211 protein-coding genes, 1 tRNA gene, 1 other RNA gene and 1 riboswitch (1 of these 214 running past the window's edge) are annotated in these 227509 nt (G+C 61.7%); of the genes, 91 read left to right on the top strand and 122 right to left on the bottom strand.

Features of this window, described 5'->3' with window-relative positions; all coding sequences use genetic code 11:
- Nucleotides 1–124, top strand: partial view of a YiiG family protein gene (locus tag AB8B20_RS30780; RefSeq protein WP_439070874.1) — the 3' portion only. The gene continues 803 nt to the left of window position 1, outside the view; only the last 124 of its 927 coding nucleotides appear in the window; the start codon falls outside the window, past its left edge; the stop codon is at nucleotides 122–124.
- 1694 nt (nucleotides 125–1818) lie between these two features.
- Here AB8B20_RS30780 and AB8B20_RS30775 read toward each other — a convergent pair.
- The 5 genes from AB8B20_RS30775 to AB8B20_RS30755 all read right to left on the bottom strand — a co-directional run bounded on the left by AB8B20_RS30775 (nucleotide 1819) and on the right by AB8B20_RS30755 (nucleotide 8576).
- Nucleotides 1819–2007 (bottom strand): hypothetical protein, encoded by a 189-nt coding sequence (locus AB8B20_RS30775; protein ID WP_439072986.1) that lies wholly within the window; start codon nucleotides 2005–2007, stop codon nucleotides 1819–1821.
- A gap of 1126 nt (nucleotides 2008–3133) precedes the next feature.
- A complete protein-coding gene (locus tag AB8B20_RS30770; RefSeq protein ID WP_120288123.1) occupies nucleotides 3134–3343 on the bottom strand; it encodes a hypothetical protein in 210 nt (69 codons plus the stop codon).
- Nucleotides 3344–3707: 364 nt separating this feature from the next.
- Nucleotides 3708–4475 carry a hypothetical protein gene (locus tag AB8B20_RS30765; RefSeq protein WP_439070873.1) on the bottom strand — a complete coding sequence of 256 codons (768 nt, stop codon included), beginning with the start codon at nucleotides 4473–4475 and terminating at the stop codon, nucleotides 3708–3710.
- A 212-nt stretch (nucleotides 4476–4687) separates the two neighbouring features.
- Nucleotides 4688–5140 (bottom strand): hypothetical protein, encoded by a 453-nt coding sequence (locus AB8B20_RS30760; protein ID WP_439090636.1) that lies wholly within the window; start codon nucleotides 5138–5140, stop codon nucleotides 4688–4690.
- Between the two features lie 25 nt (nucleotides 5141–5165).
- Nucleotides 5166–8576 (bottom strand): CHAT domain-containing protein, encoded by a 3411-nt coding sequence (locus tag AB8B20_RS30755; RefSeq protein ID WP_439070871.1) that lies wholly within the window; start codon nucleotides 8574–8576, stop codon nucleotides 5166–5168.
- A gap of 244 nt (nucleotides 8577–8820) precedes the next feature.
- Between AB8B20_RS30755 and AB8B20_RS30750 the strand changes: the two genes are divergently transcribed.
- Together AB8B20_RS30750 and AB8B20_RS30745 are read left to right on the top strand one after the other, a co-directional pair.
- Nucleotides 8821–9627, top strand: a complete 807-nt coding sequence (locus AB8B20_RS30750; protein ID WP_439070870.1) for a dienelactone hydrolase family protein — start codon at nucleotides 8821–8823, stop codon at nucleotides 9625–9627.
- An 879-nt stretch (nucleotides 9628–10506) separates the two neighbouring features.
- The gene (locus AB8B20_RS30745) at nucleotides 10507–12477 is read left to right on the top strand and encodes a caspase family protein (protein WP_439070869.1); all 1971 of its coding nucleotides are present in this window, start codon (nucleotides 10507–10509) and stop codon (nucleotides 12475–12477) included.
- 381 nt (nucleotides 12478–12858) lie between these two features.
- Here the strand turns inward: AB8B20_RS30745 and AB8B20_RS30740 are convergent.
- From AB8B20_RS30740 to AB8B20_RS30715, 6 genes are all read right to left on the bottom strand, one after another.
- Nucleotides 12859–12934, bottom strand: a tRNA-Lys gene (locus tag AB8B20_RS30740).
- A 173-nt stretch (nucleotides 12935–13107) separates the two neighbouring features.
- Entirely contained in the window at nucleotides 13108–13761 is a 654-nt protein-coding gene (locus AB8B20_RS30735; RefSeq protein ID WP_439070868.1) for a Spy/CpxP family protein refolding chaperone, read from the bottom strand.
- 137 nt (nucleotides 13762–13898) lie between these two features.
- Nucleotides 13899–15224, bottom strand: coding sequence for a TRAP transporter large permease (locus tag AB8B20_RS30730; RefSeq protein WP_089267895.1), 1326 nt, complete (start codon nucleotides 15222–15224; stop codon nucleotides 13899–13901).
- Nucleotides 15221–15832: a TRAP transporter small permease gene (locus AB8B20_RS30725; RefSeq protein WP_089267894.1), complete on the bottom strand. Its 612-nt coding sequence runs from the start codon at nucleotides 15830–15832 to the stop codon at nucleotides 15221–15223. Before AB8B20_RS30725 ends, AB8B20_RS30730 begins: the two co-directional genes overlap by 4 nt.
- Before the next feature lie 131 nt (nucleotides 15833–15963).
- Complete coding sequence (locus AB8B20_RS30720; RefSeq protein WP_309946505.1) at nucleotides 15964–16965, bottom strand: TRAP transporter substrate-binding protein; 1002 nt, start codon at nucleotides 16963–16965, stop codon at nucleotides 15964–15966.
- A 195-nt stretch (nucleotides 16966–17160) separates the two neighbouring features.
- The gene (locus AB8B20_RS30715) at nucleotides 17161–18729 is read right to left on the bottom strand and encodes a 2-isopropylmalate synthase (protein WP_439070867.1); all 1569 of its coding nucleotides are present in this window, start codon (nucleotides 18727–18729) and stop codon (nucleotides 17161–17163) included.
- Nucleotides 18730–19229: 500 nt separating this feature from the next.
- Here AB8B20_RS30715 and AB8B20_RS30710 point away from each other — a divergent pair, with 500 nt between their 5' ends.
- Nucleotides 19230–20123, top strand: a complete 894-nt coding sequence (locus tag AB8B20_RS30710; protein WP_439070866.1) for a dihydrodipicolinate synthase family protein — start codon at nucleotides 19230–19232, stop codon at nucleotides 20121–20123.
- 151 nt (nucleotides 20124–20274) lie between these two features.
- Here the strand turns inward: AB8B20_RS30710 and AB8B20_RS30705 are convergent, their stop codons facing one another.
- The 3 genes from AB8B20_RS30705 to AB8B20_RS30695 all read right to left on the bottom strand — a co-directional run bounded on the left by AB8B20_RS30705 (nucleotide 20275) and on the right by AB8B20_RS30695 (nucleotide 23088).
- A complete protein-coding gene (locus AB8B20_RS30705; protein ID WP_309946510.1) occupies nucleotides 20275–21249 on the bottom strand; it encodes a polyphosphate kinase 2 family protein in 975 nt (324 codons plus the stop codon).
- A 66-nt stretch (nucleotides 21250–21315) separates the two neighbouring features.
- Entirely contained in the window at nucleotides 21316–22023 is a 708-nt protein-coding gene (locus AB8B20_RS30700; protein ID WP_439070865.1) for an NUDIX hydrolase, read from the bottom strand.
- 9 nt (nucleotides 22024–22032) lie between these two features.
- Nucleotides 22033–23088, bottom strand: coding sequence for an ABC transporter substrate-binding protein (locus tag AB8B20_RS30695; protein ID WP_439070864.1), 1056 nt, complete (start codon nucleotides 23086–23088; stop codon nucleotides 22033–22035).
- Nucleotides 23089–23218: 130 nt separating this feature from the next.
- Here AB8B20_RS30695 and AB8B20_RS30690 point away from each other — a divergent pair, with 130 nt between their 5' ends.
- Nucleotides 23219–23680 (top strand): cupin domain-containing protein, encoded by a 462-nt coding sequence (locus AB8B20_RS30690; RefSeq protein ID WP_439070863.1) that lies wholly within the window; start codon nucleotides 23219–23221, stop codon nucleotides 23678–23680.
- Between the two features lie 178 nt (nucleotides 23681–23858).
- Here AB8B20_RS30690 and AB8B20_RS30685 read toward each other — a convergent pair whose 3' ends face one another.
- Nucleotides 23859–24647 (bottom strand): ABC transporter permease, encoded by a 789-nt coding sequence (locus AB8B20_RS30685; protein ID WP_439070862.1) that lies wholly within the window; start codon nucleotides 24645–24647, stop codon nucleotides 23859–23861.
- Nucleotides 24644–25477, bottom strand: coding sequence for an ABC transporter ATP-binding protein (locus tag AB8B20_RS30680; protein ID WP_439070861.1), 834 nt, complete (start codon nucleotides 25475–25477; stop codon nucleotides 24644–24646). The genes AB8B20_RS30685 and AB8B20_RS30680 overlap by 4 nt, the downstream gene beginning before the upstream one ends.
- Nucleotides 25478–25588: 111 nt before the next feature.
- Between AB8B20_RS30680 and AB8B20_RS30675 the strand changes: the two genes are divergently transcribed.
- Nucleotides 25589–26398 (top strand): ATP-binding cassette domain-containing protein, encoded by an 810-nt coding sequence (locus AB8B20_RS30675; RefSeq protein ID WP_439070860.1) that lies wholly within the window; start codon nucleotides 25589–25591, stop codon nucleotides 26396–26398.
- Nucleotides 26395–27951, top strand: a complete 1557-nt coding sequence (locus AB8B20_RS30670; protein ID WP_439070859.1) for an ABC transporter permease/substrate-binding protein — start codon at nucleotides 26395–26397, stop codon at nucleotides 27949–27951. Before AB8B20_RS30675 ends, AB8B20_RS30670 begins: the two co-directional genes overlap by 4 nt.
- Before the next feature lie 69 nt (nucleotides 27952–28020).
- Here AB8B20_RS30670 and AB8B20_RS30665 read toward each other — a convergent pair whose 3' ends face one another.
- The 6 genes from AB8B20_RS30665 to AB8B20_RS30640 form a co-directional block, all read right to left on the bottom strand.
- On the bottom strand, nucleotides 28021–29727 hold the full coding sequence (locus AB8B20_RS30665; RefSeq protein WP_439072985.1) for a sulfatase-like hydrolase/transferase: 1707 nt from the start codon (nucleotides 29725–29727) through the stop codon (nucleotides 28021–28023).
- 191 nt (nucleotides 29728–29918) lie between these two features.
- Nucleotides 29919–31664 carry a sulfatase-like hydrolase/transferase gene (locus AB8B20_RS30660; protein WP_439070858.1) on the bottom strand — a complete coding sequence of 582 codons (1746 nt, stop codon included), beginning with the start codon at nucleotides 31662–31664 and terminating at the stop codon, nucleotides 29919–29921.
- Between the two features lie 180 nt (nucleotides 31665–31844).
- Nucleotides 31845–33101 carry an ABC transporter substrate-binding protein gene (locus AB8B20_RS30655; protein WP_439070857.1) on the bottom strand — a complete coding sequence of 419 codons (1257 nt, stop codon included), beginning with the start codon at nucleotides 33099–33101 and terminating at the stop codon, nucleotides 31845–31847.
- 114 nt (nucleotides 33102–33215) lie between these two features.
- Entirely contained in the window at nucleotides 33216–33944 is a 729-nt protein-coding gene (locus AB8B20_RS30650) for a FadR/GntR family transcriptional regulator (protein ID WP_439070856.1), read from the bottom strand.
- 73 nt (nucleotides 33945–34017) lie between these two features.
- Nucleotides 34018–34866 carry an SDR family NAD(P)-dependent oxidoreductase gene (locus tag AB8B20_RS30645; RefSeq protein WP_439070855.1) on the bottom strand — a complete coding sequence of 283 codons (849 nt, stop codon included), beginning with the start codon at nucleotides 34864–34866 and terminating at the stop codon, nucleotides 34018–34020.
- Between the two features lie 174 nt (nucleotides 34867–35040).
- Nucleotides 35041–35718, bottom strand: coding sequence for a TetR/AcrR family transcriptional regulator (locus tag AB8B20_RS30640; protein ID WP_439070854.1), 678 nt, complete (start codon nucleotides 35716–35718; stop codon nucleotides 35041–35043).
- A gap of 163 nt (nucleotides 35719–35881) precedes the next feature.
- On the opposite strand from AB8B20_RS30640, the gene AB8B20_RS30635 reads away from it, so the two are divergent.
- Nucleotides 35882–36511 (top strand): hypothetical protein, encoded by a 630-nt coding sequence (locus AB8B20_RS30635; RefSeq protein ID WP_439070853.1) that lies wholly within the window; start codon nucleotides 35882–35884, stop codon nucleotides 36509–36511.
- Between the two features lie 51 nt (nucleotides 36512–36562).
- Here the strand turns inward: AB8B20_RS30635 and ilvC are convergent, their stop codons facing one another.
- From ilvC to AB8B20_RS30610, 5 genes are all read right to left on the bottom strand, one after another.
- A complete protein-coding gene (gene ilvC, locus AB8B20_RS30630; RefSeq protein ID WP_089267877.1) occupies nucleotides 36563–37582 on the bottom strand; it encodes a ketol-acid reductoisomerase in 1020 nt (339 codons plus the stop codon).
- Nucleotides 37583–37736: 154 nt separating this feature from the next.
- Entirely contained in the window at nucleotides 37737–38339 is a 603-nt protein-coding gene (locus tag AB8B20_RS30625) for a LysE family translocator (protein ID WP_068738457.1), read from the bottom strand.
- A gap of 4 nt (nucleotides 38340–38343) precedes the next feature.
- Nucleotides 38344–39216, bottom strand: a complete 873-nt coding sequence (locus tag AB8B20_RS30620; protein ID WP_439070852.1) for an EamA family transporter — start codon at nucleotides 39214–39216, stop codon at nucleotides 38344–38346.
- 18 nt (nucleotides 39217–39234) lie between these two features.
- Nucleotides 39235–39777 (bottom strand): acetolactate synthase small subunit, encoded by a 543-nt coding sequence (ilvN, locus tag AB8B20_RS30615; protein ID WP_068738461.1) that lies wholly within the window; start codon nucleotides 39775–39777, stop codon nucleotides 39235–39237.
- Nucleotides 39778–39940: 163 nt separating this feature from the next.
- Entirely contained in the window at nucleotides 39941–41719 is a 1779-nt protein-coding gene (locus AB8B20_RS30610; protein ID WP_439070851.1) for an acetolactate synthase 3 large subunit, read from the bottom strand.
- 492 nt (nucleotides 41720–42211) lie between these two features.
- Between AB8B20_RS30610 and AB8B20_RS30605 the strand changes: the two genes are divergently transcribed.
- On the top strand, nucleotides 42212–42439 hold the full coding sequence (locus AB8B20_RS30605) for a hypothetical protein (protein WP_439070850.1): 228 nt from the start codon (nucleotides 42212–42214) through the stop codon (nucleotides 42437–42439).
- A gap of 55 nt (nucleotides 42440–42494) precedes the next feature.
- Here AB8B20_RS30605 and miaA read toward each other — a convergent pair whose 3' ends face one another.
- Nucleotides 42495–43406, bottom strand: a complete 912-nt coding sequence (gene miaA, locus AB8B20_RS30600) for a tRNA (adenosine(37)-N6)-dimethylallyltransferase MiaA (protein WP_439070849.1) — start codon at nucleotides 43404–43406, stop codon at nucleotides 42495–42497.
- A gap of 3 nt (nucleotides 43407–43409) precedes the next feature.
- Between miaA and serB the strand changes: the two genes are divergently transcribed.
- On the top strand, nucleotides 43410–44300 hold the full coding sequence (gene serB, locus AB8B20_RS30595) for a phosphoserine phosphatase SerB (protein ID WP_439070848.1): 891 nt from the start codon (nucleotides 43410–43412) through the stop codon (nucleotides 44298–44300).
- 148 nt (nucleotides 44301–44448) lie between these two features.
- Here serB and AB8B20_RS30590 read toward each other — a convergent pair whose 3' ends face one another.
- Nucleotides 44449–45420, bottom strand: coding sequence for a Bug family tripartite tricarboxylate transporter substrate binding protein (locus AB8B20_RS30590; RefSeq protein ID WP_439070847.1), 972 nt, complete (start codon nucleotides 45418–45420; stop codon nucleotides 44449–44451).
- A 20-nt stretch (nucleotides 45421–45440) separates the two neighbouring features.
- Nucleotides 45441–45911 carry a RidA family protein gene (locus tag AB8B20_RS30585; protein WP_439090637.1) on the bottom strand — a complete coding sequence of 157 codons (471 nt, stop codon included), beginning with the start codon at nucleotides 45909–45911 and terminating at the stop codon, nucleotides 45441–45443.
- A 240-nt stretch (nucleotides 45912–46151) separates the two neighbouring features.
- Between AB8B20_RS30585 and AB8B20_RS30580 the strand changes: the two genes are divergently transcribed.
- Entirely contained in the window at nucleotides 46152–46715 is a 564-nt protein-coding gene (locus AB8B20_RS30580; RefSeq protein ID WP_439070845.1) for a MarR family winged helix-turn-helix transcriptional regulator, read from the top strand.
- Between the two features lie 974 nt (nucleotides 46716–47689).
- On the opposite strand, the gene AB8B20_RS30575 is transcribed toward AB8B20_RS30580, so the two are convergent.
- The 11 genes from AB8B20_RS30575 to AB8B20_RS30525 form a co-directional block, all read right to left on the bottom strand.
- Nucleotides 47690–49216, bottom strand: a complete 1527-nt coding sequence (locus tag AB8B20_RS30575; RefSeq protein WP_439070844.1) for a Do family serine endopeptidase — start codon at nucleotides 49214–49216, stop codon at nucleotides 47690–47692.
- Nucleotides 49217–49415: 199 nt separating this feature from the next.
- The gene (locus tag AB8B20_RS30570) at nucleotides 49416–49616 is read right to left on the bottom strand and encodes a DUF2065 domain-containing protein (protein WP_068734021.1); all 201 of its coding nucleotides are present in this window, start codon (nucleotides 49614–49616) and stop codon (nucleotides 49416–49418) included.
- Between the two features lie 168 nt (nucleotides 49617–49784).
- Nucleotides 49785–50678, bottom strand: a complete 894-nt coding sequence (gene hflC, locus AB8B20_RS30565; protein ID WP_068734024.1) for a protease modulator HflC — start codon at nucleotides 50676–50678, stop codon at nucleotides 49785–49787.
- Nucleotides 50675–51829: an FtsH protease activity modulator HflK gene (gene hflK / locus AB8B20_RS30560; protein ID WP_116660754.1), complete on the bottom strand. Its 1155-nt coding sequence runs from the start codon at nucleotides 51827–51829 to the stop codon at nucleotides 50675–50677. The genes hflC and hflK overlap by 4 nt, the downstream gene beginning before the upstream one ends.
- Nucleotides 51830–51982: 153 nt before the next feature.
- Nucleotides 51983–52519 (bottom strand): dihydrofolate reductase, encoded by a 537-nt coding sequence (locus tag AB8B20_RS30555; protein ID WP_439070843.1) that lies wholly within the window; start codon nucleotides 52517–52519, stop codon nucleotides 51983–51985.
- The gene (locus tag AB8B20_RS30550; protein ID WP_439070842.1) at nucleotides 52516–53310 is read right to left on the bottom strand and encodes a thymidylate synthase; all 795 of its coding nucleotides are present in this window, start codon (nucleotides 53308–53310) and stop codon (nucleotides 52516–52518) included. The genes AB8B20_RS30555 and AB8B20_RS30550 overlap by 4 nt, the downstream gene beginning before the upstream one ends.
- Before the next feature lie 166 nt (nucleotides 53311–53476).
- Complete coding sequence (locus AB8B20_RS30545) at nucleotides 53477–54460, bottom strand: tripartite tricarboxylate transporter substrate-binding protein (protein ID WP_439070841.1); 984 nt, start codon at nucleotides 54458–54460, stop codon at nucleotides 53477–53479.
- 127 nt (nucleotides 54461–54587) lie between these two features.
- Nucleotides 54588–56153, bottom strand: a complete 1566-nt coding sequence (locus tag AB8B20_RS30540; RefSeq protein ID WP_439070840.1) for a tripartite tricarboxylate transporter permease — start codon at nucleotides 56151–56153, stop codon at nucleotides 54588–54590.
- 13 nt (nucleotides 56154–56166) lie between these two features.
- A complete protein-coding gene (locus tag AB8B20_RS30535) occupies nucleotides 56167–56667 on the bottom strand; it encodes a tripartite tricarboxylate transporter TctB family protein (protein WP_439070839.1) in 501 nt (166 codons plus the stop codon).
- Nucleotides 56668–56759: 92 nt separating this feature from the next.
- Nucleotides 56760–57296 (bottom strand): chromate transporter, encoded by a 537-nt coding sequence (locus tag AB8B20_RS30530; protein WP_439072984.1) that lies wholly within the window; start codon nucleotides 57294–57296, stop codon nucleotides 56760–56762.
- A complete protein-coding gene (locus AB8B20_RS30525; protein ID WP_439070838.1) occupies nucleotides 57293–57895 on the bottom strand; it encodes a chromate transporter in 603 nt (200 codons plus the stop codon). The genes AB8B20_RS30530 and AB8B20_RS30525 overlap by 4 nt, the downstream gene beginning before the upstream one ends.
- Before the next feature lie 256 nt (nucleotides 57896–58151).
- Here AB8B20_RS30525 and AB8B20_RS30520 point away from each other — a divergent pair, with 256 nt between their 5' ends.
- The 4 genes from AB8B20_RS30520 to AB8B20_RS30505 all read left to right on the top strand — a co-directional run bounded on the left by AB8B20_RS30520 (nucleotide 58152) and on the right by AB8B20_RS30505 (nucleotide 60931).
- The gene (locus AB8B20_RS30520) at nucleotides 58152–58667 is read left to right on the top strand and encodes an SspB family protein (protein ID WP_439070837.1); all 516 of its coding nucleotides are present in this window, start codon (nucleotides 58152–58154) and stop codon (nucleotides 58665–58667) included.
- A gap of 108 nt (nucleotides 58668–58775) precedes the next feature.
- Complete coding sequence (gene fumC / locus AB8B20_RS30515) at nucleotides 58776–60194, top strand: class II fumarate hydratase (protein ID WP_439070836.1); 1419 nt, start codon at nucleotides 58776–58778, stop codon at nucleotides 60192–60194.
- Nucleotides 60195–60488: 294 nt separating this feature from the next.
- Nucleotides 60489–60677, top strand: coding sequence for a DUF4169 family protein (locus AB8B20_RS30510; protein WP_439070835.1), 189 nt, complete (start codon nucleotides 60489–60491; stop codon nucleotides 60675–60677).
- Entirely contained in the window at nucleotides 60674–60931 is a 258-nt protein-coding gene (locus tag AB8B20_RS30505) for a ribbon-helix-helix domain-containing protein (protein ID WP_068734045.1), read from the top strand. The genes AB8B20_RS30510 and AB8B20_RS30505 overlap by 4 nt, the downstream gene beginning before the upstream one ends.
- Before the next feature lie 56 nt (nucleotides 60932–60987).
- Here AB8B20_RS30505 and AB8B20_RS30500 read toward each other — a convergent pair whose 3' ends face one another.
- From AB8B20_RS30500 to AB8B20_RS30490, 3 genes are all read right to left on the bottom strand, one after another.
- On the bottom strand, nucleotides 60988–64662 hold the full coding sequence (locus AB8B20_RS30500) for an AsmA family protein (RefSeq protein ID WP_439070834.1): 3675 nt from the start codon (nucleotides 64660–64662) through the stop codon (nucleotides 60988–60990).
- A gap of 225 nt (nucleotides 64663–64887) precedes the next feature.
- On the bottom strand, nucleotides 64888–66204 hold the full coding sequence (locus AB8B20_RS30495) for an MFS transporter (protein WP_439070833.1): 1317 nt from the start codon (nucleotides 66202–66204) through the stop codon (nucleotides 64888–64890).
- Nucleotides 66205–66398: 194 nt separating this feature from the next.
- Nucleotides 66399–67814 carry an FAD-binding oxidoreductase gene (locus tag AB8B20_RS30490; protein WP_439070832.1) on the bottom strand — a complete coding sequence of 472 codons (1416 nt, stop codon included), beginning with the start codon at nucleotides 67812–67814 and terminating at the stop codon, nucleotides 66399–66401.
- An 81-nt stretch (nucleotides 67815–67895) separates the two neighbouring features.
- Here AB8B20_RS30490 and AB8B20_RS30485 point away from each other — a divergent pair, with 81 nt between their 5' ends.
- Nucleotides 67896–68402: a thioesterase family protein gene (locus tag AB8B20_RS30485; RefSeq protein WP_092151116.1), complete on the top strand. Its 507-nt coding sequence runs from the start codon at nucleotides 67896–67898 to the stop codon at nucleotides 68400–68402.
- Between the two features lie 3 nt (nucleotides 68403–68405).
- Here AB8B20_RS30485 and AB8B20_RS30480 read toward each other — a convergent pair whose 3' ends face one another.
- Nucleotides 68406–68579, bottom strand: coding sequence for a DUF1328 domain-containing protein (locus AB8B20_RS30480; RefSeq protein ID WP_092151113.1), 174 nt, complete (start codon nucleotides 68577–68579; stop codon nucleotides 68406–68408).
- A gap of 271 nt (nucleotides 68580–68850) precedes the next feature.
- Here AB8B20_RS30480 and AB8B20_RS30475 point away from each other — a divergent pair, with 271 nt between their 5' ends.
- The 4 genes from AB8B20_RS30475 (at nucleotide 68851) to AB8B20_RS30460 (ending at nucleotide 73441) form a co-directional block, all read left to right on the top strand.
- Nucleotides 68851–71319 (top strand): ATP-dependent helicase, encoded by a 2469-nt coding sequence (locus tag AB8B20_RS30475; protein ID WP_439070831.1) that lies wholly within the window; start codon nucleotides 68851–68853, stop codon nucleotides 71317–71319.
- A 2-nt stretch (nucleotides 71320–71321) separates the two neighbouring features.
- Complete coding sequence (locus tag AB8B20_RS30470; protein ID WP_089268248.1) at nucleotides 71322–71603, top strand: type II toxin-antitoxin system HicB family antitoxin; 282 nt, start codon at nucleotides 71322–71324, stop codon at nucleotides 71601–71603.
- A gap of 154 nt (nucleotides 71604–71757) precedes the next feature.
- Nucleotides 71758–72678, top strand: coding sequence for an ABC transporter ATP-binding protein (locus tag AB8B20_RS30465; RefSeq protein ID WP_089268247.1), 921 nt, complete (start codon nucleotides 71758–71760; stop codon nucleotides 72676–72678).
- A gap of 1 nt (nucleotide 72679) precedes the next feature.
- On the top strand, nucleotides 72680–73441 hold the full coding sequence (locus AB8B20_RS30460; RefSeq protein WP_068734061.1) for an ABC transporter permease: 762 nt from the start codon (nucleotides 72680–72682) through the stop codon (nucleotides 73439–73441).
- A gap of 64 nt (nucleotides 73442–73505) precedes the next feature.
- On the opposite strand, the gene AB8B20_RS30455 is transcribed toward AB8B20_RS30460, so the two are convergent.
- Complete coding sequence (locus AB8B20_RS30455; RefSeq protein ID WP_089268246.1) at nucleotides 73506–73832, bottom strand: hypothetical protein; 327 nt, start codon at nucleotides 73830–73832, stop codon at nucleotides 73506–73508.
- 278 nt (nucleotides 73833–74110) lie between these two features.
- Here AB8B20_RS30455 and AB8B20_RS30450 point away from each other — a divergent pair, with 278 nt between their 5' ends.
- On the top strand, nucleotides 74111–74899 hold the full coding sequence (locus tag AB8B20_RS30450) for a L,D-transpeptidase (protein ID WP_439070830.1): 789 nt from the start codon (nucleotides 74111–74113) through the stop codon (nucleotides 74897–74899).
- A gap of 60 nt (nucleotides 74900–74959) precedes the next feature.
- Here the strand turns inward: AB8B20_RS30450 and AB8B20_RS30445 are convergent, their stop codons facing one another.
- On the bottom strand, nucleotides 74960–77233 hold the full coding sequence (locus tag AB8B20_RS30445) for a spermidine synthase (protein WP_439070829.1): 2274 nt from the start codon (nucleotides 77231–77233) through the stop codon (nucleotides 74960–74962).
- Nucleotides 77234–77482: 249 nt separating this feature from the next.
- On the opposite strand from AB8B20_RS30445, the gene AB8B20_RS30440 reads away from it, so the two are divergent.
- Nucleotides 77483–79084: a phytoene desaturase family protein gene (locus AB8B20_RS30440; RefSeq protein ID WP_439070828.1), complete on the top strand. Its 1602-nt coding sequence runs from the start codon at nucleotides 77483–77485 to the stop codon at nucleotides 79082–79084.
- Between the two features lie 203 nt (nucleotides 79085–79287).
- A complete protein-coding gene (locus AB8B20_RS30435; RefSeq protein WP_439070827.1) occupies nucleotides 79288–80178 on the top strand; it encodes a 50S ribosomal protein L11 methyltransferase in 891 nt (296 codons plus the stop codon).
- A 71-nt stretch (nucleotides 80179–80249) separates the two neighbouring features.
- On the opposite strand, the gene AB8B20_RS30430 is transcribed toward AB8B20_RS30435, so the two are convergent.
- A complete protein-coding gene (locus tag AB8B20_RS30430; protein WP_439070826.1) occupies nucleotides 80250–80465 on the bottom strand; it encodes a hypothetical protein in 216 nt (71 codons plus the stop codon).
- A gap of 190 nt (nucleotides 80466–80655) precedes the next feature.
- On the opposite strand from AB8B20_RS30430, the gene AB8B20_RS30425 reads away from it, so the two are divergent.
- Both AB8B20_RS30425 and AB8B20_RS30420 read left to right on the top strand, forming a co-directional pair.
- Complete coding sequence (locus AB8B20_RS30425; RefSeq protein ID WP_439070825.1) at nucleotides 80656–82494, top strand: aminopeptidase P family protein; 1839 nt, start codon at nucleotides 80656–80658, stop codon at nucleotides 82492–82494.
- 81 nt (nucleotides 82495–82575) lie between these two features.
- On the top strand, nucleotides 82576–83799 hold the full coding sequence (locus AB8B20_RS30420) for a multidrug effflux MFS transporter (protein WP_439072983.1): 1224 nt from the start codon (nucleotides 82576–82578) through the stop codon (nucleotides 83797–83799).
- A gap of 860 nt (nucleotides 83800–84659) precedes the next feature.
- On the opposite strand, the gene ligA is transcribed toward AB8B20_RS30420, so the two are convergent.
- The 8 genes from ligA to AB8B20_RS30380 all read right to left on the bottom strand — a co-directional run bounded on the left by ligA (nucleotide 84660) and on the right by AB8B20_RS30380 (nucleotide 96864).
- Nucleotides 84660–86810, bottom strand: coding sequence for an NAD-dependent DNA ligase LigA (ligA, locus tag AB8B20_RS30415; protein WP_439070824.1), 2151 nt, complete (start codon nucleotides 86808–86810; stop codon nucleotides 84660–84662).
- Nucleotides 86811–86995: 185 nt separating this feature from the next.
- Nucleotides 86996–88669 carry a DNA repair protein RecN gene (gene recN / locus AB8B20_RS30410; RefSeq protein ID WP_439070823.1) on the bottom strand — a complete coding sequence of 558 codons (1674 nt, stop codon included), beginning with the start codon at nucleotides 88667–88669 and terminating at the stop codon, nucleotides 86996–86998.
- Between the two features lie 13 nt (nucleotides 88670–88682).
- Nucleotides 88683–89579, bottom strand: coding sequence for an outer membrane protein assembly factor BamD (gene bamD / locus AB8B20_RS30405; protein WP_439072982.1), 897 nt, complete (start codon nucleotides 89577–89579; stop codon nucleotides 88683–88685).
- 289 nt (nucleotides 89580–89868) lie between these two features.
- Nucleotides 89869–90834, bottom strand: coding sequence for a UDP-3-O-acyl-N-acetylglucosamine deacetylase (gene lpxC / locus AB8B20_RS30400; RefSeq protein ID WP_439070822.1), 966 nt, complete (start codon nucleotides 90832–90834; stop codon nucleotides 89869–89871).
- Nucleotides 90835–91180: 346 nt separating this feature from the next.
- Nucleotides 91181–92950, bottom strand: a complete 1770-nt coding sequence (gene ftsZ / locus AB8B20_RS30395) for a cell division protein FtsZ (RefSeq protein ID WP_068734083.1) — start codon at nucleotides 92948–92950, stop codon at nucleotides 91181–91183.
- 98 nt (nucleotides 92951–93048) lie between these two features.
- Nucleotides 93049–94374: a cell division protein FtsA gene (gene ftsA / locus AB8B20_RS30390; protein ID WP_068734085.1), complete on the bottom strand. Its 1326-nt coding sequence runs from the start codon at nucleotides 94372–94374 to the stop codon at nucleotides 93049–93051.
- Nucleotides 94371–95375, bottom strand: coding sequence for a cell division protein FtsQ/DivIB (locus AB8B20_RS30385; RefSeq protein ID WP_439070821.1), 1005 nt, complete (start codon nucleotides 95373–95375; stop codon nucleotides 94371–94373). The genes ftsA and AB8B20_RS30385 overlap by 4 nt, the downstream gene beginning before the upstream one ends.
- Before the next feature lie 478 nt (nucleotides 95376–95853).
- Nucleotides 95854–96864, bottom strand: a complete 1011-nt coding sequence (locus tag AB8B20_RS30380; protein WP_439070820.1) for a D-alanine--D-alanine ligase family protein — start codon at nucleotides 96862–96864, stop codon at nucleotides 95854–95856.
- Nucleotides 96865–96997: 133 nt separating this feature from the next.
- On the opposite strand from AB8B20_RS30380, the gene AB8B20_RS30375 reads away from it, so the two are divergent.
- Nucleotides 96998–97807: a bestrophin-like domain gene (locus AB8B20_RS30375; protein ID WP_175367176.1), complete on the top strand. Its 810-nt coding sequence runs from the start codon at nucleotides 96998–97000 to the stop codon at nucleotides 97805–97807.
- Between the two features lie 66 nt (nucleotides 97808–97873).
- On the opposite strand, the gene murB is transcribed toward AB8B20_RS30375, so the two are convergent.
- From murB to AB8B20_RS30360, 3 genes are all read right to left on the bottom strand, one after another.
- The gene (gene murB / locus AB8B20_RS30370; RefSeq protein ID WP_439072981.1) at nucleotides 97874–98755 is read right to left on the bottom strand and encodes a UDP-N-acetylmuramate dehydrogenase; all 882 of its coding nucleotides are present in this window, start codon (nucleotides 98753–98755) and stop codon (nucleotides 97874–97876) included.
- Between the two features lie 44 nt (nucleotides 98756–98799).
- Nucleotides 98800–100203, bottom strand: a complete 1404-nt coding sequence (gene murC, locus AB8B20_RS30365) for a UDP-N-acetylmuramate--L-alanine ligase (RefSeq protein ID WP_120289046.1) — start codon at nucleotides 100201–100203, stop codon at nucleotides 98800–98802.
- A 195-nt stretch (nucleotides 100204–100398) separates the two neighbouring features.
- A complete protein-coding gene (locus AB8B20_RS30360) occupies nucleotides 100399–101571 on the bottom strand; it encodes an MFS transporter (protein ID WP_439070819.1) in 1173 nt (390 codons plus the stop codon).
- Between the two features lie 130 nt (nucleotides 101572–101701).
- Here AB8B20_RS30360 and AB8B20_RS30355 point away from each other — a divergent pair, with 130 nt between their 5' ends.
- Nucleotides 101702–102604 (top strand): LysR family transcriptional regulator, encoded by a 903-nt coding sequence (locus tag AB8B20_RS30355; RefSeq protein WP_184514693.1) that lies wholly within the window; start codon nucleotides 101702–101704, stop codon nucleotides 102602–102604.
- An 18-nt stretch (nucleotides 102605–102622) separates the two neighbouring features.
- Here the strand turns inward: AB8B20_RS30355 and AB8B20_RS30350 are convergent, their stop codons facing one another.
- The 11 genes from AB8B20_RS30350 to rsmH all read right to left on the bottom strand — a co-directional run bounded on the left by AB8B20_RS30350 (nucleotide 102623) and on the right by rsmH (nucleotide 115471).
- A complete protein-coding gene (locus AB8B20_RS30350) occupies nucleotides 102623–103627 on the bottom strand; it encodes a phosphotransferase (RefSeq protein ID WP_439070818.1) in 1005 nt (334 codons plus the stop codon).
- 80 nt (nucleotides 103628–103707) lie between these two features.
- Nucleotides 103708–104811: an undecaprenyldiphospho-muramoylpentapeptide beta-N-acetylglucosaminyltransferase gene (murG, locus tag AB8B20_RS30345; RefSeq protein ID WP_439070817.1), complete on the bottom strand. Its 1104-nt coding sequence runs from the start codon at nucleotides 104809–104811 to the stop codon at nucleotides 103708–103710.
- Complete coding sequence (gene ftsW / locus AB8B20_RS30340) at nucleotides 104808–105956, bottom strand: putative lipid II flippase FtsW (protein WP_089267347.1); 1149 nt, start codon at nucleotides 105954–105956, stop codon at nucleotides 104808–104810. The genes murG and ftsW overlap by 4 nt, the downstream gene beginning before the upstream one ends.
- 86 nt (nucleotides 105957–106042) lie before the next feature.
- Nucleotides 106043–106768: a uridine kinase gene (locus tag AB8B20_RS30335; RefSeq protein WP_439070816.1), complete on the bottom strand. Its 726-nt coding sequence runs from the start codon at nucleotides 106766–106768 to the stop codon at nucleotides 106043–106045.
- Nucleotides 106769–106853: 85 nt separating this feature from the next.
- Nucleotides 106854–108251, bottom strand: coding sequence for a UDP-N-acetylmuramoyl-L-alanine--D-glutamate ligase (gene murD, locus AB8B20_RS30330; protein WP_439070815.1), 1398 nt, complete (start codon nucleotides 108249–108251; stop codon nucleotides 106854–106856).
- A 4-nt stretch (nucleotides 108252–108255) separates the two neighbouring features.
- A complete protein-coding gene (gene mraY, locus AB8B20_RS30325; RefSeq protein WP_068732324.1) occupies nucleotides 108256–109338 on the bottom strand; it encodes a phospho-N-acetylmuramoyl-pentapeptide-transferase in 1083 nt (360 codons plus the stop codon).
- Between the two features lie 10 nt (nucleotides 109339–109348).
- Nucleotides 109349–110785, bottom strand: coding sequence for a UDP-N-acetylmuramoylalanyl-D-glutamyl-2,6-diaminopimelate--D-alanyl-D-alanine ligase (locus AB8B20_RS30320; RefSeq protein ID WP_439070814.1), 1437 nt, complete (start codon nucleotides 110783–110785; stop codon nucleotides 109349–109351).
- A complete protein-coding gene (locus AB8B20_RS30315; protein WP_439070813.1) occupies nucleotides 110782–112239 on the bottom strand; it encodes a UDP-N-acetylmuramoyl-L-alanyl-D-glutamate--2,6-diaminopimelate ligase in 1458 nt (485 codons plus the stop codon). Before AB8B20_RS30315 ends, AB8B20_RS30320 begins: the two co-directional genes overlap by 4 nt.
- A 93-nt stretch (nucleotides 112240–112332) precedes the next feature.
- Nucleotides 112333–114096 carry a peptidoglycan D,D-transpeptidase FtsI family protein gene (locus AB8B20_RS30310; protein WP_439070812.1) on the bottom strand — a complete coding sequence of 588 codons (1764 nt, stop codon included), beginning with the start codon at nucleotides 114094–114096 and terminating at the stop codon, nucleotides 112333–112335.
- Nucleotides 114093–114473: a cell division protein FtsL gene (gene ftsL, locus AB8B20_RS30305; RefSeq protein WP_089267351.1), complete on the bottom strand. Its 381-nt coding sequence runs from the start codon at nucleotides 114471–114473 to the stop codon at nucleotides 114093–114095. Before ftsL ends, AB8B20_RS30310 begins: the two co-directional genes overlap by 4 nt.
- Before the next feature lie 2 nt (nucleotides 114474–114475).
- A complete protein-coding gene (gene rsmH, locus AB8B20_RS30300) occupies nucleotides 114476–115471 on the bottom strand; it encodes a 16S rRNA (cytosine(1402)-N(4))-methyltransferase RsmH (protein WP_439070811.1) in 996 nt (331 codons plus the stop codon).
- A 512-nt stretch (nucleotides 115472–115983) separates the two neighbouring features.
- On the opposite strand from rsmH, the gene AB8B20_RS30295 reads away from it, so the two are divergent.
- Complete coding sequence (locus AB8B20_RS30295) at nucleotides 115984–116835, top strand: N-acetylmuramoyl-L-alanine amidase (protein WP_439070810.1); 852 nt, start codon at nucleotides 115984–115986, stop codon at nucleotides 116833–116835.
- Here AB8B20_RS30295 and AB8B20_RS30290 read toward each other — a convergent pair.
- Complete coding sequence (locus tag AB8B20_RS30290) at nucleotides 116832–118091, bottom strand: RNA polymerase sigma factor (protein WP_439070809.1); 1260 nt, start codon at nucleotides 118089–118091, stop codon at nucleotides 116832–116834. The genes AB8B20_RS30295 and AB8B20_RS30290 overlap by 4 nt on opposite strands.
- Before the next feature lie 4 nt (nucleotides 118092–118095).
- Entirely contained in the window at nucleotides 118096–118446 is a 351-nt protein-coding gene (locus tag AB8B20_RS30285) for a YciI family protein (protein WP_439070808.1), read from the bottom strand.
- Nucleotides 118447–118645: 199 nt separating this feature from the next.
- On the opposite strand from AB8B20_RS30285, the gene rnpB reads away from it, so the two are divergent.
- Nucleotides 118646–119080, top strand: an RNA gene (gene rnpB, locus AB8B20_RS30280) — RNase P RNA component class A.
- A gap of 80 nt (nucleotides 119081–119160) precedes the next feature.
- Here rnpB and AB8B20_RS30275 read toward each other — a convergent pair.
- The 5 genes from AB8B20_RS30275 to AB8B20_RS30255 form a co-directional block, all read right to left on the bottom strand.
- On the bottom strand, nucleotides 119161–119889 hold the full coding sequence (locus tag AB8B20_RS30275) for an alpha/beta hydrolase (protein WP_068732308.1): 729 nt from the start codon (nucleotides 119887–119889) through the stop codon (nucleotides 119161–119163).
- Between the two features lie 95 nt (nucleotides 119890–119984).
- On the bottom strand, nucleotides 119985–120944 hold the full coding sequence (locus AB8B20_RS30270; RefSeq protein WP_439070807.1) for a helix-turn-helix domain-containing protein: 960 nt from the start codon (nucleotides 120942–120944) through the stop codon (nucleotides 119985–119987).
- Between the two features lie 209 nt (nucleotides 120945–121153).
- A complete protein-coding gene (locus tag AB8B20_RS30265; RefSeq protein ID WP_439070806.1) occupies nucleotides 121154–122956 on the bottom strand; it encodes an ABC transporter ATP-binding protein in 1803 nt (600 codons plus the stop codon).
- A 401-nt stretch (nucleotides 122957–123357) separates the two neighbouring features.
- Nucleotides 123358–124941 (bottom strand): DHA2 family efflux MFS transporter permease subunit, encoded by a 1584-nt coding sequence (locus AB8B20_RS30260; protein WP_439070805.1) that lies wholly within the window; start codon nucleotides 124939–124941, stop codon nucleotides 123358–123360.
- A gap of 14 nt (nucleotides 124942–124955) precedes the next feature.
- Nucleotides 124956–126188 (bottom strand): HlyD family secretion protein, encoded by a 1233-nt coding sequence (locus AB8B20_RS30255; protein ID WP_439070804.1) that lies wholly within the window; start codon nucleotides 126186–126188, stop codon nucleotides 124956–124958.
- A 185-nt stretch (nucleotides 126189–126373) separates the two neighbouring features.
- Between AB8B20_RS30255 and AB8B20_RS30250 the strand changes: the two genes are divergently transcribed.
- Nucleotides 126374–127006 carry a TetR/AcrR family transcriptional regulator gene (locus AB8B20_RS30250; RefSeq protein ID WP_439070803.1) on the top strand — a complete coding sequence of 211 codons (633 nt, stop codon included), beginning with the start codon at nucleotides 126374–126376 and terminating at the stop codon, nucleotides 127004–127006.
- 9 nt (nucleotides 127007–127015) lie between these two features.
- On the opposite strand, the gene AB8B20_RS30245 is transcribed toward AB8B20_RS30250, so the two are convergent.
- Nucleotides 127016–128263 carry an extensin family protein gene (locus AB8B20_RS30245; protein ID WP_439070802.1) on the bottom strand — a complete coding sequence of 416 codons (1248 nt, stop codon included), beginning with the start codon at nucleotides 128261–128263 and terminating at the stop codon, nucleotides 127016–127018.
- A gap of 467 nt (nucleotides 128264–128730) precedes the next feature.
- On the opposite strand from AB8B20_RS30245, the gene AB8B20_RS30240 reads away from it, so the two are divergent.
- From AB8B20_RS30240 to AB8B20_RS30220, 5 genes are all read left to right on the top strand, one after another.
- Nucleotides 128731–129741 (top strand): ABC transporter substrate-binding protein, encoded by a 1011-nt coding sequence (locus AB8B20_RS30240; RefSeq protein WP_093760552.1) that lies wholly within the window; start codon nucleotides 128731–128733, stop codon nucleotides 129739–129741.
- A gap of 172 nt (nucleotides 129742–129913) precedes the next feature.
- Nucleotides 129914–130714 carry an ABC transporter ATP-binding protein gene (locus AB8B20_RS30235; RefSeq protein ID WP_439070801.1) on the top strand — a complete coding sequence of 267 codons (801 nt, stop codon included), beginning with the start codon at nucleotides 129914–129916 and terminating at the stop codon, nucleotides 130712–130714.
- Between the two features lies 1 nt (nucleotide 130715).
- Complete coding sequence (locus AB8B20_RS30230; RefSeq protein ID WP_439070800.1) at nucleotides 130716–131570, top strand: ABC transporter permease; 855 nt, start codon at nucleotides 130716–130718, stop codon at nucleotides 131568–131570.
- A 218-nt stretch (nucleotides 131571–131788) separates the two neighbouring features.
- Nucleotides 131789–132484, top strand: coding sequence for a L,D-transpeptidase (locus tag AB8B20_RS30225; protein ID WP_439070799.1), 696 nt, complete (start codon nucleotides 131789–131791; stop codon nucleotides 132482–132484).
- Between the two features lie 74 nt (nucleotides 132485–132558).
- Nucleotides 132559–134109, top strand: a complete 1551-nt coding sequence (locus AB8B20_RS30220) for a DUF4403 family protein (protein ID WP_439070798.1) — start codon at nucleotides 132559–132561, stop codon at nucleotides 134107–134109.
- 106 nt (nucleotides 134110–134215) lie between these two features.
- Here AB8B20_RS30220 and AB8B20_RS30215 read toward each other — a convergent pair whose 3' ends face one another.
- The 3 genes from AB8B20_RS30215 to AB8B20_RS30205 all read right to left on the bottom strand — a co-directional run bounded on the left by AB8B20_RS30215 (nucleotide 134216) and on the right by AB8B20_RS30205 (nucleotide 135966).
- Entirely contained in the window at nucleotides 134216–134758 is a 543-nt protein-coding gene (locus AB8B20_RS30215) for a PRC-barrel domain-containing protein (protein ID WP_439070797.1), read from the bottom strand.
- A gap of 79 nt (nucleotides 134759–134837) precedes the next feature.
- Nucleotides 134838–135215, bottom strand: coding sequence for a PRC-barrel domain-containing protein (locus AB8B20_RS30210; protein WP_439063325.1), 378 nt, complete (start codon nucleotides 135213–135215; stop codon nucleotides 134838–134840).
- 157 nt (nucleotides 135216–135372) lie between these two features.
- A complete protein-coding gene (locus AB8B20_RS30205; RefSeq protein WP_439070796.1) occupies nucleotides 135373–135966 on the bottom strand; it encodes a hypothetical protein in 594 nt (197 codons plus the stop codon).
- Between the two features lie 170 nt (nucleotides 135967–136136).
- Between AB8B20_RS30205 and AB8B20_RS30200 the strand changes: the two genes are divergently transcribed.
- Nucleotides 136137–136874, top strand: a complete 738-nt coding sequence (locus AB8B20_RS30200; protein ID WP_439070795.1) for a response regulator — start codon at nucleotides 136137–136139, stop codon at nucleotides 136872–136874.
- Between the two features lie 10 nt (nucleotides 136875–136884).
- Nucleotides 136885–138207 (top strand): ATP-binding protein, encoded by a 1323-nt coding sequence (locus AB8B20_RS30195; protein ID WP_439070794.1) that lies wholly within the window; start codon nucleotides 136885–136887, stop codon nucleotides 138205–138207.
- Nucleotides 138208–138210: 3 nt separating this feature from the next.
- On the opposite strand, the gene AB8B20_RS30190 is transcribed toward AB8B20_RS30195, so the two are convergent.
- Nucleotides 138211–139698: a hypothetical protein gene (locus AB8B20_RS30190; RefSeq protein WP_439070793.1), complete on the bottom strand. Its 1488-nt coding sequence runs from the start codon at nucleotides 139696–139698 to the stop codon at nucleotides 138211–138213.
- Nucleotides 139699–139916: 218 nt separating this feature from the next.
- Between AB8B20_RS30190 and AB8B20_RS30185 the strand changes: the two genes are divergently transcribed.
- The 9 genes from AB8B20_RS30185 (at nucleotide 139917) to AB8B20_RS30145 (ending at nucleotide 146973) form a co-directional block, all read left to right on the top strand.
- Complete coding sequence (locus AB8B20_RS30185; protein ID WP_439070792.1) at nucleotides 139917–140423, top strand: transglycosylase SLT domain-containing protein; 507 nt, start codon at nucleotides 139917–139919, stop codon at nucleotides 140421–140423.
- Nucleotides 140424–140511: 88 nt separating this feature from the next.
- Nucleotides 140512–140656: riboswitch (TPP riboswitch) on the top strand.
- Nucleotides 140644–141681 (top strand): FAD-dependent oxidoreductase, encoded by a 1038-nt coding sequence (locus AB8B20_RS30180; protein WP_439070791.1) that lies wholly within the window; start codon nucleotides 140644–140646, stop codon nucleotides 141679–141681. (Overlaps the previous riboswitch by 13 nt.)
- Nucleotides 141672–141869 (top strand): sulfur carrier protein ThiS, encoded by a 198-nt coding sequence (thiS, locus tag AB8B20_RS30175; protein WP_068732274.1) that lies wholly within the window; start codon nucleotides 141672–141674, stop codon nucleotides 141867–141869. Before AB8B20_RS30180 ends, thiS begins: the two co-directional genes overlap by 10 nt.
- A gap of 6 nt (nucleotides 141870–141875) precedes the next feature.
- Complete coding sequence (locus AB8B20_RS30170; protein WP_439070790.1) at nucleotides 141876–142658, top strand: thiazole synthase; 783 nt, start codon at nucleotides 141876–141878, stop codon at nucleotides 142656–142658.
- Nucleotides 142645–143253 carry a thiamine phosphate synthase gene (locus AB8B20_RS30165; protein WP_439070789.1) on the top strand — a complete coding sequence of 203 codons (609 nt, stop codon included), beginning with the start codon at nucleotides 142645–142647 and terminating at the stop codon, nucleotides 143251–143253. Before AB8B20_RS30170 ends, AB8B20_RS30165 begins: the two co-directional genes overlap by 14 nt.
- Nucleotides 143254–143284: 31 nt before the next feature.
- Nucleotides 143285–145213, top strand: coding sequence for a phosphomethylpyrimidine synthase ThiC (gene thiC / locus AB8B20_RS30160; RefSeq protein WP_439070788.1), 1929 nt, complete (start codon nucleotides 143285–143287; stop codon nucleotides 145211–145213).
- 253 nt (nucleotides 145214–145466) lie between these two features.
- Nucleotides 145467–145892, top strand: coding sequence for a YeeE/YedE family protein (locus AB8B20_RS30155; RefSeq protein ID WP_439070787.1), 426 nt, complete (start codon nucleotides 145467–145469; stop codon nucleotides 145890–145892).
- A gap of 4 nt (nucleotides 145893–145896) precedes the next feature.
- The gene (locus AB8B20_RS30150) at nucleotides 145897–146340 is read left to right on the top strand and encodes a DUF6691 family protein (protein WP_439070786.1); all 444 of its coding nucleotides are present in this window, start codon (nucleotides 145897–145899) and stop codon (nucleotides 146338–146340) included.
- Nucleotides 146341–146691: 351 nt separating this feature from the next.
- Nucleotides 146692–146973, top strand: a complete 282-nt coding sequence (locus tag AB8B20_RS30145; protein ID WP_439070785.1) for a helix-turn-helix domain-containing protein — start codon at nucleotides 146692–146694, stop codon at nucleotides 146971–146973.
- A 9-nt stretch (nucleotides 146974–146982) separates the two neighbouring features.
- Here AB8B20_RS30145 and AB8B20_RS30140 read toward each other — a convergent pair whose 3' ends face one another.
- Nucleotides 146983–147252, bottom strand: a complete 270-nt coding sequence (locus AB8B20_RS30140; protein WP_439070784.1) for a hypothetical protein — start codon at nucleotides 147250–147252, stop codon at nucleotides 146983–146985.
- Between the two features lie 219 nt (nucleotides 147253–147471).
- Here AB8B20_RS30140 and AB8B20_RS30135 point away from each other — a divergent pair, with 219 nt between their 5' ends.
- Nucleotides 147472–147852 (top strand): RidA family protein, encoded by a 381-nt coding sequence (locus tag AB8B20_RS30135; RefSeq protein WP_439070783.1) that lies wholly within the window; start codon nucleotides 147472–147474, stop codon nucleotides 147850–147852.
- A 6-nt stretch (nucleotides 147853–147858) separates the two neighbouring features.
- Here the strand turns inward: AB8B20_RS30135 and AB8B20_RS30130 are convergent, their stop codons facing one another.
- Nucleotides 147859–148362, bottom strand: a complete 504-nt coding sequence (locus AB8B20_RS30130) for a DUF2380 domain-containing protein (protein WP_439070782.1) — start codon at nucleotides 148360–148362, stop codon at nucleotides 147859–147861.
- A gap of 196 nt (nucleotides 148363–148558) precedes the next feature.
- On the opposite strand from AB8B20_RS30130, the gene AB8B20_RS30125 reads away from it, so the two are divergent.
- Nucleotides 148559–149164, top strand: coding sequence for a collagen-like protein (locus AB8B20_RS30125; RefSeq protein WP_439070781.1), 606 nt, complete (start codon nucleotides 148559–148561; stop codon nucleotides 149162–149164).
- Nucleotides 149165–149216: 52 nt separating this feature from the next.
- Here the strand turns inward: AB8B20_RS30125 and AB8B20_RS30120 are convergent, their stop codons facing one another.
- Nucleotides 149217–150281 carry an alpha/beta fold hydrolase gene (locus AB8B20_RS30120; RefSeq protein WP_439072980.1) on the bottom strand — a complete coding sequence of 355 codons (1065 nt, stop codon included), beginning with the start codon at nucleotides 150279–150281 and terminating at the stop codon, nucleotides 149217–149219.
- Nucleotides 150282–150533: 252 nt separating this feature from the next.
- Between AB8B20_RS30120 and AB8B20_RS30115 the strand changes: the two genes are divergently transcribed.
- The 5 genes from AB8B20_RS30115 (at nucleotide 150534) to AB8B20_RS30095 (ending at nucleotide 153009) form a co-directional block, all read left to right on the top strand.
- On the top strand, nucleotides 150534–150887 hold the full coding sequence (locus AB8B20_RS30115; RefSeq protein ID WP_439070780.1) for a hypothetical protein: 354 nt from the start codon (nucleotides 150534–150536) through the stop codon (nucleotides 150885–150887).
- A gap of 147 nt (nucleotides 150888–151034) precedes the next feature.
- Nucleotides 151035–151280, top strand: a complete 246-nt coding sequence (locus AB8B20_RS30110; protein WP_068732250.1) for a DUF2188 domain-containing protein — start codon at nucleotides 151035–151037, stop codon at nucleotides 151278–151280.
- A 12-nt stretch (nucleotides 151281–151292) separates the two neighbouring features.
- On the top strand, nucleotides 151293–151454 hold the full coding sequence (locus AB8B20_RS30105) for a hypothetical protein (RefSeq protein WP_439070779.1): 162 nt from the start codon (nucleotides 151293–151295) through the stop codon (nucleotides 151452–151454).
- A 215-nt stretch (nucleotides 151455–151669) separates the two neighbouring features.
- Nucleotides 151670–152275 carry an MSMEG_1061 family FMN-dependent PPOX-type flavoprotein gene (locus tag AB8B20_RS30100; protein ID WP_439070778.1) on the top strand — a complete coding sequence of 202 codons (606 nt, stop codon included), beginning with the start codon at nucleotides 151670–151672 and terminating at the stop codon, nucleotides 152273–152275.
- An 89-nt stretch (nucleotides 152276–152364) separates the two neighbouring features.
- Nucleotides 152365–153009: a hypothetical protein gene (locus AB8B20_RS30095; protein WP_439070777.1), complete on the top strand. Its 645-nt coding sequence runs from the start codon at nucleotides 152365–152367 to the stop codon at nucleotides 153007–153009.
- On the opposite strand, the gene bfr is transcribed toward AB8B20_RS30095, so the two are convergent.
- Both bfr and AB8B20_RS30085 read right to left on the bottom strand, forming a co-directional pair.
- A complete protein-coding gene (gene bfr / locus AB8B20_RS30090) occupies nucleotides 153006–153491 on the bottom strand; it encodes a bacterioferritin (protein ID WP_068732242.1) in 486 nt (161 codons plus the stop codon). The two genes, AB8B20_RS30095 and bfr, sit on opposite strands and share 4 nt — an antisense overlap.
- 150 nt (nucleotides 153492–153641) lie before the next feature.
- The gene (locus tag AB8B20_RS30085) at nucleotides 153642–153929 is read right to left on the bottom strand and encodes a (2Fe-2S)-binding protein (protein WP_439070776.1); all 288 of its coding nucleotides are present in this window, start codon (nucleotides 153927–153929) and stop codon (nucleotides 153642–153644) included.
- A 377-nt stretch (nucleotides 153930–154306) separates the two neighbouring features.
- On the opposite strand from AB8B20_RS30085, the gene AB8B20_RS30080 reads away from it, so the two are divergent.
- Both AB8B20_RS30080 and AB8B20_RS30075 read left to right on the top strand, forming a co-directional pair.
- Nucleotides 154307–154618 (top strand): hypothetical protein, encoded by a 312-nt coding sequence (locus AB8B20_RS30080; RefSeq protein WP_068732237.1) that lies wholly within the window; start codon nucleotides 154307–154309, stop codon nucleotides 154616–154618.
- A 245-nt stretch (nucleotides 154619–154863) separates the two neighbouring features.
- Nucleotides 154864–155154 carry a hypothetical protein gene (locus AB8B20_RS30075; protein WP_439070775.1) on the top strand — a complete coding sequence of 97 codons (291 nt, stop codon included), beginning with the start codon at nucleotides 154864–154866 and terminating at the stop codon, nucleotides 155152–155154.
- A 112-nt stretch (nucleotides 155155–155266) separates the two neighbouring features.
- Here the strand turns inward: AB8B20_RS30075 and AB8B20_RS30070 are convergent, their stop codons facing one another.
- From AB8B20_RS30070 to ettA, 4 genes are all read right to left on the bottom strand, one after another.
- Nucleotides 155267–156502: a lytic murein transglycosylase gene (locus AB8B20_RS30070; RefSeq protein WP_439070774.1), complete on the bottom strand. Its 1236-nt coding sequence runs from the start codon at nucleotides 156500–156502 to the stop codon at nucleotides 155267–155269.
- A 14-nt stretch (nucleotides 156503–156516) separates the two neighbouring features.
- Nucleotides 156517–157143, bottom strand: a complete 627-nt coding sequence (locus AB8B20_RS30065) for a TIGR00645 family protein (protein ID WP_439070773.1) — start codon at nucleotides 157141–157143, stop codon at nucleotides 156517–156519.
- Between the two features lie 106 nt (nucleotides 157144–157249).
- Nucleotides 157250–158020, bottom strand: a complete 771-nt coding sequence (tam, locus tag AB8B20_RS30060; RefSeq protein ID WP_089267385.1) for a trans-aconitate 2-methyltransferase — start codon at nucleotides 158018–158020, stop codon at nucleotides 157250–157252.
- A 13-nt stretch (nucleotides 158021–158033) separates the two neighbouring features.
- Nucleotides 158034–159683: an energy-dependent translational throttle protein EttA gene (gene ettA / locus AB8B20_RS30055; protein ID WP_439070772.1), complete on the bottom strand. Its 1650-nt coding sequence runs from the start codon at nucleotides 159681–159683 to the stop codon at nucleotides 158034–158036.
- 231 nt (nucleotides 159684–159914) lie between these two features.
- Here ettA and AB8B20_RS30050 point away from each other — a divergent pair, with 231 nt between their 5' ends.
- Nucleotides 159915–160121 carry a hypothetical protein gene (locus AB8B20_RS30050; protein WP_175367218.1) on the top strand — a complete coding sequence of 69 codons (207 nt, stop codon included), beginning with the start codon at nucleotides 159915–159917 and terminating at the stop codon, nucleotides 160119–160121.
- Nucleotides 160122–160235: 114 nt separating this feature from the next.
- Nucleotides 160236–161195 (top strand): D-2-hydroxyacid dehydrogenase family protein, encoded by a 960-nt coding sequence (locus AB8B20_RS30045; RefSeq protein WP_439070771.1) that lies wholly within the window; start codon nucleotides 160236–160238, stop codon nucleotides 161193–161195.
- Between the two features lie 81 nt (nucleotides 161196–161276).
- On the opposite strand, the gene AB8B20_RS30040 is transcribed toward AB8B20_RS30045, so the two are convergent.
- Entirely contained in the window at nucleotides 161277–162455 is a 1179-nt protein-coding gene (locus tag AB8B20_RS30040) for a L,D-transpeptidase family protein (RefSeq protein WP_439070770.1), read from the bottom strand.
- Nucleotides 162456–162812: 357 nt separating this feature from the next.
- On the opposite strand from AB8B20_RS30040, the gene AB8B20_RS30035 reads away from it, so the two are divergent.
- A complete protein-coding gene (locus AB8B20_RS30035; RefSeq protein ID WP_439070769.1) occupies nucleotides 162813–163610 on the top strand; it encodes a hypothetical protein in 798 nt (265 codons plus the stop codon).
- A gap of 12 nt (nucleotides 163611–163622) precedes the next feature.
- Here AB8B20_RS30035 and sseA read toward each other — a convergent pair whose 3' ends face one another.
- The 3 genes from sseA to AB8B20_RS30020 form a co-directional block, all read right to left on the bottom strand.
- Nucleotides 163623–164480 (bottom strand): 3-mercaptopyruvate sulfurtransferase, encoded by an 858-nt coding sequence (sseA, locus tag AB8B20_RS30030; protein ID WP_439070768.1) that lies wholly within the window; start codon nucleotides 164478–164480, stop codon nucleotides 163623–163625.
- 113 nt (nucleotides 164481–164593) lie between these two features.
- Complete coding sequence (locus tag AB8B20_RS30025; protein WP_439070767.1) at nucleotides 164594–165007, bottom strand: rhodanese-like domain-containing protein; 414 nt, start codon at nucleotides 165005–165007, stop codon at nucleotides 164594–164596.
- Nucleotides 165004–166185, bottom strand: coding sequence for a vWA domain-containing protein (locus AB8B20_RS30020; protein WP_439070766.1), 1182 nt, complete (start codon nucleotides 166183–166185; stop codon nucleotides 165004–165006). Before AB8B20_RS30020 ends, AB8B20_RS30025 begins: the two co-directional genes overlap by 4 nt.
- Before the next feature lie 304 nt (nucleotides 166186–166489).
- Between AB8B20_RS30020 and AB8B20_RS30015 the strand changes: the two genes are divergently transcribed.
- The 6 genes from AB8B20_RS30015 (at nucleotide 166490) to AB8B20_RS29990 (ending at nucleotide 172793) form a co-directional block, all read left to right on the top strand.
- Nucleotides 166490–168406, top strand: coding sequence for a diguanylate cyclase (locus AB8B20_RS30015; RefSeq protein ID WP_439070765.1), 1917 nt, complete (start codon nucleotides 166490–166492; stop codon nucleotides 168404–168406).
- Nucleotides 168407–168623: 217 nt separating this feature from the next.
- Entirely contained in the window at nucleotides 168624–168866 is a 243-nt protein-coding gene (locus tag AB8B20_RS30010) for a GlsB/YeaQ/YmgE family stress response membrane protein (protein WP_068732215.1), read from the top strand.
- Nucleotides 168867–168960: 94 nt separating this feature from the next.
- Nucleotides 168961–169803 (top strand): AAA family ATPase, encoded by an 843-nt coding sequence (locus tag AB8B20_RS30005; RefSeq protein ID WP_068732213.1) that lies wholly within the window; start codon nucleotides 168961–168963, stop codon nucleotides 169801–169803.
- 191 nt (nucleotides 169804–169994) lie between these two features.
- Nucleotides 169995–171044 carry an aromatic ring-hydroxylating dioxygenase subunit alpha gene (locus AB8B20_RS30000; protein ID WP_439070764.1) on the top strand — a complete coding sequence of 350 codons (1050 nt, stop codon included), beginning with the start codon at nucleotides 169995–169997 and terminating at the stop codon, nucleotides 171042–171044.
- Between the two features lie 4 nt (nucleotides 171045–171048).
- The gene (locus tag AB8B20_RS29995; protein WP_120289000.1) at nucleotides 171049–171804 is read left to right on the top strand and encodes a GntR family transcriptional regulator; all 756 of its coding nucleotides are present in this window, start codon (nucleotides 171049–171051) and stop codon (nucleotides 171802–171804) included.
- An 11-nt stretch (nucleotides 171805–171815) separates the two neighbouring features.
- The gene (locus tag AB8B20_RS29990; RefSeq protein WP_439070763.1) at nucleotides 171816–172793 is read left to right on the top strand and encodes a PDR/VanB family oxidoreductase; all 978 of its coding nucleotides are present in this window, start codon (nucleotides 171816–171818) and stop codon (nucleotides 172791–172793) included.
- 3 nt (nucleotides 172794–172796) lie between these two features.
- On the opposite strand, the gene AB8B20_RS29985 is transcribed toward AB8B20_RS29990, so the two are convergent.
- Nucleotides 172797–173936 (bottom strand): MFS transporter, encoded by a 1140-nt coding sequence (locus tag AB8B20_RS29985; protein WP_439057665.1) that lies wholly within the window; start codon nucleotides 173934–173936, stop codon nucleotides 172797–172799.
- Nucleotides 173937–174139: 203 nt separating this feature from the next.
- On the opposite strand from AB8B20_RS29985, the gene AB8B20_RS29980 reads away from it, so the two are divergent.
- On the top strand, nucleotides 174140–174718 hold the full coding sequence (locus AB8B20_RS29980; RefSeq protein ID WP_439070762.1) for a TetR/AcrR family transcriptional regulator: 579 nt from the start codon (nucleotides 174140–174142) through the stop codon (nucleotides 174716–174718).
- A gap of 3 nt (nucleotides 174719–174721) precedes the next feature.
- Here the strand turns inward: AB8B20_RS29980 and AB8B20_RS29975 are convergent, their stop codons facing one another.
- Together AB8B20_RS29975 and AB8B20_RS29970 are read right to left on the bottom strand one after the other, a co-directional pair.
- The gene (locus tag AB8B20_RS29975; protein WP_439070761.1) at nucleotides 174722–175315 is read right to left on the bottom strand and encodes a GNAT family N-acetyltransferase; all 594 of its coding nucleotides are present in this window, start codon (nucleotides 175313–175315) and stop codon (nucleotides 174722–174724) included.
- A gap of 71 nt (nucleotides 175316–175386) precedes the next feature.
- The gene (locus AB8B20_RS29970; protein WP_439070760.1) at nucleotides 175387–176322 is read right to left on the bottom strand and encodes an SMP-30/gluconolactonase/LRE family protein; all 936 of its coding nucleotides are present in this window, start codon (nucleotides 176320–176322) and stop codon (nucleotides 175387–175389) included.
- Nucleotides 176323–176501: 179 nt separating this feature from the next.
- Here AB8B20_RS29970 and AB8B20_RS29965 point away from each other — a divergent pair, with 179 nt between their 5' ends.
- The 3 genes from AB8B20_RS29965 (at nucleotide 176502) to AB8B20_RS29955 (ending at nucleotide 180121) form a co-directional block, all read left to right on the top strand.
- Nucleotides 176502–177329: an enoyl-CoA hydratase/isomerase family protein gene (locus AB8B20_RS29965; RefSeq protein ID WP_439070759.1), complete on the top strand. Its 828-nt coding sequence runs from the start codon at nucleotides 176502–176504 to the stop codon at nucleotides 177327–177329.
- 173 nt (nucleotides 177330–177502) lie between these two features.
- Complete coding sequence (locus AB8B20_RS29960) at nucleotides 177503–178729, top strand: ABC transporter substrate-binding protein (RefSeq protein WP_120288995.1); 1227 nt, start codon at nucleotides 177503–177505, stop codon at nucleotides 178727–178729.
- 198 nt (nucleotides 178730–178927) lie between these two features.
- Complete coding sequence (locus AB8B20_RS29955; RefSeq protein ID WP_439070758.1) at nucleotides 178928–180121, top strand: ABC transporter substrate-binding protein; 1194 nt, start codon at nucleotides 178928–178930, stop codon at nucleotides 180119–180121.
- A 12-nt stretch (nucleotides 180122–180133) separates the two neighbouring features.
- Here AB8B20_RS29955 and AB8B20_RS29950 read toward each other — a convergent pair whose 3' ends face one another.
- Complete coding sequence (locus AB8B20_RS29950; RefSeq protein ID WP_439070757.1) at nucleotides 180134–180514, bottom strand: hypothetical protein; 381 nt, start codon at nucleotides 180512–180514, stop codon at nucleotides 180134–180136.
- Nucleotides 180515–180632: 118 nt separating this feature from the next.
- On the opposite strand from AB8B20_RS29950, the gene AB8B20_RS29945 reads away from it, so the two are divergent.
- Nucleotides 180633–180842 (top strand): hypothetical protein, encoded by a 210-nt coding sequence (locus tag AB8B20_RS29945; RefSeq protein WP_068732192.1) that lies wholly within the window; start codon nucleotides 180633–180635, stop codon nucleotides 180840–180842.
- A 48-nt stretch (nucleotides 180843–180890) separates the two neighbouring features.
- Here AB8B20_RS29945 and AB8B20_RS29940 read toward each other — a convergent pair whose 3' ends face one another.
- Nucleotides 180891–182030 (bottom strand): hypothetical protein, encoded by a 1140-nt coding sequence (locus AB8B20_RS29940; protein ID WP_439070756.1) that lies wholly within the window; start codon nucleotides 182028–182030, stop codon nucleotides 180891–180893.
- A gap of 274 nt (nucleotides 182031–182304) precedes the next feature.
- On the bottom strand, nucleotides 182305–182958 hold the full coding sequence (locus AB8B20_RS29935) for a glutathione S-transferase family protein (RefSeq protein WP_439070755.1): 654 nt from the start codon (nucleotides 182956–182958) through the stop codon (nucleotides 182305–182307).
- 180 nt (nucleotides 182959–183138) lie between these two features.
- Between AB8B20_RS29935 and phaZ the strand changes: the two genes are divergently transcribed.
- Nucleotides 183139–184362, top strand: a complete 1224-nt coding sequence (gene phaZ / locus AB8B20_RS29930) for a polyhydroxyalkanoate depolymerase (RefSeq protein ID WP_439070754.1) — start codon at nucleotides 183139–183141, stop codon at nucleotides 184360–184362.
- Nucleotides 184363–184546: 184 nt separating this feature from the next.
- Here phaZ and AB8B20_RS29925 read toward each other — a convergent pair whose 3' ends face one another.
- Together AB8B20_RS29925 and AB8B20_RS29920 are read right to left on the bottom strand one after the other, a co-directional pair.
- Nucleotides 184547–185695 (bottom strand): helix-turn-helix transcriptional regulator, encoded by a 1149-nt coding sequence (locus tag AB8B20_RS29925; RefSeq protein ID WP_439070753.1) that lies wholly within the window; start codon nucleotides 185693–185695, stop codon nucleotides 184547–184549.
- A gap of 239 nt (nucleotides 185696–185934) precedes the next feature.
- Nucleotides 185935–187113 (bottom strand): MFS transporter, encoded by a 1179-nt coding sequence (locus AB8B20_RS29920; RefSeq protein WP_089267410.1) that lies wholly within the window; start codon nucleotides 187111–187113, stop codon nucleotides 185935–185937.
- Nucleotides 187114–187176: 63 nt separating this feature from the next.
- On the opposite strand from AB8B20_RS29920, the gene AB8B20_RS29915 reads away from it, so the two are divergent.
- Complete coding sequence (locus AB8B20_RS29915) at nucleotides 187177–187977, top strand: AraC family transcriptional regulator (RefSeq protein WP_439070752.1); 801 nt, start codon at nucleotides 187177–187179, stop codon at nucleotides 187975–187977.
- A 6-nt stretch (nucleotides 187978–187983) separates the two neighbouring features.
- On the opposite strand, the gene AB8B20_RS29910 is transcribed toward AB8B20_RS29915, so the two are convergent.
- From AB8B20_RS29910 to AB8B20_RS29895, 4 genes are all read right to left on the bottom strand, one after another.
- Nucleotides 187984–188442, bottom strand: a complete 459-nt coding sequence (locus tag AB8B20_RS29910) for a RidA family protein (RefSeq protein WP_414716800.1) — start codon at nucleotides 188440–188442, stop codon at nucleotides 187984–187986.
- Nucleotides 188443–188476: 34 nt separating this feature from the next.
- Nucleotides 188477–190144 carry an AMP-binding protein gene (locus AB8B20_RS29905; RefSeq protein WP_439072979.1) on the bottom strand — a complete coding sequence of 556 codons (1668 nt, stop codon included), beginning with the start codon at nucleotides 190142–190144 and terminating at the stop codon, nucleotides 188477–188479.
- Nucleotides 190145–190288: 144 nt separating this feature from the next.
- On the bottom strand, nucleotides 190289–191107 hold the full coding sequence (locus AB8B20_RS29900; RefSeq protein WP_439070751.1) for an alpha/beta hydrolase: 819 nt from the start codon (nucleotides 191105–191107) through the stop codon (nucleotides 190289–190291).
- Between the two features lie 10 nt (nucleotides 191108–191117).
- A complete protein-coding gene (locus AB8B20_RS29895; protein WP_170849792.1) occupies nucleotides 191118–191624 on the bottom strand; it encodes a MarR family winged helix-turn-helix transcriptional regulator in 507 nt (168 codons plus the stop codon).
- A gap of 338 nt (nucleotides 191625–191962) precedes the next feature.
- Here AB8B20_RS29895 and AB8B20_RS29890 point away from each other — a divergent pair, with 338 nt between their 5' ends.
- The 6 genes from AB8B20_RS29890 (at nucleotide 191963) to AB8B20_RS29865 (ending at nucleotide 197117) form a co-directional block, all read left to right on the top strand.
- Nucleotides 191963–193135: an ABC transporter substrate-binding protein gene (locus AB8B20_RS29890; RefSeq protein ID WP_439070750.1), complete on the top strand. Its 1173-nt coding sequence runs from the start codon at nucleotides 191963–191965 to the stop codon at nucleotides 193133–193135.
- A 102-nt stretch (nucleotides 193136–193237) separates the two neighbouring features.
- Nucleotides 193238–194158 carry a branched-chain amino acid ABC transporter permease gene (locus AB8B20_RS29885; protein WP_089267415.1) on the top strand — a complete coding sequence of 307 codons (921 nt, stop codon included), beginning with the start codon at nucleotides 193238–193240 and terminating at the stop codon, nucleotides 194156–194158.
- Nucleotides 194159–194170: 12 nt separating this feature from the next.
- Nucleotides 194171–195154 carry a branched-chain amino acid ABC transporter permease gene (locus AB8B20_RS29880; RefSeq protein ID WP_439070749.1) on the top strand — a complete coding sequence of 328 codons (984 nt, stop codon included), beginning with the start codon at nucleotides 194171–194173 and terminating at the stop codon, nucleotides 195152–195154.
- The gene (locus AB8B20_RS29875) at nucleotides 195151–195903 is read left to right on the top strand and encodes an ABC transporter ATP-binding protein (protein ID WP_439070748.1); all 753 of its coding nucleotides are present in this window, start codon (nucleotides 195151–195153) and stop codon (nucleotides 195901–195903) included. Before AB8B20_RS29880 ends, AB8B20_RS29875 begins: the two co-directional genes overlap by 4 nt.
- Complete coding sequence (locus AB8B20_RS29870; RefSeq protein WP_120288982.1) at nucleotides 195903–196601, top strand: branched-chain amino acid ABC transporter ATP-binding protein; 699 nt, start codon at nucleotides 195903–195905, stop codon at nucleotides 196599–196601. The genes AB8B20_RS29875 and AB8B20_RS29870 overlap by 1 nt, the downstream gene beginning before the upstream one ends.
- A gap of 60 nt (nucleotides 196602–196661) precedes the next feature.
- Nucleotides 196662–197117, top strand: a complete 456-nt coding sequence (locus tag AB8B20_RS29865) for a cupin domain-containing protein (RefSeq protein ID WP_089267419.1) — start codon at nucleotides 196662–196664, stop codon at nucleotides 197115–197117.
- A 151-nt stretch (nucleotides 197118–197268) separates the two neighbouring features.
- Here AB8B20_RS29865 and AB8B20_RS29860 read toward each other — a convergent pair whose 3' ends face one another.
- From AB8B20_RS29860 to AB8B20_RS29840, 5 genes are all read right to left on the bottom strand, one after another.
- Nucleotides 197269–198519 carry a flavin-dependent oxidoreductase gene (locus AB8B20_RS29860; RefSeq protein ID WP_439070747.1) on the bottom strand — a complete coding sequence of 417 codons (1251 nt, stop codon included), beginning with the start codon at nucleotides 198517–198519 and terminating at the stop codon, nucleotides 197269–197271.
- A gap of 137 nt (nucleotides 198520–198656) precedes the next feature.
- On the bottom strand, nucleotides 198657–201008 hold the full coding sequence (locus tag AB8B20_RS29855; RefSeq protein ID WP_439070746.1) for a bifunctional salicylyl-CoA 5-hydroxylase/oxidoreductase: 2352 nt from the start codon (nucleotides 201006–201008) through the stop codon (nucleotides 198657–198659).
- A 264-nt stretch (nucleotides 201009–201272) separates the two neighbouring features.
- Complete coding sequence (locus tag AB8B20_RS29850) at nucleotides 201273–202115, bottom strand: enoyl-CoA hydratase family protein (RefSeq protein WP_439072978.1); 843 nt, start codon at nucleotides 202113–202115, stop codon at nucleotides 201273–201275.
- Between the two features lie 53 nt (nucleotides 202116–202168).
- Nucleotides 202169–202930 (bottom strand): SDR family NAD(P)-dependent oxidoreductase, encoded by a 762-nt coding sequence (locus AB8B20_RS29845; RefSeq protein ID WP_439070745.1) that lies wholly within the window; start codon nucleotides 202928–202930, stop codon nucleotides 202169–202171.
- Nucleotides 202931–203016: 86 nt separating this feature from the next.
- Nucleotides 203017–204045, bottom strand: coding sequence for an AraC family transcriptional regulator (locus AB8B20_RS29840; protein WP_439070744.1), 1029 nt, complete (start codon nucleotides 204043–204045; stop codon nucleotides 203017–203019).
- A 270-nt stretch (nucleotides 204046–204315) separates the two neighbouring features.
- Here AB8B20_RS29840 and AB8B20_RS29835 point away from each other — a divergent pair, with 270 nt between their 5' ends.
- Both AB8B20_RS29835 and AB8B20_RS29830 read left to right on the top strand, forming a co-directional pair.
- Entirely contained in the window at nucleotides 204316–204765 is a 450-nt protein-coding gene (locus AB8B20_RS29835; protein ID WP_092150797.1) for a cupin domain-containing protein, read from the top strand.
- Nucleotides 204766–204879: 114 nt separating this feature from the next.
- On the top strand, nucleotides 204880–206382 hold the full coding sequence (locus AB8B20_RS29830; protein ID WP_439070743.1) for a flavin-containing monooxygenase: 1503 nt from the start codon (nucleotides 204880–204882) through the stop codon (nucleotides 206380–206382).
- A 36-nt stretch (nucleotides 206383–206418) separates the two neighbouring features.
- Here the strand turns inward: AB8B20_RS29830 and AB8B20_RS29825 are convergent, their stop codons facing one another.
- On the bottom strand, nucleotides 206419–207591 hold the full coding sequence (locus tag AB8B20_RS29825; protein WP_439070742.1) for an acyl-CoA dehydrogenase family protein: 1173 nt from the start codon (nucleotides 207589–207591) through the stop codon (nucleotides 206419–206421).
- Nucleotides 207592–207841: 250 nt separating this feature from the next.
- Here AB8B20_RS29825 and AB8B20_RS29820 point away from each other — a divergent pair, with 250 nt between their 5' ends.
- From AB8B20_RS29820 to AB8B20_RS29800, 5 genes are all read left to right on the top strand, one after another.
- Entirely contained in the window at nucleotides 207842–208669 is an 828-nt protein-coding gene (locus tag AB8B20_RS29820) for an alpha/beta fold hydrolase (RefSeq protein WP_439070741.1), read from the top strand.
- Nucleotides 208666–209949: an acyl-CoA dehydrogenase family protein gene (locus AB8B20_RS29815; protein ID WP_439070740.1), complete on the top strand. Its 1284-nt coding sequence runs from the start codon at nucleotides 208666–208668 to the stop codon at nucleotides 209947–209949. The genes AB8B20_RS29820 and AB8B20_RS29815 overlap by 4 nt, the downstream gene beginning before the upstream one ends.
- 2 nt (nucleotides 209950–209951) lie before the next feature.
- Nucleotides 209952–211466 (top strand): class I adenylate-forming enzyme family protein, encoded by a 1515-nt coding sequence (locus AB8B20_RS29810; protein WP_439070739.1) that lies wholly within the window; start codon nucleotides 209952–209954, stop codon nucleotides 211464–211466.
- Nucleotides 211467–211566: 100 nt separating this feature from the next.
- Nucleotides 211567–212661: an NAD/NADP octopine/nopaline dehydrogenase family protein gene (locus tag AB8B20_RS29805; protein ID WP_439070738.1), complete on the top strand. Its 1095-nt coding sequence runs from the start codon at nucleotides 211567–211569 to the stop codon at nucleotides 212659–212661.
- Nucleotides 212658–213641, top strand: coding sequence for a 3-hydroxybutyryl-CoA dehydrogenase (locus tag AB8B20_RS29800; protein ID WP_439070737.1), 984 nt, complete (start codon nucleotides 212658–212660; stop codon nucleotides 213639–213641). Before AB8B20_RS29805 ends, AB8B20_RS29800 begins: the two co-directional genes overlap by 4 nt.
- A gap of 142 nt (nucleotides 213642–213783) precedes the next feature.
- Here AB8B20_RS29800 and AB8B20_RS29795 read toward each other — a convergent pair whose 3' ends face one another.
- From AB8B20_RS29795 to AB8B20_RS29755, 9 genes are all read right to left on the bottom strand, one after another.
- Nucleotides 213784–214548, bottom strand: a complete 765-nt coding sequence (locus AB8B20_RS29795; protein ID WP_068732140.1) for an ABC transporter permease — start codon at nucleotides 214546–214548, stop codon at nucleotides 213784–213786.
- Between the two features lie 7 nt (nucleotides 214549–214555).
- Nucleotides 214556–215338, bottom strand: a complete 783-nt coding sequence (locus AB8B20_RS29790; RefSeq protein WP_439070736.1) for an ABC transporter permease — start codon at nucleotides 215336–215338, stop codon at nucleotides 214556–214558.
- On the bottom strand, nucleotides 215338–216180 hold the full coding sequence (locus AB8B20_RS29785; protein WP_439072977.1) for an ABC transporter ATP-binding protein: 843 nt from the start codon (nucleotides 216178–216180) through the stop codon (nucleotides 215338–215340). The genes AB8B20_RS29790 and AB8B20_RS29785 overlap by 1 nt, the downstream gene beginning before the upstream one ends.
- A gap of 197 nt (nucleotides 216181–216377) precedes the next feature.
- Complete coding sequence (locus AB8B20_RS29780; protein ID WP_089267433.1) at nucleotides 216378–216632, bottom strand: DUF3297 family protein; 255 nt, start codon at nucleotides 216630–216632, stop codon at nucleotides 216378–216380.
- Entirely contained in the window at nucleotides 216629–217105 is a 477-nt protein-coding gene (locus AB8B20_RS29775; RefSeq protein ID WP_439070735.1) for a glutathione peroxidase, read from the bottom strand. Before AB8B20_RS29775 ends, AB8B20_RS29780 begins: the two co-directional genes overlap by 4 nt.
- 14 nt (nucleotides 217106–217119) lie before the next feature.
- Nucleotides 217120–218523 (bottom strand): amidase family protein, encoded by a 1404-nt coding sequence (locus tag AB8B20_RS29770; RefSeq protein WP_439070734.1) that lies wholly within the window; start codon nucleotides 218521–218523, stop codon nucleotides 217120–217122.
- Nucleotides 218524–219410: 887 nt separating this feature from the next.
- Nucleotides 219411–219977: a c-type cytochrome gene (locus tag AB8B20_RS29765; protein WP_439070733.1), complete on the bottom strand. Its 567-nt coding sequence runs from the start codon at nucleotides 219975–219977 to the stop codon at nucleotides 219411–219413.
- A gap of 194 nt (nucleotides 219978–220171) precedes the next feature.
- Nucleotides 220172–221518, bottom strand: coding sequence for a PQQ-dependent sugar dehydrogenase (locus AB8B20_RS29760; RefSeq protein WP_439070732.1), 1347 nt, complete (start codon nucleotides 221516–221518; stop codon nucleotides 220172–220174).
- Nucleotides 221519–221775: 257 nt separating this feature from the next.
- Entirely contained in the window at nucleotides 221776–222033 is a 258-nt protein-coding gene (locus tag AB8B20_RS29755) for a DUF6894 family protein (protein WP_116660886.1), read from the bottom strand.
- 291 nt (nucleotides 222034–222324) lie between these two features.
- Here AB8B20_RS29755 and pqqA point away from each other — a divergent pair, with 291 nt between their 5' ends.
- The 7 genes from pqqA (at nucleotide 222325) to AB8B20_RS29720 (ending at nucleotide 227433) form a co-directional block, all read left to right on the top strand.
- On the top strand, nucleotides 222325–222405 hold the full coding sequence (gene pqqA / locus AB8B20_RS29750) for a pyrroloquinoline quinone precursor peptide PqqA (protein ID WP_089267584.1): 81 nt from the start codon (nucleotides 222325–222327) through the stop codon (nucleotides 222403–222405).
- A 107-nt stretch (nucleotides 222406–222512) separates the two neighbouring features.
- Nucleotides 222513–223442 carry a pyrroloquinoline quinone biosynthesis protein PqqB gene (gene pqqB, locus AB8B20_RS29745; RefSeq protein ID WP_439070731.1) on the top strand — a complete coding sequence of 310 codons (930 nt, stop codon included), beginning with the start codon at nucleotides 222513–222515 and terminating at the stop codon, nucleotides 223440–223442.
- Nucleotides 223443–223474: 32 nt separating this feature from the next.
- Nucleotides 223475–224245 carry a pyrroloquinoline-quinone synthase PqqC gene (pqqC, locus tag AB8B20_RS29740; RefSeq protein ID WP_439072976.1) on the top strand — a complete coding sequence of 257 codons (771 nt, stop codon included), beginning with the start codon at nucleotides 223475–223477 and terminating at the stop codon, nucleotides 224243–224245.
- Between the two features lie 10 nt (nucleotides 224246–224255).
- The gene (gene pqqD / locus AB8B20_RS29735) at nucleotides 224256–224576 is read left to right on the top strand and encodes a pyrroloquinoline quinone biosynthesis peptide chaperone PqqD (protein WP_231077647.1); all 321 of its coding nucleotides are present in this window, start codon (nucleotides 224256–224258) and stop codon (nucleotides 224574–224576) included.
- Complete coding sequence (gene pqqE / locus AB8B20_RS29730; RefSeq protein WP_439070730.1) at nucleotides 224573–225787, top strand: pyrroloquinoline quinone biosynthesis protein PqqE; 1215 nt, start codon at nucleotides 224573–224575, stop codon at nucleotides 225785–225787. Before pqqD ends, pqqE begins: the two co-directional genes overlap by 4 nt.
- Nucleotides 225777–226754: a prolyl aminopeptidase gene (gene pip, locus AB8B20_RS29725; protein ID WP_093760694.1), complete on the top strand. Its 978-nt coding sequence runs from the start codon at nucleotides 225777–225779 to the stop codon at nucleotides 226752–226754. Before pqqE ends, pip begins: the two co-directional genes overlap by 11 nt.
- Nucleotides 226755–226764: 10 nt before the next feature.
- Nucleotides 226765–227433, top strand: coding sequence for a hypothetical protein (locus AB8B20_RS29720; protein ID WP_439070729.1), 669 nt, complete (start codon nucleotides 226765–226767; stop codon nucleotides 227431–227433).
- Nucleotides 227434–227509 lie beyond the last annotated feature (76 nt).

The raw sequence follows: 227509 nt of genomic DNA, 5'->3' as shown, positions 1-227509 counted from the left end.
TACTTCCGGCCAGAAAATGATGATGAGCCCGGGCAGCGCTTGGATGGTCGAAGGGTCCCCGGCCCGTCTGCTGCGCGACTACAACCAGCTAATTGAGGCGTATAACCGTGGCACTCGGATCTGACGATAAGATCAATCGGGCGGCAAAGCCTTGCTCTGATGCCGCGTTGCGAATCTACCACGTGGCAAATGCTCGCAAAGGTTCGTTATGGAGATCCCTTATTCATGCCGCGTCCTCGTCGCGACAATTTGCGTCATGCCGGGGCTGACTAACTACACGACAGCTGAGAAGGCTCGAGCTGCTAAATCAGCAGACGCGACACCGAATGTCGTGATGGCTGCCGATCCGCCGCCACCGTCTATCTACTGGGCGCCAGAACACTCGACAGTTCGGAACCATCCGCGGCAACCCGGTATCTGGGTCGCGGAATCAAAGGATGGCTCGCGAAAGTATTATTTCGGCGACCAGTGCCGTGCCTCAGAATTTCAAAGCTTCATTGGGCAAAGGGTCGACGCGCTTCCGGAGAGGCCAACAAATGCGATATGGCGACTCGCCTGTTCAACTTGCGCTCGGCTCTCCGACATGGATTGGATGCGGATGAACGTAACGTATGATCAGCAAACCAGAACGATCAACGATATCTCGTGCGGCTAGGGCTATGCCGCTCGATCACGCCCTTGCTTAAGGTCGTCCAATCCTGATGCGAGATCGTCCTTAAGGCGCTGCTTCCAATATGCCCTCAGCGCCCCGCTGATCATCCGGCCCCGCTATGACATTCGACTGCGGCGTCATGCGCATACACCTGCTGGGAGTTAGAATAGCTCTAGTGAACGGGCAATGATTGATCTATTCAGTTTCAGCGCGTTGCGCTTTGCCGGTCTTCCACTCGGCTGGCGAGGAACCGAGAGCGGGAGGTTGACGCCGAATATGTATTCGTATGGCATTGGTGATATCATTGATTGCCGCGGCTGCAGCGGATCGATGCGGATTTACCGCAGAGGCCCTCACCCGAAATGGTCGGGTTATGAAGTGCAACGGTTTGAATGCCCCGATTGCAAATCACAGCTTGCACGCACAGTAGACAAAGACGGTTTACCTGCTCGAAAGGCTAGTGGACGCTCTTAAGTCCCTCCGCTTGCTTCTGACGGAGTATCGTCGCGATTCAGGCGGTACCGCATTTCCTTGTACAAAGCGGGAGGATGACGCGCCTCCGCCGCTGTGGACAATCCGCATTAGACCAAACTGCTGCCAATTTCTTTGACGATCAAGACCATAAGCACCCTTACAAGAGGCGCGAATTGGAAGAGATCGATCAGCGATTTGAAGCGTTTCCCGACCCTGTTAACAATTGGATAGTCTGGGATCGGATTGAAGACGATTATGCAGAAGTCGGGACGCACCGCCTTCGTTCATTGAGCGAAGCTCAGGCGAAAGCGTTTTGCTTTCTTTTAAATCGTCTCCTATCGTAAGCGTAGAGGCCTTTATAGACGCACTCGAGCTTCTCCTCGATCCTGACCACAAGATGAGTGACGTTAGTCTCTAGCACGCTGGCGCGCATCTTAGGCCTTCCGAGTCCTGTTCTAACGGCGCTTATTCGAAGCGTCCGTCGGGAAAGTCATTGCGTTTAAACGCAAAGGGTTGCGCGACGACGCGATGGATTAAGCCCGCATCTGGAGTGCTATCCGATCTTCCGTTGCAAAGCTTCTATCGAGCCGCAACTCGCCCAGTCCGGCTATAAACATTTCGACGGCTACTGAGAAGCTGCGTTGGAAATCCAGCGAATGGTTCGGCGACGACATTTCATTTACGACGAAGCCTCAAGCCAGACTTCGCAGTATGAGCGCACCGCTGATTGCTTTATCGCCATGGATCCCACAGGAAGTAAAGACCTCGACGACTGTTCTCGCGAGTGCTTTACCGGAGACCTCCCATTCTGAAGTGGTTACATCTAAGCTGCGAAACGACGCCGCAGCCAGGCCCGGATTAGCCAGAGCAAATCCTCTCATCGCGTGTGCCATCGCACGCACCGCTGCAGTCCCAGACAATTGGCTAACCGAGCTTTCTATTCGGCTTTGAAGCCCGCTATAGCCTTTGATAGCAAGTGCGGTGCGCAACTCCGGCAAGCTCCCGACCTGCCCAAGTATGGCTCCATCTCCGAAATGAGATCAGCCGCGATATGTTTGTCCCAGCGGGTCTCAAGCGGGTGGAGCACCTGCTCCACATCGGCCGGTGAAAACGCGGCTGCACAGCGAACTGGTGAAAACACGAAACGCCTTTCTAGCCGGCGCTCGTGTCGAAGCACCTTACATTGGTCTACAGATTGTCAGGATTATCCCTTGCTCAACCTGCTCCAGCAGCGAAGGTTCCCAAGGCGCGACGGTTGGCTGAACCGAAAGCCGCCCGGGCGGCTTCGGACGACCGCCGAACTCGTCTCGCGAGGCTACAAAATAACAACAAATGATGTGACGTCGGTCACAGTGGTCGCTCCAAACGCTCGCTATAACCATGGCGAGCCGTGGAGGAATTCCATGAAGCGCTTTCTACAAAATCTCTCGCCAGAGGACCGTCGTACGCACCGCAAGTGGGCCGTATCCGTAGTTGCGCTCTATACGGCGGCCGCTATCCTTGCACTCGTCGTCGCATCGACGCTATCCCCGACTGGTCACGCTCAACGAGAAGCCGCCAATCTCGTAAAGGCGCAGACGCCGTCTTTACGCCAAGCCCGGTGAGATGACAAACGTATGAGAGTTTGGCAACAACGGCAGAGCGCTGCGGCTCTACTGCTCTGCTTTGCTACGACACCTTCGCTCGCCGCGACGACAACTGTTCCATCCCATCATCAGTTGTGCTGGGTCTTAGGAGCTTATGACCAAACAGTCTATTATGCGGACATCGCGGATCGCCAAGATCGCGAAGAGAGCTTTGCGGTTCACGTTGAGTACTTCGGAATAGAGCACACTGGCGCACAGTGTTTCGAATACCTCGCAAACAGTTTATGAAACCCGACGTGCTGCTATGTTCGAGCATTGGCAGTCAGAGAAGCTAGAGATCGTAAATACGACGTTTCTATCGGATCTCGACTATTGAGCGAAAAGCCACTCGATGTAGTCGCTGGTACTTATCGCAGACGCTCTAGGACGGCGAGTTATCGAATGTGGCCACGCCCGCCTCTATGACCTCGATTTCAGTCTCGACAGCATCTAACGGCACTCGAAAATCGAATCCGGTCCGGCTTCGCAGGTCTTTCGCGATGCCCTTTCGATGATCTAGCAGACCGACCAGCGCGGCCCGATCACCAACCTGGACGTATGCGCTGACAATAAGCTCGATTGCTGATGCCACTGCCGCCTCCAAAGAAAACCCGCCGGGTCGCTCCGGCGGGTCTGTCGTTTCGTCTACCAGCTGGCGGTACGCATTACTGATCCGCCTTTAAATAGCATGCGCTTAAAGTCTTAAAGAAGGATTCGCAAAGAGCTGCCTGGGACGAGCCCGGGCATCGGAGTACTATCCACCAAGCCCAGTTCATTCGGACGTTACCGCACGCCGCGCCGGCTGTCGGATGGAGCGCCCGTTAGCCAATTCGCGCCAGATCGAACGGGCGAGGCCACGGTGATTTTCGGGGATCGGGTGTTATGGAGCATCAAGACCGGCGCGGGAAATTAGCGCAAGGCTGCCAACGGCAAGAAACACAGGGGTGCTGCTTACGTTAGGATCCGATCACGCCCTTTAGTCCAGTATAAAGCGACCCGGCCACGCCGGCACCCGCCCCGATCAGCGGTCCCACCGTCTGCGCGAGCTCCTGAATCAACCTTGCACGACGTCTCATCTGCTCCTCACCAACATGCTCTCCGAGCAGCCGAGCCGCCTTAAACGCAACGGCATTGGGTTTGCCGCCTTGAGCCAGTGTGCTTGGCAAAATCCGGAAAATGACCATGCCGAGAACGTTGCCAGACAAGAATGCCAAGCCGATACTGGCCACATATTCTCCCACCTCACGCCACTCCACGACCGAAGCGGGTACAATCGGCACGCTGTCGTTGATCCCGGTAACGACTAGCATGCACCCTACGCTTAGGATGGCCGTGGCCAGACCCACCAGCCAAGCGCCGAGTGGCTCGAGCTTATTGAAGGGCATCGAAGCAATGCCGAACAGCAGCGGGATCACGATCGACGCAAGACGCAGATAGAGCGGCGCAACGTTGAGGACGATGGTCACGATGATATGGGCAGCGATCAGCAACACGGCCGGCAACAGCACGTAGACGGAAAAGTGAGTTAGATAGTAGCGCAGCGGATTGGTCCGGCGCGCAAGCGCGACTTCGGCCCGATCCAGCGCATGAGTGAGTTTATCGATTTCGCTGACAAGGTCCTGCACCTCAAGCAGGATCGGCCGGACGAAACGCAGATCGCGCGAGCAACTCTTGCACGCGATGGCCTCATCCCTAATTGTCTCCATACAAAACGGGCATTCCATGGCTATCTCAGCCCTTCCGTTTTGGACGGATGGAGGCAATCTCGGCTCTGATCCGGGAAAGTTCAGCCAACGCGGCATCACGCTTGGTGATCAAGTCCCGGCGCTCTATGGCTAGTGCTTCGGGAACGGCGATATCTCTCGAACACGAGCCACAGACCAATACAAGGTCGTCGTTCTCGCGAAAACAGTACGGACAAATGATTGCCATCGCGTCAGCGCGCAACCTTCAAGACAAAGCTCGTGCTGCCGGCGCGGCCATCCGAGTCCTTGAGATCGACGCGCAGCATGTGCTCGCCAGGCGGGAGCGACGCATCCGGCATGTCGATCCCCGCCGGTTGAACGAATGCCCGCAGGCGCTCCGTCAAATCCACATTCGGCGTGCGCAGGTAAATGACCTTAACAGAGGTCACATCGATAGTCGCTCCGCCAAATGACAAGAACTTTAGCTGAAAGTGCGTCGGCGATTGGATGTTATCGGTACCGGAGAGGAGCTCGATCTTCGGCCCACGCGTGACACCGCGCCGATCGACGCCTACCGCTCCTTTCGGAGGTGGCAAGGAGGCCTCTTCCTGCGTGATCAGCACCCCCGCGGCCCGCGACGGCACGGATTGATACAGCACAAACAGGCAAGCAAGAGCAAAGCAAATTCCGATACGATGTCCCATCATTCCCCCAAGGCGATCTATAAACTCATCTGGTGCCACCATCGCCTATGATCGAGTAGGGCGCCCAGAATAACGGATGTGCGTAAGCGAACTCGGTCTTCCCATCGGCGTTCAGATAGCCGGGTCCGTCAGCCAAAGCCATCATGGCCTGCCGCTGGGCTTCCCCTCGTGCGAGTTTTGGATCGTCGGCCTGCCGCTTAAACAGATCTGTCATCAACTCTCGTGCGGACTGTGAATGCACCGACCAGTTGGTTACCAACAGAGCGCGTGTGCCCGCGTAAAAGAACGCGCGGCCAAGGCCCGATGCGGCCTCGGCGCCGGCGCCCGCACCTGCGCCCGTGTTACAGGCCGAGAGGATGACCCAGTCCGCATCCAGCTTGAGACCGAGGATCTCTTCCATGGTCAGTAGGCCGTCACCCTCTTCGCCAGTCACCGTCGGCGAGGACAACGCAAGCGCTGGCTGGGTCAGCCCGTTTAATTCACCGGGGACGAGGCCGTGTGTTGCGAACGCAATGATCTTGAAGCCTGACAGATTGACCGACTTGACGGCTTTTTCCGTCGCTCCTTTGCCGAGGTTCAGAACCTTGGATGGATCGGCCTGCAGTGCCAGAGCGATCGAGCGCAACTCGTCCGCCGTGTCCGGAAGCCGCGGCAGCATGCCGAGCTCAGCGCTGTCCACACCTTCGAGCTTCGGGCTGTTGCGGCGCTTCAGCGGTACTCCTCGCATGGCGTTGACATCTGCGGCATCGGCCACGCGGATCTTTGCCTCGATCTGCTCGGCTTCGGCCTGCTGCTCGGTGTTAAAGTACGGATCTCCGAACGCGATCATCTCTCCGCGGTCAGACTTTCCCGGCGGCAGCCGCCGCAAGGTTCGCAGCGCGGCCGCGGAGGGGACCATCGTGACCGCATGAGTGCGCGCAAGCCAGGGGACGTCCCTGTAGCCTGTAAACAAAACGTCTTCATCCTTCTTGATTGCCGATGGCTGCGTGGGCAATAGAGATAGCGGCAGTAGGCCCAGCGCTCCGTTGGTGACGACGACCAGTTTCCTGGCCGGCTTCCAGCCTGCTTCGACGGGCTTGAGGAGCGACGAATACAGATCATATCCCAGCGCCACATCGAAAGCCGGAATATCCGAGATCATCGCGGCCGGCGGCTCGAGCGCTTCGCGCAACTTCGTCACTTTGGTCTGGACTTCCGCCGCATTGGACCCAATTGATGCGAAGGCGATCGCGCCCGTCTTGGGGACCGCCCAGACGAAGCTTGCGTCCTGGCCGAAATAAAACGACAGCATCGCCTCGTCAGGCGCCAGCGTATCGCGAATCTCATCTACGGACGGTGCTCTTGGCGCAACCAGATCGGCATAGGACGGAAACCGCCGATTGATCTCCTGTCGCGCCTTGACCCGCTCGCTGCGTAAATTGGCAATGGATGCATTCAACGTCTGCACGCCCTTTTCGTCTCGCTCAGCCGATGACAGGGACAACACATTATTCAGCGTACCCAACTGGGCGTTGATCTGCTTTGACAGATCCTGCTCCTTGCGCACCAATTCAGCCAGCGCGGGATCCTTGACCGAACTGCGCGCACTTGAAGCCGCCAACGCCTGCTGCACCGAGCTGCCGCGGACAGCGTCCGCAAGACTGAATGTCTCGGCCCCGATATCTACCGCCGGACTCTTCTGCCTCGACAACATTCTGAAATAGGCTTCGACAATCGCCTGGAAGCGTTGATTCCTGGCGGCAACAATAGTCGTGTCGTCATCATCGGCATTTTCACGCGCCGACGCCACCAGGACCGGGATCGCAGCCTTGAATTCGCGGACAGCGTCTTCATCGCGTCCTGCTCGCATCAAGCCGATCGCAAGAGTTCCGCGCGCCGAAGCTGTGTCGAAGTGGCCCTCACCCACGCGCGCCGTCTGCTTCTTGACCAGCTGGTCGGCTGCGGAAATGCCCGCCTCGGTCTGGCCTGAAGCATAGAGCGATGCGATACGCGAGCCGTTCAGTTCGAATACCTGACGCCGCATCGGCTCCCAATTGGCGATTGCTCTGTCGATCTGGGCATAAACTGCGACGGCATCACGGCTCTTACGCTGCAGGTTAAGGACGCCGCCAAGCTGTGAAAGCATCTGCACGGTTTGCGGCGCTTCATCTGGAACGCCCGTTGTCTTGCCGATATCGAGTGCCACGCGCAGCAACTTTTCGGCGTCGGCATGGCGCCCCTGTTCGACCAGAATGCCGGCAAGACCTGCAATGAAACGCGGTGTCGCGTAATGATATTTGCCTTGGTCCTTCAACCGGGACAACAGCGCGCGACGTGCATCGGATTCGGCCTCCGCAAGGCGGCCCTGCCGGGCCTTCGTCCTTGCAAGACTGAGAGTGATAAAATCGATGGATTGAAGCACTGCCGACTCCGTCGGCGGATTCTCGCCACTGAGAAGGCCCTTCATGCCTGCGCGCTTGCGGGCTTCCGCAATGCGAAGCGAAGCCTCAGCCTCCTTAAACTGTCCACGTGCCTCGAAAATGGCAGCATTGCCGAGCTCGATCTCCGCCTCCCAATTTTGGCCGTAACGCGCATATGCTGCGCGCATTGAAGGATGGCCACTCGTTCGCGCCTCCTCGATCGCAGGGCGGCTGCGGCGCATGTAGCCTTCTGCCTGAACGATATCGCCCATCTGGATCAGCGAAGTGGCAATCGAGCGATTAGCTGTATGCACGAACCCTTTCGCCCCCGGCGTATTAGCGGTGTCACGCAATAGCCGTTGATATGTTTCGAGCGCCTTCTTCGGATCGCCCGCGCTGCCGTATTGGACAGCCACCAGTTGAACCAGGCGCGCCATCAGTCCGGGCGGAGCAGCCCCACGCCCCGCCTCGATTCCTTTTTCAAGATCGGAGATGGAATCTGCCAGGCGCCCGAGCTGGGTTCGCGCGCCCGCGCGGTCAAGATAGAATTGCGCAAGAGCGACGCGCGAAGCTCCGGCAGGAACCTTTACATCCGCATCTGCCTTCAGTTGCCCGATTTTCTTCTCGTCGGGCTTTTCGGTATCGAGGATCGCCGTAATATCGGAAATTGAGCGCGGCGGTGCGACAAAGCCGACCGGCAATGCCGTTTCCGACGCAATCTTCGGCGTGACATCGGTGGGGACGGCGACTGCCACGTTGGCGCGCCCATTTGCGGCGTTAAGTTTCGACATCACGCAAGAGCGCACTGCAGGCGTCGCTTTTGCCCGGCACGCTTCCAGGCTGCCGCCGCCACCGCGCATGCACGACATCACAATTGGCTTTCCCACCGACATCCGGCACTGCTCAATCGCAGCTTCCTGCGTAAGTGCAGTGACCGGTGGCGACCATAGCGCGGCTGCCGTAAAGGCGACGATCATCACCAATGCGCGACAGGCCACATACCGAATTATCAATCGCTTGGAAAACACCGCTTGCATGACCACGGCTCCAAAATAACTTATCAAAATATGACGTGATCCTAGCCGCAAACCAATTTGATCGACAAGCGCGTTGCAACCAGTTTCGGGTGGAACCCGGTTTATTGTAATAAAACGCGGAGATGAGATGGCGTATACTTGCAGAGTATCTTACGTCGCACTGACGTTTATCGCAGGGATCGTTGGGTCGTTCGCCGGCACCGGAATCGCGGAAGAGTTTCTTCCGCCGTTGCGGGCGCTTCCTATGGACAATGCCAGCCGTGCCGCGTCTTTCGCCAAGGACCTCGCGTTTCCGCAGCAGGCCGAGCCGACAAGACTGACTTTCCCTCAAGCTGCGTTTCTGAAGCCAGAGGGTGAGGGCCCTTTTCCCGCACTGGTAATGGTCCATCAATGCGTAGGCGTAAATCCAGCGATCGTCCAATGGTCGCGCGAAGCTGTCAGCCTTGGCTATGTCGTTCTCCTGATCGACAGCCTGACGCCCCGACAGATCGACACGTTGTGCTTCGGTCCGCGAAATGGCGTCAATTTATTTCGCGGAGCAAAGGACGCATTCCAGGCGGCGGACCATCTCCGCCGATATCCGTTCGTAGACCCAAACCGTCTATCATTCGTCGGGTTCTCATGGGGAGCGATGGTCGGCCTTATCGTCTCCAGCGCAAGGTATGCTGATGCGTTAGGCGGCCGCCCATTCGCGTCCGTCGCGGTTTTTTATCCCGGGTGCTTCCGCGTTACGCGCCCAAATGCGCCGGTCTTTGACATCGTCAGCGATGACATGAAGCAGCCGGTACTCGTTCTCTTGGGGGCCTCCGACAACGAAACTCCCGCCAGCGAATGTATCGAGAAACTGCAGGAAGCCAGGTTGGCCGGCTCAGCCGTGGATTGGCATGTCTACCCTGACACCGGTCACTGTTGGGACTGCCGTCAACTCGATGGCCGTAGCAAGACGGATTATCGCGGGAACTTTGTTTCCTACAAATTCAGGCAGGACGTCACGACCGACTCTTCCCAACGATTGTTCCAATTCCTGGCCGCTTCGCACCGGGGCAAATAGCCATGGAGCCCGATGCGTACCAAAAATGGAGCCGCATTCTAGTGGACTTGCATAAGCGAGCCGCCCTCGTCAAAGTGCTACTATTGCATCGAATGATATTGGATCGGGGTTTGAACATGAAGAGCATTGTTCTAAGCGCGATGACATTAGTGATGTTTACGGCCACCGCCTCGGCTGCCACTCTGCAAGAGTGCCGCAAGAAGGTGATTGGGCCTTATATTTCCAGCATGTGCCGCGGCGCCGGCGCATCAGGGGGTATGAACGAATGCGTCAAGAGAATTGGCGAGCAGATGCGGCCCCAGATACAGGCTTGCGTTAAAGGCCGCTAAGAGTCCGGTCGCCGGCCAGCAACCGAATATTCTACGCCTTCGCGGTCGGCAAAATTGGCACGTCTGCAAGGGTTTTTGCGTGCGTCAACCAAACATTCGCCCTCCGACTATTGTGGAATAATGCACGGGCCACGAGCGAGTATCCCCATCTCGAAGCGCCACCTAGCCTAATGCGGTTCTATATGCAGTGGGGCTCTAGAACCCACAACGCTTCTGAGCCCTGTGTACAGCGAGCCGGCCAAACCTGCGCCAACGCAGATCAATAGTCCCGCGGCTTGTGTCAGCTCTTGAATCAATCTAGCGCGACGGCGCATTTTCTCCTCGCCAACATGTTCGCCGAGTAAGGGCGGCCTGACAGCAGCATTCGCTTACCACCTTGAATCCCAGTTACCAAACTCGGGTCGGGCGTTGCTATTCGGGAGAGCCTTCGAGTCTTACTCTGCGCGTAAGGAGATGGCGGTCGGTAAAACTGCAGCGATGCAATCGCCTTGATCGGCTGCGGGCAACGTCGAGGCGAACATTTACTATCCAAGAAGCAGCTTCTGTAGCAATGTCGCATATATTTTGCGGGATTTTCATAGTGATTTTAGCACGCCTTCTGATTGCGCTCTGCCTCTATTGCACGCTCGTCACATCGGCGGCGGCGGAAAAACGTGTCGCACTGATAGTAGGAAATTCCGCCTACATGCACGTGGGGAGACTGGCGAATCCGACAAACGACGCTGCCGCCCTCGAAACGGTCTTAAGAAAGGCCGGATTCGATACGGTCGATTCGCGCCGCGACCTTTCCGTAGCTGACACCCGTAAAGTACTGCGCGATTTCACGGCTAAGGCGCGTGACGCAGATGTCGCAGTAGTCTACTACGCAGGACACGGGATCGAGGTAGATGGTGTCAATTATATCATTCCGATCGATGCGACTCTTGAGCAGGACACGGATATCTACGACGAAGCATTCTCGCTTGACCGCATTCTTGTTTCGGTCGAGCCTGCCAAACAGCTGCGATTGGTGATCCTCGATGCCTGTCGTGACAATCCATTTGCTAAGACCATGAAGCGGACGTTGGGCTCTCGCGCCGTTGGCCGAGGCCTGGCAAAGGTCGAGCCCACCACCCCTAATACGATGATCGCATTCGCCGCCAAAGCAGGCTCGACTGCTTCAGATGGCACCAGCCGCAACAGCCCATTCGCGACCGCGCTCGTAGATCATCTTGCGAAACCCGGCCTCGACCTGCGTAAAGCCTTCGGATTCGTTCGTGACGACGTGATGAAGGCCACCGACAACAAGCAGGAGCCATATGTCTATGGGTCCCTTGGCGGCAACGACGTGTCGCTAGTGCCGTCGGGCACGGTTCAAGCACCGGCTGCGGCCGCTCTCACGCCTCCTCCATCGCTCCCGTCCGTAAATGCTGATGCCCGGCGCGACTATGACGCAGCAGTGACGATCGGCACGCAGGCGGTTTGGGATGCGTTTATAATTGATCACCCGAGAGGGCTATACACCGAACTCGCAAAGGCACAACGCGCGAAGCTGGTCGCCGAGGAGGCGCGAAGCGCCGCAGCAGAGCGATCACGCATCGCCGACGAGGAGAAAGCTAGACTTGCGGCAGAAGGCGCGCGCGCGGCGGAACAAGCGAAGGCCGCGAAAGCCGCGAAGGCTGCCGACGAGGTCCGGATCGCCGCAGAGAGGAAGAAGGCGGCGGAGGATGCCAAGCTGATCGAAGCGGAGCGTGCTAAGGCTGCCGCCGTTGCGAAGGCAGTGGAAGAGGCGCGTAATGCGGCGGAAAAGAAAAAGGCGGCAGAAGATGCCAAGCTAGGGGAAGCCGAACGTATCAAAATCGCTGCCGCAACAAAGGCGGAAGAAGCGCGTCTCGCGGCGGACAAGAAAAACGCCGTCGATGGTACGAACGCGCCTGACAAGAAACGTGAGGCGGACGGACGCCGAGCTACCGCTCCGACGTTAGACACTGATAGGCCGACCGGGCCAGTCGCTAGTATCGCACCGGACTCCAAGGCCGAAACTTCGCCAAGGTCTTCCGGAGATGCGAATGATGTCCCGCGCCAGGTACAAGCCGAACTCCGCAGAGTTGGCTGTAATAACGGAGCTGTAACAAGTGAGTGGAATGGGGCTGCGCAACGCTCACTCGGTCTCTTCAACAAGCACGCTGGCACCGCGCTAGATGTGAAACTCGCGAGCCTAGACGCCCTTGATCTGATCAAAAGTAAAACCGGCCGCATCTGCCCCTTGATCTGCGAGCACGGGTACAAGGCCGACGGTGATCGCTGCACAAAAGTAACCTGTCGCACCGGTTATGAAGTCGGCGACGACAACACTTGCGAGAAGATCGAAGTCAAGAAACTGCCGGCGAAGCGGGCACCTCCCGCAACTCAGTCAGCCGCGCCCGCTGCGCCTTCCGGACAAATCATATGCGGCAATGGCGGCTGCCGCCCGATCGGCAAGGGATGCAAGCTAGTGCAGACTCGCAACGGATATGCAGGAAACTACGAAGTCTGTAATTGAATCTCTTGGAGTCGCAGCAAAGCGCGAAGGAGGCTAAACGCCGGCACCGAATGCGATGCCGATCAGCACCGCAAAAGCCAAAATAAGCAGCAGTTTCACCGGCACGTCGCGGAGGGTTAGATTTCATTGCGGCACAATCAGTCCGCGAACTGAATTTGGCAACGATGGACTAGGGTGGCTGCACAGCTATTCGGTTGAGCCAAGCCGCTAATCAGCACTCATCGGTTTGCTACTAACAAACCATGCCGTATCTCTCTGATAGCAATACCGAAAATGGCAAAATCAACCGGCGGTGCGACACGTGCCATCAACGAAGGTGTCGCACGTGCAACACTTTTTCGGCTCCACCGAAATTCTAACAGATTGATTTGTTGAGATTTTTGGTGGGCGCACTAGGGCTCGAACCTAGGACCCGGTGATTAAGAGTCACCTGCTCTACCAACTGAGCTATGCGCCCGGATCCAGATCCGGATATCCCCGTGGGGACGGCGTCGTTTAGCAAAGCGATCCCGGGATGTCCAGCGACGCTGTCACAAAAATTGCACCGTTTTTCGCAATCGCGAAAATGCGGAAAAGCCGCTGGATTTCAGCGGCTTCTTCATTGTTGCGACCGTGGAAAACCGCTGCGGATCAGAGCCGCTCGGCGCCCGGCGCGGGGTTGCGCTCGAATCTGGCGCCGGGGCCGCCGGGACCGCGATCGTCGTCATCGCCGAAACGCGGGCTATCGAAGCCGGGAGGGCCGAATCCCTCGCCTTCGAAGCTGCCGCGCTCATAGCCCGGCCGCGGGCCGCGATGACGCCAGCCGCCCTCCCCGCCGCCGAAGCGGCGGTCCATATGGGTCAGCACCGCCAGTCGGCGCTTCTGGCCATCATCGAGGGTCTTGTAGAGCGGGTCGGCGGCATCGGCGATCTTCTTCAGCGCGGCGGCCGTGGTGGCCATGTCCCCGGCGCGCTGCTGCAGGCGGGCGACCGGATTGTCCGGCGTGTCGGTCCGCTTCGCGTCGTCGTCGCGGTTCTTGCGCTCTTCCATCCGCGCATTGGCGCGGTCGATGCGCAGCTTGGCGAAATCGCGCACTGCGCTCTCCACCGCCGGCCACATCTTCTCCTGGTCCGGCGTCAGCTTGAGCCCGGCCTTCACGGCAGCGATGCGCGCATCGGCGAACGCAGCGCGGTCTTCCGGATTCATCCGGACGTGATGATGCATCCATGGACGATGCTGCGCATAGACCGCGGTAGAACCGGCGATCACGGCAACAGCGGCACCGGCGAGCAAGATCTTCTTCATGGCAACCTCCTTTGGAAAGTTACCTGAAGATGATCCTGCGCTGCCGGACCTTCAACTTACGCTTTGGCCATGTGTTTTCTGGATGTGTTCGTTTTCTGAATATGTATTCACGATGGAACACACTTCAGAATTTTTCGTCACAGCATCCCGAGAACGCGCGGCAGCCACAGCGAGATCTCCGGGATGAAGGTCACCGCAACGAGGAACATCAGCATGGTCAGCAACCACGGCCACACCGCGATGGTGAGTTCCGTGATGCCCATCTTGGCGATGCCCGACGCGACATAGAGATTGAGGCCCACTGGAGGATGGCACATGCCGACCTCCATATTGACCACCATCAGGATGCCCAAATGCACCGGATGCACGCCTAGCTTGACCGCGATCGGAAACAGGATCGGCGCGGTGATCAGCACGATGGACGACGCCTCCATTACATTGCCGGCTACCAGCAGCAGGATGTTGACGAAGATCAGGAACGTCCACCAGTTGACGCCCATGTCGACGATCCAGGCGGTGAGCTGCTGTGGAATCTGCTCCGATGTCATCAGGAACGAGAACAGCACCGCATTGGTAATGATGTAGAGGATCATCGCGCTCATGCTGGCTGAGCCGAGCAGCACCCGCGGCACGTCTTTCAGGCCCATGTCCTTGTAGACGAATACCGCGATGATGAAGGCATAGACGGCGCTGACCGCCGCGGCTTCCGTCGGCGTGAACCACCCGCGATAGATGCCGCCGAGCACGAGGAAGATCAGCAGCAGGCCCCAGATACACTCGCGGAACGCCTTGAAGCGCTCGCCCCATGATGCCCGCGGCAGCCGCGGATAATCGAACTTCCAGGCGCGATACACCGTGGTGGCGCCGAGCAGCGTCGCCAGCATCAGCCCGGGAATGACGCCGGCGATGAACAACTGGCCGACGGACGCCGAGGTGACGCGTGCGCCATCGGGCCCGAGCGCGACGCTGCCGCCGGTCGCCACCGCATAGATCACCATCACGATTGACGGCGGGATCAAGATGCCGAGTGCGCCCGACGTCGTGATGACGCCGGCGCCGAACCGCTTCGGAAAGCCCTGCGCGACCATGGCGGGCAGCAGGATCGAGCCGATCGCAATCACTGTCGCCGGTGACGAGCCGGAGATCGCCGCGAACAGCGCGCAGGCCATCACGCCGGCGAGACCGAGACCGCCATACCAATGCCCGACCATCGAGGTCGCGAAATTGATCATGCGTCTGGCGACGCCGCCATGGGTCAGGAAATTGCCCGCGAGGATGAAGAACGGGATCGCCATGATCTCGAAATTCTCAATGCCGGTAAACAGTTTCAGCGCCACCGCCTCGATCGGCACCTGGGTCAGGAAGAACAGGAAGGTCAGCACCGTCAGGCCGAGCGCGATCGAGATCGGCATGCCGGTGAGCATCAGCGCAATGAGCAGCGCAAAAATGAACAGCGTGGTCATCGGGCGCCCTCCGGCGTCGGACCAACCGCCGTGTCGACCTCGATACCCTCCACATGGCTGTGATCATGATGCGGCAGATCGTCAAAACGGAAATAGCTGTAGGCGACCTGCAGGAAACGGAAGCACATCAGATAGGAGCCAAGCGGAATGCAGAGATAGACGATCCAACTCGGCAGTTCGAGATCGGGCGATGTCTGGTCGGTCTGCGACAGACCCATCACGAAACTCGCGCCCATGGTGCCGATGATGCCGGTGAACAGCGCGCCGCACAGAAGCCCGAACAGGATGGTGCCCTTGCGCCATTTCGGCGGCAGTTGCAGCACCAGTACGTCGACGCCGACATGGATGCCGGTGCGCACGCCGTAAGCCGCGCCGAACTTCGCCATCCACACGAACATGTAGATGCACAGTTCCTGCGCCCAGGACAAATGGATGCTGGCGAGAAATTTATAGGCCGCCATCGCGCCGGGCAGGTTGCGATACGACACCACGAAATCGGTGGTGTAGCGATGCGCCACGGCGACAAAGATCACCACCGTCGCGGCGCCGATCAGCGTCGCGATCAGCGTTTCCTCGAGACGATCGAGGATGCGTAACAAGAACCGCACGAGATTTGTCCCCTTCCCCACATTCCGTCATGGCCGGGCTTGTCCCGGCCATCCACGTCTGCCCCGCACGCTTCAAGACGTGGATGCCCGGCACAAGGCCGGGCATGACGACGTTGAGAGTGCGTCCGTGCTCAATTGGTCTTTGCGTTGGCTTCTTTCTGGAACGCCGCGATCAGATCCTTGCCGACGCGCGACGCCATGTCAGCGGTCACCGGCTCCAGCGCCTTCATCCATTCGGCGCGCTCTTCCGGCTTCAGCTCGTAGAAGGTGGTGGTACCGGCCTTCTTCATCGCGACGATGGCGTCGTCGTTTTCCGTCTGCGACAGGCCGTTGGCATAGGCTGTGGCATCATCCATCGCCTTCTCGACCTGCGGCTTCACGTCGGCCGGCAGACCGTCCCAGAACTTCTTGTTCACGATCACGGCGTAGCCGATATAGCCGTGGTTCGAGAGTGTTATGTGCTTCTGCACTTCATGCATCTTCTGCGTATAGACGTTGGACGGCGTGTTCTCGTTGCCGTCGACGACGCCGGTCTGCATCGCCTGATAGACTTCCGAGAAGGCCAACACCTGCGGAATGGCGCCGAGCGCGCGCATCTGGGCTTCCAGCACCTTTGACGACTGGATGCGCAGCTTCATGCCCTGGAAGTCGGCGACCTTATGCATCGGCTTGTTCGAGGTCATGATCTTGAAGCCGTTGTCCCAGTAAGCGAGACCCTTGATGCCCTTGGGCTCGAGCTTCGCCAGCAGGCCCTTGCCGATCGGCCCGGTGGTGATGCGGGTCAGCGCCGCCTTGTCCGGCAGGATGTAAGGCAGGTCGAACACCTCGAATTCCTTGACGCCGAGCGGGCCGAACTTGGCGAGCGACGGCGCCAGCATCTGTACGGCGCCGAGCTGCAGCGCCTCGACCTCTTCCTTGTCTTTGTAGAGCTGCGAGTTCGGATAGACCTCAACCTTCACCTTGCCATTGGTGTATTTCTCGGCGAGTTCCTTGAACTTCTCCGCGCCCTGCCCCTTCGGCGTGTTCGGTGCGACGACATGGCTGAATTTGATGACGATGGGCGATTGGGCGGAGGCCGGACCGGCCAGCGCGAGCGCTGCGATCGACGCTGCGGCCAAAATAAACTTGCGCATGATGTTCTCCCTGTTGGCGGTGCGGAGCTGTTTTAAGAAGTCGCTGCGCTTGGATGCCACAGGAGCTTTAGCGTCATCGGCAATCAAGCGCCATCGCTCCCTTCGCAGGGGTTGCAGTAAAAGCTTTACTGCAATGCAAAAACGCGGCGTCTTGCGACGCCGCGTTTCATTGCGCGTATAGGTTTTGGGAAGCGATCAGCTCGCGGCAGCAACCGGCGCCGGCATGTCGCGTTCACGCTTCATGACGATCTTGTTCAACGCCCCGAGATAGGCCTTGGCCGAGGCCACAAGGGTATCCGGATCGGCGGCGCGCGAGGTCATCGAACGGCCTTCATGAGCCAGCCGCACCGATACTTCCGCCTGCGCGTCGGTGCCTTCGGTCACGGCGTGGACCTGATACAGCTCCAGCTTGGCCTCATGCGGCACCAGCGCCTTGATGCAGTTGAACACCGCATCCACCGGGCCATTGCCCTCGGCTTCCTCGATCTTGGTCACGCCGTCGACATTCAGCTTCATGGTGGCGCGCTGCGGACCGTGGGTGCCGGCGATCACAGTCAGCGAGGTCAACTTGATGCGGTCATGAGCCTGCACGATCTCCTGATCGACCAGCGCTTCGATATCCTCGTCATAGATATCCTTCTTGCGATCCGCCAAGGCCTTCATGCGAATGAAGGCGTCCTCGATCTGGTTCTTGCCCAGCTTATAGCCCAGCTCTTCCAGACGATGGATGAAGGCATGGCGGCCGGAATGCTTGCCCAGCACGATCGACGACTGCTTGAGGCCGACCGAGGCCGGCGTCATGATCTCATAGGTCGAGGCGTCCTTCAGCACGCCGTCCTGATGGATGCCGCTCTCATGGGCGAAGGCATTGCGGCCGACGATCGCCTTGTTGTACTGCACCGGGAACGAGGTCGCCGCCGAGACCACCTTCGACGCCCGCGTCAGCATGGTCGGGTCGATCCTGTTCCAGTACGGGAATTTGTCGTTGCGCACATTGATCGCCATCACGACTTCTTCGAGCGCCGCATTGCCCGCGCGCTCGCCGATGCCGTTAATGGTGCACTCGACCTGACGCGCGCCGCCGTCGATACCGGCCAGCGTATTGGCCACCGCCATGCCGAGATCGTTGTGGCAATGGACGGAGAAGATCGCCTGATCGGAATTCGGCACGCGCTCGCGCAGGGTGCGGATGATGCGGGTGTATTCTTCCGGCGTGGTGTAACCGACTGTGTCGGGAATGTTCACCGTGGTGGCGCCGGCCTTGATGACGGCCTCGGTGATGCGGCACAGGAAGTCGATGTCGCTGCGGGTGGCGTCTTCCGCCGACCATTCGACATTGTTGACCATGTTGCGGGCGCGGGTGACGCCGGCCACGGAGGCGTCGATCACCTGCTCCGGGGTCATGTTCAGCTTGACGCGCATATGCAGCGGCGAGGTTGCGATGACCATATGCACGCGCGCACGATCGCCCGCCGGCTTCACCGCTTCGGCGCAGCGGTCGATATCCTTCGGATTGACACGGCCGAGACCAGCGATGACCGAGTTCTTCGAGCGCTTGGCAATCTCGTGCACCGCCTCGAAATCACCTTCCGACGAGATCGGGAAACCGGCCTCGATAATGTCGACGCCCATATCGTCGAGCATCTCGGCGATTTCCAGCTTCTCTTCAAAAGTCATAGTGGCGCCGGGGCACTGCTCGCCGTCGCGCAAAGTGGTGTCGAAAATGAAGACGCGGTCCTTGTCGGACTTCTGAGTGGTGGTCATAGAATATTCCTTAGGTCGGGGCGCATCTGTCTGGGCGCCAGAGGGAGCTGATGGTTCTGAATGTCATGATCCCCTGAGTACCCAGGCCAAACGGCCCAGACGGCGCTCAGGGGCAGATAAGCAGAAGCAGCCCGCCAAGAAGGAGGTTCGAGCGCAGCGCAGCCGGAATCGCGTCGGGACCAGCGGCAACAGCCACTTCCCCGGAAACTCCAACCATGTCGCTGCGAATCAGCATTGCCACACCTTCAGGCCCACATCCTCGGCCAAAACCAGTCTCAAGGAAAACCCTTGATGGTTCGTTGCCGACGAGGGCCTAGGGTCGTTCTAGACGACAAATGCGGGGCCCTGCAACGGTTAAGAGGGTCAGGAAGACTGACCTAAATCCTTCTGGGAAGCGCTCGGGCGCGTGGCCGACTGGCCTAGCCAGAACATCCCCAACTGGACGTTTTCGCAGCCATCCTTTTGCCCTAAGACCGAACGGCAATTGCGAGGACAGGACGATGACTTTTGCTGAGGGATTATCCGCTTTCCCGATCACGCCGATGAATACGAATGGCAGGGTCGATACGCCCGCGCTACGGCGGCTGGTGGCGCCGCTGGCGGCGGCCAAGGTCGATTCCATTGGCCTCCTGGGCAGCACCGGATCGTATCCGTTTCTCAGCCGTGACGAGCGTCGGCGTGCCACTGAAGCCGCCGTTGCGGAGGTGAACGGCCGCGTCCCCGTGCTGGTCGGCATCGGCGCGCTGCGCACCGACGAGACGATCGAACTAGCGCGGGATGCCAAGGCCGCCGGCGCCGCCGCCGGCCTGCTCGCGCCAGTGTCCTACACGCCGCTGACCGAGGACGAGGTGTTCGAGCACTTCAGGACGGTTGCCGAGACAAGCAAATTGCCGATCGTGATCTACGACAATTTCGCCACCACGCATTTCAAGTTCACGCCCGACCTGGTCGGCCGCATCGCACGTATTCCCGGTGTCGTCGCCGTGAAGGGCACCTCCCCCGAAGCCGGCCTCGCCGCAGATCACCTGAAGCAGATGCGCGCTGCCGTGCCATCAGGCTTCTCGGTCGGCTATGCCGGGGACTGGAATTCGATGGAGACGCTGCTGGCCGGCGGCGATGCCTGGTATTGCGTGGCGGCGGGCCTGTTTCCAAAGAGTTGTCTGGCCATCACCCGCGCAGCGCAGGCCGGCAATGCCGACGAAGCGCGCCGCCTCAACAACGCGATGCAACCGCTCTGGGATCTGTTCAAGCAGTTTTCCAGCCTGCGCGTGATGTATGCGGCTGCGGAGCAGATGGGGCTGACGGATGCGAAACCACCGCGCCCGGTGCTGCCGCTGACGGATGCGGCGCAAGAGAACGTGGCAAAGGTGCTGAAGGAATTGAAGCTGAGTTAAACTAGCCTGCCGTAGCTGTCATCCCCGCGAAGGCGAGGACCCATAGCCACGGTCGAACTAATCAAAACGGCAGAGTCGCGACGACAACGTACGAACGGCCTCTTCGGCGTGTATGGATCCCCGCCTTCGCGGGGATGACAGCCAGAAAATATCACGTTTTCTTCGCCACCTTTTTCTTGGCCACCTTCTTTTTAGCGACCTTCTTCACCACAGGCTTGCCTTCCCGCGGCGGCCCTTCCTTCTCCAGCGCCTCGCGGATCAGCGTAAAGTCCTTCTTCGCCTCGCCGTCCACGGTCGGAAAGTGCAGGTCCAGCTTCTCCAATGCGTTGACGATGGCCGAGCCGATCACCACGCGCGAGAACCATTTGCGATCCGCCGGCACCACATGCCACGGCGCTTCCTCGCAGGACGTATGCTTGATCAGGTCCTCATAGGCCTCCTGATACTTGTCCCACAACGCGCGCTCGGCGATATCGGCCGATGAGAACTTCCAGTTCTTCGCCGGCTGCTCGAGACGATCGAGGAAGCGCTCACGCTGCTCTTCCTTGGAGACGTTGAGAAAGAATTTCAGCACCACGGTGCCGTTGCGCGCGAGATATTTCTCGAAGGCGGTGATGTCCTCGAAGCGCTCGCGCCAGATATCTTTTGTCACCAGCTCCGCCGGGATCTTCTGCTTGGCTAGAATCTCCGGATGCACACGAACCACGAGACATTCCTCGTAGTAAGAGCGATTGAAGATGCCGATGCGGCCGCGCTGTGGCAGCGCGATGGTGTGACGCCACATGAAATCATGATCGAGCTCGTTCGACGACGGCGTCTTGAACGAATGCACCTCGCAGCCCTGCGGATTGATGCCGTCGAACACGCTCTCGATGGCGCTGTCCTTGCCGGCGGCATCCATGCCCTGGAAGATCAGCAGCAGTGACCAGCGATCCTGTGCATAGAGCTTTTCCTGCAGCTCCTGCAGCCGGCGGCGGTTGGCCTCGATGATCTTCTTGCCGGTTTCCTTGTGCAGCCCGCCGCTGCCATTGGTGTCATGCGCCTTGAGGTGGAAAGCTTTCGAACCGTCGACCCGATACGGCTCGATATAGGACTTCAACGCGGACACAACTGGCTTGGCAGACATGAGATCGGCAACTCCGGGACACGGGAATTGCAAGCGTAGCGTGCCGGTCCCCGCAATACCAGCAGATCACGCCGCTGGCGTCAGCTGCGCTGTCATAAACGCTGTCACAAACAGCGGCATCGTCGGGGTGAAGTCGGCTTCGCTGCGCACCAGATGAATTCCGCTCAGCTCAGGCGACGCCTGACCGGCAAGATTGGCTTCGATGGTGCTGCGCAGCGCTTCACCCGGCTGATCCGCATCGAGAAGACGCATCATCGCTACCGAGAAGTCCGTCACGACGCATGACCAGCCGGCATCGGCGCGGTAATCGGCTTCTGTGAGGCCGAGCTCTTCCTCGACTTCACGGGTCACACTGCCGGCAATATCGACTACGTCGCCGCGCAGGTCGTCCAGATCGGGCGTGCCCGCTGCAAAATAGATGCGTCCGGCATTGGATGTATGTTGGCCCATCTCGCCGAGCACGAAGGCGCCGTCGCTGGCACGCAGCGCGCCCATGCCAAATCCGTTGAACACATCCGGATCGGGACAGTGCCAATCCCGCCACGCCAGAAAGCTCGCAAAATCGGTCTCGAAATATTCCGCGCTAAACTGGTTGCCAGTGAACTGCGCATTGCGCGCCAGCAACACGCTCCCATTGAACAGTCGCGGCTTCTCGGCGCGCTTGCGTGCGAAGTGAGCGTCGATCTCGTCCCGCCGCTCACGCGCGAACGGCCACTGCCAATCACTGCGTGTGAGGTCGAGTTGCGTGACGCGGTGAATGACCGGCGTCATCATGCGCAGACCCTACTTCGCATTCGTCCCCATCGTTTTGGCGAACTGCTCGACATATCGATTGGTGTAGGTCTTGCTGACATCGATATTGGCCTTGGCCACCTCAGGCGAGCCTTCGCTGAACACGGCGAGCACGGCGGCGGCGCCCTTCGGATCCATCAGCCCCGTCTCCGAATACATCGGGAGCGTGTTCTTGAGCGCTGCGAGATAGAGCTCCTTGTCCTTGCCGACGATGCCTTCGGGCATCTTCGCCATGATTTCTTCCGGCGTATGACTGTGGATCCATTTCAGCGTGTTCATGATCGCGTTGGTCAGCCCCTGCACTTCTTTCTCGTGCCCCTTAACCCATGCGGTCGTCGAATACAGCGCCCCGCCGGGATATTCGCCGGAGAATACTGCAAGCGTGTCCTTCTGTGTTCGGGTATCGCTGAGAATCGTGAGGTCTTTGTGACTGCCCTGCAGCACGGTGACGGCAGGATCGAGCATCACGGCGGCTTCGATCTGGCCCTGCTCCATCGCCGCCACCGCGGTCGCGCCGAGGCCGACGCCGATCACGGCGGTACCGGCCGGATCGAGACCGTTCTTCTTGAGCTGATACTTCAAAAAGAAGTCCGTCGATGAGCCCGGCGCGCTGACGCCGACTTTCTTGCCGGCGAGATCCTTGATCGACGTGATCTTGCCGGTGTGCTTCGGCGACACCACCAGCACGAGACCGGGATAGCGGTCATAGACGACGAAGCTCTGCAGCTCCTGCTTCTTGGCGGCGAGATTGACGCAATGATCGAAATAGCCGGAGACCACATCAGCGCTGCCGCCGAGCACAGCCTTCAGCGCATCGGAGCCGCCCTTGAGATCGACCAGTTCGACGGCGAGACCCGCTTTCTCGTATTCGCCGAGCTGCTTGGCCAGCACGGTCGGCAGATAGCACAGGCACGCCCCGCCGCCGATGGCGATGGTCACTTTGGTTTGCGCTGCAGCGGGATTAACGAGAAACACCGACAAAAGGCTCGCAAGGAGAAGACGTGCAAGGAATAAACGGCTCAAGCCGGTTTTTATGTTTGTTGTCATTGTTTCCTCCGCTGCTATCAGGCGCGGAGGATAGAGGAGCCTCCGCCGGTTGGAAAGGCGGCACTGGTCAACCCACGTCCCGCGACATAGCATCCGCGCGGCAAATCATTGTCATCCAGGGGGAACGTTCATGAAGCTCATCACTGCGACACTCTCGATCACCGCAGCCTTCGCCGCCGGTTGTCTCATCACGCATCTCGTGCCCGAGGGCATCACGCCGGCACAGGCCGCGGAAAACATCACCGCCCAGGTCATCCACGTCCCCGAACTCGTCGGCGACGCACTCGGCCCGGCCTCACTCACCGGCTTCCGCTCCAAGATGTTCATGCAGGCCGACGGCGCGACCATCTCGGTGCAGGACGGCAATGTGGTGAAGCACATGCATCCCAACACCAACGAGATCCAGTACATCCTCGAAGGCACTGGCACCGTGTGGCTGGGCGACAAGGAAGTTCAGGTCAAGGCCGGCGACCTCATCATCATCCCGAAGGGCACGCCCCATGGCGGCACCAAGCCGGATGGCAAACCGTTCCGCGCCGTCGCCATCAAGACTCCGCCACAGGCGCCGGACGACACCAAGCCGCTGCCGTAACGGCCGAACTGTCATTCCGGGATGCGCTTCGTCCGGCAACGCCGGACGAAGCGCAGACCCGGAATCCCGACATGTTCATCACATCTCGATGCTAGGCGGCGAAGAGATGATGAACATTTCGAGGTTCCGGGTTCGCGCGCGAAGATGCGCGCGCCCCGGAATGACAGTGTGAGGTAGCCTAGCTCCGCCCTTCGCTCACATCCGGCTTCCACACCAGCAAGCGCTTCTCGACCATCGTCACCAGAATATCGATGGCGATCACAAAGGCCGACAGCACGAACATGCCCGCGAACACGCCGGCGACGTCGAATGTGCCCTCCGCCTGCTGGATGACGTAACCGAGCCCGGCCGCCGATCCGAGATATTCGCCGACCACGGCGCCGACCACGGCAAAGCCGACGGCCGTGTGCAGCGACGAGAACATCCATGACAGCGCCGACGGCCAGAACACATGGCGCATCAATTGCCGCTCACTCATGCCCAGCATGCGGCCATTGGCGAGTACCGCGGGCGAGACTTCCTTGACGCCCTGATAGACGTTGAAGAAGACGATGAAGAATACCAGCGTGACGCCGAGCGCGACTTTTGACCAGATGCCGAGCCCGAGCCACAGCGCGAAGATCGGCGCCAGCACCACGCGCGGCAGCGCATTGGCCATCTTCACATAGGGATCGAAAATCGCGGCGAGACGCGGCTGGCGCGCGAACCAGAAGCCGATCAGCACGCCCAGCGTCGAGCCGATGACAAAGGCCAGCACGGATTCCAGCAGTGTAATGCCGAGATGCATCCAGATAATGCCTGACGCGAACCAGCTAACAATCTGGCTGCCGACATCCCAGGGGTTGGAGAAGAAGAACGGCGGCAGCAGGATGCGGCCGAACACCGGCACGGTGGTGAGGAGGTGCCATAGCCCGATGACGACCGCGGCGACGAGCACCTGACACAGCAGCAATACAGGACGCGTCATGACGCGGCTCCCATACCAGCGGACTGCGCGTAGCCCTTCATCACTTCGTCCTTCAGTACGCTCCAGATCTCGCGATGGAGCGCGTGAAACTCCTTGTCGAGCCGCACTTCGAAAATATCGCGCGGCCGCGGCAGCGGCACCTTCCAGTCGCCGATGATACGCGAGCCAGGCCCCGCCGACATGATGACGACGCGGTCCGCCAGCGCGATCGCCTCTTCGAGATCATGGGTGACGAACAGCACCGCCTTGCGATCCCTGCTCCACAGATCCAGCAACAAGTTGCCCATCACCTGCCGGGTCTGTGCGTCAAGCGGCCCGAACGGCTCGTCCATCAGCAGGATTTTCGGATTGCGGATCAGCACCTGCGCAAGACCGATGCGCTTGCGCTGGCCGCCTGACAGCATATGCGGATAACGTCCGGCGAACGCGCCGAGCCCGACCGAGGTCAACCACTCCTGCGCCCGCGCCAGCGCCTCGTCGCCTGCTATGCCGGCGATCTCCAGCCCGATAGCGACATTGTCGAGCGCGGTCTTCCAGGGAAACAGCGCATCAGCCTGAAACAGGTAACCGGCCTGCGCGTTCAGTCCGCCCAGCGGCTGACCAAAGATCCGGACAGCACCAGAGGCTGGCGCCAGCAGCCCGGCAGCGACATTGAGAAGTGTGGATTTGCCACAGCCGGTCGGCCCGACGATGGCCACGAACTCGCCATCCGCGACCCGGAGTGTCGCCTTCTCCACCGCCGTATAGATGCGGTTGTCGGCAATACCGAACGCCACTGTCGCGTCATCAAGCGCCACCGCCGTCGATGCCGCGGCCTCACCTGCCTGCACGCGCGTTCCCCAAAAGTGTTTTTGTTCCGGGACTGGCTTAGCGCTGCAGGGCTGAGAATTCAACGGCCCGGCCAAGCTTGGTCGGTTGTCGCGCCTGTGATAGTCCGGGATATGACCTCCGCCCCGCCCCTGATCGCCTTCAAGTATGTCAGCAAGAGCTTCGACGGCGGCCGCATTCACGCCGTCGACGGTGTCTCGCTCGATGTCGCAGAGGGTGAATTCCTCGCGGTGGTCGGCGGCTCCGGCTCCGGCAAGACCACGCTGATGCGGCTGGCCAACCGGCTGATCGCACCGGACGCGGGACACATCACCATCGCCGGCGAGGACGTCGCGCAGGTCGATCCCATCGAACTGCGCCGGCGCATCGGCTATGTGTTCCAGAGCGGCGGGTTGTTTCCGCATATGAGCATCACGGACAATATCGGCATCACGCCCAGATTGCTGGGCACGCCCCCCAGGGAGATCGCCGCGCGTGTCGATGAACTGCTCGATCTCGTGCGCCTCGACCGCAAACGGCATCGCGACCGCTTCCCGCACGAGCTCTCCGGCGGTCAGCGCCAGCGCGTCGGCGTCGCGCGGGCGCTGGCTGCGAAGCCGCGCATCGTGCTGATGGATGAGCCGTTCGGCGCGCTCGATCCGCTGACCCGCGATGCGCTTGGCGATGACTACCGCGCGCTGCATCGCAGCCTGGGCCTCACCACCATCATGATCACCCATGACATGACCGAGGCGATCCTGCTCGCGGACCGGATCGCGGTGATGCGCTCCGGCAAACTGCTCGCGGAGGGCACGCCCACTGAGTTGTCCGAAAGCACCGATCCCTATGTCGGTGAGTTGCTGGGCACACCGCGCCGGCAGGCGAAACGACTTCAGATGCTGCTGCCGAAGGATGGTGCGGCGCCCCAAGGCGGCGCGACATGAGCCTGTTCACCGATCCGCGCTGGAGCGATGCACTTGGGCATCTGCCGGATTATCTCGGCAGCCATGTCCGCGTCAGCCTCGCCGCACTGGCACTCGGCCTCGTCATCAGCCTGCCGCTTGCGATCGTCGCACGGCAACGGCCGGTGCTGCGCAGCGCGCTGCTCGGCATCGCCAGCATCGTGCAGACCGTACCCGGCCTCGCGCTGCTGGCGCTGTTCTATCCGCTGCTGCTCGCGCTCGCAGCGCTGTCGCTGCAATATCTCGGCGCCAGCTTCTCGGCCTTCGGCTTCCTGCCCGCGGTGCTGGCGCTGGCGCTGTATTCGATGCTGCCGGTGCTGCGCAACACCATCACGGGGCTGAACGGCGTCGATCCCGCGCTCACCGAGGCGGCCCAAGGCGTCGGCATGACGCCGCGGCAATCGCTCACCATGGTCGAACTGCCGCTCGCCCTGCCCGTCATGATGGCCGGCATCCGCACCTCGGCGGTGTGGGTCATCGGCACCGCGACGCTGTCGACGCCGATCGGCCAGACCAGTCTCGGCAACTACATCTTCGCGGGCCTGCAGACCCAGAACTGGGTGCTGGTGATCTTCGGCTGCGTCGCTGCGGCAATTCTTGCGCTGGCCGTCGATCAATTGCTCTCGCTGATCGAGACCGGCATCCGCCTGCGCAGCCGCGTCCGTACGGCCATCGGCGTGCTCGGCATCGCAGCGCTGGTGATCGTGACACTCGCGCCGTCATTCGCTCGCTCCGGCACACGTATCGTGGTCGGCGCTAAGACCTTCACCGAACAATATGTGCTGGCCGCGCTGATGTCACAGCGGCTGCAGGCGGCCGGTCTGCCCGCCACCACGCGGCAGGGCCTGGGCTCCAGCGTGATCTACGATGCGCTGGCCTCGGGCGATATCGATGTCTACATCGACTATTCCGGCACGCTGTGGGCCAACCAGTTTCACCGCAGCGAGATCCTGCCGCGCGAGCAGCTTCTCGCCGAACTGAAGACCACACTGGCGAAAGCCAATATCACGCTGTTTGGCGAACTCGGCTTCGCCAATGCCTATGCGCTGGTGATGCCGCGCCAGAAGGCACAGTCGCTGGGGATCAGGACGGCGGCCGATCTCGCGGCGCTGAGCGGCAGCATGACCATCGCCGGCGATTATGAGTTCTTTTCGCGGCCGGAATGGGCCGGGCTGAAAACGGCCTATGGCTTGTCGTTCAAGGCGCAGCGCACCATGCAACCGGATTTCATGTATGCCGCCGTGGCCTCCGGCGAGGTCAACGTCATTGCCGGCTACACCAGCGACGGGCTGATCGCGAAATACGATCTCGTGGTGCTGGAGGATCCCAAGCATGCGATCCCGCCCTATGATGCGATCATGCTGCTGGCGCCGGAGCGCGCGGGTGACGAGAAGCTCAGAAATGCGTTGCAGCCGCTGCTCGGCAAGATCGATCTGCCGCTGATGCGCGCAGCCAACCTGCGAGCGGCGGGCAATGATGCGATGAGTTCGCCGGAGAGCGTGGCGACATGGATGTGGGAGAAAATGGCGAAGTAGGATGGCTCCAAGCTCGTCATTCCCCGACAAACCACTTGGTTTGCCGGGGAATGACGATCAAATGCGGCACTACAAGTTCTTGATCATTCCCGCATCGATCAACAACCGATTAAATCTCCGCGCTTCTGCGCCGTCCTTGCAGGCGTAAAATAGTCCCTTGCAGCGGAGCATGATCTTCTTCTGCTCCTCGAAGGACGGATCCAGCGGAATGCCCGCGGCCTCCTGAATGACCAACGGCAGATACGGTCCGTCGATCGTATCCATCACCGTCGCGCTCTTCACAGGTTCGAAGTTGATCGCGTCAATGGCGTAATAGGTCGCGTAGTAGCGCGGATCGTAGCTCTGCAGCTTTTTGCCGAGACCCGCCTCGCCCAATGCCGGATCGAGCAGCGCCGGGGCGAATTCCGGCTGGTGGTCGCCGTAGCGCACGATCAGAAATGGTTGCGCCGGAAACTGCTTCTTCAGCTTCGCGACGAACGCGCCGTAGTGTTCGACGCTCATCGCCTGCCGGCGCAGATATTCATCGACCACCGGCACGTTCCCCGGCGCGCGCCAACCCGGCGTCATGTCGGGGCGGAATTTGGTTTCCCACGGAAAGTGATTGGCCGCGAGATAGACGAACATGAACAGCGGATTAGCCGGCGGTTGCTCGGCCATCAGGCGCGCCGCGGAATCGTAGAAGAAACTGTCGGGCTCGACGCCCTTAGCGCCGAGATCCTTGGCATCATAGAAGCGCTCGACACCGGTGGTGGTCTGGAAGCTGCGCGCGCTCATGAAGGCGCCGAAGGCCGGATAGAGCGAGATAGTGCTGTAGCCACAGCGGCGCAGCGCCAGCGGCAACCCGCGCTCGACACGGCCCGAAGCGATGCGCGTGACGAAATAGGAGAACGGCCCGAACGAGCGCGACGAGAGTCCGGCCAGCACGTTGTATTCGGTGAACCAGCTCGGCCCGCCATTGCTTTCGGCGAGAAATTTGCGCGCCTTGCCGTCCCATGAGTTGAAGTGGCTGCCATAGCCTTTCGGCGTCTTCACGCCCGCAGCCTGACGGATATCGAAGGACGACTCGTCATGCACCATGATGATGTGCGGACGACGTCCTGCGGGATGGCATGCATCCTCCAGCGGTAGTTTCAGCCGCTCGGTGAGGACCGCGTCGGATTCCATGAAACCGTAGCTGCTGAAGTCCGACACGGCGGTGACGCCGGAGCGCGCGAATTTCGACAGATAGCCGTCGTCGTAATAGCCGCGCCAGGCTTCATCGGGCCAGGCTAGCGCATAGCCGGTCAAGGCGGCTAGCCCAGCCATCAGCGCGGCCAGCGCCGGCAGCCGGCGAATGCGGAACGGATCGAGCCACCACAACGCATACATCAGCGGCAGCACGACTGCGGCGGCGCCGACGGCCGACCAGCGCAGGTTCGGGAAGATCGTGAACAGGAAAGCCGCGGTGTCGCGGTCGATCACCATCAGGTCGACGAAGTTCGCGGTCATCTGGACCACGTCGTGCTTCAACCGCGACAGCAGCACCAAGATGACGACCAGGGTCAGCGACAGCGCCCCCGACAGCGCGGGGCGGCGCAAGAGCGCAATCCAGAAGAAGTTGAGAATGGCCCAGGCCAGCACGAAGCCGATCCGACCCACCAGATCTGTCTCGGTCTGGAACATCACCAGCAGCGCGCCGAAATGCGGCGCAGCCACGGCCAACAGCCGCCACACGCTGGTCGGCGCGGCGACAGCAGTTGTCGAGACGCTGGGTACTGGATTGAGCGGAGGCGCCATGGCGGCACGCAACACCACCGGCGAAGCCTCGGGCCTGGGCTGGCGACGGCCAGAGGGCGCATGTCGCAGCCGGAAACTGCGATATGTCATTAATTTGTAATGCAATCGTCACGAACGAGCAATGAACTTGGCTCGAACGGGATCGACGGAACTGGTAGGTTCCGTCCTCACCCGTTGCAGCCCCAGCCAACTCATAGATCCTTGATCAGCCCCGCATCGATCAGCCAGCGATTGAATCGGCTGGCTTCATCGCCGCCCTTGCAGCCATAGAACACGCCCCTGCAGCGAAGCATGATCTTCTTCTGCTCGACGAAGGACGGATCGAGCGGCACGCGTGCGGCCTCCTGCATCATGAGCGGCAGATAGGCGGCATCCAGCACAGGCAGCGCCGACGATAGTTCGGGCCGGTAGTTCAGCGCGTCGATGGCGTAATAGGTCGTGTAGTATCTGAGGTCATGCGTCATGATCCGGTCGGCGCGCTTCGGCTGCGGCAGTTCGGGCTCCAGCAGTTTCTGCGCGATCGCCGGCTGGTGATCGCCGAACCGCACCAGCAGGAATGGCTCGACCGGATGATCCTTCTGGAGCTGCGCGACGAAGGCCTTGTAGTCCGCAGCCGTCATCGCCTGACGGCGGATATACTCATCCACCTCGGCCGTATTGCCCGGCGCCTGCCAGCCGGCCGGCGTCAGGTCGTCGCGATAGGTCGTGGTCCACGGGAAGTGATTGGCGGTGAGATAGACCAGCACGAAAACCGGCTGGTCGGTCTTGCTTTCGCGCGCGATGAGATCCCTGGCCTGATCGAAATAGAACCTGTCGGGCTGCATGTCCTCGCTGACGCCCATCGCCGCCATGTCGATGAAGCGATCGATGCCCGCGCCCTCCTGGAAGCTGCGGGCGCTGAGAAAATTGCCGTAGGTCGGATAGAGCGAGAAGGTCTTGTAACCACAGCGCTGCAGCGCCTGCGGCAGGCCGCGCGAGATCTTTCCGGCGGCGATACGCGTCACATAGAATTTCAGCGCACCGAAAGAACGCGCAGATAGTCCGGTGAAGATATTGAACTCGGTGTACCAGGTCGGGCCGCCGCTGGACTCGGTGATCAGCGCGCGCTGCTGGCCATCCGACGACTTGAAGTTATCGTGATAGCCGGCCGGGACCTTGATCCCGGGCGCCGCGGAAATGTCGAAGGACGACTCGTCCAGCACCATCACGATGTTCGGCCGCTTCACGCCCGGCTCGCAGGTGGTCATCGGCGATGCCAACGCCGAACTGACGAGGCTCTTGGAGTCGGCCTCGATCCATCCCGTCGCGGTCAGATGCGACACCGAAACCACGCCCGAACGCGCCAGATTGGAAATGTGATTGACGCCCTGGAACGGCTCCCATGGCTTCTCGGGATTGGCCGCAGACAGGCCGACGATCACCGCCAGGCAGACGCCCGCACAGGCCAGCGCACTACGGCGGCGCAGGCGGAACGGATCGGCGCGCCAGATCAGCCACAGGATCGGCAGCGCGACGGCAGCGGCGATCAGCAGATGGGTGCGCAATTGCGGGAAGATCGAATGCAGGAACGAGATCGTGTCGCGATCGATGATCAAGAAATCCAGGAAGGTCAGCGTGAGCTGCGTGATGCCGAACTTGAACTGCGACAGCACGATCAACGCCGTGACCAGCAGCAGCGACAGCACCGCGCTGACCCCGGGCCGCTTGAACAGCGCGAGGAACAGGAAATTGAGCAAGGCCCAAGTGAACAGCGCCAGCGTGTTGGCGAACGGGCCGTATTCGACCGAGGCCAGAACGTAGATCGCGAGCGTATGGATCGCAGCGATCAGCGCCGTGCGCAGCGGCCGGTGCCGGGCATTTTGCCAAGACGCCGCTAACCGCTCCTTGAAGCGGCGGCCGGCTTGCGCCGGAGAGACTGAGATCGGCGACGGCAGCATGACTTGCCTGCGAACACCCGGCAAGAAAACTGCCCTGTCTGGCAACGGCCAACCGGCTCACACCGCGACCGGACCCTGCGGAATGTCACAAAATCGTAATACAGGCGTCATGAACGGACAATGAACCTTTCGACGCAGGCGGTCCCGGTCCGGGCGCCGCCTGCCGTCGTCATCCCACGCCTACCGCACTGCGGTCGGCATCTCGCCCTTGATGATCTCGCCGAAGCGCTGCCAGCGCTCGCCCTTGAAGCTCATCATCTGGAACTGGTCGATGGGCGAGAAGTCGGTCGGGCTGGTGTTGACGGTCACGCCCGGCAGCAACCCGTCGAGCTGCACGTTCGTGAGGTTGGCGGCCTGTTTCATCAGGTTCTCATGGGTGAGATCGTCGCCGCACTGCTTCAGTGCCTCGACCATGGTCTGGGCGATGCTGTAGCCGGACAGCACAGTGCTCTCCATCGCCTTCCCTTCCGGAATGTATTTCTCGACATAGGCGTAGAACTTCTGCATGCCCGGATCGTCCTTCCACTGCGGGTCGGTCGGATCCTTGGCGAAGGTTGCCGACAAAACGTCCTGCGCATTCTCGAAACCTGCCGGACGGATCACGCTGCCCAGCGACGAGCTCGCATTCGGCACGATATGCAGCGGCTTCCAGCCGAGTTCGGCGACCTTCTTGATCGACTGCGCGGCGAATTTTCCGACAGCGAAGGAGAACAGCGTATCGACGCCGGCGGACTTCAGCTTGACGATTTGCGAGTCGATCGTCGGCTCGGAAACCTCATAGCTCGCCTCCATCACGATCATCGAGGACGCCTTGTCGCCAAAACCGTCCTTCAATCCCTTCAGATAGTCCTTGCCGAAATCGTCGTTCTGATAGAGCACGCCGATCTTGGCATCCGGCTTCTCCTTCAGGAGATACTTCGCGTAGGCCGCAGCCTCGGCGTGGTAGCTCGGCAGCCAACCCATGGTCCATGGAAACTGCTTCGGATCGTTCCAGCGCGTGGCGCCGGTCGCCAGGAAGAGTTGCGGCGTCTTCTTGGCATTGACGTATTTCTGGATTGCGGCATTCGCGGCGGTGCCGACATTGCCGACGATCGCCATCACCTCGTCGCTCTCGACCAGCTTGCGGGTCTGCTCCACCGTCTTCGGCGGCGAATAGGCGTCGTCATAGGAGATGAAGACGATCTTGCGGCCGTTGATGCCGCCCTCGTCGTTGATCTTCTTGAAATAGGCGCCGTAGGCCTTGCCGAGAATGCCGTAGGCCGAGGCCGGGCCGCTATAGGGCACCGTGTTGCCGATCTTGATTTCGGTGTCAGAGGCGCCGGGGCCATATACCTTCTGCGCCAGTGCCGGGCTCGCGGCCAGTGCAATCGCAGCTGCGAACGCAGCCATGATGCTGGCGGCCACTGGCGCGGCCCTGGAAGTCGTCGTGATACGCATTTTCTGTCCTTCTTTTTGCGTTTCCATAAGTGACGGCCGTTGCCGTATGCGATCCGAGCCTTCCCGTTTGTCGGGATTGTTGAACGGCTCGTCAGATGCGTGTGTTCGTCGTGATCAGTCCTTGCTGTCGGAGTCCGTGGCGCCCTGCGCGGCCAGCGCACGGACGTCTTCGGCTGCGGTCTGCACGTGGCGATGCACCAGCATTGTGGCGGTCGCTTCGTCGCGCACGGCGATCGCCGCGACGAAAGCGCGGTGATCATCGAGCGAGCGCTGGCGGATTTCCGCGGAGGCGAAATAGCGGCGCCGCCAGCCCGTGCTCATCAGCATCAGCGGCGTCAGCGTGCGCACCAGCACGCGGTTCTGGCTCGCCGCGACAACGGCGAGATGGAATGCCACGTCCTCATCGGCGAGGTTGCTGCCACTGGCGACAAGCGCCGCATAGGTGTCGAGCAGCTGATGCAGCCTGGCGAGATCGGCGTCGGTGCGGCGCTGACAGGCCAGCCGGAACGCCTGCTCCTCGCAAAGAATTCTGGCCTCGGTAACATCGCGGGTCACCTGCGCATCGAATGGCAGGCCGAGATCGGCCTGCAGCACCAGCGCATCGAGCCCGCTGTCTTCCAGCGCATTGCGCAGATAGATGCCAGATTTGGGCTTCCGCTCGGTGATGCGCATGGCATCGAGCACCGCCAGCGCCTCGCGGACCGATCCGCGCGTCACGCCGAACCGTTCCGACAGATCCCGCTCCGACGGCAGCCGGTCGCCTTTCGCAAGCCGGTGGTGCCGGACGAATTCGAGCATTTTCCGAACAGCGTCGGAGGTGTCGGTACTGACCGCAGCGAGCATAAGCTGACCCTACCAATCTGGTAGGACCAATTAGGCCATTTTGGCCCCCCTGTCGAGGCGACAAGTGGCCCCGCTATTTGGGCCGTAATCCCAACTGCTTCGCCATAATGCCGTCCAGCCAGCGCCGCGGCAGCCAGCCGGCGATCCATGTCTGCACCGGCTCGGGCGACGCCACCACGCGCAGTTTCGGGCGGGATACGGTCAACGCCTGATGAACCAGCTCGCCGATCCGCTCCGGCGGCAGCCCGTTCTTCGCCAGCTTCATCAGCATCCCGCGCAGCTTCGTTAGCGCCGGCAGAAACGGGGACGCATCGAAGCGCGCCATATCGATCGCCTCGGCCTTGTCCCAGATCGGCGTGCGCACGGCGCCCGGCGCGATCACCAGCACATCGATGCCGAACAGCATGAATTCGCGCCGCAGGCTTTCGGCCAATCCCTCGAGTGCGAATTTCGACGCGCTGTAGGGCGACAGCAGCGGATTGCCGAACTGTCCTGACACCGAACTCATCATCACGATGCGTCCGAGCGTGCCTGTCAGCGCGGGATCGGTGCCGAGCAGCGGCGCGAAGGCCTTGGTGACGATCACCGGCCCCATCACATTGATCTCGATCTGCCGGCGAAACTCGTCCACCGCCAGATCGAGCAGCGCACCCGGCACCGCGACGCCGGCATTGTTGACGAGGCCCGCCAGCGTCTCGCCGTTCAGCGCGGCGCGTACCTGCGCAGCGGCGGCCAACACAGCGGTCTCGTCGGTGACATCGAACAGCAGCGGGACGAAGTTCGTGCCGAACTCGGCTTGCAAGCGCTCGGCATCGACCTGCCTACGGACACTGCCGAATACGCGAAAACCGCGCGTGAGTAGAAGCTTCGCGGCGGCGTGGCCGATCCCCGTGGAGACGCCGGTAATGACGATGGATCGCATGAAAGCACCTGAGATGTGATGGCCCGTAAATTCGGCCGGGACCGAGACCGCATCGCCGCGGTCACGGCGAGAGTTACGGATCGCAGCCTCGCTGGTTTTTCACGATCGGCGCGCTCTTGTCTATCTGCGACAGCAAGCCGCGCAGGTTCGATGAGCATTCGAGCGAAACGCCGCTCAGACAGGCTTTGCGATACCATCGACGAACAGCGTGATGATCGCCTCTGCCATCTGATCCGCCTCGGCATCCGCGACACCCCAGCGCGGAAAATGACCGTCGATATTCATGCGGGCAAAACCATAGACCAGCGCGCGACCTGCGATCTTCATGATGCGGAGATCCGCGGAGCGCAACTGGCCCCTGTCCTGCGCATCGCTGAGCAACTGCCCGGTCATGTCAATCAATTCGGCATTGTCCTCACGCACCGCCGCCGACTGGTCATGGGCAAAATACTTCCCGCTTGAGATCACCTCGAAATGCGCAGGATTTTTCATCGCCCAGCGCAGATAGGCCAGGCCAAACGCGCGAAACCGAACCAGCGGATCCTCGGAGGACGTTTCGGCGATCGCGGTAGCAATCGCGCTACGGAAACGGCGCTGCGCTTCTGCGGCCACCGCGCTCATCAGGTCATTGCGGCTCGGGAAGTGCCGGAACGGCGCTCCCGGCGACACGCCGGCGCGCCGCGCGGCCTCGCGCACGCTGACGGCATCCGCGCCGCCCTCCTCGGCCAGTTCAAGCGCCGCCGCAATCAGCACACGGCGCAGATCGCCGTGATGATAGGTCTTCGGCGACGTTGCCGTTCGCCCCTTCGCGGCACGTGGCACGACCGATGGCCGGGCGGCTCGTTTTCGCACAGGCGGCTTCGATGCCGATCTGGACGGCGGCGGCTTTGCGGACTTGGACATGCCTCAGCATAGCATCACCGTATCGTGAATGTAATCAGCGATTACATAATTGACCGGACCGCCTGCACCGAATGTAACTGGTGATTACATACGGCAACACAGGGGGAACGTAATGACACGGGATCGTCGCAACTGGTTCGAGAGCTGGCGGTTGCTCGCCGTGCTGACACTGGTCCTCACCGCGCTCAGTACCTGGATCGCCGGCATGCGCGGCTTCGAGGTCGATGGCGTCAGGATGGTGATCCGGTTCACGGCGCGCAGCTCGCTGCTGTTCTTCTGCCTCGCTTTCGCGGCATCTGCGCTGGCCCTGCTGTGGCCGGCATCCGGCACCCGCTGGCTGCGGCGCAACCGCCGCTATCTCGGGCTGACTTTCGCGGCGTCTCACGCCATTCACGCCGTCGCCATCGTCTGCTTCGCCGTGATGGCGCCCGCTGACTACGCTGTGGCAACGACGCCCGCCTCCTACATTTTCGGCGGCATCGGCTATGCCTTCATCATCGCGATGGCGGTAACATCATTCGACCGGACGGCGGCCACGATCGGCCCACGCACGTGGCGCATCCTGCACACGACAGGCATCTATTATCTCTGGTTCCAGTTCATGGTGAGCTTCGGCATGCGGATTCCGCAAATGCCGAACTATGTCTGGTTCCTGATGCCATTGATTGTGGTGATGGTGCTGAGGATCACGGCGGCGATACTGCAACGTCGGCGGGCGCGCGTAGCAGTATCTGCAAACTAAAACGGGACCGCGTTGCCGCGGTCCCGTCGATAGCTGCGTCTGCAGCGGCGCTTAGTTCTTGGTCTTGTCGACCAGCGCCTTTTCCTTGATCCACGGCATCATGTCGCGGAGCTTGGCGCCCACTTCCTCGATCGGATGCGCGTTGTTGCGCTGACGGGTTGCCTTGAACGAGGCCTGGTTGACCTTGTTCTCCAGCATCCAGTCGCGCGCGAACTTGCCGGACTGAATGTCGGTCAGCACACGCTTCATCTCGGCCTTGGTTTCCGAGGTGACGATGCGCGGACCGGTGACGTATTCGCCGTATTCGGCCGTGTTGGAGATCGAGTAGTTCATGTTGGCGATGCCGCCTTCATAGATCAGGTCGACGATCAGCTTCAGTTCGTGCAGGCACTCGAAGTAAGCCATTTCCGGCGCGTAGCCGGCTTCCACCAGCGTCTCGAAGCCGGCGCGGATCAGCTCGACGGTGCCGCCGCAAAGAACGGCCTGCTCGCCGAACAAATCGGTTTCGCACTCTTCCTTGAACGAGGTCTCGATGATGCCGGCGCGGCCGCCGCCCACTGCCGAAGCGTAGCTGAGGCCGAGGTCATGGGCGTTGCCCGAAACGTCCTTGTGAACCGCGATCAGGCAGGGCACGCCGCCGCCGCGCTGATATTCCGAACGCACGGTGTGGCCTGGGCCCTTCGGCGCGATCATCAGCACGTCGAGATCTTCGCGCGGATCGAGCAGGTTGAAGTGCACGTTGAGGCCGTGTGCGAAGACGAGCGCTGCGCCCTTCTTCATGTTGTCGTGCATGTGGTCGCGATAGATGTCGCCCTGCAATTCGTCCGGGGTGAGCATCATCATCAGGTCGGCCCACTTGGCGGCCTCGGCGACTTCCATCACCTTGAAGCCGGCGGCTTCCGCCTTCTTCGCGGTGGCCGAGCCCTTGCGCAGCGCAATGACCACGTCCTTGACGCCGGAGTCCTTGAGGTTCAGTGCATGGGCATGGCCCTGGCTGCCGTAGCCGACGATGCAGACCTTCTTGCCCTTGATCAGGTTCAGGTCGGCGTCGCGATCGTAATAAACTCGCATGGGTATTTCCTCTCTTCAGCAACTATATTTCAAAGCTGCCCGTTCGAACCGGTCTCAGGCCGAATGGCCGAAGACCATGAATTGCCGCCGGTTTCTAGGGCGACGGGTGCCGCGAGACAAGCCCGTGACGGTGATTTTACGCTGCGCGTCAGGCTCATAGCTCGACCAGCACCGGATACAGCGAGGCCAGCAGCAGCAGCCCCATGACGATATTGAACGCCCTGACCGCGCCAGGCGATTTTACCAGCGATTGCAGCGAGGTGCCGCACAGCACCCAGGTGACGCAGGACACGAACCCGAGCAGCAGCGACAGGGCGACCTGCAGCAGGATGTTCCAGGGATAGTTCGCAATCGCCGCATAGGCGGTGATGGTGCCGATCACCATCACCCAGCCCTTGACGTTGACCCATTGAAACAGCGCTGCGCCGAAAAACGTCATCGGCCGGCGCCGTTCGGCATCACCGGGGTTGGGTGGACCGGACATCCCGATCGCAAAGGCGAGATAAACGAGATACGCCGCGCCGGCATATTTCAGGATCGTGTGCAGCACCGGATAGGAGGTGAAGACCGCCCCCAATCCGAGGCCCGTGACGGCGACCATGAAGGCGAAGCCGACGGTGACGCCGAAGACATGCGGCAGCGTGCGACGAAAGCCGAAATTGAGCCCCGACGCGAGCAGCATGATGTTGTTCGGGCCGGGCGTGAAGAACATCACGATGGCGAACACGATAAAGGCGAACAAGAGTTGTTGCGACATGACCTCAAACCACCTCGACAAGCGTGGGCGGGCGCTTCGACAGCAACATAACGGCAATGCCGCAGACGACGACGATCATGCCAGCGAGCCGCAGCGATCCAAACTGTTCACCGAACATGACGCTCGACGCGGCCGCGCCGATAAACGGCACCAGTAGCGCGAACGGCACAACCTGAGCCGCGGAATAGTCTCGCAACAGCCGGCCCCAGATCCAATAACCCAGCGTGGTGCCGACCACCGCGAGGAACAGTACGCAGGCGAAGGCCTTCAGCGAGGCATGCGTGAGCGATTGCCACGTCGTGCTCGCGCCATCGACACTGAACAGCACCACCAGCAACGGCAGCAGCGCCACGAGACTGATCCACGCGAACAGATCGAGCATCGCCACGCCCTGCGCGCGCCGCAGCAGCAGATTGGAGAACGCAAAGCTTATCGGCGCGGTCATCAGCACCATGAAGGGGAACACGCTGAAGTCATAGCCGACCGTGAAGCAGATCATCAGCAGCCCGCCCATGGCGATGATAATACCGATCACCTGCTGCCGCGTCGGCAATTCCCGCAGGAACAGCGCGGCGGCCCCCACGGTGAACAGCGCCTGGCTCTGCACGATGACCGAGGTCAGCCCGGCCGGCACGCCATGTGCCATGCCATAGGTCTGCGCCAGAAATTGCGCCACCAGCAGCCAGCTTGTGGCGACGATCAGCAGCCATGACAGCTTCGGCTTCGGCAGGAACAGGCACGGCAGCGCCGTGATGCCGAAGCGCAGCGTGGTGAGCAGCGTCGACGACATCTCGTCGACCGCCATCCGGGTCAGCACGAAGCCGACGCCCCAGATCACGGCCACTGCGACGGCCAGTGCGATGTCGAGAGGTTTCATGATTGCGATGCGCGGAGGCTACATCCCCTCCGGTCCGCGGCTGATGGCGGCGACGCCGGTGCGCGAAATCTCGACAAGGCCAAGCGGCCGCATCAGGTCGATGAACTGGTTGATCTTGCCGGTATTGCCGGTGATCTCGAACACGAAGCTCTCGATGGTGGCGTCGATGACGCGCGCACGAAACGCTTCGGCGAGCCGCAGCGCCTCGACACGATGCTCGCCGGTGCCGCGCAACTTGACCATCGCCAGTTCGCGCTCGATGGAGCGGCCGGTCAGCGTCATGTCGACGACGCGATGCACCGGAATCATGCGATCGAGCTGATGCTTGATCTGCGTGATCACCATCGGCGTGCCCGTGGTGACGATGGTGATGCGCGAGACGTGCTTGTGGCTCTCGGTCTCCGACACCGTGAGACTTTCGATGTTGTAACCGCGGCCCGAAAAAAGCCCGATGACGCGCGCGAGCACGCCCGGCTCGTTGGCGACGAGCACCGTCAGCGTATGCGTCTCGTTGGGATCGTGACGCTCTTCCATGAAATAGGCGGAGGCAGGCTGTTCCATTGTCGTTCCCTGTCGAAGTCTCGTTTGGCTTTCGCCACGATGTTACATCCCTCATGGTGAGGAGCGCGGCTTCGCGCGTCTCGAACAATGAGCTTGGACACTCATCCTTCGAGACGCCGCACAAGAGTGCGGCTCCTCAGGATGAGGGCCTGTGTTATCTGCCTCACACCAACGCCTTGCCGCCCGCGAACGCCGCAGCCGTAGCTTCGTCATTGGCTTCCAGCGGCAGCAGCATTTCGTTATGCGCCTTGCCGGACGGGATCATCGGGAAGCAGTTCTCCAGCGCCGCAACGCGGCAGTCGAATAGCACCGGCTTCTTCACCTTGATCATTTCCTGCAGCGCGCCGTCGAGATCGCCGGGCTTGCTGCACTGGAATCCGACGCCGCCATAGGCCTCAGCAAGCTTGACGAAATCAGGCAGCGCTTCCGAATAGGAATGCGACAGACGGTTGCCATGCAGCAGCTGCTGCCACTGGCGCACCATGCCCATATACTGGTTGTTCAGGATGAAGATCTTGATCGGCAGTTCGTGCTGCACCGCCGCCGACATTTCCTGCATCGTCATCTGCACCGAGGCATCGCCGCCGATATCGATGACCAGCGAATCCGGATGTGCAACCTGCACGCCCAATGCCGCCGGCAGGCCGTAGCCCATAGTGCCCAGACCACCTGATGTCATCCAGCGATGCGGCTCCTCGAAGCCGAAGAACTGCGCGGCCCACATCTGATGCTGGCCGACTTCAGTGGTGATGTAGGTGTCGTGGCCGCGCGTCGCCTCGAATAGACGCTGGATCGCGAATTGCGGCAGGATCACATCACTGTTCGTCTTGTAGGCCAGCGAATTGCGCGCGCGCCAGGTGGCGATGGTCTTCCACCAGTCCTTGGTGTCCGGCTTCTTCGCCTCGGATTTGAACACCTGCAGGATGTCGCCCAGCACATTGCCGCAATCGCCGATGATCGGGATATCGACACGGATGTTCTTGTTGATCGAGGACGGGTCGATGTCGATGTGGATCTTCTTCGAGTTCGGCGAGAACGCGTCCGTACGTCCGGTGATACGGTCGTCGAAGCGCGCGCCGACGCACAGCATGACGTCGCAATCATGCATTGCCATGTTGGCCTCATAGGTGCCGTGCATGCCCAGCATGCCCAGCCAGTTCGGGCCGGACGCCGGATAGGCGCCGAGGCCCATCAGCGTCGAGGTGATCGGGAAACCGGTGACCTCGACCAGCTCGCGCAGCAGCTTCGAGGCCGCGAGACCCGAATTGATGACGCCGCCGCCGGAATAGATGATCGGCTTCTTGGCACCAGCCAGCAGCGACACCGCCTTGCGGATCGCATTGGCGTCGCCCTTCACGCGCGGCGCATAGGAGATGTGGACGTCCGACTTGCGCGGCGGATGATAGGTGCCGGTGGCGAACTGCACGTCCTTCGGAACGTCGACGACAACCGGACCCGGACGGCCGGTGGTGGCGACGTAGAAGGCCTCATGCAGCACCTTGGCGAGATCGTTGACGTCGCGGACCAGCCAGTTGTGCTTGGTGCAGGGCCGCGTGATGCCGACGGTGTCGCATTCCTGGAACGCATCGTTACCAATGAGATGCGTCGGGACCTGTCCGGTGATGCAGACCAGCGGGATCGAATCCATCAGCGCGTCGGCTAGCGGCGTCACCATGTTGGTGGCGCCCGGACCGGACGTCACCAGCACGACGCCCGGCAGGCCGGTAGAGCGCGCATAGCCTTCGGCGGCATGGCCAGCGCCCTGCTCGTGACGGACCAGAATGTGCTCAACCTCGGACTGCTGAAAGATCTCGTCATAGATCGGCAGCACCGCACCGCCGGGATAGCCGAAGATGTGCTTGACGCCATGATCCGCAAGCGCGCGCACGATCATCGCTGCGCCGGTCATCTGATTGGGATCGTGAGGCTTGCTGTCGCTCATGGTTCGCTCCGGATGCGCTCTGCGGCGCGGCTTGGTCTGGATGGTCGCTGGGTTCGGAAAGCTTGAAGTTCAGACAATAAAAAAGGGCCCGTTCAGGACCCTGTGCACACCGCTCGGTTCGTGGGTAGCCGTCAGCTACCCCCGGCGGTGTGCCAGGGTACCACGATAATAACGAGATTTGTAACTTTGTTGCGCACAGGATCAGTCCGACTTTTCAAAACTTGCGCGAAACATAGCCAGCAAACGGGGGATGTCAAGGGAAGTTGCTGTGATCGCGCTGATTTTAGAGCCTAGCCGGGTCTTTGGTGTTCGGCGAGCAGAAAAATCGGGCGGGCTGATATGCTCCCGCCGCCTGATCCCAGCCAGGCTACGCCCGCTTGCCGGCGGGCCCCACACCACGCCTATGCAAAACCAGCCGGGGCGCTCTGGAATTCCTATGACCGGCCGCGCATCTCCCCGGACAAGGGCGACGTCTTTCAAGGGAATAGAGCCATGACAACGAAACGTCTTCTGCTATCCGCATCGCTGGCACTTGCAGTCATCTCCAGCCCGGCTTTTGCCGGTACGACGATATCGGACCAGCGCTACTGGCCCGACGAAGCCCATGCGGCCGCAATGAGCGCCGCCGCGCTGCCGCAGAACGCGTTCGACTCCGTCGCGGCGCCGCAACGGACCGAGCAGTCCCATCGTTATGAAGGCGGACCGCGATCCATCTTCTGACGTCATCCGGGAACAGGAGCCGCAAGATGGGCGGCTCCCCCGGATGTGACTCTGCTCACCCGGGCCAGGCTTCCGCAGCCTCCGGCGTCATCCATTCAAACTCGGGCAGTTGATGCCGAAACCAGGTGAACTGCCGCTTGGCGTAGTGCCTTGTATCGGCGCGGCCGATCACTGCCGCATCTTCGAGCGATATCTCGCCGGCCAGATGCCGGATCAGCGCTGGCACGCCATGCGCCTTCATCGCCGGCAGCAGCGGATCGAGCCCACGCGAGGCCAGTGCGGCAACTTCGTCGAGCGCCCCTGCCCGCAGCATCCGCTCGAACCGCGCATCGATCCGCGCATAGAGTTCGTCGCGCTCCGGCGTGAGAAAAATCGCGGTGAATGTGCCCGGCGGCAGCAGCGGCGGCAGGCCGTCGCCGTGCCAGTCGGTGAGTGATCGCCCGGTCGCTTCCATCACTTCCAGCGCGCGGGCGATGCGCGTGCGATCGCGCAGATTGAGTCGCGCAGCGGAGATCGGATCGACCAGAGCGAGCTGCGCGTGCAAGGCCTCCGGCCCATCCTTCTCCAGGCGTGCGCGGACATCGTCGCGCACTTCGGCGGCGACCGGCGGCACTGCCGAGAGCCCGCGCGTCAGCGCCTTGAAGTATAGTCCGGAGCCGCCGATGAAGATCGGCAGTTTGCCTTGCGTCCGGACCTCGGCAAGCACCCGCGCCGCCTCCTCCACCCAGGCGCCGGCGGAGAAATTCACCGCGGCATCGACCGTGCCATAGAGCCGGTGCGACGCCTGCGCTTCTTCCTCGACCGTCGGCCGCGCCGTCAGCACACGCAGGTCGCGATAGACCTGCATGCTGTCGGTATTGATGACCACGCCGTCCCGCGCGCGCGCCACGGCCAGCGCCAGCGCCGACTTGCCGCTGGCGGTCGGCCCTGCGATAAGCAGCGCTCTGTTGTCCGGACTGGAACTCACGTCATGTCTCTCGTTGCGACCCTGATCTGCAACCCCGCCAATCCCGCTCTCGATAGCACGGTGGTCGACGGTCTGCGCGCACTTCTGCCGGGCGACACCGAGGCGCACTGGCTGAGCGACGGCGTCGCTGCCGACATCCTGTTCGCCAGCGACCACAACATGCTCGCGCTCGGCGACCGCCTGCGCGCAGCCCGCGGCGACATGCCGATCGATGTTGTCGTGCAGCCTGTCAGCGACCGCCGCAAGAAGCTTTTTCTCGCCGACATGGATTCCACCATGATCGGCCAGGAATGTATCGACGAGCTTGCCGATTTCGCCGGCCTCAAGGCTCATGTCGCCGCGATCACCGAACGCGCCATGCGCGGCGAGATCGAATTCGAGCCGGCACTGCGCGAACGCGTGGCGCTCCTGAAGGATCTGAAGGTCGGCGTCGTCGATGAGGTGCTGGCCTCGCGCATCACGTTGACGCCGGGCGGCCGCGAGCTGGTGCAGACCATGCGCGCCAATGGCGCCTATACCTGCCTCGTCTCCGGCGGCTTCACGCTGTTCACAGCCAAGGTTGCAGAACTCGTCGGCTTCCAGGAAAACCGCGCCAACGTGCTGCATGTCGCTGATGGCAAGCTGACAGGCACCGTCGCGGAGCCGATCCTCGGCAAGGCCGCGAAACTCGCAACGCTGGTCGAGCTGCGCGAGTCCTTCGATCTCGACAATCTCGACACCATAGTTGTCGGCGATGGTGCCAACGATCTCGCCATGATCCAGGATGCAGGCCTCGGCGTCGCCTATCGCGCCAAGCCCGCGGTGGCCGCGGCCGCAGCAGCTCGGATAGACCACGGCGATCTCACGGCATTGCTCTATGCGCAGGGCTACAAGCGCGCAGAGTTCGTGAGCTGAGGCTCACTCCGAAACCCCTGCTTTTCAGGCAGGGGACGCGCTCCTGCGAGAAAGCTGGCTGTTTCCGTGGCACCGGCGCATGCCGGGAGCCGCGACCACCGTCAGCACGGTCGAAGCGGCAGTCACGGCAGCGCTCTCGTCCAGGAACTCAATTGTCGAGCTGAAATCCTGATTGTTTGACGACCGGAGCCCAGCGCGCTGTCTCCTCCTGAATGCGGCTCGCAAGCTGCTTGGAATCGAGCGTGTAACCGTCAAATCCCATTTGCTCGAGAAATTCTGCGACCGGCTTCGCCTTCATCGCAGCGTGAACCATTTGCTGCAATTGTTCGACGATCGGCTGCGGCGTCTTGGCGGGTGCGAAGAGCCCGTACCAATCAACTCCGGTGACCTGGTCAAAACCGAGCTCGGCGAATGTAGGCACATTCGGCAAGAAGCGCGATCGCTGCGCGCTCGTGACCGCAAGCGCGCGCAGCGCTCCCGACTCCACATGTTGGCGAATGTCGCCGGTCACCGCCATCGATGTCGCCATCGTGCCCGACAGCAGGTCCGGCACAATCGCCGCCATTCCGCGATAGGGCGCATGAGTCATCTCGATGCCGGCCTGCTGGGCAAAGGCCCAACCCTGGAAATGCATGATCGAGCCGGCAGCCGGCGTGGCATAGAACGTCTTGTTGACTTTGGCCCAGCCAATAAAATCCTGCAGTGTCTTGACCGTTTCAGGAACGGCCTTCCCGACGACGAAGGTTTGCGCATTCGAGCAGACCGGCGTGATCGGAATAAGATCGGCGACCGGATCATAGCTCAGCTTCGTATAAACATGCGGAAAGATCACGATCGGCGAGGATGGCGAGAGCACAATGGTCGTGCCGTCAGGCGTGGCAGTTTTGGTGGCGTCGATCGCGATGCGACCACCAGCGCCAGTACGACCTTCGACGATGACCGAGTCGGCAAAATTCCCTCCGAGCTGATCGGCGAGCCGGCGGCCGATCACATCGAGCGTCCCGCCGGCCGCGAAGCCGACCATGATCCGGGCGAGCGATGGCCGCGCCAACGCGCGACCGCTCCAGAGTGCGGCTGAAGCGGCGACGCCCTGCAAGAGATGGCGGCGTGTCATGGGCATGGGTAATCCTCCGGACAAGGTCAGGTGCGGGATTGCGGCAGGCAGGCGATAGCCTTGATCTCGATCAGCAGATGCGGATGCGGATGCGGAAGCTGGTGAACGGCGACCGTCGTCCGCGCGGGACCGTCGGAGTCGAAAAATTCGGCGTACACGTCGTTGTACCCGCCAAAGTCGTTCATATTGACGAGGAACGTGCTGACTTCGACGATATCAGACAGTCCGCCGCCGACCTCGCTTAGTATCCTTGCAATATTCTCGAACACCGCGCGGGTCTGTAACCGGATATCGACCGTCACCGTTCCCATGCCGTCGGCGCTGGCGCCGGCTATCGTGTTATCAGCGCGTCGCGAGCTTGTTCTGGAAACGAAGACCAGGTCACCGGCACGCTTGACGTGCGGATAGCGGCCGCGCGGCGTTGCCATGCCCTCCACGACAACTGCGCGAGGATCGGTCGTCATGATTCTCTCGCTTCGTCGCACGTCATGCAGCATCTCGCAAATTTGTACGTATACGTCGCTTATCAAAAGCTAGCGATTGCCCCAACTACTGTCAAGAAAACGGAACTCGCACCGGCTACCTGAAGTCAGCAGAAGTCACAGCTCGTATCGAAGAACCGAAGTCTGCTGCTGTCTTGTTGGGCTTTCTACGCAATGCTAGAGCGTGAACTGCCTATTCGCGCATCGCGATGTGATCGCTCGTACGGCAGTATCTGCAGATCGTGTCGGACCACCATGACCAGAACAACGACCAAACGCCGAAGCAGGATGTCGGGCCCATCGCGCGGAACGGCGACCGGCAAGGCTTCCGCATCGTCCCTGCCATCCCGTGGCGCCGAGGCCGCGCTGACAGCGCCGGTGCGGTCCATCCTCGACCGCTTTCGACTCGAAGACGTCGTGTCGCATTTATTGCGCAGGGCACATTTTGCCGCTGAGGAACGGTTCTCGCGCGAGTTTGCCGATGAGCGGATTACGCCGCGGCAAAAGGCGACACTGGTTGCGATCTACCAACGTCCCGGCCTCAGCCAGAACATGCTTGCCGAGCATCTTTTCTTGGATCGCAATACCGTCGCCGAAATGGTGAAACGACTGGTGGAGCGACACCTGCTTGAGCGGCGACCGGCGCCCGGAGATCGACGTGCCTATGAGCTGTTTCTAGCACCTGACGGCGCAGCCATGCTGAATCGCGTCATGACACGGGACGCGTCAGTCGAGCGAGCTATCCTGCAAAGACTCCCCAAGGGAGCCGAAAAGCAATTCATGAAGTGCCTTCGGCTGATCGTTCAGACGCCACACTAGCAAGCGCCGCTGCGCGGGCGTCATGGCGCAGGTCTTCCGGGGCAGAGAGGCCATCGATACCACGCCCAGCAGGGCGCGCATTCGTCCGCGTATCGTCCCGCCATGCCCTGGAATGACAGTTTGGGGGCGAGACGTGGAGCCGCATCAAACATTTTTCCCTATCTTGAATTGATAATATACCTATCTGGATTATTTTCTCCTTCGTCCAGCCCCACCGAGAGGGGCGATCGCGATCCTCACGTTCGCGGGGTGGGATGCGGTGGACGCCGGAGATGCGGCGTTACGCGGTTCATGGGGCGACGTCTGTCTTCGGGCAGGACGGATCTGCGCCAGCACTGCCACTGGCAAGGAGACGGCCGACCTTCGGATGGAAAGACTCCTGGACAGTGTGACGGACGACCAACTCGAAACGCGCTCGGCCTAGTCGCTTGAGGCTCCCTTCCCATCGCCTTGGGACTTTAATTCGGTGATCGGATCGTTCGCTGAGGCAAAGTGCAAGCAACCGAAAAAACACCGCAGGCGGAACGTCGGGCAATCGCTCGGCGCCTCCGAAAGTCCTGATGCATTATCCTTGCGGAAGACCGCATCGGCATCAGGCCCAAGGGTGCAACGGGCACCCGGCGTTCCGCACGCCCTCTCACAAGGGGGTGGGAATGCAAGAAACGACGGCGCCCCCGCGCCGCAAACAATGGGGGTGATGACGCATGTCTGAAGAGCCGTGGCTGTTTGACGTTCGAAGACGCTGAGACGCGCAGGCGGTCGCGATCCCTCCCTCAAGCGGCGTAGCCGCGCAGTGGGGAGGGTCGGCCGAGCGAGACGATGCGTAGCATCGACGAAGTGGACGCCGGGGTGGGGTCTCTCCCCACGAAGGACGGAGTATGGGGAAAGACCCCACCCGTCTCGACCGCTCCGCGGTCGATCCACCCTCCCCACCGCGCGGCTGCGCCGCTTTGGGGAGGGATAAGAGAAGAGCCCTACTGCACGCTCAGCGCCACAAAGCGCAGTTCACCTTCGGCATTCGACACCAGCAGCAGCACCGACTTCTTGCCGTCCTTCTTCAAGGCATCGACGCGCTTCTTGACGTCGGCGGCATTGGTGACCGCTTCCTGCGCGACCTCGACGATGACGTCGCCGGCAGCCAGGCGCTTCTCGGCGGCGTCGGAGCCGGCATCGACGCCGGTCACGATGACACCCTTCACGCTGTCCTTGATCTTGTACTTGGTGCGCAGATCCTTGCTGAGACCCGTGAGGTCGAGGCCCAGCGCCTTCTGCGTCGCCGGCTTCTCGGCTTCCGGCGTGGCCTTGATCGAGGCCTGCACCGGCTTGTCATCCTCGAGACGTCCGAGGGTAACCTGCTTGGTCTCTTCCTTGCCCTTGCGAATGATGAGCACATTGACGGCCTTGCCGACGGTAGTGCCGGCAACGATGCGCGACAGGTCCTTCGGCTCCTTGACGTCGCGGCCATCGAACTTGACTACCACGTCGCCAGGCTCAAGGCCGGCAGGCTTGGCCGGGCCCTTGTCGTCGACGCCGGCGATCAGCGCACCGCGGGCGGGCTTGATGTTCAGGCTCTCGGCGATCTCGTCCGTCACCGGCTGGATGCGCACGCCGAGCCAGCCGCGGCGGACTTCCTTGTATTCGCGCAGCTGCTCGATGACGCCGACCACGGTTTTCGACGGCACGGCGAAGCCGAGGCCGATGGAGCCGCCGGTGGGCGAGATGATCAGCGTGTTCACGCCGACCACTTCGCCCTCGAGGTTGAACAGCGGACCGCCCGAGTTACCGCGATTGATCGAGGCGTCGGTCTGGATGTAGCTGTCATAGGGGCTGTTATTGCTGATCTCGCGGTTGCGCGCCGAGACGATACCCGCAGTGACGCTACCACCAAGCGAGAACGGATTGCCGATCGCGATCACCCACTCGCCAAGCCGCAGCTTCTCACTGTCGCCGAACTTGACGGCGACCACTGGCTTCACCGGGGTAAACTTCAGTACCGCCAGATCGGTCTTCTTGTCGACGCCGACCAGCTCCGCCTTGATCTTGGTGCCGTCATTCATGATGACGGTGATCTCGTCGGCACCATCGATGACATGGTTGTTCGTGACCACGACACCCGAGGTGTCGATGATGAAACCGGAGCCAAGCGAATTGGTCTTGCGCGGCTGCAACCCGCCATTCTTGTCGCCGCCGGGACGCCCGCCCCGGTTCTTGAAGAAGTCGTCGAAGAACTCCTCGAACGGCGAGCCTGGCGGCAGTTGCGGCATTGCCCCGCGGCCACCGCCCTCCCCCTTGTCGCTGTTCTTCGCCTCGACGGTCGAGGTGGTCGAGATATTGACCACGGAATCGATCACCTTCTCGGCAACATCGGCGATGCCATCCGGCCCACGGGCCGAGGCAGGCGCGGAAAACGTGGCGACCGCGGTACCAAAGGCAAGGGCCGCCAGCAGCGGACGCAGACCACGGCTCAGAGCGGGGCGCAGGGCTGGAATCGCGATGGACATGTCGGAAACGTCTCCAAAAGAGAGTCGGCAAATTTGACTGAGAGTGCGCCCGAACGGCGACATCGCGCAAGCCTTCGCGCGGGCCATCCGGCTGGCCCATCTGGGACGTGGATTGCGGCGGAATGCGGACGTAAACGTGAACGATCGCGTTGATCGGGCAGAGCTTTTTCGGACGCCCCGGAGAGATTATGAGCCGCCGCTAGCGCCGGATCGCCCAGATCAGGATCAGGCCGCCAACAGCCGAGACCAGACCGGCAATGCGCAGGATGTTGTCAGGGCTTTGCAGCGCACTCTTCATCGCGCGGCGCATCCATCCGGGAAATGCCAGGAACAGGATGCCTTCGAATACGAACAGGATTCCGATGCCGATGAGGAAGTCGGCAAACGCTATGGACCTCATCCGACTTCAACTCCCGAACGTTCGCACCCTGGCCGCAGTTTCTTGGCAGTTTTCTTGGCGCTTTTCTGAAAACAAATGAGGCGCGCCACGATGGCGCGCCTCATCCTTTAGATCAGAGTGGCAGCGAACGCAAAACAGGTATCCGCGTAAGCTTAACCAGTGACGCCGTTACTGCGGCTTTGCCGCGGGAGGCTTTCCCGACGGATTGGCGAAGAAGCGGAAGAACTCCGAATCCGGCCGCAGCAGGAAGCGGGTGTCGTTGCTCTTCAATCCGTTCTCGTAAGCCGTCATCGAGCGATAGAACGCGAAGAACTCCGGATCCTGGCCGTAGGATTCAGCGAACAGACGGTTGCGCTCGCCGTCGCCGGCACCGCGGGTTTGTTCAGCCGTCGAATTCGCATCGGCGATGATGACCGTTGCTTCACGATCGGCCTTGGAGCGAATCTCCTGCGCCTTCTGGCCACCGCCAGCCCGGAATTCAGCGGCTTCCCGCTGACGCTCGGTCTGCATACGCTGATACACTGCCTGGCTGTTGGCTTCCGGCAGATCGGCGCGGCGGATACGAACGTCGACGACGGAGATGCCGTAACCATCGGCTTCCTTGTCGAGCTGATCGCGTATCTTGTTCATCAGACCTTCGCGGTCATCGCGAACGATCTGGATGAAGGTGACCTCGCCGAGCACACGGCGCATGGCCGCGTTGAGCAGCGTGGTCAACTGGATGTTCGCCGCCTGGATCGACCCGATGCTCTGGTAGAAGCGCAGCGCGTTCTTGATCTTGTAGCGAGCGAAGGCATCGACCACCAGACGACGCTGGTCGTTGGCGATGATTTCCTGCGCCGGGTTTTCCAGATCGAGGATGCGCTTGTCGATCGAGATCACGCTGTCGATGAACGGGATCTTGAAGTTCAGACCGGGCTCGGTGACCACGCGGACGGGCTCGCCGAGCCGCACCACGAGGGCCTGTTCAGTCTGGCGCACCGTATAGATCGAGCCAAAGCCCACGATGACCAGCACCAGCACTACAATCAGTGCAACGATACCTGAGATGCCGGTTTTCATCGGGTGCTCCCGCTCTGCTGAGGCTGACCAGATGGCGCCGGAGGCTGACGCCGCGGCGTCAGTTCATTCAAGGGAAGATAAGGCACGACGCCTTGCGAAGCACCGGCGCCCTGGCCGCCGTCATAGACCAGCTTCTCGGCACCGCCGAAGATCCGCTCCATGGTTTCGAGATAGATACGCTGACGGGTCACGTCCGGCGCCTTCTTGTACTCGTCATACACTTTCAGGAAGCGCGCGCTCTGGCCCTTGGCTTCGGCGATCGCCTGTTCGCGATAACCTTCGGCGACCTGCAGGATCTGCGCAGCGCGACCGCGCGCATCGGGAACGACGCGATTGGTGTAGGTCTGGGCTTCGTTCTGCAGACGCTGGGCGTCGGCCTGTGCCGCCTGCACGTCACGGAATGCATCGATCACCTGTGCCGGCGGATCGACCTTCTGCAGCTGGACCTGTTGGATCAGGACGCCGGCGCTATAGCCGTCGAGCGTCTTCTGCATCAGGTCCTGGACGCTGGCTTCCGTTGTCGTACGCGCGCCGGTGAGGATCGGCTGAATGTTGGCGCGGCCAACCACTTCACGCATCACGCTCTCGGCCACCGCTTTCACGGTGCCTTCGGGGTTCTGGATGTTGAACAGGAAGTTGCCGACACCGTCGGGCTTGATGCGCCACAATACGGTGAAATCGACATCGACGATATTCTCGTCGCCGGTCAGCATCAGGCTCTCTTCCGGCACATCCCGGATGGTGCGGCCACGCCGACCGGTGTCTTCCAGGATCGACATGCCGACCGACAGGGTCGATACGCGCAGCGCCTTCGGCAACAGCACGGTCTCGATCGGATAAGGCAGATGATAGTTCAGGCCGGGCTGCACGGTGCGGACATGCTTGCCGAAGCGCAGCACGACGCCGAGCTCTTCGGACTGCACGCGGAAGAAACCGGACAGACCCCAGATCACGAGGGCCACGGCGAGCACGAGCGCGATTCCCATGCCGCTGACGAAGCCGCCGGGCAGCATCGACTGCAGACGGTCCTGCCCCTTGCGCAGCAGATCCTCAAGATCAGGCGGCCTCGGTCCGGATGATTGCGGACCAGAACCCCAGGGTCCCTTCGGACCAGAGCCCCATGGGCCTCCGCCTTGATTCTTCCACGGCATTCAACACTCTCCTCTGCGCGGCCGGACATACCGGTCTCGCCACATCTGCATGGCTTTATAGGGGACGACCCCAGCTCTTACAACGCGGGGTTCTTGATCGCTGGAGCTATGCCTGAGGCCACGAAAGTCAATGTTAACGGGCGGAAAACGCGGTTAACGGGGCGCTCTCCGGCAATATGTCACATAGGAGAAATCGACGCTGTCCTCGCCCGCCGCCGCGTTCCTGACGCGCGCCACTTCTTCCCACACAGTGAGATCGACCGGCGGCATAAAGGTATCGCCAGTCGGCTGCGCGTGAACTTCGGTGACTTCGAGACGGTCGGCGATCCCCATCCATTGGGCATAGATCTCGGCGCCGCCGATCACCGCAATCTCAGTGACCAAACGCCGCAGCGCATCGCCAGTCGCCACCGCGCGTGCATCGGCAAGCGACGTGGTGACGACGACTCCCGCGGCCTGATAGCCCGCATTGCGCGTGATTACGATATTGGTGCGTCCCGGCAGCGGTCGCTTCGGAAACGACTCGTATGTCTTGCGCCCCATCACAATCGGCTTGCCCATGGTCAGCGCCTTCAAGCGCTGCATGTCCGACTTCAGCCGCCATGGAATGGCATTACCCTGCCCGATCACGCCGTTCTCGGCAACGGCATAGACCAAGACGATCTGAGGGGCAGCCGTCGTTGCGGTCAAACGGCGACCTCCGCCTTAATGTGCGGATGCGGATCGTAGCCTTCGAGGGTGAAGTCCTCATAGCGGAACGCGAAGATGTCCCTCACGTCCGGATTGATCTTAATCACCGGCAGCGCACGCGTCGGCCGCGTCAATTGCAGCCGCGCCTGCTCCAGATGGTTGGAATAGAGATGCGCATCGCCGAGCGTATGGATGAAGTCGCCAGCCTTGAGGCCCGTGACCTGCGCGATCATCATCGTCAGCAGCGCGTAGGAGGCGATGTTGAAGGGCACGCCCAAGAAAACATCTGCCGAGCGCTGATAGAGCTGGCAGGACAGCTTGCCGTCGGCGACATAGAACTGGAACAGGCAATGGCACGGCGGCAGCGCCATCTTGTCGATCTCGGCGGGATTCCACGCCGTCACGATCAGCCGACGCGAGTCCGGATTGCGCTTGATCATGTCGATGACATTGGCGATCTGATCAATGCTGCGCCCGTCTGCTGTTGGCCACGAGCGCCACTGCGATCCATAGACCGGACCGAGATCGCCATTGGCGTCCGCCCATTCATCCCAGATCGAGACGCCGTGGTCCTTGAGATATTTGATGTTGGTATCGCCCGCCAAAAACCACAGCAGCTCGTGGATGATCGCCTTCAGCGACAGCCTCTTGGTGGTCAGGACGGGGAAGCCATCGCTGAGCTTGAAGCGCATCTGATGGCCGAACACCGACAGCGTGCCCGTGCCGGTGCGGTCATGCTTCTCCGCACCGTCGCTCAGGATTCGCTCTAGCAGGTCGTGATACTGGTTCATGGTCGATCTTGCGGGCTCGTGAGCGGGCGAACTTATCGCCTCGGCCGGTGGTCGGACACGCCGATTCCCGGATTATACCCGAAAAAGTGTATCCCCGCGCCGCTAACGGCAAGGGCTGGATCCGTTGGGATCCAGCCCTTGGAATCAACCGGTTAGCCGGTTCCGATTACATCGCCGGCTTCAATACCGCCGACCACTTTTCGACTTCGCTCTTCACCAGCGAGCCGAGCGCAGCCTGGGTGCGGGCTTCCGGCTTCGGAATGTCCGAGCCGAGGTCGAGCAGACGCTTCTTGACGTTCTCGTCGTCCAGCGCCTTGGCGGCCGCGGCGTTCAACTTGGCGGTGATCGCGGCAGGCGTGCCCTTGGGCGCGAAGATCGCGTTCCAGGCCGAGGCCTGATACTTCGGCAGACCGGCTTCGATGGTGGTCGGGACGTCCGGCAGCGACGGGTTACGATCGGGCGTCGCGATGGCGTAAGCCTTGATGGTGCCGCCCTTGATCTGCGGAACCGCGTTGACGATCTGGTCGCACATATAATCGACCTGACCACCGACCAGTGCGTTCATCGCCGGACCGGTGCCATTAAACGGCACACCGGTCGGCTTGATATCCAAAACCGAGCTCAGCAATTCGCAGGACGAATACGACACAGAACCGACGCCGGCATGGGCCATGTTCAACTTGTCGCTGTTGGCCTTCACATAGGTGACGAACTCCTTGAGATCCTTCGGTGCGAAATCCTTCCTCGCCAGGATCAGAATTGGCGTGCCCGCCAGCAGCGCGACGGGCTCGAAATCCTTCTCAGGGTGATAAGCGAGCTTCGGATAGAGCGGCACGGCCGCAGCATGGGTGCCCATGTGGCCGGTGATGATCGTGTAGCCGTCATTGGCCGCGCGCGCTGCACGCGTCGCGCCGGTCGTGCCACCAGCGCCGACGACGTTCTCGATGATGATCTGCTGGCCGAGCGTCTTCGACATATCGGCAGCGACGATGCGCGCGATGACGTCGGTGGGGCCACCGGCCGCGAACGGCACGATCATGGTGATGTTGCGCGTCGGGTATTCTTGCGCCTGAACAGTGGTTGCCAGTGCGCCGAAGCCGGCGACGGCCGCCAAGCCACTGATCGCAACTCTGCGATTGAACAGCTTCATTTGGTTTCCTCCGAAAATGTTTTTGCCGCGAAAATAACGACAGTCGCGGGACTGAATACAGGCAAAGGCCCGAAGTCTATTCGACTTCGGGCCGTGGCGTAACGACGCAGATGCGTGGAGAGATTCGTCAGCTCTCGGATTCGACGAAGACTTCGTCGCGTTTCTTTCGCAGTGCGGGAAGCAGAGCGAGGACCAGCAGGAACGCCGAGATTGCCATCAGGCTGGCCGACAACGGACGGGTGAAAAATACCGTCGCGTCGCCACGCGAGATCAACAGCGCACGACGCAGGTTCTCTTCCATCAGCGGCCCGAGCACCATGCCGAGCAACAGTGGAGCCGGTTCGAAGTCGTGCTTGATCAGCCAATAGCCGAGCAAACCGAACACGCCTGCGAGCACCACGTCCATCGGCGCGTTGTTCACCGAATAGATGCCGATGCTGCAGAACACCACGATCGACGGGAACATGAGCCGATACGGCACGCGGAGCAGTCGGACCCAGATGCCGACCAGCGGCAGGTTGATCACGAGCAGCATCAGGTTGCCGATCCACATCGAGGCGATCATACCCCAGACCAGTTCGGGCTGCTTCTGCATGACCTGCGGACCGGGCACGATGCCATGAATGGTCATCGCGCCGACCATCAGCGCCATCACCGCGTTGGGCGGAATGCCGAGCGTGAGCAGCGGAATGAACGATGTCTGCGCTGCAGCATTGTTCGCGCTTTCCGGTGCGGCAACGCCTTCGATGGCACCACGGCCGAACCGCTCCGGATTCCTCGACAGCTTCTTTTCAAGCGTATAGGCCGCGAAGGACGCGATGACCGCGCCGCCACCCGGCAGAATACCGAGAATGGAGCCGAGCACCGTGCCGCGCAGAATTGCCGGCGCGGAGTCCTTCAAGTCCTTCTTGGTCGGCATCAGGCCCGTGACCTTCTGCTGCACGAGGTCGCGATCTTCTTCGCCACCGGCATCCAGATTGCGGATGATTTCAGCAAAACCGAACAGGCCCATGGCGACCGTGGCAAAGCCCAGACCGTCGGCGAGTTCAGGAATGTTGAACGACATACGCGACGCGCCGGTCTCGATGTCAGAGCCGACCATGGACAACAGCAGACCGAACACGATCATCGCGATCGCCTTCAGCACTGAGCCCTTGGCAAGCACCACGGCGAAGATCAGGCCGAGCACCATCAGCGAGAAGTATTCTGCCGGACCGAACGCAAGCGCGAGCTTGGTGAGCGGCGCGCCGAGCACAGCGATAAGGACCGTCGCAACGCAACCCGCAAAGAACGAGCCGATTGCTGCAATCGCGAGTGCCGGACCGGCACGGCCCTGCTTCGCCATCTGGAAGCCGTCGAGCGCAGTCACGACGGAACCCGCTTCACCCGGAATATTGACCAGGATCGACGTGGTCGAACCACCGTATTGCGCGCCGTAGTAGATGCCCGCGAGCATGATCAGTGCGCCGACCGGCGGCAGGCCGAAGGTGATCGGCAGCAGCATGGCCACCGTGGCAATGGTGCCGATGCCCGGCAGAACGCCGACCAGCGTACCGACTAGCGCACCGATCAGACAGAGTAGAATATTGATCGGAAGCGGGATCGACAATCCGCCCAGGAACGGCGGCGCCCATTGCACGAACTGGAAAACGGTCGAGAAGCCAAGACCGAGATTTGAAAACAGATCACCCATAGCGCCCTCGCCCTCAGCGGATCAGAAACGTCGGCCACATCTGCAGCGGCAGACCAAGCGCGTACGGAAATAGCAAAGCGCAGAATGCCGTGAGGCAAGCGCCGACGATGATCGTTTCCTTCCATTGCGTCTCGGCCGTGCCGAGCGCTGCGATCAGGAACGATGCCATTGCAGAAAAGACCATGCCCATCGGACGAATGCAGAGTGCGAAGCACAGAATCGCCAGCGATACGAACAGCGGTCCGCGCCAGGCATAGACAGCGAGCCTTGGACCTTCCGTGAGCACACCGACGACCGTTACCCCTGCACCGAGGGCCAGCAGCAGAACACCGAACATCCGCGGCGCAGTACCTGCGCCGAAGGAGAATCCGTGCATGCCTTGAAGATCGCTGGAAGCCCACAGCGCGAAGGCTGCGATGGCCATCAATGCGATGCCGCCGATAAAGTCCTGCGGGCCTTTGACCCAGCTCGGTAAGATGGATTTCTCCGGCGCATGGCTCGGCGCATCACTCATTGGTACGTTCCCCTGTCACGAGCTTGTAGCCCAAACATCATCGTTCGGAGACCGCCCAACGGCTCCGTGGTCAAGCTTGCTAGCGATTTTCGTCAGAGAACGCCAGCGAAACCAATAAGGCCTCCGGCAACTAGCAACCATAGCGGGTTAAGCCGCGTGGCAAACGCCAAAACGGCGGCACTCCCCGTTACCAGAAACGCCGCCCAGGTGGTGTCGGAAGCGAACAGCAGAACCAGCCCGCTGGCGCTCATGAGACCTATGGATAGGGGCACCAGCGCTGCCTGTACGATTCCCGGCCATTGGGCGTGGCCCGACCGCGAAAGCAATTGGCTGACATAATAAGCAAACACAGCTGTCGGCCCGCACATGGCCAGCGTTGCGACCACTGCGCCCATGATGCCGGCAACCTGATAGCCGATCAGCGTCACAATGAGAACGTTCGGCCCCGGCGACAGCTGCGAGATCGCAAACACATCGGCGAACTGCTTGTCGGACATCCAATGGTTAACATCGACCGCGAGCCGATGAATTTCGGGAATGGCCGAATTGGCGCCGCCAACGGCAAAGAGTGACATCAGCCCGAACGACCAGGCCAGCGTGAACAGCGATCCGGAGTTCGTGTCGCTCATGCGGCCGCCCGCCGTCGCATCACGATGGTCAGGCCGATGCTGACGGGAATCGACACCAGAAGGACTGTCGGCAACGGCCATCGCATCACGCCAACTGCGACGAAAATCGCGACCAACAGCGCCAGGCTGACGGGCTCACGCTTCTTTAGAAGCGGCAGCATCATTCGGAAAATCACAGCGAACAGGAGTCCGACCGCAGCGCAAGATACGCCGGCCAGTGTGCGCCGCAGCGCTTCGATATCCCCAAAGTGTGCATACAGGATCGCCAGAATGGTCACGATGACCACGGGCGGCCCCAGCAATCCCGCAAAGGCTGCAATGGCGCCAGGCACACCGCGAAACCGCGCCCCGAACACCACCGACAGATTGACGATATTCGGCCCCGGCAAGAAATGGCAAAGTGCGAAAGTCTCATTGAATTCGTCGGGCGTCATCCAGCCGTGCTGCTCGACGATCGCCCGGCGCGCCCAGACCAGAACGCCTCCAAAACCGGCCAGGGACATCTTCGCAAAGGCAAGGAATAGCGTCAGCAGTCCCGGTGGCGATGCCGACGCGAGTTCCGCAACTGGGGCGTCAGCCTGTGGTGAACTTGGACGCATGGTCCAGAACTAGGGCCATCCGCCCATCGGGCCAATCGATTTTTGCCTGTTTCCACGCCAATCGGCGGTTGAAATGACCGCCCGGCTGTATCGCGTCCAATTTGCGTCATATATAGAGGGCGCCAGCTTTTCCGGCTGCTGACCTCGGGTCAAGACCGGGATAGAATAGACAGAACAGTATGTGATGCGAGTCGGCCTCCGGCCTCGCCCTCACTCCATATATGGCCATGACCAAGACAAGCGACGGGACCGACCGATGGCAACCGATCATATTCGATACGATGTGCTGGCGCGCGACGCCCTCCGTGGCGTTCTGCGCCGCGTGCTGATCGACGCTGCCGAGCACGGCCTGCCGGGCGAGCACCACTTCTTTATCACCTTCGTTTCAACGGCTGACGGCGTCAAACTTTCGCCGCGCCTGCTGGCCCAGTATCCAGAGGAAATGACGGTGATCCTGCAGCATCAGTTCTGGGATCTCGTGGTTACCGAAGATCGCTTCGAGGTGGGCCTGTCCTTTAACGGAATCCCCGAGCGCCTCGTCGTGCCGTTCAACGCCATCAAGAGTTTCTACGACCCCTCGGTGCAGTTCGGCCTGCAGTTCGAAACCGAAACCGCTGTAGAGACCCCGGCTGCCGGTGCGACATCCGCAGCCACTGCGGCATCTGCTCTCGCCGCCCCTCCAGCTCCGCCCGTGCCTGCTTCAGAGGAAGAACCGCCAAAATCGGGCGAAGGTGCAGAAGTCGTCCGTTTAGACCGCTTCCGGAAAAAATAATCGCAAGACGTTGTAAGGTGCCGGGGCCGCGTTCGCGCGGCCCCATTCTTATGCGCCGCACCCGCCAAAAGTCTCTGCAGGGAGCGCGCCATCGCAAGGACCGTACCCATGGCCAAATCCTCGAAGACCTCCACCACCGCCACCACCCGCACCGAAACCGACAGCTTCGGTCCGATCGAGGTCGCAGCGGATCGTTATTGGGGAGCGCAAACGGAACGGTCGCGACAGAATTTCAAGATCGGTCACGATCGCATGCCGATGCCGATCATTCGCGCGCTCGGCATCGTCAAACTGGCAGCGGCCGAAACCAATCGCGAACTCAAACTTCTCGAGCCCAAGCTTGCAAAGGCCATTGTGAGCGCAGCACGCGAAGTCATCGACGGGAAGCTGGATGATCACTTCCCACTGGTCGTCTGGCAAACCGGCTCCGGCACGCAGACCAACATGAATCTCAACGAGGTCATTGCCAATCGTGCGAACGAGCTTCTTGGCGGTGAACGCGGCGCCAAGAAGCCCGTGCATCCCAATGACCATGTCAACATGAGTCAATCGTCCAACGATTCGTTTCCGACTGCGATGCACATTGCGGCAACGCAGGGTATTGTTGAGTACCTCATCCCCGCACTAAGCGAACTACATGCTGCGTTGCGCAAGAAGGAAAAAGCCTTCGCAAAGATCGTGAAGATCGGACGTACGCATACACAAGACGCGACGCCGCTCACGCTCGGGCAGGAGTTTTCAGGCTATGCCGCACAGACCGAAAGCGGCATCAAACGCCTACGAAGCGTCCTGAAGGATCTCTACCCGCTCGCCCAAGGTGGAACTGCAGTCGGGACCGGCCTCAACTCCAAGCCTCGTTTTGCGAAGTTGTTCGCGAAGCACGCAGCAACAGTTACCAAGCTGCCTTTCATCACTGCACCGAACAAATTCGAAGCACTCGCATCAAACGACGCCTATGTGTTTGCACACGGTGCGATCAACTCGGTTGCAACAAGTCTATTTAAAATTGCAAACGACATCCGACTGCTCGGATCTGGCCCGCGTTCCGGACTTGGCGAATTGATACTTCCGGAGAACGAGCCTGGCTCATCGATCATGCCTGGAAAGGTAAATCCGACACAATGTGAAGCAATGACAATGGTATGCTGTCAGGTATTCGGTAACCACACGGCAATTACGGTGGCCGGCAGTCAGGGTCACTTCGAGCTCAATGTCTACAAGCCGGTGATGGCCCATTGCATGATGCAGTCCATCCAATTGATGGCAGACGTTGCGCGATCCTTCACAGAGCACTGCATCAACGGCATTCGCGCCGATGAAAAACGAATTCATGAGTTGATGGAACGATCACTGATGCTCGTGACTGCACTCGCACCGAAAATCGGCTACGATGACGCGGCGAAAGTAGCTAAGGTTGCCCATGCAAACGGAACGACATTGAAGGAGGAAGCGCTGCGGCTCGGTTTTGTTAGTGCAGCAGAGTTCGATCTTCTTGTTCAGCCGGCCAAAATGATACATCCTGGGTAAGCAAGAATATTTGCTCACAGCTTGTTGAGAATAACTCCAGAAGGAAATAGTTATAATTCATATCTGCTAAATGGTTAGAATGGTCGCATATCAGACGCGTTTTTCTTTGTGATACAGCAGAAGGTGATCTGGTTACGCTTCGTAGATGACTTCATTTTTCTGCGGAGCTTGTTTGGAACTACGGAGAATATTTTAGGATGGATACCGAAACCGAATTCACCCTCGTCTCGTACAACTACTGGATGGTGAAGACGACGTTTCCCGCCCCATCATTTTTTAAAGACAGGAGCGATCATGGGTGACCTGATCAATCTCAATCGCTTCAAGAAGCGCGCTGCACGAGAGGAATCGGCAAAACAAGCCGATATAAACCGTGCGCGCTTCGGACGAACTAAGTCAGAACGAACATTGCAGGAGCAGCGCACAGTCCGTGCGAACAACGTGCTGGATCAGCATCACATCGATGGCGAGGACGCATCATGAAATCGCCCGTAGTTAAGAGATCGATCGTTGTTGCGGGTCACAAGACCAGCGTGAGTCTCGAAGAGGCGTTTTGGAACGGCATGAAGGAGATTTCGAATCTTCGCGACATGACGCTTTCCGAGCTGGTTGGTGAGATCGACACAAACCGTCAGCAGGGCAATTTGTCGTCCGCGATTCGGCTGTTCGTGCTCGATTACTTCCGTACACGTGCCGTTCCGCAACAGCGGATGCCGGAGCACAATCTCTCGGCGTAAACACAGCCGACCTTAAGCGAATCGCTTCGCCGCCGGTTGTGTTTGCTGAGTCATCGTCAGAACGTCGGCCGCGCTGAACTCGCGGTCGGCGGTGTCAGTACTAGCGGAGGCGCGGGCCTCGGCCTTGGTGCGCGCGCAGCACCGGGTGCCGGACGAACTTCAATGGGTGCTGGCAGCGGCGCAACCTGCTGACTTGCAACAGGCGGTGTCGCAGGACGAGGCGTAGCAGCCTTCGGCGCAAGACGGCGCGGATCGCGACCGGGAAGAAGCACATCGGAGGGCGCAGAGGCTGTCGGTGGATCGCTCGCAGGCGTCTGCGTGTCGACGGGCAGCGAGGCGGACGGCGGAGGAACGGCAACGGGCACAGCCGCCGGTGGCAACTCACCGCGTTCAAGCGAATCAAGCCGGCGCGTCTCGCGATCGATTGCGCGCACTGCGAGCCAGGATGATAACGCCGCCACATCTAGCGTGCGATCAAGCTTGTCAGGCGTTCCCACCGCGAAGATCTGAACTTCCGGTCGAACGCTCGACGTCCCCGCGCTCGTGCCGGTCAATGTCGCGCGCATATCCACCTGGTCGGCAACGATATCGTAACCTCCTGACACGATCGCACGCCCTCCTTCGCCATCGAGCGTCGTCGCGCCAACGCGCAGGCGGCTATCCTTGATACTGAACGGGACCTGCACCGAAGTTACGGACAACGCACCGCCGGTGATCGCGGTATCGACAATCTGACGCAACTTAACGTCATTCGTGGCTTGCCCAGAATCGCTGGCGCGAATGGCAATGTCGAAGGCACGTGGATCGAGGCCATTGACGCGCGCCCCGTCGATCGTCAGCAATCCACTGCCGGACAATGCGCCTTCCAGAGCCGAGGCACTGCGCCCCTGACTGGCCAGCGTCATCCGCAGCGACGTCTTGCCCGCGGGCATTGTCAGAGAGCGATAGCGCAACGCCGCTCCATCTACGCCGGAGAATTGCACGCGGGCGCCAAGCGCATATCCGGTGATCGATGGCTTGAGATCGACATCAGCCGTGATTTCGCCGCCACCGACAGACCCTTTGATCGTATCGATCGTCAGGGCCTGCCCGTCGCTCTTCACGATGCCGCTGACAGGACGCAATTCAACACCGCCGGGCAACGTCCCGCGCAACGCCTGAAAGGCCAATTGTCCACGCCATCCTTGCAGCACGCCACGTCCAAGCGGGTCCGTAACATCGCGCCCTCGCGTGCCCACAGCGAGACCAAAGGCCGGCCCGAGTTCGATCGTATCCATGCCGATCTGACCATCGACGGCTTTCTCGGCACCCAGCGTCAGCGTGATATGGCCGCGCACGCGTGAGCCAGCCAACGTACTGTCGATATCTTCCAACGTAACCTTGTCGCCGTTCAACGTGAGCCGCGATGACAGGCTGACATTCTGCGCAGCCGTATCCGACGGCTTGAAAGCGACCAGCGGCGCCAGATTGGCGCGACGTATCGCAAGCGCGAGCGATGCTTTCGGTGATCCCGCCCAAGGTTCTGCACTACCCTGAACATCGGCATCGACATCCGAGCCGGACAGTTTTGCCGTGACACGCAGCGGCGCGCGCCATTGTCCTTTTGCCGATCCTTCGAAATTCACAACGGCGTCGCTTGCGGCGATCACGTTACTCAGGCCCAACAATGCGAGAAGTTGCCCGCCCTGCCCGACTAATTTAGACTCGAGTGTCACATCGCTGCGCGACAGCTCATTGGGGTCGACGCCGCGCATCGCCGCTAAGGGAGGAGATGCGGTCAACGTCGTCGTCCCCTTCACTTGCGGCGCATCGATATCGAACACGGCGCGCGCATTTGTCCGATCGGCGCGTTGTGGATCCTTTGCCAGATCGAGCGACAGTTTGACGCGAACCACGCCGGGCGTCGCGGTCATGGCGCTGAGCCGCGACGCAACAGACGGCGCCAGTGGCGCGAGCGTGTTGCTGATCTGACTCATCGATGCGGACGTGGCGTTGAGTGTCAGTCCGCCCGTGGCCTCGATGCGATCGAACGAAGCGCGGCCGTCGAGCATCAGGCCGGTGGCTTCACCGACTTTGAAGCGATCGACCGAGATCATCTTTGGGCTGTAGGCCAGTTGCGCCACGAACGGGCGCATCTCCTGCCCGGCTGACACAGCACGCGCGATATCGAGTGACACCTGCCCTGCATCCGGCCACTCGGCCTGCGGCTCACCAAGCGATCGGATCAAGGCCGCTGCCGCGTCGAGATCCAACCTGTCAGCCTTCAGGTCCGCATCAAAGCGCGAACCGCCAGCGGCTGAGGGATACGAATATGCAGCACGGCCTTCGACCGTACCGCCGTCGATCTCCGCCTTGAGTGCCTCGATGGCCAAGCGATTGGACACCGAAGTGACATTGCCGCGAATGCGTAGCGGCTTCTGATTGCGCAAGCCAATGTCTGTTCGGCCCTTGAGCCACGCAGCAAGCGTATCCGGATCGGACGATTCGACCGCGATGGCCCCCTTGAAGCCATCCGATGCACCAGACTGCGCTGCGCCGCCGCTCAACGTGACGCGGGTCGCGCCTGGCGCACGAAATTCGAGACGATCGACTGTCCATGTTGCTGCATCGCTACGCAGGTCAGCGCCGATATTCTGCACAGGCTTTCCGCCGACCATGATCTGCTCCACGCCGATCTCGATCTGTGTCGCCAAAGGCGCAGACGGAATGCTCGCCAGCAGCCTGCGTAACACCGGCAACGGTGTTGTGATGGCATCGTTGGCCGCATTATTTCTGGAAAGCATGCGGTCGGCATCGAGCTGCTTTGCCGATAGCATCGCATGCAGTAGCGGCGAGGTGCCAAAGCGCATGTCGGCGAGACCAGCAAACCTGAACGCGGTGTCCTCCGCGCCATAGCTGGCTTCAAGCGCTTCCATATGCGCAGCGGCCGGATCGGCCTTGACCTTGGCGAAGACGCGCCACGGCGTTGGCAGTTGATCGCCCGCGCCATTCGCCTTCAGACCGGCCGGGCTTGCGAGAGTCAGTGCGCCATCGAAGCGTGGCGTGCGATTGTCGAAGTTGAGCACGCCATCGAGATCGACGGACAAGGGCTTCTCGCCGGGATCCACAGTAAAACGAACGCGCGTGCCGTTGCCGTCGCCGGTCGGCCCGGAGGACAAACGGAACGGATAACGCGCGCCCCACAACAGGAAATTGCCATCACCGCGCATGGCGCCGGCCGCCAATGAGCGAACATCGCCGCTGAAGGCGACGTCGTAGAGTTCGAGCGTGCTCTTGCTCGCAGCATCATGGAGTGCGGCGCGACCGGTGACGTTCAACCGGTCTATCGCCAGCGCGCCAAGATTGAATGGCCCGGTGGAAGCTGGAAGTTCGATACGCCCCTGCGCATTGAGGCCGAGATCGACAGCAGCGCCGCCGATGGTAAGTTCTGTCGCGCGCCATTCGCCGCGCATCAACGAACTCAGGCTGAATTCCACATCGAGATTGTCTGCACGGATCCTGCCGAGATCGTTGGGACTGCCCACCGTGATCGACTGCAGCCGTAACGACGGCGCCGGCAGCAGCCGCGCCTCCAGCCCGCCGCTGACGCGAACGGGCGCACCGACCACGCGCGTGGCTTCAGCCTCGAATTGCGGGCGGAACTGATTCCAGTCGACGAAATAGGGCCCGACCAGAGCAGCAACCAGCGCCAGGATAAATGCAATTGCCAGGCCGAGCAGTGTCGTCTGCACCGAATCTCCCCTCAAGCGCTCCGGCAGAATGTCCGCCTGCCTGCCAGGCAAAGTGCATTGCAGCACGTCACTGGGCAATACGCCTTACAGACGTTGCAGGGCCACGCAGAAATACGCGGGAACGCATCTATTTATAGAACCAACTGTGGCGAAGTCACAGCACGCAATAGATGGCCAGATCAACCATCCCTCGCCATCCGCTTGCGGCAAATCGCCCGGCTTCGATCAAGTCGAAGCACCCTGCTCCAGCGGTTTTGCGGCGCCATGGGCGCGGTGCAAACGTCCGGCCACCGCCCTCACCTTGCCCGGCGACGCCATCCAGACCGCAAAGGTCGCGAGGAAGCTGACTGCGATTCCAAGGGCAAATGCAGGCGTATAGGTACCAAAGTGGTCGTGCAGGACACCCGTCACCAAGGGACCGGCGGCGCCGCCGGCCAGCGCGGCCAGCATGAGCGTGCCGAAAATGCTGCCGAAATGCTCGCCCTGGAAAATCTCGGAAACCACGGCGCCCATGATAGACGTCACGCCATAGCCCAGCAGGCCCTGCGAGATCACCATGACATAAACCAGCATCAAGTTCGGCACCGATTCCAGCGCAATCAGGGACGCAAAGCAGATTGCGAAGCCGACACCGCTGACGGTCCAGATCCATTCGCGGCCGATGCGATCGGACAGATGGCCCAGAAATATCTGGCCGGGCACACCGAACAGACTGACCATACCGAGCGCCCAGGCGGCGACACCCGGCGTGAAGCCGATGTCGAGCAGATACTTGGTTTGATGGACCTGAACGGCATACCAGGCATACAGCCCACCGAACAGGCCGAGTGCGAGCCACCAGAACCGCGTCGTGCGCACGGCGCGCGCCAGCGTCCAGTCGATACTGGCCCAGACCGGGTCGACCACATTGGATATATGCTTCGTCGACGACGTCGGTGCCGGATCGCCATCCGGCAAGAGCCCCATGTCCTGCGGGCGTTTGCGCAGCAGCAAATTGATCGGCACGAGCACGACCAGCACGAGGAGCCCCACGGCGGTGCAGGCGGTGCGCCAGCCGGTCTGCTCGATCATCACCTGCACCCAGGGCAGCACCGTTACGGAACCGATGCCGACGCCGGCGAATGCGAGGCCGACCGCGAGGCCGCGCTTGCGGCTGAACCAGTTCGGCAGAAACAGCGATTGTCCGGAATAGCCGAGGCAGACGCTGCCTGCGCCGACCAGAACGCCGATGGTCAGGTACAAATGCCACGGCTGCGTCGTCAGCGGCGCCAGCAACAGGCCAGCAGCCATCAGCACGGTGCCAAGTTCCATGACGGCTCGCGGGCCGCCACGATCCATCAGTCTGCCCATCAGCGGGCTCATGATCGCGGAAATCAGGAAGCCGAATGAAAAGGCACCGGCGGTGACGCCACGGTCCCAGCCGAACTCCTGGAGAATTGGCGGGAAGAACAGCGAGAACGATGTCCGCGCATTGACCCCGATGGCCATGGAAACGAACGTGACGGCGACGATGACCCAACCATAGAAAAACGGTAGCCGCATCGGCTGATGCCTTTTTTATTGGACGCATTCTGCGTCAAAGCTTTTTGATTGCACCTTCCGTAACCGAAAAGCGCAATCCATGCTGGTATATAATTATATCTACAACTTTAAACTTTTTAAGAATAGTTAAGCATTGCCGCTGCTGCCGAATTTTCCCGTCCGCATTCGGCCTGACCGGATGCGGCAATCTGGCGTCACGCCTGCGGCAGGATTTTCCCGGGATTGAAGATATTGTCGGGATCGAGTGCCTTCTTGAGCGCCCGCATGGCGTCGAGCGCCTCACTGCCCAGTTCGGCCTGCATATACTTTTGCTTGCCTTGCCCGATGCCATGTTCACCCGTGCAGGTGCCCCCCATCGCCTGCGCCCGTTGAGCGAGGCGGTGCATGAAGTCCTCCGCGCGGGCGACCTCATCGGCGTCATTGCGATCGCAGACCATCGAGCAATGAAAATTGCCGTCGCCGACGTGGCCGACGATGGGCGCCAACAGGCCGAGCCGCGCGAGATCCTCTTCCGTCGCAGCGACACATTCCGCGAGTTTGGAAATCGGCACGCAAACGTCGGTGGCCGCGACATCGGAGCCCGGTCGCATACTCTTCACCGACCAATAGGCATCGTGACGGGCCTGCCAGAGCTTGGTGCGATCTTCCGGCTTCATCGTCCAGGAAAAATCGCCACCGCCGCATTCCAGTGCGATCTCGTGAAAATTTCGCGACTGCTCGGCCACTTCGGCCTCGCTGCCATGGAATTCCAGCAGCAGCAGCGGCGTTTCCGGCAGCGTCAGCTTGGAATAGGAATTACAGGCACGAACCTGCGCCTCGTTCAGCAGCTCGATCCGAGCAACGGGAATGCCGGTCTGAATCGCGAGAATCGTCGCCTGACAGGCACCTGCCACCGTGGCGAACGAACATGACGCGGCAGCCATGGTTTCAGGAATGCCACGCAGCTTGATGGTCAGCTCGCTAATGATGCCCAGCGTGCCCTCGGCGCCGACAAACAGATGCGTCAGGTCATAGCCGGCCGAAGATTTCTTCGCGCGGGTGCCCGTCTTGATGATCTCACCATCGGCGCGCACGACCTTGAGCGCGAGCACGTTGTCGCGCATCGTCCCGTAACGCACCGCGTTGGTGCCGGAGGCGCGCGTCGACGCCATGCCGCCAAGCGACGCATCGGCACCAGGATCGATCGGGAAGAACAGGCCTTGATCGCGCAGATTTTCGTTGAGCGCCTTGCGCGTAACGCCGGGCTGAATCACGCAGTCGAGGTCTTCGCTGTGCACTTCCAGAATCTGGTTCATGTCGCGCATGTCGATGCAAATGCCGCCTGCCGGCGCATTGACCTGACCTTCCAGCGACGTGCCGGTGCCGAATGCGATCACCGGAACTTTGTTCGCTGCACAAATCCGGACCACGTCCTGGATATCCGCGGTCTCCTGCGCGAACACGACGCCATCCGGCGGCTGGTTGGCAAGCCATGTCGTGGTATGGCCATGCTGGTCGCGAACCGCCTGCGACGTCACCAGTCGATTGCCAAAACGCGCCGTCAGCGCTTCAAGCGTCGTGGCCAAGGCCTTCGGCTCCGGTCGTTTCAAATTGTTCGCAATGCTAGCCACAGTAGTCCCTCCGACGCGGCGGGACCGTGGCAAAGGTTGTATAACGGGTCAAGAGACGTGAGAGCGGGACAGGAATTACCGATGACTGAGCCAACCGACGATCTGCTGCAACCCGTCCCTTTCCGGGCGCATGTCATGCAGATCGAACCGCAATGGATCGACTATAATGGCCATCTCAACATGGCCTATTACAACGTGCTGTTCGACCGGGCGATCGACGACCTTTGGCTCAAGATCGGGATCGGTCCCGAATATATGAGGGCGCGCAACAACTCGACCTTCACGGCCGAATGCCATGTTCGCTATGTCAGGGAAATCCATCTCGGTGATCCCGCGCAGGTGTCGATCCTGGTTGTCGCTGCGGACGACAAGCGCATTCACACCTTCAAGGAGTTGCGCCACGCCACCGAGGGATGGCTGTCGGCGACGTCGGAAAACATGACGCTCCACATGGACATGACGGCCCGGAAGGTTGCGCCGTTTCCGCCTGATATCAGCGCCCGCGTGCAGGCGCTGGCCAATGCGCACCGATCCGTAGATCGCCCCGAGGGCATCGGCCGATCGATCGGGATGCCCTCGAAGAAATAACCGTCAGACGCGCGTGCGGCCGCGGACGAGGCCCACAACGGCCGAAATCAGGAACAGGACGAGGGCGATGAAGAAGATCGCCTTGGCGATTTCGATGGAGGCGCCGGCGATACCGCCGAAGCCGAGAACGCCGGCAATAAGAGCGATAACGAGGAAGGTAACAACCCAGCTGAACATGGCACAAACCTCAGTTTTTGGCTTTTGACGCGGCATTCGCCGTCGCGCTTGATGCTGAAACAAGCCGGAGCGAAAACGAAAGTTCCCGACCCACCTACCAGCCAACATCACTGAAACGAGAGCGCTCCTGCGTGCCAACGGGCGTCAGATGAGCCGCATGCGAGGATAAGTCTGTCGCCAGAAGCCTCTCGCTCCTATATGCCCTCCTATCCTGCTAAGAAGGCTCCCCTTTAAGGCCCCACGGTGCCAACGTGGGCGGAATACGATTCGCATGAGTGACGCACGCAAAACGCCCGCCAACGATCTTCCTGCCTACCAGCCGGCGGCGGGCGGTATTGGCGCGCGTGCACGTGCTGCTGCGGCGCCAGCGGCACAGTATCTGAACGGCCTCAACCCCGAGCAGCGCGATGCCGTCGAAACCCTCGACGGCCCCGTCCTGGTGCTCGCTGGCGCCGGCACCGGCAAGACCAAGGTTCTGACCTCGCGGATTGCCCATATCCTCAGCATGGGCCGTGCGCGGCCCGGTGAAATCCTGTCGGTGACCTTCACCAACAAGGCCGCGCGGGAGATGAAGCACCGGCTCGGCATCATGCTCGGCCAGGCGGTCGAGGGCATGCCGTGGCTCGGCACCTTCCACTCGATCGGCGGCCGCATCCTGCGCACCCATGCCGAACTGGTGCAGCTGAAATCCAATTTCACGGTGCTCGACACCGACGACCAGATCCGACTGCTCAAGCAGCTCCTGCAGGCCGACAATATCGACGACAAGCGCTGGCCAGCGCGAATGCTGGCCAACCTGATCGACGGTTGGAAGAACCGCGGACTAACGCCATCGCAGGTGCCATCCGGCGAAGCCGCCGTGTTCGGCAATGGCAAGGGCGGCAAGCTCTATGCCGCCTATCAGGATCGGTTGAAGACCCTCAACGCTGCTGACTTCGGCGACCTCCTGCTGGAATGTATCCGGCTGTTCCGCGAACATCCGGACGTGCTGAAGCAGTATCAGCAGCGCTTCAAATATATCCTCGTCGACGAATATCAGGACACCAACGTCGCGCAGTATCTGTGGCTGCGGCTGCTGTCGCAGGCGCCCGGTCAGCGCTTGCTGCCGGAAGCGGACGCGCCATCGGCAGACAGCAAACCGGCCGTGCCGCTTAAAAACATCTGTTGCGTCGGCGACGACGACCAGTCGATCTATGGCTGGCGCGGCGCCGAGGTCGACAACATCCTGCGCTTCGAACATGATTTTCCCGGCGCCAAGGTCGTGCGGCTGGAGCGCAACTACCGCTCGACCGGCCATATCCTTGCCGCGGCCTCGCATCTGATCGCGCACAACGAGGGACGTCTCGGCAAGACGCTGCGTACTGAAGATGTCGATGGCGAGAAGGTCACCGTCACCGGCTCCTGGGATTCCGAGGAAGAAGCCCGCGCCATCGGCGAAGAAATCGAGCAGTTGCAGCGCGAGGGCAACAAGCTCAACGACATCGCGATCCTGGTGCGCGCCTCGTTCCAGATGCGCGAGTTTGAAGACCGCTTCGTCACGCTCGGCCTGCCCTATCGGGTCATCGGCGGCCCGCGCTTCTATGAGCGCGCGGAAATCCGCGACGCACTGGCCTATCTTCGGGTGATCAATTCGCCGGCCGACGATCTCGCCTTCGAGCGCATCGTCAATGTGCCCAAGCGCGGCCTCGGCGATGCCACGGTGCAGATGCTGCACGATCATGCCCGCCGGCGTCGCATTCCGCTGTCGGAGGCTGCACGTCAGGTTGTCGAGACTGACGAGATGAAGCCGAAGGCGCGCGGCAGCCTGCGCGACCTGATGATGAGCTTCGAACGCTGGCGCAAGCAAAGCGAAGTGATGCCGCATACCGAACTCGCCGAAGTCGTGCTCGACGAGAGTGGCTACACCGACATGTGGCAGAAGGATCGCTCCGCCGATGCTGCCGGCCGCCTTGAGAACCTCAAGGAACTGGTGCGCTCGATGGAGGAGTTCGAGAACCTGCAGGGGTTCCTCGAACACATCTCGCTGGTGATGGACCGCGAGGGCGGTGCAGACGAGGATGCCGTGTCGGTGATGACGCTGCATTCGGCCAAGGGGCTTGAATTCGACAACGTCTTTCTACCGGGCTGGGAAGAAGGCCTGTTCCCGCATCAGCGGGCACTCGACGATCAGGGCCGCGCCGGGCTCGAGGAAGAGCGCCGCCTCGCCCATGTCGGCATCACCCGCGCGCGCCGCCGCGCCAAACTCTATTTCGCAACCAACCGGCGCATTCACGGCACCTGGAACACGACGATGCCGTCGCGTTTCCTCGATGAATTGCCGGCAGCCAATGTCGAGATCACGGAATCAAAGGGCGGTTCGGGCTGGGGCGGCGCCGGAGGCTACGGCGCATCACGCTTCGACAACGTGGAATCGTTCGGATCGAGCTATTCGACACCGGGCTGGCAGCGCGCGCAGGCCAACCGTTCACGCGGCGGAGGACAAGGCGGCAGCGGCTTCAGCGAAGGCCAGTCGCCTTTCGGCGGCTCCTCTTCATCGCGAAACAAGCGGCCGATGACTATCGAGGGCGAGTTGATCGCGAAGTCCACCGGCACGGAGTCCGACTTCACGCTGCAGGATCGCGTCTTCCACCAGAAGTTCGGCTACGGCAATGTGACCAAGATCGACGGCAACAAGCTCACCATCGTCTTCGAGAAGGCGGGTGAGAAGAAGGTCGTCGACAGTTTCGTGGAACGCGTCTGACAATGCCGGTCTATATTGCGCTCATTCAGAAGGACGCCAGCGGCACCTTCAACGTTTCCTTTCCCGACCTGCCCGGCATCGTGACCGCCGGCGACACCCTCGATGAAGCGATCGAGGAAGCCGAGGAAACGCTCGAATACGCGGCCGGAGACTGGCGCAATCCGGACGGCTCGAGCGGCCTTCCGACGCCGCGCACCATCGAGCAACTAACCAGCGACCCTGCATTTGCCGATGCGGCCGACGGTGGCACGATTGTCGAGATCGACTACGAAGCCGCAGAATAGCCCCAAAATCGCCTGTTCCGCGATTGCGCCGGCGCATCTTCATTCCTATGTACGCACCCCGCGTCCGACAAAGCCGTTTCGGCTGCGCCGTTCGTGCGTCCCGGTATGACCGCCCGGTCCTCTGCCTTCCCCTTTTCGAACGATCATATCGCCGATGTCACCCATCATTTCCGTTTCCAATCTGACCAAGAGCTATGCCTCGGGCTTCACGGCCCTGAAGGGTATCGACCTCGACATCAACCGCGGCGAGATCTTCGCGCTGCTGGGCCCGAACGGCGCTGGCAAGACGACGATGATCAGCATCATCTGTGGCATCGCCAATGCCACATCCGGCAAGGTCATGGTCGATGGTCACGACATCGCCCGGGACTATCGCGCCGCGCGGTCGCTGATCGGGCTGGTGCCGCAGGAACTGCACACCGACGCCTTCGAATCGGTTTGGGCCACGGTCAGTTTCAGCCGCGGCCTGTTCGGCAAACCGAAGAACCCGGCGCTGATCGAGAAAATCCTGAAAGACCTCTCGCTGTGGGACAAAAAGGATAACAAGATCATTACGCTGTCCGGCGGGATGAAGCGCCGCGTGATGATCGCCAAGGCGCTGTCGCACGAGCCGCAAATCCTGTTCCTCGACGAGCCCACCGCCGGCGTCGATGTCGAACTCCGCAAGGGCATGTGGGAAGTCGTGCGCACGCTGCGCGCCGCAGGCGTCACGGTGATCCTCACCACGCATTACATCGAAGAAGCCGAGGAGATGGCCGACCGCATCGGCGTCATCAACAAAGGCGAGATCATCCTGATCGAGGAAAAGACCAAGCTGATGGAGCAGCTCGGCAAGAAGCAGCTCAAGCTGTATCTGCAAGGCAAGGTCACGGAGATTCCAGCCAGCCTGGCTCACTACAACCTCGAACTGGCAGCCGACGGCCATCAGTTGATCTACAGCTACGACACCAAGAGCGAGCGCACCGGGATCACCAGCCTGCTCGGCGATCTCCGCGAATCCGGTATCCGCTTCTCCGATCTCGACACCACGCAGAGCTCGCTCGAAGACATCTTCGTCAGCCTGGTGAGGAAGTAACATGAACTTCAGAGCTGTCCGCGCCATCTATCTGTTCGAAATGGCGCGCACCTGGCGCACCGTGCTGCAGAGCATCGTTTCGCCGGTGATTTCCACCTCGCTGTATTTCGTGGTGTTCGGCGCTGCGATCGGCTCGCGCATCACCTCCATCGAGGGCGTCAGCTACGGCACCTTCATCGTGCCTGGTCTCGTGATGCTGTCGGTACTCACGCAGAGCATTTCCAACGCCTCGTTCGGCATCTACTTCCCCAAATTCACCGGAACGATCTATGAATTGCTGTCGGCGCCGGTGTCCTATGTGGAAGTTGTCCTTGGCTATGTCGGCGCCGCCGCGACCAAGTCGATCCTGCTGGGCCTGATCATTCTGGCCACTGCAGGCCTGTTTGTGCCGCTGCACATCCTGCACCCGTGGTGGATGCTGACCTTCCTGGTGCTGACGGCGGTAACGTTCAGCCTGTTTGGCTTCATCATCGGAATCTGGGCCGACGGCTTCGAGAAACTGCAGGCGATCCCGCTGCTGGTGGTGACGCCACTGACCTTCCTGGGCGGTAGCTTCTACTCCGTCAGCATGCTGCCGTCGGGTTGGCGGACCGTCACGCTGCTCAATCCGGTCGTGTATCTGATCAGTGGCTTCCGCTGGAGCTTCTACGAAATCTCCGACGTCAGTGTCGGCTGGAGCATCGGCGTCACCTGCATGTTCCTGGTGATTTGCATGTTCGTCGTCTGGTGGATTTTCAAGACAGGCTACAAGCTGAAAAACTGAAATCGCTGATAATAAAAATGGCCCGGTTTGAACCGGGCCATTTTCATTTCAAATCAATGCCTGCTTAGCGATAGCAGCGGAATTTGCCATGGCGGTTGTAATAGCCGCGGCACTGTGTCCGTCGACCTTCTGGAATTCCAAGTACACCCTTCACGCCGCCCACGGCCGCGCCGACGCCAAGGCCAACTGCGCCACCGACCACGCCGCCGACCGGTCCGGCGGCGCGATTGCCGTCACGGTAACCTTGGTTGGCGCCCTGCTCACCACCCCGGAATACGCCCTGTGCCTGCGCAAAATGCGGCATGGCGACCAGAGCCAGCACGCCCGCGGCGAACGCCAGGCGGGTCTTCATCGATGAACTGATCGGCAACACAGCGGTCTTAACGGTCATCTGGAGCTTCCCTCTGAGCGACGAGAATTCGCCGCTTGCGATTGTGGGAGGGCAACGCGCGACCTAGGAACCGGTTCCATCTGCCTTCCTGAGAAGCTTCCTATCGCGCATCCTCGGGTCGGGCCGAGCCCTCTTTCGGCCCGGTCGCCGCCTTGGTGCCGCCTAGCCCAACATTAAGGATGCACGAAACTGTCACTGGCACCCGGGTCGCCCCATATGCATATTGGAGGCGGGACGGTAGGCGGTACAACAGGTTACGGCCCGGAGGCCAAGGTAAGATGCGTTCGTTTTATATGACCCTTGCGGGTCTCGCCGTTTTCGCCGCCACCAGCACTGCGCAGGCCAAGATCGCCATTACCGTCGACAAGGATGCCCAGCAGCTGACCGTCGTCCAAGACGGCGTCGAGAAATATCGCTGGCCGGTCTCGTCAGGCATTCCGTCCTACGAGACCCCGAATGGCAGCTTCCAGACATTCCGCATGGAGGAGGATCACTTCTCCAAGGAATTCGACGACGCGCCAATGCCCCATGCCATCTTCTTCACCAAAAAGGGCCATGCCATCCACGGAACCGATTCCGTGAGCCGCCTGGGCTCGCCGGCGTCCCATGGCTGCGTGCGACTGTCGCGCGAGAACGCCGCGACATTGTTTGCCATGGTCAAGGCTGACGGGGTGCTCAACACAACCGTCACGCTGACCGGCTCCTCGCAGGTCGCCCTTGCCCGCAACCCGCGCCCGGCGAAGCCATCTGCCGTCGCCCGCCGCGATATCGCTCCTGCCTCACCGTCCTACGACGCCGCCGGCAATCCCATGGATCTCACTCCGCAGGCCGTGGCACCGAACCGCCGCGTCGCGCGTCAGGTACAGCCGGCGGATGACGATCGTTACATCTATCCGGCCGATGGCAATGACGGTCAGCGCTATCCGGCCCCTCCCGGCTATCGCCGCATGACCGAAGCCGAGACCCAGCAGTATTACGCCAATCGCGGCTATTACAGCCGGCAATACCCGCCGCAGGCCTACGCGCCGCGGCCGTATCAGCCGCGCGGCTTCTTCGGGGACAACTGAGCGAAGATGTGTGACGCGTTTTCCTGACGCGAACCGGCATCCACTTCGCTTGAAAACGCTTCAGTTATCCCCGTCCCGTAGCCGGCGCCACACGGCGCCGAGCACGTTGGAATAATCGTCGGTCCAGACCCGCTGATCGTCGTTCGCCTCGGTCAAGGCCCATTGCGATGACGTCGCGATGGAGCCGACATCGGCGGCGTCATGGGCCGAGATGACGACGTTTGTCGAGAAGATATATTCGTTGTCGCGGCCGGAATCCTCCGAATAGACCCAGCTCTTCATGTCATTGGCATCGGCGATTCCGACAACGACGCTGGCGAGTTCGAGATGCCGGTTCGAAACGTGCATGACGACGGCGCCCTGCGGGGCGAGCTTTTCCTTGTAAATCTCCATCGCTTCCTCGGTCGCCAGATGGATCGGGATCGCGTCCGACGAATAGGCATCGACGATGATGAGGTCGTAGACGCCGTCAGGCTCTTTCGCAAAAGTCAGCCTTGCATCGCCGATCACCGGTTTAACGTCCGGCTCACACTTCTGGATGTAGCTGAAATATTTCGGATCCCTTGCGGTATCGACCATCGACTGATCGATCTCGAAGAATTTCCAGTCCTCGCCCGGCGCTGATGCACAGGTCAGTGACCCCGAACCGAGGCCGATCACTGCCACGCGAAGCGGTGCCCCCTTGCGGGCCCGTACCGCCGTGATCGCCTGCCCGATGCCGCCGTCCTTGTAATAATAGGAGATCGGCTCCGGCCGGCCGGTCACCGGCGTGCCATCGTCATTAAGATATTTCTCGGCGCCATGGATCGTCGTGCCATGCATCAGCACGTGATACTGGTTGTTCGGCGTCACCACGATCTTGTGCACGCCGAAGAAACTACGCACGGTTTCGACCCGGCCATCGTCGGCCGGGTAGAAACGGATCAGCGCCAGAGCGAGGACAGTGATGGCCATGAGCTTGAGCCGGTCAGCCCGCAGGATCGCCGCGATTATGCCGACGACGGCAACGGTGCTGACGACATAGACACGTTGGGTATCGATCCACGTGAACAGCTTGCCGGTTGTGTAGCTCGGCACGATCAATGCGATTGCGGCAACCACGAGCGCGATCCAGTACCAGCGCGCCCAGCCGGAATACCGCTCCGGCAATGACGGCCGGCACAGCACGGCAAATGCGATCAGGATCGGATATTCCGCGATCCATGAGAATGTGAACGGCGCGATCAAACCGGCGAACAGGCCACCGACCATGCCACCGAACGACAATGCGACGTAGTAGCCCGTGAGATAGCGGGCTGCAGGACGCTGCCGAGCCAATTCACCATGGCACGCCATGGCGATGATGAAGAAGGCCAGCAGATGGCCGCCGAGCGTGAGCAGCAGATTCTGTTCGCCGCCAACTGCGAGCAGGACAACCACGCCGGCAATCGCGAGAGGCTGCAACATCAGGACCCATGAGTGCGGCAGCAGCGGCCGCGACTGGAACACCAGCACCCAGGTCAGCAGATACAGCGACAGCGGCAACACCCAGAGCAGCGGCGCGGCAGCGACATCCGTCGAGATATGCGCGGTGACTGCGATCAACAGGCCGGATGGGACAGCCGCGAGAAAGATCCAGCGGGCACGCAGCGCCCAGCTCGGCGCCGGCGCGTCGATGGCATCAGCACCCGGTGCAGCGACGGCAACCGGCGGCGACTTCAGCAGCAACACGCCGCAGCCGGCGATCAGCAGGATCAGCAGGCCATAGCCGGACGTCCAGATCAGGTTCTGCGTGCGCAGCGAAAACATCGGCTCCAGCAGCACCGGATAGGTCAGCAGCGCGAGAAAGCTCCCGATATTCGACGACGCATAGAGGAAATACGGATCGTGACCGTTGGGATGACCGGTGCGTACGAACCAGGCCTGCAGCAGCGGATTATTCGCAGCAAGCACAAAGAACGGCAGACCGATCGACACCGCGAACAGGCCGAGCAGCCAGAACGCATAGCCACTCTCCGGCGGCGTGCCCCAGCCCGATGCGATGGACAGCGGCAGCGTCAGCAGCGCAACAACCAGCAACAGGAGATGAATGACGATCGGCACCAGCCGGCTGCGCAATTGCATCAGGTAGTGGGCATAGGCATAGCCGCCGAGCAGCAGTGACTGGAAGAACACCATCGCCACCGACCACACCGCCGGCGACCCACCGAGCCGCGGCAGCACCATCTTGGTGAACAGGGGCTGCACCGAGAATAACAGCAGCGCGCTGGTGAAGATCGCCGCGGTGTAAACCACCAGAAGGAGCCGATTGCGGGAGGCCGAGTTTGGGGCGGCGACGGGCTGCGACGAACTCATGAAGGCTCCAGCATATTGCACGGCAGAAAAGCGAGAATCCGGCCGGTAACCGGCGGGCCGGAATGGAGCATATGGCACCGTTTCGGGCAATGCGCGCTAACTATGGAACCACAATCGTGACGGGCGGCCTTGTGCCGCGCGCGCGCCTCTTCGATAAAGAGGGCCCTATTTTCGTTTGACGCGTTTTCTTAATGCGAACCGGTCGCCACTTCGCAAGAAAACGCTCTAGCAGGCTTTGTTGAAGCGGACATGTCAGACACCGACGTTTTGATCATCGGCGCCGGCCATAACGGCCTCACTTGCGCGGCCTATCTCGCCATGAGCGGGTTGCGCGTGAAGGTGGTCGAACGACGTTCCGTGGTTGGCGGCGCCGCGGTGACGCAGGAGTTTCACCCCGGCTTCCGCAATTCGGTCGCGGCCTACACTGTCAGCCTGCTCAACCCGCAGATCGCCTCTGATCTGAAGCTCGCCGAACACGGCCTGCGGATCGTCGAGCGCAAGGCGCAGAATTTCATTCCCGCACCGGACGGCAGCTATCTCCTGACAGGTGAAGGCCGCACGCAACAGTCGATCGCCAAACTCAGTGCGCGCGATGCCGAGCGGATCGGGATGTTCTCGCATGAGCTCGAAGTCATTGCCGACGTGCTCAGGGACTTTGTGCTGCGCTCACCGCCGAACGTCGTTCAAGGTTTCGGTCTCGGCGCGATCAGCGAAGCCATCAATGCGCTCGGCACCGCGAAGATTCTCAACGCACTGACCATCGATCAGCAGCGCGTATTGCTCGATCTGTTCACCTGCTCCGCCGGCGAGATGCTGGACGATGTGTTCGAGCATGATCTGGTGAAGGCATTGTTCGGCTTCGATGCCGTGGTCGGCAACTATGCGAGCCCCTATGCCGCCGGTTCGGCCTATGTGATGCTGCATCACGCCTTTGGCGAGGTGAACGGCAAGAAAGGTGTCTGGGGCCACGCCATCGGCGGCATGGGCGCGATAACGCAGGCCATGGCCGCCGCGGCACGCTCGCACGGCGTGCAGATCGAACTCGACAACGGCGTGCGCGAAGTCCTCGTGGAGAACGACAAGGTCGTCGGCGTCATCCTCGACAATGGCGAGAGTATCCGCGCGAAATATGTCGCCTCCAACGTCAATCCGAAGCTGCTATATACACGGCTGATGCCGGCGGATGCGCTGCCCAAGCCGTTCCTCGATCGCATCCGCCGCTGGCGCAACGGCTCCGGCACGTTCCGCATGAATGTTGCGCTGAGCACTCTGCCCTCATTCACCGCACTGCCTGGCGACGGCGACCATCTCTCGGCGGGCATCATCATAGCGCCGAGTCTCGACTACATGGATCGCGCTTGGCTCGATGCGAAGCAGCACGGCTGGAGCCGCCAGCCGATTGTCGAAGTACTGATCCCCTCCACTCTTGATGACAGCCTCAGCCCACCGGGTCAGCACGTCGCCAGTCTCTTTTGCCAGCATGTTGCACCGACACTCCCCAACGGCGCATCATGGGATGACCATCGGAACGAGGTCGCGGACCTGATGATCAAGACGGTGGACGACTACGCACCCGGCTTTGCCGCCAGCGTCATCGGCCGGCAGGCGCTGTCACCGCTCGATCTGGAGCGCGACTTCGGCCTGCTCGGCGGCGACATCTTCCATGGCGCGCTCTCGCTGAACCAGCTGTTCTCGGCCCGCCCGATGCTCGGCCATGCGGATTACCGCGGACCACTGAAGGGCCTTTATCACTGCGGCTCGGGTGCACATCCCGGCGGCGGCGTCACGGGTGCCCCCGGTCACAATGCGGCCAAGGCGATCCTCAGGGACTACCGGGCGCTGTTCGGCTGAGGACATCCTGTGGATAAGCCTGTGCATAGGCAGTGGATGGGTCCTGAACAAGCCTGTGCGTAAGCTCGGGAGTACAGCGGTATAATCAGCTTATAACCCTGTGCATCGCCACTGTATCGCCCCTGTATCCCCGCCGGTATAAACCCTGTACCAAGCGCGCCTAAGCTGTGCAGACCCTGTTCACGACGCCACCCGGACCCGCGATGACCACGCCCCAAGGAACCAGCCGCGCCACCTTCGCCGTCGGCGACGAATTCAGCGCCAAGCGCATCGTCGATCTTCTCACCGAGAGTTTCGAGGAAGGACAGGCCGCGATTGCTGCATTCGAGAGCCCCGAGGGCCGCTGGGACGTCACCGTCCATTTCGCCGATCCGCCGGACGAAGCCTCGATCCGCGAGCTCGTCAGCCTTGCCTCAGATGACACCGTGGCGGCGAGCATCGTGTTCGACAGCATCGAGGCCAAGGACTGGGTCAAGGAGAGCCTCAAGGGTCTGGTGCCAGTGCGCGCCGGCCGCTTCATCGTCCATGGCCAGCATGACCGGGACCAAGTACGGCCCAATCAACTCGGGATCGAGATCGAAGCCGCACTCGCTTTCGGCACCGGCCATCACGGCACCACGCGCGGCTGCCTCATCTATCTCGATTATGTGCTGCGCGCGAAGGCGCCGAAACGGATGCTCGATCTGGGTACCGGCACGGGCGTGCTGGCCATCGCTGCAGCCAAGGCCACGAAACGGCGCGTGCTGGCGACCGATATCGATCCGATGTCTGTGAAGGTGGCGCGTGAGAATATGCGGCTCAACGGCGTCGGTAATCTCGTGGATACCGTTTGCGCAACGGGCTTCTCGTCGCCGGCCTTCGGCGATCGCGCACCGTTCGATCTGATCCTCGCAAACATCCTCGCCAATCCACTCCGCGCGATGTCGACCGACATGAGCCGGCATCTCACGCGCAACGGAATGGTGATCCTGTCCGGCCTGTTGCCGCATCAGGCGATGAGCGTGATCGCCGCGTATCGCGCCCGCGGGCTTGTGCTACGCAAGCATCAGATCGTTGAGGGCTGGAGCAGCCTGTTGATGCAGCGCGCAGGCTGACACGCCTTTCGCCATTTTCCGAACTCCGGAATAACGACGGGCGATCTGGCTAAAGCTGACGGCTGATTTTGCTACTTCGGGGGCGACACGTCGCGGCGACGAAGCGTCGCATTTTCCAGCCGCTCGACGCGCGTCACGCGGGCTTCGACGAAACGACCCAGAATCTGGATGATACCGCTGCGTTGATTTGGCTGACTGGGGGGAGTTTGGGTGGACTGCGCCTGGGTGGGCTGGGAATGGCCAAGCGTGGCGGGTGGCGAAATTTTCTCGAACGTAAAAGCAGGCATGGTGTATCCCCTCTTCGTTGAGTTGAGACACTCTGAATGGCCAAGCATCGCACCGACAACACAAGCCGGGGGACGTTGTTCCATCCGGTTGAACACAACCATCATAATTTTAAGCATAACTTGTGCCAAATCTGCGCAACCCTGCCCCTCGATTGCAGGCCTGACAGCGCACCCATAGGATGATCCGGCGATGTTCGAAGCCCATTTCCAGACGTTCGAAGAGCCCGAAAGCGGTGTGGCGCTGACTGCGCGGCTGGCCGCATTTCGCGAGGAATTGCTGCGGCGGAAACTGACAGGCTTCGTGATTCCCCGCGCAGATCAGCAGCAGAACGAATATGTGCCGCCCTCCGACGAGCGGCTCGCCTGGCTCACCGGCTTCACGGGATCGGCCGGCATGGCGATCGTGCTGCTGCAGGAAGCCGCCGCGTTCGTAGATGGCCGGTATACGCTGCAGGCCGCCAAACAAGTTGATGTGAATGCGTGGAGCATTCAGTCGCTGGTCGAGCCGCCGCCGGAAAGCTGGCTCGCCGACCACCTGAAGCCCGAGGATCGCCTCGGATTTGATCCGTGGCTGCACACTTCTGCGGCAGCCGAACGGCTGGCGGCCGCCTGCGCCAAGGCCGGCGCCGAACTCGTCGCGGTCGACAGCAATCCGCTCGATTCGGTGTGGGCCGAGCGCCCGGCGCCGCCGCTCGGCGCGGTATCGATTCACCCGCTCAACTATGCCGGCGTTTCCGAGGCCGACAAGCTCGCCCAGATCCGCGGCGAGATGGAGCGCTTGCGCGTCGATGCGCTGGTGCTGTCGGATTCCCATGCGGTCGCCTGGACCTTCAACATCCGCGGCGCGGATGTCTCGCATACGCCGCTGCCGCTGTCCTATGCGCTGGTACCGAAACACGGCCGGCCGCAGATCTTCATCAACCACCGCAAGCTCTCCAACAGCACGCGCAACCATCTTGAAGTCTCGGCCGATGTGCAGGAGCCGAATGCGCTGACGTCGGCGCTCGCAGAGCTCGCTGCCTCCGGCGCGTCCATTGCGCTCGACAATGCGACGGCGGCCGATGCACTGAGCCGGTTGATCACAGGCGCGGGCGGCAAGCCCATGCGCGGCGCCGATCCCGTTGCTCTGCTGAAGGCCGTGAAGAATCCCGTCGAGATCAAGGGCACGCAGACCGCACATCGCCGCGATGCTGTGGCACTGGCGCGCTTCCTCGCCTGGATCGACCGGGAGGCGCCGAAGGGCAAGCTCACCGAAATCGACACCGTCGAGGCGCTGGAGACATTCCGCCGCCAGACCGGCGCGCTGAAGGATGTCTCGTTTCCGACCATCGCCGGCACTGGCCCGAACGGCGCCATCGTGCATTACCGCGTCACCCGCAAGACCAATCGCCGTATCGCGCTGGGCGACCTTCTGCTGATCGATTCCGGTGCGCAATATGAAGACGGCACCACCGACGTCACCCGCACCATCGCCATCGGCGAACCGACCGACGAGATGCGCGATCGTTTTACGCGCGTGCTGCGCGGCCATATCGCCATCGCACGCGCCGCGTTTCCCGACGGCACCACCGGCGCGCAGCTTGATACGCTGGCGCGGCAGTTCCTCTGGCATGCCGGCCTCGACTTCGCCCATGGCACCGGCCACGGCGTCGGCAGCTATCTGTCGGTGCACGAAGGCCCGGCGCGCATTTCCAAGCTCGGCACCACGCCGCTCAAGCGCGGCATGATCCTCTCCAACGAACCCGGCTACTACAAGACCGACGGTTTCGGCATTCGCATCGAGAATCTCGAACTCGTGGTCGAAGCCCATATCGAGGGCGCCGAGCAGCCGATGAATGAATTCGAGACGCTGACGCTGGCGCCGATCGACCGCCGACTGATCAACACCCATCGCATCAGCAAGCGCGAACTGAAATGGATCAACGACTATCACGCTCGCGTTCGTTGCGAGGTGATGCCGCTGCTCGACGATGAAGCGACGCGGAGCTGGCTCGAAACCGCGACCGAGCCGCTGGTTCAGCCGCAATAACAGCAAGAGAACAGCCACCACGTGAATTACAGCCCGCCCATTCCCAAAGTCGACGTCGTCGACCTCTCCACATCGCGGGTGATGCTGCTGTTGCTGGTGGTGATGACTGGCATCGCGCCGATCTCGCTCTATATGCTGGTGCCGGCGCTTCCCGAACTCGCACGCACCTTCGACGCCGACATTTCCATCGCGCAGATGACGGTGTCGCTCTACATGGTCGGGCTCGCTTTCTCGCAGCTCATCATGGGACCGCTGTCGGACAAGTTCGGCCGGCGTCCGGTGCTGCTTGCGGGCCTCGGCCTGATGGTGATCGCCGGTATCGGCAGCAGCTTTGCGCTGACGCTGCCGCAACTCATCGCCGCACGTTTCTTTCAGGCGCTGGGCGGCGCGACGGGCATGGTGATGAGCCGCGCCATCATCAGGGATCTTTATCCGCGCGAGCGCGTCGGCGCGATGATCAGTCTCGTGATCGCGGTCATGATGATCGCGCAGATGCTGAGCCCCCTCGCCGGCGGTCTGCTCGAAACCGGCTTCGGCTGGCGCGCGATCTTCTATGTGGTGACCGCATCGTCTGTTGTCGTGACACTGGCCATCGCTTTTTTTCTGCCGGAGACAAGACGGCGCGCTACCAGCGACGCGGCCGGCGGCGGCTTTATCGCCGACTCCCGGGTGCTGCTGCGCAGCCGGACCTTCATCGGCTATCTCCTCTGTTATGTCGTCGCCTCCTGGATCATCTTCACCTTTGCCGGCGGCGGCCCTTATGTGGTGGTCACGCAGATGGGCCGCACATCGGCCGAATATGGCGCATGGTTCGCGACCTCGGGCCTCGCTTACCTCGTCGGCAATCTCTGTTGCGTGCGGTTCGCGCCGCGCCGAACCATCGAGCAACTGATCTGGTTCGGCCTCGCGCTGCAATTCGGCGGCGCCATGCTCAACGTGATCTGGGGTCTCACCGGCCTGAACCAGAATCCGGCCTGGCTGTTCCTTACCCATATGATCGTGATGTTCGGCAATGCTTTCGTGATGTCGAACGGCGCTGCCGGCGCCCTCAGCATTCGTCCGCAGGCCGCGGGCACGGCATCCGGCATGATGGGCTTCCTGCAGATGGGATTGGGCTCGCTGTGCTCGCAATTCGGCGCCTGGCTCGGCGGCCATTTCGCAACGCCGGTGCCGCTCAACATTGCGCTCGTCGTGCTGTCCTGCGGCTGCGCAGCCGCGATGATCTTTCTGGTCCCCCGCCGCAAGGTGGTGGTGACGGAAGAGATGATCGAGAAGGCCGAAGGCGAAGAGAGCGGGTTGTTGTAGGAGCGCTTTTCTCTCCACGTCATGGCCGGACTTGTTCCGGCCATCCACGTCTTCCTTTGTCGCCAAGACGTAGATACGCGGGACAAGCCAGCGCATGACGGCGTGGGTGGCGCCGATAGCGCGTCACGTCTTCACGGATTCAACTGTCAAACAGCCACTGCGCTTCAGACATGCGTCATCGCCCCCATTGTTTACGGCGCGGGGCGCCGTCGTCTCTTGCATTCCCGCGCCCCCTTGTGAGAGGGCGTGCGGAACGCCAGGTGCCCGTTGCACCCTTGGGCCTGATGCGATGCGGTCTTCCGCAATCTAGTGTGCATCAGGACTTGCGGAGGCGTCGAGCAAGTGCCCGACGTTCCGCCTGCGGTGTTTTTTCGGTTGCTTGCACTTTGCCTCAGCGAACGATCCGATCACCGAATTAAAGTCCCAAGGCGATGGGAAGGGAGCCTCAAGCGACTGGGCCGAACGCGTTTCGATTTGGTCGTCCGTCACACTGTCCAGGAGTCTTTCCATCCCAAGGCCGGCCGTCTCCCTGCCAGTGGCAGTGCTGGCGCAGATCCGTCCTGCCCGAAGACAGACGTTCCCCCATGAACCGCGTGACGCCGCATCTCCGGCGTCCACCGCATCCCACCCCGCGAACGTGACGATCGCGATCGCCCCTCTCGGTGGGGCAGGAAAGAGGGGAATATAAACCTGGTGGAAAGGCTGTCAACGGGAGCCTCGCCACTCCAAGTGGAGTGGCTGAGGTTCGCATTTCAGCGGCGTTGCGGCTTTCATGCGCCCCGGAATGACGAGCTAAGACGACGCACGGAATGACGAGTGTGGAGCGAGGCGCGCCGGAAAATGCCCGAGCCCGACCGCCCCTACCCCCCGATCAGCACCAGCCACTCGTCTTCCGTCAGCACCGCCACGCCGAGATCGCGCGCCTTGGTGAGCTTCGAGCCTGCATCCTCGCCGGCCACCACATAGTCGGTCTTCTTCGACACCGAGCCTGCGACCTTGGCGCCGAGGCGCTCGGCACCGGCTTTGGCTTCATCACGCGTGAACTTGGTCAGCGAGCCCGTGAACACCACCGTCTTGCCCGCGACCGGCGTATCGGTCTTGGCCTGTGCGACATCGAGCACCTCGATCTCGCCAAGCAATTCGTCGAGAGCCTTGACGTTACGTTTCTCGGCGAAGAACTCTACGACCGCGTCCGCGACGATTTCACCGACGCCGTCGATGGCGTTGAGATCGGCATAGGCTTCGGACGTATTCTCCTCGGCGCCCTGCCCCGCAGCCGCGGCCAGCATCGCATCGCGAAACGCGGTGAATGATCCATAGTGTCGCGCCAGCAGCTTGGCATTGCCTTCGCCGATATGGCGGATGCCGAGCGCAAAGATCAGGCGATTGAGCTCGATCTTGCGGCGGTCATCGATGGCGGCGAACAGGTTGCGCACCGAGGTCTCGCCATAACCTTCTCGGTCGCGCAGCTTCTTGGTGTTGCGCTCGTCGCGTTTGGCCAGCGTGAAGATATCGACGGGATGCATGATGATGCCCTCGTCGTAGAATTCCTGGATCTGCTTGTCGCCGAGGCCGTCGATATCGAAGGCCAGCCGCGAGACGAAATGCTTGAGCTTCTCGACCGCCTGCGCCGGGCACACCAGAGCGCCGGTGCAGCGCGTGACGACTTCGTCGTTCTCGCGGATCGCGTGGCTGCCGCAGACCGGACACTTGGTGGGAAATTCATACGGCTTTGCGCTTTTCGGGCGCTTGTCGAGGACGACATTGACGACCTGCGGGATGACGTCGCCGGCGCGCTGCACGATCACCGTGTCGCCCTCGCGGATATCGACGCCGTCGCGCAGCGGCTGGCCGTCATTGCCGATGCCCTTGATGTAGTCGGCATTGTGCAGCGTCGCATTCGACACCACGACGCCGCCCACCGTGATCGGCGTCAATCGCGCTACCGGCGTCAATGCACCGGTGCGGCCGACCTGGATGTCGATCTTTTCCAGCACCGTGGTCGCCTGCTCGGCCGCGAATTTATGCGCGATGGCCCAGCGCGGCGCGCGGCCGGCGAAACCGAGGCGCGCCTGCCAGTCGATGCGGTCGACCTTGTAGACGACACCGTCGATGTCATAGCCGAGCTTGGCCCTGATCTCGCCGATCCGGCGATAGAAGGCCAGCGCGTCATCAACGCTCCTGCACGAGGTGATCTCAGGATTGACGGTGAAGCCGACTTTGTCCAGCCACGCGATCATCGCGTGCTGGGTCGGCTCCGCCATCGGATAGTCCGACATCTCGCCCCAGGCATAGGCAAAGAATTTCAGCGGACGTGACGCAGTGATCGCCACGTCCTTCTGGCGCAGCGAGCCGGCCGCGGAATTTCTGGGATTGGCGAAGACGGTGTCGCCGGCCTCTTCCTGCTTCTTATTGAGCGCGAGGAAGTCGCTCTTCAGCATATAGACCTCACCGCGCAGCTCGCAGGCGGCAGGGATGTGCTTGCCTTTCAGCGTCGTTGGAATGTCCTTGATGGTGCGGACATTGGCGGTGACGTCCTCGCCCGTAAAACCGTCGCCCCGCGTGGCGGCGCGGATCAACTCGCCATTCTCGTAGCGCAGCGACAGCGACAGACCGTCGATCTTCGGCTCGGCGACGATGGCGGGGATTTCATCAAGCTTGAGGAAGCGCTGGATGCGCTCGACGAATTCCGTCACTTCCTCATCGCTGAACGCATTGCCCAGCGACAGCATCGGCACCACATGCTGCACCTTGGCAAAGCCGCGCGCGGGCGCTGCGCCGACCGTCTGTGTCGGCGACGCGCCGGTGACCAGATCGGGGAATTTGGCTTCGATCGCCTCGACCCGGCGACGCAGCACGTCATATTCCGCATCCGACACCGTCGGTGCGTCGTCCTGATAGTAGCGCTTGTTGTGCGCTTCCATCTCCAGCGACAGCCGCATCAGCTCGATCTTCGCTTTGGGCTTCGTCAGCGTGGAGATGTCGGAGGGAGTTTTTGGGGGTTTTGCCATACGCGGTCACCGATGTTCGTCATGGCCGGGCTTGTCCCGGCCATCCACGCCTTGAAGCGCTGTTGTAAAGACGTGGATGCCCGGCACAAGGCCGGGCATGACGGAGTACAATGGTGAAACAAGGCGCACGTCGCGGTTCCGGGTTCGCTCGCCAAGAGCCGAACGCCCCAGAATGACAGCTTGGATCAGGCCGCGCCCTTGAGCAACCGCTCTGCCGCGGCCCTCGCCTCGGCGGTAATCTCCGCGCCCGCCAGCATGCGCGCGATTTCCTCGCGGCGGTGATCCTCGGCCAGCGTGTTGACGCGCGTCGCCACGCGCTTGCCCTTGTCGAGGGCGTCCTTGGAGATCAGCAGATGCTGGTCGGCCCGAGCCGCCACCTGCGGGGCGTGGGTGACGGCCATCACCTGGACCTTGCCCGCGAGCCGCGCCAGGCGGGCGCCGATGGCGTCGGCCACCGCGCCGCCGACACCGGTGTCGATTTCGTCGAACACCAGCGTCGGCGCGGAGCCCTTGTCGGACAGCACGACCTTCAGCGCCAGCAGGAAGCGCGAGAGTTCGCCGCCGGAGGCGACCTTCATCATCGGGCCCGGACGGGTGCCGGGATTGGTCTGAACCCAGAACTCGACGCGGTCGATGCCGTGCGGACCCGGCGTCGCCGCATCGCTGTCGACCTGGGTGATGAACTTGGCAAGTTCGAGCTTGAGCGGCCCGAGTTCGGCGATGACGGCTTTGTTGAGCTTCTCCGCGGACTTGATGCGCGCGGCCGAAAGCTTGGTCGCCGCAGCGCTATACTTCTTGTCGGCCTCTGACGCCGCGCTCTCCAGTCCCTTGAGCTGGCCGGCGCCGGCATCGATGGTGGCGACATCGGCAAAGTATTTCGCGGCCAGCGCGGCGAGCCCGTCGACCGGTGTCGAATATTTCCGCGCCGCGCCGCGCAGCGCGAACAGCCGTTCCTCGATGCGCTCGAGTTCGGCAGGATCGAAATCGGCGGCGATGAGCGCGGCGGCAAGATGCTGGTCGGCTTCTTCCAGCGCGTTGATGGCGACGTCGATCGCTTTCACCGCGGGCTCGACCAGCGACGGCGATGAACCGGCGCGGCGCTCCAGCCGGCGCACGGCGGCAGCCAGCGACGAAATCGGCGAATGATGGCCGGACACAGCCTCCTGCGCCTCGCGTAAATCGGCCGCGATCTTCTCGCCCTGCATCATGCCGGTGCGGCGCTCCGCAAGCTTGCTCTCCTCGCCGTCCTTCGGATTGAGCTTCTTCAGCTCGTCCGCGGCGTGGCGCAGATAGTCGGCATCGCGGGCGGCACGCTCCATATTGGCGCGATGGCTTTCAAGGGCCGCATAAGCGGACTTGCGGGCGTCCCAGAGTGTCTCCAGCGCGGTGACGTCCTTCTCCAGCCCGGCGAAAGCGTCGAGCAGCCGGCGATGCGTGGCTGCGTCCACAAGGGCGCGCTCGTCGTGCTGGCCGTGGATCTCGACCAAAGCCGCACCGACCGCCTTCATGGTCTGCACGGAGATCGCCTGATCGTTGATGAAGGCACGGGTGCGGCCGTCAGCCAGCTGCACGCGGCGCAGAATCATCTCGCCGGAATCGTCGTCGAAGCCGTTGTCTTTGAGAATCGCCAGCGCCGGGTGGCCCTTGGCGAGATCGAACACGGCCGTCACCTGGCCCTGCTCGACGCCGTGGCGCACCAGACCGGCATCGCCGCGGCCGCCGAGGGCCAGCGCAAACGCATCGAGAAGAATGGATTTGCCGGCGCCGGTTTCACCGGTCAGCACTGCAAGACCACGGGAAAACTCGATATCGAGCCGTTCGATCAGGACGATGTCACGGATCGACAGACGGGCCAGCATGGGAGGTCAGTTCCTAACCGAGGCCAAATCTCTTGAAGGCCTTGCTCAGGTAAGACCCCTTGTTCTCGCTCGGCTCGAGACCGCCGGACTTTACAAGATTGTAGGCGTCTTTGTACCACTTGCTGTCAGGAAAGTTGTGGCCAAGCACGGCGGCAGCGGTCTGCGCCTCGCCGACCACGCCGATCGCCATATAGGCCTCGGTCAGGCGCATCAGCGCCTCCTCGACGTGACGCGTGGTCTGGTACTGCGTCACGACGGTCTTGAAGCGGTTGATGGCGCCGGTGTAGTTGCGCTTGTCGAGATTGTAGCGGCCGATTTCCATTTCCTTGCCGGCAATCTGGTCGCGTGCGCCTTCCAGCTTCTTCTTGGCCGAGGTCGCATATTCCGAGGTCGGATATTTGCGGACCACTTCCTCGAGCGCAGCCATTGCCTTTTCGGTGCGGCCCTGATCGCGCGAGATGTCCGGGATCTGGTCGTAATGCGAGGCGGCGATCAGATACTGCGCATAGGCGGCATCCGGGCTGCCGGGATGCAGGGTGACATAGCGCGTGGCCGAGCCGATGCAGGTGTCGTAGTCGGCGGATTCATAGGCCGCATAGGCCGACATCAGCAGCGACTTGCGCGCCCATTCCGAATACGGATGCTGACGATCGACTTCCTCGAATTTCTTCGCGGCGGCCTTCGGGTCCTTGTTCTGGTTCATGAGGTACAAGCCCTCATTGTAGAGCTTGTCGGCGGGCTCCTCGACGAAGGTGTCGTCCTTGGTGCCGAACTTGTCCCAGATCGCGCCGGTGCCGCAGCCGCTCAGCGGCACGGCCAGCACGATGAGACCCGCGGCGAACCGCGCCTGGCGGCCGAAACGGGTGAGCAGTGAATCGCTGGATTCGAGCGTAATGCGCTGTGCCGACATATATCTGAGACCTGACGCCTTCATGCGGTGTCTGCGCGGTACGCGCACAATCACGGACCAACCGGATACGCGCCCGCAGCTTCGCTTGACCGCGTGCTCTATCTACCCGAATGACATCCGTTAACCAACCGGATACGGAGCCATTTCGCCCGGATTAAGGCGAAGGATGTGGAGATACAGGCGGTTATGGTTACCGGGGATGTCCCGGTGCCCGCAAAGGTCCGCGCTCGCGCAAAAGCGCAACGCAAAATACCTGCAGCGGGTAGAAGGAGGCCAGAAAGCCCGATCTTTAGGAAACGTCCGGGCCGAAAGCCGGGGCGATCATGCCGCCAAGCATGCCCGAGGTGACATCGGCGCTGGCGCGGCCGCGGCGGACGGGGACGGCATCGGCTTCGACGATCTTCCAGGCCGAACGATCGGCCATCAGGGCGCAGAGCACGGCATTGTTGAGCTTGTGGCCGCCGCGCACCGAGCGGTAGGCCCCGAGGATCGGCAGACCAGCCAGCGCGAGGTCGCCGACGGCGTCGAGTACCTTGTGGCGGGCGCATTCATCGCTGTAGCGCAGGCCTTCGGTGTTGAGCAGCTTGTCATCGTCGAACACGACGGAATTCTCGAAGGACGCGCCGAGCGCGAAACCGGCGCTCCAGAGGCGGGCCACGTCGTTCATGCAACCGAAGGTGCGTGCACGGGCGATATCGCGGCGGAAGGATTCGGGATTGAGATCGAGCACGTAGCTCTGGCGGCCAATCGCCGGATTAGCGAAGCTGATTTCGACTTCAGCGCGGAAGCCCGCGGCGTGGGGGCGGATTTCGCCGAAGGAGTCACCGATGGCAACCTGCACCGGTTTGAGAACCTGAATGAAGCGGCGACGGGCGCCCTGCTCCACAACGCCGGCCTGATCGATGGCGGCGACGAAGGCGGCTGCGGAGCCGTCCATGATCGGCACTTCCGGTCCATCGACTTCGATGGTGGCGTTGTCGATGCCCATGCCGCGCAGCGCAGCAAGAACATGTTCGGCGGTGGAAACGATTGGGCCTTCACGATCGCCGAGCACGGTGGCAAACTCGGTGGCGATAACGGATTTGGCGTCGGCCTGGATTTCGCGATCAGCACCTTCAAGACCGGTGCGAACAAAAATATAACCTGCATCGACGGGCGCAGGTCCAAGCGTGAGACTGACAGGCTTTCCGGAATGGACGCCGACACCGGTCACGGTGGCTTGCGATCCAAGCGTTGTCTGTCGGCTGAAAGTCATAAGATACCCACCCAAGTAGCCTCTCATCATGAGAGGGACTCTCTCAGTCGAACCTTGCGGCCTCCTGAGTCCCCGAGTCGCAGTCACATTAACCCCTGCCACAAAGTGCGCCAACTCACGCTTTTTTACCGATTGTTACCCCACCTTTGCCGCAATCAGGCCAGGGGTTAACCAAAATTTCTGCCGGTTCCACGTCCGTTTCGAACCTTGGCAGAGCGCGCCGGTAAAGATTAATGACTTACTATCAATAGGTTAAGAAATTCTGCTGCCTTTTGGCGGCTGTCACAAACGAAAGCCCCGGCTGATCCAGCCGGGGCTTCTGTCGTCGACACGATTGTAACAAATGTCAGCTGGTCTGGCGGCGCAGGAAGGCCGGGATATCCAGATGATCGTCGCCCTGTGGCGCCGGCGCAACAGGTGCCGGGCGGCCATGAGAATCAAGACCCTGCGGAGCCGGACGGCGGGCGTATTCGGACACCGGCGGCTCGTTGCCCATCTGCTGAGCGACGCTGCGCTGTGGCTTACGCTCGGGCAGCGGCGGCATCGGAGCCATCGGCGGGGCCGACGGACGACCGGAGACCGGCGCTTCCGTTTCCTCGTCGCGGCGGCCGAGACCGACATTGGCCAGACGCTGCAGCAGCGACAGGCGAGCCTTCTGCGGTTCCTCTTCCGATTCGCCACGTGCCTGACGGATCTCGTTCTGGGCCGGCATCGGCAGTTCTTCGAATTTCGGCATCCGCGGAGCGCGCAGCGGAGCACGTTCGGCCGATGGCGGAATGAACTGTTCGGGGATCGGCGCTTCGACAGGGGCTTCCTGACGCGGCGCTTCCGGGAACAGCGAGGGCTTCTGCGCGATCGGACGTACCATCACGTCGCCATACTGCTGCGGCGCAGCGGCTTCCGGAGCCACGGCAGCGGCGATGGCGGCGAGCGCGGCACGCTCATGGCTGGTCGCCGGGGCGCGGGGCGCGGCAGCGGGCGCCGGAGCGCCGGCAGACTTGGCAGCCGCTGCGGCAGCGAGACGCTGGTTGTCCGCGCGAAGACGCGCGGTCAGATCGGCCAGGCGGGCATCCGGAGCGCCGTTGCCGGCAGGAGCAGCAACGGCCGAGGTCACGGTGGTGACCGGAGCCGAGGAATTGCGGGCCAGCATGGCCTGCTCGATGCCGGTGGCGACGACCGACACGCGGATCACGCCGTCGAGGCTCTCGTCGAAGGTGGCGCCGACAATGATGTTGGCGTCGGCATCGACTTCTTCGCGAATGCGGGTCGCAGCTTCGTCGACTTCGAACAGGGTCAGATCCTTGCCGCCGGTGATCGAGATCAGCAGGCCGCGGGCACCCTTCATCGAGCTATCGTCGATCAGCGGGTTGGCGATCGCAGCTTCTGCTGCGGTCAGCGCGCGCTTCTCACCGGTGGCTTCGCCGGTGCCCATCATCGCCTTGCCCATCTCCTTCATGACTGCGCGCACGTCGGCGAAGTCGAGGTTGATGAGGCCTTCCTTGACCATCAGGTCGGTGATGCAGGCAACGCCCGAGTAGAGCACCTGGTCGGCCATCGCGAAGGCGTCGGCGAAAGTGGTCTTCTCGTTGGCGACCCGGAACAGGTTCTGGTTCGGGATGATCAGCAGCGTGTCGACCACCTTGTGCAGCTCGGCAATGCCGGCTTCGGCCGTGCGCATGCGGCGCTGGCCTTCGAAGTGGAACGGCTTGGTGATCACGCCGACGGTGAGGATGCCCATGTCGCGCGCGGTCTTGGCGATGACGGGCGCTGCACCGGTGCCGGTGCCGCCGCCCATGCCGGCAGTGACGAACACCATGTTGGCGCCGGTCAGGTGATCACGGATTTCGTCGATGACTTCCTGCGCGGCGGCAGCGCCAACGTCGGGCTGCGAACCGGCGCCGAGGCCCTGGGTGACCTGCGTGCCCATCTGCACGATGCGCTGGGCCTTCGACATGGTCAGCGCCTGCGCATCGGTGTTGGCGACGACGAAATCGACGCCCTGCAGACCGGCGGTGATCATGTTGTTGACGGCGTTGCCGCCAGCGCCACCGACACCGAACACGGTAATGCGGGGCTTCAGCTCGCTGATATCAGGAACGTTGAGATTGATGGTCATGAGGTTGCCTCTCGATTACGCGCGCGTTGTGTGGTCATGCCATTGGCCGGTGGCCGATGGCGTCGGAGATGGAAAAAACACTGGCCGGAAAAATTTCATCAGAAGCCCTCTCGAAGCCATCGTCCGACCTTTCCGAAATAACCGTCACTGGTCCCTGTCTTGAGCTGCCGCGTATGCCGCGGTTCGACATGTTCAAGATGAGCGAATTGCGGATAGACCAGGAGGCCCGACGGCACCGCGAACGAAGCGCTCTTGGCTTCATTGGGCAGCCGGCCGAAGCCGAGTGGTCGTGCAATGCGAACGGACCGTCCGAGAATCTGACTGCCGAGTTCGGCAAGGCCCGTGAGCTGCGACGCGCCGCCCGACAGCACCACGCGTGCGCGCGGTTCTGCAGCGAAGGGCGAATCCGCCAGCCGGTCCCTGACCATTTCAAAAATCTCCTCGGCACGCTGACGTACGATGTTCGCGATCGTGGCGCGGGATACGACCTGCGGAAAATCGCGATCGTTATCACCAGCCGTCGGCACGTTCATGAGTTCGCGCGCATCGGAGCCACCCGTCAGCACCGTGCCATATAACGTCTTGATTCGCTCGGCATCCGCGATGCAAGCACCGAGTCCGCGCGCAAGATCCATGGTGATGTGTTGCCCGCCGACCGCAAATCCCGAGGCGTGCACGAAGCGTCCGCCGGAATAGGTCGCGATGGTTGTCGTACCTGCGCCCATCTCGACGACGGCAGCACCGAGATCGGTCTCGTCGTCGGTCAGCACCGACAAACCTGCAACATAAGGCGCCGCAGCCATGGCTTCGACATTGAGATGGCAGCGCTCGACGACCAGCATCAGGTTACGCGCGACCGTCGCGTCCGCAGTGACGACATTCATATCGACGCCGAACTGCGAGGCGACCATGCCCTTGGGATCGCGAATGCCCTTCACGCCATCGAGTGAATAGCCGACCGGCAATGCGTGGAGCACCGTGCGGCCCGGCGGCGTCGCGTGGCGCATGCCGGTCGAGGTGACGCGTGCTATATCGGAGGCCGTGACGGCGCCGCCCTTGATATCGGCTGACGCTTCAATCAGTTGGCCCTGCAGGCGACCGGCCGAGACCGACAGCAAAACGGATTCGACGCGAACCTTGGCCATACGTTCGGCCAGCGCCACCGCCTGCCGGACGGCCTGCTCGGCCTCGCCCATATCGACGATCGCGCCGGACTTGACGCCGCGCGACTGGATCTGGCTGTAGCCGATCAGTTCAACCGCATGGCTGCGGCCGCGCAGGGCTTCGTTCGGCGCGGATGGCCGCAGACGCGCGATCATGCACGCGATCTTGCTGGTGCCGACGTCCAGCGACGCCACCAGCGCGGTGCGGTTGGCCGCCATCTGACGCGTTTTCGGCGCCTGGTTGCGATCGAGACCGGTCATGCCGCGCCAGCCTTCTTCTTGGACTTGTCTTGTGCCTTGAACAGATCTTCGCGCGCCTTCGCGGCGTCTTCCGACAGCCGCACGGTCAGCCGATCCGACAGCCGCATATCAATGGCGACGATGTCGCGCGAGAACAGGCGATCTTCCTTGTCGAGCTTGCTGAGCATGGCCAGCGCGTTGCCGACGTCGATTTCCGGGAGGCGGATGTCGAGGCCATCCTTCAGGCGGAGATTCCAGCGGCGCTCGCCGACAAAGATCGCGGCCTTGGTGACCGAGCGGACCTGCGGGTAGCGATCGAGCAGCGCGAGGAAATCCCTGGCGTTGCTGTCGGCGCCCTTGCCCACCACCAGCGGCAGCGACATGAAGCGGCGCGAGACGTAGTTTTCGAGAACGGCACCGTCATCGGCGATCACCGAGAGACGGCCGTCCTCCTGCCACAGCGCAAAGGCCGTGCGCTCGGTGACATCGATCTGCAGACGGTTCGGATACAGCTTCAGCACATTGGCGTCGGCGATCCACGGATTGGCCTTGAGCTTGTCGCGGACAGCCGCGGCATCGAGGAAGAACAGCGAGGAGCGACCATTGACGCCGCCGATGGCCAGGATCTCGTCCTGGGTCAGCTGCTTGCGGCCGTTGAGAATGACGGAGGCAATGCGGAAGCCGGCGGCATTGGCCGCAGCATTGCGCGCATCGCTGAAGGCCTCGACCATTTCGTCGACGTGATTGCCCTTGACCACGCCGAGCGCGACGCTGCCCGTCAGCATCAGCACGGTGGCCGCAATGCCGACGCGGCGTGGCACATGGCGCTCGAGCATCGCGATGAAGCGATTGGAGCTCTGTTCGCGGACGGCAGGCTTGGCGGCACGAAAACGGGCCCAGAAGCGGCCGAGCGGGCTCAGCTGCTCACGCAGCAGAATGCCTGCCCCAAGGGCAGCCATTTTAAGATCAGCTTGGGGCCTCAAGGGTCGCACCGACCGAGAGAGGCGTCCTCCACCATCCATACCACGAGCTCGTCACAGGTTACGTCCGCATTGGCGCGGGACTTGAGGCGCGAGTGACGTCTCGGTCCTGCCGGGATGGATTCAAGCCTTTGCAAAAGGCCGGTTTTCCATCGATACGCGTCGTCACGGAATCCCCGCAAAGCTCACGCCTCGGCAGCCAAGCGCACACGCGCCGCCAGCGTTAACCTTCGGCCTTCCTGGTAAACAAAGTGTAAAGGGGATGGGCGCAGAGCGCGATTTGATGCGGCTGTGGAAGACTTTAGCCGAGGTGTGGCCGACGCGCCCGAGGGAACTGCGGCGGCTTCGTGGCCGGCATCACCGGGTTGCCGGAATTAACGCGGGTGATCGGGTGTTGCGATGGCCAGCGATCAAACTCCGTCATGCCCGGCCTTGTGCCGGGCATCCACGTCTTCGCAGCGAAGTAAGGCGTGGACGGCCGGGACAAGCCCGGCCATGACGGAGCGAGATGGCAGGCCGCCTACCCGCCTGCCCGTTTCACCGCGAGCTCGATCTGGCCGTTCAAAAAATCCACGAAACTGATCCCCTGGGCGTTCAGCGCCTTGGGATAGAGCGAAGCTTTGGTCAGGCCCGGGAGCGTGTTGGTCTCGAGATAGACTGGGCCTTTGGCCGACACGATGAAGTCCGACCGCGAATAGCCGCGGCAGGACATCGCCCGGTGCGCCTTGACCGCGAAATCCATGATTGCAGCTGAAACCTCCGGCGTGAAGCGGCCCGGGCAGATCTCTTGCGTCGATTTGGCGAGATACTTCGCCTCGTAATCGAAACCGCCATCGGCCGGAATGATCTCGATCGGCGGCAATGCGATCAGCGAGCCGTCGGCCTGCTCCAGCACGGCGCAGGTCGCTTCTACACCAGCGACGAACGGCTCAATCACATAGTCCTCGGTCTTGGCCGCATTGCGCACAGCAACGAGATCCTGCTTCGCATTGACGAACATCAGGCCGTAGCTCGATCCGTCACGTGCGGGCTTTGCGATCAGCTTGCCGTAGTCGGCGAGCGCGGCTTCCATGTCGTTCAATGCGACACCCGCCGCGATGGGCACGCCTGCGATCGCTGCGAAGCGCTTTGCGCCGACTTTGTCGAAAGACAGATTGGATGATGCTGAGCCGGCACCGGTGAACGGGATGCCGCGCATTTCGCACATGACCTGCAGCTCGCCATTTTCCGCAGCGCCGCCATGCATGCCGAGCACCAGCACACGGTTCTCGGCTTGGGCCTTGTCGAGCGCCTGCGTCAGCACGCCGATGCTCTTGCCACCTGGCTTGAACGGATCCTCGAACGGACGATCATGGGAGAGCAGCGCCGTGCCCGACGTCTCGTAGACGCGGTCGTCGGCATCCCAGAACCACAGATCCGCATCGGGCAACGCACTGTGCAGGGCCTGTGCGGAGGCCACTGACACCAGACGCTCCTTGTTCAGGCCACCAAACATGATGGTGATCCGCTGAGGTCTCGCCTGCTCAGTCATCGTGTCGTCTCCGAACCCATCCGCGAATCGCGCCTTTGCCGACAAGGCAATAGCATCACGCTAGCCGAGTCATATAATGCCTTGTCGGGGGCGGTTTTGCGAGCCCGCCCCGCGGTGACATGGAAGCGACCTGATGATCAGAGCCTGGCTCGAACTCTCTACCTTCGGCATCTTCGCGACGCTGGGCACCATCTATTATGGTGTCGCACTGATCCTCGTGGGGCTGACCTCCAGCCGGCTGCTGTCGATGCGGCTGCGGTCCATCCACGGCATCGTCGCGCCTTTCTTTTCCTCGGTGGCCATCCTGTTCGGCCTGCTCACGGGCTTCCTTGCCAGCGACGTCGGCGACCGCAACCGCCAGGCCGTCCGCGCCGTTCAGATCGAGGCCGGCGAACTGCGCAACATCCATACGCTGAGCGTGGCATCGGTGACCGACATGTCCAACATACGCGCCGCGCTGAAGGCCTATGTGACATCGGAAGTGACGGAGGAATGGCCGGCAATGCTTCTCGGCCTGAAGTCGCCGCGCACCGATGTGGCCTATGACAGCCTGCTGCGCGAAATCAGCGATCCCGCCATCACGCGCGACGCCAGCAACACGGTGCATGGAGCGCTGATGGGCGCCTCGATCCGCGCCGGGACCGCGCGCAACGACCGGCTCAGCCTGTCGACCGATCACACCAATGATCTGAAATGGACGTCGGTCCTGCTGCTCGGGCTGATCACGCAACTGGCGCTGGCGCTGGTGCATCTGGAACGTCCGCGGGCCATGCTCGCGGCGCTCACGGTGTTCGCCAGCGGCGCCATCGTCGCGCTCGGCATTATCGCGCTGCAGGAGCATCCGTTCGACGGCGCCTTCCGCGTCGCCCCTGCGCCACTGGAGAATCTGCTGAGCATCAGCGAGGCCGGACCGGCGTCGGCACTACCGCCACCGCCGAAATAGCAGCCAAAACGTTTCCGAGCGAAGCGGTGCCGGTTCGCGTCAAGGAAATGTATCAGACAAATAGTACTACGGCGCGACGCCGATCCGCTTGATTTCCCAGTGCAGGTCGATGCCCGACTGCGCCAGAACGCGCGCGCGCACTGTCTCGCCGAGCGTTTCGATATCGGTGGCCGTGGCATCGCCGGTGTTGATCAGGAAATTGCAGTGCATCTCCGACACCTGCGCGCCGCCGACGCGCAGCCCTCGGCAACCCGCGGCATCGACCAGCTTCCAGGCCGAGTGCCCCGGCGGATTCTTGAAGGTGGAGCCACCGGTCTTCTCACGGATTGGCTGCGCCGTCTCGCGATGCGCCTGCACCTCGTCCATCCGCGCGCGAATGGCTGAGGGCTCCGTCACAGCTCCGCGGAATTTCGCTGACGTGAAAATGATCGATGGATCGACGCCGGAATTGCGATAGACGAACGCCATGCCGGCATTGTCGAAAACATGTTTCGTGCCATCGCGGCCGATGCCGGTGGCCTCGATCAGTACATCCTTGGTCTCGTCGCCATTGGCGCCGGCATTCATGCGCAGCGCGCCGCCGATGGAACCGGGAATACCGAAGTAGAATTCCAGCCCGCCGATATTCGCGGACGCCGCCGTCTCCGCCACGCGCTTGTCGAGCGCAGCCGTGCCGGCACTAACGATATCGCCTTCGGCCGATGTCGCGCCGAAGCCGCGCGGGCTCAGGCGAATGACAACGCCGTTGAGCCCGCCATCGCGCACGATGAGATTGGAGCCGACGCCGACGACGCTGACGGGAATGTCGCTGGGCAGCTTCGACAGGAAGTAAGCGAGATCGTCTTCATCGGCTGGCGTGAACAACACCTGCGCCGGACCGCCGACACGAAACCATGTCAGTGGCGCCAGGGATTCATTTGCAAGCAACCGCCCGCGCAAATCGGGCATCGCGGATTTGAGATCGGGGGTGATGTCGGGGAAGCCGGTCACGCTCACCCCAGCGCCTTCAATTCGCCCGGCAATGCATAAGCCCATTGCGTGATATTGCCTGCACCCAGACACACGACCGTATCGCCCGACTTCGCAACACCCGCGACAAGACCCGCAAGCGCCGCAGATTCCTGCAGCGGGATCACCTCGCGATGGCCGTGGGCGCGCAGGCCGAGCACGAAATTGTCGCGGTCGATGCCCTCGATCGGTGCTTCGCCGGCGGGATAAACGTCGGCGACGATCACGGTGTCGGCGTCGTTGAAGCAGGTGCAGAATTCCTCGAACAGCGACTGCAGGCGCGTGTAGCGATGCGGCTGCACCACGGCGATCACCTTGCCCGCAGTGCTTTCACGCGCGGCGCGCAGCACGGCGGAAATCTCGACGGGGTGATGGCCGTAGTCGTCGATGATCGTGACGCCGTTCCACTCGCCGGTCTTGGTGAAGCGGCGCTTGACGCCGCCGAAGCCGGCGATGGCCTTGCGGATCGCCTCATCGGACATGCCGAGTTCATGCGCGACGGCAATCGCCGCCGTGGCATTCAGCGCGTTGTGACGGCCTGGCATCGGCAGGAGGAGATTGTCGATCTCATGCGATGTGCCGGCCTTGCGATCGCGGAACGCGACCTTGAAGCTTGAGCCGCCATTGGCAGGTTTCAAATCGACCAGCCGCGCATCGGCCTGCGGGTTCTGTCCGTAAGTGATGATGCGGCGATCCTCGATCTTGCCGACGATGCTCTGCACGACGGGGTGATCGATGCACATCACGGCGAAGCCGTAGAACGGCACGTTCTCGACAAAGTGGCGGAACGCATCCTGTACGGCATCGAAGGTCTTGAAGTGATCGAGATGTTCGGGATCGACATTGGTGACGATGGCGACATCGGCCGGGAGCTTCAGGAAGGTGCCGTCGCTCTCGTCGGCTTCGACGACCATCCACTCGCCCGCGCCAAGGCGCGCATTGGTGCCATAGGCATTGATGATCCCACCATTGATGACGGTGGGATCGAGTTCGCCGGCATCGAGCAATGCGGCGACCATCGATGTCGTCGTGGTCTTGCCATGGGTACCGGCAATGGCGACGCAGGACTTGAGGCGCATCAATTCGGCGAGCATCTCGGCGCGGCGGACGACGGGAATCCGCTGGGCGCGCGCGGCCATCAGTTCCGGATTGTCGCGCTTGATCGCCGTGGAGACCACGAGCACGTCGGCGCCCGACACGTTATCGGCCTTGTGACCGACATGGATGGTGATGCCTTTTTCACGCAGACGGTTGACGTTGGCGCTCTCGGAGGCGTCCGAGCCCTGCACGGTGTAGCCGAGATTGCACAGCACCTCGGCAATGCCGCTCATGCCGATGCCGCCGATACCGACAAAGTGAATGGGTCCGATTTCGCGCGGCAGTCTCATGGGGCGTCTCTATGTTCCATCATGTCCGGGCAGCGCGAAGCGAGCTTCGCTGGACGTCCGGGCATCCAAGGCTTGTTCTAACTGATGACTCCTTCAAACAGACGTGGATGGCCGGGACAAGCCCGGCCATGACGAAAAAGACGGAAATTTGGCTTGCGGATCAGGCGAATCCGCCATCTTCGCTGCTGCTGTGCCTTACTCTGCCGCCGCGGGAACCACAGCCCGCCCCCGGTCGAAGCGGATTGCGCAAAGTGCCACAGCGAGCGCTGCCAACGGAGCCAGGGCCGCGACCCACGGCACCGAGGCAAGCCCTCCGTGATCAATGACCGCGCCGCCGAGCCAGGCACCGATGGCATTGCCGAGATTGAATGCCGCGATGTTGAAGCTCGAGGCGAGGCTCTGGCCAGCGCCATGGGCCTTTTCCAGCACCCACATCTGCAACGGCGGCACGGTGGCGAAGCCCACGGCGCCGAGCAGCGCCACGAATGCCACCACGGCGATCTGGCTGTGAACGGCGAAGGTCATCAGGAACAACACCACCGCCAGCGCAGCGAGGCTGCCCAGCACCGTCGGCAGCAGCCAGCGGTCGGCGAGCCGTCCGCCGACCAGATTGCCGACCACCAGCCCGCCACCGAACACCAGCAGGATCGGCGACACCGCAGTCTCTGAAAAGCCTGCCAGCCGGGTCAGGATCGGCGCGATGTAGGTGAACAGCGCGAACACACCAATCCAGCTCAGCACCGTAGTGAGCAGGCCAAGCAGCACCTGCGGACGCGCGAGCACCGCGAGATCCTGTTTCAGATTCGAGGGCGCCGGCTTTTCCTTATCTTGCGGCACGAACAGCGCGATGATCGCGAAGGCGGCGACGCCAACGGCAGTCACGGAGAAGAAGGTCGCGCGCCAGCCAAACCCCTGCCCCAGCCAGGTACCGAATGGCACGCCGAGAATATTCGCCACGGTCAGACCGGTGAACATGATGGCGATGGCCGAGGCCTTTTTGTCCGGCGCCACCAGCGTGGTCGCCACCACCGAGCCGACGCCGAAGAAGGTGCCATGCGCGAAAGCCGTGAGCACGCGTGCCGCCATCAGGCTCCAGTAATCCGGCGCCAGGGCGCAAGCGAGATTGCCGAGCGTAAAGATGCCCATCAGCACCAGCAGCACCGTCTTGCGCGGCCAGCGACTGGTGGCGATGGTCATGATCGGGGCGCCGAGCACGACACCCAGCGCGTAGCCAGAGATCAGCAGCCCCGCAGCCGGGATCGACACGCCGAGGTCGCCGCCGACCTCGATCAGGAGACCCATGATGACGAATTCTGTGACGCCGATTCCGAAGGCGCCGGCGGTGAGCGCGTAGAGTGCGAGAGGCATGACCGTGTCCCGTGGGTGAAGCGGGCCAATTGCCCGATGACGGGAGATGTGGACCTCCTGACATTGATGAGATAGACGTGGCATAGGCACAATATTTGTGAATTGAATTCACCCAATAGATTGAGACCAGATGTCACGACTGGACGTCAACCGCTCCGGCGAGATGGAAGTGTTCACCCGCGTGGTCGAGCTCGGCGGTTTTTCGACCGCGGCGCGGGCCTTCCGGATGACCCCCTCTGCCGTCAGCAAACTGGTGGCGCGGCTGGAAGCACGGCTCGGCGTGCGGCTGATCAACCGCTCGACGCGCAAGCTGCAACTGACCCCCGAAGGCAGTGCTTTCTACGAGCGCGCACTACGCATTCTCGACGAGATCAGCGCGGCCGAACGCGAGGCCGCCATCGGCGCCACACCGAGCGGCCTGCTGCGCGTCAATACCAGCGTGCCCTTCGGCCTGCGTCTCCTGCTGCCGCTGCTGCCGGATTTCGCGAAGCGCTATCCGGACATCAAGGTCGAGGTCGTTCTGACGGATCTCGTGGTGGATCTCCTGGAAGAGCGCGCCGATGTCGCCATTCGCGTTGGTTTGATGCGCGAGTCACGACTGTTGGCGCGCAAACTCGGCGAGAGCCGGATGGTGGTGGTTGCCGCGCCGGACTATCTCAAAGAGCGCGGCGCACCCAAGACGCCGGATAATCTCGCTGACCATAATCTGCTGCGCTTCGGCTTCGCCAAGTGGGAAAACGGCTGGCCGTTCAAGATCGGCGGCGAGACAATCGCCGTGATGCCGTCCGGCAATGCCCTCGTCAGCGACGGCGAAGCGATGCAGCACCTTGCCGTGGCCGGCATGGGCCTCGCGCGACTGGCGCGTTTTCACGTCGAGGCCGATATCAAAGCCGGGCGGCTGGTGCCGGTGCTCGAAGCGTTCAACCCCGGCGACATCGAGCCGATCCACGCCGTATTCGTCGGTCATGGCGGACAATTGCCGGCACGGGTGCGGGCATTTCTGGATTATCTGGTGGAGACCGTGAGGCTGTAGCGCTTCAGCACCTCCTCGTCATGCGTCCGCTACGCCCATTACTTGAAAGGCGCTGATCGGCGGAGGCAGCCCCGGCGGTTTCTCGCCTGTGAAAAATGCAGAGAGATACATCTTCCCAAGCAGATGCCTGGTCTCCAACGCGTCGGGCGCCAGCCGCCCGTCGCGTAAGGCTTGCCGCAATTCCGCCAGTGTAGGTGCCGAGAGGTCCGTGTCCGGCACCGAACGCGACGCGGTCGCAACCGCGCTGAACTGGACGCCCGCATAAAACAGACGGGTGAGCGCGCGCATCAGTTCGAGTCGATCGCGCAGACTGCGATCAGGCGGGTGACCAAGCCATGCCTGCAAAAGCACCTCTTCGAGTTCAGGTGACGGTGCAAAATTATCGAGCATGGTCGCCATGTCGACGACGGGATCGTTGCAATAGGCCGACTCCCAATCGACCAGCCACAGACGCTCGCCGTCGAACAGAAGATTGCGCGGCAGGATATCATTGTGGCTGGAAACCGCCTCGTCGCTATTCCACGTAAAGGCGTTGCGGAGGTCTGCCAGACGCTGCGTGTGGGCATCGAGCACACCAGGCGCAAACAGATTTGTGCGGCAGCCATGGGCCCACAGCCGGGCGACGATCTCGGGATATTCGACGAAGCGTCCGAACCTTGGCGTCGCCTGCAGGCGCCGCAGCATGTCTCCCAGCGCCTGCGCCAAAGCGTGAGGGCCGCCGGGATAGGTGTTCAATGGTTGCTCGACGATGAAGTCCATCACCGCCACACGGGCGACCTCGTCCACATGATAGAGCCGCAGCGCGATCCCTGCCTGTGCAGCGATGCGCATCGACGTATATTGGTGCGGATTGCGCAGCGGACTGGCAAGGCCCTCCATCCGCAACACGTAGCATCTGCCGCCGGCATCCACGCGATAGACGAGCGCGCCCGAGACGCCACCCGGAATCGGCCTGATGGAATCGATGGTTGCAGAACCGACGGTCGCCCTGAGCGCAGTCTGCGCTATTTCGCGGTGCGTCATCGGAATATTTGAAAGATACTCTCCGCTCATCGTCCCCCCCGGTGAACCGCGCAGGGACGACGTGTAGCAGAACCGATGACCTAAATCTTCGCGACCTTGGCGACCAGATCCGCCAGCCGCTCTGCTGCATCGAGCTTGCCGACCTTGCGTGCGCCTGCGGCCATCGCGGTCAACCGCGCCGGCTCGCCGGCCAGCGCCGAGATTTCAGCCGCCAGACGATCCGGCGTAAAGTCGCTCTGCGTGATGCGGAGTGCGCCGCCGGCATCGGCAAGCACACCGGCATTGGCGAACTGATCCTGATCGAGCGCACCCGGCAGCGGCACCAGAATGGACGGACGGCCGATGGCGCCAAGTTCGGCGACGGTGCCCGCACCGGAGCGCGAGATCACAAGTTGGCTCGATGCGAGACGCGCGGGGAGATCGCTGAAGAACGGCGCGAGTTCGGCTTTGATCTTGAGCTTGTCATAGACCGCACGCACGCGGCTCATGTCTTCGTCGCGCACCTGTTGTGTGAGGATGAGTCGATTCCACAGCGCGGGCTCGAGACGTTCGATCGCCGGCGGCACGATATCAGCCATGATGCGCGCGCCCTGGCTGCCGCCGACAACGAGCAAGCGGAATGGCCCGGTGAGATCCGGCGCGGCATAGGGGACGGCGGCGGCGGCGAGGATCGCCGGGCGCATCGGCGTGCCTGTGGTCGTGGTCTTCTTGGACAATTCGGGATCGCGGTCGAGCACGCCGGGCAGCGATGTGGCGATGGCGCTGACCTTGCCGGACAGCATGCGGTTGGCGCGGCCCATCACCGCATTGGAATCGTGAATGAGGGTGGGAATGCCGAACAGACGCGCAGCAAACAGCGGCGGCACAGTCGGATAGCCACCGAAGCCGATCACCGCCGCTGGCTTCAGGCTGCGCATCAGGTCCAGCGCCATCGCGGTGCCAGCAGCGAGCATGATCGCGGTGCGTGCCAGCGAGAGGGGATTGCGAGAGCGTACCGTCTCGCTCGGCACCACGTCGATCATCTCGCGCGAAAACAGTCCGCTATATTTCAGCGCCCGCGCATCGGTGACGAGCCGGACGCGCAGCCCGCGCTTCATCAGCGCGACGCCGAGGGCTTCCGCCGGAAACAGATGTCCGCCGGTGCCGCCCGCCGCAAGCAGGATGAGGGGCGCGGTGCTCATCACGCGTAAGTGCGCGCGACGTGGGCGTCGATCGCCTCGACTTCGGTGCGCGGGCGCATCCGCGTCAAAGCGAGCAGCATGCCAACGCTGTAAGCCAGCGAGATCATCGACGAACCACCATAGGAGATGAAGGGCAGCGTCATGCCCTTGGCGGGAATGAGGTGCAAATTCACCGCCATGTTGATCGCCGCCTGCACACCGAACAGAATGGCGAGGCCCGAGGCAGCGAAGCGCGAGAACAGATCTTCGGTGGCATAGGCGCGCGACATCGCGCGGATCACGATGAAAGCGAACAGGCTGAGCACCGCGAGACACAACAGGATGCCGAACTCCTCGGCGCCGACGGCGAAGACGAAGTCGGTGTGGCTGTCCGGCAGGCTGCGCTTGGCGATGCCCTCGCCCGGCCCGAGACCAAACCAACCGCCATTCGAGAAGGCCTCCATCGCGGTATCGACCTGGAACGTGTCGCCCGAGGCCGGATCCATGAAGCGTTTGATACGGCCGGCGACGTGCGGCACCAGGAAGTAAGCCATCAATAGCCCGCCTGCCGCGGTGGCGCCGAGGCCGAACACCCAGACCATGCGCATGCCGGCGATGAAGAACAGCGAACCCCACGCCATCAGGATCAGCATGGTCTGGCCGAAGTCAGGCTGCATCACCAGCAGCGACACCAGCATCATCAGCAAAACGATGGCCATCGACGTCGCGGGCATCTCAGGCTTGCGCGCGGATTCCGAGAATAGCCAGGCAGCGATCACGACGAAAGCCGGCTTGGCGGATTCCGACGCCTGAATGTTGATGCCGAGAATGGTGATCCAGCGCTTGGCGCCTTTCACCTCCGGTCCGATCAGCAAGGTCGCCAGGATCAGCACGATGGAGATCGCAAACACCACCAGCGCTGAGCGGCGGATCTGCCGCGGCGTCATGAAGGACACGCCGATTAGTACGATAATCGACGGCACCAGAAACAGGATATGCCGGTTGAAAAAGTGGAACGGATCGAGCCCGATGCGCGTCGCCACCGGCGGCGAGGCGGCCAGCGACAGGATCACCCCGGCCAGCATCAGCGCGATGATCGCCGCCAGCAGCAGGCGGTCCACGGTCCACCACCATTCGCTGAGCGGGGTGCGTTGTTCGCGAGAGATCATAAGCGCGTCCTGCGGGTCGATGAACTCCTATCGATGGGCCATCGTGGTTGCCAGACGGTTAATGGATTGTGAAAATTTGGCCCCATTCAGGGCGGCCAGCGGCGGGCTGTGACTGCAGGGTGCGTGAAATCGGAATAGTCGATGACGAGATTCGCGCGGTTTTGCGGGTCGTTCTCTTGCAGATACAGGCGCTGGCCTTCGATATAGCGCCGGTTGGACACGGCATCCACATCAGCCGATCCGTATCCGGGGCCGCGACCGGCGCCGCGCGGGATGGTGATGGCGAATGGCGCATCCAGAAAAATCGACAGGTCCCAGACGTCCCTGAGTTCCCGGCGGTGCAGAAAAATGCCATCGAAGACGAGGACAGCATCGGGATTGGCAATCCACCAGCAAGCGGTGACCGGGGCGTTCACGGTGTGATCGAAGATGGCAGGGCAATAGACGCGCGAGCCGGCGGGTCCGAGAGGATCGAGCAGTACTTTCCGCAACTCAACATAATTGTAGGAGTCCGCGTAAAAGCCATGTGGAGAGGTTTTCCCCTGCCGGTATCGGATCTCTCGCGTGTTGTGAAAGCTGTCCACGGAGGCGCGGATAACGGGCCGTCCGAGCGTGCCGATTACACGCGCGAGCATGTTAGCGAAGACCGTCTTTCCTACACCGTCCACGCCATCGATGCCGACGCGGAGGATCGAGCCCGTCGCATGATGCCGAATAAATTCGGCGATCTCAGCGATCAGCGGCGACGTGTCCTTGCGATCATCCGATGGCTCAATCATCAACGCCCCCTGCACGGTGCGATCAAATGACATCGACTGTTGGCTCCTAACAGCCGCGTGATATTCCCTCGACTGAGCCACAACACGTCGGCTGATACTGGATCGTGAAGATCACGCCTTAAACCGCCCTCACCCCATCCAGCGCCAGCACCAGTTCGCGGAACCGATCGCCGCGGATTTCGAAATTGCGGAACTGGTCGAACGACGCACAGGCAGGCGACAGCAGCACGACCGGCTCCGCCAGCCCCGCTTCCGCGGCATCGCGCGCGGCATTGGCCACGGCGACGTCGAGACTGACGCTGATCTCGTAGGGCACCTTGCCGTCCAGCGTCTGCGCGAAATCGTTGGCGGCTTCGCCGATCAGATAAGCGCCACGGATGCGCGGGAAGAATTCGGCTAGCGAGGTGATGCCGCCCTCCTTCTGCTTGCCGCCGGCGATCCAGAAAATGTCGTTGAAGGACGACAGCGCTTTCGCCGCAGCGTCCGCATTGGTGCCCTTGGAGTCGTTGACGAACAACGTCGTGCCTTGGCGCCCGACCTGCTCCATGCGATGCGCGAGGCCGGGAAAGCTGCGCAGGCCTTTTTGCAGTACGGCTGAACTGACGCCCAGCGCCAGTGCTGCCGCCGAGGCACATGCTGCATTCTGCGCGTTGTGCAGGCCGCGCAACGAGCCGATACCAGCGATATCGACCACATCGCTCTGCGCGCCGCCGGCATTGCGCACGATGGTGCTGCCACGGATGGTGAGGCCATCGGCCAGCGGATGTTCGACGGAGACGCGCACCACGCGCTTGCCGGATTGCTCGACCCGATCGGCTGCCTTGCTGCACCAGTCGTCGTCGACGCCGATGATCGCCGTGCCGCTCGTCTGTACGCCGGCGACGAGGCGTTCCTTCACCGCGGCGTAATGCGCCAGCGTGCCGTGACGATCGATGTGATCGGGCGTGACGTTGAGCAAGATGCCGACGGAAGGATCGAGTGAGGGCGTCAGATCGATCTGATAGGACGACATCTCGATCACATGGACGCGGCCGGCGCGCGGCGGCTCCAGCGACAGGATCGCGGTGCCGATATTGCCGCCCATCTGCGTATCGAAACCGGCCTCGCGCATCAGATGCGCGACGAGCGCCGTCGTCGTCGATTTGCCATTGGTGCCGGTAATGGCAACGAAAGGCGCATCAGGCGCATGCAACTTGCGCTCGCGGCAGAACAGTTCGATGTCGCCGATGACCTCGACGCCTGCTCCTTTCGCAGCGACGACTGTCCAATGCGGCGCCGGATGCGTCAACGGCACACCGGGCGTCAGGATCAGGGCGGCGAAGGCGCCCCACGCGACCGTGCGCAGATCGGCGGTGATGAAACCTGCCTGCGTGGCCTGAACCATCCTGTCGATGCTGTCGTCGCAGGCGATGACTTCGGCGCCGCCCGCCTGCAGCGCGTGGCAGGATGCGAGGCCGGAGCCACCGAGGCCGAACACGGCGACGGTCTTGCCGGCGAATGAGGTGACCGGGATCACGCTCTCACCGCAGCTTCAGCGTGGAGAGGCCGACCAGCGCCAGCATCACCGAGATGATCCAGAAGCGGATGACGATCTGCGGCTCGGTCCAGCCCTTCTGCTCGAAGTGATGATGGATCGGCGCCATACGAAAGACGCGCTTGCCGGTGAGTTTGAACGACGTGACCTGCACGATCACCGAGACGGCCTCCAGCACGAACAGGCCGCCGATCACCGCGAGCACGATCTCGTGCTTCACGGCCACCGCGATGGAGCCGAGCATACCGCCCAGCGCCAGCGAGCCGGTATCGCCCATGAAAATCGAGGCCGGCGGCGCGTTGAACCAGAGGAAGCCAAGCCCTGCCCCGAGCACCGCGCCGCAGAGCACAGCGAGTTCACCGGTGCCGGCGACATAGTTGATCTGCAGGTAGTCGGAGAACACCGCGTTGCCGGCGAGATAGGCGATCATGCCGAACGAGGCCGATGCGATCATGACAGGCACGATGGCGAGACCGTCGAGACCGTCGGTGAGGTTCACGGCATTTCCAGCGCCAACGACGATGAAGGCGCCGAACAGCACGAAGAACCAGCCGAAATTCACGATCACGTCCTTGAGGAACGGGATCACCAGCGAGGAGGACAGTGGATCGCGGCCGAGCTTGACGAAGGCGAAACAGGCGGCACCCGCGATGATGAATTCGATCAGCAACCGCGTGCGACCGGCAAAGCCCTTGTGGCTCTGCTTGGTCACTTTGAGATAGTCGTCGTAGAAACCGACGAAGCCGAAGCCGAGGGTAACCGCCAGCACGATCCAAACATAGGGATTGCGCGGATTGGCCCAGAGCAGCGTGGAGACTACGAGGCCGGACAGGATCATCAGCCCGCCCATGGTCGGCGTGCCCACCTTGACCAGATGCGATTGCGGCCCGTCGGTGCGGATCGGCTGACCTTTGCCCTGGCGCAGACGCAGATTGTCGATGATCCAGGGTCCGAACAGGAACACGAACAGTGCGCCGGTGACCACCGCGCCGCCGGTGCGGAAGGTGATGTAGCGGAACACGTTGAACACCGGCACGGTGCCCGCGAAGTCGATCAGCCAGTAGAACATTCAGTCCGCCCTATACCGCGGCGTCGTCGAGCGCGGCGTTGCCGGGAAAGCGCTTTTCGAGCGCGGAGACAATCGGTTTCATCTTCGAGCCGAGCGAGCCCTTGACCATGATGGCGTCACCGGCGCGGATCGCGGCCAGCACCTGCGATTCGAGCGCCGCCGCATCCCCGGCATAGCCGCCCCGCTTGCCCGTGGAAAGGGCGTCCCAAAGGTTGCGCATCAGGGGACCACAGCAAAATACCAGATCGATGCCGTTGGACTGCACCGCATCCAGCAGCCCGGCATGAAGTTTCGCGCCATCGGCGCCTAGTTCGAGCATGTCGCCGAGCACCGCAATGCGACGGCCCTTTGGCCCGACAGCCGCAGCGCCCAGCACGTTGATGGCGGCCGCCATCGAAGCCGGATTGGCATTGTAGCTCTCATCAATCAGCGTCGCCTCGCCGCCTGGCACTTCGAGCACATGGCGAGCGCCGCGGCCCACAGCGGGCACGACCTGCGACAGCGTCAGCGCGGCATGAACGAGATCGGCGCCCATCAATTCGGCTGCCGCCAGCACCGCCAGCGAATTCATCGCCATGTGGCGGCCGGGCATGCCGAGCTTGTAGGTCACATCATGGCCGAGAATGTTGGCATGCACCGCTGAACAGGTCGGATGCAATGAAACGTCGAGCAGCCGTGCCTCAGCCTTCTGGTCGGCGCCGAACGAGACGATGCGCGAGACACCTGCCTTCTTGGCGCTCTTCTGCAGCCGCGCGAACTGCGCGTTGTCGCGGTTGAGAATCGCGACGCCATCGGGTTCAAGCCCCGAAAAGATTTCGGCTTTCGCATCCGCGATCGCTTCGACACCGGCGAAGAATTCCAGATGCACCGGTTCGACGGTGGTGATGACGGCGTAATGCGGCCGGACCATCTTCACCAGCGTCTTGATTTCGCCGGCATGGTTCATGCCGATCTCGAAGATCGCGAAACGTACATCGGCCGGACAGCGCGCCAGCGTCAACGGCACGCCCCAGTGATTGTTGAACGAGGCGACCGAGGCATGTGTCTTGCCCTGCGCTTCCAGCACACGGCGTAGCGCTTCCTTGGTCGAGGTCTTGCCGACGGAGCCGGTGATCGCAATGATCGGCGCCTTCAGACGTGCACGCGACGCGATGCCGAGTTCGACGAGCGCTGCGAGCACGTCGTCGACCACCAGCAGGCGCGCATCGGCGGGAAACTTGTCGCGCTGCGCCGCTTCGACGACGGCGAGACCAGCACCGGCTTTCAGCGCGGCTTCGACGAAGGCGTGGCCGTCATGCACGTCGCCCTTGATCGCGAAATAAGCCTCGCCCGGCTTGATGGTGCGGGTATCGATGGAGATGCCGGCGATGCCTTCCGGCAGCGCGCCTTGTGTCGTGGTGCGCATTGCCTCGACCATCGCGGCCGATGTCCAAAGAAACTCGCTCATGCATTCCTCTTGGCAAGCGCCGCTGCGGCGGCCTCGTGATCGCTGAAAGGTAGCGTGCGGGTACCAACGATCTGTCCGGTCTCGTGGCCCTTGCCGGCGATCAGCAGGGCATCGCCGGGCTGCAGACCTTCGACAGCCACGCGAATGGCTTCGGCGCGATCACTGATTTCAATGGCGCCCTTCGCAGCCGCCATGATTGCCGCGCGGATCGTTGCTGGATCTTCGCTGCGCGGATTGTCGTCGGTAACGATCACGCTGTCGGCATTTTCACTGGCAATCTCACCCATCAGCGGCCGCTTGCCGGCGTCGCGGTCGCCGCCAGCGCCGAACACCACGACGAGCTTGCGCTTGGCATAGGGACGCAGCGCCTGCAGTGCTTTCGCGAGCGCATCAGGCTTGTGCGCGTAATCGACGAACACCGGCGCGCCGTTGTGCACACCGACCTGCTCGAGACGCCCCTTCGCGCCTTGGAGATGTTCGAGCGCGGCGAAGGTCGCATCGACATCACCGCCGGTACCGATCACAAGACCGGCCGCAACAAGCGCGTTCTCGATCTGGAATTCGCCAACCAGTGGCAGCCTGATCGCGTATGTCTTGCCGCGATGCTCGAGCATGAGTTTCTGCGCGAAGCCTTCGACGGTGGCGTCCACAAGGCGAATACCCTCACCCACGCCGTCGCCTTTGCGACCGACTTTCATCAGGCGCAGGTGGCGCGACTGTGCGGCATGGATCACCTGCGGCGAATGTTCGTGATCGGCCGCGATCACGGCGACGCCACCGTCCACGACCAGATTGAGGAACAACCGCAGCTTGGCACTGAGATAGTGCGCGACGTCCGGATGGTAGTCCATGTGATCGCGCGACAGATTGGTGAAGCCGGCGGCAGAGACCCGCACGCCATCGAGCCTGAATTGATCAAGCCCGTGCGACGATGCTTCGAGCGCGAGATGCGTCACGCCCTCGCCGGTGATCTCGTCGATCTGCTTATGCAGCGAGATCGGATCCGGCGTGGTCAGCGAGCCATAGACGATGCGCTTCGGCGAGACGAGACCGATGGTGCCGATGCTTGCGGAGGCATATCCGAGGCGGTCCCAGATCTCGCGCGCAAAGGATGCGACCGAGGTCTTGCCCGATGTCCCCGTGACGGCGGCAATGACCGCTGGCTGACGCGGATAGAATTTCGACGCCGCCAGAGCCAGCGCAAGGCGCGGATTGGGCGTGCGCACGAAGGGTACGGACAGATCGTCGGGCTTGTGGGCACCGGCGACGGCGACGGCACCTGACGCCAGTGCCTGTGCGATGAAACGCGAACCGTCGGTCTTCGCACCGGCGAGTGCGAAGAACAGATCGCCCGGCTTCACTGCGCGGCTGTCCACAGCCAGTCCGGTGACGGTGACGTCCCTTGCGGACTGCTCCATCACGGCATCAGGGTTGAACAAATCGCGTAGTTTCATGCTGCTCCGGGCAGGCCAGATCGAGTGACACATCGGGTTCCGCAACGCCACGCAAACCGCATTTTGCACCGGCTGTAAAGCGCAGATGCGGCGTTACTGAGTCACCTTGGATGTCGCAAGAATAAGGCGGTCGGACGGCGCCAGATCGAAGCGCGGCTCAAGCCCCAAAAGCGGCGCGATACGGGCGATCACATTGCCCCCCGTCGGCACCGCATTCCAGCCCGAGGTGATGAAACCATGGGTTTCCGGCAGCGCCTTCGGCTCGTCCAGCATCACCAGAACCTGGAATTGCGGATTGTCCATCGGCAGCACGGCGGTAAAGGAATTCAGCACCTGCTTCTTGGAATAGCGGCCGTTGACGACCTTCTCGGCCGTACCGGTCTTGCCACCGAGATAGTAACCCTTGGCCCTGGCTTCGGCCTGCCGCGCCGAACCGGTCTCGGCATTCAGGCGCATCATGTAACGCACCTTGTCGCTGGTCTCTTTCTTGATGACGCGCTTGCCGATCTCCCGCGCTTCCTCTTCGGTGCGCTTCAGGAAGGTCGGCGGGATCAGCAACCCGCCATTGATCATCGCATTGACGCCCATCACCGCCTGCAGCGGCGCCACGGCCATACCGTGACCGAATGCGATGGTGATGGTGTTCAGTTCACCCCAACGTTTCGGCACGATCGGCATCGCGCTTTCCGGCAGTTCGGTGCGCAGGCGATCAAGCTGGCCGACTTTCTTCAGGAACGCCTTGTGCGCTTCCACGCCCTGCCCGAGCGCGATCTTCGCAGCACCGACGTTTGACGAAAAAGTGAAGACTTCGGTGAGCGAGATCGGACGCGGCACCGGATGGGTGTCGTGGATCTTGAACTTGCCGTAGCTGAGCGGATAGCGCGCGTCATACATCGTATTGAGATTGGCCTTGCCGCTGTCGAGCGCCATCGCCAGCGTCAGCGTCTTGAAGGTCGAGCCCATTTCATAGACGCCGGTGGTCAGGCGATTGATGCGGTCCGGATCGTGCGCTTCCTTCGGATTGTTCGGATCGAAGTCAGGCAGCGAGACCATGGCGACGATCTCGCCGGTCTTCACGTTCGACACCAGACCCGACGCCGCCTTGGCGCTGTACTTCGCCTTGGCCTTGAGCAGTTCATCACGCAGCGCATGTTCGACGCGCAGGTCGACGGCGAGCTCGACCGGCTTCTGCAGACGGTCGGATGCGAAGCCCGCGCGATGCAGATCCGCGAGGCCATTGCTGTCGAGCCATTTCTCGATGCCGGCGATGCCCTGATTGTCGATATTGGTCAGGCCGATCAGATGCGAGACCGCCGCTCCGCTCGGATAGACGCGCTTGTTCTCGCGCAGGAAGCCGATGCCCGGAATGCCGAGGCGATGAATGTCGCGCTGCTGCTGCGGCGTGATCTCGCGCTTCAGCCAGGCAAAGCCCTTCTTGCTCATGATCCGCTCGCGCACTTCGGCGCCGTCGAGATCGGGCAATGCGCCAGTGAGCAATTCGACCGCTTCGTCCTTGTCGATGATGCGGCGTGGCTCGGAGAACAGCGACGGCGACTTGACGTCGGTCGCCAGGATCGCGCCGTTGCGGTCGACGATATCGGGACGTGCGGTCGCGATAGCGTCACGCGTGGAGCGGCGCTCCGCATGGGTGTCGCCGTTGACGGCGAACATGATCAGGCGCACGGCAATGATGCCGTACACGCCGCCGAACGCGATCATCGCAAGACCGACGCGCGCGCGTGCCTTCGCCGCACGATCGACGTTGCGTCCGTAGAGCAGACTGCGGATCAGACGCTGGCGCCAGGGCTCCGGCGGCCGGGCGATTGGTTTGTTCGGGTCGAGTTGCGGGCCTGTCACTGCGGATCCTCCGGCGCCGGCAGCGAACCGGTCACGATATCCGGATCGATGGTGTGGATCATCGCGCCGATCGGATCTGGCTCACCGGGCTTGGCAAAGTTCGGCGGCCGATCCGGCAGATTCTTCATCGTGTCGAATTGCTGCGCCGTCACCGGCTGCAGCTTGAGATGACGTTCAGCCAGACCCTGCAGCCGCATCGGCGCATCCAGCTTGGCCCATTCGGCACGCAGCGACGCGATCGCATCGCGCTGTTCGCGAATATCGGCATGCAGGCGCAGCACCTTCTCGGTGCGCACCGTGGATTCCATCTTGATGCGATAGACATAGGCGGCGGCGAAGACGAGAACGGCGATGACGAGAAGGTGGATGATCCGCACGGTCAGCCTCCCCTCATCACAGAGGCAAGCGTCGGCCAGCCCGGCAACGGGCCGGCATCCTGCGCCGGCGCATCGGTGCGTTCGGCGCCGCGCAGTTTCGCGGAGCGTGCGCGCGGATTGGCCTTGAGCTCTTCATCACCCGCAATGATCGGACGCTTGTTGACGAGCGAGAAACGCGGCTTCGACTGCGCGACCTCCGGCAGATGCCGCGAACCACCACCGGTCTTGCTGCGCTCGGTCATGAAATTCTTGACGATGCGGTCTTCCAGCGAATGGAACGAGACCACCGACAGCCGGCCGCCCGGCTTCAGCACGCGCTCGGCGGCGGCGAGCGCGGTGTGGAGTTCGTCGAGTTCCGCATTGACGAAGATGCGCAGCGCCTGGAATGTCCGCGTCGCCGGATGGATTTCGCCGGGCTTGGCCCACACGACTTTCTGCACGATATCGACGAGCTGCTTCGTCGTCTCGATGTCAGCTTCCTTGCGCGCCGCGACGATCGCGCGCGCAACAGAGCGGGAGTGCCGCTCCTCGCCGAAGATATAGATGATATTGGCAAGATCGGCCTCGGAGGCCTTCGCCACCACATCGGCCGCGGTCGGCCCGTGCTGGCTCATGCGCATGTCGAGCGGGCCGTCGAAACGGAACGAGAAGCCGCGTTCGGCCTGATCGATCTGCATCGACGAGACGCCGACATCCATCACGACGCCATCGACCAGCGGCTCGCCCTGCGCAGCACACACATCGGCGAGATTGGAGAAGCGATCCTCCACCAGCGTGAGCCGGCCGTCGGACGCGTCGACCAGATCGAAACCGCCGGCGATGGCGGTCCGGTCGCGATCAATGCCGATGACGCGGGTTCCCTCGGTCGCGAGAATGGCGCGGGAATAGCCGCCTGCGCCGAATGTGGCATCGACATAGATGCCACCGGCGCGCGGGCTCAGCATGTCGACGGCTTCGACGCCGAGAACTGAGATATGTCTTGTATCGGGCGTGCTCATGCGCGCGCCGGCCGGAGGCGTGCAGACAGCGCGTTCCGTTCCTTCGCATCGAGGCGCAAAATCAAACTGGACACGAACAGGCCCATGTCGCCTCAACTGTCGGCGCGCCGCCTGGCTTTTCCTCCTGAAAAGCCCGGTCGCCGCGCGATTGCGGGTTCCATTCGACGCACCACCCGCGTTTGGCGCGGGAAAGGCCGGACGTCCGCATGGATTTGTCGGGATTGCCATGGGATTTGAACGTCAAAATGGAACTTTGGCCGCCCTTTTCAGGTTGGCTCTTCACCACTCAGTAACGGCACTTAGCGTTAAGAAAGCGTTGATGGGTTGGAGAGCAGTTGATCAATTGCAAGTGCCGGTTTCATCGTAGTGCTGATGCTTTAAGCCCACAGTGGATAAAAATGGGGCAAAACTGTCATGCAGTCGTTGCATAGCAAGGTGCCGGTCGAGGATAGTACGCGCCTGCGGCACAACCGATATGTGTCGCTGTTCTCGTGACTGATTTGAGTTTTCTGATGGCTTCACCTACGTCCGCACCCGCTGGATCCGAATCCAAGCGTCAACGCGCCCTCCCGATTCCCAAGGGCGCCGCGGACATGCCGACCTTTACCCCGGATTCATCCGTCGTTTCCGACGTGATCCCGTCGCCGAATTTCGGTGAGCGTAACAAGGGCCTCGTGCCCGACATGATCGTGCTGCACTATACCGGCATGCCCGATCCGGAAGGCGCGATCGCGCGCCTGTGCAGCGCGGGCACCGATGTCTCTGCGCATTACATCGTGCTCGAGGACGGCCGCATCGTGCAGACGGTGCCGGAAGCCAAGCGAGCCTGGCACGCCGGCGTCGGTTTCTGGGCCGGCGAAGAGGACATCAATTCCTGCTCGATCGGCATCGAGATCATCAATCGCGGTCATGACTGGGGCTATCCGGATTTTCCGAGCCGGCAGATCGCCGCCGTCACCGCGCTATGCCGCGGCATCATGCTGCGTCATGACCTGCAGCCGCATCGCGTGCTCGGCCATTCCGACGTCTCGCCCTCGCGCAAGAAGGATCCCGGCGAAAAATTCCCGTGGCACTCGCTGGCCAATTCGGGCGTCGGACACTGGGTGATGCCGGCGCCGATCGTGCGCGGCGAAACTATGAAACTCGGCACTGCAGGCGACGACGTACTGGCGCTGCAGCATGCATTGGCGCGCTATGGCTACGGCATCGAGACCGATGGCCAGTACAATGCCCCGACCATGGAAGTGGTCACCGCCTTCCAGCGCCATTTCCGTCCCGAGCGCGTCGATGGTCTCGTCGATCACTCGACGCTGACCACGCTGCAGGCCCTGCTCGCCAGCCTGCCCAGCGAAGCGTCAGCCTAGATCTCCGGATCGGTCATCTCGTCCAGCTCAGCCAATCGCCGCGCGTAAAGCCGGCGCAGTGGCTCAAGTTGTGTGGCCGCACTGGCCCGATGATACGCATCGCGGGCGGCATCGCGCCGGCCAAGACGGCGCAACAGGTCGGCGCGCACGGCCGGCAACAGATCGTAGCCGTCGAGTCCGCCCCTCGCCTGCAATGCGTCGACCAGATTCAGGGCACGCAGCGGACCATCGACCATCGCCACCGCGGCGGCATGGTTGAGCTCGATCACCGGCGATGGCCTGATCCGCAGCAGGACTTCGTAGAGTCCGGCGATCTGCGGCCAGTCGGTGGCTTGATAGCTTGGCGCCTGCGCATGCAGCGCGGCGATCGCGGCTTGCACTACGTAGTCATCGGGTCGGCCCGGAGCGTGCAACGCGTCCTCGACCAGCCGCAATCCCTCGACAATCTGTTGGTGATCCCACAGCGACCGATCCTGCGCTTCCAGCAGCACGATATCGCCATCCGCCGTCGCACGACCGGAGCGGCGCGCGTCGTGCAGCAGCATCAGCGCCAGCAGGCCTTTGACCTCGCGTCGCTGCGGCAGCAGCGCATCAAGCAAACGAGCCAGCCGGATTGCTTCCCGCGCCAGGTCCGGCCGCATCAGATCGTCACCTGACGTGGCAACGTAGCCTTCGGTGAAAACCAGATAGATCACGGCCAACACGCCGCGCAGGCGCTGCTCGAGCGCATCTCGCGCAGGCACTTCATAGGGAATTCCGGCGATGCGGATCTTCTGTTTGGCTCGGACCAGACGCTGCGCCATGGCGTCTTCGCCGATCAGAAACGCCCGTGCCACCTGAGCGGTGCTCAATCCACAGACGGTTCGCAGCGTCAGCATCACCTGCACCTCCACGGCGAAAGCCGGATGGCAGCAGATGAAAATCAGCCGCAACATGTCGTCGTCGAGAACCGCGTCATCACAGCGATCGTCATTTGCGCACGCATTCAGCAACAGCTCGTGCGTCACCTGTTGCTGCTTGCCGCGAAACGAGACCAGACGCCTGACACGGTCGATCGCCTTGTTGCGGCCGACATTAACAAGCCACGCACGCGGGTTTGCCGGCGGCTCAGCGGTTGGCCATTTTTCAAGCGCAACCGCGAAGGCATCCTGCAACGCATCTTCAGCCAAATCGAAATCGCCGACGAGGCGGATCAGCGTCGCCAGCGCGCGACCCGCCTCGTTGCGAAAGATCCTGTCGATTTCGGCCAGCGTCATGGTGTCAGTTATAGACCCAGATCGGCCGCACCTCGATCGAACCGACCCGCGCACTGGGAATCCGCGCCGCAATCGCCAGTGCGGCATCGAGATCCTTGGCGTCGACCAGATAGTAACCAGCGAGCTGTTCGCGCGTCTCGGCGAACGGACCATCGGTGGTGAGCATCTTGCCGTCGCGCACCTGCACCGTGGTCGCTGTGGTCGTCGGTTGCAGCCGGTCACCGGCCTTGAAATTGCCGCTCTGGACGATGGACTGGGTGAACGCGCCATATTCCTCAAGCATCTTCTTGCCTGTGACGGCGTCCATTTTCGCGTATTCGGCTTCGTTCTGGTAGATCATCAGCAGATACTGCATTGCGTTCTCTCCTCTTGAGCGGCGCATTCGCCGTGACATGGGCATGATCGGGTCCGAAAACTGGTTGCCACTTTCCGGGATCATGCGGTCAGTCGAACGAACCGGCAGCAGAACGACATCTTCAGGATAATTTATTTTGGCAAAGACTGCGCGCGTTCCTGGCTTGACGCCACGGCCCTGAGCCTCCATGCCTGTGCCGTCAGTCGGCTGGACGGCCGCTCCCGCTACGGTCGAAAGGCTGCGGGAGAGGAAAGTCCGGGCTCCATCGACATACGGTGCCGGATAACGTCCGGCGGGGGTGACCCCAGGGAAAGTGCCACAGAGAACGAACCGCCTCGCCTCCCTCCGCAAGGAGTTGGTGCGGTAAGGGTGAAAAGGTGCGGTAAGAGCGCACCGCGTATCCGGCAACGGAAACGGCATGGCAAACCACACCGGGAGCAAAACCGAATAGGGACGGCAAAGCAGTCAGTTCGCTCACCTTGAGCGATAACACTGCGGGGCAATGTCTTGCTCGCTGTCCGGGTAGGTTGCTTGAGGCCATAGGCAACTATGGTCCCAGAGGAATGGCCGTCACGTATCGCCGGTGCAAATCGGCGATGCCCTACAGAACCCGGCTTACAGGCCGGCTGATAATTTTCTGAACAACGAAGGGCCCGGCGCAAAACGCCGGGCCCTTCGCCAGTTCTGGCGCCGGTGACCGCACATAAATCTGCTTCAGTCCCGTCCTGCCTGAATGATCGCCTCTGCGAGGCGTGCAGGATTGCTGAAGAACATTTCATGGCTGCCCGGACATTCGACCAGTCGAAACAGACCAAGACGTTCGGATAGTCGCGGATGCCATGGCAGGCTGTGTGGCAGCGCAATGTCCTGCTGACAGTTCACGTAGGATTTCCCGACCGCAAGTTCGGCGAGAGGCTTGCTCAGCGAAATCTTGTCGGTGAATGTCTTGTAGGGATGCGGATTGAGTTGCTCATAGGCTGACTTCGCCAGTCCGAAATCGGCATCGTTGATGAAAGCGTCGCGCCAGATTTCGAACGGCAGCATCACCGCGTTGTTGTTGGCGGCAGCGATGGAATCGAACAGGCCAAGGTAATGCGGCGGCACCATGTCGTTGAGCGACTGTCCGTCCAGCGGAACGAAGGCGTTGACATAGACCAGCCGCTTGATGCGTTCTGCCATACGGTCCGCGACGCCCGAAATCACCATGCCGCCATAGCTGTGTCCGACAAGGCGTATGTCCCGCAGATTTTCTTTCTCGATATAATCAGCGATCGAAGCGATAGCCTGCGCAAGCCCAACTGTGCTGCGGTCGTCATTCGCGTTGTTGCCAGCGACCGTCGGGCAATGAACGACATGCCCGCTCGCCCGCAGATGACCGGCGACCGCGTCCATCTCCTGTCCCGTGTGCCAGGCGCCGTGAACCAGGACGTATAGATCTGCCATGCAATCCTCCCGATGTTTCCCGGACATTCATAATCACCGACATGCCGGGCAGATGGCCGGATTGTGCCAGCCCAATCGACGATTTGCGTCACAGGCTATCGTCGGCGCCTGAACTCGCCGGGTGTCACCCCCAGATATTTGCGGCACTGGCGGATAAAATGTGATGGATCTGTCAGGCCGACCTTCTGCCCGATGCCACCGATACTCACACGATCGAAGCGCGGCTCGGCCAACATCTTGAGGGCCATCGACATGCGGCAATCGGCGAGCAGCCCGCTAAAGGTCACGGACGCGCTGGCGAGACCGCGATGCAGCGTGCGCTCCGAGATTTGCAGTTGCGCAGCAATCGACGCTGCAGTGAGGCCGGGCTCGGCATAGCGTTCGCGCAGAGCGCGACGAATCCGATCAATCAGCGCGGCCGTGCCGGAGGTCTCCGCCGGCGACTGCGTCACATCGCCTTCCAGTGTCAGAGCCAGCAGGGCTCCCAATTGATCGACGAGGAGAGGCGCCGGCAGCGGACTGCGAACGGCCAATTCCGGTGACCATTGCCGGACGAAGCCGCTCAGTGCCAGTCCCCAGCCAGACTGTCCATCAATCACCCGGCCAAGATGCTGCTCGGGCGCGGTAAGCCAGCGCTCGACCCATCCCATCGGCAGCTCCAGCGAAATCGTGTCCGACGTCACCGGAAAATGAAATTCATAGGGGCGCCGCGAATCCACCAGAAGAAGATCATGGGGGCCCAACATCGCGGTTCTCTCGCATTGCGTGGCCGACCAGTTCCGGTCGGTCTTGCAAAGCAGATAGTAAAAATTGGACTGGCCGCGCGCGATGGCGCGTCTGGTGCGATAGACATGCTGGGGATCGCCTCGAACTTGATTGACCCCAATCACATCGAGCTGCCCGCGCTGTAGTTCAGACGCAAAGCTCGCGGGCGCGAGGCTGGCGATATCCATCTCCAGAAAGCCTTCGCAGACAGCGGAAATCCAGTAATCCAGCCGTCGTTCCGGCTCGACGAGAGCAGTCGACCATGTCTGAATGTCCGGCGAGCAATCCATCGTCGAGCCCCAATACGGTCTATACTGGTCGCAGGATCGACAGAGTGTTGCGCAAAGCAGGAACTGTCAACGAGATCCGATTTTGCGACGACGGGCGCCACCGCGCGAGCGTCGCCACAATCGGTTCGCCCCACGGGGGGACGAAGGCATTGACGACATGCGCCGAAATGCGAACGAGGGCCAACGGCGGCCCCCGTTCCTTCCTGATATCATTCCGCCGCGGCGGTGCGATCGAGATCCAGCACCTGACGCTCGAACAGACCGCGATAGATGCCACCCGGTCGCGCTGTGAGCGTGGCATGGGTGCCCTCTTCCGCGATGTGCCCGTGATCGAACACCAGAATGCGATCGAGGCTGCGCACCGTCGACAGGCGATGCGCGATCACGATCGATGTGCGGCCTTTCATCAGCCGCTCCATCGCCTCCTGGATCAACGCCTCCGACTCTGAATCAAGGCTCGATGTCGCCTCGTCCAGAATCAGCACCGGTGCGTCCGCCAGGAATGCACGCGCCAGCGCGACACGCTGCCGCTCGCCGCCCGACAGTTTCACACCGCGCTCACCGACCAGCGTGCCGTAGCCTTTCGGCAGCCGGGTGATGAAGTCATGCGCATTCGCCAGTCGCGCCGCCTGTTCAATCGCTGCCATGCTGGCGCCGGGCCGGCCATAGGCGATGTTGTCCGCCAGCGAACGGTGAAACAGGATCGGATCCTGCTGCACGATCGCAATCTGGCTGCGCAGCGATTCCTGCGTGACATCGGCGATGTTCTGGCCGTCGATCATGATCTGGCCACCCGACACATCGTAAAGCCGCTGGATCAGCTTCACGAAGGTCGTCTTGCCGGAGCCTGAACGCCCAACCAGACCGACGCGTTCGCCGGCGCGGATGTCGACCGACAGCCCGTCATAGAGCGGCGTGGCATGACCGCCATAGTGGAACGTCACGTCGTCGAACAGGATGCGCCCGCCGGTGATCGCAATCGGCTGCGCATCCGGCGCATCGGCGATGCCGAGCGCGACATCATGAATCGCGACAAGCTCCTCCATGTCGTTCACCGAACGCTGCAGGTTGTTGATGTGCATGCCGACATCACGCAGATAGCCGTGGATCACGACATAGCTCGTCAGCACATAGGTGACATCGCCTGCCGTGGCCTGACCTTGCAGCCACAGCCACAACGCACCGCCGATCACCGCCGTGCGCACGCAGAGCAGCACTGCGAGCTGCACCGTGCTCGTGGTGTTGTAGCGATACCATGTGCGCGCCACGCGCACGCGCCAGCGGCCGATCACCTGCCCCAGCCGACCGTCCTCACGGCTTTCCGCGCCGAACGATTTCACAACGGCGTTACAGGTCAGGGCATCCGCCAGCGTACCGCCGACCTTGGTGTCCCATGCATTCGACACGCGCGCGGCCGGCGCGATGTAACGCGTGGAGAACCACACGGTCATCGCGATATAGGCCACCGTACCGACAGCGATCACACCGCCCAGCGCCGGCCAGTGCCAGCCGAGCAGCAGCATCGAGCCAAGCAACACCACCAGCGACGGCAGCAGCGCCATCAACAGCGTGTCGTTGAGCAGATCGACCGCCCACATTCCGCGCGTGACCTTGCGCACCGTGGAGCCCGCAAAGCTGTTGGCGTGCCAGTCGGTCGAGAAACGCTGCACGCGCGCGAAAGCCTCGCGCGACAGATCCGACATGATGCGCAGCGTGAACGGAACGATGGCGTGGATGCCGAGCAGCCGCAGCAGCATCGACGTCGCGCCAAGCGCCACGATGGCGCCAAAGGCTGTGAATGCCGCCTGCCGGGCCGCCGGATCGGCGCCGCCTTTGGTGACGGCATCGACCAGTTGCCCGGAGAACAGGGGCATGAACAGATCGGCCACCGTTGCGCCGAGCAGACCGACAGCAACTGTCGCCGCGCGTCCGGGATGCCGGAACCAATGCCGGATCACGAAAGGGATCACCACGCGGATGGCGGCGGCGCGGTCCTTCGATTTCAGAGTCATGACTTCATCCGGCAGCGCCCCTGCGCAGACCGGCTCCATGGTTTGACGCGCAACGGCCAGACCGAGCGCGAGCGTCCTAAAAGTACAGAAACGGGAAAGATCAGGATGGTCGGGACATCAGGCCCGACCGGCAGAGGCGGAACCGGGGCTCAACGAGCCCGCATAAACCCGCATGCGTGCACCGAACCGAGAATTCCGGAGAGCAGATCAATCGACTTCATGCAGACTCTCCCTCGGGTTCGAGCAATGGAAGGTAGTTTTATAGATGTGCCGCCGACTTTTGGCAACATGATGGCCAGGACCAATCGCTGATTGGCGATAGAACCGCTCCAGCCGCTCTGGCTTTTTGTTTTGACGCGTTTTCTTGACGCGAACCGGCATCCACTTCGCTCGAAAACGCTCTAGTGTCCGCCGCCTGCAGCCGCGGGATTGCTGGGCTTGTTCAGCAGCATCACCATGAGGCTGAGACCGACATAGAACACCGACAGCGCGAAGAACGCATCGCCAAAGCTCATCACGACGGCCTGACGATGCACGATCTGCGACAGCTGCTTCATCGCCATGCGCGAGGCGTCGCCCATGCCCTGGAACTTCTGGGTGAACATGTTCAGCGTTTCGACGGCCTTGGCGTTGCCCCAAGTCACCTTGTCGTGCAGCCGCGTGATGTGGAAGTCGGTGCGGTGATCGAGCACGGTGTTGATCAGCGCGAGGCCGAGTGCGCCGCCAAGATTGCGCGTCAGGTTGAACAGGCCGGAGGCGTTCTTCAGCATCTGCGGCGCCAGCGTGCCCAACGCAATGTTATTGATCGGCACCATGGCCATCATCATGCCGATGCCGCGCAGGATTTGCGGCAGCAGCAATTCGTAGAAATCGAAATCGCGCGTCACCCATGTCATCTGCCATGTGCCGGCAGCGAACAGCACCAATCCCGTCATGATGAGATAGCGCATGTCGATTTTCTGCATCAGACGCGCCACCAGCGGCGCCGTCAGGAACATCGCAACGCCCGAGACGAACATGGTCTCACCGATCATCAGCGCACTGTAGCCACGAATTTCGGCGAGATAGCGCGGATAGAGATAGGTCAGGCCGTAGAGGCCGATGCCGACGCAGAACGAGAACAGACAGCCCAGCGCGAAATTACGATCCGTGAAAGCGCGGATGTCGACGATCGGTTCTTTCGCCGTCAACACGCGCCAGAAAAACGCCACGCAGCTCACAACGCAGACAACGGCAAAGATCGCGATCGAGGTGTCGCCGAACCAGTCGTTACGCGGCCCCTCTTCCAGCACATATTCCAGCGAACCGAGGAAACCCGCCATGAAGCCGAGGCCCCACCAGTCGAAATGATCGAGCAGTTCGAAATGCGGCTCGTCGAAATCCACCAGGGCGAGCACGCCGATGGTGATGCCGATACCGGGGACCACGTTGATGAAGAACAGCCAGTGCCATGACAGCGCATCGGTGATGTAACCGCCCACCGTCGGGCCGATGGTCGGCGCCAGCGTCGCGACGAGGCCGATGATCGGGCCGACGATGTGGAATTTGGAGCGCGGAAACACCGTATAGGCCGAGGCGAACACCGTCGGGATCATGCCGGCGCCAAGGAAGCCCTGGATCGCGCGCCACAGGATCATCTGCTCGATCGACGAGGTGAAGCCGCACATCAGGCTGGCGAAGGTGAATCCGGCGGCCGAGATCGCAAACAACAGCCGCGTGCCGAGGGCGCGCGACAAAAAGCCGGACAGCGGAATCGCGATCACTTCCGCGATCAGATAGGCGGTCTGCACCCAGGAGACTTCGCTGGACGACGCGGACAATCCGGCCTGGATTTCAGACAGCGATGCCGAGACGATCTGAATGTCCAGGATCGACATGAACATGCCGAACACCATGATCAGAAACGCGATCAGGCGTTTCGGCGCGACATAGTCCGCAGCCGGAGCGGCCGGCGGTGCGCCTGACACGGTGGTGGTCGTGGACATCTGCTTGCCCTGACTTAGCGCGCGGGTTCTGCACCCGGCTTGGTGTTGACGCGGACATAGACCGACATGCCAGCGCGCAGCAGGTTTTCCTTGGCGACGTCAGCCGGCACCCTGAGGCGCACAGGCACGCGCTGCACGATCTTGGTGAAGTTGCCGGTGGCGTTATCCGGCGGCAGCAGCGTGAATACCGAGCCGGCTGCCGGCGCGAGGCTTTCCACCGTGCCTTCGATGGCGCGGCTGCTATCGGCATCGAGCTCGATCGAGACCGGCTGGCCCGGCTTCAGGCGGCGCAGCTGCGTCTCCTTGAAATTGGCATCAATATAGACGTCGTTGAGCGGCACGACATTGCCGAGACGCTGGCCGGCGCTGATGAAATCACCGGTCGACACGAGGCGGTTCGAAAAGATGCCATCCACCGGCGACTTCACGGTCGTGAAGTCGAGATCACGCACGGCCTTGTCCAGCGCGCTCTGCAATTCCGCGAGCTGCGCGCGCGCTTCGTTCTGCTGCGCTTTCGTCACTTCGACGCTGCTCTTGGCGGAGTCGACGGATGCCTTCGCGGCCTTGACGGCAGCCGAGGTCTGGTCGCGGTTCGACTGCGAGGTCTCGTAGACCGAGCGCGAAGCGAAGCCCTGCTTGCTCAGCGTTTCCTGGCGATCGAATTCAAGCACGGCGCGATTGGCAGCGGCATCGGCCGATGCAAGCTGGGCCTGCGCCTGCTCGACGGCGCTTTCCTGCGCGCCGACCTGACGACCGATCCGTTCGATGGTGGCCTTCTGGGTGTCGATCTTGCGCTTCGCGGCATCGACGGCGATGCGATAGTCGCCGTCGTCGATCCTGAAGATCACCTCGCCGGCCTTCACCGCGACGTTGTCGCCCGGCAGGATCTGCGCAATGTGGCCCGATACGCGCGCACCCAGCGTGGTGTTGCTGGCGCGGACATAAGCGTCGTCGGTCGAGACGATGAAGCGGCCGACCAGATAATAGTTCACGCCATAATAGACGCCTGCGACGGCGAGCAGCGCGCCGACACCGAGCAGCACTTTTTTCTTCTTGCCGGATTTTGGAGCAGCGGTCTGCGCGGTCGCGGCCGGTGCTGCTGTGGCGGGCTGTTCAGGTGCGGGCGCATCCGCAGGACCGCGGGCTGCGGGTTCATCCGCTGCGGGCGACACGACGCGTACCGGCGCGCTGTCAGTCTCGCCTTCGGGGCGAATGATACGGGCAGCCTGGTCGCGTGGTCCGGCCATTCCGGCCTCCTCAAACGTGAGAATGCGGACACCATCGGACATGCCGGGTCCCCGCTTGCTGCGGCAATATGTAAATTGACCGAACGGTTCGGTCAAGATAGAGTTTGGTCAGTTCATCACGATTTCGCGTTATTCCGGTTTCATCGCGGGCGATATCCCGCTGATTCATCGAACAGGCTGAACGAATGGTTGCCTCCCACCCTGCCCCGCTCTCGCCTGTCGGCGAGGAAGACAGCGCCAAGCGCCGCCAAATTCTCGACGGCGCGCGCAAGGTCTTCCTGGATCTGGGCTTCGACGGCGCCAGCATGGGCGAGATCGCGCGTGCCGCCGGCGTCTCCAAGGGCACGCTTTATGTCTATTTCACCGACAAGAGCGCGCTGTTCGAGTCGATCGTCGAGCAGGAGAAACTCGAGCAGGGCAAGGCTGTCTTCAATCTCGATCCGGAACGCGATGCAGTGACCACGCTCGGCGAGTTCGGCCGCGCCTATATCCAGTTGCTGTGTCGGCCCGGCGGCGGCTCGGCGATCCGTACCGTGATGGCCATCGCGGAGCGCATGCCCGATGTCGGCAAACGCTTTTATGAAGCGGTGTTGGCACACGCGATCCGGCAGGTCGCGGCCTATCTCGATGCCCGCGTCGCTGCGAAGGAATTGGCGATCACTGATACCGAGCTATCCGCCGCACAATTCATGATGTCCTGCCAGGCGACGCTGTTTCAGCCCTTCATCTTCCAGGCCAAGCCGACACCCACGCGCGCGGAGATCGACAAGGTCGTCGACAGTGCGGTGCGGATGTTCCTCGCGGCCTACCGCATCTGACGAGCCGGCCTATTCGTTCTCGTAGAAGTCCTCGTCGTCAGGCGATTTGCGCGTCGACTTCTTGGCCGTGCGCCCGATCGAGCCGGTCACGCCGCCGTAGTCATTGCTGTTGCGCCCGGCATAGGGATTGCGACTTTGCGCGCGAGCGGCAATCTCCTCGCCCGACACGGCCGCCGGCTGGCAGATCACCGGGCGCTTGGGCCGGCGCATCAGATCCACGTGAATGTGATCGTAGTGATAGACGTTGGATCCCGGCGCCAGCACGGTGTTGAAGACTTGGCACGCGCCGCCCTGGATGTCGCGCAGGAAGCCCTGCTCTTCCGGCATCCCCTTCCAGCCTGCCTTCACCGAGACACTGCGACCATCGGCGAGGACGAAGGCGGAGATATCGAGCGCGTTGCCGAATGCATGCTCGGAGATGTGCGCGCGCGAGTTGCCGTTCATGCCGCGGCACGAATAAGCGGAGATCTGCTTGATCTCGGCGACGCGGGTACCAAACCAGCGCATCGCTGCCGGCTGCACGGACTCCGCGAGCCACTTGTCGAGTGCCGAGACGATCGGACAGGCCAGCGTCGCCGTCGGTTTCACGACGACGGGGCCGACCGAGCCCGTGACATTGCCCTGTCCCGGTCCAAGACGCTGTGGGGCATAGTCCTGCGGCGGCTGGCTCTGCTGCACACCTGAACTATAGCGGCCGTAAGGCGCGCGCGGCTGCTCTTGCTGCGGCGCGCGCATCGTCTGCGGCGAACCTTCCGGCGGCAATTCGATTTCGTCTTCATTGTCCGGCGGCACGCCTGGCGCGTTCAGCGAGATCGGTCCGTTATTGGCAGCGCCGCCATAGGATGAACCGCCATAGGACGGCTGCTGCGGCGCGGCTTGCGGATAGGAACTCGGATAGCTGCTGGCGGGGCGCGCCATGGTTTGTGGCTGCTGCTGCACCGGCCAACGTGGCTGGCTTGCACCGCTGATGCCGCCAGGCGGCCGCAAGGTTTCATCGGCAAAACCATAGCTGCTGCTGGCCTCGCCAAGGGCTGCGACCTTCAAGGGAAATTCTGCGCCGCAGACACCGGGCCCGGAAATCGGGTTGATCCGAACGAGATCAGCGCCCTCTTTCACCGTGCCGGATTTGAGACATGCGACTTCTGCCTCGGCACGCCATGGTTCACGTTCCTGGGTCTGAAACAGACCGCGTCCGCAACCCGCAAGCGAAACAAGGACGACGGAGCCGACGAGATACAAACGAACTCTGCGCGTCATTCGCGCAAGGTGGTCGAAATGTTTTAAAGACTCTTCAACGCATTGAATTCACGTTTGATTTACCATGTTGCCGACCCTTGTACCGCTCCGGCAGCAATTGATCGGCTTCATTCTCTTTTCTGCGGGAACGGACCGCTGGCTTTCGCGTTACTCAGCGCGACAACGTCAAAGGGAGGGTTCCCATGACCATGACCGGTCAACTGAGCGTTGTGATCGCCTATGCGGCAATCGCCTTCGTCGGCGCTATCGTATTGGGCGTGCTTTAGAGACCCAATCCTATGAAGCTTTCGCATCCATGGCGTCCGCTCTCCCGAGCGGGCGCTTTTTGCTGTTGTGACCTGCCAATAGCCAATTGACAGTTTGACGCAGGCCGGGGCCTGATGCCCCCGTTGCGAGCGCTTGCGCATCGACCGGGACGACCGCCCGCGCAGTAGACCAGCGCCGAATTTAGAAGTCAGGAAACGCCTATGCGCAAATTCTTTGCCGCAGCCATTGCGGCTGTATCACTCGCCGCCGCACTTGCAGCCCCCGCTGCGGCGCAAACCCCGATCAAGATCATGGTCGGCGGTATCGATAAGCAGATCTATCTGCCGGCGAAGCTCGCGGCGCAGCTCGGCTTCTTCAAGGAACAGGGGCTCGACGTCGAACTGTTCAACTCGACCTCCGGCTCGCAGGCCGCAACCGCGCTGCTCGCGCGCGAAGTACAAGGCGTGGTCGGTTTCTACGATCACACCATCGACCTGCAGTCCAAGGGCAAGTTCATTACCTCGGTGGTGCAGTTCGCCGTCGCGCCTGGCGAAGTCGTGCTGGTGAAAGCCGCCGATGCGGACAAGCTGAAGGATCCCGCCAACTGGAAGGGCCAGGCGCTCGGCGTCACCGGCCTCGGCTCTGCTACCGACTTCCTGACTCGCGCGCTCGCCGCCAAGGCGGGGCTGAAGATGCAGGACTACACACTGGTGCCGGTCGGCGCAGGCGATACGTTCCTCGCTTCGATGCAGCAAGGCAAGATCGTCTCCGGCATGACCACGGAGCCGACGGTGGCGCGCGCGGTGAAGAACGGCACGGCCAAAGTCGGCATCGATCTGCGCACACCGGAAAGCACCCGCGCTGCACTCGGCGGCGATTATCCGGCCGCGTGTCTCTATATGGACCGCGCCTGGATGGAGGCGAACAAGGAGACGGCACAGAAGGTCGTCAATGCCTTCGTGAAGACGCTGAAGTGGATGAATACCCACTCGCCCGAAGAGATCGCAGCTCAAATGCCGAAGGACTATTATGCCGGCGAACTCGATCTCTATGTGCAAGGTCTGCGCGAAGGCAAGCCGCAATACTCCGTGGACGGCATGATGCCGGCGGGTGCGCCGGAATCGGTGCTGAGTGTGCTGAACAGCTTCTCGCCCAACCTCAAGGGCAAGACCATCGACCTGGCCAAGACCTACACCACGGATTTCGTGGTCAAAGCCAACGCGACGAACTGAGGCCCTTCTCCCCTCCCCCTTGCGGGGAGGGGCCGGGGGTGGGGGTAGCCACAAGGGACGTCACTTGTGGACCCCCCTCCCCGACCCTCCCCCGCAAGGGGGGAGGGAGCAGAACGAACGCGCTTTACCCGCCGACTTCAACAACGACTCTGATGATAAAGCGAATGCAATCATGAATGCCCCCGCACCCTCCGCCGTCGCGCTGAAGAACGTCGCGCGCCGCTTCGTCACGCCTTCGGGTGACGTTCTCTCCGCGCTGGAGGATTTCGACCTCAGCATTGCGCCCGGTGAATTTATGGCCGTGGTGGGCCCGACCGGCTGCGGCAAGTCGACGACCCTCGGGCTGATCGCCGGCCTCGCCCGCCCGCAAGGCGGCGAAGTCACATTGTTCGATGCGCCGGTGACCGGTGTCGATCGGCGCGTTGGCTTCGTGTTCCAGCAGGATGCAGTGTTTCCGTGGTGCGACGTGCTCGGCAATGTCATGGCCGGGCCGCTGTTTCGCGGCATCCCGAAAGACAAGGCGGAAGCCACCGCGCGCGACTGGATCATTCGCGTCGGCCTGAAGGGCTTCGAACATCATCATCCGCATCAGCTCTCCGGCGGCATGCGCAAGCGCGTGGCGCTGGCGCAGACCTTCATCAACAATCCGCAGGTCCTTTTGATGGACGAGCCGTTCTCCGCGCTCGACGTGCAGACCCGCGAATTGATGCAGGAGGAATTGCTGCAGCTCTGGGCGCAGGCGAAATCGGCGGTGCTGTTCGTCACCCACGATCTCGACGAAGCCATCCTGCTCGCCGACCGCGTCGCGGTGCTGACCACACGACCGGCGCGCGTAAAGTCCGTCCACACCATCGACCTGCCGCGTCCACGCGATGTCGCGACGCTACGCTACGATGAACGTTTCATCGCCATTGCGCGAAAGATCTCTGACGACCTGCGCGAGGAAGTATTGCGCGCACGGGCAGGACACTAGAATGACCGAGACAACAGTGACCGCCCCCCTCGCCACCGACGGCCGCATCGAGACCGCCGTGCAGCGCCTGCGCCGCCATCAGCGCCTGGTGCTGGCGCTGCGGCTTGCCGTCCTCGTATTCCTGATCGGCGGCTGGGAATTCGGCGTGCGCTTCGAGCTGATCGATCCGTTCTTCTTCGGCCAGCCCTCCGGCATCGTCACCAAGCTGATCGACTGGACCGAAAACGGCACCTCCATCGGGCCGCTATGGAAGCAGATCTGGGTGACAATCTATGAGGCCGGCGCCGGCTTCCTGATCGGCTCGGCCATGGGCATCCTGTGCGGCATCGCGCTGGGGCGTAACCAACTCCTGTCAGACGTGTTCTCGATCTACATCAAGGTCGCGAATTCGATCCCGCGCGTCGTGCTCGGCTCGATCTTCATCGTGGCCCTCGGCCTTGGCGCGGCATCGAAGATCGCACTGGCCGTCGTGATGGTGTTCTTCGTGGTGTTCGCCAATGCCTTCCAGGGCGTACGCGAGGCTGACAAGAACCTGATCGCCAATGCACGCATCCTCGGCGCCAGCAACTGGCAGATGACCCGCGCTGTGGTGCTGCCTTCGGCGCTATCCTGGATTCTCGCCAGCCTGCATGTCTCGTTCGGCTTCGCGCTGGTCGGTGCCATCGTCGGAGAGTTTTTGGGCGCCCGCGAAGGCATGGGCCTGCTGATCGCGACCGCACAGGGCTCGTTCGATTCCAACGGCGTGTTCGCCGCGATGATCGTTATCGCGATCGTGGCGCTGCTGGCCGAATGGATCTTGACCATGATCGAAAACCGGCTGCTGACCTGGCGCCCGGATACCACCGTTAACGAGTGACCACTGAAGCCCGGCGCGCTTGATTCAAATCAGCGCGCCGGCGGTCATTCCCGGTGCAACAATGTTGTCCGCCTCCCCCCGCGACGACACATTTCCCCGCCGCGACGAAACCGTTTTGCAGAATTGACGCAAATCTCCTGAAACGGCCGCTGGGTACATCTCCTGCCAACGAGGCGCCGAACGGGCGCTCATTTACAGGCGCTCAAACGGAGATTCCCATGATCACCCTCGCTTCTTTCGAACGAAAAATTCGCCGTGCTGCCGTCGCAATCGGCGCGCTCCTTGCCGGCGCATTCTCCTTGGCCCATCCGGCAGCCGCAACGCCGCTGCCGCTGTTTCCGTTCTTCATGGCGCCGCCGGTCCAGAGCGAGCCTGCGCCCTATGTGCAGTCGCCGCAGATGGATGACGAGCGCTCTGCTATCGAACAGCCCGCGCGCTTCAGGCGGCAGATCGTCAACTATCCGACCCGCGAGGCCGCCGGCACGATCATCGTCGATACGCCGAACACCTATCTGTATTACGTGCTCGGCAACGGTCAGGCGCTCCGCTACGGCATCGGCGTCGGCCGCGATGGTTTCACATGGTCCGGTGTACAAACCGTGACTCGCAAGGCCGAATGGCCGGCATGGACCCCGCCCGCTGAAATGATCGCACGCCAGCCCTATCTGCCGCGCCACATGGCCGGCGGCCCCGGCAACCCGCTTGGCGCCCGTGCCATGTATCTCGGCGGCACCATCTATCGCATCCACGGCACCAATATGCCGGAGACCATCGGCACGCAGGTGTCGTCGGGCTGCATCCGCCTCACCAATCAGGACGTGTCGGATCTGTATTCCCGCGTCACAGTCGGCACCAAAGTCATCGTCCTGCCGATGGATCGCCGTGCAGACAGCGCAAGCGGCAAGCGTGGCTAAAGTCGGGCACGGTTCATAACTGGCGCGCGTCACCACAGCATTGTAATGTCCCCGCGTTTTCGAGCGGGGACATCATGCGTCTGAAACCAATTCTCATCGGCGCGGTGCTGGTCGCCGTCTTTTTCGTGGTCGCACTCAAGGTGATGGACTATGTGGCTCCGCGCGGCACCGGCTCGGCGCCGGTGCTGGTCGCATTGCCGCCACTGCCACCCTCACCCGCACGCAGTTCAAGCATCATCGCGCCGGTCGCCATTGCACTCACCGCGATCCGCGATGCCGCCGATCGCGGCGCACCGCGCAGCTTCAACGGCACGGCTGACAATCCTGTACAGCAATTGCTGCAGGATGCCGATATCAAGTGGACCGCCGCACGCGGTCCGATCGCGGCGACTGGCGCGCAGGATACACTGACCATGTCCACGCCCCTGACCGGCACGCTCAATGTCACCGGCGCCATCTCGACGAATGTGCGCGATGCGCTGGGCGGCGCGCTCGGCAACCTGCTCGGCGGCAATGTTGCCAAGCAGCTTGGCAACATCAACATCAAGAACGTCAATGCCAATGCGGAAATCCGCGGCAATGTGGTGGTCTCGGCGCAGCCGCGGCTGACGCCGAACTGGCGGATCGACCCGAACCTGACCGCTCAGGTGACACTCGGCGACACCAATGTCGCGGTCGCCGGCGCCCGCATCAATGTGCCCGCGCAGGTCAAGCCGATGATCGACAATGCGGTCAACGAGCAGATCATCGCCCTGCAGCAACGCCTGCGCAACGATCCTGCTTTCGAGCAGAATGCCCGGCGTGAATGGGCCAAACTCTGCCGGTCGATCCCGCTGCAAGGTGCGAGCGCATTGCAGAACCTGTTCATCGAACTGAAGCCGACGCGTGCCGTCGCCGCCCAGCCGCGCATCGATGCCAGCAATTTGACGCTGACACTCGGCGTCGAGGCCGAAACACGCGTGACTTCAACACAGACGCAGCCGAATTGTCCGTTCCCTGCCACACTCGCCATCGTGCCGCCCGGCCCCGGCAAACTCAGCATCGGTGTGCCCGTGGACATGCCTTTCACTGAACTGAACAAGATCATCGAGGCGCAGCTCGTCGGCAAGACATTCCCGGAAGACAATTCCGGCGCGGTCGCAGTGACGGTGAAGAAGGCAACTGTCTCGGCATCCGGCGACCGCCTGCTCATCTCGTTGCTGGTGAATGCCAAGGAGAAGCAGAGCTGGTTCGGTCTTGGCGGCGAAGCAACCGTCCATGTCTGGGGCAAGCCTGCGCTCGATCAGGCGGCACAGACGCTGCGCTTTACCGATCTGGAACTTGCCGTTGAATCAGAAGCGGCCTTTGGCCTGCTCGGCGCGGCAGCACGTGCAGCCATGCCGTTGCTACAGAAGACGCTGGCCGAACGTGCGACCATCGATCTGAAGCCCTTTGCCTCGAACGCGCAAAAGAAGATCGCCGCCGTCATCGCCGACTTCCAGAAGAACGAAAACGGCATCCGCGTCGGCGCCGAGATCAGCAGCCTCCGCCTTGGCGGGATCGCCTTCGATTCCAAAACACTCCGGGTGATCGCGGAAGCCGATGGCGCCATCAATGTGAATGTGACGGCCTTACCGGGGCTGTAGATTCAACGCGATGACGCGGTGAAGAGCGCACCCGCAAACGGGCGCGCCCTTATCGTCAGCCTACTGGTTCTTGGCTCGCGTTATCACAGCGTGACGCAAAAAGGCCTTACATCGCATACTTAAACTCAGGCATCGCCTTCAATTGATCCTTGCTGGCGCCGCTGAGTACCGCATGGTCGGGGTACCAAGGATTAGCCTTGGCGGCTGCGGGAGCTGCACCCGAGGTGGCTGCACCCGTGGTCATGCCGCTTGGCGGCGAGGTCGACTTCATGCCCGATGAACCGCCAGTTGAAGACGCCATTGTTGCGACCGGCTCGTTCACGAATTTGATCTTGTCATAAGGCACGGCGATCAGGTGTTCGCCGACACCGAGGAAACCACCGACGCCGATCACCACCGCCTTGATGTTCCCCTGCTTGTCGGTCAGGAGATCGTTGATCGAACCGAGGCTCTCATTGGCTTCGTTATACACGCTCAGACCGACCACCTTCGATGTACGCCAGTTGCCATTGAACGTCGTATCAGATGCGGTGACCGGCGCAGCTGCCGGGGCTGTGGTTGTCGTAGTTGCGCTCGGGCTCTGCGCGAAAGCTGCGGTTGCCAGCAACGCCGAACCAACGATACCAGCCGTCATGTATTTCTTGAACATATGTTCCTCCTGTCGTTGTGGGTCGTCCAAAACCAACGCGGAGGTACAATGACTGTTCCGGTTCCACCGAAATTGGTCGTTAGAATTCGCCCCAATAGGGTGCGACGCCGTAGTGGCGATGCAGCGCTTCTTCCTGCGACCTGTCGCCCCAGTCGAATTCGCGTTTCTCGGTAAATGACGGCGCGCTGCGCAATTCTTCTTCGCTGATATCAAGTTGATAAGCATCGAGTTCACGATTGAAGGTCAGTCGCGCCCAAGGCAGTGGCAGCAGGTTCGAACCGAGGCCGAGAAAGCCGCCGAAGCTCAGGATCGCGTAGGACACTTTGCCGCTGATCTTGTCGATCATCAGACGTTCGATGTGACCGATGCGTTCGCCATTCGGACGTCGTACCGCCGTTCCCTCGATGCGGTCGCTCGCAATCAGGCTATGCGGCTTCGTCATGACGTCGGGAGTCATTGTCGCCTCCATAAATCAATTGAAGGGGTAACAATGCCCGGACGTGTTCCTTGTTCCGGCAATAGCGCAGAAGTGACCTGCACAAAAGAAACCACCACCCTTCCCTTGCGGGAAAGATGGTGGCGTCAGCCTGGTCGTAAGCGTCGCGGTCTTCGTATCAGGTCTGGTAGTCGATCAGCAGGGCCGTGAATGACGCCTTGCTGCTGGATGCTGTAGCGCTGGTGCCGCTCGCGCTGTAGGAGCTTGAAGACGAGGCCTCCAGCGATTGCTTCAGCGAGTCCAGGAACTGCTTCATGATATCTGAGATACTGGTCGCACTGTCCGCATCATCGGTACTGTCGGTACTATCGGCGCTATCCGACGGAGGTGGGCCGCCGGGTCCACCGCCAGGAGGTGGACCACCGGCACCGCGAGCGCCGCCTGCTCCACCCGGACCGCCATCGGCGAAGGCCGACTGGAACACGCCCTGCAATTCGGTGGCTTGGTCCGAGGTCAGCTTGCCGCTGGACACCTGGGCACTGATGAGATCGTCGATCTTCGATTTCATCTCGTCCGGCGACGGCCGGCTGCCGCTGCTCTGGCTCGAACGGTCGGCCTGCAGCGACGAGTCGATATCGGTTAAAGCAGAGGACAGCGCATCCTGGTCGCCGCTGCTGATCTTTCCGGAGGAAAGCTCGGCCTGCAGCTCCTGCTGCAGTTTCTGAAGGGGGGATTGGTAGGAACTGCTGGGCGCAGCCGAGATAGAGGTCATGATCTGCTCCAAGGTGCTTGCTTAGTGCTCGCAACTTGCGGTTAACCTTCTTAACGAGGTCTTGTTATTGCCTTGCTGACATGTTGCGGTTTGTTGCGCCCAAGCCACCAGCAATAGTCCGAAACAAAAAACTTCTGCAGCCCGCGCCGATCCCGGCCAAAAGAGTTCGCATGGCAAACCTACCGAACATCCTGGTCGTAGAAGACGACCGCGAAACCCGTACGCTGATCGCGAAGTATCTGCGTACCAATTCCTGCAACGTCACCACCGCGGCCGACGGGCGCGAGATGGAAAAGGTGATGGCCGACACCCGTGTCGACCTGCTGATCCTCGACGTGATGCTGCCCGGCGAAGACGGCCTCAGCCTGTGCCGCAAGGTCCGTGCCGAGTCGCAACTGCCGATCATCATGCTGACGGCGCGCGGCGAAGACGTGGACCGCATTCTCGGCCTCGAAATGGGCGCCGACGACTACCTGCCAAAGCCCTTCAATCCGCGCGAATTGCTGGCACGCATCAATGCAGTGCTCCGCCGACAGGCCACGGCGCTCAATGCCAGCGCCACACCGAACGCCACGGCGCTGTCATTCGCTGGCTGGCAGATCGACCTGCGCCTGCGCGAATTGCGCAATCCCGAAGGCGCGCGCGTCGCCATGACCTCGGCCGAATTCGATCTGCTACGCGCCTTTGTCGAGCGCTCCGGCCGCGTGCTGTCGCGCGACAGCCTGCTCGATCTCACGCAAGGCCGCAGCGCCGGCTCGTTCGAACGCAGCATCGACGTGCTGGTCAGCCGTATCCGCCGCAAGATCGAGATCGACCCGCAGGACGCGCAAATGATCAAGACGGTGCGTTCGGGCGGCTACATGTTCACGCCGACGGTGGAAGCGGTCGCGACGGCCACGACCAACTAGTTTCATCGAGATGTTCAGCGTCCTCAATCTGCGCCGGATCAGCGGCCAGATCACCGCCCTGGTGGTGATGTCGATCGTGGCTATCCACATCGTTCTCTCGCTGCTGTTCACGCTGATGAGACCGGACCCGAATGATCAGGAGCGGGATCGTGGCCACGGCGAGTTGATCGCGATTGTTCGCTTGCTGAAGGCGACACCGATCGCCGATCGCCCGGAACTTCTGGTCAATCTGAAAAACGCCTTTCCCAAATTCGACATCCGGCCAGTCCCTCGGGATGCAACGGTCACAACCGACAATGGCCCCGACTATCCGCGTCACAGCTTACGCCGGCTGCTTGGTTCCGACGCGCGACTGCTGACGATCGGTGGCGCGCCGGACCGGATCGGGGTCACCCTCCCGGACGGCGACATGTTCTCCTTCAGTAGTCTGCCGGAGCGACGACCAGGCTTCTTTCTAGGCGGTCCCTGGGTTCTGACGTTTCTGTTCGTCGTGATCAGCCTGACGCTGCTGGGCCTGTGGGCGGCCCGCATGCTGTCCGCGCCGCTTTCGGCCTTTGCCAAAGCAGCCGAAGAGTTCAGCCTGAACGGCTCGGCCGAGCCTCTTCCGGAACGCGGTCCCGAAGAAATTCGCTCGGTCGCACGCGCACTGAACCGGATGCGCGAGCGCATCGGCACGCTGATTGACGACCGCACCAAGATGCTGGCCGCGATCAGCCACGACCTGCGCACGCCAATTACCCGTCTTCGTCTCCGTTCGGAATTCATCGAGGACGACGGCCATCGACGCCACATGCTGCGCGACCTCGACCAGATGCGCTCGATGCTCGAAGCGGTGCTGTCGTTCCTGCGCAACGACCGCCGGCTGGAAGAGATGACGCTGACGGATATCGCCACAACCCTGCAGCTGATCGCCGACCAGTTTGCCGATATCGGCCATATGGTGACCTATCAGGGCCCGTCCCATGCGATGGCGATGGCCCGGCCCGACGATCTGCATCGCGCAGTGACCAACCTGGTCGAGAACGCCGTGAAGTTCGGCTCGGAAGCGAATATCTCTCTGACGATGTCCGAGGGCGGCGCCATCATCGACGTCGCCGATGACGGTCCTGGCATTTCGGACACACAAAAGAGCGCGATGCTGCAGCCCTTCGTACGCGGCGACGACGCCCGCAACATGGATCATGAAGCTGCCGGCTTCGGCCTCGGCCTGTCGATCGCCCGCGCCGTAACGCTGGCCCATGGCGGCGAATTGACACTGCTGGATCGTCAGCCGCGGGGCCTGATCGTCCGCATCACGCTGCCGGCACGCGATACGGACAGGGCCGCAGCGTAGCGCTCAGTTCGCCTTCACCGCTGGCACAACGCTGTGGACCGCACCCGGCTTGCGCAGATGGATCGTAGCGATGTCGTCACTATAGACCTTCTCCCAACCATCGACGCGATCGAGCAACTTGGTTGCTGCGCTCTGGGTTCGCAGCAACGTCGCCTCGATGTCGTAATCCTTCAGCAGCCGGAACAGGTTGTCGGGCTCGATCAGACCGCTGGCATTGTTGTGGTCGACCATCAGCTTCGTCCCGAACAATTCGGTACGGCCGTCGATGAAGGTCGGCACCCCTCGCGCGATCAGATAGCCGCCGAAGTCGTAGTCGTTGAACACGCGGCGGAGCTTGAGCTTCTGGAGTTCAGTCACCGCCTTTGCGGGCGCAGCCGCCTCGAGCGGCATGTAGCGCTGCACGGACGCCAACACGAATGTCCCGGCGATCAGGCAGATCGTAATCCCCGCGAACAACAAGCCGCGCTGCGGCGATACATGATTGGCTTCTGGCGTCTGAGGTCCACCGATTTGTCGACCAAGCGGCGTCGTCAAGACCATCGGCGCCAGCAGCGCCAGCACTTCGGCGTTGCGCACGTGACTGAGCGCCATGAACACGAAGCCGATCACGAGCACGATGCGCATCGGCGGCAGCGTGATGCCGCGCCACAGCGCCAGCGCGAACGCTGCCAGCACGGTCAGTTCCAGAGGCCCGGCCTGATTGAAATTCGCAGGCCGCCATTCGCCGATCAGCGTCAGCGCTTCACCGAGATTGAGAATGCGACGCGACGCCAGCAGCGAGTCCCAGCCATAAGGCGTCACGCAACTTGCTGCCAACGCGGCAATGCCGAACAGCGCCCAGCGCAGCAGCAGCGCGCGCTGCATCGTCTTCGGTGCATGCCAGATCGCATCGATGCCGATCGGACCGATCAGCGCCAATCCGAGAATGAAGCCGCCGTGCAGGTTGGCCCAAAGCGCCATCAGCGGCAGCAGCCAGAAGGATGGCACACTCCTGCGATCCATCGCATTCACAAGGCCGGCGACCCAGGCCACCATCACCGGCATCGCCAGCAGATGCGGCCGCGCAACAACATGCCCTGCCATCAGCGCCAGTGCCGTCGCGACGAAAATGATCGTCACCGTGGCCGGCAGGCGCTTATCGAGAAAGCGCGCCAACAGCGCCATTGTCACGGCCATCGCAGCGACAGCAAGCACCACCACGCCGCTCCAGCCAGCGCCGGCATAGGCGACCGCGTAGAGGACCTGCGACAACCATTGGGTCGAGATCCATGGCTGGCCGTACATCGTGAACGAGTAGATATCGGTCGTCGGCACCGCATGGTGATCGAGAATCCACTGCCCGACTGCGATCTGCCAATACGCATCCGGATCTCTCAGGAGGGCGTTGCCCGCCGCGAGCCACAGCGTATAGACCGCAATCCCCGCCCAGAGCGGGAGTAGCCCGTGCATCGTTTTGCGCGTTACGACGGGATGGGTGGCGGACATCGTCATGCTCGGCATGCCCCTGGAAAGTCGCAAGAAAAGCGCTGGAATACCGCAGCAAATCACGACAGGGCATAATTTGGGGTAAATATCGGGCGGAACTCGCGAATCTGGCCTACAGAAAGACGCAATTCGAGCCCTCATCTCGGATAATTGAATCGGATGGTTTAGGCCGTCTGAAAGGCTGCCTCCGCTATTGGCGAAGAACGAAGTTTTCGAGACCATTCATGAAACGCATTTCTCTGTCCCTGGCGACGCTTCTGGCTGTTGCCGCCCTTCCGCAACTGGCATCCGCGCAGCAGCGTGCTGACTACGACGCCATGGTTGCCACCCATGCCCAGGCCAATGGCGTGCCCGAGGCGCTGGTGCATCGTGTGATCGTGCGCGAAAGCAAGTATCACCCCAATCTGATCGGCCGCGGCGGCACCATCGGCCTGATGCAGATCAAGCTCGCGACCGCGCGCGGCGTTGGCTACACCGGCACCGCCGAAGGCCTCCGCGATCCCAACACCAATCTCACTTACGCGGTGAAATATCTCGCCGGCGCCTACCGCGCCGCGAACGGAAATCACAACCGCGCGGTGTCGTATTATGCCGGCGGCTACTACTATGCCGCCAAGCGCCAGCGCCGCGAGGTTTCCGCGCCGCCGCATCAGCCACTCTTCGCCAAGGATGCGGAGCGCCTGCACCTGCAGAACACGGCCAATGCCAACGCCCAGGCCCCGAAGCAGTAATTGTGCGTGGTCGGGTGGAATCCCAAGGGATTACACTTCAAGGGATTCCCGGGGCGCGTTGACACGCCCATCCATAGGTTTACATTAGAGTCGTTCCGAGGGGGGCTCCGACGAGGAGCTGAGATACCGCAAGCTTGCACTTTTCCTGTTCCGGAAGAGACGCGCGAGACCGCGGTGACCCTTTGAACCTGATCCGGGTCATGCCGGCGAAGGGACAGGGATGTTTCAGACTACGCAATCTCCGCGCGGAGACTCTCCCGTGGCGGGTCAATCGATATCAGTCATTGGCGCTGGCATCGCCGGCGCTTGGCAGGCGTTGATGCTGGCCAAGGCTGGTCACGCCGTAACGCTGCATGAGCGCAGTGACGCGAATATGCGCGACGCCACCAGCCATTGGGCCGGCGGCATGCTGGCGCCTTGGTGCGAGGCCGAAGTCTCCGAGCCCGTCGTCTCCCGCCTGGGCTTGCGCGCACTTGATCTGTGGCGCGAGGAACTCCCCGACACACCGTTCAATGGCTCGCTGGTCGTTGCGCATGCGCGCGACCGCGCCGATTTCGAGCGCTTCGCGAAAATGACCTCCGGCCATACGCGGCTCGATGCGGCTGGCGTCGCCGAGATCGAGCCCTCGCTCGAAGGCCGGTTTCGCGACGGGCTGTTCTATCCCGGCGAAGGTCATGTGGAGCCGCGCCGCGTGCTCCCGCAACTCCATGCGCGGATCACCGCCGCCGGCGGCATCATCAAATACAACAGCGAGCAGCAGCCGAAAGACCTCGACGGTCTGGTGATCGATTGCCGCGGGCTTGCGGCACGTGATGATGCGAACACGCCGAAGCTGCGCGGCGTCAAAGGCGAAATCATCATCGTCGAGACCGACGAGGTGCAGCTCTCGCGCCCCGTCCGCCTGATGCATCCGCGCTGGCCGCTTTACGTGATCCCGCGCGCCGACAACCGCTTCATGCTCGGCGCGACGTCCATCGAAGGCGAGGACACCGGCGTCAGCGTGCGCTCTGCTCTCGAACTGCTCGGCGCTGCCTATGCGGTGCATCCGGCCTTTGCCGAAGCGCGCATCCTTGAATTCGGTTCGGGCCTGCGCCCGGCTTTCCCTGATAACCTGCCGCGCATTGCGATCGACAAGAAAACGATTGCGGTGAACGGCCTCTATCGCCACGGCTTCCTGCTGGCGCCTGCGCTGGCGGAGCTGACGCTCGCTTATGTGCAGCGTGGCGAGATCGACAATGAGGTGATGCAATGCAAGTGATCGTCAATGGCGAGCATCGAGAGATCGAGGCGTCGCATGTCGGCGCACTGCTGCAGGAACTGGACTACGAGGGCACGCATTGCGCCATTGCGCTGAATTTCGACGTCGTGCCACGCAGCGCCTGGGCGCAGACGCCACTGAAGGCAGGCGACGAAATTGAGATCATCACGCCAAGGCAGGGAGGCTGATTCCTGATGGTGAGTTTCTACGGCAAGGAATTCAAATCACGTTTGCTGATCGGCAGCGCGCTCTATCCGTCGCCTGCGATCATGCAGGACGCGATCCGCGCCTCCGGCGCCGGCATCGTCACGGTTTCGCTGCGGCGCGAGTCCGCCGGCGGCAAGACAGGCGATGCGTTCTGGTCGCTGATCCGCGAACTCGACGTCACCGTGCTGCCCAACACTGCGGGCTGCCGCAGCGTGCGCGAGGCGGTGACGACCGCAAAGCTCGCGCGCGAACTGTTCGGCACAAACTGGATCAAGCTCGAAGTGATCGCCGACAATGACACACTGCAGCCCGATGTGGTCGGCCTTGTCGAAGCCGCCGATATCCTGATCAAGGACGGCTTCGAGGTGTTCCCCTATTGCACCGAGGACTTGAGCGTCGCGATGCGTCTGGTGGATGCCGGCTGCAAGGTGGTGATGCCATGGGCGGCGCCCATCGGCTCGGCGCGCGGCATCATCAATGCCGACGCGTTGAAACTGATGCGCGACCGCCTGCCCGATATCACCCTGGTGGTCGATGCCGGCCTGGGCGCGCCGTCACACGCCGCCGAAGCCCTCGAACTCGGCTACGACGCCGTGCTGCTCAACACCGCCGTCGCCAAGGCGGCCGATCCCATCGCCATGGCCAATGCCTTCCGCCTCGCCGTCGAGGCCGGCCGCACCGGCTTCGAGGCGGGCCTGATGGGCGCGCGCGACTTCGCTTCTCCTTCCACTCCAGTCATCGGGACACCGTTCTGGCATGCCGTATCCTGACCGTTTCTATCCCGTCGTCGACACCATCGCCTGGGTGAAGCGCCTCACGCAGCTGGGCGTCGGCACCGTGCAGCTTCGCGCCAAGGATCTCGACGACGCAGCTGCGACGACACTGTTTCGCGAGGCGCTGGCTGTCACCAACGGCACGAAGACGAAGCTTGTGGTCAACGACTACTGGCGCGTCGCCATCGACCTCAAGGCGCAGCATCTGCATCTCGGCCAGGAAGATCTGGCCGAGGCCGATGTTGCCGCGATCCGCAAGGCCGGCATCACACTGGGCCTCTCCACCCATGACGAGGAAGAACTTGAAACCGCATTACGCGCGAAGCCGGATTACGTCGCGCTCGGGCCGATCTTTTTCACGACGCTGAAATCCATGCGCTTCGCGCCGCAGGGCATTCCGAAAATCTCGGTCTGGAAGAAGCGCATCGGCACCCTGCCGCTGGTCGCGATCGGCGGCATCAAGTTCGAACAGGCCGAAGAGATCTTTGCCGCCGGCGCAGATTCCATTGCCGTCGTCAGCGACGTTACCCAACACGCAGACCCTGACGCCCGCGTCCATCAATGGCTTGGCGCATCCGCCAAAGCCGCCTGACATTTCAAGAACGACAACGGAGGATTAGTCCATGAACATCCGCTCCAATCCCGACACCACCCTGCCCGCCGTCACCACCGGCAACCTGCCCTCGTCGCGCAAGATCTACGCGATCCCGGAGAGCGCACCCGACCTTCGCGTGCCGCTGCGTGAGATCATCCTGAGCGAAGGCGCCGGCGAGCCGAACCTCCCCGTGTATGACACGTCCGGTCCCTATACCGATCCGAACGTGCTGATCGACGTCAACAACGGCCTGTCCCGCGCGCGTCTCGATTGGGTCAAGGAGCGCGGCGGCGTCGAAGAATATCAGGGCCGCGAGATCAAGCCGGAAGACAACGGCAATGTCGGCGCAGCCCATGCCGCAAAGTCCTTCAAGGCCTATCACAAGCCGCTGCGCGGCGTCGGCGATCACATGATCACCCAGTATGAATTCGCCCGCGCCGGCGTCATCACCAAGGAAATGATCTACGTCGCCGAGCGCGAAAACCTCGGCCGCAAGGTCCAGCTCGAGCGCGCCGAGGCCGCCCGTGCCGATGGCGAGAGCTTCGGCGCCGAAGTGCCGCTGTTCGTCACGCCGGAATTCGTCCGCTCGGAAATCGCGCGCGGCCGCGCGATCATCCCCTGCAACATCAATCACGCCGAACTCGAGCCGATGATCATCGGCCGCAACTTCCTCACCAAGATCAACGCCAATATCGGCAACTCGGCCGTGACCTCGTCGGTAGAGGAAGAGGTCGACAAGATGGTGTGGGCGATCCGCTGGGGCGCCGACACCGTGATGGACCTCTCGACGGGCCGCAACATCCACACCACCCGCGAATGGATCCTGCGTAATGCGCCGATTCCGATCGGCACCGTGCCCATCTATCAAGCGCTGGAGAAGTGCGACGGCGATCCGGTCAAGCTGACCTGGGAGCTCTACAAGGACACGCTGATCGAGCAGTGCGAACAGGGCGTGGACTATTTCACCATCCATGCCGGCGTGCGGCTTGCTTACATCCACCTCACCGCCAACCGCGTTACCGGCATCGTCTCGCGCGGCGGCTCGATCATGGCCAAGTGGTGCCTGGCGCATCACAAGGAAAGCTTCCTCTACACCCACTTCGATGAGATCTGCGATCTCATGCGCAAATATGACGTGTCGTTCTCGCTCGGCGACGGTCTACGTCCCGGCTCGATTGCGGATGCCAATGACCGCGCACAATTCGCCGAATTGGAGACGCTCGGTGAGCTCACCAAGGTGGCATGGGCGAAGGGCTGCCAGGTGATGATCGAAGGCCCCGGCCATGTGCCGCTGCACAAGATCAAGATCAACATGGACAAGCAGCTCAAGGAATGCGGCGAAGCGCCGTTCTACACCCTCGGGCCTTTGACCACCGATATCGCGCCGGGCTACGACCACATCACCTCGGGCATCGGCGCCGCCATGATCGGCTGGTTCGGCTGTTCGATGCTTTGCTACGTGACGCCGAAGGAACATCTCGGCCTGCCCAACCGCGACGACGTCAAGGTCGGCGTCATCACCTACAAGATCGCAGCGCATGCCTCGGATCTCGCCAAGGGCCATCCCGCCGCGCAGCTCCGCGACGACGCGCTGTCACGTGCGCGCTTCGACTTCCGCTGGCAGGACCAGTTCAACCTCGGCCTCGATCCGGAAACCGCCGTCGCCTATCACGACGAGACGTTGCCCAAGGACGCCCACAAGGTCGCGCATTTCTGCTCGATGTGCGGACCGAAATTCTGCTCGATGAAGATCACGCAGGACGTGCGCGACTATGCAGCGACCCTCGGCGACAACGAGAAGGCCGCGCTGAACCTCGGCGGCACGGCGACGATGGGCATGTCCATGAGTGGCGTGATCGAGGACGGCATGGCCAGCATGAGCCAGAAGTTCAAGGACATGGGCGAGCAGGTCTATGTCCAGGCGGAAGCTGTGAAGGAGAGTAACAAGGCGTTGTAAGCGCATCCCCCGCTTGCATCATCATGCCAGGGCTTGGCCCGGCATCCATCGCGCCAAAAAAGGCCGGGCATTTGCCCGGCCTTTTCTCGTATCCAAACGCTGCAAAACCGGCCCGGTTCAAGCGCGGCGTATCCCTGCTTTTCGCAATTGACACCGGCGCGCTCCGCATTTTGTTTCACGCCGATGCAGAACAATCGCGCACTATGATAACGTCCATCACTGAACGACGACACCGTCGGTGGAGGCCACAACCATGCATCACCTAACGCCTCTCTCTGGAATCGTCGGCGGCGCGCTGATCGGGCTCGCGGCCTCCATGCTGATGCTGCTGACCGGACGCATCGCCGGGATCAGCGGCATTTTCGGGGGGCTACTCCAGCCCGGTGCCGGCGATCGCAGCTGGCGCATCGCCTTCGTCGCCGGACTTCTGGCAGCGCCCCTGCTCGCTTCGCTTTCGGGCACACCATTGCCAGCACCAGCGATGCCGGCGAGCCTGATCCTCATCGTTATCGCCGGGCTTCTGGTCGGTTTCGGCAGCCGCATGGGCGGCGGCTGCACATCCGGCCATGGCGTATGCGGTATCGCACGCTTGTCAGCACGTTCAATTGTCGCCACAGCGATCTTCATGGCCGCAGCGATCGCCACGGTCGCCGTCGTGCGTCACGGTATCGGAGGCTGATGCAATGCTACTTGTTTTCATCAGCTTTGCTTGCGGCCTCGTGTTCGGCATCGGTCTCCTGGTCTCGGGCATGACGGACACCGGGAAAGTGCTCGGCTTCCTCGATATCTTCGGGGCCTGGGACGCGACGCTGGCTTTCGTGATGGCCGGCGCAGTCGCGGTCACCGGTCTTGGCTTCGCACTGGCGCGGCGGCGCGGCACACCTGTCCTTGCCGCAACGAACCTGTGGCCGACACGCAGGGACGTCGACACGCCGCTCGTTATCGGGGCCACGCTGTTCGGGATCGGCTGGGGTCTCGTGGGGCTCTGTCCGGGCCCCGCGCTGGTCAACCTCGCGGGGCTAGGCCTTCCCGTGATTGTGTTCGTCGTCGCAATGGCGCTGGGCATGCTCGGTCACGACGCATGGAGCACACGTCGCACGCTCATGCGACAGATCGAGAAAGCGTAGATTGGATAACGGCCTGAGCCAATCGTAACCTTGAAGCGACCAATGCCAGGACCCGCGGCATGGCGCCATGTGCGGCGATCACTGGCTGCGCTCGCGCCACTCCCTATCCTCGCCGACATCACAAGGCATGCCCGCCCTGTGCGCTTATCGACATGCCGGGTTCCAAGGCGTCAGGGGCGGACAAAGCGACTTTCTTTGTTGCAAAGATCTGGCGTTACATCCAAAGGTACCCATTGATTAACCTTTCATTAACCAATCGCGCCCAACCTGCCGCGACGCAACGGCTGGGGGCTGTTCGTTCTCGATGTTGTTGCTTCGCGCAACGAAGCAGGCGTTGATCGGGAGATACCCATGATCCAGGAATCCCTTTACGAGTCCCTTGGTCGCCCGCGTGACGATTCGCCGGTTGAAACGGACACGTTTGCGCTCTCGTCAGATCCCAGCGAGGTCGTGACGATGCTGATCGGCGCGACCGTTCATGAGGTGGAACGCGAACTGATGTTGCAGACGCTGGCGCGCTGCGACGGCAACCGCACCCATGCCGCCCGCGTACTTGGCGTCTCCGTCCGCACCATGCGTAACAAGATCAAACAGTATTCAGCGGATGGGGCTGACGTGCCGGCGCACGGCTAGCGCGCGGCGCTATTGCTGAAGCGCGCTGGCATCCAGCACCCATGTGGAGCCCAGCAGCCGGCCTTCGGTCTGCATCTCGACATCGACCAGATGCGCCTTCGGCTCAAAGCCGCGAATTCTGACAGTAAGCGGCCTGGTGAATTGCCATGCCGCGCGCGCCTGCAGCAGGCCATCCTGATACGACGCCAGAGTTTTTGAATCGCCGGCTTTCTTCAGTGCCTGCCATCGCGCCAGCTGCGCGCGATCCTCGAACCAGATCGAATCCGGTTTTACCTGCATGGACGCCCCTAGGCGTAACTCGCCGGCGTGCGTTGCGCTCGTGAGGGCCAACAAAGTCAGCAGCGCCAGATATGATTTCATATGTCGTTGCCCGTTGCCCTGATGAGAGCGTAAGTCGCCGCGGATCCCGTTCCGGTTCGACAAGGCTTGGCAATTCGCGGGCGCACCTTGCGTAGACCTGCTACGCTGCCTCGTCACACATGAGCGCGGGGCCTGATCATGCCCATCCAGCACTTCCCGCCCCCTCCCGGAATCAAGGCGCCGCCGCTGTCCTATGCGGCGCGGGTCGGCGATCTCCTGTTCGTCTCCGGCATTCCCGGCTTCGACGCTGATGGCCAGTTGCCGGAACAATTCGAGGCGCAGTTCGGATTTGTGGAGCGCACGATCAAACGGGTGCTGAAGGATGCCGGCACCGACATCTCGCACCTCGTCAAGGTCAACGTTCTGCTGACGCGCGCGTCCGACGTGGCTCCGATGAATGCGCTGTATGCCGAAGCCTTCGGACCACCGCCGTATCCGGCGCGCACCACTTGCGTGGTTCAGGCGCTGCCCAATCCGGCGATGCTGATCGAGATCGAGTGTGTGGCTTCGCTACCGTGAGGGCACTCATCGGCCGGCCATCGCATCCTTCACCGTCTCGCTGACGAAATCGGCGGCGCGGCGGAACGCGGTGTCGGTATCGCCGCGGAAGGTGACGGCGCGACGCATCACCAGCTGCTCGCGCTCGACATCGAACAACTGCACCTCGCCCCATTGCACCAGCGTGCTCATCTTGCGGATGCCGCCATAGACCAGATAACGCGCGCCGTCGCGCCGCGCTGCGGCGACGAGATCGTCGGGCGCCATGCTGACGGCAGTGCAGGCGGGCTGCGGGCAGGCCGGACGCACCACGCGATAGTCGCGCTGCGCCAGCCCGTCGCGCAGCAGTGCAGCGAAGATGGTCATGCGGTCGCGATGCTGTGCGGATTGGTCGGCCTCCTCGCCGGAGGTGTCGCTATAGTCGAAATCGGCCACCGCGACGGCGAGCTGTCCGGCAGCCGCGGCTGGCGACGGTGCTCCCAGCAGCGCTACCGCGCCGCACAGCAACCGCAGAACCTGCCCTCTCCGCATGTTCTCCTCCCTGATTTTCTGTTCGCCGCCACGCCAAACTGCGCGGGTGCCAGCAGGTCAAGCGACAGCCGATGCTAGTCCGCATGAGGTGAAGCGCAACCGGCAATGTCTGTGGTGCCATGGCAGCAGCGGCGAATTGAAGCCGTCATCCATCCCCTGTTAAAAGTGGCCGGACAGAATCAATACGGAGTGAGGCGTGGCAAAAGATACGATCAGCCAAACCGGATTACGCGGCCCCCGCGGCGAACCGGGGCTTCCCGGCCCGCAAGGCCATCCCGGACGGCCGGGGCCGGAAGGCGCGCAGGGCAAGCCGGGCTTGGCCGGCAAAGCCGGCGCCAATGGCAAGCCGGGGCCGCAGGGCAAGCGCGGTGTAGCAGGCCCTCAGGGCAAGGCTGGCGTCAATGGTAAGGCTGGCGCCGACGGCAAGCCCGGTCCGATCGGACCACAGGGCAAGGCTGGGCCGCAGGGACCACGGGGTGAACAGGGCCTTCAGGGCAAGCCCGGCGTGCAGGGTGAAACCGGGCCGCGCGGCGAACAGGGTCCTCCCGGCACGCTGCCGACCCTCGAGCAGATCATGCCGTGGCTGCACATGGTGTTCGATGCCTGGGAAGACCACCGCCAGATGCGCGAACGCGAAGCGCAGGAGCGCGAGGAAGCCCTGCGGCTTGAGCAGCAGCAGGAAGTCGTCGAGCGTGTCGCTGCGCTGATCGAAGCCGACACCACAGCAGCCGACGAGCCGGCTGACGACAATGACGGCGAGAAGAAAAAGAAGAAGCGCAAACACAAGAACAAGGACGACTGACGCATCGTCCCCCAAAGCGGCACGGACATGGCCCGTGCCGTCCTGCCCTCGCCTACATGGTCCGCTGCGGCGCGGTCTGCAGCAACTCCTGCAATTGCTGTTTGTAGAATTTCGCACCGCCCGTGGTGAGATGACCACGTGTCTCGGTGCTCGCCGGTATCAGCAGCATCTTCGCATGTTTGATCCGCTTCAGCGCGGCATCCATCAACCCGGTCTCCGGCGGATTGCGCTCGTCATCGGCAGCGTTGATCGCGAGCACAACGGATGTGATCTTCTCCAGGCCGGCTGATGGATTGTAGTCGCGCGACGATTCCCACTGATAGACGAAATCATTCGCATCGGCGACAAACGGCGCCTTGAGCCGGTCATCGACATTCTTGTCGGCGGCCTCGCCGGTCGGCGCCAGCATCTGATAGGCCAGCGTCCCGCCGGCTGTTGCGATGCCATACATCACGCTGGCAAATTTGATCATGCCAGGCTGCGATGTGTAGTTGCCTCCCTTGTAATCCGGATCGGCACGCACGGTCTCGATCATCATGCGCCGCATCATCCAGTTTCGTGCGCTCATTTCCGTAGGCTGCGACGCCATCGGCACCAAGGTATCCATCATATCAGGATATTTCGTGCCCCAGATCCACGCATGCATGCCGCCCATAGAATTGCCGATCACCATCCGCACATGCTTGACGCCGAGCCCTTCGATCAGCAGCCGGTGCTGGGCATCGACCATATCGTCGTAATTGTACTTCGGAAATGCAGTCTTCATGCCGTCAGAGGGTTTTGACGATTTGCCGTGGCCGAGCGCATCTGGAATGATGATGTAGTATTTTGCGGCATCGAGCGGCTGGCCCGCGCCGAATAACTCGCCCGCAAAAGCAGGCGTCAATATGCTCTGCGCCGAACCGCCGGTGCCATGCAGCATCAGCACAGGCTGGCCGCTCGGCTCACCCACCGTCGTGTAATGCAGCTTCAACTCCGGCATCACATGGCCAGTATGAAACTTGAAATCCTTCGCTATCCAGTCGCCCTGCTTTGGCGCCGGATAATCAGCGGCGAACGCGGTCACGGCAGCAAGCGAAGCGCATGTCACGACAGCAGCAGCGTACAACTCGCGCATAGAACGGCTGGGCATCGTCATCCTCCCCGGTGCAGCCATTTGATCGGGCCGCTTGACGCAGATGCTAGCATGGTACCGTGGGCCAGCAGACCAACAGATCGATACTGCAGCGCAGCGATCCCCAGCTCGTCGCGCCGGGTATAATCTTTGGGCAGGCGTCGCCGCCATAGCTCGGGCTTAATCATCGCAAGAATCCGAGTCGTCCCGTGCGGCACCCGGCGTCCGCGCGTGATGCAACACCGTGAGGTTCGCATGCGGGGATTGATTCAAGTGGTGCTGCTGGCAGCGGTTACCGGGATGGCGACGACTGCTCACGCCATCGATCGCGGCCAGTTCAGCGATGTGCCCGACGATATCCGGAACTGGTTCAAAAGCGTCATCAGCCCTAATGGCGTGCCGTGTTGCGATATCTCCGACGGCCATCGCACCGAATATGACGTCCGCAACGGCGCCTATTGGGTGCCGATCGAAGGCATATGGACGGAGGTGCCGAGGCGCGCCGTGATCCGCGATCGCGGCAACCCCGTTGGCGAAGCCGTCGTCTGGTATGTGCGCCATCGCGGCGAGATCATCATCAGCTGTTTCGTTCCGGCTGACGCCGCATGATGACGATCACGAAACGGTGCCAGGGTGCGGCTTGCAATCCACAGGCAATCGGGCCCAATTTGAGGCTAATTCTGCGCGCGGCGCGTTAGGTCACTCTGGCCCCGCCGTCACCTCGCCGCGGGCGCTACAGGGTAAAGAGAGACCGATATGACGGAAGTGACCTATGTGATCGTCGAGCATGATGGCGGTTGGGCCTATAAGGTTGGCGCCGTCTTCTCCGAGCCGTATGCGACGCACGCACTCGCCACCGCAGCCGCCAAGCGCGCCGCGGCCGAGCAGAGGGTGCCGGGACGCACCGAGGTGATTGCCTATGAGGACGAAAAAGGGCAGTGGCACGAGGAAACGGCCTCGGGCAGTGATCGTCCCAACACCCACATCATCGACAAGGCCTGATCGCGAAGACAGGTGAATGATCCAACTGACGTCAACGCGTCCATGGCGCCGGCATTGACGTATCTCGCCATGCCGGAGAAGTTGTTGCTCGTCACGCCCGCCTGGGTGCCCTTCGCGCGCGAACTCATCATCGCCGCGGCGTCATTGAAATCGCCGCATCGCTTGCACTTGTGACACGCACACGGTTGCGTTGGTGGGCCGGCGTCATCAATTGGCCCGGGCCACACAACGGCGCCACAGGCTCATAGCGAACGGCCAAATCGGCAAACAACATTCGTTAGCGAGTCACGTGGTGACTCCGGCGTCGGTTGCGGTGCTATCTGCGCGACTTTTCCGCAAGGCGCCACCATGCTAGTTTTGCACCATCAAATTGCATCGGGAGAGCAGACGTGACCGACGTCGCAGCAGACGAACTCCGCACCATTTATCCAACGCCGCATCCGCGCGTGATCGCCAAGGCGCGACCGACGCTCGACATGCATTCCAGCAAATTCATCTCGCTGTCGCCGTTCTGCGTGCTTGCCTCATCGGGTCCCGACGGCACCGTCGATGCATCGCCGCGCGGTGGCGGCGTCGGCTTCGTGCGGATCGCCTCGCCGACCGAATTGCAGATGCCGGACCGTCCCGGCAACAACCGCATCGATACGTTCCAGAATCTGATGGCGGGCAGCGGCCATGTGCAGCTGATCTTCTTCGTTCCGGGCATCGACGACACCTTGCGTGTCAGTGGCGTCGCCAGGCTGATTAAAGATCCGGAACTGATGGCGTCGATGGAAGAGTTCGGCAAGCTCCCGCGCGCGGTGTTGAGCATCACCGTGACCGAAGCCTATTTCCATTGCGGCAAGGCCCTGATGCGCTCGAAGCTGTGGTCGCCGGAGGTGCAGGTGAAGCGCTCGGTGATGCCGAGCATCTCCGAAATGGTTCACGATCAGACCAAACTCGGTGAACCGATGACTCAGGAAGAGATCGACGTCGCCTATCGCCAGCAGTTGTAGCTCGTCGACCTCGTCCGGATCCAAAAGGAGCTCCGGCAGCCGCGGCCATCCACGCACAACTTCTATTTGAAATTATCACTTAAGGTTGTATGTTCGCGACGCTTGGAGAGAGCGTTGTGCGTGGCGTTGCGTTGATCCAGTTGATGACGGTCGCGGGCCTCATCCTAGGCGGCTGCGTGCGTGATCCATTCGTGACGAAACGGGACGAAACCTATGCGGGCGAATGGTTGATCCCGCACCAGATCGACCGCATTACCGGGGCCGAACTACCGAGCGCCTATGTCTTTGCCGAAGCCTCAAACAGCAATGTGGATTTTCCACGCGTCTCGTCATTGCTGCTGACATGCATCGATGGCGCGCCTTTGATCCGCTTCGCCTTTGATTTCAAGATCGGCAGCAACCGCAACACGGTGCTGGGCTATCGTTTCGATGGAAAACCTGGTCACGCGACGACGTCGGCTCGCGGGTGGTCCGGGGAAATCAGATCATCGTCAACGAAGACAGGGCAGAGATCGCGACCTTCGTCAGCGAGCTTGCCGGTGCGAAGACGTTGTATGTCCGGATCAGGTCGATCAATGGGGGCCGAACGGCCGTCGAATATCCGCTGGAGGGATCGACTGCGGCGATCCGCGCGGCATTCTCGAAATGCGATATGCCTAAACCGCCCCTGCCAGAACAGGGGCGGACGACATTGTCCGACGTCTATTGAGCCGCCGCAAACGATCCAGGCTTAGAACTCGCTCTCAAGGCCACCCATGTGCTTCTGGGTGTAGAGATCGATGCCGATCCGCTCGATCAGATCGAGCTGGGTTTCGAGGAAGTCGATGTGACCTTCCTCGTCCTTCATCAGCTTTTCGAACAGATCGCGCGAGACATAATCCTTGACGCCGTGGCAGTAGGTGGCGGCTTCTTCATAAAGCGTGCGGGCGCCGATTTCGGCGGCTAGATCGCATTCGATGATTTCCTTGACCGTCTGGCCGATGCGCAACGGATCGAGAACCTGCATATTCGGGAAGCCGTCCAGGAAGAGAATGCGATCGGTAAAACGATCCGCGTGATTCATCTCTTCAATGGATTCCTTGCGCCACATCTTGGCCATGTCGACCAAGCCCCAGTGATTCAGGAGCCGGAAGTGCAGCCAATACTGGCTGATCGCGGTGAGCTCACTGCGCAGGCCCTTGTTGAGGAATTCGATGACCTTCGGGTCGCCCTTCATGATGTTCTCCTGTCTGCTGAACCCGTCCGAAACAGGCCCTCGTCTGAATTTAGAATGTTTCTAAATCAGATTCACCGACAGGACAACCCTTCTTTGCTCAATTCGGCAAAGGGCGTGGAAAAGCTGGAAAGCTGTTGGATTTATAAGAACTTACGCTGCCGCTTCGATCGAGGCAATATCTGCCAGTTCGATATGCGCATGAGCCTCGGTGTGAGACTGCCCGTGGGCCGCCGTATGCGGGCAGCCGGCACAGCAGGACTTGGCACAGGCGCCCAGCGCTTCGTCCATGATCTTCTTGATCGTCCGTACGCACCGTCCGCACTGGGCGCTGCAGCCGAGGCATCCATAGACCTGCCCCGGCGTACGCGGCGGACGCGCTCCGGCAACGGCACTACGGACATCATGGTCGGAAAAGACGTTGCAGGAACAAACGATCATGAGATGAAGGCGAACTCGCAGGTCAGGACCCCTCTTGGATATGTAAGAGACAGACCCGATGCAAAAGGAAAACGCCGACTTTGAAGCTATTCCAAACTACTGATCGCATGGAAGAAATTGGAACGAATCTAAAATTCGTCTGAGCGCTCGCAAGCGCCATGATCGGAAGACGGCTAGCCGACAGATGCCCCTATCCAGTAACCGCCTGCAGCGCGGCATACCCTTGGGAGGGTCGGACCCCCGTCCGGAATGGCTTTAATATCAAGATGTAACCTGGATCGCGCGGTCCCGTTCATTGATCATTCAAGTGAAGTATGAAACTTTTCGCGTCAGGCAGCGCTATGTGTGAGCGAAGCCCGATTGAGAAAGGGAATGCCATGAAGAAAACTCTGATGGCCATTGCCGCCGTTGCCACCCTGGCCGTTTCCGCCATGGCTCCTACATCGGCAAGCGCGCAGCACTGGCGTGGACATGGCGGCGGTGGCGCGGTGGCTGCAGGTCTGATTGGCGGCGCCCTGCTTGGCGGCGCGATCGCTGCGGGCTCGGGATATTATGGTCCCGGCTACGGCTATTACGGCCGTCCTGCCTATGTGGCCGGCCCCGGCTATTACGGCGACTGTTTCTGGCAACGTCAGCGTTTCTGGGACGGCTATGGCTGGCGCATTCGCCGCGTCCGCGTGTGCGGCTGAGATCGCGGGATCATGCGATCTCTGAGATCACTCTGATCTCCTGTCACGCATCGGAAACCTACGACATTTCCAGTGCGTGATGCTTGCAATGGCCCGAAAAAACCGCTTTTTCGGATCACTGACTGGCTAACGTTTACATCGAATTGACGGTTGGGCGCTTCTAAGTGAGGCCGTCAGTTCGAATCGCAGCGTGAGTAGACCTTTAACCGTGCGTCGCTTGCGGCGCCCTTCTGGAGAGACTTGAGATGAAGAAGACGATTTCCGCCTTGCTCGCCGCCGCGACGGTTGCCGGTTCGCTGGTTGCTGTTGCGCCGGCCGCAAAGGCCGACGGTGGCCGCATCGCCGCTGGCGTTGCCGGTGGCCTGATCGGTGGCGCTCTCCTCGGTGGCGCCATTGCAGCCAGCCGTCCGGCTCCGGCCTATGGCTACGCCCCCGCTCCGGTTTATGTCGAACCGGAATGCCGTGTCGTTCGCCAGCGCGTCTGGGACGAATATCGCGGCGTCTGGCGTTCGCGCCCAGTCGAAGTTTGCGATTGATCTGAACTAACCGTCGCGCAGCACTGCGCGGCGATCCACATTCAAAACCCGGCCGCTCGCGCGGCCGGGTTTTTCGTTGAGTGATCAGATTTCGGGCGGCTTCGATCTCGAACTATCGCGCGTTCATCGCGCGCAACACCGTCTCGCTGGGCCAGCAATCGACCTTGAGACCCGCGGACTTCTGATAGGCGCCGAGCGCGGCGCGCGTCTTCATGCCGGCCTTACCGTCCATCTTGTCGGCATAGAGACCAAGCTTCGTCAGGTGCCGCTGCATGGCCTCGACATCGGTGCTGCGCAACTGGTTCGATGCCGACCACGGCGTTGCAAAGGGCTGCGCATTGGCCATTCGATCACTGAGATGGCCGACGAACAGAACATAGAGATCGGAGAAATTGTATTCCTTGATGACGAAATAGTTCTTCGTCGTCAGGAAGGCCGGGCCGTAGACACCCTCCGGCTGCAGCAGCGATGCCGGCTGCGCCTGCTCCGCCGCGCTGAGCTTCTCGCCACGGACCGGAATGAAGCCGGCACGAATCCACTCCCCAATCGGCCGGGTGACTTCTGGAACACCCATCGTACAGTCGGCATTGGCCGGCGCACGCACTTCATAGGCCCAGCGCAGACCGCGCTGCCAACCCTTGTTAGTGAGTTGCTGCGCCGCGGATGCCAGCGCATCCGGCACCGACTTCCAGATATCGATTCGGCCGTCGCCGTCGAAATCGACGCCGTGCTTATCCAGTTCCGACGGCAGGAATTGCGTGAGCCCCGTGGCGCCGCCCCAGGACACGCGCAGCTCCTTGCGCGATACGTCGCCGCGCTCGATCAGTTTCAATGCCGCGATGAACTCGCCGCGATACTGGTCCTTGCGGCGACCGACATAGGCTTGCGTCGCCAGCACGCGAATGCCGTCATAGGGCAACGCATACCGACCGTAATCGGTCTCGCGCCCCCAGATCGCCAGAATGATTGTCGCCGGCACGCCGAAGCGCTGCTCGATGGCAGCCAGTGTCGCGCGGTGCTTCTGCAACAGCCGCTGCCCCTCACCCGCCAGCCGGATGACACTGGCCTCCTTCACATAATCCGCAGGCACCTGCACGAATTCCGCTTGCGACGGCGCACCAGTCGTAGGACGGCCGGGCAGAATGAGATCCGGCAGCTTGTAGTCCGGCTCCAGCCCGCGTGTGGCCTCATCGAAAGTCTTGCGCGAGACGCCGGCTTGTTGGGCTTCCGGCCAGAGCGAAGCAATGAAGGTGGTGAAGCCGGCGTCAGGTGCAGCAAGCAACGGAACCGGCCCGATTATCAGGCACAGGACGACGACGACTGAGAGCAGTCGCAGTGTCGTCCACATGCCCGGCTTCAATTTCAATGCGCGTGGCCTCCATGGCCCTGCTTGCCGTGACCGTTTTCTGGCGAATGCGGAACAACTCCGTTCGAGAGCTTGTCCACATAGGCGATGCCAACGGCCGAGAGAATGAACACGATATGGATGATGGTCTGCCACATCACGCCGGTCTCGGTGTAGTTCGTCGTGCGCGCGGTGGTGCTACCGAGATTGCCGGCCTCGATGAAGGTGCGCAGCAGATGGATCGACGAGATGCCGATGATCGCCATCGCCAGCTTGATCTTCAGTACGCTGGCATTGACGTGGCTAAGCCATTCCGGCTCATCCGGGTGACCGTTCAGATTGAGCCGCGACACGAAGGTCTCGTAGCCACCGACAATCACCATCACCAGCAGGTTGGAAATCATCACAACGTCGATCAGACCCAGCACGACCAGCATGATCTGCTGTTCGCTGAAGTCGAACGAGTGTGCGATGAGGTGCCAGAGCTCCTTGAGGAACAGCACGACATAGACGCACTGCGCCACGATCAGGCCGATATAGAGCGGCAGCTGCAGCCAGCGCGAGCCAAAGATCAGCGCCGGAATCGGTCGCATCGCCCCGCCTTTTCCTCTGGGCGGCAGGGGCGTTTCGGGCGTCATGGACATGGGGGCTCGCTATGGGTCGAATCGGAATGCAATGGAAGTGCCGATCTTATAACGGCGCGTTCTGGACGCGATGATGTCGTGAATGCGCGGCAACTGGCCGCATCAGCTATTTGACAGCGACAATGAAGATCCGCGGAAATTTCAGCAAAACCTTGCCATCCGCCTGCGGCAAATAGCTGGCGGCGATGCGCGCGGTATACTCAGCGATGTAAGCCTTGCGCTCCGGCGGCTCCAGCGGATCGACGAACGGACGCAGCCCGGTGCCCTTCACCCATTCCACGATCGCGGCGGCATCGGCCAACGCATGATTGTAGACGGTGTGCCAGATCTCAACGCGGGAACACAGCGGCTGCAGCGCATCGTAATAGGCCCCGGGTTTCGGCAATGAGTCACGCAGCTCCGCAGCCTTCGAGAGCTGCGCGCGCCACGGCTCGAGATAGGCGACCTCGCGCATCAGGATGTGCGAGGGCTCGTCGAGATTGTCCGGCATTTGCACGGCCAGCACGCCGCCGTCAGGCAAGGCACCGACCAGACGCTTCAGCTGCTTGATGTGATCCGGCACCCACTGAAACACGGCATTGGCAAACAAGACATCGGAGCCGGCCGGCGCTACCCAATGGGCGATGTTGGCTTCGATGAACGTCTGCGCGGGCAGACGTTCCCGCGCCTGCCGCAGCATATCGGCCGACGTATCGACACCGATGACCGACGCTTGTGGCCAGCGATTGACCAGAAGTTCCGTCGAGTTGCCAGGCCCGCAGCCGATGTCGACGACCTTGCGGGCATCGAGAAGCGGAATCTGCGCGAGCAGATCCCGTGCCGGCCTGGTTCGCTCGTCCTCGAACTTCAGATACTGCTGCGCGCTCCAGTCGGCCATTTGAGAGTTCTCCTCAGCGCGTCAGTTTCTTGTATTTCACGCGATGCGGGATGATCGAATCCTGCCCGAGCCGGCGCATCTTGTCCTTCTCGTAGTCCTGGAAGTTGCCTTCAAACCATTCAACATGGCTGTCGCCTTCGAAAGCGAGCATATGCGTCGCGATACGGTCGAGGAACCAGCGGTCATGGCTGATGATCACGGCGCAACCGGCGAAGTCTTCCAGCGCCTCTTCCAGCGCACGTAGCGTGTCGACGTCGAGATCGTTGGTCGGTTCGTCGAGCAGCAGGACGTTGGCGCCGGACTTCAGCATCTTGGCGAGATGCACGCGGTTGCGCTCACCACCCGACAATGCACCGACTTTCTTCTGCTGATCGCCGCCCTTGAAGTTGAACGACGAGCAGTAGCCGCGCGAATTGACTTCCTTCTTGCCGAGCAGGATCAGTTCGTTATTGCCCGAGATTTCTTCCCAGACAGTCTTCTTGCCGTCGAGCGCATCGCGCGACTGATCGACATAACCGAGATGAACGGTCTCACCGACGGTGATCGTGCCGCTATCGGGCTTCTCCTGACCAGTGATCATCTTGAAGAGCGTGGTCTTGCCGGCGCCGTTGGCGCCGATGACGCCGACGATACCGCCGGGCGGCAGCTTGAAGGTCAGATCGTCGATCAGCACGCGATCACCATAGGCCTTGGTGAGAGCTTCGAAGTCGACGACGTTGTCGCCGAGGCGCTCGGCCACCGGAATGGTGATCTGCGCACCCTGGGTCTGCTTCTCGCTGGCCTTCTTGAGCAGCTCGTCATAGCGCTGGTAGCGCGCCTTCGACTTGGCCTGACGGGCCTTGGGCGACGAGGCGATCCACTCCTGTTCGCGTTCCAGGGTCTTCTGATGGGCTGCGTCCTCGCGGCCTTCCTGTGCCAGGCGCTTCTGCTTTTGCACCAGCCAGGACGAGTAGTTGCCCTCGTAGGGAATGCCGCGGCCGCGATCGAGTTCGAGAATCCAGGACGTCACATTGTCGAGGAAATAGCGATCATGGGTCACGATCAGGATCGCGCCGGGATAGTTGCGCAGATGGCCTTCCAGCCATGAGACGGACTCGGCGTCGAGATGGTTGGTCGGTTCGTCGAGCAGCAGCAGTTCGGGTGCATCGAGCAGTAGCTTGCAGAGCGCGACGCGGCGGCGTTCACCGCCAGAGAGCTTGGTGACGTCGGCATCATCAGGCGGACAACGCAGCGCGTCCATCGCCTGGTCAACCTTGCTGTCGAGATCCCAGAGGCCTTGCGCCTCGATCTCGTCCTGCAGCTTGGTCATCTCGTCGGCGGTCTCTTCCGAGTAGTTCATCGCCAGCTCGTTGTAGCGATCGAGAACAGCCTTCTGCTTGGCGACGCCAAGCATGACGTTCTCGCGGACGTTCAAAGACGCATCGAGCTGCGGTTCCTGTTCGAGATAGCCGACGCGCGCGCCCTGCGCGACCCAGGCCTCGCCGGTGTATTCCTTGTCGAGGCCCGCCATGATCTTGAGCAGCGTCGACTTACCGGCGCCGTTGACACCGAGCACGCCGATCTTGGCGTCCGGGTAGAACGACAAATGGACGTTATCCAGCACCTTGCGGGTCGGATAGGCCTTGGTCAGACCCTGCATGAAGTAGACGAATTGGCGAGCCATCGTGATCCTTGAAAACCGTCGCGGGCGTGAAAAATGGGTTGTCGCTGATGTAGCGGCGTGGCCCCGAAAGGGCAACCGGGGGTCTTAAGGATTTGGTAACTCTGCACTTCTTCGAGGCAGCCATTATGACAATTAAAACCGCTTTTTAACGACTTCCGCCAAGAGTGCTCCCAGGGCGATCAATCATGCCCCTCGCGACTGAAGTCGCGGGCAGACAGGCGGAGCCTCGTCATGGCGATCATTACATCAGTCCCCTCTTCAGCCGCCGCCGAAACCCGCGCGGCGCGCCCAGGCCTACTCCACGAAATCCGGACGTTCTGGCAGCTGTTCTTCGTCGCCGCCTTCGATCCTTACCGGCCCGAGCAGCATTACATGCGCGGCCCGGGCCCTGCCTGTCGCGCCAAGGACCCGTCCGCGCCGGTCCCGCCCTCACATTAAGCTGATCGCACTGCCGCCGACGATGCAGACGCTTGCGCACGCCCGCGAGGCGCGCAATGTGTCCATCCCCTGACGGCTTCAACACCGTCATCACCACACCGGATGGACGATCCCATGACGCGGCTGCGCTGTGCAATTCTCGACGACTATCAGAACGTGGCCTTGAGACTCGGCGACTGGAGCGTGCTTGACGATCGCATCGAGGTCACGGTCTTCGATAAGCCATTCGCGTCGGCAGACGAGGCAGCCACGGCGCTGAAGGATTTCGAGATCATCTGCGCCATGCGCGAGCGTACGCCATTTCCGCGCGCGATGTTCGAGGCGCTGCCGAAACTCAAGCTGCTGATCACGTCGGGCATGCGTAATGCCGCGGTCGATTTCGAGGCTGCGAAGGCTCGTGGCATAACGGTCTGCGGTACCGCGATGGTGGGCAATCCGACGGCCGGCCTGACCATCGGCCTGATGCTGGAACTGACCCGCAAGATCGGCTTTGAAAACGCACGCATGAAGGCCGGCAAGCCCTGGCAGGTGACAATCGGCGAGGACATCGAAGGCAAGACGCTGGGAATCATTGGCCTCGGCAAGCTCGGCAGCCAGGTCGCCGGCATCGGCCGCGCGCTTGGCATGAAGACCATTGCCTGGAGCACCAATCTAACGCCCGAGGCCTGCGAAAAAGCCGGCGTGACCTATGCCACCAAGGAAGAACTGTTCGCTCAGGCCGACATCATTACGATCCACCTCGTGCTGAGTGATCGCTCACGCGGATTGGTGTCACGGGCGGATCTCGCACGAATGAAACCAACCGCCTATCTCATCAACACAGCACGCGGCCCGATCGTCGACGAAGCGGCGCTACTTGAGACGCTACAAGCCGGGAAAATTGCCGGTGCCGGCATCGACACCTATTCCCACGAACCGCTGCCGCTCGACAGCCCGTTGCGCAAACTCGACAATGTCGTGATCACACCGCATCTCGGCTACGTCACCGCGGAAAACTATAAGCGGATCTATGCAGAGATGATCGAGGGCATCGGCGGCTGGTTGAACAGCGCCCCCGTCCGCAAGCTCAACTGACGCAAGCGTTCAAAGCGCAAAAGAAAACGGGCGCTGTGTGATCGCACAGCGCCCGTTTTTCTTGAAATCAGCTGAAGTAAATCAGCGAATGCTGACCGGGGCCGGTAGCGGCTGAACGGATGTCGGCTGGGTACCGGGCAGCGGCGCCGGCGCGGCGCTGGCGCTCGGACCGGGCACCGGCTGCGCAGAGGCGGTCGTTGCCGGAGCCTTGCCCGGCATCACCACCACGCGGGTACCGACCTTGACGCGCTCGAACAGATCCGAGACGTCGTCGTTGAGCATGCCGAAGCAGCCAGAGGACACCGACTTGCCGATGGTCGACGGCTGGTTGGTGCCGTGAATACGATAGACCGTCGAGCCGAGATACATCGCGCGGGCACCGAGCGGATTACCTTCGCCACCCGCCATAAAGCGCGGCAGATAAGGCTGACGCTCGATCATCTCGGTCGGCGGATGCCAATCCGGCCACTCCGCCTTGCGAGTGATCTTCTGCACACCGTTCCAGGTGAAACCATCGCGGCCGACACGGACGCCATAGCGCATCGCGCGGTTGTTGCCGAGCACATAGTACAAATAGAAGTTCGGCGTATCGACGACGATGGTGCCCGCAGGCTCCTTCGTCACGAAATTCACTTCCTGCCGGCGGAACTGCGGCGGCAACTGCGCCGGACCGGTTTCCGGCTGATCTTCCGGAGGCAATGAAGCCACCATCACCGAGCTGCCATTGGCGCCCAGACCCTGTCCCTGCACCGAGCCGGTCACAGGGGCACCCTGCCCGCCCATGCCTTCAGGCGGACGCACTGCGCCATCGCCGTTGCCACGGTTCGAATAGACCACCGCGGGCGGCGCCATCGGGCGACCGTAACGCGGATCGTCGGGCGACATGACCGGGCCCTGCGGCATGGCGCGATCGGAATAAACCGGGGCAGCACCAGCAGGACGACCGTAGCGCGGATCATCCGGAGACATCACCGGGCTCTGGGGCGCAATTCCGGGCGCGGACAGCCCCGTCATCGGCCGGCCACCACGAGAGGGCGGCGCGTCCTCTTCGTCGAGTGCGTCAAAGTCCGGCATGGCGTCCAGCGCGCGATCGGCGCGCGAATTGGCCGGATAGCCGCCCGGGGGATAGTTGGGATCGGCCGGAATCGAATAGCCGCTTGGCGTGCCCACAGGATAGCCCTGCGCCACCGCAATCGAATGACCCGCGACGCTACCGAGAGCCACGGTCGCCAATGTCGTCAAAACACGCTTGATCATCATTGCCCTTGTATAAGCTCAAGCAAAAACCGGAACATGCCGTCAGATCGCGCAGGATAGCGGCGCATTCAAGACAATTCCGGAAAAAAGCTTCCCATTTCGGTCATATTCGCGAGATCACACGCCGGCGTGGCTATCTTGCCTCACCCCCGCTGAAATCACTGCTCAGGAATGCGTCCTCAGTTGTGCACTCACTTTTTAACAAACGGTTCCTGAGGCCGTGCGTTATCCTCAAATGGTCCTGATTCGCGACGCTTTGGCGGCAGCCGATTCTGCGGAACGGGCCGCTTCCAGTGTTGTCACCGCGTCCCCGTCGTTCGAAAGCCTTCCACGGTCTGTCCGAAGGCGGAACTGCCATTCATGCTTCCGGGTTTCCGATTTCTGTTCGCAGCCGTCCTGCTCACAGTCTCGTTGGTGGTCTTCGGCCTTGGCGCCGCAGCCCTGCTGCGCTCTGCCCATCAGGAATTCGCGACCATTCCGACCAGGCGCGCGGCGCCGACCGTCTTTGCGCAGCCGCCCGTCGAAGCTCCGCCGACATTGGCCATGCTGCGCGTCGAGGCAGCAGCCCCCACCCCTGAGACTGTCGCGCCGCCAGCGGTTTCCGTGACATCGGCGGCAGAACAAGTGCCCCCCATCGCGGCTCCTGCGGAGCCGGAAAAGATCACATTGCCCGAGACCGCCGCGGCCCCGCCGACGCCGGCCGCACCGACAGTCGAGATGACTGCCCCGGTGGTGGTGGCGACGCCGAAGCCTGAAGTTCCAACGAAGTCGGAAGCAACGAAGATCGAAGAACGCGAACCTCTAACGACGGTTGCCGTCGCACCAGCGACCTCCGTCGAACCAGTTGCTCCCCCTCTTCCCGAGCCTGCCGCCGTTCCAGCACCAGCCGCCGCAGCAGAGGTTGTAGCGGGGCCACAACAGACGGCCACGCTGACCGACGATGATGCAAAATTGGCTTCGACGAAAATTGCGATGCTGGGCGGACCGCCCATCGATACCGAGTCGGTTCCACTGCCGAAAGCGAAGCCTGCTGCGGAGCCCGCCAAGAAGATCGTGAAGAAGCGCATCGTCGTCAAAAAGCGACGTGTGGCCGCCAGGCCTATGGCGGCCGCTGCACCACAGCCGACCGACCCGTTCGGATTGCCGGTCGCGCGCTGATCTCGACCCCGGTTACGCCGGTCCGGTCGCGACGGGCGGACCGTCGGACTGCCCCCATTCCGACCACGAGCCGTCATAGAGCGCTGAACCGCGCACGCCGAGACGATAGAGCGCCAGCGTCAACACCGCCGCAGATACGCCCGAGCCACATGTGGTGACGATGGGCTTGTCGAGATCGAGCCCCGTGCCGGTGAAGGCTGCGCGCAACTCTTCAAGCGGCTTCATCGTGCCGGTCGCAGCGTCGAACAACAGGTTGTAAGGCAGGTTGCGGCTGGCGGGGATGTGACCGGAGCGAATGCCCGCGCGCGGTTCAGGGACACTTCCCTCGAAGCGATTGGCGGCACGCGCATCGATCAATTGCTCTTTGCGCGAATCCAGATTGGCAACGACCTGCGCCTTACTGCGAATATACGACTTGTCGAGTGTGGCGCTGAAAGTGCCAGGCTTCGGTGACGACTTTCCGGTTTCTATCGCACGCCCCTCGGCCTTCCATTTCTTCAACCCGCCATCGAGCACCTTCACATTGGCGTGGCCGTAAGAGAGGAACATCCACCACGCCCGCGGCGCCGCGACCCAGCCACCCGCATCATAGGCGACGACCGTATCATCAGAGGAAATGCCGAGCGCACCGACATCGCGCGCAAACTGGTCGGCAGCCGGATACATATGCGGCAGCGACACAGAGTGATCGGAGACCGCATCGACATCGAAGAACGCCGCGCCGGGAATGTGTGCCGCCAGATAATCATCGACCGGCAGCGGCAGCACGCCGGGCATCTTGAACGATGCATCGATGACCTTCACCTTGGGATCGCCGAGATGCGCGGCGAGCCATTCGGTCGAGACGAGAGGATCAGTGCTGGATGTCATAGTCTCGTTCCTGCGTTGCCCATTTCAGGTGTCGTTGCCGGACTTAATCCGGCAATCCATCTCTTCGGAAAGAAAGACGGGCACGCGGGTCCAGCCCGCGTGTGAAGACGGTGTTATGATTTGGCCTTCGGCTCGACCTTCTCGACCGCACCGCCGGCATTGCGCCAGGCGGTGAAGCCGCCGCCCAGATGCGCCACGGGCTTCAGGCCCATACCGGCAGCGGTCTTGGCCGCCAGCGCCGAGCGCCAGCCACTGGCGCAATGGAAGATGAACTTCTTGTCTTCCTGGAAGATCGGCTTGCCATAGGGACTTTCCGGATCGATCCAGAATTCCAGCATGCCGCGGGTGCAGGAGAACGAGCCCGGGATCTTGCCTTCGCGCTCGATCTCACGGGGGTCGCGGATATCGACGATAACGACATCCGGGCTTTCCGCCGCTTTCATTACGTCCTCGACGCTCATGGTCTCGATCTGCGCGTTAGCTTCGTCGAGCAGTGCCTTGTAGCCGTGGGTAATCGTCTGCGTCATGCTTTCCGCACCAGTTCCTTCATTGCACCTTCGAGGCCTTCAATCGTCAGCGGATACATCCGTTCCGAGAATAGCCGCCGAATGATGGTCGTGGACTCCGAGTAGTCCCAGTGCCGCTTGGCGACAGGATTGAGCCACACCGCATTCGGATAGGTCTGCGTGATGCGCTCCAGCCAGACCGAGCCGGACTCTTCGTTCACATGCTCGACCGAACCGCCGGGCACCATGATCTCGTAAGGCGACATCGAGGCGTCGCCGACGAACACGATCTTGTAGTCATGGGCATATTTGTGCAGCACGTCCCAGGTCGGCGTGCGGTCCGTGAAGCGGCGTTTGTTCTGCTTCCACACGCCTTCATAGAGGCAGTTGTGGAAGTAGAAATACTCCATGTGCTTGAATTCGCTCTTCGCCGCCGAAAACAGTTCCTCGACTTGCTCGATATGCGAATCCATGGATCCGCCGATATCGAAGAACACCAGCACCTTGACCGCATTGCGCCGTTCCGGCCGCATATGGACGTCGAGATAGCCGTGATTGGCGGTCTCCCGAATCGTGGTGTCGAGATCGAGTTCATCCGGCGCACCGGTGCGGGCAAACTTGCGCAGACGGCGCAGCGCCACCTTGATATTGCGGATGCCAAGCTCGACATTGCCATCGAGATCCTTGAACTCGCGTTTGTCCCAGACTTTCACCGCGCGCCGGTGGCGGCTCTTTTCCTGGCCGATACGGATGCCTTCGGGATTGTAGCCTTCGGCGCCAAACGGTGAGGTCCCGGCGGTGCCGATCCATTTGTTGCCGCCCTGATGACGTTCCTTCTGCTCTTCAAGGCGCTTCCGCAGAGTTTCCATGAGCTTGTCCCAGCCCATGGCCTCGATCTGCTTCTTTTCTTCCTCGGTGAGATATTTCTCGGCGAGCTTCTTCAGCCACTCGGCCGGAATCTCCGCCTTTTCCATGGCGTCGAGCAGGCTCTCAAGCCCCTTAAAGACCGTCCCGAACACCCGATCGAACTTGTCGAGATTGCGCTCGTCCTTCACCAGCGCTGCACGGGACAAATAGTAGAAATTCTCCACCGACCGATCAGCGAGGTCGGCGTCGAGCGCCTCCATCAGCGTGAGATATTCGCGCAGGGTCACCGGGACCTGTGCATCGCGCAGCGATGTGAAGAATTGCAAGAACATGATTGACAGATTGCCCGACCACCCGCGTCCGTCAAGGGCCGGATGTGGTAGAAGCCTACACAGCTCCGTGGCGCGCCATCGCGGCGCACATCCGAAATAAGCGAGATTTGTCAGTCAAACCGGGGCGAATTCCGCTCCGCGGCATGGTGATGCAATCCTTTGTCAGATTGCAGGTATTTGTTTCAACAATTCCGGCGTCAGTAACCACGCAGCGCGGTGTCCCGCCATCGGCGGGCATTCTTAGCTATCGTGAAAGCAACGACGGCCATGGTGATGGCCTGTTTTGCTGTCAACATAGAATCGAATGACCGTACCCACGACACTGACCAGCAGTTCGCCGAGCCGACTCTCCGCGCCAGGTGTGATCGTCACGCTGTTCGTGCTGGCGATGAGCGCGTGCGTGCTCGGGCTTGTCGTCTGGAAGGCGCTCGATGCCCGCCAAGCCGTGCTGGCGCAAAGCGAGACCGACAGTCGAAACCTCGCACATTCGCTGGTCGAACATGCTTCGCGCTCGATACAGGCCATCGATATCGCCGTGAGCGGGATGGCAGATCTGCTGAAGTACCAAAACCCGCAGCCGGATCGCTTCAACACGTTTCTGGCCAATACGGCGAATGCACTGCCACAGCTCCGCGAAATCGGTGTATTCGATACGCTGGGGAACTGGCGTTATTCCTCGTTGCCGGAAACGCCAACGCACAATAATTCCGACCGCGACTATTTCATCTATCATCGCGATCACACCGACTCTAATATCAGGATCAACGCTCCCATCACGTCGCGGCTAACCGGCCGCACGTCAATCATCCTGTCGAAGCGGATCGACGGGCCCGACGGCACCTTCAAAGGTGTGCTGACGGGCGCAATCGACAACCAGTACTTCAGCGATTTCTACAAAACATTCCAGATCGGCGAGAGCGGCGGCATCAGCCTGATCCGAAGCGACGGCATACTGCTGATTCACTGGCCATCGATGGAAGTTGGGAAGGACCTCTCCGGAACTCAGCTCATTCAGACCCGTCTGAAACAGAGTCTGGCAGGCTTTTACAAGATCGATTCGCCGTTCGACGGCATCACCAAATATTTCAGCTACGAGCAAACCACGCAGTATCCGCTGATCGTCACAGTCGCGATTCCGGAAGATCAGGTGCTGGCGATATGGAAGAGCAATCTGCTCTCCGACGTTATCGTTGCTTCAGTCCTGCTCTGCACCGTGATCCTGCTCGCCGCCCTGCTATCGACCCAGTTTCGCTTCCGGCTCAACATGGAACACGCGCTCCGCGAGCGCGAGTCCCATTATCGCCTGCTTGCCGACAACATCGCTGATGTCATCATTCTGCTCGATCGCTTCGGGAACATCGTCTTCGTCTCGCACTCGGTCGAACTCGTCCTGGGACACAGTCCGAACGCGCTGCTCGGGCGGTCCTGCTTTGAACTGGTGCATCCGGACGATGTCGAAACCGTGAAGGCTGCCAGCGCGCAGCTTACAGATCTCACCGCAAACCGCACGGTGATCTTCAGGACCTATCGCCACGACAAGTCACTGGCGTGGATAGAAGTAAACTTCAAGCTGGCCATGCGCGCGACGGATCGCGAAAAGGTCGAGATTGTCGGCGTGCTGCGCGACGTCACCTTGCGCAAGAGGATGCAGGACGAGTTGACCGCGCTGAATTCCAAACTCGCCGAACTCGCGACCACCGACGGGCTGACGGGACTGGCAAACCGGCGCACGCTCGACGGCTTTCTGCGCCGCGCCTATGAGCAGCATGAGCAGATGTCGGTGCTGCTGATCGATGTCGACAACTTCAAGGGCTATAATGACAGCAACGGCCACCAAGCCGGCGACGAATGCCTGAAACGCGTCGCAGCCGTCATTGCCGATGCCACGATCAATACGCCGGCATTGTCCGCACGCTATGGCGGCGAGGAGTTCGCCATCGTTTTGCCGGACGTATCCGAGGCCGATGCGATCACTATCGCGGAAGCCCTGCGCCTTCGGGTCAGGGCATTGGAGATTCCAAATATGGCATCAACCCGTGGCCACCTGTCGATCAGCGTCGGCGTCGCCAGCCGGAACAGCCCAACCTCCAACGAAGCCGTCCTGGTCGGCGAGGCCGATCTGGCGCTTTATGAGGCCAAACGACGTGGTCGAGATTGCGTTGTCGCCAATTCGGCGCTGCAACGCGAATATTTCAGCGCGGGCTTTTCGCACAACGGCTGATCCGCCAATTGCCGCCAGACCGCCCGGCTTTTCCCCGCCATGATATGTTCTTCGTCATCGCAAAAGGTCCCGCGAAGTGCCCGGAATGGTGGCTGGACCTGACCAATAATTCAATTAAACTTCGCCCGGAAACGTGCCGGCTGGCCAAATTGGCCGACGGCTGATGATCACAACAGGAATGGCGCGTCACTTGATGTCGCCCGCGAAGGATTGATCCATGGGAATTCTCGCAGCATTGCTGATCGGTGCCATTGCTGGCTGGTTGGCCGGGTTGATCGTTCGTGGCGCCGGCTTCGGCCTGCTCGGCAATATCGTGATCGGCATCATCGGCGCACTGGTCGCTGGCTGGCTGCTGCCGCGCCTGGGTGTGAGCCTTGGCGTCGGGGCGATCCGCGACATCATCAACGCCACCATCGGCGCGGTGATCGTGCTCGTCATCCTGTCGCTGATCCGGCGCTGACGTCGCATCTCCTCACTCTGCGATCGCCTACCGCGATTCCCATCATTTTCGGCGGCGCGCGTCCGCGCGACAAGAAGAACAAGGCAAAGTCTCCATGAAATTTACCGGCACCGAAAACTATGTCGCGACCGATGATCTCAAGGTCGCGGTCAATGCCGCTATCGTGCTCGAACGCCCGCTGCTGGTGAAGGGCGAGCCGGGCACTGGCAAGACCGTACTGGCCGAAGAAGTCGCCAAGGCGCTGGGCGCACCGCTGCTGACCTGGCACATCAAGTCGACCACAAAGGCGCAGCAGGGCCTGTACGAATACGATGCCGTCTCGCGCCTGCGCGACAGCCAGCTCGGCGATCCCCGCGTCTCGGACATCGGCAACTACATCAAGCGCGGCAAGCTGTGGGAAGCTTTCACCCATGCAGAGCGACCGGTGCTGCTGATCGACGAAATCGACAAGGCTGATATCGAATTCCCGAACGACCTTCTGCTCGAGCTCGACCGCATGGAATTCCATGTTTACGAGACCGGCGAGACCATCAAGGCGGCAAAGCGCCCGATCGTGATGATCACATCGAACAACGAGAAGGAATTGCCCGACGCGTTTCTGCGCCGTTGCTTCTTCCACTACATCAAGTTCCCCGACATCGACACCATGAACCAGATCGTCGAGGTCCACTTCCCCGGCATCAAGCATCGCCTCGTCGCCGAAGCGATGCGTATTTTCTTCGAGGTGCGCGATGTGCCCGGCCTCAAGAAGAAGCCATCGACGTCGGAACTGCTCGACTGGCTGAAGCTGCTCGTCAATGAGGATATGTCGCCGGAGATGCTGCGGGAGCGCGACCCGCGCAAGCTGATCCCGCCGCTGCACGGCGCGCTGCTGAAGAACGAGCAGGACGTGCACCTGTTCGAGCGGCTGGCGTTTTTGAACAGACGGGAAGTCTGATCCACCATCGAGGTATACAGCCTTCACGGAAAACCGCCCTCACGGGCGGTTTTTTAATACCTATTTTGCAAGTATTAGCCGATTTCGGTATACACTAATGGTTCTCATCCCGATTTTAATGGGATATCGTCCATTCAAACGCTGGCTCTGTATACAAACAGAACTCAAGAATTGCACCACGGAGGAATACGATGCCCGCTTCATTCCCGCTGAACGCCTGGTACGCCGCCGCCTGGGATGCCGACATCAAGCACCAGCTTTTCCCGCGCACGATCTGCGGCAAGCATGTGGTGATCTACCGACGCTCCGACGGCGGCGTCAGCGCGCTGGAGGATGCCTGCTGGCACCGACTGGTGCCGCTCTCCAAGGGACGTCTCGAGGGCGACACGGTGGTCTGCGGCTATCACGGCCTGAAATACAACGCGCAAGGCCGCTGCACCTTCATGCCCTCGCAGGAGACCATCAATCCCTCCGCCTGCGTGCGCTCCTATCCCGTGGTCGAGCGGCATCGCTTCATCTGGCTGTGGATGGGCGACCCGGCGCTGGCAGATCCGGCACTAGTGCCGGACATGCACTGGAATGACGATCCGGAATGGGCCGGCGACGGCAAGACGATTCACGCGAAGTGCGACTACCGCCTCGTGGTCGACAATCTGATGGATCTCACCCACGAAACTTTCGTGCACGGCTCCAGCATCGGCCAGGACGACGTCGCTGAATCTCCTTTCGATGTCACCCATGGCGACAAGACCGTCACCGTGACGCGCTGGATGAAGGGCATCGAAGCGCCGCCATTCTGGGCCGCGCAGTTGCGCAAGCCCGGTCCCGTCGATCGCTGGCAGATCATCCACTTCCAGGCGCCGAGCACGGTGAATATCGACGTCGGCGTCGCACCGGCCGGAACCGGCGCACCGGAAGGCGATCGTTCGCAGGGCGTCAATGGCTTCGTGCTCAACACCATGACGCCGGAAACCGAGACCACCTGCCACTATTTCTGGGCCTTTGTGCGCAACCACCGCATCACCGAGCAGAAGATCACCACGGAAATCCGCGAAGGCGTCGCGGCGATCTTCCGCGAGGACGAGATCATTCTCGAAGCGCAGCAGAAGGCGATGACCGAGAATCCGGACCGCGTATTTTACAACCTCAATATTGATGCCGGTGCCATGTGGTGCCGGCGGGTGATCGACCGCATGGTGGCCAAGGAAACTACGCCACCCAAACTGCAGGCGGCGGAGTGAAATCATGAGCGAACGCGATACCGAACGCTCCGTCTCGCAGACCGTCCGCGCACAGCTCGCTCTGCGTGACATGATCCTGTCCGGCACGCTGCGCTCGGGCGAACGCATCAGCGAGCTGCAGGCCGTGGAGATCACCAGCGTGTCGCGCACGCCGGTGCGCCTCGCACTGGTGCGTCTGGAAGATGAGGGTCTGCTGCAGGCGATCCCCTCCGGCGGCTTCATGGTGAAGGCGTTTTCCGAGCGCGACATTCTCGACTCCATTGAGCTGCGCGGCACGCTGGAAGGCCTCGCCGCCCGCTTCGCTGCGGAGCGCGGCGCCAGCGCCCGCAACCTTGAACCACTGAAAGAATGTCTGTCGGATCTGGATCAACTGGTGCGGCAGGATCCGATCTCGGTGGAAGCCTTCTCTGCCTATGTCACCATGAACGCCCGTTTCCATGCGCTGCTGACCGATCTCTCCGGCAGCGCGCCGGTGATCCGGCAGATAGATCGTGTTTCGGCGATGCCCTTTGCCTCGCCCAGCGCCTTCGTGATGGCGCAGTCAGCGCTGCCGGAAGCGCACAACATCCTGCTGATCGGCCAGGAACATCACCGCATCGTCGTCGACGCCATCGAGAATCGCGAAGGTGCGCGCGCCGAGGCGATCATGCGTGAGCACGCGCGGCTTGCCGTGCGCAATCTGCGGCTGGCACTGCGCAATCGCAATCATCTCGACCTGCTGCCTGCACTGGCATTGCTGACCTCGACACCGGCGGATTGACGGAGACCTTCATGCGTTTTGCAGAACACTGGATGGGATGCCGCGTCGAGGCCACCCGCAATGTGGCGCCGAACATTCGCGAGATCACACTGAAGCCGGATACACCGCTGCCTTCCTACCCTCTCGGCAGCCATATCAATGTCAGCCTCCTGATCGACGGCCAGCCACAGACGCGATCCTATTCGCTGGTGGGAGAACGCAGCAACGAGTTGCTGCGTATCGCTGTGCGGCTGGCACCGGATAGCCGCGGCGGCTCCAAAGCCATGTGGGCACTGCAAGTCGGCGCGCGGCTGGAGATCTCCAGCCCGTCATCGCTCTACGACATCGACTGGAATCGTGGGACATACTGCCTGATCGCCGGCGGCATCGGCATCACCCCGATCACCGGCATTGCCGCAGCGCTCCACAGCAAAGCCATCGATCTGCAGCTACACTATGCGGTGAAGGCTCGCAGCGAAGCCGCCTATCTCGATGAACTATCGACGTTGCTCGGCGACCGCCTGACGGTGCACGCCAGCCATGAAGGTGCTCGACTGGATTTCACCGCGACCTTTGGCGCCCTGCCTCCCGATGCCATCGTCATCCTCTGTGGCCCGATGCCCATGTTGGAAGCGGCCCGGCGCGAATGGAACGCCGCCGGACGCGCGCCCGCTGATCTGCGCTATGAAACATTCGGCTCCAGTGGTCTCCTGCCGACCACGGAATTCCGCGTCCGGCTGAAGGATAGCGGTGCCGAGATCGTGGTGCCGCAAAGCCGCTCGATGCTAGCAGCGCTCAACGAGGCCGGCTTCGAGGTGATGTCGGACTGCGAACGCGGCGAATGCGGGGTCTGCGCCATCGATGTCCTCGCCATCGACGGCGAAATCGATCATCGCGACGTGTTCTTCAGCGATCACCAGAAGAGCGGCAACACGAAGATTTGTCCCTGCGTCTCGCGCGTCGTCGGCACGGTGACGGTGGATACGTTGTATCAGCCGGACGCTGTCTGACCGTCAGCGTTCACCGCGCAGCGACGCAATCATCGACATGATCGCGAGCACGATGACCACGGCGCCATAGACATAGGCCACGACGGCCAGTCCGGCATATGGCACAGCCACACCTGCAGCGAGTGCCGGCAGGCTGAAGGCCAGATAGGACAACACATAGAACGCCGCCAGCAAACCAGCGCGCTGATGCGCCTCCGCGGTCGGCAGCAGCGTGCTCAGCGAGCCGGCGAAGGACGCGCCAAAGCCGAAACCTGCGATCACCGAACCGGCAAACAGCATCGCAACGCTGTGCTGCCAGATGCCGAGCAGCGAGACGAGGACGCCCAGCGACAGTGCGGCCGTGCCAATCACCAGCAACCGCTGCGCCGGAAGCTGCCGAAGGGCGGCCACGGTCAGTGCTGCAGCGAGCATCAGGGTCGCGACCACGACGCCGCCGACCCAAGGCGCGGAGACGCCCATCGTTGTCGCGACCACCGTGGGCATCAAGGACAGACTGAAGCCGCCCAACGCCCATGTGGCGACGGTGGCCGGTGCAACGCGCAGCAGCGCGGCGCGCGATTGGCTGGGCACGCGCACATGCGGCCGCAGCGAGGCCAGCGCTCCCGATTTGCGCGACACGGTCTCGGGCATCACGAACAGCAGCACAATCATCACAGCCGTCAGCGCGAATAGAACCTCATAAACCAGATGCAGCGGATCGGGCGCGAAGGTGACGAGCGCCGCCGCGCCGAGCGCGCCGACCATCAGGCCAAGAAAGGCGGTCACGCTGTTGAGGAGCGGTCCACGCTTGCGGTCAGTATCGAGGATCGCAGCACCCAATGCCGTTGTCGCCGTGCCGACGCACAGGCCCTGCACGGCACGCGCGAGGATCAATTGCCCGACATCACTGGCATAGGAGAACAGCACCATTGCGATAGCATTCAGCAACAGACCGCCGAGAATGACCGGACGGCGTCCGACATAATCGGACAGGCCGCCGACTGTCAGCAGCGCGGCCAGCAGGCTGATCGCATAGACCGCAAACACCAGCGTGATCATCAGCGGCGAGAGGTGCATCGACTGTTGGTAGAGCCGGTACAGCGGCGTCACCGCGCTGCTGCTGGCCGCGACCAGCGCGGCCCCGGCAAAACTGAATGCCGTCATGGCCGATGGCTTCAACACCCAACCGGCTCTGGCTGGTGATGCTTGGGCATTGGAAACACAGGTCTTTTCGGCACTGCCTTGCATAGCTCATTCCTAAAAGCTAAATAGTTGCATTAGGCATCTAGGTCGCACGAGACCTTAATGCAAATATTTTGCGTTAAGAATCTCAGTTTTTTGCACATGTGCGACCGTGGGAGACCGATGTGACGGTGAAGGAACGAGTCCGGATTGGTGGACGCAGCGCGCGGATACAGAGCGCCGTGCATGATGCTGTCCGCAAATTGGGGGCTCTATCCACCCGAAACCAGATCACCGTGCCGCAAATCGCTGCCGAGGCTGGCGTAACGCCGTCGACCATCTATCGGCGCTGGGGCGATCTCTCCGCGCTGCTCGCCGACGTCGCCGTGGCGCGGCTGCGGCCGATCGCAGATCCCGACGACACTGGTGCGGTCGAAACCGATCTGCGCGCCTTCATCGAGCAATATGCCGAAGAGATGTCGTCCCCGGTCGGCCAGGCCTTGATGCGGGACGTGTTGTCGGCACTGAAGGAGGGACTGCCCAGCGCCTGCGCGGGCTTCACCTGCGATCACCTCACCACCCTTAACGCACGCGCCAAAGCGCGCGGCGAGACGCCCTTCGACATCGACGAGGTGATTGACCATGTGGTGGCGCCGATCATCTATCGCGCGCTATTCAGCGAACAGATACCGACACCCGATTATTGCAATCGCCTGATTGACCGGATTTATCCGCCTGCCCGCAAGCGACGCACCGCCGTCTGATCGTCAGCGCGGCTTCTCGTCCAGCTGATAGGTCAGATGCGCCTTCACCGTCGGCCATTCGCCGGGCAAGATACTATAGACAACCGTATCGCGCAGCGTGCCGTTCGGCGCGATCTGGTGATTGCGCAGGATGCCGTCCTGCTTGGCGCCGAGCCGCTCAATGGCGCGACGGGACTGATGGTTGAAGAAATGCGTGCGGAATTCCACCGCGATGCAATCCAGCTTCTCGAACGCATGCCCGAGCAACAGCAGCTTGCACTGGGTGTTGAGCGCGGTGCGCTGCACCCACTTGCCATACCAGGTCGAACCGATCTCGACCCGGCGGTTGGCGGCATCGACATTCATATAGGTCGTCATGCCGGCAATCTTGCCGTCGGCATCTTTCACCGTGAATGGCAGCATCGCGCCTGATGCCTGCAGAGCGAGCCGACGGTCAATCTCGGCGCTCATCTTTTCGGGCGTTGGGATCGCCGTGTACCAGATCTTCGAAAGGTCGCCTGACTTGGCGGCCTCGATCAGGCCATCGCAGTGATCTTTGGCAAGAGGTTCGAGCCGGGCGTGAGGTCCACTGAGCGTAACGGGTTCAAGCCACGACATCGATCGTTCCTTCATTCTAGACGCGCGATCGGACGCAAAACCGGCTTCCACTTTTGCTGATCGCGCTCGGGCTACTTGTTCAAGAAATTGAGCGGCAAGCCACCGCGCGGCCAGTCCATCGCGATCAGCTCGCCCTTGCCCGACATCGTGATATAGGCCGTCTTCAGCTCGGGGCCGCCGAATGCGATATTCGTGGTGACGCGGTCGCCAGTTTGTATCTGTTCCACCAATTTTCCGTCCGGCGCAATCACCGAGATGCAGCCGCTGACCAGCGTTGCGACGCAGACGTTGCCCGAAGCTTCGACCGCGAGAGAATCGAACATCTGGTAACCGCCGAGGCCCGTAATGGGACGGCCACGCTCGCCGCGATAGATCACATCAGCCGGCTTCACCTCACCGGGTGCACCGACGTCAAAGGCCCACAGCCGCGCCGTCGGCGTCTCGGCCACATAAACGGTCTTCTCGTCCGGCGACAGGCCGATGCCATTGGCCGGCAACATGCCGAAATGGCCTTCGACGACTTCGGTGGCACCCGGCTTCATGTAATAGAACGCGCCGACATCCATATCGCGATGACGACGCTTGCCGAGATCGGTGAACCAGAGCCCGCCCTGCTTGTCGAACACCAGGTCGTTCGGCCCCTTCAACGGATGCGCGCCGCATTTGTCGAACAGGGTTTCGACCTTGCCGTTAGCGAGGTCCACGCGCTGGATCGAGCCGCCGATATATTCATGCGGCTCCGGTGCGCCGGGCATGATGGCGCCGCGCGATGCCGCCCAGCTGAAACCTCCATTGTTGCAGAGATACATCTTGCCGTCCGGACCGAGCGCAGCGCCGTTCGGGCCGCCCGGGATTTTCGCGACCACTTCCTTGCGGCCATCGGGCCACACCCGCGTCAGTTGCTGCGCACGTATCTCGACGAGAATGACGGAGCCGTCCGGCATCACCACCGGGCCTTCGGGGAATGCGAGATCGGTGGCGAGGACGCGGATATTGGGGCTGGACATGGAAACTCCCTGACATTTTCTTGGTTTGTTATCGCACCTTGGGCAGGTGACGCAGCGTGGCCGAAGTAGAGCAAACATGTCCTGCGCTGCCAAGCCGCGCAAATGCATGGCCACTTGCGTGGAATTTCCATTCAGCTTTAGCTGCGGACAACGAAAACACAAAAATCCGAGGAAGCCCGATGCCGACCGACACCGCAGTTGCGCCTGAAGCCGATGACGAAGTACTCTACTCTGTCGCCGATGGCATCGCGACCGTCACGCTCAATCGCCCGCAACGGTTGAACACGATCTCCCGCGAGATGCTGTCGCAGCTCAGCAGCCTGTTTCTGAGAGCCGATGCCGATCCCGACGTGCGCGTCATCATCCTGACGGCCACCGGCCGCGCCTTCTGTGCCGGACTCGACATGGCCAGCGCCACCAAGGGCACCGGCATCGGCTCCGCCAATGACGCCAACAACAGCCGCAGCACGCTCGATCTCAAGACCGCGCCCCCGATCGTGATGTTCAACATGGAGAAGCCGACCATATGCGCCATGAATGGCGCCGCGGCCGGCTATGGCATGGACGTCGCGCTCGGCTGCGACATGCGCATCATGTCGGAGAGTGCCAAATTCGCCGCGGCCTTCGTGAAACGTGGCGTGGTGCCTGAATCCGGCGGCACCTGGTTTCTGCCGAGGATGATTGGCTGGGCCAAGGCAGCCGAGCTGATCTTCACAGGCCGCACACTGTCGGCGCGCGAAAGCCTCGAAATGGGCCTTACCAACGAGGTGGTTGATGATGCGGAATTGATGACGCGCGCCAATGCAGTGGCGGCCGAGATTGCCGCCAATGCGCCGCTCGCAGTGCAGGCCGCCAAACGCATGATGCGCTCAGGTCTGTCCGAGAGCTTTGGCGACCACGTCCATCACGTGTTCCTGCAATTGCTGCCGCTGTTTCGCACAGCGGATTTCCGCGAAGGCATGGCGTCGTTTCTTGAGAAGCGCCCAGCTAAATTCACCGGCAAGTGAGCGCGACGCACAAACATATCGGCGCGGTGTTGTGCGCCGCGTCATGCTTTGCTGATTAAGTCAGCTTTCCAACTTCAAGGCTTGGTGCATACTCCCGGCATTCGAGCCGCATAACAAAAGCCTGCATAGACGAGCCGATGCGGATGATCGAACCACAGGGAGGACACTTGACCATGCAGCATGACTGGAAAGTTCTGCGAGTGACTTTGCTCGCCGGCGTTGTCGTAGCGCTTACGTCCACCGCAAGCCACGCGCAGAAAAAATACGATACTGGCGCCACCGATACCGAGATCAAGATCGGCAACATCATGCCGTATAGTGGCCCGGCGTCCTCCTACGCGACGATCGGAAAAACCGAGGCCGCCTATTTCAAGATGATCAACGAGAAGGGCGGCATCAATGGCCGCAAGATCACCTTCATCAGCTATGACGACGGCTACAGCCCGCCGAAGACGGTGGAGCAAGCGCGCAAGCTGGTCGAGAATGACGAAGTGCTGTTCATCATGAACCCGCTGGGCACGCCGGGAAATACGGCGATCCAGAAATACATGAACACCAAGAAGGTGCCGCAGCTATTCGTCTCGACGGGCGCCGCGAAATGGGCCGATCCGAAGAACTTCCCTTGGACCATGGGCTGGCAGCCGAGCTACCAGGCCGAGGCGCGCATCTACGCGCAATACATCATGAAAAATCATCCCGGCAAGAAAGTCGGCGTGCTCTATGCCAATGACGACTTCGGCAAGGATTACATCATCGGACTGCACGAAGGCTTCGGCGATAAGGTCAAAGATTACATCGTCTCTGAGGTGCCTTACGAGACGGCGTCACCGACGGTGGATTCACAGATCGTGCAGATCAAGGCAGCCAATCCGGATGTCTTCATCAACATCGCCACGCCAAAATTCGCTGCACAGGCGATCAAGAAGGTCGGCGAGATGGGCTGGAAGCCCGTTCACATCGTCACCAATGTCTCGGCATCTGTCGGCAGCGTGATGAAGCCCGCGGGCTATGCCAACTCGCAGGACGTGCTCAGCGCGGCCTATATGAAGGATCCCAAGGATCCGACATGGAAGAACGATCCGGGCATGCTGGAATGGTCGGCCTTCATGGACAAATACTATCCCGAAGGCGACAAGGAAGACGGCGCCACCGTGTTCGGCTACGGCGTCTCGCAAGGTATCGTCCAGGTGCTCAAGCAATGCGGCGATGACCTCACCCGCGAAAACATCATGAAGCAGGCGGCGAGCCTGAATATGGAAATCGGCATTTACCTGCCGGGCACCAAGATCAAGACCAGCCCGACCGATTTCAGCCCGCTCGAACAGCTTCAGATGCAGCGGTTCAAGGGCGAAAGCTGGGAGCTGTTCGGCCCGCTGATGTCCGGCGAGAAGAACTCGTAAGCAATACGCTCCGGCGTCCCCTCTCCTGAGCCAGAGGGGACGCACGCGTGCTGAGCCACGCGCTCTCGTTGCTGGCCCCCTCTCCTCAATCGTGCATACTCGACGCAAGCCGCGGCGATCGATGGTCCACCCAGATGGACCGCACCGCGGACATACAGAACATCAGAGGAAACGATGCACAGGACACTGTCTCGCGGGATGTCTCTCGCGCTTTCCGCGCTCATGTTCGGCGCGCTCGCTACGCCATCTCACGCGCAGAAGAAATACGATCCGGGCGCCAGCGATACCGAGATCAAGGTCGGCAACATCATGCCCTATAGCGGGCCGGCATCTTCCTATGCCTCGATCGGAAAATCCGAGGCGGCCTATTTCAGGATGCTGAACGACCAGGGTGGCATCAACGGCCGCAAGATCACTTTCATCAGCTATGACGATGCTTACTCGCCGCCGAAGACGGTGGAGCAGGCGCGCAAGCTGGTCGAGAGCGACGAAGTGCTGCTGCTGTTTAATCCCTTGGGCACCGCGACGAATTCCGCGATCCAGAAATACATGAACATCAAGAAGGTGCCGCATCTGTTTGTGTCGTCGGGCGCCTCGAAATGGGCCGACCCAAAGCACTTCCCGTGGACCATGGGCTGGTCGCCCAGCTACCACAATGAGGGGCGCATCTGGGCCGCATGGATCCTGAAGAACCATCCCGATGCCAGGATCGGCGTGCTGTTCCAGAACGACGACATGGGGAAGGACTATTTCAGCGGCGTGCGCGAAGGGCTCGGCGACAAGGCTGACAAGATGATCACGGTACAGGCGAGCTTCGAGACCAGCTCACCGACAGTAGATTCGCAGATCGTCCAGATCAGGACCGCCAATCCCGATGTGTTCCTGAACATCGCCTCGCCCAAGTTCGCCGCGCAGGCGATCAAGAAGGTGGCCGAGCTGAACTGGAAGCCGGTGCAGATGCTGGTCAACGTGTCGCAATCGGTCGGCTCGGTGATCAAGCCCGCAGGCTTCGACAATGCGCAGGGCGTGATCAGCGCAGCCTATATGAAGGACCCCACCGATCCGCAGTGGAAGGACGATCCGACCATCAAGGAATGGCTTGCCTTCATGGACAGGTATTATCCCGACGGCGACAAGAACGACATCTACACGCTGTACGGCTTCGGCATCGCGCGCACGCTGGCGCATATCCTGGAGCGATGCGGCGACACGCTCACGCGAGAGAATGTGATGAAGCAGGCCACGAGCCTCGATTATGAGGTCGGCATCTTCCTGCCCGGTACCCGCGTCAAGACCAGCCCGACCGACTACAGCCCGCTGCAGCAGTTGCAGATGATGCGTTTCAAGGGCGAACGCTGGGAACTGTTCGGACCCGTGCTGAGCAGCGAGTAGGACGAAAGCGCTCTACTTCGCTGCATCCTTGGCAGGCGCTGGCGCATCCTTGGCCGCCGGCGCGTCTTTCGCGGCAGCCGGAGCTTCCTTCGCAGCCGGCGCCGGCTTCTTCTGCGCCGCCTGCAGCTCCTCCACCGTCTTCTGCAGGGCAACGACGGTAGCCTTCAGCGCTTCGATCTGCCGATTGGCCGCATCCAGCCGCTGTTGCTGATCAAGCCGCAGCTTGCCCAGCGTCTGCTGCAGGAAATTGACGTTGCTTTGCAGGCAGCTGGTGCGGCGCTCCATGGTCTTTTCGACCGTGCAGATCTCGATTCCCGGCACATCCTGCGCCTGCGCCTTGGCGGCGCCCAAAATGGTCAGCAATGTCATCGCAAGGATTGTTCGGCCGCGCATCGTTTTCCCCATCATGTCCGTCATGCCGCCAAGACCAAGCGGTGCTGGCGCCCGGCTGTCAACCAGGTGTGATGGGAACGAAGAAGATGTCCGCCCGTTCCTTGGACCGGAGCACCTCATGGCGACGCGTGAACGACGGCTGGCCGAATTCGATGGCCAGGGTGATCCTGAGCCTGATCAGGCGGTGCAAGTGTTGTGCGAGGACCACAGCGGCACCTATCAGCTGCCCTTCCCCTGCGTCTTCACAGATGGCGAATGGCGCAATGCCGAGACGGGCAGCATGGTCGAGGCACGCGTGGTCGGATGGCGGCTGCCACGTACAGCGTGAGGCCGTGTGCCTGCTTTAGGGGCGGCGGTGCACTGCGCCGACCGGCGCTTACGCGTACAGATAGCCGACAGGCTTGCCTTCGGTCCGCAGGGGGCGGATGTCCTTCTGTGTAATGATCTTGGCCGCCAGGCCGTCGATTTCATCGCGCTGGGTCGGCGTCCAGCTTCGAAGCTGCTCCATGCCCTTCAGAAGGCCAAGTCGAAGGACTTGCGTATTTTCGCCTATCCCGATGAGACTGGTCGAATTCTTGCCCGCCGTCACCACATCACCGGCCGCAAGTTCGAACGTCTTCCCAGCACTATCTACGAATTCGGCCGTGCCGCGAATGACGCGATAGATGACAACTTCACCTCTCGCGAAAGAGGCGGCATCCACGGCCGCCGCGGAGCTCTTCGGCAAGAGGGACTTGCCATGCGGATCGGTTGCGATGATGTGACCGGTGACAAGATGACCGCTCGGAGCCTCGATGCCAATATCGCGCACATAGACGGGCGCCGCCGACTTGATGGTGTCATCAGCCAGCAGCTTGAAGAGCGCGTCCAGTGCCAGCGGATCCTGAAGCCAGAAGCCTGCATCGTCCGGGCGATCATGCAGCGCATGGGTCCAGGCCATACGTGGCGTCTCGGCTTCGTTGATCTGATCCGGACCCACGATTGTCGGGTTCGGGAAGGTCGTCGGATCGGTTACGAAGGCTTCGAGAAACTTGCCGGAGTAGCCCATGGAGAGGGGATCGGGCACCACCGTCTGGGGCGTCTTCAGGTTCTCCTCGGTAGACAATCCCGACCAGGTGTAGAACAGCTGACGATGCACGATCGCGCTTTGCAGCATCACTGCGCCAGGGCCGACATTGTAGAAGCGCCCATCGTAATCGAAGGTGAACATGCCCGACGTGACCAGCACGAGCTGGAAGCCGCCTGGTGGCAGGTGGAGATGGAAATCGGTAGGGCCAGTATCTTCGCGATAGATCGGCAGATTGGTCGCGACCTCATGGAGCAGGAAAGTTTCGTTGTTGGCGTGAAAGCCCTCATTGGCGCGGCTATAAAGTGCCTGCGGGCGATAGGTCGCCTCGTATGTCGTGTCCTTGTGCCGATCGATCGCTACGAAATCCCCATAATTCAGGCGGAGAGGATCGCCGTTCGGGTGCTTAAGCCCAGGCCATTTGAGGTCGATCGCAGCATGGACATTCATGGGATCCTCCAACGTGTTTAAAAACACCCGGGGACCGAACTGTGATTGGCGTGCAATCGATCGGCAGCCAACGCAATGCGGCTCGCGAGAAATTGCTGCTATGCGAAAATCGCGCCAGCTGGCGTCAAAGGCGTTTTGATACCAATCGAGCTCGTTAGCAGGTGATCTGGCGGCCAAAGCGCGCAAATCCCCGGGCAAGGGCTACAAATTCTGGATACAAGTTGAGCACGCCCTGCCCGATCCGTAAGCCGGCATGGCGTTGCCGAACTATCAATCAGTACTCAACCTCGAGCTCTTCGATATCGGTAGGCTCCTGCCTGGCCGCGGCAATCCATTCCAGCATTTCGGGCAGGTTCATCACCATGCTGGCATAGGCTGATAGCTGCGGATCGAGCTTGACGCCATAGGTCGCGAAGCGCGTCACCACCGGCGCATACATGGCGTCCGCCATGCTGCGCGTGCCGAACAGGAAAGGGCCGCCGGACTTCGACAGACACTCGCGCCAGATCGTGCAGATCCGGTCGATATCGGCTTGTGCCCGCGACCAGATCTTGAAGTTCGGAAAATGCCCTTTGATGTTGACCGGCAGCGATGCCCGCAATGTCGTGAAGCCGGAATGGATTTCGCCCGAAATCGAGCGGCAATGCGCCCGCAGGATGCGGTCCGCCGGCAATAGCTTAGCTTCCGGCATGATCTCGTTGAGATATTCGGCGATTGCCAGCGTATCCCAGACCACCGCCCCTTCATGGCGCAGGCAGGGCACCAGGATCGATGAAGACAGCAACAGGATCTCGGCCTTGGCGGAGGCATCGTCCGGCGCCGTAACGACTTCGTCGAACTCAAGGCCTGAGAATTTTGTCAGCAGCCACCCTCGCAATGACCACGACGAGTAGTTCTTGCTGCTGATGGTGAGTGTCGCGTTGGCCATGATTTATCCCCCTTACGCTCGAACCCAGGCAGCCGGTCAGCCTTCGGGGTAACCGTTTCCCGGCTGCCCATTGCTTGTGCTGCTTTAATTTTATTCAGCAAACCACGTGCCAGTTTTCCAGACGAATTGACTCTTCTCTGGCTTCAATATTGCATAGCAATACAGCAGGGATAGCTCCGGATGATGTCAATGATGTATCAGGCCTACCAGAATCACATGGATCTGACAGCACCTTGGCGCACCGGTGCGTCTGCCGCATTAAAGTACCTCAATCTCGTCCCGGCCGGCACCTCCGAGAAACTGTTCGGCCGCCTCGCGGCAGCACTTGAGCTGATCTCGCGCTCCGCCCTCACCTATCATCGGCCCGAATTCGATATCGGCAAGGTGATAGTCGGCAACGCCGAGCATGAGGTGACGGAAGAAGTCACCTTCAAGACGCCATTCGGATCGCTGCTACACTTCAAGAAAGAGAATGCACCGGAGCAGCCACGCATGCTGCTGGTGGCGCCGATGTCCGGCCACTTCGCAACGCTGCTGCGCGGCACCGTGAAGACCCTGCTGCAGGATCATGACGTCTATATCACAGACTGGCACAACCCCCGCGACATACCGCTCGATCAGGGCAAGTTCGGCCTCGACGAATATACCGAGCACCTGATCACATTCATGAATGAGCTCGGCCCACGTTCCCACATGGTCGCGATTTGCCAACCGTCCGTGTCGGCGCTGGCTGCAGCAGCTATCATGTCGGAAGACAATCACCCCGCCCGCCCGGCAAGCCTGACACTGATGGCGGGCCCGATCGATACGCGCATTCAGCCGACCAAGGTCAACGAGTTCGCCAAGAGCAAGCCGTTAAAGTGGTTCGAAGAGAACATGATCAACTACGTGCCGTTCCAGTGCAAAGGCGCGTTCCGGCAGGTCTATCCCGGCTTCATTCAGTTGACTGCATTCGTCTCGATGAATCTCGAGCGGCACATCAAGTCACATGTCGATCTCGCCGAGCATCTCGCCAAGGGCGAGACCGAGAAGGCGGACGTCATCAAGACGTTCTATGACGAATATTTCGCCGTGATGGATCTGCCTGGAGAGTTCTATATCGACACCATCCGCGACGTGTTCCAGGAGCACCTGCTGCCGCAGGGCAAGCTGACCTACAAGGGCCGGACCGTGAACTGCGCATCGATCAAGCGCATGGGGCTGATGACGGTCGAGGGCGAGAAGGACGATATCTGCTCGATCGGCCAGACTTTGGCAGCTCAGGATCTATGCACCGGCGTTCGCGCCTATCGCAAAGTCCATCACATGCAGGCCGGTGTCGGCCATTACGGTGTATTCAGCGGACGCCGTTGGAACAACGAGATCTACCCGCTGCTGCGGGATTTTGTTCACGTGAATTCGTGAAACCCTGCGTTGTATACAAATAGTCGGGGCACTTCACCCAAATTGGTGACGCGGATGCCGCAGGAATAACCTACGTCGATACCGGGAATTGTTTCGCCGCTGCTTCAGCAGCATAGCAGCGGTTTCTTATTACCGCTTCGGCGGACCGTGTATTGACGACTGCACGATTTTTCACCGGACATACTTACGCATCAAGGCCGGCCATCGTGCCGGCCTTTTTCGTGGATTTTTCAGGCGTCTCCCGGTCCGGGATCAATTGAACTCGCGGCTGGCCCAGAAGCCGAACCAGGTCCACCTGCCGCTCGACGCCGGTTTTCAGGAAGACGGATTTCAGCTGGGTCCGCACAGTATTCAGGCTGACGCTCTGCATTTTCGAGATGGCGGTGACTGAGTTGCCATCGATCAAAAGGCTGGTGATCCGCGCTTCAGCCGGCGTCAAATCGAACAAAGCCTGCAGAAGCTCCGGACCCGGGCTGCGCTGCTGGTGGGTGATCGGCGTCAGGAGCAGGATCGACATAGCGCCCGCAAAAACATCGAGACCAGCCAAACGGAGCGGCAGCACATGCGCGATCAAGGGTGGGCTGTGCTCAGTCCCAGAAATTGGAATTGAACGGCCCGTTTTCAACAGAGATAAGGGCTTGCTCAGCGCCTCGATAAACATGGTCTGAGCGACCTGCGAGGCGAACTGCACCTGATCCTGCGCGCCAATGCCGACAATCGTCGTGCTGGAAATGAACCCAGGGTTGGCCGCGATAACGCGCCCCTCCTGACTGACCGCACTCGCGGGAAGGCCAATCATCTGAAGTGTCGCAACCGCCGTGCGGGCGCGTTCGAAGCCCAGACGACCGGACAGCACCGCCGCACGGGCCAGATGAGGCCGGAGGCCATCTAGTTGATCCGCCACAGCGCGTTCAACCGGCCCCTTGGCATAAGCCTTCTCCACCGAAATCACGAGCGTATCGCCGGAGGGAGACCGTACCGAGGTACCAGCGCACCAGCCGAGACCTGCCGGCCGGAGAATGTCCCGGTAGAAGCTCTCATTGTCGAGTTCTTCCATCGTGAACCGGTCCAGGTCCGTCAGAAACCACGGCTCGCTTTCCGCGATTAGTCTGGTGCTTCGTGGATTCTTGGTCGCGTAGGGACTTTTGGTCCAACGATCGATCCGCTCGCGAATTCTCTCGGATGACGTCCACCGCGGAATGCCGGGTGCGGATGCGAAAATCATCGCACCTTCGGCATCTGCCATCTCCGCTAGGCGATCAAACACCTGCGGCCAACGCTCCGGCAAAACTCCCGCTTCATAAATCTCGTCGACGAGCGTTTCAAAATTCACGGACGTATCCAGCAAAACGGTTTCCGGCGGCTCGCGTCTCGGTCATCACGGTCAGAAAGCAGCACCTATCATGCAACACCGCAGACACCAGACAATTCCCGAGACTATTCGGAAATCTGCGACCACGATGCTGATGTGCGCGAAATGCCACTTTCACCAGCCGCCGTTCAGGAGGCGAATGATATTCACCGCCTAACTAGACCGGTCTCGCGCTGCTCGCCAGTGTCAAGCGAGAGGTTTTATGCCAGAGGCGCTTTTGCCGGCGGCAACTCCCGCGGCAAAATCAATGCAGCGACGATCACCAGCGCCGACAAGGCGGCAAAGGCGTGCAACATCATGATGAAGCCACCCTGCTCGTACAACCACGCGACAAGCCCGACCGAGGCTCCCGCTGCGGTAAAGCCAACGAAATAACGCACGGCGTAGGCGCGCGACCGCCACTCCTCGCTTGTATACTTGCCGACGATCGCCTCGTTGACGGTGATCTGCCCGAACAGACCAATGATAATGCCGATCGCGACGACAATCAGTGAGATGTTCGATTGCGACGCTGCGAAATACAGGAACGGCGCGAGCACCAGCGACAACGGAACGCTCACCGCCTTCAGCGAGTGCTTATCGATCAGCTTGCCGATGTTGTACTGGGTTGCCGCGCCGAAGACATAAACGCAGGCGGCAATGATGCCGAGCAATGCCGGGCTGTCCGTCATGTCGGACAAACGCTCGGCAAACAGTTTTGGCAGCGCGACGGTGATGGCGTTGAAGACGGTGGAGATCGCGACCACCGTGACCAACAATGCAAGGATCACCCGCCACATGTCGGACTTCGCGACGCGCGCTTGCGCCGCGGCCTGTTTGAATCCCGAGCGATCTTCATGCGCGACCTCGCGCATGAAGACAACGCCGGCCGCGACGGTGACGAGGCCGGGAATGATGAAGGCCCAGCGCCAGCCGAGGAACTGACCGAGTACGCCGGTGATCAGTGCGGAAGACGCCACGCCGAAATTGCCGAACACGCCGTTGATCCCCATCGCGCTGCCGAGCTTGTCGGCATAGGAGACGATCATCGCCGTGCCGACCGGATGATAGATCGACGCGAACAGGCCAACCGAGAACAGCGCCGCACCAAGCTGCAAAGGTGTCTGCACCAGGCCGACAGCCATCATCGACAGACCGATGCCGTAGAAGAAGATCACCATCATATGGCGACGGCTCCAGCGGTCCCCGAGCCAACCGGTCACCAGCGAGCCGGCCCCAAACGCCATGAAGCCCGGCGTCGCATAGGGCAGCAGCTCGGTATAGGTCATATTCATGGCCGGACCCATCACGAGCACCGCTGCTGCAAAGATCAGCATCGCGTAGTGGTCGATGAAATGGGCGACATTAACGAGGGTGATGACCCGGCTAGGGACGTTCATGAATCGATTCCTTGGCAACCTTGGAATGCCGTTATATGAGCTTGCTCTAACGGGATGTTGCCAATGAATGTCGCAGAACCGCCAATCCTGGACTTATCGGAGCGCCGGCGCTCGGCGACCGACGGTGTCCACATCCTGGCGACGCGCTACCCCAAGGGTATCCGGCTGGACACTCATGCCCATCGCGAGGCGCAACTCGTGTTCGCCGCTGCGGGCACTATGCAAGTCACGACTCCAAAGGGCCGCTGGCTGGTGCCACCGGATCGCGCGGTCTGGGTGCCGGCCCACCTGCCCCACGCCATCGACGTTCTGGCCGACATCGAGATGCGCTCGCTGTATTTCAACGTCGACTGGCTGGCGCGGGATCGACGCAATGGCGATCTCGCAGCGGAGTTCGTGGTTCGCGTGTCGCGCCTGTTGCACGAGTCGATCCTGGCGCTATTCGATGGGCGCGATGACGTCACGCGCAATCAGCTGTTGATCGAGATTGCCATGCTCGAACTGCATCAGGCAGGCGATCCCACGACCTTCATGCCGCTACCGCAGGAGCCGCGCTGCCGACGCGCCGCGGAGATGGTGCTGGCCGATCCGACGCAGGCTTACGAGATCGAAACTTTGGCGCGCGCTGTCGGCACGTCTGCACGTACACTATCGCGGCTTTTTTCGGCAGAGACACAATTGAGCTTCAAGAGCTGGTGTCAACGCGCGCGGATCGCGGAGGCGATCGAGCGTCTGTCGATGAACCGCAACGCGTCGGTGAAGCAGCTCGCTGCCGATCTCGGCTATGCCAGCTTCTCGGCGTTTTCGCACGCGTTCCGGCAAGTGACGGGCAAGAGCCCGACAGAGTTTATCGAGGCGAAGTAGCGCCACTTAGCGCGGCACCACCGCAGTCGCCTCGATCTCGACGCGCGCAGCGAGTTCAACCAGACGCACGACCTGTACCAGCGCCATGGCCGGATAATGTGCGCCGAAAATCTCGCGATAGGCCTGACCGAGCGCTTTGAGATTGCCGAGATACTCTTCCATATCGACGACATACCAGGTCAGCCGCACAAGGTGCTCCGGCCTAGCGCCACCTTCCGCGAGGATGTCGGAAATGTTCTGCAGTGCCTGACGAACCTGCGACACGAAATCCGGCTTCAGCTTCTCCTCGGCATCCCAACCGATCACGCCGCCGGTCACGACGATGCGGCCATCGGCCGTCATGCCGTTGGCATAGCCCTTGGGCTTCGGCCAGCCACTCGGCTGCAATGCGCGCGAAACGGATGCTGCAACATCGCCCTTTGCGTTTGGCACCACGGTCAATGTCGGGCCTTTTGGTGCATTCACCGGGCAATCCTCCCTGAAAGAAACGTCTTCAAACTTATGCAGCCACGGTCGGTGACGCGCCCGCCGCGGCCTGCTGGCGAAGCGCAAAGCGCTTCAGCTTACCGGTCTCGGTCTTGGGCAGTTGCGTCACGAACTCGATGGCGCGCGGATATTTGTAAGGCGCGATCTCGCGCTTCACGTGGTTCTGCAACTCGGTCGCCAGCGCGTCGCTCCCTGCCTGACCGGGAGCGAGAACGACATAAGCCTTTACGATCATGCCGCGATCGGCATCGGGGCAACCGACAACGCCGCAATCGACCACGGCTTCATGGGTGAGCAACGCAGCTTCCACGTCGGGGCCGGCAATATTGTAACCCGCCGACACGATCATGTCGTCAGAACGTGACTGGTACCAGAAGTAACCATCCTCATCCATCAGGAAGGTATCGCCGGTGATATTCCAGCCGTTCTGCACGAATTTGAGCTGACGCGGATCAGCGAGATACTTGCAGCCCGTCGGGCCCTTCACGGCGAGACGGCCTAGCGTGCCGGGTGCCACTTCGTTGCCTTCGTCGTCAACGATCCTGGCGACATAGCCGGGCACCGGCTTACCCGTGGAGCCCGGGCAGATTTCCTCTTCGATGGCACAGATGAAGATGTGCAGCATTTCGGTGCCGCCGATGCCATCCATCAGCTTGATGCCGGTTGCCTTCAGCCACGCATCATAGGTGCCCTTCGGCAGCGTCTCGCCAGCGGAGACGCATTTGCGCAACGTCGAGAGATCGTACTGGTCGATCTTGCCGAGGATCGCGCGATAGGCGGTCGGCGCGGTGAAGCAGACCGTGACCTTGTGCTTGGCGACGGCCACAGGCAGCTCTTCCGGGCCGGCCTTCTCGAGCACCACGAAGGACGCACCGATATGCAGCGGGAACAGTACGCCGCCGAAGCCGAACGTGAAGGCCAGCGGCGCCGAACCGATGAAGCGATCTTCCGGGCTGGCGCGTAGCACATTGCGCGCAAAGCCGTCGCACACCGCAAGCATGTCGCGGTGGAAATGCATGGTGCCCTTCGGGTCGCCCGTTGTGCCCGACGTGAAGGCGATCAGGCAGATATCATCCGAGGCCGTATCGACCGCGGTGAATTCCGGGCTGGCCTCGGCGATCATCTTGTCGAGTTCGGCTTCACCGGCCCCCCAATAGACGACGCGCTTGAGCTCGGGCGAAACCGCCTTGGCCTTCTCCATCTCGTCCGACAGCTTGCTGTCGCATAACGCCAGCGAGATCTTCGCCTTCTGCAGCGGATAGGACAGTTCCTTGGCGCGCAGCAGCGGCATGGTCGACACGCAGACGCCGCCGGCCTTGATGATGGCGAGATAGGTCGCAACCATCATCGGATTGTTGGCCGAACGCAGCAGCACGCGACCGCCGGTAACCAGGCCAAGCTCGTTGACCAGAACGTTGCTGATCTTGTTCACGAGCTCATAGAGCTCGCGATAGGTGTAGCTCTCGTTCAGCCCGATCATGCACGGCGCATCGCCGCGCCCCTCGGCGACCCAGCGATCGAGAAACGGCACCACGCAATTGATGCGCGGCGGATAGTGAAATTCCGGCCGGGTGAAAAGAAACTCCGGTAGCTGTTCCGGCGGGGGCATATTGTCCCGCGCAAACGTATCAACATGCGCCGTATAAGGCTTTGTCAGCTGAGTATCAGCGGCCATTGCAATGCTCCCGTCACGTCAGATGCCCGGCAACGTCATCCAAATATCATTTTAGACTTAAAACAGTTTTCCGCAACTGCGGAGTCTTGGGGCACGCCGAAATTTTCGGCTGACAACGTCGATTTGCGCGGATTGTTTAGGCAAGTCAGCCTAAAGCGTGGCCAGCGCCTTTAGCCGCAGCACCATGGCGGACTGCGGATCGGCCAGCGGTGCGACGGCGGTAAAATGATTTGCTCCGGGAAGCGCCTCGAAGCGCGCGGGAATATGGGCACCCCAGGCATCGACAATGCTTTGGCTCTGCCGCAAATACTCGACGCCCTCGTCGCCGCCAACCACGGCATCGAGAGATCCGTGCGAAGGCGCCGGCCAGAACAACGGACTGACCTCACGGGCGCCGGCATCATTCAAATGCAATGCATTGTTGATGGACGTCGGCACCAGCGGCGCCAGATCGAACAGCCCAGAGATCGCATAGGCGCCGACAATCAGGTCCTGCGGCAGCGCGGAATCGAGCGCGCGCCAGTCCGTCGCCAGCATGCAGGCCGCGAGATGACCGCCCGCCGAATGGCCCGACACGACGAGCCGCCTGCCGAGCTTCGCCAGCTCGCGGGTCGCCGCACGCATCTGCGCGATGATATCACCGACCGAGACGTTCGGACACAAATCGTAGCTGGGGATCGCCACGCTGATGCCATGGCTGTTCAGCCCGCGCGCCAGATGGCTGAAGAACGAGGCATCCAGCGCCTGCCAGTAGCCACCGTGAATGAAGACGACAATCGGACCTTTGTCGCCGGCGGGAAAGTAGTCGATCGTGTGCCGTGCGCCTGAGCCATATGGAATGGCCCTCATCTGCACGCCGCTGTCGCGATAGGCTTTGGCGTCCTGTGCCCAGCCTGCGATCAGCGCAGAGCTTTCCGGGACTTTTGCGCGATTGTTGTATTCGGCTTCGAGATCGATCACTGCACTCACCGCGTCGCGTTTACGGCACCTTGCCGTTCGCTGCCTTTTGCGCCGCTTTCTGCGCAGAAGCCTTGGTCTTGGCCAGTAAACGCATCAGTTCGCGGACATCCTTCGGCGCCAGATCCGTGAAGATTTCAGCGATCCAGGTCTCGTGTTCTTCGGCCATCTTGCGGAACTCCGCGCGGCCTAGTTTGGTAAGCCGTATCACCTGCACCCGACGATCGGTGTCGGAGGTGCGGCGATCAACGTGGCCGGATTCCACGAGACGCTCGACCAGGCCGGTCACGTTGCCATTCGACACCATCATCCGCTTCGAGACATCCGACAGGGTCATACCGTCGGGCACCTTGTCGAGCTGGGCCATCAGGTCGAAGCGCGGCAGCGTGACATCGAAGCGCTCGCGCAAGCGGCTGCGGACTTCGCCCTCGATCAAGGTCGTACAGGTCAAGAGCCGGAGCCACAGGCGCAGCTCATCGCCGTGATCATCGGGAAGTTCGACGGCCTTGGTCTCGGAATCGAGAATCATGATGCAATCTTACCTGCTTGAAGCTCCTGCGGCGGCCGAGAGACCGGCAATCCACAATCTCGTACCGCCCCATACCGATCCTTTGACCTTCAAGGAATTTCCGTCCGACCGCAAGCCAAAACGCCGCAGCCTTGACCGCCGTCGATTTTGAATATTTCTTTAAGGTTCAAATAAATTGGCCTGCGGCTTGCATAGCCAAATCGACTGATTTCTTGAGCCTGCAGATCACTTACGCTGCTTGCGGCTGCCGCCGTGGTGAGCATAAGCTAGGCAAAAGAACAAATTTTGGGTTGGCGCATTTTTCGGCTGCCTGTCGCGGCCGAGTGGAGGAGAAGTTGATGAAGCAGTCTTTCAAACTGGCCGGTTTGGCCGCCCTGATGAGCGTCTCGGCTCTGCCGGCTATGGCTCAAGAGAAGATCAAGGTCGGCGTGATCGTGTCGCTGTCGGGCGCCGGTGCCGTGCTCGGTCAGCAGGCCCGCGACGGCTTCAATCTCGCGGTCAAGGATCTTGGCGGCAAGATGGGCGGCAAGGATGTCGAGGTCATCGTCGTCGATGACGAACTCAAGCCGGACGTCGCCGTGACCAAGGTCAAGGGCCTTCTGGAGCGTGACAAGGTCGACTTCGTCGTCGGTCCGATCTTCTCCAACATCCTGGGCGCGATCCACAAGCCGGTCACCGAGAACAAGACCTTCCTGATCTCGCCGAATGCCGGCCCGTCGAGCTACGCCGGCAAGGAGTGCAATCCGTACTTCTATGTGACGTCGTATCAGAACGACCAGATCCACCAGATCCTCGGAAACGTCGCCCAGAAGCGCGGCTACAAGAAGATCTATCTGATGACCCCGAACTATCAGGCCGGCAAGGACTTCGTCGCCGGCGTGAAGATGGACTTCAAGGGCGAGATTCTCGAAGAGTCTTTCATCCCGCTCGGCACGCTCGACTTCCAGGCCGAGCTCTCCAAGATCGCATCGATGAAGCCTGATGCCGTGCTCACCTTCATGCCGGGCGGCATGGGCGTGAACCTCGTCAAGCAGTACAAGCAGGCCGGCCTGCTCGACCGCATTCCGTTCCTGTCGACCTTCACCGTCGATGAATCGACGCTGCCGGCTCAGCAGGACGCGGCGATCGGCATGTTCGGTGGCTCGAACTGGGCACCGACCCTCGACACCCCGCAGAACAAGAAGTTCGTGGCAGAATACGAGAAGGCCTATAACAGCGTGCCGGCGACCTACGCCTTCCAGTCCTATGACGCGGCCATGCTGATCAACAGCGCCGTCGTTGCCGTGAAGGGCGACCTCTCGGACAAGGCCAAGGTGGCTGCAGCCATGAAGAAGGCCGACTTCCCGTCGATCCGCGGCGGCTTCAAGTTCAGCAACAACGGCTATCCCGTTCAGGACTTCTTCCTGACCAAGGTTGCCAAGCGCGCTGACGGCAAGTTCCAGACCGAGATCGTCGAGAAGGTGTTCTCGAACTACGGCGATCGCTACGCCAAGGACTGCGCTGCGCAGTAATCGCCCTGGCGATCACTCATCACCGGGCCGTTGCCGCGAAGGCGGGACGGCCCGGTGTTTTATCGGCCCGTGTTTATCTCAGTATAGAAACCAAGTTATCTGATGACCCTCACGCTTGCCCTCGTCCAGATCCTGAACGGCCTGCAGTTCGGATTGATCCTGTTCCTGATCGCCGCCGGCCTCACGCTGGTGTTCGGCGTCATGGACTTCATCAATCTTGCACATGGCGTGCAATACATGGTCGGCGCCTATCTGGTCGCCGCCTTCACCGCCATGACCGGAAGTTTCGTCGCCGGCCTCGCACTGGCGCTACCAGCAGCCCTGATTTTCGGGCTCCTGCTGGAGGTCCTGATCTTTCGACATTTGTATGATCGCGACCATCTCGATCAGGTGCTCGCCACCTTTGGGGTCATCATCTTCCTCAATCAGGCTGTGAAATACATCTGGGGCGCTGCGCCGCTAAATGTTGCAATTCCTGACGCGCTGTCGGGCGCGGTCGAGATCACCGACGGCATGCTATATCCGGTGTGGCGTCTCGTCATCATCGCCGTCGGTCTTGCTGTCGGCCTCGCGCTCTATCTCGTCGTCAACAAGACCAAGCTTGGCATGCTCGTGCGTGCCGGCGCCAGCAACGCTGCCATGGTCTCCGCGCTGGGCGTCAACATCCGCCTGCTCTTCACCATCGTGTTCGGCGTCGGCGCCATGCTTGCGGGCTTCGCCGGCGCCATGGTTGCACCGATCCTCTCGGTAGAGCCCGGCATGGGCGACAACGTGCTCATTCTTGCTTTCGTGGTGATCGTCATCGGCGGCATCGGCTCGATCCGCGGTGCCTTCATCGCGGCGCTGCTGATCGGTCTCGTCGATACGCTCGGACGTTTCTTCGCGCCCACGCTGCTCAAGCTGCTGCTCGATCCCTCGGCGGCCAGCCAGACCGGCCGCGCCATTGCGCCGATGCTGATCTATATCCTGATGGCTGCGGTGCTGTTCTTCCGGCCATCCGGCCTGTTCCCGTCCAAGCAGTAACGGGAGCAGATCATGAACAATCTCGTCGACCTCGACCCTACCCCTGCTCTCGCTACGCCGCCGCGTGCCAGGCGCGCCTATGTATTACCGTTGATCGTTTTCGCGATCTTCGCCCTGGTGCCGCTCTCGGTGTTGTGGGGATCGCAAAGCTTCATCCTCGCGCTAATCACACGCATCATGATCCTGGCGCTGGCTGCCATGTCGCTCGATCTGCTGATCGGCTACGGCGCCATGATCTCATTCGGCCATGCCGCCTATGTCGGCCTCGGCGCCTACAGCGTCGCGATCCTTGCCAGCCACGGAATCACCGACGGCTTCATCCAGCTTGCGGTGGCGCTCGGCGTCTCCCTCCTCTTCGCTCTCTTCACCGGCGCGATCTCGTTGCGAACCAAGGGCGTCTATTTCATCATGATCACGCTGGCTTTCGGCCAGATGCTGTTCTTCCTCGGCACTTCGCTGGCTGCCTATGGCGGCGACGACGGGCTGACGCTGGCCTCGCGCAGCATGTTCTTCGGCTCCAAGTTCCTAAAGAACGACGTGGCAATGTATTATGTCGCCTTCGGCGTGCTGCTCGGCGCTTATCTGCTGCTCCGCGCTATCGTCGCGTCCCGCTTCGGTCGGGTGCTACGCGGCATTCGCGAGAATCCCGTACGCATGGAAGCGATCGGCTTTGCGCCGTATCGCTATCAGCTCACGGCCTATGTCATTGCCGGCATGATTGCTGGCGTGTCGGGCTTTTTGCTGGCCAACCAGACCGAGTTCGTCAGCCCGGCCTATACGGCCTGGCAGCGCTCTGGCGACTTGATCTTCGTACTCGTGCTCGGCGGTCTCGGCTCACTGCATGGCGCGATCATCGGCGCAGCCGTGTTCAGCCTGCTCGCAGATATCCTGTCGCATTACACGGAGAACTGGGCACTGATCTTCGGACCCATCCTCATTCTCGTCGTGCTCTATGCCCGCGGCGGCATCACCGGACTGTTCGGGAGCAAGTCATGAGCGGCGCTCCGCTTCAGCTGCAGAACATCTGCAAGAACTACGGCGCCCTGCGCGTCACCGACGATGTGTCGCTGAACATCGAAGCCGGCGAGTTGCACGCCATCATCGGCCCCAACGGTGCCGGCAAGACCACGCTGATCCACCAGATCTCCGGTCATGCACAATCAGACTCCGGCCGTATCATCTTGGATGGACAGGACGTTTCGCGTTTGCCGATGGCGGAGCGCGCGCGGATGGGCCTGGTGCGCTCGTTCCAGATCACCTCGATCCTGCCACGCTTCTCGGCGCTAGAGAATGTCGCCATCGCCGTGCAGGCGCGCAGCGGCTCGAGCTTCAGTTTCTTCGGCAATGCATGCAAGGAGCCGGCGCTGAACGACAGCGCCATGACCCTGCTGTCGCGCTTCGGCCTCGCCGCTCGCGCAGGCGTGCCGGCTGGGCAGATGTCGCATGGCGAGAAACGCCAGCTCGAAATCGCCATTGCGCTGGCTGCAAAGCCGAAGCTGCTGCTGCTCGACGAACCGCTCGCCGGCACCAGCCACGATGAATCGCAGCGACTGATCAACACGTTGCAGGAACTGCGCAAGGAGCTTCCCATCGTGCTGATCGAACACGATATGGACGCCGTGTTCGCACTGGCTGACCGCGTCTCGGTCCTTGTTTACGGCCGCATCATCGCCTCCGGTTCGCCGCAGAGCATTCGTGACAATGCGGAAGTCCGCGCTGCCTATCTCGGCGAGGAGGCCGCCTGATGCTCTCAGTCTCAAATCTCCAGGCGGCTTACGGCGCGGCCAAGGTGCTGTTCGATATCTCACTCACCATCAATGCCGGTGAAGTCGTTACCCTGCTCGGTCGCAACGGCATGGGCAAGACGACCACCATCAACGCCATCATGGGCCTGATCCATCCAACCGGCGGCACCGTCACATTCGACGACAAGCCGATGGCCGGGTTGCCGTCCTATCGCATCGCCCAGGCAGGCATCGGTCTCGTGCCCGAGGGCCGTCAGATCTTTCCGACGCTGACCGTCGAGGAAAACCTGGTCGCTACCGCCGCCGTGCGGCATCCGCCGGCACGCTGGACGCTGGACAAGATCTACGAGCTGTTTCCGCGCCTCAAGGAACGTCGCAGCAATCTCGGCACGCAGTTGTCGGGCGGTGAGCAGCAGATGCTGGCCGTCGGCCGCGCGCTGATGACCAATCCGAAGCTGCTCATTCTCGATGAAGCCACCGAAGGCCTCGCCCCGCTCATTCGCCTTGAGATCTGGAATTGCCTGAAGAAGCTCAAGGCCGAGCGTCAGTCCATTCTGGTGATCGACAAGAATGTCGATGCGCTCGCCGGCTTCGCCGATCGTCATGTAGTGATCGAAAAGGGCCGCGTCGTGTGGACCGGCACATCCGAGCAGCTCAAGAACGACTCCACCGTGAAGGACCGTTTCCTCCACGTTTGATCAATTGTTTTCGAGTACCACCCGACGCGTCGTAATGCGTGACCCAAGGAAGGACCAACCATGAAAACCGAGATCGCCGGCATCACCCGCGCCAATGAAGGCATGCAGGGCATCACCTGGAACATCCTCGGCCAGACCTATGTGCCGAAGAACTGCACCGAGGATTCGTTCTCGTGGCACGCCACTTTCCCGCCCGGCACCTTCGTGCCGCCGCACATCCATCCCGACCAGGATGAGTATCTCTACATTCTCGAAGGCAAGCTCGACTTCTTCCTCGGCGGCTCCGAAACTTCGGCCACGCCGGGCGATCTGGTGCGCCTGCAGCGCGGAATTCCGCACGGCATCTTCAACAAGTCCGATCAGAACGCCAAGGTGCTGTTCTGGGTTTCGCCGAGCCGCCGGCTGTATGACCTGTTCTGGGCGATCCACAACATGAAGGAGCAGAAGCCCGAGGACGTTGTGGCGCTCGCCGCCGAATACAACATCCACTTCCTCCCGCCGCCTCCCGGCGCGTAAGCGCGGCTCTTCGTTCAGGCCACATACCATCATCGACGTCATGGCCGGGCTTGTCCCGGCCATCTACGTCTTAAGCGGCGCCCAAAACGTGGATGCCCGGGACAAGCCCGGGCATGACGAAAGCTAAATTCTCGATTTGCAGCGAGCTAGATCAGCCGTTCACCACGGCAAGTCCTGGCGACGCCGCGAACCCTGCCTTGTGCGCATAGCCCTTCACGATAGCTTCGCGCTGGGCGTAGCTCAGGACGTTCTCGACATTGTCGAAGCCATCCGGCGCGATCTGCTCGACAGCATCGATCACGCCTTCCGGGCCACCGCGGCGGTTGGAGCGCACGATCTCCGCGGTCATCGGCAGGCGCTTGCGCTCATAGGCCATCAACGCCTGGCGCGGATGCTCAGCATGAGCCAGCGAGTCGGCCAGCGCGCGCGCGTCGAGGATCGCCTGCGAGGCGCCGTTGGAGCCGACCGGATACATCGGATGCGCGGCGTCGCCAAGCAGCGTGACGCGGCCGCCAGACCAATATGGCAGGGGATCGCGGTCGCAGCAGGGATACTCCCAAAACTCAGACGTCGCCGTGATCAGCGCCGGCACATCGATATGCGGCACATTGAAACGCGCCACATGCGGCATCAATTCGTCGCGCTTGCCGGGGCGTGACCAGTCCTCGCGGCGCGGCGGCAATGTGCCACCCTCGCCGGTCTTCACCAGCACCGCCCAGTTGGTCAGCCGGTTGCCCGGCGTCTCACCCTCGGCGATCGGATAGACCACGACCTTGGCATGGAGACCGCCGGCGACGATCATGGAATTGCCCGTGAGGAAGGCCGGCCAGTCGCGCGCACCGCGCCACAGCATCAGGCCATTCCAGACCGGATGTCCTTCATTCGGGAACAGCGTGCTCCGAACCTTGGAGTGGATACCATCAGCGCCAATCAGGATATCGCCGCGCGCGGTTTCGACATGGTTGTTATTGCGATCGAAGAAATAAGCGGTGACACCACCTTCGTCTTGCGTGAAGTGACCCAGGCGACGACCGGTGTGAATCGCCTCGGCGCCAAGGCGCTCTTCCACCGCACGATGGATCGCACTCTGCAGGCGGCCGCGATGGATCGAGAATTGCGGCACGTCATGGCCGGCGCCGAAGCCGCGCTTCTCGCGCCAGACTTCCTGCCCGTGACGGTTGAGATAATGCAGCTCATCGGTGCGGATCGCCACCGCATCGAGGCGATCGAGCAGACCGAGACCAGCGAGTTCGCGGATCGCGTGTGGCAGCGTGTTGATGCCAACGCCGAGTTCGCGGATTGAGTCAGCCTGTTCGTAGAGTTCGCAATTGATGCCCCGCGCCCGCAGCATCAAGGCGGTGGTCAAACCGCCAACGCCGCCACCCACGATGATTGCTTTCATCAGCCCAACTCCACTCGATACAATGCCGTAGGATGGGTAGAGCCCTTGCGAACCCCATCAACGATACGCGCCGCAGTCATGGGTTTCGCTTCGCTCTACCCATCCTACGATTGTGATCAATAAACTCGCATGCCCAGTCATTCAGCTGCAAGTGGCTTTGCCGCCTCCGCACGCATCTCGGCGCGGGTCTTCGGCTTAGCCTTAATTTTCAGGTCTTCGAAATCCTGCTTGTCCCTGACGCTGTTGCGGAAAATCTGGTCCTTGCCGGGCATATATTGTGGCGGGCAATAGGCGTCCTTTGCACCATACCAGGCCGCCGCCTTGATGGTGAAGGACGGGTCAGTCAGGTGCGGACGGCCGAGCGCGACGAGATCCGCGCGGCCGGCGGCCAGGATCGTGTTGACCTGATCCGCTGACGTGATGTTGCCGACGCACATGGTGGCGACGCGCGCCTCGTTGCGGATTTGATCTGAAAACGGCGTCTGGAACATGCGACCGTAGATCGGCCGTGACTCCTTGACGGTTTGCCCCGTCGAGATGTCGACGAGGTCGACACCGGCTTCGGCGAAGGCACGGGCGATCTGCACCGCATCGTCACCGGTGTTGCCACCTTCGGCCCAGTCGGTCGCCGAGAAGCGAACCGACATCGGCTTGTGTGCCGGCCATGCCGCACGCATGGCCTCGAACACTTCGAGCGGAAAGCGCAGCCGGTTCTCAAGGGAGCCGCCATATTCATCGGTGCGCTTGTTAGTCAGCGGCGACAGGAAGCTCGCCAGCAGATAGCCGTGCGCCGTGTGCATCTCGAGCATGTCGAAGCCACAGCGCTCACCGCGGATCGTGGCGGCTACGAACTCCGCCTTGACGCGGTCCATACCGGCGCGATCGATTTCCGCGGGTACCTGACTGTCCGGGTAGTAGGCCAGCGGCGACGCCGACACGATGTCCCAAGCGCCATCGGCGAGCGGGCGGTCCATGCCGTCCCACATCAGCTTGGTCGCGCCCTTGCGACCGGCATGGCCGAGCTGCAGACAGATCTTCGCAGCCGACGTGCTATGCACAAAATTGACGATGCGTTTCCATTGCGCTTCCTGCTCGTCGGTCCACAGACCAGCACAGCCGGGGGTGATGCGTGCGTCACGGCCGACGCAGACCATTTCGGTGAAGACGAGACCGGCGCCGCCAATGGCACGCGAGCCATAATGCACCAGATGGAAATCGTTCGGCACGCCCTCTTCCGCCGAATACATGCACATCGGCGACACTACGGCGCGATTGGCAAGCACCATATCCCGCATCTTGAACGGCTGAAACATCGGCACTTCCGGCTTATCGACATCGACGTCGAAGCCCTGCGCCTGCACCTTCTGCGCAAACGACTTGTCGACTTCCTTGACGAAGTCCGGCGCGCGCAGCGTCAGGTTATCGTAGGTAATCGCCTTGGCACGGGTCATGACGCCGAAAGCGAACTGCACGGGGTCGAAATCCCAAAAGCGATCCACGTGCTCGAACCAGACCAGCGACACGTCCGCTGAATGCTGGATCTTCTCGACCTCCTCGCGGCGACCGTGTTCGTAGTCGTGCAACCCGGCCTCGACAGTGGGCGCCTTCGCCATCGCATCATGCAGCGCGATGGCATCCTCCATGGCGAGCTTGGTGCCCGAACCAATGGAAAAATGTGCCGTCGCCTTGGCGTCGCCGAGCAGCACCATGTTGTCCTTGACCCAGCGCTTGTTGCGGATCATCGGGAAGTTGCGCCACATCGAACGGTTGATCAGCAGCTTGTGGTCACCGAGGAACCACTTGAAGATCTCATGCATCCGATCGGCGGATTCCTGCTCGCCGAGGCCTTCCAGGCCGGCGCGCTTGAAGGTCTCAGGATCGGTCTCGAAGATCCAGGTCGAGCGGCCTGCCTCATACTGATAGGCATGGGCGATGAACGGACCCCACTCGGTCTCCTGGAACAGGAAGGTGAAAGCATCGAGCGGCTTGGTTGAACCCATCCAGGTGAACTTGTTCGAGCGCAAATCTACTTCGGGCGCGAAGTGCTCGATATATTTGTTACGGAAGTGGCTGTTGATACCATCAGCCAGCACGATCAGATCGGCATCGGCGAAACGTGCTTCGTCGGTGATATCGACTTCGAACAGCAGATGGACACCGAGTTCGCGGGCACGGTCCTGGAGGATCATCAGCAGCGTGCGGCGCGAACAGCCGCAGAAGCCGTTGCCGCCGACGCGGTGGACCGTGCCGCGAAAGTGCACGGCGATATCATCCCAGTAAGCGAATTCCTGGGTGATGCGCTGATAGCTTGGAAGATCGTATTTCTCGAAATTATCGAGGGTGGCGTCGGAAAACACCACGCCGAAGCCGAAGGTGTCGTCGGGACGGTTGCGCTCGTAAACCGTGATCTCTGCCTGCGGCCGCTGCTTCTTCAGCAGGATCGCAGAATAGAGGCCCGCCGGCCCGCCACCGATAATCGCGATCTTCATGACAACCTCCGCAGTCGTGCCTGGATGGAGATATTTTAAACCTAAAACAATTCCTGGCAAGCCTGACAAACCGGCAATTCGCCAGCTTTGATGCACATCAAATTATCAGTCGGCGCGATGCATCTTGAATTTGCTCGCGCCCGCGCGAGGCGACTTGTTGAAACTCTGTCATGGCCGGGCCTGACCCGGCCATCCATCTTACCACCCGCATTGCCGCCAAAGATGGATGCCCGGGTCAAGCCCGGGCATGACGGTGCGTGTGTCTCAATTACCCTCGAACTTCGGCTTCTGCTTGTTCGCGAAGGCATGGAACGCCCGGGCGAAATCCTCCGTGGTCATGCACAGTGCCTGCGCCACCGCCTCGGCTTCGATCGCCTCTTCGACCGACATCGCCCATTCCATCGACAGCATGCGCTTGGTCATGGTGTTGGCATAGGTCGGGCCTTCGGAAATCTGCCTGGCCAGTGTCTGCGCCTGGCTCAGCACCTCCGCCGGCGCGACGATGCGGCTGAAGAAGCCCCAGCGCTCGCCCTCCTCGGCCGTCATGAAGCGGCCGGTATAGAGCAGCTCCGAGGCGCGGGACTGACCGATGATGCGCGGCAGGATCGCGCAGGCGCCCATGTCGCAGCCGGCGAGGCCTACCTTGTTGAACAGGAATCCGACCTTGGTGCCGGTCGCAGTCAGACGCATGTCGGAGGCCATCGCCATGATGGCGCCGGCGCCGGCACAGATGCCTTCCACTGCGGCGATGATCGGCTGCGGGCAGGCGCGCATCGCCTTGACCAGATCGCCGGTCATGCGCGTGAAGGCCGTCAGATCCTTGGTGTTCATCTCAATCAACGGGCCGATGATTTCGAATACGTCGCCGCCCGACGAGAAGTTGCCGCCGGCACCGGTGACGACCACAACCTTGACGTCGTCATCCATCGCACAGGCGCGGAAGAAATCCGTCAATTCGCGGTAGCTCTGGAAGGTCAGCGGGTTTTTACGCTCGGGCCGGTTCAGCGTCACCGTCGCGATGCAATCGGCCACCGCCAGCAGGAAATGCTCAGGCTTGAACTCGGCCAGCGGCAGCGTGACGGGATTGGCGACCTTGTTCTTGACCATGACTGACATATTGGCTCCCAGTAATTCGTTCGGTTCTTGTTGTTGCGTATCGATCAGACTTCGCCGCCCGCGACGGCGATGCTCTGACCGGTGATGGAGCTGGCGCCCGCGCCGCATAGCCACAACACGGCATCCGCGACCTCGCCGGGCGTCACCAGGCGGCCCTGCGGATTGTGCTTCGCCAATTCGGCAACAGCTTGTTCGCGCGTACGGCCAGTCTTGCTCATGATGTTGTCGATGCTGCCTTCGAGCAGATCAGTCTCGGTAAAGCCTGGGCACACTGCATTCACAGTGACACCGCTTTTCGCGACTTCCAGCGCCACCGAGCGCACGAGGCCGATGACAGCATGTTTCGCAGCGCTATAGGCGCTGACATAGCCATAGCCCTTGAGGCCAGCCGTCGAAGCAACCGCGACGATGCGGCCGCTCTTGCGCTTGACCATCTCGGGCAGCACAGCCTGCGTTGCATAGACGACGCCCATGAAATTAACGTCCATCATGCGCTGGAACAGTGCTGCATCCGATTTCACGAATGGCGCAGACTCCGCAGCACCCGCATTCGCCACCAGAATATCGATCGGCTGGCGTTTCGCGGCATCCGCAATCGCGGCATTCAGCGCGGCTTGATCGGACACGTCGGCGGCCATCGCATGGTGCGCGTCACCAGCGGCAACGACCTCGTTCAGCACTGCAAGATTGCGACCCAGGATGGTGACGGTCGCGCCGGCCTGAACCAACGATGCTGCAATGGCGCGGCCGATGCCGCGGCCGCCGCCGGTCACCAGTGCGTGGGAGGAGCGAGACAATCCGGACATGCGTCACCTTCCGCAGGCTCTCCATGAGCCTGCCTGGATATTATTTTAGACTTCAAGCTTTTGCAAGAAACAGGCAGGCCATGCTGCTAGCGGCTGCGGCGGAGCGTATCCGACGGGCTCTCGCCATAACGGGCACGGTAGAAGCTGGCCATCCGGCTCGGATGGGTAAAGCCGAGATCGAAGGCCATATCGATGACCCGCTCGCCCGGTGCCCCCCGCAACAGTCGTGCATTCAAGTGCGTCAGCCGGATATCGAGCAGCGCATCGGAAATCGACATGCCGAAATGCTTCTGAAAGCCGAGCTGCAGCGAACGTATCCCGATGCCAGCCGCGCGCGCGAGCCGATCGAGATCGAGCGGCTCAGTGGCATGAACCTGAAGATAGTCCCGTGCCTTTCTCAGCACTGATGGCAGCGGACCGAGGCGCGCAAGGGTGCGGTCGATGGTGTCGGTGAGCGTATGACGCTGACCGGTCAGCAACAGTCCAATCACGGAGTCACGCAGGGTCGCCGCCATCATGGGCGATATCTGCTGCCCTGGCCCGCGATGTTCCGCGAGATCAGCCAGGTACTCGATCTGGGATCGGATCGCGAGACCAAACGACGTATTGAGGTCAACCTCCGGATCAAACTCGATCACGGCACCAGATTTCTCTGCCAGCGCCGCCGCGCGCTCCTCGACGAGCCGTCGTTCAACCAGCAGGATCAATTTTGCGCAATCGTCCTGCCAGACCATTTTTGTCGGCATGGTCGGTGACAGCAAGGACGCGGAACGCCCCGCCGACACCTCGATCGTCCGGCCACCCGTATTGATACGGGCACCGCCATGCAGCGGGATCTGCAACAGGAAGAACCGATCGAGACAGCCAGGGTCGATCGATACCGAACCGCCATAGGAGACGTAGTTCACCGAGAATCCATCGAACGCCGCGCAATTGTGGAGCGCGTGAAAATCCGGCCAGGAGCGCTGCAAGGGATCGAGCGCATGCGGGCAGAAGATGCGCCCGATCGAATCGGCAGCCTCGTCGATATCCCTGGTGAAGACGCGGGAGAACGCCGCAAGCCTTGCGGCGCGGGCCGGATGGGCATTCCTCGATACGGCTGCGTCCAACACCATGGTCCGATCGCCTGCGTTATTTGAAACCTAGACTATCCATGTCGCATCACGCCGCATAGTCGGCGCCGCGCCGCAAATATTGCCGTGCTGCACAACGAATGCGCAGGCCGGCGTCTTCCAAAGATGAGTGTGCAGCGCAGCGTGGCCGCGCGCCCTCGCCTGCGCCGGTAATTATTTCGTCGTTTGGATAGCGGATTCGTTCAACGGCTAGAGACAGGCCCCGAGGTCACGCAGCATCCTTGCAGACGTGAAACCCAAGGGAGCAGGACCATGGCGGCACTTGAAAAAGGCATTACCCAGAACGGCACGGGATATAACGGCACCACGTGGAATATCCTTGGACAGGTCTATTTCCCGAAGGCCGTGACCGACTCCACCTTTGCCTTCGAGACCAACAGCGATCCCGGCCAGTTCGTGCCGGTGCATATCCATCCGACCCAGGAAGAGTTCATCCTAGTGCAGGAAGGCGTGCTCGACCTCAAGCTGGACGGTCAGTGGGTCCGCGCCCATGCCGGCGACCTCGTCCGTCTGCCCCGCGGCATTCCGCATGGCTATTTCAACAAGTCGGACAAACCGGCTCGCGCGCTGTTCTGGGTCTCACCGACACAGAAGCTCGAAGCCCTGTTCAAGCAATTGCACAATATGAGCGACATCGAAGCCATCGTCCGCGTCTCTGCCGAGCATGAAGTGAACTTCTTGCCGCCGGAAGCCAACGACTAACTTCGACGACCGGACCTAACATCACACGTCGCGAACGTCCCGCGCAGGCCAGTACCTACGCGTGTAAACCCGCGCGCCCGCGATCCGTCGCTGCATTCAAACAGGAGATAAGCCATGGTCAAACAGAAGAGTGTTTGCGTCATCGGCGCCGGCATTGCCGGCCTTGCCGCCGCCAAATCCTTCACGGCGCACGGGCACAAGGTCACGGTGCTGGAACGCAGCGGCGATCTCGGCGGCGTATGGGAGCCCGCCCGCTCTTATCCGGAGGTGCAGACCCAAAGCCCCAAGGAACTTTATCGGTTCACCGGCAAGCCGATGCCGGCGTGCTATCCGGAATGGCCGAAGGGACCGCAGGTCCATGCCTATCTCACAGACTATGCAGGCGACTATAATCTGATCCCGCTGATGCGCTTCAACACAACCGTCGTGAACATGAAACGCCGCGACGATGGCCTGCCCGGCTGGGCGCTTGAGACACGCGATGCGGCTGGTAACACCGCGCAGGAAATATTCGATTTCGTGGCGGTCTGCATCGGGCAATTCAACAAACGCAAGGAGCTACATCACCCCCGCGAGGACGCGTTCAAGGCCGACGGCGGCGTGATCCTGCATTCGGCGGAGCACACGGACTCATCTATCGTCAAAGGCAAGAAGGTCGTCGTGCTCGGCGGCTCGAAATCGGCCACTGATATCGCCGTGCATTCGGTCAATGCCGGTGCCAGCGCCGTTACCTTTGTCTATCGCGAGCCGGTGTGGCGCATTCCCTATTTCATCGGCGGCCTGATCAACTTCAAGCGCATCCTCTATATCCGCGCGCAGGAAGAGATGTTTCGGGGCTGGGGATTGAGCGCGCTGTCGAAGGTCAACCATGCCATTGCCAAGCCTTTCATCTGGGCCAACTGGCGCGGGCTGGAGGCCATGCTGAAGGCCCAGCTCAAGCTGAAGAAATGCGACATGGTGCCGGAAGGGCGCATCGAGGACGGCATCAACTGCTCGGTGCCGATCGCTACACCTAACTTCTTCCCGATGGTCGCTGATGGACGCATCAAGGCGATCCGTGGCACCTTCGATCACTATGACGGCAAGACCATCGTGATGTCAGGCGGCCAGCGCGTCGAAGCTGACGTTGCTGTGCTGGCAATCGGCTTCGCACTCGGCGTGCCATTCTTGCCGCAGCAATATCGCGACAAGCTCATCCAGGATGACGGGCAGTATCGGCTGTATCGCGTGATCGCCAATCCAGATCTGCCGGACATGGGTTTCGTCGGCTTCAATTCCAGCTTCTGCTCGGTGCTCACGGCGGAAATGGCTGCCAATTGGCTGGTGCGCTATGCCGACGGCAAACTGGCGAAGCAGCCGACGGCAGCCGCGATGCACCAGAACATGGACGAGATGCTGCATTTCAAGCGCGTCGAACGCCCCGCAGCCGGCGTCTATGGCGGGTTGTGCGTCGCGCCCTATCACTTCAAGCATTTTGACGAATTGCTCGACGATATGGGCGCCACCAGCAAACGGCGCGGTGCGCTGGTGGAGAAATTCACACCGCCGGACGCCGATGCCTATGCGCGTTTTCTCGCATCGGCGCCGAACTACAAAGCGGAAGCGACGGCCGCGTGAAGTGTCAGGCGAGCCGTGATCGGCTCGCCTGTTCGCTCAATTGGTCTGCGCCGCCTTGATGAGCTCGCGACCGATGATGACCTTCTGGACTTCGGTTGCGCCTTCATAGATGCGCAGCGCGCGAATCTCGCGATAGAGCTCCTCGACCTTGACGCCCGACTGCACACCGAGACCGCCGAAAATCTGCACAGCACGGTCGATCACTGTCTGTGCCGCTTCGGTCGCGAACATCTTGGCCATGGCGGCTTCGCGTGTGATGCGCGCCGCGCCCTGATCCTTGGTCCAGGCCGAGCGATAGACCAGCAGTGCGGAGGCATCGATTGACGTGGCCATCTCCGCGAGGCCAGCCTGCGTCAGTTGCAGATCACCGAGCGTATGACCGAACATTTTTCGCGTGACCGAGCGATGCAGCGCTTCATCGAGCGCGCGTCGTGCGAGGCCGAGCGCGGCAGCACCGACCGTAGAACGGAACACGTCGAGTGTCGCCATCGCGACCTTGAAGCCTTCACCGTCCTTGCCGATGCGGTTCGCCAGAGGCACGCGGCAATCCTCGAATTTCAGCGTGGCCAGCGGATGCGGCGCGATCACGTTGATACGTTCCGAAATGGTGAAGCCGGGCGTATCCGCGTCGACAACGAATGCGCTGATGCCGCGCGCGCCGGATTCGCCCGTGCGCAGAAACACCACATACTGGTCGGCAATGCCGCCATTGGAAATCCAGGTCTTGAGGCCGTTGATGCGGACATGATCCGGACCATCGGGCACCGCCGTCGTCGTCATCGCAGCGACATCCGAACCTGCATCGGGCTCCGACAGTGCAAACGCTGCAATGGCCTCACCGCTGGCGACGCGCGGCAGATAGCGCGACTTCAATGCTTCCGAGCCGAACAGACTGATCGGGCCGGTGCCGAGTCCCTGCATCGCAAACGCGAAATCGGCAAGACCGCTCTCATAGGCGAGCGTTTCGCGGATCAGACACAGCGAGCGCACATCGAAGGTTGGAAACATGCCGCCATGGCTTGCCGGTACCGCTGCGCGCAACCATCCGCCGTCACCCAGCGCCTTCACCAGACGCTTGCAGGAGCCATCGACGTCATGGTGATCGACCAGACCGGGCAACGTCGCCTTGGCCCAGCGCGACAGACCCGTGGCCAGTTCGCGGTGATGGTCTTCGAAAAACGGCCAGGACAAAAATGACTGATCGGACATGGCTTCCTCCCTCGATGCATCGGCAATCGACATTGTTTTAAACCTAAAGAAATTTCGGACAAGGGCGATGACCGACATCACAACATCGCCAAGCGGAAGGCGCATGGTCCGTCACTCGGAGACCTGACCTCTAACAACGACGTGCCTCCGGATAAGGCAATCCACAACCCTTTAAGTCTAAAACTATCGCTTTTCATATATCTCGGACATGCTAGGATCACCCTTGTCCGACAGCACAGGAGGCCTATGCGTGCCAAATTCTGCAGCCCTGACGACGAAGGACGGCCGCTTCGGCTTTGAAGCCAAAGGCGATTCCGCGGCAACGCCGCTGGTGTTTCTGCATGGGATCGGCGGTGCGGGCCGCGGCTGGCGCAACCAGCTTGAGGCGTTCGGCGACCGCTACTACGCCATCGGCTGGGACTCGCCGGGCTATGGCGGTTCGAAGCAACTTGAGACGCCCAGCATCCCGGGCTTCGCCGAAGCCCTGAAGGACTTTCTCGCGCAGATTGGCGCCAGGAAGCCGGTGCTGGTCGGCCATTCCATTGGCGGCATGATCGTGCAGCGCTTCGTGGTGGACTATCCCGATCTCGCCGGCGCTATCGTGCTGGCGCAGACCACCTCCGCCTTCGGCAGCTCCGACGGCGAATGGCAGAAGAATTTCATCGATGCCCGGCTTGGCCCGCTCGACCGCGGCGAGACCATGGTGTCGATGGCGCCGAAGCTGGTGGCTGGCCTGATCGGCGACAATCCGGATCCTGCCGGCCTTGAACTCGCACGCGACTGCATGGCCGCTGTGAAGCCCGACACCTACCGCGCCTCGATGAAGGCGATGATCGGCTTCGATCTGCGCAAGAACCTTGCGGACATCAAAATACCGACTTTAGTCCTATCCGGATCGAAAGACAACAACGCGCCGGCAAAGACGATGGCAAAGATGGCGGGCCTCGTGCCCGGGTCGACCTATGTCGAACTCGAGGGCGTCGGCCATCTCGCCAGTTTCGAACGTCCGCACGAATTCAACGAAGTACTAGCCGACTTCCTCAAAACCAGCCACAACCTTTCGGGGTCATCCTCATGAACAAGCCCGCCAGTAAGCCAGACCTCGACAGCATCGTCCTCGACAAGCCGATGTTCGATCCGAAAGCCTATCGTCTCGATGACGAACAGGCCGGACTGATCACCAAGGCGCGCGAGCTGGCGCAGGCTAACTTCGCCGGTCGCGCGGCGAAGTGGGATACCGAGGCAACCTTCCCGCTGGAGAACTACAAGGACCTGCACAAGGCGGGTCTGCTGGGCATCTCGATCCCGAAAGCAAATGGCGGTTCGGGCGCCAGCTATCAGACCTATTCGCTGGCTGCTGCCGAAATCGGCCGCTATTGCGGCGCCACCGCGCTGACCTGGAACATGCATGTCTGCTCGACGCTGTGGTCCGGCCCGCTGGCCGATGACCTAGACATGGATGACCAGATGCGCGCCGAACAGCACCGCCGCCGCGCTATCCACTACAAGCGCATCGTCGAAGACGGCGCGATCTATTCGCAGCCGTTCTCCGAAGGCGGCGCAGCAGCCGCCGGCGGCGTTGCGTTCGGAACCGAAGCGAAGCCCGTCAAAGGCGGCTGGATCGTCAACGGCAAGAAGATCTTTGCGTCGCTGTCGGGCTTCGCCGATTACTACGGCGTGCTCTGCACCGAAGTCGCTGAGGGTGAGAAGGCTTCGCGCCGCAACACGCTGTATCTGGCGATTTCCGCCAAGTCCGAAGGCGTCTCCGTCGTTGGCGACTGGGATCCACTCGGCATGCGCGGCACGGTCTCCCGCACGCTGATCTTCAAGGACGTGTTTGTGCCGGAAGATGCAGCGCTGATGCCGCGCGGCGTCTACTTCCAGGCCGCGATGCGCTGGCCGCACATGTTCCTGACGCTGTCGCCGACTTACGTCGGTCTCGCGCAGGCATCGTACGATTTCACCGTGAAGTATCTCCGCGGCGAAATCCCGGGCATGCCGCCAGTCAAGCGCCGGATGTATCCGACCAAGCAGATCGCCGTGGCGCAGATGCAGATCAAGCTCGAGCAGCTCAAGTCGACCTGGTTCCAGGCCGTGACCGAGGCCTGCGCCAATCCGTCAAAGGAGCAGGTGCTACGCGCCTACGCCGCCCAGTACACCGTAATGGAAGGCGCCAACGAACTTGCGGCACTGGCGATCCGCACCTGCGGCGGTCAGGCCATGCTGAAGACGCTGCCGCTGGAGCGCATCTATCGCGACAGCCGCTGCGGTGCGCTGATGCTGCCCTGGACCGCCGAGCTTTGCCTCGACCGTATCGGCCGCGAGGCACTCTATGAGGCCGGTGAGAAAGACGAGTAATCGTGGATCTCTCCAGCCTCATCGCCCGCAACGCCGCATTCACGCCGGACAAGCCCGCGATTCATTTCGAGGGCGAGACGCTCAGCTATGCCGTGTTCAACGCGCGGATCGAGGCGACGGCGAAGGCGTTGAAGGCGGAATGCGGCGTCGGTCGCGGTGATCGCGTCGCAATCCTGAGCATGAACAGGCCGGACTATCTCGTTCTGCTCTATGCCTGTGCCCGGCTTGGCGCGATCATGGTGCCACTCAACTGGCGGCTCGCAGTCGCCGAGCAACTGTTCATTCTCTTTGACGCCTCCGTGAAGGTGCTGGTGCTCGAAGAAAGCTTTGCAGCGATCCTGCCGTCGCTTGCGAAGGACTTGCCGGATACGCGCGTGATCGCGTTCGATTTCGCGCCTGATGCCCCCGGCCAGACATTCGACACACTGCTGTCCCGCGCTTCCGGAGATGGCCGCAATCCGCATACCGACCTCTCCTGCCCGCTGCTGATCGTCTATACGTCAGGCACTACAGGCCGCCCGAAAGGCGCCGTCCTGCGCCAGGAAGCGCTGCTGTGGAACGGCGTGATGAGCCAGCACATGCATGGCCTCACGTCAGACGATCATGTCCTGACCGTGCTGCCCTTCTTCCATGTCGGCGGCCTGAACATCCAGACCACGCCGGCGCTGCATCACGGCGCTACCGTAACAATCCATGCGCGCTTCACACCCGACTCCACGCTGGAAGCGATCACGCGGGAGCGACCCACCCTGACCGTTTGGGTACCCGCGATCATTCAGGCGATGAGCGAGCATCCCGCCTGGGCTGCGACCGACGTGTCCTGCCTCAAGGCCGCATCCACCGGCTCCAGCATCGTGCCGCCGCATCTGATCGAACGCCTGACAGCGCGCGGCATTCCCGTGCTGCAGGTCTATGGTTCAACCGAAACCTGCCCGATCGCGGTCTATACGCGGCTGGGCGGCGACCTGTCGCGTACGGGATCGACGGGTTTGCCCGGCCTGTGCTGCGAAGCCGTGGTCATCGACGACAATGGCAATGAACTTCCAGCCAAAGCGACCGGCGAGATCGCGGTGCGCGGCCCCAATGTGTTCTTCGAATACTGGGGCAACGAGGCTGCGACGCGCGAGGCACTGCATGATGGCTGGTATCGCACCGGCGATATCGGCACGCGCGATGATGATGGCTATTTCTGGGTCCACGACCGCAAGAAGAACATGATCATTTCCGGCGGCGAGAACGTCTATCCCGCCGAGGTCGAGCGCGTACTGCTCGAACATCCCGATGTCGCCGATTGCGGCGTCGTCGGCGTGCCAGATCCGAAATGGCAGGAAGTACCAGTCGCCTATGTGCTGCTGCGGCCGAATTGCAGCGTGAGTGCCGAAGCGCTGAAGGCTCATGTTCTGACACAGCTCGCCCGCTACAAGCAGCCGCGCGACATCGTATTCGTCACAGACCTGCCGCGCACCGCGCTCGGCAAGGTGCAGCATTTCAAACTGAAGCAGGACAATCCTTCGTAGGATGGGTAGAGCGTCTTCGCGAAACCCATCAACGACACGGCACAGAGCGATGGGTTTCGCTTCGCTCTACCCATCCTACGCTAGAACTTAGAGGACGAAGATGAAGATCGCAGTATTGGGTGGCGGCAACGGTTCGTTCGCAGCCGCGGGTGATTTCGCACTGCAGGGCCATGACGTCCGCCTGTGGCGCCGCGACGCCGAGGCTGTCGCCGAGCACAACAAGGCCGGCTCGCGCATCAAGGTCAAGAATGCGCAGGGCACGCACGATACGCAATTGACGCTGGTAACGACGGACATTGCGGAAGCGATCAAGGACGTCGAACTGATCCTGTGCCCCGCACCCGCCTTTGCGCAGCCTGATATCGCCAAACGGATCGCGCCGTATCTCAAGGATGGTCAGGTCGTCTATCTGCCGCCGGCGACCTTCGGCTCGATGATCTTTGCCAAGGCCGCACATGACGCCGGCAACACGGCCAAGGTCGCCTTTGCGGAAACCGGTACACTGCCCTGGCTCGCGCGTAAGCACGGCCCGTTCGAGGTCGCCATCACCATCCGCGCCAAGCGTCTGCCGACCGGCGTGTTCCCGCTTCACATGATGGACTATGCCTGCAAGGTCATCGACAGGGCCTTCCCCGGCGTCATCGAGCCGTGTGGTGATGCGTTGTCCGGTGCGCTGATGAATGCCGGTCCGATCATTCATCCACCGCTGATCGTGATGAATGCCGGGCCATTGGAGCATTTCCCGACCTGGGACATTCACAAGGAAGGCACCCAGCCGGCGATCCGCCGCGTCACCGACCAGCTCGACGCCGAGCGCATCGCCATCCGCGAGGCCTTTGGTTACAACGGCGCGCATTTCCCGCTGGCGGATCACTACGCCAAGGAAGGCGAAGAGTGGATGTATGGCCGCGGCTCGCATGATCGTCTCACCGACAGCGGTGACTGGCGCGAGCACATCGTGCTCACCGAGCACCGCTACATGCGCGAGGATCTGCGCACGGGCCTGTCGTTCTTCCTGTCCTGCGCCACGCTCGCGGGCGTCGAGACACCGCTGGTCAAGGCGTTCCTCGCCATCGGCGGCGCCATCTGTGGCGAGAACTTCCTTGAAGGCGGCCGCACACTCGCGTCGCTCGGCTTCGGCGATCTCGATCAGGCCGCGCTGCTGAAGCTACTGCGCGAAGGCTTTGCCGCATGAGCGCCCGTCCCGCCATTGCTTGTCTCGGCGCGGGCCGTATGGGCCGCGGCATTGCCGTTGCCTTTGCCTATGCCGGCCACAATGTTGCGATCGTCGACTTCAAGGCGCGCGACGCGGACAAGTTCAAGGCACTGGAAGCCGAGGCACTGGGCGAGATCCGCAAGACCTTTGCCAGTATGGCGCGTTTCGGCCTGCTCACCGAAGCTGACATCGAGACGCTGGTGTCGCGCGTCAGCGTCGTGCCGGAAGCCGGCGCAGGTGCCGCACTGAGCGGTTCGGCGATCATCTTCGAAGGCGTCCCGGAAGTGCTCGACCAGAAGCGCGATGCGCTCGCGCGCGCGTCAAAGCTCGCAGGCCCCTCGCCGATCATCGCTTCCACGACTTCGACCATTCTCGTCGACGACATTTCCAGCGCCGTCGACCATCCCGAGCGCTTTCTCAACGCGCACTGGCTGAACCCGGCCTATCTCGTGCCGCTGGTCGAAGTCTCGCCGGGTGCGAAGACAGATCCGGCGATCACCGCGCGGGTGAAGGAGATGCTCGAAGGCATCGGCAAGGTCCCCGTAGTTTGCGCCGCGACGCCCGGCTATATCGTACCGCGTATCCAGGCGATGGCTATGAATGAAGCCGCGCGCATGGTCGAGGAAGGCGTTGCGAGCCCCGAGGATATCGACAAGGCGATCAAATACGGTTTCGGATTCCGCTTCGCAGTACTGGGCCTCTTGGAATTCGTCGATTGGGGCGGCGGCGATATCCTGTATTACGCCAGCAAGTATCTCACCGGCGCGCTGAACAACGACCGCTACGCGTCGCCGGAGATCGTCGGCCGCAACATGGCCGAAGGCCGCATCGGCCTCAAGACGGGCGAAGGTTTCCTCAATTATGAGGGGCTCGATGTCGATGCCTATCGCGAGGGGCGGCTATCGGCATTCGTGGATCTGCTGAAGCACTTCCAGTTGCAGAAGCCGCCGGTTTTGTAGCGACTGCGAACTCGGCCCCTCATCCTGAGGAGCCGCACACTTGCGCGGCGTCTCGAAGGATGGCCGCACATCCATTCATGGTTCGAGACGGCGCCGAAGAGGCGCCTCCTCACCATGAGGGCTGAGTGTTTGATAGCTGTCTTTACACTTCCGGAAAGCCCCGCAGCAGATAGCTGCGTAGCCAGTGCAGCAGGCTGTTCAGGATCAGACCGAGCATCGATATCATGATCAGCGGCACGAACATATCCACGGTCTGAAACGTGCGCGCGGCCTGCACCAGCATGTGACCGAGGCCATCGGTCGAGGTGATCATCTCGGCGAGGAATACCACGATGCAGGAGATCACGAGGCCGATGCGGCAGCCGGTGAGGATCGATGGCATCGCGGCGGGCAGCACCACCTTGAACAGTATCTGCCAGCGCGGCGTGCCGGCGGCCATCGCGGACCAGATCAGCTTCTGCTCGACCATCGACGCGCCGTAATAGGTCGAGAGCAGGATCGGGAACAGCGCGTCGGCAGTCACCAGCGTGATCTTGGAGGCGTGGTCGAAGCCGAGGATCAGCAGCAGCGCGGGATACAGCGCGATCTTCGGGATCGGCGCCAGCACGCGCACCAGCGGCTTGACGACGGCATTGACTGCCGGGCTCACCGCTGCAGCAAGACCGATGAACACGCCGACGACCACGGCAATGCCGAAGCCGGCAAACAGCCGGATCAATGTCGCGGCGATATCGTGCAGAAAGTCGCCGTTGAAGAAGTCCTTCGCCAGCTTTCCGAACACCGCGCCCGGCGGCGGCAACAAGCTCGTCGGCGCGAAGCCGAATGAGATCAGCGACTGCCACAGCGCGATGAACAGCACGATCGGCGTGATGCCCAGCAGAACCGAATTGATGCGTTCCTGGTTCATGTCGTGCTCACGTGAAGCTGAGAGGCATGTCATCGCGCGGTTGCGACCAGCGCACCAGCGACAGGCGAAGCTTCTCGAAGGCCGCGTCGAAGATGATGCCCATGGCGCCGATGATCAGGATCATCGCGAACACCGTGTCGTATTGCGCCATGTCGAGCGAGTTGAACAGGATGTTGCCGGCGCCGGACTGGCGCGCGATCATCTCGGAGGTGATCATGGTGATCAGCGCCAGCACCAGACCCGTGCGGCAGCCCGTGAGAATTTCCGGCAGCGCCGCGGGCAGCACGATACGCAGCATGCGCATTGGCGCCGACATGCCCATCGCCGCACCGGACCACAGCATCTTTTCTTCGACGGCTTTGGAGCCCTGGAAGGCGTGATAGATGATCGGCAGGCTGACGCCGAGGAAGATGACAAGAATCTTGGAGACGTCGCCAACGCCCATCCACAGCATGATGATGGGCATCAGCGCTGCTTTTGGCACGGGATAGATGATCATCATCAGCGGATTGAAGAAGGCCGCGACAGCCTTGATGCGCCCCATCAGCAAACCGAGCGGGATCGCAAACATCACCGCGAGCACGAGCCCGATGGTCATCCGGCGGATGGAATCGAGAATGTTCAGCAGCGATCCCTTGTCCCCGAGGATCGACGGAATCGCCTTGATCGACTCCAGTGCCGTCGGGAAGCTCTCGGTATCCAGCCGCAGCGAGGCAATCTGCCAGACACACAGCAACCCGATGCAGGCGAACAATGGCGAAAGTGTCTTGAGCACCCCGCGCCCGGTCATCACAGATGGTCCTTGCCGTCGTCGATCATCTTCTCGATATCGACGATGTATTTCTGGAACCGTGCGTCGAGCAGCAGATCCGCGCGCTTGCGCGGCCGCGGCAGATCGATATCGACGATTTCCTTGATGCTGCCCGGCGAGCGCGACATCACGATCACCTTGTCGGAGAGATAGACGGCTTCCTCGACCGAATGGGTGACGAACAGCACCGTCTTGCGCTGTGTATCCCAGATGTCGAGCAGATCGTTCTGCAGCCGCGTGCGGGTATGCGCATCGAGCGCGCCGAACGGCTCATCCATCAGCAGCACGGCGGGATCATAAGCCAGCGTGCGCGCGATCGCGACGCGCTGCTTCATGCCGCCGGAGAGTTCTTTCGGATAGAAATTCTCGTAGCCCTTGAGGCCGACCATCTCGAGCAGCTTGCGGCCGCGCGTTTCGGCTTCAACCTTCTTCATGCCCTGCTGGCGCATGCCATACATGACATTGCCGAGCACGTTCTTCCACGGAAACAGCGCGAATTCCTGAAACACCGGACCGCGATCGGGACCCGGTCCCGTGATCGCTTTGCCCTTCACCTTGGCAACGCCATCGGTCGGCTGCACGAAGCCGCCGACGATATAGAGCAAGGTCGACTTGCCGCAGCCTGAGGGTCCGAGGATCGAGACGAAGGCCCCGTCTTCGATGGTGAGGTTGATATCCGACAGCGCCAGATGGCTTTGCTTGCCGGAGGTCTGGAAGCGCTGCGAGACGTGCTCGATTTCGATCATGGCTGAAGCGGGTTTGCGGCCGGAAACCGGTTCCGACTCGGCGTGAGCGTCCGAACGTAGCGACACCACCTGCATTCCCGGTCCTTCATTTGCCATGCACGCATTGCAATCACGACGGCCCGACTGTGTCCATCATGCTGACGGACGCAGCGTAGCCGGAAACTGCAATTACTTTAAGCTTCAAATTTATGCGGGCAACGCCTTTTTGCTGGTCAACGCCTGCTGCGAACAGGTCAGCTTCCCGCAGCAGGGCTTTCGGCGCTTTCGTGGCGTTAGTCGCGGAAATACGGCTCAACAGAGCCGGTCAGCTTGATCAGCAGCGGATTGCCGTACCGGTCCTTTGCCGCACCGGCGGGCACCTTCACCCAGCCTTCGCTGACGCAATATTCCTCGACATTGGTCTTCTCGGCACCCTTGAAGCGAATGCCGACATCGCGCTGCAGCACTTCGGCATTGTAGAACGGGCTTCGCGGATCGGTGGACAGACGATCAGGCAGATCGGCTGATGCATTGGTGTTGTCGGTCATAGCAGCGCCTCGATTTTCTCTCGCAGTGATTTAGGTTTGGCGGTCGGCGCAAAACGCTCGACGACCCGTCCGGAACGGTCGATCAGGAATTTGGTAAAATTCCATTTGATCCCCGAACCCAGCAATCCGGACTTTTCAGATTTCAGGTAATTATACAATGGATGCGCCCCGGCGCCATTCACGTCGATCTTCTCAAACAGTGGGAAGGTGATGTGGTAATTGGCCTCGCAGAAGCTCTCGATCGCCTTGGCGTCGCCCGGCTCCTGCGCGCCGAACTGGTTGCAGGGAAAGCCCAGCACGGAAAATCCGCGCGGTGCAAAATCCTGCTGCAGTCTCTCCAGCCCCGCATATTGCGGCGTGAATCCGCAGGCGCTGGCGGTATTGACGATCAGCAGCACCTTTCCTTCGAACTGCTTGAGCGCGACAGGCTCACCTGTCAGTGCGTTCGCAGAAAAATCGGAGATGCCGGTCATCGCACTGATCCCTCTCAGGCCGTCACGGGGTCGCAAGGCATCGGCGGGGTACCGCCGGCCTCGATGGCTTCGCCGGCCAGCAGACAGAGATCCTCGCGGTAACGGCCGGCCACGACCTGCACGCCGGTCGGCGCACGGCCGACGAGGCCTGTGGCGACGCTCAGCGCCGGCAGGCCCATGAAGGGAATGCCAATCTGCGGCATCTGGGCGGCCCAGACGCGATCGAAGCCTTCCTGGCCCTGCATATCCAGATGATCCGGGAACGGCAATTCGCCGGACATCGGCATCAACACCACGGCATAGCGCTGCAAGAACATTTCCCAGTCGCGCACGAAGGTGGAACGGCGCACCAGCGCGCGGGACAGGCCGCCATTCTCGAAGTCCTTGAGCTTGTCCTTCTGTCCGCGCAGACAGACCAGTGCTGCGGGATCGCCCTCGCGTTCGGCAGCATCCAGCATGCCCTGATAGCCGTCGCCGAACCAGAGCTGCGTCTGCAAGGCCGCAGCCTCGCGCAGCGCCGGCGTGTTCTCGACTTCCTCGACGATCCACCCTGCCCGCTCCAGCCGCTTGCCGGCATCGCGCACGGCGGCTTCGACATCGGCTGATATGGCGAGCCCGTCGGGCCGCAGGCACATGGCGGCACGCTTCTCGCGCTTGGGTCCTTCAAGCGGCGCCGGCACCCACCAGGGATCGCGCGCATCCGGCTGTGACATCGCGGCGAGGCCAAGGCGTACATCGTTGATGGTCCGCGCCAAGGGACCTGACACCGCGGTAATCTGACCGGAGATGATGCGCTCGGGCAGCGCCTGATTGTAGGCAGCGATGCGACCGACCGTGGGACGCAGACCGTGCACGCCGCAGGCATAGGCAGGATAGCGGATCGAGCCGGCGATATCGGTGCCGTGCGCGATGTGTCCGATACCGGCCGCGACCGCGCTGCCCGCGCCGCCTGACGAGCCGCCCGGCGTCAGCGAGGGATCGCGCGGGTTTTTGGTATCGCCATAGAGCTGATTGGTGGTGAACCAGCGATAGGAAAATGCCGGGCAATTGGTGCGGCCGATGATGACGGCGCCGGCCTTCAGCAGATTGTCGATCACCGGGCTGTTGGTCTTGGCGATGATCTCGTTCTGGATCTTCACGCCGTTCGAGGTCGGATAGGTCGCGTAGTCGATATTCACTTTGACGGTGATGGGCACGCCGCCGAGGGGACCGACATCCTCTCCATCAGCGATCGCCGCATCGACCGCATCCGCCCGCGCCAGCGCTTCGTCTGGGCGATGGTCGACCACCGCGTTGATGGCAGGGTTCACCGCATCGAGCCGCGCGAGCCCTGCAACAGTGGCCTCACGGGCAGAGACCTTACGGTCGCGAATCAATGCCGACAGATCGGTTGCCGACAGACGCCAGAGATCGTTCATAGAATGCTCCATTGCTTGTCGCTTGTTAACGCAGGCGGGCGGAGATTGCCAATCGGCCAAACGCTCGTATTCTCGCGGCGCCGAAGCGTCCGAGGTTTGCGCATTCCTTTCCGCCCCCTTGTGAGAGGGCGTGCGGAACGCCGGGTGCCCGTTGCACCCTTGGGCCTGATGCGAATGCGGTCTTCCGCAATTGAGAGTGCATCAGGACTTTCGGAGGCGCCGAGCAAGTGCCCGACGTTCCGCATACGGTGTTTTTTCGGTTGCCTGCACATCTGCCATGGCGAACGGTCCCATCACCAAAATTAATGTCCCAGGGCGGAGGGACAGGGTAGCCTCAAGCGAGTAAGCCGAACGCGTTTTGACTTGGTCGTCCGTCACACTGTCCAGGGGTCTTTCCATCCCAAGGTCGGCCGTCTCCTTGCCAGTGGCAGTGCTGGCGCAGATCCGTCCTGCCCGAAGACAGACGTCCCCCGTGAACCGCGTGACGCCGCATCTCCGGCGTCCACCGCATCCAGCCCCGCGAACGTGACGATCGCGCTCGCCCCTCTCATCGGGGCCGGACGAAGGGGAATATAATCCACGGCAGGATATTGTCAATAAGAAATAGGAAAAAATGTTTGGGCACTGCTTGCCGCCCCACACTCGTCATTCCGGGGCGTGGCCGGCTCTTGCCGGACGCGAACCCGGAATCCCAGCATGTTCAGCGCAAAAACTTCGAGATTCCCCACCATTCCAAGTGGAATGGCTGAGGTTCGCGTCCGGCAAGAGCCGGCCGCGCCCCGGAATGACAGTGGGAGCTGAACATGTCGGGATTCCGGGCTCATTCCGGTCCGCTGTGCAGCCCGGCCTGCCCCGGAATGACGTCGCGCGGGTGAGCCCGCGCGACGTCACTTCACCCTTGCGAGAAAATAAGCCAGCTCCACGATCTGCGCTTCGGAGATCGACTGCATCACATCGGCCATGGTGGCATCGTAACCGTGGCGGGAGTTGTCCTTGTATTCGCGCATGGTCTTGGCGAGGTAGTCCTCGCGCTGGTTGGCAATGCGCGGGATATTGTCGCGGCCGGAGAAATCAGCGTTGTGGCAGCTATCGCAGCGGAATTGCGATGTCAGCGCTTTCGCAGCCTGCATTCGCGCAGGATCGCCCGCTTCCAGAGCGACAGGCTTCGGCAGCGTGGCGAGATAATCCGAGAACAGGCGCAGGTCATCATCGGTGAAATCCTTCACCATGTCGTTCATCGGCTCTGCGACGCGGAGCTTCTCGCGAAACATGTAGATCTGGATCAGGGAATAAGCCGGCTGCTGCGCGCCGAGCGACGGCGTGTTCTCGGTTGCGGAGACACCCTTCTCGCCGTGACAACCGAGGCACGGCGCGGCCCGCTCGGTGATGGGTTCGGCGGCGAAGAGTGGGGACGTCGAGAGAAAAAGAGCTACGATGACGGCAAACGGGCGCATCGGCTTTGAACTTTCTGAATACTGAAACTCCGGCGTGGCGAATTCCTTCTCCCCGCTTGCGGGGAGAAGGTGAGGATGAGGGGGACTCTCACCGCGCTCGGAGCAAGTGGAGAGTCCCCCTCACCCGACTTTCACGCGCTTCGCGCGTTGCAGTCGACCTCTCCCCGCAAGCGGGGAGAGGTGAGAAAACGTCGTCACTTCGCGCCCGCCACCTTCTGCTTGCCATAGGTGATGCGATAGATCGCGCCGTTCCAGTCGTCGGAGACCAGCAGCGACCCGTCCTTCATCTGCAGCACGTCGACGGGGCGGCCGACATATTTGTTGTCCTCGATGAAGCCGGTGAGGAACGGCTCGACGGATTTCACCGTGCCGTCCTTGTTGAGCTTCGCGACAACGACGTCACCGCCGAGCTTCGTTGTCTTGTTCCAGGAACCATGGCGCGCGATGAAGATCGCATCCTTGTAGGCGGCCGGGAACATCTTGCCGGTGTAGAACCGCATGCCCAGTGCCGCCGTATGCGACCCGAGCAGGCCGACCGGCGCGGTGTAGTCGGCGCAAGATTTACCCCAGCCGAATTCCGGATCGAGGATATTGCCCTGCAGGCAGTATGGCGCGCCGAAATCCTCACCCGCCTTGGTGACACGGTTGAGTTCATCCTCCGGCACCGCTTCCGACATCCAGTCGCGGCCGTTGTCGGTGAAGTACATCTGCTTGGTGGTCGGATTCCAGTCGAAGCCGACGGTGTTCCGGACGCCCTTCACATAGATCTCGGCGCCGGTGCCATCGAGATTCATGCGGCGGATCTGGCCATGGGCCTCGTCATGCAGCACGTTGTTGCCGGGCTGACCGACCGGCACATAGAGTTTGTTGTCCGGGCCGATGCCGATGAACTTCCAGCCATGGGCTTCATCCTTCGGCAGGTTGTCGTAGATCATGGTCGGCTTCGGCGGGTTTTCGAGATTGTCTTCCACCTTTTCGATCTTCGAGATCTTCGACAGTTCGGCGATGTAGAGCGTGCCGTCCTTGAAGGCGAGACCGTTCGGGCGATAGAGGCCAGAGGCCAGCACCTTTACCTGGCGCTTGCCGTCCTTGTTCATGACGGCATAGACCTTGTCGACCAGGCGCGAACCCACAAAGACCGTGCCCTTGTCGCCCTCGCGCATCGAGCGCGCATTGGCCATGCCGGCCGCATAGACTTCGATGTTGAAGCCGGCGGGCACTTTCAGTTTGGCAGTCGGCAGCTTGTCGGCGGCGGACGGAATCGGCGGCGGCGCGACGGGCGCGAGCTTCGCTGCGGCAGCGCCATCGGGACGACCGATCAGCGGCGAGCCGGGCGGCAGTGCAGGCGCGGCGGCAACGGCTGGCGCAGCTGCAGGTGCCGGAGCGGCAGCCTGTGGTGCTGCAGGCGCTGCACTCGGAGCTGCTGCAGGAGCCGGTGTTGCAGGTGATGTATCGGACTGCTGGGCAAAAGCGCCGCTTGCAAAGACGCCGATGAACGCACCGGCAAGCAATGCCCGGCGTGCGGACGTGTAGACACTCATGGATCTCTCCCCTTTTTACGGAAGCCTTCTCTGCTCGCAGCACATGAGATGCGCCGCCCCCGAGGCTTTCCGGATCGCACTGTTGGATATTTTTATGTCGCTGCGCAATCAAAACATCACGCGCGAGCAAGCCTGTGCGGATTCCCGCAATCGGCTAGAGCCTTCTCGGTTCTGATAGAATCAGAACCGAGGCTCTGGCTTTTTGTATTGACGCGTTTTCTTGACGCGAACCGGTGCCCACTTCGCTCGACAACGCTCTAATGCCGCGTTGCGGACTCATCGGTGGCATCGAGCAGTGCTTCGGTGAACGGAAATTCAAGCACGATCTCGCCGTTCTTGTCCGTCACCTCAAGCACCGCTTTGAGCAGATCGCTCGGCGTGCCTTCGGAGCGCAGCAATTGCAGAATCATCGACCGCGCCACATCCCAGGCATGATCGGGATCCCGCAGCTCCTCGCCTTCGGGATCGACCACCAGCTCGTCGTTGATGCGTGTGTTGAAGAAATAAAGCGGCATGGCAATTCTCTTGGCACTGGGCTTGGGCGCGGACGCAGAAGACCTCAGACCACGCGAATATCCCGGAAGATGCGGCGGGCTGAGTACGAATCAATGCCTTTCAACCAAAGGCCTTCGCTATCTATGGAACGTTCTCGCCATTGCAATGTTGCAGTGCAATCGATTGTGCATTGCACGCATATTGTACCCCCATCGCTTCACATTGTGATGACGAAGTTGTTGGCGAACCTTTGAGCAGGGATTAGAGTTGTGGTTATGCAGTACCTGACTGCAGAGAAGCGGGAGATAAATATGGCCTGGAAAGCACCGAAGATCGTCGAAGTTGCAGTCGGCATGGAAATCAACATGTACGCCTGCGCAGCGCGCAAGTAAGACTTGAGCTCACGCTAAGATCTTAAGTTTTGGGGGCGCCTTCGTCATTGACGGGCGCCCCGCGTCTTTTTACGAGACGCGAATTGGCCGGGATTCAGGGCGATCTCATGTTGCGTGTTGTCGTTCTTGGAGCCGCGGCCGGCGGCGGTGTTCCGCAATGGAATTGCGGATGCCTGATTTGTCGTGCGGCGCGTAATGAGCGACCCGAACTGCGGAGCGGGCAAGCCTCCATCGCGGTGTCTGCCGACAACGCCAACTGGTTCCTGATCAATGCCTCGCCCGACCTGCGACAACAGGTCACCGATACGCCCCAGCTTCACCCCCATCCCGATCATGTCAGACACTCGCCGATCGCGGGCGTGATTCTCACCAATGGCGAGGTCGATGCGGTGGCCGGGCTCTTGTCGATGCGGGAAGGTTCGCCATTTACAATCTATGCGCACACACGTGTGCTGGCGATCCTGAAAGCCAACAGCATTTTCAACGTGCTCTCGGACAAGAATGTGCGCCGCGAAGCCATCGAGATTGATACGTCTTTCGAACCGAAGCTGCAGGATGGCACGCCGTCCGGCCTGGAGGTGTTGCCCTTCACCGTGCCCGGCAAAAGCGCGTGGTATCTCGAAGGTCAGGCGCATCCGGCCGGTGAAGATGGCGATGGCGACACGCTGGGTCTGCGAATTGCCGAGAAGGCCACCGGCAAGTATTTCTATTTTATCGCGGCCTGCGCGCGGGTGACGCCCGAACTGAAGACGCGCATCTCCGGCGCCCCGCTGGTGTTCTTCGACGGTACCGTGTGGCGCGACGACGAACTCATCGCGGCAGGATTGGGTCAGAAGACCGGCCAGAGCATGGGGCATCTGTCGATGTCCGGCGCGGATGGCGCCATCAATGAACTGGCCAATGCCGGCATCGCCAGAAAGTTCTTTCTGCACATCAACAATTCGAACCCGGCGCTGCTGCATGATTCCACCGAGCGCGCCGCATTGACCACCGCCGGCTGGCAGATTCCCGGCAATGGCATGGAGATCACGCTGTGAACGCCCCAGGTGCTACCATGACAAGTGCAAACATGATCGGCGCCAACGCCATTTCCGCCTATTCGATTTCGCCCGTAGTCCCGCTGGACAATGCCGCGCAACTCGAAGAGACGCTGCGCCATATCGGCGCGACGCGCTATCACTCGCTGCATCCGTTTCATAAGCTGCTGCATGGCGGCAAGCTCAACAAGGGCCAGGTGCAGGCCTGGGCACTGAACCGCTACTATTATCAGAGCACGATCCCGATCAAGGACGCCGTCGTGATCTCGCGCTTCCGCGACCGCGCGACGCGGCTGGAATGGCGGCACCGGATCGAGGATCACGACGGTGATACCGGCGCCGAAGGCGGCATCGAGCGCTGGCTGAAGCTGACCGAAGGGCTCGGCCTCGACTCAGCCTATGTGGAATCCACCGAGGGCATCCTGCCGGCGACGCGTTTCGCCGTGGAGGCCTATGTGCATTTCGTGCGCGACAGGACGCCGCTTGAGGCCATCGCCTCGTCGCTGACGGAACTGTTCGCCCCCAACCTGCATGAGGAGCGCATCTCTGGCATGCTGAAGCACTATGACTTCGTCAATCCGGACATCATGAGCTATTTCAGCCGCCGCCTGACCCAGGCGCCCCGCGATGCCGGCTTTGCGCTGGATTACGTCAAGCAGCACGCCAACACCCCGGCCGAGCGCCGCGCGGTTTGCAATGCACTGATCTTCAAGACCAATGTGTTGTGGGTGCAGCTCGATGCGCTGTATCATGCCTATGTCGATGGCCATGTGCCGCCGGGCGCGTTCGTCCCGGCCAAGTAAGAAGGCAACGATGACGGAGTTGCGCAGCAATCGTCGGATCAGCGTCAGCGAGGCCAGCAAGCCGATCTTGCCGCGCCACGCCAAGCTGAAGTTCGACGAGACGCGCCAGCGCTGGGTGATCCTCGCGCCGGAGCGCGTGCTGGCGCCGGACGATATCGCCGTCGAAATCCTCCAGCTTTGCGATGGCGAACGTAACGTCGCCGATATTATCGATCTCCTGGTCGCCAAATACGCCGCACCGCGCGACGATATCGGCACCGATGTTCTCGCGATGCTGCAGGATCTCGCCGACAAGGGTTTTCTCACGCAAGCGCGGGAGAAGACAGCATGAGTCCCACCCTCACCGACGCCAGTCCCGTCTTCACCGATCCCGCCGACAGTCTCGCGATCATGGAGCGCACGCGCTCGACGGCTGAGACCTTCGGGATTCCCCTCGCCGTGCTGGCCGAACTCACCCATCGCTGCCCGCTGCAATGTCCATACTGCTCCAATCCCGTGGAACTCGACCGCGGCAGCACCGAGCTGACCACCGACGAATGGAAGAAGGTGCTGTCCGAGCTTGCCGAAATCGGCGTGCTGCAGATCCACTTCTCCGGCGGCGAGCCGACCGCGCGCAAGGACATCGTCGAACTGGTCCAGCACGCAACGGATGTGGGCCTCTATTCCAATCTCATCACCTCGGCGGTGCTGCTGACGCGCGACAAACTCTCCGCGCTCGCCGATGCCGGGCTATGCCATGTGCAGATCAGCTTCCAGGGCAATGAGCCCGTGGTGGCCGACCGCGTCGGCGGCTATCGCAATGGCCACGCGAAGAAGCTCGAAGTCGCCAGATGGACGCGCGAGCTCGATCTGCCGCTGACCGTAAACGCGGTGATGCACCGGCAGAACCTGCATCAGCTCGCTGACATCATCCAGATGGCGGTCGATCTCGACGCCGACCGGTTAGAGGTCGCGAATGTGCAATATTACGGCTGGGCGCTGAAGAACCGCGCCGCCCTGATGCCGACCATCGATCAGATCGACGAGACCAGCCGCATCGTCGAGGATGCGCAGGTTCGCCTGAAAGGCATTCTCGATATCGACTATGTCGTCCCGGACTATTACGCGCTGCGCCCGAAAAAATGCATGGGCGGCTGGGGGCGGCAGTTCTTCAACATCTCGCCGGCCGGCAAGATCCTGCCCTGTCATGCCGCCGAGACCATCACCGGGATGGAATTTGAATCCGTGCGCTCCAATCATTCGATCGCCTGGATCTGGCAGAACTCCGAAGCTTTCAACCGCTATCGCGGCACCGGCTGGATGCCCGAACCGTGCCAGAGCTGCGCGTTCAAGGAAGTGGATTTCGGCGGCTGCCGCTGCCAGGCCTTCGCGCTGACCGGCGATGCCGGGAATACCGACCCCGCCTGCACGCTGTCGCCTGTTCACGCCGAAATCTTCAAAATGGCCGAAACGGAATCCACTGAGGGCCGCGACCGCTTCATCTATCGCAACTTCAAAGGCGGCACGCTGGAGCCGGACGCGGACGACATCCATGGCCGCTGATGTCCCCGCCCCGGCGAGCGCGGACCTGTTCGCGCCGCTGACCTCGGAACATCTCGATGTCGGCGACGGCCACGCAATCCATGTGGAGAGCGTCGGCCGCAGCGACGGCATTCCCGCAGTCTATCTGCATGGCGGCCCCGGCTCCGGCTGCCAGCCCGATCACCGCCGGCTGTTCGATCCGCAGCGCTTTCACACCGTTCTGTTCGATCAGCGCGGCGCCGGCCGCAGCAAGCCCAAAGGCAAGCGCGAGGCGAACACGCTGCCGCATCTGATCGCCGATATGGAAACGATCCGCACCCAATTCGGCTTCGACAAATGGCTCGTGGTCGGCGGCTCCTGGGGAGCGACGCTGGCGCTGGCCTATGCGCAGGCCCATCCGGATCGCGTGACCGGCATCGTGCTGCGTGCAACGTTTCTCGGCACGCGGGAAGAATTGCACGATGTCTTCAACACCATGCTGCCGCGGCATTATCCCGGCTTGCATGGAGATTTTCTGAGCGCCCTTGCCGAAGCCGAGCGCGCCGATCCGCTGCCCAACTTCTATCGCCGCATTCTCGATGCCGATCCGGCCGTGCATGTCCCGGCGATCCGCGCCTGGGGCGGCACCGAAGCCATCCTGTCCGAAATCGCGCCGAAGCGCACACGGCTCGACCTTGCCGAGCTTGGCAACCAGACGCGGCCGATGCCGGCGACGCCAGCGATGGAAGCGCATTACTTCAAGCACGACTGCTTTATGCGGCCGCATCAGCTCATGGAAGACGCCGGCAAACTCACCGGCATTCCCGGCGTCATCATTCAGGGCCGTTACGACTTCCTCTGCCCGCCCGCGACATCGCATGCCCTGGCCAGGCGCTGGACGAATGCCGAGGTGCGCATCGTTGAAGGCGCCGGTCACAGCCTGTATGACCCCGGCATGCGCGATGCGGTCATGAAGGCCATCGCCGATGTGGCGTCGAAACTGAAATAGGACTTCTGGAATGCCGATCAAAGGCACGGGAATGCTGATGACGTCGATGGATATCGACGCCAGCCACGAGCAGGAATTCAACGCGTGGTACGACCGCGAGCATCTCGCCGAGCGTGTCGCCATCGAGGGCTTCAATGAAGCGAGGCGCTATGTGGCCGTGAATGCCAGGCCGAAATATCTCGGTCTGTATTCGACCAGGACATTCGACGTCTTGGACAGCGAGGCCTATCGCACGGCGCTGGCGAACCAGACGAAGTGGTCGCTGACCAATATCGGCCGTTTCCAGAACATGCTGCGTTCGGTGGCGCGGATCACTGTCAGCCGCGGCCAGGGCCGCGGCGCGGCGCTCGGGCTGGTGCGCATCCGGCCACCCGCCGACGGCGCTGACAGGCTGCGCAGCACGATCGAAGCACAGCTCGATCCCGGCAATTTGCACGGCATCATTTCGATGCATCTGATGGAGAGCGATCCCCGCCTCTCGAAGCCGCTCACCGACGATCTGGCCGCGCCCAATCCGGCGGCGCGCGACTGGTATGTGATGATCGACGGCACCGATGTCGATGCTGTGGCTGCGACCATGAAGGGCCGCTTCACTGCGGCCATTGCAGCGGCAAAGGCAGAGCTGATTTCCGAGGGGACCTACCGGCTGATGTGGGATCTGGCGAAGAGCGATCTTTGAGCGCCGATCTCCGATTGAACGCATCCCACCTCTGACGCGACCAAGGTGAACTGGCCCGCAACGGGCCGCCTCACCT

The sequence above is a fragment of the Tardiphaga sp. 866_E4_N1_4 genome, from assembly GCF_052076075.1.
In the GTDB taxonomy this organism is placed as follows: Bacteria; Pseudomonadota; Alphaproteobacteria; order Rhizobiales; family Xanthobacteraceae; genus Tardiphaga; species Tardiphaga robiniae.
The sequence above is the reverse complement of the archived record's forward strand: the minus strand, read 5'-3'. Positions and strand labels throughout refer to the sequence as shown.

Excerpts from the sequence above, each read along its gene's own strand:
- thiS (WP_068732274.1), top strand. The coding sequence starts at position 141,672 with ATGCAAGTGATCGTCAATGGCGAGCATCGAGAGATCGAGGCGTCGCAT.
- AB8B20_RS30495 (WP_439070833.1), bottom strand. The coding sequence starts at position 66,204 with ATGCGGCTACCGTTTTTCTATGGTTGGGTCATCGTCGCCGTCACGTTC.
- AB8B20_RS30760 (WP_439090636.1), bottom strand. The coding sequence starts at position 5,140 with ATGGGACATCGTATCGGAATTTGCTTTGCTCTTGCTTGCCTGTTTGTG.
- AB8B20_RS30130 (WP_439070782.1), bottom strand. The coding sequence starts at position 148,362 with ATGCGGAGAGGGCAGGTTCTGCGGTTGCTGTGCGGCGCGGTAGCGCTG.
- AB8B20_RS30460 (WP_068734061.1), top strand. The coding sequence starts at position 72,680 with ATGAACTTCAGAGCTGTCCGCGCCATCTATCTGTTCGAAATGGCGCGC.
- AB8B20_RS30485 (WP_092151116.1), top strand. The coding sequence starts at position 67,896 with ATGACTGAGCCAACCGACGATCTGCTGCAACCCGTCCCTTTCCGGGCG.
- AB8B20_RS29815 (WP_439070740.1), top strand. The coding sequence starts at position 208,666 with ATGAACAAGCCCGCCAGTAAGCCAGACCTCGACAGCATCGTCCTCGAC.
- AB8B20_RS30690 (WP_439070863.1), top strand. The coding sequence starts at position 23,219 with ATGAAGCTCATCACTGCGACACTCTCGATCACCGCAGCCTTCGCCGCC.
- AB8B20_RS29935 (WP_439070755.1), bottom strand. The coding sequence starts at position 182,958 with ATGGCCAACGCGACACTCACCATCAGCAGCAAGAACTACTCGTCGTGG.
- AB8B20_RS29790 (WP_439070736.1), bottom strand. The coding sequence starts at position 215,338 with ATGACCGGGCGCGGGGTGCTCAAGACACTTTCGCCATTGTTCGCCTGC.
- sseA (WP_439070768.1), bottom strand. The coding sequence starts at position 164,480 with ATGACATCCAGCACTGATCCTCTCGTCTCGACCGAATGGCTCGCCGCG.
- tam (WP_089267385.1), bottom strand. The coding sequence starts at position 158,020 with ATGGCCGACTGGAGCGCGCAGCAGTATCTGAAGTTCGAGGACGAGCGA.
- AB8B20_RS29800 (WP_439070737.1), top strand. The coding sequence starts at position 212,658 with ATGAGCGCCCGTCCCGCCATTGCTTGTCTCGGCGCGGGCCGTATGGGC.
- AB8B20_RS30115 (WP_439070780.1), top strand. The coding sequence starts at position 150,534 with ATGCGGGGATTGATTCAAGTGGTGCTGCTGGCAGCGGTTACCGGGATG.
- bamD (WP_439072982.1), bottom strand. The coding sequence starts at position 89,579 with ATGTCGGCACAGCGCATTACGCTCGAATCCAGCGATTCACTGCTCACC.
- AB8B20_RS30715 (WP_439070867.1), bottom strand. The coding sequence starts at position 18,729 with ATGACCACCACTCAGAAGTCCGACAAGGACCGCGTCTTCATTTTCGAC.
- AB8B20_RS30705 (WP_309946510.1), bottom strand. The coding sequence starts at position 21,249 with ATGTCTGCCAAGCCAGTTGTGTCCGCGTTGAAGTCCTATATCGAGCCG.
- AB8B20_RS30085 (WP_439070776.1), bottom strand. The coding sequence starts at position 153,929 with ATGATCGTTTGTTCCTGCAACGTCTTTTCCGACCATGATGTCCGTAGT.
- AB8B20_RS30040 (WP_439070770.1), bottom strand. The coding sequence starts at position 162,455 with ATGATGATCAAGCGTGTTTTGACGACATTGGCGACCGTGGCTCTCGGT.
- AB8B20_RS30380 (WP_439070820.1), bottom strand. The coding sequence starts at position 96,864 with ATGACTGAGCAGGCGAGACCTCAGCGGATCACCATCATGTTTGGTGGC.
- AB8B20_RS29875 (WP_439070748.1), top strand. The coding sequence starts at position 195,151 with ATGAGCGGCGCTCCGCTTCAGCTGCAGAACATCTGCAAGAACTACGGC.
- AB8B20_RS30575 (WP_439070844.1), bottom strand. The coding sequence starts at position 49,216 with ATGTCCATCGCGATTCCAGCCCTGCGCCCCGCTCTGAGCCGTGGTCTG.
- mraY (WP_068732324.1), bottom strand. The coding sequence starts at position 109,338 with ATGTTCTACTGGCTGATCGACTTCGCGGGCACCGTGCCGGTGTTCAAC.
- AB8B20_RS30455 (WP_089268246.1), bottom strand. The coding sequence starts at position 73,832 with ATGACCGTTAAGACCGCTGTGTTGCCGATCAGTTCATCGATGAAGACC.
- AB8B20_RS30150 (WP_439070786.1), top strand. The coding sequence starts at position 145,897 with ATGCTACTTGTTTTCATCAGCTTTGCTTGCGGCCTCGTGTTCGGCATC.
- ilvN (WP_068738461.1), bottom strand. The coding sequence starts at position 39,777 with ATGGAACAGCCTGCCTCCGCCTATTTCATGGAAGAGCGTCACGATCCC.
- AB8B20_RS30285 (WP_439070808.1), bottom strand. The coding sequence starts at position 118,446 with ATGCAGTATCTGCTGATGATCTACCAGAACGAAGCCGAATACGCGAAA.
- ftsZ (WP_068734083.1), bottom strand. The coding sequence starts at position 92,950 with ATGACCATCAATCTCAACGTTCCTGATATCAGCGAGCTGAAGCCCCGC.
- AB8B20_RS30360 (WP_439070819.1), bottom strand. The coding sequence starts at position 101,571 with ATGCCTCTCGCACTCTACGCGCTCACCGCCGGCGCCTTCGGAATCGGC.
- AB8B20_RS30180 (WP_439070791.1), top strand. The coding sequence starts at position 140,644 with ATGTTTCAGACTACGCAATCTCCGCGCGGAGACTCTCCCGTGGCGGGT.
- AB8B20_RS30110 (WP_068732250.1), top strand. The coding sequence starts at position 151,035 with ATGACGGAAGTGACCTATGTGATCGTCGAGCATGATGGCGGTTGGGCC.
- pip (WP_093760694.1), top strand. The coding sequence starts at position 225,777 with ATGGCCGCTGATGTCCCCGCCCCGGCGAGCGCGGACCTGTTCGCGCCG.
- AB8B20_RS30775 (WP_439072986.1), bottom strand. The coding sequence starts at position 2,007 with ATGAGAGGATTTGCTCTGGCTAATCCGGGCCTGGCTGCGGCGTCGTTT.
- AB8B20_RS30470 (WP_089268248.1), top strand. The coding sequence starts at position 71,322 with ATGCCGGTCTATATTGCGCTCATTCAGAAGGACGCCAGCGGCACCTTC.
- pqqB (WP_439070731.1), top strand. The coding sequence starts at position 222,513 with ATGTTGCGTGTTGTCGTTCTTGGAGCCGCGGCCGGCGGCGGTGTTCCG.
- AB8B20_RS30165 (WP_439070789.1), top strand. The coding sequence starts at position 142,645 with ATGCCGTATCCTGACCGTTTCTATCCCGTCGTCGACACCATCGCCTGG.
- AB8B20_RS30735 (WP_439070868.1), bottom strand. The coding sequence starts at position 13,761 with ATGAAGAAGATCTTGCTCGCCGGTGCCGCTGTTGCCGTGATCGCCGGT.
- rsmH (WP_439070811.1), bottom strand. The coding sequence starts at position 115,471 with ATGAGCACGCCCGATACAAGACATATCTCAGTTCTCGGCGTCGAAGCC.
- AB8B20_RS30580 (WP_439070845.1), top strand. The coding sequence starts at position 46,152 with ATGACCAGAACAACGACCAAACGCCGAAGCAGGATGTCGGGCCCATCG.
- AB8B20_RS30065 (WP_439070773.1), bottom strand. The coding sequence starts at position 157,143 with ATGTCCATGACGCCCGAAACGCCCCTGCCGCCCAGAGGAAAAGGCGGG.
- AB8B20_RS30650 (WP_439070856.1), bottom strand. The coding sequence starts at position 33,944 with ATGCTCGCTGCGGTCAGTACCGACACCTCCGACGCTGTTCGGAAAATG.
- murB (WP_439072981.1), bottom strand. The coding sequence starts at position 98,755 with ATGCCCGATTTGCGCGGGCGGTTGCTTGCAAATGAATCCCTGGCGCCA.
- AB8B20_RS30510 (WP_439070835.1), top strand. The coding sequence starts at position 60,489 with ATGGGTGACCTGATCAATCTCAATCGCTTCAAGAAGCGCGCTGCACGA.
- AB8B20_RS30655 (WP_439070857.1), bottom strand. The coding sequence starts at position 33,101 with ATGCGTATCACGACGACTTCCAGGGCCGCGCCAGTGGCCGCCAGCATC.
- AB8B20_RS29970 (WP_439070760.1), bottom strand. The coding sequence starts at position 176,322 with ATGTCCAGCCCCAATATCCGCGTCCTCGCCACCGATCTCGCATTCCCC.
- recN (WP_439070823.1), bottom strand. The coding sequence starts at position 88,669 with ATGCTGGCCCGTCTGTCGATCCGTGACATCGTCCTGATCGAACGGCTC.
- AB8B20_RS30695 (WP_439070864.1), bottom strand. The coding sequence starts at position 23,088 with ATGACAACAAACATAAAAACCGGCTTGAGCCGTTTATTCCTTGCACGT.
- AB8B20_RS30140 (WP_439070784.1), bottom strand. The coding sequence starts at position 147,252 with ATGCAGGTAAAACCGGATTCGATCTGGTTCGAGGATCGCGCGCAGCTG.
- AB8B20_RS30425 (WP_439070825.1), top strand. The coding sequence starts at position 80,656 with ATGTTCGAAGCCCATTTCCAGACGTTCGAAGAGCCCGAAAGCGGTGTG.
- AB8B20_RS30545 (WP_439070841.1), bottom strand. The coding sequence starts at position 54,460 with ATGAAGCTGTTCAATCGCAGAGTTGCGATCAGTGGCTTGGCGGCCGTC.
- AB8B20_RS30260 (WP_439070805.1), bottom strand. The coding sequence starts at position 124,941 with ATGTCCACGACCACCACCGTGTCAGGCGCACCGCCGGCCGCTCCGGCT.
- fumC (WP_439070836.1), top strand. The coding sequence starts at position 58,776 with ATGGCCAAATCCTCGAAGACCTCCACCACCGCCACCACCCGCACCGAA.
- AB8B20_RS30210 (WP_439063325.1), bottom strand. The coding sequence starts at position 135,215 with ATGACTCCCGACGTCATGACGAAGCCGCATAGCCTGATTGCGAGCGAC.
- AB8B20_RS30080 (WP_068732237.1), top strand. The coding sequence starts at position 154,307 with ATGAAGAAAACTCTGATGGCCATTGCCGCCGTTGCCACCCTGGCCGTT.
- AB8B20_RS30710 (WP_439070866.1), top strand. The coding sequence starts at position 19,230 with ATGACTTTTGCTGAGGGATTATCCGCTTTCCCGATCACGCCGATGAAT.
- AB8B20_RS29770 (WP_439070734.1), bottom strand. The coding sequence starts at position 218,523 with ATGAACGATCTCTGGCGTCTGTCGGCAACCGATCTGTCGGCATTGATT.
- AB8B20_RS29785 (WP_439072977.1), bottom strand. The coding sequence starts at position 216,180 with ATGCAGGTGGTGTCGCTACGTTCGGACGCTCACGCCGAGTCGGAACCG.
- pqqD (WP_231077647.1), top strand. The coding sequence starts at position 224,256 with ATGACGGAGTTGCGCAGCAATCGTCGGATCAGCGTCAGCGAGGCCAGC.
- ilvC (WP_089267877.1), bottom strand. The coding sequence starts at position 37,582 with ATGCGAGTTTATTACGATCGCGACGCCGACCTGAACCTGATCAAGGGC.
- ftsW (WP_089267347.1), bottom strand. The coding sequence starts at position 105,956 with ATGATCTCTCGCGAACAACGCACCCCGCTCAGCGAATGGTGGTGGACC.
- AB8B20_RS29805 (WP_439070738.1), top strand. The coding sequence starts at position 211,567 with ATGAAGATCGCAGTATTGGGTGGCGGCAACGGTTCGTTCGCAGCCGCG.
- AB8B20_RS30240 (WP_093760552.1), top strand. The coding sequence starts at position 128,731 with ATGCGCAAATTCTTTGCCGCAGCCATTGCGGCTGTATCACTCGCCGCC.
- AB8B20_RS29850 (WP_439072978.1), bottom strand. The coding sequence starts at position 202,115 with ATGGTCAAGAACAAGGTCGCCAATCCCGTCACGCTGCCGCTGGCCGAG.
- AB8B20_RS30385 (WP_439070821.1), bottom strand. The coding sequence starts at position 95,375 with ATGGATGGTGGAGGACGCCTCTCTCGGTCGGTGCGACCCTTGAGGCCC.
- AB8B20_RS29990 (WP_439070763.1), top strand. The coding sequence starts at position 171,816 with ATGCGTTTTGCAGAACACTGGATGGGATGCCGCGTCGAGGCCACCCGC.
- AB8B20_RS30620 (WP_439070852.1), bottom strand. The coding sequence starts at position 39,216 with ATGAAACCTCTCGACATCGCACTGGCCGTCGCAGTGGCCGTGATCTGG.
- AB8B20_RS29840 (WP_439070744.1), bottom strand. The coding sequence starts at position 204,045 with ATGGTGTTGGACGCAGCCGTATCGAGGAATGCCCATCCGGCCCGCGCC.
- AB8B20_RS30540 (WP_439070840.1), bottom strand. The coding sequence starts at position 56,153 with ATGGGTGATCTGTTTTCAAATCTCGGTCTTGGCTTCTCGACCGTTTTC.
- AB8B20_RS30350 (WP_439070818.1), bottom strand. The coding sequence starts at position 103,627 with ATGACGCACCGCGAAATAGCGCAGACTGCGCTCAGGGCGACCGTCGGT.
- AB8B20_RS29795 (WP_068732140.1), bottom strand. The coding sequence starts at position 214,548 with ATGAACCAGGAACGCATCAATTCGGTTCTGCTGGGCATCACGCCGATC.
- AB8B20_RS30525 (WP_439070838.1), bottom strand. The coding sequence starts at position 57,895 with ATGCGTCCAAGTTCACCACAGGCTGACGCCCCAGTTGCGGAACTCGCG.
- AB8B20_RS30530 (WP_439072984.1), bottom strand. The coding sequence starts at position 57,296 with ATGAGCGACACGAACTCCGGATCGCTGTTCACGCTGGCCTGGTCGTTC.
- AB8B20_RS30605 (WP_439070850.1), top strand. The coding sequence starts at position 42,212 with ATGACAACGAAACGTCTTCTGCTATCCGCATCGCTGGCACTTGCAGTC.
- AB8B20_RS30225 (WP_439070799.1), top strand. The coding sequence starts at position 131,789 with ATGATCACCCTCGCTTCTTTCGAACGAAAAATTCGCCGTGCTGCCGTC.
- AB8B20_RS30635 (WP_439070853.1), top strand. The coding sequence starts at position 35,882 with ATGACACGGGATCGTCGCAACTGGTTCGAGAGCTGGCGGTTGCTCGCC.
- AB8B20_RS30730 (WP_089267895.1), bottom strand. The coding sequence starts at position 15,224 with ATGACCACGCTGTTCATTTTTGCGCTGCTCATTGCGCTGATGCTCACC.
- hflC (WP_068734024.1), bottom strand. The coding sequence starts at position 50,678 with ATGAAAACCGGCATCTCAGGTATCGTTGCACTGATTGTAGTGCTGGTG.
- AB8B20_RS30375 (WP_175367176.1), top strand. The coding sequence starts at position 96,998 with ATGATCAGAGCCTGGCTCGAACTCTCTACCTTCGGCATCTTCGCGACG.
- AB8B20_RS29965 (WP_439070759.1), top strand. The coding sequence starts at position 176,502 with ATGCCGACCGACACCGCAGTTGCGCCTGAAGCCGATGACGAAGTACTC.
- ligA (WP_439070824.1), bottom strand. The coding sequence starts at position 86,810 with ATGGCAAAACCCCCAAAAACTCCCTCCGACATCTCCACGCTGACGAAG.
- AB8B20_RS30585 (WP_439090637.1), bottom strand. The coding sequence starts at position 45,911 with ATGCTGCATGACGTGCGACGAAGCGAGAGAATCATGACGACCGATCCT.
- AB8B20_RS30625 (WP_068738457.1), bottom strand. The coding sequence starts at position 38,339 with ATGTCGCAACAACTCTTGTTCGCCTTTATCGTGTTCGCCATCGTGATG.
- AB8B20_RS29940 (WP_439070756.1), bottom strand. The coding sequence starts at position 182,030 with ATGAATGTCCATGCTGCGATCGACCTCAAATGGCCTGGGCTTAAGCAC.
- AB8B20_RS29755 (WP_116660886.1), bottom strand. The coding sequence starts at position 222,033 with ATGCCGCTTTATTTCTTCAACACACGCATCAACGACGAGCTGGTGGTC.
- AB8B20_RS30205 (WP_439070796.1), bottom strand. The coding sequence starts at position 135,966 with ATGACCTCTATCTCGGCTGCGCCCAGCAGTTCCTACCAATCCCCCCTT.
- AB8B20_RS30195 (WP_439070794.1), top strand. The coding sequence starts at position 136,885 with ATGTTCAGCGTCCTCAATCTGCGCCGGATCAGCGGCCAGATCACCGCC.
- AB8B20_RS30135 (WP_439070783.1), top strand. The coding sequence starts at position 147,472 with ATGCCCATCCAGCACTTCCCGCCCCCTCCCGGAATCAAGGCGCCGCCG.
- AB8B20_RS30685 (WP_439070862.1), bottom strand. The coding sequence starts at position 24,647 with ATGACGCGTCCTGTATTGCTGCTGTGTCAGGTGCTCGTCGCCGCGGTC.
- AB8B20_RS29845 (WP_439070745.1), bottom strand. The coding sequence starts at position 202,930 with ATGTCCGGATTGTCTCGCTCCTCCCACGCACTGGTGACCGGCGGCGGC.
- AB8B20_RS30420 (WP_439072983.1), top strand. The coding sequence starts at position 82,576 with ATGCTGCTGTTGCTGGTGGTGATGACTGGCATCGCGCCGATCTCGCTC.
- AB8B20_RS30665 (WP_439072985.1), bottom strand. The coding sequence starts at position 29,727 with ATGGCGCCTCCGCTCAATCCAGTACCCAGCGTCTCGACAACTGCTGTC.
- AB8B20_RS30295 (WP_439070810.1), top strand. The coding sequence starts at position 115,984 with ATGGCTTCACCTACGTCCGCACCCGCTGGATCCGAATCCAAGCGTCAA.
- AB8B20_RS30355 (WP_184514693.1), top strand. The coding sequence starts at position 101,702 with ATGTCACGACTGGACGTCAACCGCTCCGGCGAGATGGAAGTGTTCACC.
- AB8B20_RS30185 (WP_439070792.1), top strand. The coding sequence starts at position 139,917 with ATGAAACGCATTTCTCTGTCCCTGGCGACGCTTCTGGCTGTTGCCGCC.
- AB8B20_RS30645 (WP_439070855.1), bottom strand. The coding sequence starts at position 34,866 with ATGCGATCCATCGTCATTACCGGCGTCTCCACGGGGATCGGCCACGCC.
- AB8B20_RS30570 (WP_068734021.1), bottom strand. The coding sequence starts at position 49,616 with ATGAGGTCCATAGCGTTTGCCGACTTCCTCATCGGCATCGGAATCCTG.
- AB8B20_RS29960 (WP_120288995.1), top strand. The coding sequence starts at position 177,503 with ATGCAGCATGACTGGAAAGTTCTGCGAGTGACTTTGCTCGCCGGCGTT.
- AB8B20_RS30020 (WP_439070766.1), bottom strand. The coding sequence starts at position 166,185 with ATGTTCTTGCAATTCTTCACATCGCTGCGCGATGCACAGGTCCCGGTG.
- AB8B20_RS30745 (WP_439070869.1), top strand. The coding sequence starts at position 10,507 with ATGTCGCATATATTTTGCGGGATTTTCATAGTGATTTTAGCACGCCTT.
- pqqE (WP_439070730.1), top strand. The coding sequence starts at position 224,573 with ATGAGTCCCACCCTCACCGACGCCAGTCCCGTCTTCACCGATCCCGCC.
- AB8B20_RS30475 (WP_439070831.1), top strand. The coding sequence starts at position 68,851 with ATGAGTGACGCACGCAAAACGCCCGCCAACGATCTTCCTGCCTACCAG.
- AB8B20_RS30430 (WP_439070826.1), bottom strand. The coding sequence starts at position 80,465 with ATGCCTGCTTTTACGTTCGAGAAAATTTCGCCACCCGCCACGCTTGGC.
- AB8B20_RS29865 (WP_089267419.1), top strand. The coding sequence starts at position 196,662 with ATGAAAACCGAGATCGCCGGCATCACCCGCGCCAATGAAGGCATGCAG.
- AB8B20_RS30520 (WP_439070837.1), top strand. The coding sequence starts at position 58,152 with ATGGCAACCGATCATATTCGATACGATGTGCTGGCGCGCGACGCCCTC.
- AB8B20_RS29775 (WP_439070735.1), bottom strand. The coding sequence starts at position 217,105 with ATGACCGGCATCTCCGATTTTTCTGCGAACGCACTGACAGGTGAGCCT.
- AB8B20_RS30675 (WP_439070860.1), top strand. The coding sequence starts at position 25,589 with ATGACCTCCGCCCCGCCCCTGATCGCCTTCAAGTATGTCAGCAAGAGC.
- AB8B20_RS30610 (WP_439070851.1), bottom strand. The coding sequence starts at position 41,719 with ATGAGCGACAGCAAGCCTCACGATCCCAATCAGATGACCGGCGCAGCG.
- AB8B20_RS30010 (WP_068732215.1), top strand. The coding sequence starts at position 168,624 with ATGGGAATTCTCGCAGCATTGCTGATCGGTGCCATTGCTGGCTGGTTG.
- AB8B20_RS29780 (WP_089267433.1), bottom strand. The coding sequence starts at position 216,632 with ATGACCGACAACACCAATGCATCAGCCGATCTGCCTGATCGTCTGTCC.
- AB8B20_RS29985 (WP_439057665.1), bottom strand. The coding sequence starts at position 173,936 with ATGACGGCATTCAGTTTTGCCGGGGCCGCGCTGGTCGCGGCCAGCAGC.
- AB8B20_RS30095 (WP_439070777.1), top strand. The coding sequence starts at position 152,365 with ATGTTCGCGACGCTTGGAGAGAGCGTTGTGCGTGGCGTTGCGTTGATC.
- AB8B20_RS30550 (WP_439070842.1), bottom strand. The coding sequence starts at position 53,310 with ATGAACCAGTATCACGACCTGCTAGAGCGAATCCTGAGCGACGGTGCG.
- AB8B20_RS30465 (WP_089268247.1), top strand. The coding sequence starts at position 71,758 with ATGTCACCCATCATTTCCGTTTCCAATCTGACCAAGAGCTATGCCTCG.
- AB8B20_RS29880 (WP_439070749.1), top strand. The coding sequence starts at position 194,171 with ATGAACAATCTCGTCGACCTCGACCCTACCCCTGCTCTCGCTACGCCG.
- AB8B20_RS30155 (WP_439070787.1), top strand. The coding sequence starts at position 145,467 with ATGCATCACCTAACGCCTCTCTCTGGAATCGTCGGCGGCGCGCTGATC.
- AB8B20_RS30025 (WP_439070767.1), bottom strand. The coding sequence starts at position 165,007 with ATGACGCAGACGATTACCCACGGCTACAAGGCACTGCTCGACGAAGCT.
- AB8B20_RS30245 (WP_439070802.1), bottom strand. The coding sequence starts at position 128,263 with ATGACGCGCAGAGTTCGTTTGTATCTCGTCGGCTCCGTCGTCCTTGTT.
- AB8B20_RS29860 (WP_439070747.1), bottom strand. The coding sequence starts at position 198,519 with ATGAAAGCAATCATCGTGGGTGGCGGCGTTGGCGGTTTGACCACCGCC.
- AB8B20_RS30050 (WP_175367218.1), top strand. The coding sequence starts at position 159,915 with ATGGCGATCATTACATCAGTCCCCTCTTCAGCCGCCGCCGAAACCCGC.
- AB8B20_RS29890 (WP_439070750.1), top strand. The coding sequence starts at position 191,963 with ATGAAGCAGTCTTTCAAACTGGCCGGTTTGGCCGCCCTGATGAGCGTC.
- AB8B20_RS30200 (WP_439070795.1), top strand. The coding sequence starts at position 136,137 with ATGGCAAACCTACCGAACATCCTGGTCGTAGAAGACGACCGCGAAACC.
- pqqC (WP_439072976.1), top strand. The coding sequence starts at position 223,475 with ATGATCGGCGCCAACGCCATTTCCGCCTATTCGATTTCGCCCGTAGTC.
- AB8B20_RS30315 (WP_439070813.1), bottom strand. The coding sequence starts at position 112,239 with ATGAAACTACGCGATTTGTTCAACCCTGATGCCGTGATGGAGCAGTCC.
- AB8B20_RS30505 (WP_068734045.1), top strand. The coding sequence starts at position 60,674 with ATGAAATCGCCCGTAGTTAAGAGATCGATCGTTGTTGCGGGTCACAAG.
- AB8B20_RS29830 (WP_439070743.1), top strand. The coding sequence starts at position 204,880 with ATGGTCAAACAGAAGAGTGTTTGCGTCATCGGCGCCGGCATTGCCGGC.
- lpxC (WP_439070822.1), bottom strand. The coding sequence starts at position 90,834 with ATGACTTTCAGCCGACAGACAACGCTTGGATCGCAAGCCACCGTGACC.
- ftsA (WP_068734085.1), bottom strand. The coding sequence starts at position 94,374 with ATGACCGGTCTCGATCGCAACCAGGCGCCGAAAACGCGTCAGATGGCG.
- AB8B20_RS30535 (WP_439070839.1), bottom strand. The coding sequence starts at position 56,667 with ATGAGTGATGCGCCGAGCCATGCGCCGGAGAAATCCATCTTACCGAGC.
- AB8B20_RS30230 (WP_439070800.1), top strand. The coding sequence starts at position 130,716 with ATGACCGAGACAACAGTGACCGCCCCCCTCGCCACCGACGGCCGCATC.
- AB8B20_RS30015 (WP_439070765.1), top strand. The coding sequence starts at position 166,490 with ATGACCGTACCCACGACACTGACCAGCAGTTCGCCGAGCCGACTCTCC.
- AB8B20_RS29825 (WP_439070742.1), bottom strand. The coding sequence starts at position 207,591 with ATGTCCGATCAGTCATTTTTGTCCTGGCCGTTTTTCGAAGACCATCAC.
- AB8B20_RS30480 (WP_092151113.1), bottom strand. The coding sequence starts at position 68,579 with ATGTTCAGCTGGGTTGTTACCTTCCTCGTTATCGCTCTTATTGCCGGC.
- AB8B20_RS30215 (WP_439070797.1), bottom strand. The coding sequence starts at position 134,758 with ATGTTCAAGAAATACATGACGGCTGGTATCGTTGGTTCGGCGTTGCTG.
- AB8B20_RS30265 (WP_439070806.1), bottom strand. The coding sequence starts at position 122,956 with ATGACTCTGAAATCGAAGGACCGCGCCGCCGCCATCCGCGTGGTGATC.
- AB8B20_RS30220 (WP_439070798.1), top strand. The coding sequence starts at position 132,559 with ATGCGTCTGAAACCAATTCTCATCGGCGCGGTGCTGGTCGCCGTCTTT.
- AB8B20_RS29895 (WP_170849792.1), bottom strand. The coding sequence starts at position 191,624 with ATGATTCTCGATTCCGAGACCAAGGCCGTCGAACTTCCCGATGATCAC.
- AB8B20_RS29720 (WP_439070729.1), top strand. The coding sequence starts at position 226,765 with ATGCCGATCAAAGGCACGGGAATGCTGATGACGTCGATGGATATCGAC.
- AB8B20_RS30075 (WP_439070775.1), top strand. The coding sequence starts at position 154,864 with ATGAAGAAGACGATTTCCGCCTTGCTCGCCGCCGCGACGGTTGCCGGT.
- pqqA (WP_089267584.1), top strand. The coding sequence starts at position 222,325 with ATGGCCTGGAAAGCACCGAAGATCGTCGAAGTTGCAGTCGGCATGGAA.
- AB8B20_RS30145 (WP_439070785.1), top strand. The coding sequence starts at position 146,692 with ATGATCCAGGAATCCCTTTACGAGTCCCTTGGTCGCCCGCGTGACGAT.
- AB8B20_RS30235 (WP_439070801.1), top strand. The coding sequence starts at position 129,914 with ATGAATGCCCCCGCACCCTCCGCCGTCGCGCTGAAGAACGTCGCGCGC.
- murC (WP_120289046.1), bottom strand. The coding sequence starts at position 100,203 with ATGAGACTGCCGCGCGAAATCGGACCCATTCACTTTGTCGGTATCGGC.
- AB8B20_RS29855 (WP_439070746.1), bottom strand. The coding sequence starts at position 201,008 with ATGAAGATCGCGATTATCGGTGGCGGGCCGGCGGGCCTCTATTCTGCG.
- AB8B20_RS30335 (WP_439070816.1), bottom strand. The coding sequence starts at position 106,768 with ATGTCATTTGATCGCACCGTGCAGGGGGCGTTGATGATTGAGCCATCG.
- AB8B20_RS29955 (WP_439070758.1), top strand. The coding sequence starts at position 178,928 with ATGTCTCTCGCGCTTTCCGCGCTCATGTTCGGCGCGCTCGCTACGCCA.
- AB8B20_RS30190 (WP_439070793.1), bottom strand. The coding sequence starts at position 139,698 with ATGACGATGTCCGCCACCCATCCCGTCGTAACGCGCAAAACGATGCAC.
- AB8B20_RS30120 (WP_439072980.1), bottom strand. The coding sequence starts at position 150,281 with ATGCGCGAGTTGTACGCTGCTGCTGTCGTGACATGCGCTTCGCTTGCT.
- AB8B20_RS29835 (WP_092150797.1), top strand. The coding sequence starts at position 204,316 with ATGGCGGCACTTGAAAAAGGCATTACCCAGAACGGCACGGGATATAAC.
- AB8B20_RS30250 (WP_439070803.1), top strand. The coding sequence starts at position 126,374 with ATGGTTGCCTCCCACCCTGCCCCGCTCTCGCCTGTCGGCGAGGAAGAC.
- serB (WP_439070848.1), top strand. The coding sequence starts at position 43,410 with ATGTCTCTCGTTGCGACCCTGATCTGCAACCCCGCCAATCCCGCTCTC.
- AB8B20_RS30440 (WP_439070828.1), top strand. The coding sequence starts at position 77,483 with ATGTCAGACACCGACGTTTTGATCATCGGCGCCGGCCATAACGGCCTC.
- AB8B20_RS30670 (WP_439070859.1), top strand. The coding sequence starts at position 26,395 with ATGAGCCTGTTCACCGATCCGCGCTGGAGCGATGCACTTGGGCATCTG.
- AB8B20_RS29950 (WP_439070757.1), bottom strand. The coding sequence starts at position 180,514 with ATGCGCGGCCGAACAATCCTTGCGATGACATTGCTGACCATTTTGGGC.
- AB8B20_RS30765 (WP_439070873.1), bottom strand. The coding sequence starts at position 4,475 with ATGGAATGCCCGTTTTGTATGGAGACAATTAGGGATGAGGCCATCGCG.
- AB8B20_RS30270 (WP_439070807.1), bottom strand. The coding sequence starts at position 120,944 with ATGGATTGCTCGCCGGACATTCAGACATGGTCGACTGCTCTCGTCGAG.
- AB8B20_RS30320 (WP_439070814.1), bottom strand. The coding sequence starts at position 110,785 with ATGAGCGAGTTTCTTTGGACATCGGCCGCGATGGTCGAGGCAATGCGC.
- AB8B20_RS30255 (WP_439070804.1), bottom strand. The coding sequence starts at position 126,188 with ATGGCCGGACCACGCGACCAGGCTGCCCGTATCATTCGCCCCGAAGGC.
- phaZ (WP_439070754.1), top strand. The coding sequence starts at position 183,139 with ATGATGTCAATGATGTATCAGGCCTACCAGAATCACATGGATCTGACA.
- AB8B20_RS30590 (WP_439070847.1), bottom strand. The coding sequence starts at position 45,420 with ATGCCCATGACACGCCGCCATCTCTTGCAGGGCGTCGCCGCTTCAGCC.
- AB8B20_RS30700 (WP_439070865.1), bottom strand. The coding sequence starts at position 22,023 with ATGATGACGCCGGTCATTCACCGCGTCACGCAACTCGACCTCACACGC.
- AB8B20_RS30720 (WP_309946505.1), bottom strand. The coding sequence starts at position 16,965 with ATGCGCAAGTTTATTTTGGCCGCAGCGTCGATCGCAGCGCTCGCGCTG.
- AB8B20_RS29975 (WP_439070761.1), bottom strand. The coding sequence starts at position 175,315 with ATGTCGTGGCTTGAACCCGTTACGCTCAGTGGACCTCACGCCCGGCTC.
- AB8B20_RS30000 (WP_439070764.1), top strand. The coding sequence starts at position 169,995 with ATGCCCGCTTCATTCCCGCTGAACGCCTGGTACGCCGCCGCCTGGGAT.
- AB8B20_RS29995 (WP_120289000.1), top strand. The coding sequence starts at position 171,049 with ATGAGCGAACGCGATACCGAACGCTCCGTCTCGCAGACCGTCCGCGCA.
- AB8B20_RS30035 (WP_439070769.1), top strand. The coding sequence starts at position 162,813 with ATGCTTCCGGGTTTCCGATTTCTGTTCGCAGCCGTCCTGCTCACAGTC.
- hflK (WP_116660754.1), bottom strand. The coding sequence starts at position 51,829 with ATGCCGTGGAAGAATCAAGGCGGAGGCCCATGGGGCTCTGGTCCGAAG.
- AB8B20_RS30005 (WP_068732213.1), top strand. The coding sequence starts at position 168,961 with ATGAAATTTACCGGCACCGAAAACTATGTCGCGACCGATGATCTCAAG.
- AB8B20_RS29885 (WP_089267415.1), top strand. The coding sequence starts at position 193,238 with ATGACCCTCACGCTTGCCCTCGTCCAGATCCTGAACGGCCTGCAGTTC.
- thiC (WP_439070788.1), top strand. The coding sequence starts at position 143,285 with ATGAACATCCGCTCCAATCCCGACACCACCCTGCCCGCCGTCACCACC.
- bfr (WP_068732242.1), bottom strand. The coding sequence starts at position 153,491 with ATGAAGGGCGACCCGAAGGTCATCGAATTCCTCAACAAGGGCCTGCGC.
- AB8B20_RS29760 (WP_439070732.1), bottom strand. The coding sequence starts at position 221,518 with ATGAGTGTCTACACGTCCGCACGCCGGGCATTGCTTGCCGGTGCGTTC.
- ettA (WP_439070772.1), bottom strand. The coding sequence starts at position 159,683 with ATGGCTCGCCAATTCGTCTACTTCATGCAGGGTCTGACCAAGGCCTAT.
- AB8B20_RS29765 (WP_439070733.1), bottom strand. The coding sequence starts at position 219,977 with ATGCGCCCGTTTGCCGTCATCGTAGCTCTTTTTCTCTCGACGTCCCCA.
- AB8B20_RS30445 (WP_439070829.1), bottom strand. The coding sequence starts at position 77,233 with ATGAGTTCGTCGCAGCCCGTCGCCGCCCCAAACTCGGCCTCCCGCAAT.
- AB8B20_RS30170 (WP_439070790.1), top strand. The coding sequence starts at position 141,876 with ATGGTGAGTTTCTACGGCAAGGAATTCAAATCACGTTTGCTGATCGGC.
- AB8B20_RS30290 (WP_439070809.1), bottom strand. The coding sequence starts at position 118,091 with ATGACGCTGGCCGAAATCGACAGGATCTTTCGCAACGAGGCGGGTCGC.
- AB8B20_RS29945 (WP_068732192.1), top strand. The coding sequence starts at position 180,633 with ATGGCGACGCGTGAACGACGGCTGGCCGAATTCGATGGCCAGGGTGAT.
- AB8B20_RS30660 (WP_439070858.1), bottom strand. The coding sequence starts at position 31,664 with ATGCTGCCGTCGCCGATCTCAGTCTCTCCGGCGCAAGCCGGCCGCCGC.
- AB8B20_RS30435 (WP_439070827.1), top strand. The coding sequence starts at position 79,288 with ATGACCACGCCCCAAGGAACCAGCCGCGCCACCTTCGCCGTCGGCGAC.
- AB8B20_RS29870 (WP_120288982.1), top strand. The coding sequence starts at position 195,903 with ATGCTCTCAGTCTCAAATCTCCAGGCGGCTTACGGCGCGGCCAAGGTG.
- AB8B20_RS30750 (WP_439070870.1), top strand. The coding sequence starts at position 8,821 with ATGGACAATGCCAGCCGTGCCGCGTCTTTCGCCAAGGACCTCGCGTTT.
- AB8B20_RS29915 (WP_439070752.1), top strand. The coding sequence starts at position 187,177 with ATGAATGTCGCAGAACCGCCAATCCTGGACTTATCGGAGCGCCGGCGC.
- AB8B20_RS30045 (WP_439070771.1), top strand. The coding sequence starts at position 160,236 with ATGACGCGGCTGCGCTGTGCAATTCTCGACGACTATCAGAACGTGGCC.
- AB8B20_RS30755 (WP_439070871.1), bottom strand. The coding sequence starts at position 8,576 with ATGCAAGCGGTGTTTTCCAAGCGATTGATAATTCGGTATGTGGCCTGT.
- AB8B20_RS29920 (WP_089267410.1), bottom strand. The coding sequence starts at position 187,113 with ATGAACGTCCCTAGCCGGGTCATCACCCTCGTTAATGTCGCCCATTTC.
- AB8B20_RS30070 (WP_439070774.1), bottom strand. The coding sequence starts at position 156,502 with ATGTGGACGACACTGCGACTGCTCTCAGTCGTCGTCGTCCTGTGCCTG.
- AB8B20_RS30450 (WP_439070830.1), top strand. The coding sequence starts at position 74,111 with ATGCGTTCGTTTTATATGACCCTTGCGGGTCTCGCCGTTTTCGCCGCC.
- AB8B20_RS30275 (WP_068732308.1), bottom strand. The coding sequence starts at position 119,889 with ATGGCAGATCTATACGTCCTGGTTCACGGCGCCTGGCACACGGGACAG.